The organism is Corallococcus sp. EGB, from assembly GCF_019968905.1.
Taxonomy (GTDB): domain Bacteria; phylum Myxococcota; class Myxococcia; order Myxococcales; family Myxococcaceae; genus Corallococcus.
The window spans coordinates 7,208,870-7,436,831 of the sequence record NZ_CP079946.1 but is presented as its reverse complement, the minus strand read 5'-3'; the positions used below and the strand labels follow the sequence as shown (position 1 = coordinate 7,436,831).

Genomic DNA, 227,962 nt, shown 5'->3' with positions numbered 1-227,962 from the left:
ACGTCCGCGCGGGCCCTGGCCTGGGCGATGAAGTCCGCGCCGTTCTTCGCGTCGCGCGCGGCGCTGGTGGCGGACACGGCGATGCCTTCCGCGCCCAGTTCGCGGGCCTCCTTGGCGAAGGCCACCAGCACGGCCAGCGTGGCCTCCATGCCTTCGGAGGACAGCACGCGGCTGGTGTCCACGCCCCGGCCCAGGCGCGTGATTTCGGCGCGCTCCACCACCGGTGTGAAGCGCCCGTCCGGCAGGCGATCCGCGACCAGCAGCAGCACGGAATTGGTTCCGATATCGATCGATGCGAAGCGAGGCATTCCGCGAACACTACTCAACGCAGCAGCGCTTCCAAAGCGCGCGCCAGGGCCTCGTAGTCCGCCGGACTGTTGTAGAGCTGCGCGGACAGCCGCAGGTGCCGCCGAGGCGCACGGGGCCAGGCCGTGACGGGGATCTCGATGTGGTGCTCCTCGAACAGGCGCACATGGAGGGGATCCACGTAGAGCGGCGGCTCGGGGTGCTCGGGGAAGCCATCCGGCAGGGCCACGCACGCCATGCTGCCCACCATGGACTCCGGGCACAGCGGCGTCGCATTGCCCAGCTTCGCGTCCAGCATCCTCCGGGCGGCCAGCGCCAGCTCCCGGTTGGTCGCCATCACCTCCGGCCACCCGCCCGGCACCAGTCCACCCACGACGCGGATCGCGGTGGGGATGCACAGCAAGGGCGTGGGGTCCACCGTGCCCACCCAGTCGAACTCCAGCCGGAAGCGCGAGCGGTCCGTGCGTGGCGAGTTGTGCCCGTGGCTCACCACCAGCGGCTTGAAGCCCGCCTGCAGGTCGCGGCGCACGTACAGGAACGCGGCGCCCTTCGGCGCGCACAGCCACTTGTGGCAGTTGCCGGTGTAGTACGCCGCGCCCAGCTCCTTCAGCGCCAGCGGCACCATGCCCGGCCCGTGCGCGCCGTCCACCAGCGTCTCCACGCCGCGCTCGCGCAGCTTGCGCACCAGCTCCGCCAGCGGCATCACCAGCGCCGTCTGGCTGGTGATGTGGTCCACGAGCAGGAGCCGCGTGCGCGGCGTCACCTGCGCCATCACCGCGTCCACCACGGACTGCGGCGAAGTCACGGGCCAGGGCAGCTTCGCCACCACCACCTTCACGCCCTTCTCCGCGGCGGCCACGTCCAGCGCGTTCCTGGACGCGTTGTATTCGTTGTCGGTGGTGAGCAGCTCGTCGCCGGGCTGGAAGCGCAGGTTGCGCAGCACGGTGTTCACGCCCATGGTGGCGTTGGACACGAACGCGATGTCCTCCGAGTCCGCGCCCACGAAGGCCCCGAGCGCGGCGCGCGCCTCGTCCAGCAGCCGCTCCGCCTCACGGGCGAGGAAGCGCACGGGCTCCGCCTCCAGCCGCGCCCGCAGCTCCGACTGGTGCTGGAGCACCGCCTTGGGGCTCGCGCCGAACGAACCGTGGTTGAGGAAGACGACCTGGGGATCCAACCCCCAGTGAACCTTGTGGGCGGGGAGGGGAGCGCTCATGGGGCGTGCAATGCACCCTGGCGCGTCCCCCCTGTCAACGTCACCGGCCGCCGGTGCCTACTTCGCCGCCGGAGCGTTGCCCCAGTCCGGCGTCAGCCAGCTGCTCTTCTCCATGGGGAGCGGCACCTGATTGTTACCATCGGCGGTCATCACCCACAGGTGCGCGGAGCCGGTGCGGTTGGAGCTGAACATGATGAGCCGGCCGTTGGGGGAGAAGGTGGGCTCCTCGTTGTTGCCCTGGTCCTGCGTGAGGCGCGTCACCTTGCCGGTGTCCACGTTGACCGTGAAGAGGTCGAACGCGTTGCGCTCGTCGCGCGCGGTGAAGGCGATGAGGTCCCCGCGCGGCGACCAGTCCGGCGTCTGGTTGTAGTTGCCCTGGAAGGTGAGCCGCTTCACGCCCGAGCCGTCCGCGTTCATCACGTACACCTGCGGGCTGCCGCCCCGGTTGGACACGAACGCGATGCGCTTGCCGTCCGGAGACCAGCTGGGGCTGGTGTTGAGGCCGTAGGGCGTGTCCGTGATGGCCTTGGCGCCGGAGCCGTCCGCCGCGGCGACGTAGATCTGCGCGCTCTCACCCTCCGCCAGCGCGTAGGCGATGCGCTTGCCATCCGGCGAGTACGCGATGCCCGTGGCCATCTGGCCTTCCGTCACCAGCGGCTTCGCCTCGCTGCCGGGCGTCTGCACGTAGATGTCCGGGCGGTTCTTCCGGTACGACGTGAAGGCCACCTGGCCGGACGGGCTGAGCGTGGGGAGGATGTGCGTGCCGCCCTTGGTGAGCGCCTGCGCGTTCATGCCGTCCCAGTCCGCCACGTACACGTCGCGGTTGGCGCCCGCCTTGCGCACGAAGGTGATGCGAGACAGGAAGGGGCTCGGCTCGCGGGTGAAGTGCCGGTAGAGCGCGTCCGCCAGCGCGTGCGCCAGCTGCCGGGGCTCACCGGCCGGTGCGTCCTTGGCGACCTTCAGCTCCTCCTTGCCCGTGGCCACGCTGAACAGGCGCAGCTCGCCGCGCAGCGCGCCGCCGTCCTGCGCGAGCGACACCTTCACCAGCGACTCCGCGCCCACGTCCGCCCAGCGGCTGAAGTTGATGCTGCCCGCCGTCATGCCTTCCTTGGCGTCCGCGGTGAAGCCCGCGCGGTCCAGCACCTGGAAGATGCCGGAGGCGGTGAGGTCGTACGTGAAGGCGCTGTCGAAGGTCTGCGCCGCCTTCTTGTCCGCGCCCTCCTGCACCACGGGCGCGGGGGCCGCGAGCGGCAGCGGGCGGAAGTTCGCGCCGGAGATTTCGATGACGGGCGCCTGCGCCAGCACCAGCGCGGGGACCAGGAGGAGCGACAGCAGGAGGGCTTTCATGGGCTGAACACCAGGACGACGCCGTTCTTCTGGAGCGCGTCGCGAAGCGCTTCGGGGGGAGGAGAGAAGGGAGACGCCTTGCGCACGGCGGCCACCACCGCCGCGTCGAACAAATCATTGCCGCTGGGCTTGGCCAGGCTCACGTCCAGCACTTCACCCGCGCGGCCCAGCTTCATGGCCACCTGCGCCTTGAGGTACAGGCGCTCCGCGTCCGGGATGGTGTCCGCCACGTTGTAGTGACGGCGCACCTGGGACTTCAAAAGGCCGTAGTACCGCTCGCCCTCCGCCACCGCGGAATCGCCGTCCGGGTCGCCGTCCTCGGCGCCCTCCAGCTCCTGCGGCTCCGTGGGCTTCGCGGACTTGTCGAACGCGCCGAAGAGCTTCTTGCGCCGGTCCTCCGCGCTCGCCTCGCCCTTCTGGGGCGCGGGGGCCGGGGTGGGCTTCACGCCGGGCACCGCCACGGCGTTGGGGGAGGGCGCGGGCACGTCCGCGGGCGGCGTGGGCGTGGGCTTCGCCACGACCTCCTTGGGCGGCGGCTGGGGCTCCTCCTTGCGCGGCAGGAGCTTGGGGTCGCGCGGCTTGCCCAGGCGCACCAGCGACGCGTTGATGGGCTTCTGATCCAGGTCCACCTTCGGCGCGGACGTGAAGCGCGCGTAGAACAGCGCCGCCGCGACCACCGCCACGTGCCCGGCCACGGAGACGACGAGGAAGCGCGACAGCCGCGTGGGCCGGCTCACCAGCAGGCTGTGGGTCACCGCGGAGCTCATGGGCTAGCGCTTCGCCTCCTGGGGCTTGCCCTTGCCGCCGGAGGCGGGGGCCTTGCCGGAGTTGGACGCCTTGGAGCCCTTGGCCGGTTCCGTGATCATCCCCACGTTGGAGATGCCCGCGCGCTGGGCCGCGGCCATCACCTCCACCACCACGCCGTAGGGCACGTCCCGGTCCGCGTGGAGATACACCTCCTTGTCCGCCTGCGCCTTGGCGTTGGCGGCGAGCTTCGTCTCCAGCTCCTCCAGCGGCACCTCCGCGTCCCCGATGTAGACCTTGCGCCCCGCGTCGATGGAGAGGACGACCTTCTTCTCCGTCGCCTCCACCGGGGCCGCCTTCGTCTCCGGGAGGTTCACCTTCACGCCCTGCTGGATGAGGGGCGCCGTCACCATGAAGATGATGAGCAGCACCAGCATCACGTCCACCATGGGCGTGACGTTGATCTCGCTCATGGTGGTGCGGCCACCGCCGCCCTTGCCTCCGCCCATGCCCATGTGACGGGTCCCCTAGCGGAAGAAGTGCCGCTTGATGATGTTGAGGAAGTCCGCGGAGAAGTTGGACATCTCCGTGTCGAACACCTTGATGCGGCTGACGAACGAGTTGTACGCGACCACCGCCGGGATGGCCGCGAACAGCCCCGCCGCCGTGGCGAACAGCGCGTTGCCCACCGGCGCCGCCACCGTGGCCAGCGTCGCGTTGCCCTGCTCCGCGATGTTGTTGAACGCGCCCAGGATGCCAATCACCGTGCCGAACAGCCCCACGAACGGCGACGCGGAGCCCACCGTGCCCAGGAAGGACACGCGGTTCTCCAGCTCCGTGATCTGCGCCGTGGCCGCGCGGTTGAGCGCGCGCTCCACGTTCTCAATGCCGCCCAGCTTGGCGCTCATCGCGTCCTCGGTGCCGCCTTCCTTGGCGTTGCCCGTCTGCGCCAGCTTGCTCAGCTCCTCGTAGCCCGCGCAGAACACCTTCGACAGCGGCGAGCCCTCCAGCTTCTGGGCGGACTGGTAGATGGCCTCCAGCCGCGAGGCCTTCCAGAACGTGTCGAGAAAGGTGAGCGACTGGGCGCGGGCGCGCGACAGCTGGGTGGCCTTCATGGCGATGAGCGCCCAGGAGGCGACCGAGACGGCCATGAGGAGCAGGAGCACCGCGAGTTCGATGAACGACGCGTCGCGGATGATCTCCACGTAGTTCATGGCGCCAAAGGCCAGGGGCAGGTGGGGTATCATGAGGTCCAGCGCGTAACATTCCGTCCTCGGGTGGGTCAAACCCGCCGATAACGCCCGGTTGCTTTGGACGGCACTGAATAATTCCCGAGGCTGGTCGTCTTGAGGGGTGTTCCGGGCCGACGACCTCAACCATCCCGAACCACGGATGCCCACCATGAACGCGAGAACGCTCGCCGCATTCCTCTGTCTCACCTCTGGACTCACCGGCTGCATCATCGAGGACCACCGCCTGCCCGGCGACGTCAGGATGTCGTGGAGCTTCGACGGTGCCACCTGCGGCCAGATGCGGGACATCGACGGTGTCGACATCTACATCGACGGCGAGCGGCTGGAGGGTGACGGCAAGTATCCCTGCTCGGCGAACGGGTTCGACGGCATCGTCCTGCACGACTTCGCGCCCGGCACGTACTCGTTCACGGCGCAGGCGGTGGACTACCAGGGGAAGGCGGTCTACTCGTACCGCGGCAGCTTCACAGTGGACGGCAACGTGGCGGTGTCCGTCAACTTCAACACGGGCCGCACGGGCAGCACGTCCTACGCCTACGTGAACTGGCTGTTCCCGACGGAGGCGGGCTCGTACTACCCCTCGTGCAGCCAGGCGGGGGTCGCCTATGTGGACGCCCGCGTGGATGACGGTGCGTGGGCGCGCTTCAACTGCAACGAGGGCAGCCAGGGCCGCTACGTGGAGACGCCGGACATCGCGCCCGGGCAGCACTACCTGGAGATCGTGGCCATCGACTCGCTGGAGCGCCCCCTCTACTACTACGGCGGCGGCTTCACCACGCAGGCCAACATCCCGGCCTCCATCACGGCGAACACCTGGGTGATTGGCGGCGCCGCGGTGGGCTGGCAGCTCTATGAGAATGGCAATCCGCTCAGCTGCGCCCAGGCCGGCGTGACCGAGGTGGGCATCAACTTCCAGGACGTGCACACCAGCGAATGGGTCTACGGCGACGCGGGCCAGTGGTTCTCCTGCAAGGAGTCCCCGGCCGTCTTCGAGTTCCTGCGCCCCGGTGAGTACTACGTGTCTCTGCAGGCGAACGGCACGAGCGGCCGCCGCTACATCTCGCCCCGGGGGGCGAATATGCTGAGCCTGCGCGTCTACGCCCACGACTTCCCGGGCTCGCAGGGAGCCCCCATCGCGCCGCTCGACCGCGTGCAGTAGTCACAGGTCCACCCGGACCGGGCGTCACGAAAGGGTCGGCGGCCTTCCAGGCTTCCGGCCCTTCGTGCGTTCCGGGGGCGCGTGGCCGCGAGCGGGCGTTGGCATCAAACGTGATAGGGACTGCCCCCATGCGGCAAGACAGCCACGGTCCCATCGGCGTGTTCGACTCCGGCATCGGAGGGCTCACGGTCCTCAAGGCGCTCATGGCGCGGCTCCCCCACGAGCGCACGCTCTACCTGGGAGACACCGCCCGGGTGCCCTACGGCACCAAGTCCGGCGAGGTGGTGACGCGCTACTCGCTGAAGAACGCGGAGTTCCTCCTGGAGCGCGGCATCAAGCTCCTGGTGGTGGCGTGCAACACCGCCTCCGCCGCGGCGCTGCCCGCCCTCCAGGCCGCGCTGCCGGTGCCAGTGCTGGGCGTGATTGAGCCCGGGGCCCGCACGGCGCTCCAGCGCACCCGGGGCGGCGGGGTGGGCGTCATCGGGACGCCGGGCACCGTGCGCTCCGGCGCGTACCAGCGGGCGCTGGAGGCGGGCAATCCGAAGGTCGCGGTGAAGTCCAGGGCGTGCCCGCTCTTCGTGCCCCTGGCGGAGGAGGGGTGGACCACCGGCGACGTGCCGCTGCTCGTGGCCCGCGAATACCTGGCCGGCTTCGCGCGCGACGGCGTGGACACGCTGGTGCTGGGCTGCACCCACTACCCGCTGCTCAAGGGCGTCATCGCCGAGGTCGTGGGGCCGCACGTGTCGCTGGTGGACTCGGCGGAGGCCACGGCGGAGGCGGTGGCGGAGCTGCTGGGAGAGAAGGGGCTGCTGGCGCCGCCGGGTTCCGCGGGCGCGCCGGAGCACGCCTTCTTCGTCACCGACGTGCCGGAGCGCTTCGTGGAGGTGGGGGCCCGCTTCCTGGGGCGCCCCATCCCTTCCGCGGAGCAGGTGGACCTGCGCTTCTAGCCGGGGTGTGGCCGCCGGGCCTCACCTTCCGCACGCGCCCGTCAGGGCAGGGGGCGCGTGGAGACGCTGGGGGCGGGCTCCTCGGAGGCCTTGAGCAGCTCCTTGGCCGCCTGGAGCACGGGCACCTCCTGCGCGCCGTCCACGGCGACGAGCGCCCGGGCGGCCTCGGTGCCGATGTCGTCCTGGCGCGGCAGCTGGCCGGTGGCCCAGGTGATGAGCCGCTCCATCAGCGGGAAGAAGTGGATCATCTTCAGCGGCTTGTTCATCCAGCCCACGGTGATGCAGTAGTACTGGTTGAAGGGCGCCGTGTGGTGGATGCGGTGGTGGTCCGGCGGCAGGATGAGGTGCACGCGCTGGAGGAAGCCGATGATCGCGGGCGGCGCGTCCAGGTGCGACCACTTGTGGAACTGGTTGGTCGCCATCACCCAGAAGATCATCGCGCCCAGGAACGCGGCCAGGAACACCCAGCCCGGGCCGTTGAGCGGAACGGCCACCGCGAGCGCAGCCACCGGCAGCGACACCAGGCAGTTGTTGCCGTTGGTCTCCACGAAGTCGTGGCGGGTGATGGCCTTCTCGTCCACGTGGTGCTCGCGGAAGGGGCGGATGAACGCCTTGCCCAGCACGGGCATCTCCGTGGAGCCCCAGGTGTCGCCCATCCAGTGGACCAGGCCGGACACGAAGTCCGCGGCCAGGTAGCCCAGCACCACCGCCAGGATCAGCAGCCACGGCCCCGTGTGGTGGGTGCTCCAGAGCTTGTAGACGAGCGCGCTCTCCAGCCCCACGAACGCGATGATGGAGGCGATCTCCATGGCGCGGATGGCGGGCGAGTAGCCCTGCGCCAGGGTCTGCGCATCCTGCAGGCGGACCTTGTCCGCGATGGTGTCCGGCTTTTTCATCGGTGGTGTTCCGGCCGCGGCAGGGAGCGAGGGACTGACGGCGCGATCGTCAGAGGGGTTTACGTACCCCAGGCCGTTTCGGCTTTTCAACAGAGCCGCCCATGCCCGCCAGGCTGGTGTCCTCGTGTGGATCCGTACACCGAGCGTCGCGGGAGGTGACGGACGCACACCCCGGGGAGCGGGCAGGCACGCGTAAAAGTGATGCGGAGCGCGTGACGCTTACCTTGTGAAGCCTGGACCCCGCTGCTACGGTGCCCGACCTCGGCAATGGCGAAAACCTTCGAAAAAGCCGTCACCGGCTTCAATCACAACATCAAGCACAAGGGGAAGGTCTACCACGTCCAGACCGAGGACTCGGGCGTCAACAACCCCCACATCATCACCCACCTGTTCGTGGGCGGGAACATCCTCGCGTCGAAGAAGACGTCCTACGCGGACATCCTCAACGCGGAGAACCTGGCGGAGGTCGTGCGCGAGTTGATGGAGGAGCAGCACAAGGAGATGCTGCGCAACCTCATCAACGGCGTGTACGACAACTACGAGTCCACGGTCCGTTCGTACCAGCCGGGCCAGCTCGCCACGGACGCGGAGGTGGCCGCGCAGCCCAAGCTGCCGCAAGCGCCCGCGCAGCCGCGCCCGCCCACGCCGCCGCCTCCTCCCGCCGCGGCCCCCGCCGTCCAGCTGCCTCCGGAAGTGGCCGCCGCGCGCGCCCTGAAGGAGAAGCCGCGGATCAACGAGGTGGGCGTGGAGACGCTCTTCGGAGAGGATCTCATCTCCGAGAAGAGCCTGGACGAGGTCATCCTCAGCTACCTGGCGAGCGAGGGCGAGCCCTCGTAGTCCTCACCCGCCGTGCGGACCTCCGGACGCGCCCGGCCCGTTCCTGGGCGGGCTCCGGGGGCGTGGTACGCTCTGCCGGAAGGCCCCGCGCTGCTCCGGTCATGATCCAGTTCTTCCACGTCTACAAGGCGTATCCCGGCGATCCGCCGGTGTTGCAGGACATCAACCTGAACGTGGAGAAGGGCGAGTTCGTCTTCCTTACCGGCCCGTCCGGCGCCGGGAAGACGACGCTGCTCAAGCTCATCTTCTGCGGGGAGAAGGCCACCAAGGGGCAGATCCTGGTGGGCGGCAAGAACATCGCGCGCATCCGCGAGTCGGCGGTGCCGTACCTGCGGCGCAACATCGGGGTGGTGTTCCAGGACTTCAAGCTGCTGCCCCACCGCACCGTCGCGGACAACGTGGGCTTCACGCTGGACGTGCTGGGCGTGCCCCGTCCGGAGGCGCGGGAGAAGGTGCACCGGATGCTCAAGCTGGTGGGGCTGGAGCACAAGGCGAACTCGCTGCCGCTGCGGCTGTCGGGTGGAGAGCAGCAGCGCGTGGTGATTGCGCGCGCGCTGGTGAACGACCCCACCATCCTCCTGGCGGACGAGCCCACGGGGAACCTGGACCCGGCGCTCACCGTGGAAATCATGGACCTGCTCACGGACATCAACATCCGGGGCACCACGGTGATGGTGGCCACGCACGACGCCACGCTGCTGTCGCGCTACCAGAAGCGCACGGTGCGCCTGGAGCGCGGGCTCATCGTCTCCGACGAGGACGGCGTCAAGGCGGCGCGGCGGATGCTCGTATGAGCGTGCTGTCGAAGGCGGCCTACTTCTGGCGCTCGGCGGCCGGGGGACTGAAGCACTCGCCCTTCGTGCACTTCATCGCCGTGTCCACCATCGCCATCGCGCTGTTCGCGGCGGGGCTGGCGCGCGGCGCGTCGCACGTGGTGGACAACCTGCTCGCGTCGCTGGGCGGCGAGGTGGAGGTGACGCTCTACCTGGCGCCGCAATTGGGCGAGGACGAGGTGCACGGCGTGTACTCGCGCGTGGTGGAGCTGAGCCACGGCGAGGTGACGCTGGTGCCTCCGGCCGCGGCGCTGCAGCGGCTCAAGCGCGAGCTGGGCGACCTGGGCGAGGCGCTGTCGGAGCTGCCGGAGAACCCGCTGCCCGCGACGCTGGAGCTGCGCGTGCCGGAGTCGCGCCGTTCCCCCTCGGCGCTGGCGGCCCTGGCGAAGGAGCTGCGCGCGCTGCCCGGCGTCACCGGCGTGGACTACGGCGAGGCCGCGGTGGAGCGGCTGTCCGCCATCGGCCGCGCGCTGAGCTTCGGGGCGCTGGTGGCGCTGGTGGTGGTGCTGGGGACGACGGTCGTCATCGTGGCGGCCACGCTCCAACTGGCCATCTATTCGCGGCGCGAGGAGATTGAAATCCAGAAGCTGGTGGGCGCCACGGACCGCTTCGTGAAGGCGCCGTTCCTCCTGGAGGGGCTGCTCCAGGGGCTCCTGGGCGCGCTGGTGGCGGTGGGCGGGCTGTGGCTGTTCGGCCGGCTGATGGGGCCCACGCTGGGCTCGCTCTTCGCGTTCCTCCTGGGGCCGGGCGTGGCCGCGCCGTGGGTGGAGACGCGCACCGCGCTGGAGCTGCTCGTGGCCGGCTGCGCGCTGGGCCTGGGCGGCAGCTTCGTGGCGGTGGGGCGCTTCCTGCGCGTATGAGCTGGCTCGCGCAGGCCATGGTGGCCACGCGGTGGCCGCGTCCGGGCGAGGCGGTCCTCGCACGCCTGGGCCCGCTCGCGAGGGCCGGGCGGTGTTTCCATCGCGGGGGCGCGCTGGCGTCGCTCATGAGGCGCTTCGTGTGGCTCGGTGTGCTCCTGGGCGCGACCGCCGCGTTCGCCCAGCAGTCAGAAGAGGTGGAGCGCTCGGCCATCCGCGAGAAGCTGGCCGCGCAGCGCGCGACGCTGGCCCTGGTGGAGGCGAAGAAGCTGTCCGTGCTGGAGGGCATGGAGCTGATGGAGGACATGGCCGCCTTCTCCCGCCGCCGCGTGCGCGCGCTGGAGGGCGACCTGAACCTCTTCCGCCGCCGCGTCGCGCTCGCGGAGCGCGAGGAGGCCGTGCTGCGCGAAGCCCTGCGCGCCCAGTTGCGCCGGTTGTCCCCGCGCCTGCGCACGCTGTACCGGCTCCAGCGCCGCCGTCCGCTGGAGGTGCTCCTGTCCGCGGACGACTTCGCCGCGCTCATGTGGCGCGCGCGCGCGCTGGAGGCCAGCATGGCGGGCGACCTGGAGCTCCTGCGCACCGTGCAGCACGTGGCGACCCTCCAGCGGCAGGCGACGCTGGAGCTGAAGCGGCTGCACAGCTCGCTTTCACAGCGCGTGGCCTTCCTCCAGCAGCAGTCGAAGCAGGCCCAGGCGCAGCAGGAGGCGCTGGAGGAGGTCGTGGGGAAGCTGGCCGGCGAGGCGGAGCTGGCGAAGCGCGCCGTGCGCGAACTGGAGGGCGCGGACGCGGAGCTCACCCGCATGCTGGCGGACCTGCACGAGGCCCCCGCGACCAGCGGCTTCGGCGCCCTGAAGGGCAAGCTGCCCCGGCCCGTGGCCGGCGTCGTGGAGGTGGGCTTCGGCCGCGTGGTGAACCCGCGCTTCAACACCGTCACCGTGCAGAAGGGCGTGGACATCCGCGCTCCGGCGGGCACCCCCGTGCACGCCGTGGCCGAGGGCACCGTCGTCTACGCGGGCTGGCTGCGCGGCTACGGCAACCTCCTCATCGTCGACCATGGTGATGACTTCCACACCCTCGTCGCCCACCTCTCCACCATCGCCGTCGCCGTGGGCGCGCGCGTGGCCCCGGGCGACGTGGTCGGGGAGGTGGGGGACACCGGCTCCCTCAAGGGCGCCTACCTGTACTTCGAGGTCCGCCGCGCCGGGCAGGCAGTCGACCCCGCGCCCTGGCTGGCCCCCGCCACCGCCGCCGCCGGGACGCCCTGACACTGTCCCTTTTGATGCGCTGCGTCCAAGATGCGGGAGCGTTAGAAGTGGGTGGTCGTCGGTGGACGAAGGAGGCCCTCGCGTGGACCTGTTGGGTGGGATGCAGGAGGTGATGCGCCGCGTGCTGGTGTCGCGCGGCGTGACGTCGGAGACGGTGACCGTCGGTGGGCAGGCGGTGCACCACTACGCGCTGGAGGGGCAGGGCAAGGGGCCGCCGGTGGTGCTGGTGCACGGGCTGGCGGGGTCCGCCAACGGCTTCGCGCGCACGTTCCTCGGGCTGGGCAAGCGCTTCTCGCGCGTCCTCGCGCCGGACCTGCCGGGCCACGGCTTCTCCGGCGAGTTCTGCGGCGGGCCCATCTGCGTGCAGAGCCACTTCGACGTGCTGCGCGGCTACGTCGAGACGGTGGTGAAGACGCCCGCTCTCGTGGTGGGCAACTCGCTGGGCGGGGCCATGGCCGTCAACCTGGCCGCCGAGCATCCCGCCTGGGTGAAGGCGCTGGCGCTGGCGGCGCCCGCGGGCGCGGAGCTGACGCCGCAAGCCCTGGCGGCGCTCCTGGGCCACTTCGCGGTGAAGTCGAGCGCGGACGTCCGCGCCCTCACGCGCAAGCTCTTCCACCGTCCACCCCTGGGGGCGCTGCTGCTCGCGCCGGCGTTGCGCAGCCTCTACACGACGCCCACGGTGCAGGCGCTCGCGGCGGACGCGCTCGCGACGCAGGCGAGCATCGCGCCCCAGGCCGTGCGGGACCTGAAGATGCCGGTGCTCTTCCTCTGGGGCGGCAGCGAGCGGCTGCTGCCCCCGGAGATCCTGGCCTGGTACCGGCAGCACCTGCCCGCCCACGCGGAGGTGCACGTGGTGGACGGCTTTGGCCATGTGCCGCAGATGGAGCGGCCGGACGCGTTCGTGTCCCACCTGGTGGGCTTCGCGGACCGGGCCGGCCTCTAAGGGCGGGAATCGTCCGCCGGGCCGGGTGTAGACTCGGGGGCCTTGCGACGGCCCCTTCCACCCGACCCCCGAGGACGCGCTCCCGTGACCCGTTTCCCGAAGCCATGGCGCATGGGATTCGCCGCGCTCCTCCTGTGGGGGGCGCCCGCGCTCGCGCAGAAGCCGGCGGACGCGGCCGGCCGGGACGAATCCGCGTACCGCCAGCTGGAGCTGTTCGCGCGGGTGCTCTCCTACGTGGAGAACAACTACGTGGAGAGCGTGGACCGCAAGACGCTCATCCAGGGCGCCATCCAGGGGATGCTCGACACGTTGGATCCGCACACCGTCTTCATGCCGCCGGAGATCTTCCGGGAGATGAAGATCGACACGTCCGGCGAGTTCGGCGGCCTGGGCATTGAGATTACGCGCAAGGGTGACCGGCTGGTGGTGGTGGCGCCCATCGACGACACGCCCGCGGCGCGCGCCGGCATCAAGGCCGGGGACGAGCTGCTCGCCATCGACGGCGAGAGCACCCAGGGCATGGACCTGGCGCGCGCGCTCCAGAAGATGCGCGGGCCGGCGGGTGGCCGCGTGCTGCTCACGCTGATGCGCGCGGGCTTCAACGCGCCCCGGGAGCTGGCCATCCTGCGCGACCACATCCGCATCGTGTCCGTGGAGGGCGCGCTCTACGACGGCATCGGCCACGTGAAGGTGAAGAACTTCCAGGACCGCACGGACCAGTCGCTGAAGAAGGAACTGGACCGGCTGCGCGCGCTCAACGGCGGCAAGGAGCTGGACGGCCTGGTGCTGGACCTGCGCAACAACCCCGGCGGCCTGTTGGATCAGGCCGTGGCCATGAGCGACCGCTTCCTGCCGGGCAACCTGCCCATCGTGTCCACGCGCGGGCGCGACGGCCGCAACGCCTCCGAGGAGCGGAGCCGCGACCGCGACACGGAGAAGGACTACCCGATGGTCGTCCTGGTCAACGCGGGCAGCGCCTCCGCGTCCGAAATCGTCGCGGGCGCGCTCCAGGACCACGGCCGCGCCGTCATCATGGGCACGCAGACCTTCGGCAAGGGCAGCGTGCAGACCATCATCGAGCTGGAGGACGGCTCCGGCCTGAAGCTCACCATCGCGCGCTACTACACGCCCAAGGGCCGCAGCATCCAGGAGAAGGGCATCACGCCGGACTTCCTCGTGCCGGAGGATGCGTCCGGCAAGGCGGGGAGTGACGCGCCGCGGGAGAAGGACCTGCGGCGTCACTTCAAGGCGGAGCCGTCCCAGACGACTTCGGAGGTCGCGGCCCCGCCCAAGGCGCTGCCCGCGAACCTGAAGGACTGGGCGGTGACGGCGAAGCTCGCGGATCCACAGCTGAAGGTCGCGCTCAACTACCTCCATGGGTTGGCGCCCGCGCCCGCGTCCCGGGCCTCCGGGAGCACCGCGGGTCGCTGAAACCCCTTTCGAGGCTGGCGTTCCGCCGCGCAGTGCGTGTAATGCGCACAGCAACGAGGGAGACCGGATGCGACGTCCTTTCAATCGCGCGCTGCACGCGACGCTCAGTGGCTGGCTGGTGGGAATGCTGGCCGTGGGCCCCGCGGCCGCGCAGCAACAACACGTTTCTCTGCGGCTGATGCCGCGAACGCTGCCGGCGGCGGCGGGCCCCCGCGTGGCGGTGGTGGCCATTCCCGTGGATGCCTCGCTCGAGGGTGAGGCCCTGGCGCTGACGCACTGGGCGGAGCAGGCCGTGGCGCGCTCCGGCCGGCTGGAGCTGGTGCGGCTGACGGACGCGCTGGATGCCCAGGGCGCGAGCACGCGCCAGGAGAAGGCGGTGGAGGGCAACGCCGCGTTCAAGGACGGCGCCAAGGCGTACGACGAACTGGACACCGTGAAGGCGCTCCAGAGCTTCGACAAGGCGGTGAAGGCCTACGAGCAGTCGGACCTGTCGCGCGCGTTCCCGCTGCTCAGCCGCGCTCGGGTGATGAAGGCCGCCACGCAGGTGGCCAACGGGGAGAACAAGGCCGCGGAGCTGGAGATGCGCGGCGTGCTCGCGGTGGATCCGCGCGCGACCTTCAACCCCAACTACTTCCCGCCCGAGGAAATCGCCTTCGTGGAGAAGGAGCGCAAGGCGCAGCTGGAGGGCGCGCAGGCCACGCTGAACGTGCGCACGCAGCCCGTCCCCGCGCAGGTGTTCGTGGACGGCACCTACAAGGGCGTGTCCCCGCTGACGCTCACGGGCCTGACGCGCGCGGACCACTACGTGACGCTGGTGGCGCCGGGCTTCGCCGTGACGGAAGGGCGCGCTCGCGAGGGCGATGCGTCCTTCACGCTCACGAAGCTGCCGGTGCAGCAGCGCTACGCGGCGCTCGTGGAGCGCATCGCGAAGAACCCCGACGACGAGGAGCGCGACCAGGCGCTGCAGGAGCTGGGCGTGCTCGCGGGCGTGCCGCAGGTGCTGGCGCTGGTGGTGCGCGGCGGCCCGGGCAACGCGCCGCTGACCGTCACCGGCCTGCGCATGGACGTGGCGGACGGCCACAACCAGGCGTACGCGCTGGGCCAGGTGCCGCGCGGCGACGCGATGGCCACGGGCTCCGAGGCGCTCCTGACGGGGCTCGTCGCCCAGGACGCGGCGCGCGTCAACGGCAAGCCGGTGAAGCACTTCTCCAGCGGCGGGGGCGTGAGCCGTCAGACCGCCGGCTACGTGCTCCTGGCCACGGGCGTGGCGCTGCTGGCGGGAGGCATCTACTTCGGCCTGGAGGCCTCCTCGAAGGCGGACGCGTTCAAGACCGCGCCCCAGGGCAGCTCGCGCGCGGATGACCTGAAGAGCACCGGCAAGACGTACGCGCTGGTGGCGGACATCGGCGTGGTGCTGGGCCTGGTGTCCGCGGGCGCCGGCAGCTACCTGGCGTTCTACAAGAAGGGTGGGGGCTCGTCGTCCAGCGCCCCCGCGCCCACGACGTCCGAGCGCGCCACTCCGGCCCGTGACGCGAAGGCCATGGACAAGGCGCTGCCCATGCCGCCGCCCCCGCCCGCCGCCAGGACGGAGCCGGCCCCCAAGGCGAACGCCGCGTCCACGCCCGCCGCCGAGGCGGCCCCGGCGAACACGCCCCCGCCGCCCGTCTTCGATCCGCCCCCGCAGCCGCCGCCCTCGCAGCCCGCCCGGAAGATGACGCGCAAGGAGCGCGAGGCCGAGGCGAAGCGCCAGCGCGAGGAGGCGGCCCGCCTCAAGCACGAGGAGGAGCAGCGCCAGAAGGAAGAGGAGGCCCGGCGCAAGCACGAGGAAGAGGCGAAGCGCAAGGCGGACGAGGAGGCGAAGCGCAAGGCGGAGGAAGAGGCCAAGCGCAAGCGCGAGGAAGAGAAGAAGCGCCCCAAGCTCGACGAAGACGATCTCCGGAACTACTAGCCATGCGCCGCCTTTCATCGCTCATCGTTCCCTCGGCCCTCGCCCTGGGCCTGTCCGCCTGCAGCCTGCTCGTGAGCTTCGACCCGGAAGGGCAGCCCTGTGACCGGGGCCACTGCCTGGAGGGCTACGTCTGCCGCAACGAGATCTGCGTCTCCGCGGACGCCACCCCCTCCGACGCCGGGACTGGCGACGGCGGCACGTCCGACGCCGGGACTGGCGACGGCGGCACGTCCGACGCCGGTGACGAGACGGACGCCGGCCTGTCGGACGGCGGCTGACGTCCCGCGTGGTGGTTCGCGGCACCGGTCCCCGCGCCGGTGCCGCGCCCCTCGCCCGTTTTCGCCGCGCCAGGGTGGCCCCTGCCTCCAGGGGCCCCCGGGGGTGGGGCCCTGTCAACACTCCCGCACGTGGCCGCCGGGCCGCGCCGTGTCCCCCCGGACACGGCCGCCTGCCCTCGGATGGCCCGGTGGAAACCCCTGTCATTCCAGCCGCTTGAACGCGATGTCCGCGCCGGAGCGGACCGCCGGTGCGTGGCATCATCCGTGCTCTGACGCGGGCCCAAGGAGGCATCATCGACATGGGCAAGCGCGTGGGAGTGCTGATGGGCGGGTGGGGCGAGGAGCGGGAGATTTCGCTCAAGACAGGGGAGGCCGTGGTGGCGGCCCTGGAGGCCCTGGGGCACACCGTCACCCGCGTCTTCGCGGGCCCCGGCCTGGACCGGGCGCTGCGCGCGGCGGACATCGACGTGGCCTTCATCGCGCTGCACGGCCGCATGGGCGAGGACGGCCGCGTGCAGGGCCTGCTGGAGCTGCTGGAGATTCCGTACACCGGCTCCGGCGTGCTCGCCTCCGCGCTGGCCATGGACAAGCCCATGGCGAAGAAGCTCTTCCAGCTTCACAACCTGGCCTCGCCCCGGGGCTACCGGGTGGCCCGGGAGGACGCGGAGCGCGCGCTGGAGCTGCACGGCGACAGCGGCTTCCCCTGCGTGGTCAAGCCCGCGAAGGGCGGCTCGTCCGTGGGCCTGTCCGTGGTGCATGACGCCGGGGCGCTGGTGCCCGCGGTGGCCCAGGCGTGCCGCTACGGCGGGGAGGCCCTGGTGGAGCGCTTCATCCAGGGCCAGGAGGTGACCGTGGGCATCCTCGGCGACTGCGTGCTGGGCAGCTGCGAGGTGTCCTACCCGCGCGAGGGCTTCGACTACGAGGCGAAGTACAAGGGCGGCGGCGCCCAGTACTTCCTCCCGCCCCGGCTGTCCGACACCCGCCGCGTCAACGTGGAGTCGCTCGCGCTCGCGGCGTACCGCGCCCTGGGCTGCCGGGGCTACGGCCGCGTGGACCTGATGTGCTCCGACACGGAGAACGACGTCGTCCTGGAGGTGAACACCCTGCCGGGCTTCACCCCGACCAGCCTCCTGCCGAAGATCGCCGCCCGCGCGGGCCTGGACTTCCCGGTGCTGGTGCAGGGCGTGCTGGAGCTCGCCACCCGCGACGAGTCCCACGTCGCGGAGGGCCTGCCCCTCGCGCCCATGGTGCCCGTGCCCCTGCGCGCGGCCCGCTAGGTCCTGCGCCGCGCGGAGCACCCGGGACGTCGTCTCGGAATCGCCCTGACGCAGGGAAGAAGAGGGTGACAACCTGCGTCAAAGCCGCCATTCAAAGCCTCTCGAATCCGGGGAATAGTTTGACACGACCCGGGTGGCTCCCTATTGTCCGCCGGCGATCAGTAGCCGGAAGGTCAAAGCCCTGTCTTTACGGGCACATACGGGGCGGGGCTCAGCAGACCCACAGGCGGCGGTCAGCGTGAGCGGTCGGTCGGGCTAGCCGCCACGTCTGGTAGGACCGCTGGCGACAGGGCCAGCGGGAGGGGCTGAGCGTCACCGATGACCACCGTCGAGATCATCTTCCTGGCAGTCTACTTCTGCCTGCTGAGCGTGCTGGGGGTCTACGGCTCTCACCGCTACCGCATGGCGTTCCTGTATTACCGCCACAAGTTCAAGCTGCCGACCCCCAACGGCACGCTGAAGGCGCTGCCCAGGGTCACCATCCAGCTGCCCATCTTCAACGAGATGTACGTGGTGGAGCGCCTGGTGGAGTCGGTGTGCCGCATCGACTACCCGCGCGAGCTGCTGGAGATCCAGGTGCTGGACGACTCCACGGACGAGACGTGCGCCATCGCGCGCGCGTGCGTGGAGCGCCACCGTCAGAAGGGCCACGACATCGTCTACATCCACCGCGTCAACCGCCAGGGCTTCAAGGCGGGCGCGCTGGAGAACGGCCTCAAGCTGGCCTCGGGCGAGTACGTGGCGGTGTTCGACGCGGACTTCGTCCCCAGCCCCGACTTCCTGATGCGCACGGTGCCCTTCTTCGCGGACGCGAAGGTGGGCATGGTGCAGGTGCGCTGGGGCCACCTGAACCGTGAGTTCAGCATCCTCACGCAGGCGCAGAGCATCTTCCTGGACGGGCACTTCATCATCGAGCACACCGCGCGCAACCGCGCCGGCTGCTTCTTCAACTTCAACGGCACCGCGGGCATCTGGCGCCGCTCCACCATCGCGGACGCGGGCGGCTGGCAGCACGACACGCTCACGGAGGACCTGGACCTGTCCTACCGCGCCCAGCTGAAGGGCTGGCAGTTCGTGTTCCTCCCGGAGGTCATCTCCCCGGCGGAGGTGCCGGTGGACATGAACGCCTTCAAGAGCCAGCAGCACCGCTGGGCCAAGGGCTCCATCCAGACGGCGAAGAAGCTGCTGCCCACCATCCTCAAGAGCGACCTGCCGCTGCTGGTGAAGCGCGAGGCCTTCTTCCACCTCACCAACAACATGGCCTACCTGTTGATGGTGCTCCTGTCCGTGCTGATGCCCATCAGCATGGTGGTGCGCTTCCAGCACGGCCTGTACGGCACGCTGTTTCTGGACCTGCCCTTCTTCATCACCGCGACGGCCAGCGTCTGCGTCTTCTACGTGGCCGCCCAGCGCGAGCGCGGCGTGAAGGGCTGGGAGCGCTTCAAGTACCTGCCCTTCCTGATGAGCCTGGGCATCGGCCTGGCCATCAACAACGCGAAGGCCGTGGGCGAGGCGCTGCTCAACCAGCAGTCGGGCTTCGCGCGCACGCCGAAGACGGGCGCGGAGGGCAAGAGCGTCAAGGCCGTGAAGAAGAGCTACCGGGGCAGCAAGACGCTGATGCCGGTGGTGGAGCTGCTCTTCGCCGCCTACTTCACCGGGGCGCTGTGGTTCGCCATCGACGCGCGCATCTACACGTCGGTGCCCTTCATCATCCTGTTCCTGGCGGGCTTCCTCTACGTGGGCGTGTCCAGCCTGATGCAGGGGCTGGCGGGCCGGGCCAAGGTGGCGGAGGCCGCCCCCGCCGTGGCGTCCTCCGAGGAGCAGCCGCGCCAGGCGGCCTGAGCCACCGCGGCGCCTCCGCGTCCACCTCGCGCCGCCGCTTCCCACCTGGGCCTCCAGGGCGGGGAGGGCGGCGCGGTGCTTTGGGGCGGGGGACTTACAGGCCCGCGTCGGGCGCGCCGCGCAGCAGCACCTGCTCCTGGCGCACCGGGGCGGGGCCGGAGGTGGCGGGGCGGCAGCCCTCGTCGATGGCGGTGCTGGACGCGGCCCTCAGCGTGAGGCCGGCGTCGGTGCAGGCCACCGCCTCCGTGGGGAAGGCGACGGGGCAGGGCGTGCCGGAGGCGCTGAAGCCGGTGGCGCGCGTCTCGCCCACGAAGCCCTCTGGTGTGCGGGTGAGCACGATGCCCACGGACCCTGCGTCCGGGGACTCCACACCCCCGTCCGACCACGCGCGCACCACCGCGAGCGACAGGGTGCGGCCGTCGTCCCTGCCCAGGTAGCGGAAGGCCGGGTTCTGCGCGTGGTGGTACTCGCCGGACTGGTCCTTCTCACACCCGGGCGGCACGTGGATGGGCGGCGGCGTGGAGGCCGTGGCGGTCTCCACCCGGGGAGGGGCCTTGCCCGGACAGGCCGCGAGCGAGAGAACACAGAGGCCAAGGGGGAGGGTGACGAGGGCGCGGTGCATGGAGCGCGGATATTCTCCCAACCGACGGCCCGGTGGGACGGTGTTTGCTTCCCCTGGGATGACTCTCTAACCTTCGGTCCGACATGAGTCTTCGCCGCTTCGCCATCCTTTCACTCGTCGCCACCCTGGCCCTGCCGTCCGCGGCATTCGCCCAGGACAATGATGATCTCCTCGCCCCCACGGAGGAGACGAAGCCCGCCAGGTCCAAGGGCAAGACGAAGGCGGTGAAGCCTCCGAAGGCGACGGTGAAGCGCAAGACGCCGCCCAATAAGGAGAAGGTGGGCATGCGCAAGGGCAAGGCGGGCAAGAACGCCGCCACGGCCACCGTCGAGGCCCCGACGCCGCAGACGGCCACGCTCGCGCTCAAGCTGGGCAGCAACGCGCGCGGCGCGAAGGTGACGGTGGACGGCCAGGAGGTGAACCCGCAGACGCCGCTGGAGCTGACGCCCGGGGAGCACACCGTCGTCGCGCGTCGCCAGAACTACGCGGACTTCGTCCAGCAGGTGACGCTGGCGCCGGGCCTGACCACGGACCTGATGGTCTCGCTGGAAGCGGCGACGGGCTTCGCCACCCTGCGCGCGGACGCGCCCCGCGTCGTGGTGTACGTGGACGGGACGCGCGTGGGCGCCGCCCCCATCGAGAACCATCCCCTGCCCCAGGGGCCGCACGAAATCGAGTTCCGCGCGCCGGGGCTCAAGGACGTGAAGAACATCAACGTCCGCGCCGGCCAGCTCTACGTCGTGGAGGGGCGCCTGCGTCCCTCCGCCGACACCAGCGCGTCGGTGGCGCAAGCGAATGACGCGCCTCGCTCGCCGGTGCTGCAGCCCTCGAAGCCGGCTTCCCCGATGGAGCAGCCGGGGCTGGCGCTGGGCACCGAGCAGCCGCCCGAGGTGAAGGAGAGCACCAGCAAGGCCTGGTACCAGAAGTGGTACGTCTGGGTGGGCGTGGGCGTGGTGGCCGCCGCGGCGGGCGTCGGGGCCTACGCGGCGACCCGGAGCCCCGCGGAGCTCACCTCGAACGACGTGTGCGGCGGTCCGTGCGACGGCTCCATCGGATTCTCCAGCCTGCGCCCGGTGATGCCCGCGAACGGCATGCGCTTCTGAACCCGGACGCGGACGTCCATCCGCGTCCGCTTGGGGTTCGCCGGGGCCGCGCTCAGTGGCCCCGCAGGTCGTCCTCGGCGCGGCCCGCGCCGGGCTCCATCCGCAGGAAGACGTTCGTCACGCGGCCCACGCCCCAGTAGTCCAGCGCGGTGGCGCGGAGGCGGAAGGGCTCGGACTCCGGCAGCAGGGCGGTGATGTCCACCTCGTTGGGCTCGAAGCTGAAGGCGCGCCGGCCCACGTTGTCCACCTGCTCGTTGCCCATGAAGACGCTGTCGGCGAAGCCCACGGCGGCGCGGCGCGACACCTTCCCCTTCGTGTCCAGCACCTCCAGCAGGAGGAAGTTGTCCACGGAGAAGCCCTTCGTGCAGGCCGCGTCTCCACAGAGGCGCGCACTGGCGCCGTCCAGCAGCAGCTGCGGCGTCTCACCGGTGGCGACGACGCGCGGTGTGCGCTCGCCCTCGCGGGTGTCCACCTCCACGTCCTCACGCTTCGCTTCCAGGGTCGCCGTCTCGCGCTCCGGCGTGGCGTTGAGCAGCTGGACCGAGCGCGGTTCAGGCGGCGGGGCGGCGGTGGGCGGAGGGACCTGCTTCGCGCAGGCCAGGAGGCTCAGCGCGGCGGCGGAGAGGGTCAACGTTCGCGAGTGGCGCACCCGGAGGCTTGTAGCGAGCGGCCCTGGACGGGGTCAATTAGCATGCCCCCCATGCGGACCCTCCCCGGATGGTGGCTGCTGTGCGCGCTGGTCGCGAGCCCTGGGGCCGCGGCCCCTCCTTCCGCTCCCGCCGCGCCCGCCATCCCCGGCGTGGCCAGCGTGGCGCCGGAGGTGCAGCTGTGCCTCCAGCACCTGAAGCCGGAGGAGCGGGACCGGGCCGCGCGGGCGCTGGGGCCACTGGAGTCCGTGCCGCTCTACCGCGTGCAGCTGGAGGTGGAGCCGAAGGAGCGGCGCGTCTGGGGCAAGGTGCAGGTGGAGCTGACCGCCAGAGGCCTGCGTCCGCTGACGGAGCTGTACCTGCGGCTGACGCCCAACACCCGCTCCCGCCAGGTGACGCTGTCCGGCGCGAAGCTCAACGGGAAGGCCGTGGCGCTGGAGCTGGGGCCGGAGCCCACGCTGCAGCGCATCGCGGTGGAGCCGCCGGTGGCCCCGGGCGACAAGGTGTCGCTGGAGGTCTCGGTGAAGGGCTCGGTGCCCAAGGCGGCGCCGGGCGCGGAGTCGCTCCTGGGCGCGGGCGGCCTCTTGGGCGGCGGCGCCCAGGGCGGGGCGGATGACCACGGGGCCTTCTCCGCCACGGCGGACGTGGTGAGCCTGGTGGGCGTGGTGCCGCAGGTGCCGCCGGTGGATGACCAGGGGCAGCCGTGGGCGGGCCCGCAGGGCACGGGGGACCTGGCGCTGTACGAGCCCGCGCACGTGCTGGCCACGCTCACCGTGCCGTCGGGGTGGGCGGCGCACGCCACCGGGACGCCCATGGGGGCGGTGCCGGAGCGCGACGGCCGGGTGCGCTACAGCTTCGCGGCGGCGGCGGTGCGCGACTTCCCGGTGCTGGTGACGCGCGGCTACCAGTCCGCCACGGCCACGGTGAACGGCGTCACGGTGGAGAGCCACTTCGCGGCGCAGGACGCGGCGACGGGCAAGCGCGTGCTCAAGTACGCCTCGCAGGCCCTGACGGAGTTCGAGAAGCGCCTGGGGCCGCTGCCCTACACCCACTTCCGCGTCGTGCAGGCGCCCTTGAGCGGCGGCGCGGGCGGCATGGAGTTCCCCGGGCTGGTGACGGTGGGCACGTCCCTCTACCGCGCGAAGCAGGACCCGCTGTCCATGCTGGTGGGCATGCCCGGCATGGAGGCCTTCCAGGAGATGCTGGACGCGCAGGGCGCGGGCGGCATGCTGTCGCAGGTGGGCGCGCAGGTGGGGGCATCCCTGGAGCGCACGCTGGAGTTCACCGTGGCGCACGAGGTGGCGCACCAGTACTTCGCGGGGCTGGTGGGCTCGGACCCCATCCACGACCCGGTGGTGGACGAGTCCCTGGCCCAGTACGCGGCGCTCCTCTACATGGAGTGGGTCCACGGCCCGGAGGCCGCCGAGTCCCTGCGCAACGAGGCCCTGGTGATGCCCTACCAGTTCTTCCGCCTGGCGGGCGGCAGCGACGGCCGCGCGGACCGGCCCACGGGCGACTTCGACGGCGGCGAGCTGGAGTACGGCGCGCTCGTGTACGGCAAGGCGCCGCTCTTGCACCACGCGTCGCGCAAGCTCGTGGGGGACAGCGCCTTCCTCAAGGCCCTGCGCGCCTACGTGGACACGTACCGCTTCAAGTGGGCGTGCAAGGCGTGCTTCACGCAGGAGCTGGCGAAGGCGAGCCCCGCGAACGCGAAGGCGCTGACGCAGCTGCGCACGCGCTGGTGGGAGGAGGCCCACGGCGACGAGGACCTGGGCGCGGCGGACCTCCAGGGGCTGATGGGGGCCATGGGCGGCGGCGGCCTGGGCGGCGTGAAGCTGGACGCCCAGACGCAGCAGCTCCTGGAACAGCTGCTGCCCCAGCTCATGGGGCAGTAGGGCGGGGCCGGTTCAGTCGAACAGCGCCTGCACGAACTCGCGCGGCTCGAAGCGGCGCAGGTCGGCGATCTTCTCGCCCACGCCCACCCAGACCACGGGCAGCTTCAGCTCGTCGCAGATGCCGATGATGACGCCGCCCTTGGCGGTGCCGTCCAGCTTGGTGAGCGCGATGGCGGTGACGCCCACGGCCTCGTGGAACTGCTTGGCCTGCTGGATGGCGTTCTGCCCGTTGGTGGAGTCCAGCACGAGCAGCACCTCGTGGGGCGCGCCGGGCAGCGCCTTGTCCATCACGCGCTTGACCTTCTTGAGCTCCTCCATGAGCGGGGCCTTGGTGTGCAGCCGGCCCGCGGTGTCCGCGATGATGACGTCCGCGCCTTCCGCCTGGGCCTTCTTCACCGCCTCGAAGATGACGGCGCTCGGGTCGCCGTTCTCCGGGCCCTTCACCAGCTGGGCTCCGGCGCGCTCGGCCCACACGTCCAGCTGCTCCGTGGCGGCGGCGCGGAAGGTGTCCCCCGCGGCGAGCACCACCTTCTTGCCCTCGCCGGTGAGCTTCGCGGACAGCTTGCCGATGGTCGTCGTCTTGCCGGCGCCGTTGACGCCCACCACCATCACCACGTGCGGCGGGCCTCCGCCTTCCAGCGAGCGCGGCACGGGCAGGTCCACCATGCGCGCCACCTCGTCGCGGATGGCGCCCTTGATGCGCTCCGGGTCCTTGAGGTCCGCGCGCTTGAGCCTGTCGCGCGCCACCTCCACCAGGTGGTCCGCGGTCCGCACGCCGATGTCGGCGGTGAAGAGGATCTCCTCCAGCTCCGACAGGACGGACTCGTCCATGGTGCGCTGGCCGCCGAAGAGGCCGTTGAGCCGCGCCATGAAGCCCTGGTTCCTCGTGCGGTCCAGCCCCTGCGCCAGCGTGCGGCCGCCCTCGGCCTCCACCTTGGCGCGCGCCGCGGCGGCCTCCGCCTGGCGCGCGGCCTCCGCCCGGGCGGCCTCCTGGGCGATGGCCTCCTCGCGCAGGCGCACCGCCTCGGCCTGCTCCCGCTTGCGGCGCTCGCGCGTCTCGTCGTCGAGCGCCTTCTTGGCGCGGTACTCGACGCGCTTGGCCTCCTCTTCCTTCTCCTTGAGGGCGCGGACCTCCGCCTCCAGCCGGGCCTTCTCCGCCGGGTCCTTCGCGTCGTGGGCGGCGAACGAGGCCGTCTCGCGCTGGCGGCGCAGCTCGTCCATGCGCGCGTGGGCGTCGTCCAGGTCCCGGCGCCGGGCGAGCTCCGCCTCGTTGGGCGGCAGCTCCACGCGCAGCTCGGGGCGCTCCTCGGGAAGCTGGGGCACCTCGGCTTCGGGCTTCCTGGGGGCCTCCGGCACGCGCTTCTTGCCGAAGAGCTTCCGGGCCGCGACGAGCGCCAGGACGACGAAGACGGCCGCCCCGCCAATGCCGACGAGCTCGCCGCCGGTGAGGCCGGAGCTCGGCGGGGTGCCCGTGCCCGGCTGCGTCGTCCCGCCGCCGGGGGTGGGGGCGGGGGAGGGGGCGGGGGGCACCTGCGCCTGGAGTGCGTCGAGGGGGTTCGGGGTCTTCATCGCCGCTCCGCATACACCAACGCGCAGTTGGATGCAGCGCCCGTGGCCGGGTAGAACGGCGCTCCGCCATGCGCCTTCCGCCCCTGAACGTCCTGTTGACCGCCACCGTCCTGCTCGGGACTGCCAGCGCCTGCATCGTGGAGGCCCCCGGCGGGGCCAGCGACCAGGAGCGCCGCGCGGCCACCGTCGCCCAGGTGCCCCCGCTGTCCATCCGCAGCGGCGCCAACCTGGGCGGCAAGGTGGAGGTGGTGGGCGCCTCCGTGCAGCCGGGCCGCATTCCCCCCGGGGACCAGGCCCGCGTCACCGTCTTCTTCAAGGTGCTGCAGCCGCTGGAGGAGGACTACCTCGTCTTCGTGCACGTGGAGGACGCGGACGGGCGCATGGAGCGCATGAACGTGGACCACAAGCCCGCGGGCGGCCTGTACCCCACGACCCAGTGGAAGGTGGGGGAGACGGTGAAGGACGAGTTCGTCATCGCGCTGCCGCCGGGCGCGACGCCGCGCGCGCTGAACGTGTGGATGGGCCTGTGGGAGCCGCGCAACGACAGCCGCCTGCCGCTCACCAACCCGGAGGCGGTGCGCAACGACGGCCGGGGGCGCATCCTGCTGGCGCAGGTCCCCGTGGGCGGGTGACAGGGAAAAACCGGAGCGGCCCTGTAAGCCGGGTTTTGTCCCCACCCCTTTCGGGATGGGCGGCGAACATTCATCTAGGGCCCTGGTTGCCCAGGGGCCTCATCAGCGAGCAACCCGAGCGCATGGGACGGGCCATCCTTGTCCCCTTTCGGGGACGCGCTCCTATTGGCTCTTGCTCCAGGTGGGGTTTACCGTGCCGTCCGGGTCACCCCGGACGCGGTGCGCTCTTACCGCACCGTTTCACCCTTACCCGCCCCCTTTCAGGAACGGGCGGTCTGTTTTCTGTGGCACTTTCCTGCGAGTCGCCTCGACTGGCCGTTAGCCAGCACCCTGCCCTGTGGAGCCCGGACTTTCCTCCCGCCATCCATGCCTGCGATGGCCGGCGTTCACCCGGGCCGCTCCGGCACCTGCGGGATACAACAGCCGAGCCCGGCGGGTCCACCTTCTGGAGGGGACGTTGTCGCGCGCCCGTCGCCGCGGGCCCCTCCGGGTGAGCGTCCGGGGGCTTGTCGGGTTCGTTCGCGCCTGAGCGTCCCAAGGCCTCCGCGAGCGGCCTTCGCGGGGGGGAGGGGCGGATGGAAGCGGTCATCTTCACGGGCATCCAGGGCACAGGGAAGAGCAGCTTCTACCGGGAGCGCTTCTTCACCACGCACGTCCGCCTGAGCCTGGACATGCTCAAGACGCGGCACCGGGAGAAGGTGCTCCTGCGCGCGTGCCTGGAGGCGAAGCAGCCCTTCGTGGTGGACAACACCAACCCCACGGTGGCGGAGCGCTCCCGCTACATCGCGGCCGCGAAGCAGTTCGGCTTCCGCGTGGTGGGGCTCTACTTCCAGTCGAAGGTGGCGGACGCGCTCGTGCGCAATGACTTGCGTCCGGTGGAGCAGCGGGTGCCGCTGGTGGGCGTGCTCGGCACGTACAAGCGATTGCAGGTCCCGAATCCCGAGGAGGGCTTCGACGCGCTTTTCTTCGTCCGGTTGGGGCCGGACGGTTTCACCGTGGAGGAGTGGCAACGTGAAGTTCGATGAGCTGGACGCGAAGATGCGCGTGTTCGAGACCGCGCACGACCTGTGCGTGCTGCCCGGCGTGTTCATGGTGGCGCGCATCGATGGGCGCGGGTTCACCCGGCTGACGAAGGAGGTGCACGCCTTCGAGAGCCCCTTCGACGTGCGCTTCCGGGACTTGATGGTCGCGACGACCGGGCACCTGATGGATTGTGGCTTCCGCGTCGTCTACGGCTACACGCAGAGCGACGAAATCTCGCTGCTCTTCCACCCGGACGAGGACGGCTTCGGGCGCAAGACGCGCAAGCTCAATTCCATCCTCGCGGGCGAGGCGAGCGCGAAGTTCTCGCTGCTCTTGGGGGACCTGGGCACGTTCGACAGCCGCATCTGCGAGCTGCCCAACGCGGGGCTCGTGCGCGATTACTTCCGCTGGCGCAGCGAGGACGCACACCGCAACGCGCTGAACGCGCACTGCTACTGGAGCCTGCGCCGCGAAGGGAAGGGCGTGGCGGAGGCCACGGCCATGCTCATGCGCCTGTCGGTGGCGGAGAAGAACGAGCTGCTCTTCCAGCGGGGCGTGAACTTCAACGACCTGCCGAGCTGGCAGAAGCGCGGGACAGGGCTCTACCGGGAGACGTACGCGAAGGAGGCCCGCAACCCGAGGACCGGGGAGACGGTCCTCGCGGAGCGCCGCCGCATCAAGGTGGACTCCGAGCTGCCGATGAAGGACGCGTATGACGCCTTCATCCTGTCGTTGCTGGAATCCCAGGCCGCGAAGTTCGAACATGACTCCAGATGACTTCGACTTCGTTCCCCGCCTCTTCGGGCGCTGCCCTCCTCGTGTTCATGGTCGGTTGTGGTACCGCGAAAGAGAGTACGGCTCCGCGCGCCGCCCACGCGGAGCTCCAGTCCCCAGCGGAATCGGTGTGGCTGCCGGCCGGCCGCTTCGAGATGGGCTCACCGGCGGGGGAGCCGGGCCGGGACGTGGACGAGGGGCCTCGGACGGAGGTCGCGTTCGAGCGCTTCCAGATGGACGTGACGCCCGTGACGGTGCGGGCCTTCGCGGCGCGACGTGAGCAGGTGCGCGCGAGGGACCCGCAGGCGCGCTGGTGGTCCGATGCGGAGACCCCGGAGGGCTGGCTCGGCCGCTGCAACCTGGACTCCGAGCGCACGGAGCATCCCGTGAACTGCGTGGACTGGCGCGCCGCACGGGCCTACTGCGAGCTGGTCGGAGGCGCCCTGCCCACGGAGGCGCAGTGGGAGTACGCCGTGCGCGCCTCGACGGTGTCCGCCTATTGGTGGGGCGAGTCGTTCGACGCGGACCACGTGGTCGGCTCGGTGTCGTGCGCGTCGCGCGGCTGCCGTGGCACCACGGCCCCGGTCGTCCACGCCGGGCCGCGATGCAATGGCTGGGGCCTCTGCGACATGGCCGGGAACGTGTGGCAATGGACCGCCACTGGCTACCAGGAGCGGCTGGGGGAGGACGCGCCCACTGAACCCTCCGGCGTGCCGGCCAAGCCCGTCCACAAGGGGGGCTCCTGGCTCAATCACGTGCCCACCCTGTTCCGGTCCGCCCACCGGGGCCTCGCCTATCCAAAGAACGGTCTGACGGGAGTGGGGTTCCGCTGCGTGTACCGGCCGTGAGGGCCGCGACGCCGGAGGGCAGGGACCCCCGGGTGGGCGCTGAACTCATCCTGTCTGTGTTGTCCGTATTGTCGGGTTCGTGGTGGCACAGGGGTCGTGAGGCGCTGTCCTACCCGGGGCGGGGGATTGCGCGCATTCACCCCGGTGCCGCAGGATTCGCGCGCTCGCGCCCGGGTGCCTCTTGGCATGGCGCGACAGTTTTGAGGGGGAAGCACATGGTCATTTACGGTTCGAGGCTCTTCGGCAAGTGCGATGCGATTCCGGGCCTCGGTTTCGTGGCGACGAAGTTCGGTCACATCAACTTCGTGCCGCTCATTCCGCTGGAGGGCTGGCTCGTCGTCGCCGAGGAGGGCAATGGCTGGCGTGGCCAGGCCATCTCCATGAGCGGCAAGTCCGTGCTCACGGCGTGGGCACGCTTGCTGTTCATCGTCGTGGGGCTCATCTCGCTGGCCGTGGGACTCGGCTCCTTCTCGAATCACGAGGCGGGAGCCATCCCCCTGGGCCTCTTGGGCCTGGCCTGCATCGGGGGGCTCATCGCTTCGTACAAGTGGAAGTGGGTGACCCACGCGTCGCCGGAGCGCGCGCTGGAGATCGCCCGCGAGGCGGGGATCAGCGAGGAGGGGCTGGAGCAGCTGCGCCGGATGTACGCGGCTCCCGTGGCCACCGTCGCCGCGCCCGCTCAGCCGTGGACTCCGCCGGAGTCCTAGTCCGCCGCTCGCGGTCCTTCGCTGAAACGCCCTGGGTTCACCTCGCATGAGTCACGTCGTTGGCATCGATCTGGGCACCACGCACTCGCTGGTGGCCGCGCTCGACAGCGCGGGCCGTCCCAACCTCCTGACCAACCGGTTGGGCAAACGCCTCACACCTTCGGTGGTGGGGCTGGACGCGGAGGGGCGGTTGCACGTGGGCGAGTCCGCGCGGGCGCAGTTGCTCGTGCATCCGGAGCGCACCATCGCGGAGGTGAAGCGGCGCATGGGCCGCGACCTGCCGGTGACGCTCGGGGACCGGCGCTACAGCCCCACGGAGATCTCCGCGCTCATCCTGCGCGCGCTGCGTGAGGACGCGGAGCGGGCGTTGGGCGGCGCGGTGACGGAGGCGGTCGTCACCGTGCCCGCCTACTTCAGCGATGCGCAGCGCCAGGCGACGAAGGACGCGGGCGAGCTCGCGGGGCTCAAGGTGGAACGGTTGCTCAACGAGCCCACCGCCGCGGCGCTCGCATACGGCGTGAACCACCTGGACGCCGAGCAGTACGTGCTCGTGTACGACCTGGGCGGCGGCACGTTCGATGTGTCGGTGCTGGAGATGTTCCAGGGCGTGCTGGACGTGAAGGCCTCCGCGGGCAACAACCAGCTGGGAGGCAGCGACTTCGACCAGTCGCTGGCCGCGTGGCTGGGCGCGGAGTTCGAGCGTGCGCACGGCGTGTCGCTGGCTGGGAATCTGGCGGCGCAGGTGCGGCTCAAGGCCGCGGCGGAGGCCGCGAAGATCGCGCTCACGTCCGTGGAGGCCACGCCCGTCATCGTGCCGTTCCTCGCGCCGGGCCGGGGCGGTGCGCCCGCGTCGCTGGAGGTGGAGGTGACGCGCGCGAGGTTCGAGGCGCTGATCATGGACCTGGTGCGCTCCACGCTCGAACCGATGGAGAGCGCGCTGAGGGACGCGAAGCTGTCCAGGAAGTCCATCGCGGAAGTGGTGTTGGTGGGTGGCAGCTCGCGCGTGCCGCTGGTGCGCCGGCTGGTCGCCGAGTACTTCGGACGTGAGCCGCGAGACGGTGTGCATCCCGACGAGGCGGTGGCGCTGGGCGCCGCGCTTCAGGCGGGATTGAAGACGGGCGCGGTGAGCGCCGCGCACGGCATCATGATCACCGACGTGTGCCCGTTCACGCTGGGCGTGGAGGTGCAGGCGTCGGTGGGGCGCGAGCGCGTGAGTGGGGTCTTCTCACCGCTCATCCCGCGCAACACGACCGTGCCGGTGTCGCGCACGGAGACCTTCGCGACGACGGCGGAAGGGCAGCGCGCGGTGGAGATCCGCGTGTTCCAGGGCGAGGCGCGGCTTGTGAAGGACAACCTGTTCCTGGACGCGTACACGGTGGAGGGCGTGCCACCGGGACGCGCGGGCGCGGAGAAGGTCGCGGTCACGTTCACCTACGACATCAACGGCATCCTCGACGTCACGACGCGGGTGGTCTCCACGGGCAAGGAGGCCACGCTGGTGGTGGACAAGCGCTCGCAGCGTCTGGGGCCGGAGCAGCGGCTGGAGGCGAAGGAGCGGCTGGCGAGAGAGTGGGGCGCGGCTCCAGCTCCGAGTGCGCCGGTATCCGCCCCCGCGCCCGTGGCTGCCGCGCCGTCTCCAGAGGCCGACGCGGACGCCTTGTTGAACGCGGCGACCGAACGGATTTCGACCGCGCCCGCGAACGTGCGTCCCCGGCTGGAGTCGTTGTGCAATGCCTTGCGCGAAGCCCGCGCCAAGGGCGACCGCGTCGCCGCGTCCCGTCTGGACGCAGAGCTGACCGACCTGCTGTTCGACCTGGGATGAGCAGGCACATGCGGCGGACTGAGCGTCATTGCCAGGTGCTGTGGCGCCCCAGCGGCTCGCTCGAGTCGGCGGCCGTGCGCGAGGTGCGCCCTTGCTCCTGACGGAACTCCAGCGCGCGGGGGTGCAGCGTCTGGCTGGAGGCCCGTCACGCTTTGCGCTGGCCAAAGTGCTCTTCCTGGTGCGCGCATGCTCCTGACCGAGCTCAAGCGCGCGGTGGTGCTGCGTCCTGCGGAGCCTTCTGCGCGATTGGCATTGGCCGAGGCGCTCTTCCAGGAGCGTGACTTTCGCGGTGCCGCGGAGCATGCGCGCAAGGCCCTGGACCTGGGCGGAGGCGGGCCCGCGCGCCGCCTGCTGTGCGGCGCCCTGGCCCGCGACGGGAAGCGGGCGGACGCGCTGAAGATGCTGGAGACGTCCGTCCGTGATTCTCCCCGCGATGCGTCCCTGCGCGTCGAGCTGCTCACCTTCCTTGAGGAGGACCGTCCGGACGACGCGCTCGTGCATGCGTTCGAGGCCACCGAAGCCGCGCCGGGGGAGCTGGAGGCGTGGCGCGCTGTCATCCGCCTGTGCGAGCGCACGAACCGCCCGGCCGAAGTCATGCCCGCGCTGAGGCGGGCCCGGCTGCTCGCGCCCGAGGACCCGCGCCTCGCGGAGTCAGTGCTCGGGGCTCGCGCGGCGCTCGGGCTTCCGGCCACCACCGCCATGCTGGATGCGCCTCCGGTGGAGCAGGCCTTGCAGGCGCTCAAGCTGCCCACGGCTCGCGCCGCGCTCTCGGAGGCAAAGCTTGACGCGGCGGTCGAATTACTCGCCCGGGGCTCGGTCACGGAGGTGAAGCGGCTGCTCGTCGTCGCATCCTCGGCGACGCGGACCCGCGCCGCCGCGGCCCTGCTTCGCGCGGAGTTGCTGTGGCTGGAGGGCCGGCCCGCCGCGCAGGTCGAGGAGGCGCGCCGCGCGGTGCTCGACCTTCCGGGGGCGCCAGGGGCCGCGGCGCTGCGTCTGGGAGATCATCGGCTCGAAGCCGGGGCACTGGATGAAGCTCTGGAGCTCTATACCCGCGCGGCCGCGAACGGAGAATCCCTGGCGGCGGCGGGCCGCGAGGCCGAGGTCGCCGAGCGGCGCCGTCAGCGTGCGCGCGACCTGCCCGCGGTCGGGCGCCTGGGCGTGCTCGGCTGGCATCCCGGCGGTGGGCATGTGTCGCCACTGGAGGCGGTGGCGGTCCCCGGGCGCGGCGTGCTGCGGTGCAGTGGCCGCGTGGGGCCTGAAGGGCAGGAGGCCGCGGACGTGGCCTTCAGCGTGGTGCGTGCCCGCGCTCCCGCGCTGAGCCTGGGGACGCTCACGACCCGCTACGACCTGCACCTGCACTACACGGACACCGAGGTCGGCAAGGATGGCCTCTCGTCCGGGCTCGCGCTCTCGCTGGCCGGCCTCTCCGCGTACACGCAGCGCCCGCTCCCCGCGCGGCTGGCGGTGACCGGGGAACTGACGCTGAACGGGGATGTGCGGCGGATCGGCGGCGTGCACGAGAAGTTGGTGGCCGCGTACCTCGAAGGCATGCGCGTGGTGGTCCACCCGCGCCGCAACCTGGAGGAAGTGGCGGCGCTGCCCCCTGAAGTGGCAGGGCGCCTGCGGCTGATCGCGGTGGACAGCTTGGATGAGGCGTGGCGGCTCGTGAACGCGGCCGTGAACACGCCAGGACTGGAGCGACGGTGAACAACGAGCCCCGCCAGAACCCCTACGAGGTGCTGGGCGTCGAGAAGGACGCGGATGCCCGCGCCATCAAGAAGGCCTACTTCGAGCGCGTCCGGCAGACCCCTCCGGAGACGCATCCGGAGGACTTCCGCCGCCTGCGCGAAGCATACGAGCTGCTCTCCGACCCTGAAGCGCGGCAGGCCTTCGACGCCAGCGCCGCGCAAGAGGCGGACGGTCCGGAGGCGGAGAAGAACGCCGCCCTCCAGGAGGCCATCGACCTGTTCGAGGCCGGTGATAAGGTCGGGGGCCGCAGGCACCTCACCGAGTTGCTCAACGAGCAGCCGGACTTCCACGAAGCGCGAATCCTGCTGGGCCGCCACTTCCTCTACGAGGGCGACGCCAGGGAGGCGCTGGCAGAGTTCGACGCCCTGCTCGCGCGAGCCCCGGACCACTGGCAGGGACACCTGCAACGGGGCTGGGCGCTGCTCCGCCTGGAGCGAATGAAGGAGGCCGCGGACGCCTTCTGGCGCGCGGGCAAGCATGGCCCTTCGGAGGTGGGGCCGCGCGTGGCGCTCGCGGACTGTCTGGAGGCCATGGGGCAGGTGGCGGACGCGCTCAAGGTGCTCGAGCAGGCCCAGTCGCTGCCCGGCATCTCGCGCATGGACGTGCTCGCCCTCAAGGTCCGGCGCATCGCGACGATGCTGGAGTTCGGCCAGGACGCTGATGCCAGGAAGGAACTGGAGCTGCTCGACACCGAGCTGCCGGAGAGCGCGGACCCCGAGCTGCGGCGCTGGACCGGGGGCCAGCTCTCCTCGGCCGCCGCGCATCTCTTCGCCCAGCAGAAGTCCCAGGGCGCGAACCAACTGCTCGCGTTCGGCCGGCGCTTCAATCCGGAGAGCACCACCGAGGTCGCGTACCCGACGTGCGTCGAACTGGACGTGAACGCGCTGCCGGCCGTCACCCGCGAATGGCTGGACGAGCAGGCCGAGAGAATCGGCGGCTGGCGCACGGTGACGACCTGGGCGACCCCGGCGCTGCTTACGCTGGGGCTCGCCTCCGCCACGGCCTTCCTCCTGTCCTTCGTCGCCTTCGGCGTCTCCGAGCGCGATCTCCCGGAGTGGATCGCGTGCGCCATCTTCGCGGCGGTCTTCTGCGGAGCCACCTGGGCTCAGGCCCGAAACCTCCTGCGGGGGATGGCGAGCCCCTATGGCCACTTCGACGCCATCCACCCGCTGCACTTCATCCAGGTGGCCCGCGACCGCATCACCGTGTGGCCGCTCGTGCACCTGCAGGACCTGCAGTTGATGAACCAGCACCACAACGGCTCCTATCTGCACACGGCCATCGAGCTGCGCTTCAACGACAGGCGCATCTCCCTGAAGGTGCGAGGCAAGGAGCGGGCGGAGGCGCTGGCCAGGGAGCTGCTTGAGCGGCGCCGCCGCGTGTTGGAGCTGCTGGGCCGGGGCATGTTGGACGCCGAGAGCGGGGTGGAGCACCTGCCTCCTTCGCTGCTGGCACGTGCGGACTCGAGGGGCCATGTCCGGGCCGAGAACGCGCGCTCGCCCTGGCCCGGCGTATTCGCCGCCGCGGGCGTGGGCGTGCTGCTGGTGGCCGGGGCCGTGTGGCCGCAGAAGCAATCCGCGGCGGAGAACGCCTGGATGCGCGCCGCGGCGAAGGGGGATGTCGGCTCCATGCTGGAGTACCTCCGCGAGCGGCCTGACCCCCGCTTCGCCCCGAAGCTCCAGGCCCAGGTGGACTCGGAGCTGGGCAAGGTTCGCGCACGGCTCGACGAGCGGTTGGACCCGGGCAGCGCCGCCGCGCCGTCTCGTGCGTTCTTCACGAGCCTGCTGGACGGCGTCTCGCGCGTGCACAGCCGCCGCATCACCGTGGCGTGGGAGGGGCGGGAAGGCACGGCGACGCCGCCCCGGGATGACCCCTCGGAGTTGCTCGTGAGCGCCTGGCAGCGCACGGTGGATGAAGCCCTGGGGAAGGGCGTCCTCCTCGTGGACGGAGGACAGGGGGCAAAGCGCGAGGGGCCGCCCCTGCTCACCCTCCGCGTGCGGGAAGGCTCCCAGGGAGGCCCGCCAGGCCAGCGCGTCTGGTCCGTGAGCCCTGAAGGGCTGGACGTGAAGGTTCCGCCGTTGGAGCTCATGGCCAACGCGGCGGATCCGCGCGCCTCCGAGGTCCTGTTTCATGGGTGGGTGGACCGCTGGCACCTGCCCGGTGCGGGCGACCGCCGCCCGCTGCTGCTGACTGCTTCGACGCTCGCCCAGGAGGCCCAGCCGTGAGTGCTCCTTCGACCTCGCCGCGCCAGGGCTGGTTGCTGCTGGCCGGCATCAGTGTCTGCGCGCTCGCCATCGTGGCCGGGGCCCACTCCCTCAAGGGCCATGAGCAGGTGCTCTTCGTGAACGCGCTGCCCATGCCCGTGTCCGTCACCGCGGGCGAGGAGCGCTTCACGCTCGCGGCGAATGGTCACCTGTCGCGCCCGATGCCGGTGGGGCCGCTGGAGGTGGACATCCGGAACGACCAGCGAACGTTGGCCCACGAGACGGTGTTCGTGACCGACGAGGGGGGCCTCTTCGTCTACAACGTGCTGGGCGCCGCGCCCCTCTACACGACGACGGTCACCTACACCCGCTTCAATCCCAACACCCAGCCGGAGTCCACCCCGAGGGCCCTCGCGGGCACGACCTTCGCACGGGTAGGGCACATCGACTACGTGCTCACCCCTCCGCCCGAGCGCCTCTCGATCCGCAAGGAGGAGGGCAACTCCATCTCGCGCACCCATCTGGGGCAGGCGGAGGATGGCTGGACCATGAGCTACAACTGGCTGATGTCGCTCCACCGCGCTGCGGACGCGGCCCGCCTCGCGGAAGCCATCGAGCAGGCCATGCCGGAGGCCCCTGGGGTGGCAAAAGCCGCCATGGCCGGGAGGATCGTGGTCGCGCGTGAGGAAGGACTCCTCGCGTCGGTCGCGACTTCGCGGGCGGAGCGTAACGCCCATCCGGATGACGTGGACATGAACCGGATGTGGATGCACGACATGCGTCGCGCCGGGCGCAATGGCGAGGTCCGGGCCTATTACCAGGCCGCGCTGGAGCGCGAGCCCGGCTCCGTGATGAAGGCCGTGCTGCTCGCGCGCGTCGAGCCGGTGTCCGAGGGGACGGAGCGGCTGGAGGCGCTGCTGCGCAACCATCCTGGTGAGTGGATGGTCCGTCGTGCGTTGGCGGTGAGCTACGTGCGTCAGCAGCGCTGGGCGGAGGCGCTTCCGCTGCTGGACGCGTTGGAGCAGGGCGACCCGGAGTATTCGCGCTATCAGGACACGCATGCGGAAACGCTGGTGGCACTGGGCCGTCGCGAGGAGGCTACGCGCAGGCTGTCGCAGCAACTGCTCCTGCTCGCTGAACAGAAGAATGCCTTGGACCTGGATGCCGTGCTGCTCTTCGCGAGGCTCGTCGGCCACGCGTCCGAGCAGGGCACGAAGAACGAGGTGATGCGGCAGGTCATCGAGGCCGTCCAGAAGAACGAGCCGGAGGGCAGTGTGCGCGAGTGGCTGGCGGCCTCGCTCGGTCATCACGTGGATGCCACGAAGCTGCGTGCCGTGCCCGCGGATCATTCGCTCGCGGTCGCGACGCGGGTGCTGATGGCGCTCGCCGAGGGGCCCGAGTTCGCCGCGCGAGCCTCCGTCAACGCGGACTTCCTCGGCTTCCGCCATCTCGACAAGGAGGCGGGCACGTTGCTGGCAGCGGAGTTCGAGAGGCTCGGGGACGCCGCGCTCGCGGCGAAGGTGCTCGACGCCTCGAGCGTGGAGCTGGGCTACGGCGAGCTCTTGGACGTGCTGAGCGGCAAGTTGCCGGTGGAGTCGCTCAAGACGCTGGACTGGGGCGAGCGCGCCGCGCTCCACCTGGTCCTCGCGCGCCAGTTGGATGCGCAGGGGAAGGACTCCAAGGCCGCCTACGCGCTCGTGAAGAAGGAAGCCCTGCTGCCCGGCGCGGTCACCATCGCGCTCCTGAACTGGGATCGCCCCAAGCCGTCCAAGGCCGTGGTGCGGGACACGGCGCCCTGACGCGGGAGTGCCGTGGGTCGCCGTGACGGTGGGGGGCGCAGGCTTCTCGTCATCCCTCACCGGGTGGTATGGCGGCGGGATGTCAGGACTCTACGTGCTGCTCGCCGTGGGCCTTGCCGCGATGCCGCCAGGGGATGTCGCTCGTGCGCGCGAGCTCGAGACGCAGGCCCACGACTCTCAGGCCGCCGGCCGGTATGTCGAAGCCGAGAAGCCGCTTCAGGAAGCCATCGAGCTGTGGGCCCGGCACTACGGCCCCGAGCACATCGAGGTGCTGAACGACGAGATCAACCTGGGCGTTTCCTACCGACGCCGGGGAGATGCCGCTCGCGCAATCCCATTGCTCGAACATGCCGCCGATGGCTTGCAGCGGTCATCAGACCCGGACGCGCCGCAGCTTCATCGGCAGGCGCTCAACAATCTGGCGATGGCCTACCGTGCGTCTGGCAGGCTGGAGGAGGCGCGAGCGACGCTCGAGAAATGCCTTGCCGTGCTCGAACAGGGCGATGCTACGCCCGAACGGGCTCGGGTTCTGGACAACCTGGCCAATGTCCTTCTCGACGGACCCACGCCGCACCTCGACGAGGCGGCCCGGTACTCGCGCCGTGCGTTTGAAGAATGGAAGTCCCTGCGGGGAGAAGAAGACGCCGACGTCGCCACTTCGATGACCACCGTGGGCACGATCCTGATGCGCCAGGGCGACCTTCCTGGAGCCCGGCCGCTCCTGGTACGGGCGTTGGCGTTGACGCAGATGATCCGCGGCGAAGAGCACCCCGAGACCGGAGCAGTGTTCTGCCTTCTCGGCGAACTGGAGCAGCGAAGCGGCAATCGCGGCGCCGCTCGGGAGCACTACGAAGCCGCGCTGGCCATCGCTCGGAAGACCTTCGAGCATGACAGTCATCCGCAAGTGCAAGACGCCTTGAATGGGCTGGCCTCTCTCGGTGCGGAGAGCCCGATGGACAAGACGCGACCCATTGCGGTCGTCGCGCTCATCTGGCTGTTGGTGGTGACGCTCAGGCAAGCGACGGGGCGCCTTGCTCCGAGGGTGGCAATCGCGCCATTGGCATTTCTCGTGAGTCGATGGAGCGGGAGCCACGGGGATGTTCATGTTGGTCCTGCCGGCCACAATCGAAAGGGGCCTCGACTCAATCTCCGGCCTTGCCCTGTTGGGTGGAATGAGCGCGTTCTGTGGGCTTGGGGTCGCCGCGCTGGTGGTCGGGCCGATCTGGGCCGTCACGAGAGCGCTCAGTGCGACTCCGACGTTTGAGCTGGAGGCTGGGGAGTCTGTGGTCCGGGAGGTGGTCGCGAACCATTTCCTCAACGGCGAGGCCCGTGGCGGGCGGTTCCTGATCACGGATCGACGGCTCGGGTTCCGCCCTCACCGCTTCAACGTTCAACTGTCGACCTGGAGCATCCGCCACGACGAGATTGAATCCGTTCGACACGAAGGCGAGCGACTCCTGGTCATCGGCGTCCGTGGCGCGGCGAAACCCGAGTGGTTGGTTGTTTCGGACGCAGCTGCGCTGGAACACGAAGTGGCTGCCCTTGCTCAACCCGTGAGTGACAGCATTGGCGCCGCTTCGAATGCATCGGCCGTTTAGGTCGGTGTCAAACCGCTTCGAGCCTGGACTGGCTTTCCGCCGTTTCGAAAGAGCACGCCACCCACGCCAAGCAGGACCAGGCCTGCTCCGAGGAAGAGCCGGCCCGCCTCGCGGACCATGCGAAAGTCGCTCTTGCTGATCTCGTCATGTTCGAGCGCCCACTCGGACCAGCTGAGGCCACTGCAGGTCGAACCTTCGCAGCTCCGCACCGAGGCCGTTGGCTCGCACGCCACGGCATCCGCCGCGTGCTCACGAGGCGAGTCGGCCCACGTCAGGTGCGAAAAATAGAGACCGGGGAGGAGCGCCATGGCACCGAACAGCAGGAACGCGAGGCCGAAGTCGCGTCTCAGGTGGTGCATGCTTCCTCCCGTGCTACATCCGCTCGTCGATGGCGCGGTTGCTCATCTCGTCCGCTTCCGCGTTCTGCGCGCGGGGGACGTGGGCGAGCTTCACCTTACCGAACGTGGCCAGCAGCTTCTGCGCCTCCAGGAACAAGGGCTTCAGCGTGGGGCTCTTCACCTGGTAGCGCCCACCCAACTGGCGGATGAGCAGCTCGCTGTCCGCGAACACCTCCACCTCGCGCGCGCCCAGGCTCTTGGCGTGCTGCAGGCCGATGAGCAGGCCCATGTACTCGGCGTAGTTGTTCGTCTGGTGCCCCAGGAACTTGCCCAGGCGCGCCACCACCGCGCCCTCGGCGTTCATCAGCACCGCTCCCGCGCCGGCAGGGCCCGGGTTTCCTCGCGCCGCTCCGTCCGAATAGACGCGCACGCGGTTCAGCGCGCCACCCGCCGCGGGTGCCACGGCCTCGATGCTCGGCACGGTGGATTCAGGCGCCGTCAGCGGGGCGGGCTCTGATGCGGGAGCCTCGGCCTCGCGTGGACCGCCGCCCAGCTGCTCGGCGGCTTCGTCCAGCAACTGGCCCAGGTGCTCGCGGGTGAGCCCGCGAAAGGCGCGCACCGTCGCCGTCAGCGGCTCCTCACGGGCGATGTGACGGAGAACGTCGACGAGCGAAGGGGTCGGCATGGGGGAGGGGACCGAAGGTGACGCGCCGCTACTTCTCGGCGTTTTCCTTCGGCTCCTGCAGGGCTTCGACGGCGAAGATGATGCGGTTGCACGAGGGGCACACGTCGGTGCCCAGCGTGGTGCGCAGCATGTTGTACATCTGCGGGGGCAGGTTCATGTTGCAGCCCTGGCAGGTACCCGCCACCACGCCCACGAGCGCCGGCAGCTTCTTCTTGCGGATGACCTCGTAGCGGCGCAGCAGGTTGGCGTCCACGTTCGCGGCGACCTCCGCGCGGCGGCCCTCCAGCTCCTTCACCTGGGCCTCGGACTCGCCCAGCTTCCCGCGCAGCTCCGTCATCCGGCCCGACAGGCCCTGCTGCTTGGTGGCGTAGTCCGCCTCCTTGCCCTTGATGGCCTCGCGAGCCTGGCCCAGCTCCTTCACCTTCTCCGTGAGCGCCTCGGACTGGGTGAGGATGCCCTTCTTCGCGATGTCGATTTCGCGAGCGAGCGCCGAGTACTCACGCGTGGAGCGCTGGTCGGACAGGCGCGCTTCCCACTTCTTCACCTTGTCCTTCTCGTCCGTGATGTTCTGCTCGAGCAGGGCCTTCTGCTTCTCCAGGTCGGCCAGGCGTGTCCGCTCGGATTCGATGCCATTGCGCGCGACCCCCAGCTCCCGCTCCAGCTCGGAAATCTGGCGGGGATGCACGTCCGCCGCCTTCCGGAGCGAGGCGACCTCGAGGTCCACCTTCTGCAGCTCCGCCAAGGCCTTCAGTTTCTCCCGCAAGTTGCTGCCTCCCACACGGCCGCACCGACGCGCGGCTCGGCTCTTGTACCAACAAGGGTGCTGGGGTTCCAACGCGTAATTGGGGATGCGTCCATCCCGTGTTCTCCGCCTGCCTCTGGAGCGTTTGAATCCGCTTCACGCACCCGTTAGACGGGGAGCCGTGTTCCGCCTCCATCCGCGCTCCCTCCTCGCTCCCGCGCTCCTCCTCGCCGCCACGGCCTGCCGGGAGTCACCACCCCCTCCGCCGCCCTCGGCCACGCCCCCTGCCGCCGCGGCCGCGCCACGGCCCTCCGGACCCGTGAAGTGGGGCGAAATCGAGGGGCGCGTGCTGCTGACCGGGACGCCTCCCCAGGCCCCCAGCGCGCCGACCTCGGCCACCGTCGCCAGTGTGTGTGGCGACCAGGCGGAGGACCGCTCCCTCGTGGTGGGAGGGGAGGGCGCAATCGCCTACGCCGTCGTCTCGCTCCAGGACGGCGCCGCGCTCCCCGCCCCGGAGACGCCCGCGCCCCAGCCCGTGCTGGACCAGAAGCAATGCCACTACGAACCGCCCGCGCTCGCGGCGAAGGCCGGCGGCGAGCTCTCGCTGCGCAACTCCGACCCGCTGGTGCACAACGTGCGCGCCCAGTCCGGGACCAACCGTTCCGTCTTCAACGTCGCCATGCCCCTGGAGGGCATGACCCTGCGCCGCCCCCTGCCCGCGGAACCGGGCACCGTCCAGGTCCGCTGCGACGTGCACCCTTGGATGCGCGCGGTGGTCCGCACCTTCGACCATCCGTACTTCACCACCACCACGCCGGATGGCCGCTTCCGGATGCGCGTCCCCGAAGGCGCCCACACGCTCGTCTTCTGGCACGAGCGGCTGCCGGAGACCTCTCGGACCGTCACCGTCCGGGCAGGGGAGACCGTCCAGGTCGACCAGACCTGGGGGGTGGATGCGCTGCGTCAGGCCGGTCCGGGGAAATAGGGAGCCCCTGACACCGTTGTCGCGTCCGACGCCAGGGCGACGAAAGCGTCGGCCTGGGGGGGCCGTCCAAGTGCCGAGAAGCACGCCCCTTGTTCAGACTTCTGTCTTGGTGGCAAAATTGCTTTCCAGGAAGCCAACACTTCCGCCTGAGGGGGAATCACCATGCATCAGTCCAGGAAGCAACCCACGGCATCCGCGGAGGCGGAGCGCCTGCCCGTGGGGTCCCGCCGCGGCAAGGAGACCCGGCCGGTGGGCATGCAGGAGATGGGGCCCACCCTGTACGAGAAGCTCCAGAGCGCGCTCACCGAGCTGTCGCTGGCGTCGTCCCACGAGCGCCTGAGCGGCACCTGAGGTGGCGTCGCGGAGCGGCGCGGGCCCCTTTCCCGGGGTCCCCGCTCCGGGTGGTTCGTTCCCGTTCCCGGGTGACCAGAAGGGCGGAAACGACGAAGGGGCCCGCCCGAGCAGCTCGGGGGGCCCCGCGTGATGCGACCTTGAACGAGACGCTAGATGTCGTCGTCCTCGGGCTCGGCACTCGCCTCGGAGTCCTCGTCATCTCCGAAGGAGTCGAGGTTCTCCTCGTCCTCCTCGGACGCGGGCGCCTCCTCGGGCTCGGGCTCGATGACCTTCGGTGCGGCGGCCAGGCGGCCGCGCCGGGGCTCGGCGGCGGGCTTGGGCTGGTTCCGCTGATCCTCACCGCACTTGGGGCAGATGGGATCCGGCTTCTTCATGTCGTAGAACTTCGTCCCGCACTTGAAGCACGTGTGCTTGGTCCCGAGATCCTTCGCCGGCATGCGCCACCCTCGTAGAAGCCTGGAGTGAAACCGAGGGCGGCTGAATAGTTGGGCCGAAGAACAGAGTCAACCGTGTGTTTGCGTCGGAGATTTCTGGCGGTAGCATCCTTGCCGGTTTCCCCCGAGAGCCGGACGCCCCCTTTGAACTTCACCTGCGACAATTGCCAGAAGCGGTACTCCATTGCGGACGAGAAGGTCCGCGGCAAGACGGTCAAGGTCCGCTGCAAGAACTGCCAGAACGTCATTACCGTGGAAGGGCCCGCCGAGGAGGAGAGCACCCGCGTGGTGTCGCTCGCCGACGTGGAGCGGATCCGAGCCCAGGAGCGTTCGCTGGCGGGAGGTGGCGCCGCCGCGCCCGCCGCCCCGGCTCCGGTGTCCGCCGTGGCAGCGCCTGCGCCCCTCGCCAAACCTCCCGCGTCGGCCCCCCAGACGCCCTGGGACGATGAGCCCACGCGCACCGCGCCTCCCCGCCAGACGGCCGGGGCGCCGTGGTTCGTGATGGTGCGCAACAAGCAGGAGGGCCCGCTCGACGAGTCGGCCGTGGCCGAGTGGATGGCCGCGGGCACCATCAGCGCGCGCAGCTTCTTCTGGCGCCAGGGCATGCCGGACTGGAAGCGCGGCTCCGACATCCCGGAGCTGGCCGCGCTGCTCACGCCGGCCGCGCCGCCAGAGCCCCCGCCTCCGCCGCCTCCTCCGGAGCCCGTCGCCCCGCCTCCCGCGCGCGCGGCCGCGCCCGCCCGCCGCGAGCCGGAGCCCCAGCAGCCCTTCTACGCGGAGAACGAACCCGCCCCGTCCCAGGACGACTTCGAGCGCGACGGCGACGAGGACGAAGGCACGCTCTTCGGCAACCGGGAGGCGCCCGCGCCCGTGCCCACGCCGGCCCCGCGCCGCGCGGTGTCAGCGCCCCGGGAGGACGCCCCCGCGGCGAGCGGCGCGCCCCTCAACGAGCTGTTCTCCGACCTGGACCTGCCCGGCAACCGGGGCGAGGCCTCGGACGAGGAGGACCTGGGCCAGGACGAGACGCGCGAGGACCCCCGCAACGACGAGGACGAGGAGGACGCCGCTCCGCCGGTGGACTCGAAGGCCGCGCGCAAGCGCCCGGTGGTTCCGGCGAAGCGTGGCAGCCCGCTGAAGGTCGTGGCGCTGGTGGTGCTGCTGCTCATCGTCCTGCCGGTGGTGGCGCTGTTCGGCCTGTCGGCGGCGGGCATGCTGCCTCCCGCGCTCGCGGACATGGTCAACAAGGTGACCGGCAAGGCGCCTCCGCCGGCCCCGCGTCAGGCCGCTCCCGCGCCGGGAGCCGCCGAGCCCGTCGCGCCTTCGCACGGTGGCGAGACCGCGGCGCCTGCTCAGGGGGCCGCGCCGGGTGGCGAGGCCGCGGCTCCTTCAGCGGAAGGCTCCAAGCCGTAGCCAGTCGTTGAAGTGGGCCTGCTTCCGCTCCAGGCGGTGAGCAGGCCCACGTCGCGCGTCCTGCTCCAGCCGGGTGCTCCGGCGCGTCGCGCAGGACGCTTCGTTTCAAGGGGACACGCCGCGCTGCTCAGAGGTCGAAGTCGCCCGCGGGCGGCTTCTTGCCGTGCATCGCACGTTCCCTCGCTGCGCGGACGTCGGCGCGCAGGGCCTCGGTGGCCTCTGCGTCCACCGTCCCCGCCTCCAGGTCCACGACGTCCCCTTCACGCACGCCCGGGGGGAGGGCGTCCAGCGCGCGGGTCACCTGCTGGCCGTCCACCACCAGCACGGCGACGTCGTCCTCGATGCGGTCCACCGTGGCCCGGGACCGGGGCTTCGTCTTCTTCGTCACGGGTCACAGTCTCCAGCGGGCTTGCGGCCCGAACCCAGCGCCGCTTCGCGTGTGCTCCAGGACAGCATGTTCTCGGGATTGATGAGCTTCACGGCCCGGCAGCTGGCCTTGTGGAAGATCTGCTTGTGCTTGCTCGCGCGGTAGCCGCCCATGGCGTTGCTGGTGGACGCGCGCGCCGTCTTCTCCGGCACCTCCGCCCGCGTGTTCTTGCGCGCGGTGGGCAGCTCATCCACGTCCGTCACGTTGCTGACGCGGGCCTTGCTGTCGCGCGCGGCTTCGGTGACGCGGGTGGGCTCTGTCGCGACGGCCGGGAGCGGTTCGGTGGGCGCCGGCTTCACCGCGGCGACGGGCTTCGCCGTCCGCTGGAGCGGCGGGCGGGGATCCAACCCCGGGAAGCGGTGCCGCGTGCCAGCGGGCTCGCCCGGCGGCGGACGCTGGATCGAGAGCTCGAACTGCTTGCCGTCGCTCACCGCGTGCACCTCGCCGTTCACGTCCGTGCGGAACACGCGCGCGTCCACGCCGCGCAGCCTCGTGAGGAGCTCCTTCACCCGAGGGCTCTTCCCCAGGTTGTCATCGCCGCTGAGCAGCGCGACCTGCGGACGCACCTCCTCCAGGTACGCCTGCGAGTTCGCCCCCTCCCCGTAGGGCGAGGCGACCTTCAGGAGCGTGGCGGGGGACAAGAGCCCGCGCTCCAACAGCCTGGCCTCCGTCTCGCCGCGCGCGCCGCCCGCGAAGATGACCGACGTGTCGTCGTACGTCAGGCGCAGCACGATGGAGTTCGCCGCGTTGCGCCCCTCCGCGTCCGGGGCCCCCTTCAGGAGCGGCTCCGCGGGCGCGCGGGGCCAGAGCACCGTGAGGTTCACGCGGTCCTCCAGCGTCAGCCGGACCAGCTCCTTGGGCGCGGACGTGGACGGCGCGGGCGAAAGGATCTGCACCCCGCGCGAGCCCACCGCCGTCAGCAGCGCGTCGTAGGCCTTGGACGTGTCGGGCAGCTGCGGCTCCATCAACCGCCGCGCGCCCACGCGCTTGAGCACGGCCTCCAGCGCGCCGTGGTGCTTCGGATCCGGCTGGGTGAGGACCACCAGGTCCAGCTCGCGGCGCAAGAGCTCCGGCAGCCGGTTCACCAGGTGCGACTCGGCGGTCGCGGGCCCTGAGTCCACCAGCACCGTGTTGCCCTTCGGCGTGACGATGAGCGCGGCATCCCCCGCGCCCACGTCGAAGAAGTACACGTGGAGCTTCCCGTCCGGCGCGCCGCCGAAGTAGCGCGACTTCTCCGGAGGCTTCTGCGCGGGTGGGGCGGACGGCTGCTGCTGACAGGCGAGGGAGGCGAGCAGCAGCCCCACTCCCAGCGCGATGCGGGCCTTCATGGATGACAATCCTCGGCGGGGCGGCGCTCACGCAGGGCGTCGGCGCGACTCGTATAGACGGTGCGCTCGTTCTTCGAGCGCTTCAAGGTCGGGCAGCTCTCGCGGTGGAACACCTTGCTGCCCTTGAGCGACACGTAGCGCTCGCCCGTGGCCGGGGACGTGTTCGCGGGCGCGGCGGGCTCCACCTGCGTCCGGGACCGGGACGCGCCCGGCTCCGGTTCCTTCTCCACGGAGCGGCCGGCGCGGCCGTGCGGCGTGGGTTCGATGGGGCCCAGCGCCACCGGGTTGCCCGTCGGCTGCGTACCGGGCAGGCTCACGGCCCCGGAGCCCCTGGCCGAGCGCAGCGTCACGCTGGTGCCGTCGCTCACCGCCATCACCTCGCCGTCCTGGTCGGTGCGGAAGGTGCGGGCGCGCACGTCGCCCAGGCGGCCCAGGACCTCCGGGCTCGGGTGGCCGTAGTCATTGCCCACGCCGCAGGAGATGACCGCCGCCTGCGGCTTCACGCGCGCCAGGAAGGCCGCGGTGGACGAGTGCTTGCCGCCGTGATGCGCCACCTTCAGCACCGTGGCGGTGAGGTCCAGGGGCTTCCGCAGCAGCACCTCCTCCGTCGGCGGCTCCGAGTCCCCCGTGAAGAGGAACGCCGTCTTCCCGTAGGTGAGCTTCGTGACGATGGAGTTCGCGTTCGCGTCCGAGCGCGTGTCCGCGAGGAACGACTCCTGGGGCACGCGCGGCCAGAGCACGGTGAGCGCCACGCCCTCCCCCAGGCCCACGGAGACCAGCGACTGGGGGGAGCCGGGGTTGGGCTCCGGAGTCATCACCTGGCCCACCTCGCGGCCCACGAAGTCCAGCAGGTCGCGGTACGCCTCGCTCGGGTGGTCGAAGCCGGGGTCCATGAAGCGCTTCGCGCCCACCGCCTTCAGGGCCGCGCGCAGCCCGCCCAGGTGGTCCAGGTGCGGGTGGGTGAGGATGACCAGGTCCAGCGGGCCCTTCACCAGCTCCCGCAGCCGCGCCGCCAGCCGCGGGCCGGCCTCTGGAGGCCCGCCGTCGATGAGCACCGTCTTGCCCGTGGGCGACACGATGAGCGCCGCGTCTCCCTGGCCCACGTCGAGGAAGTAGACCGTGAGCCGGCCTGACGCGGGGGCGGGGAGGGCCGAGGGCGCCGGCGCCGCGGCGTGGCCCGGCACCGCCGCGAGGAAGAGGACCAGGAGTGCGAGCAGCCGCGCGAAGACCTTCACGGGTTGGAACTCTACAGCCCCGCTCCCATTCTCGGCAGCCCGTGCGTTGACCGGGGGCCTCCTCCTCCCGCGAGCGCTTCCCCGAGCGCCGGGAGTGGGCTAAGGGGCGCGGCATGCCGTCCGACGCCGAAGCCTTCTTCACCGTCCTTGAAGAGCTGGTCGACCAGGCCCGCCACCGTCTGCACGCCTGGAAGGTCCAGCAGGAGGCGGTGCCGCCCGCGCCCGCCGCCATCCTGAACCCGGAACCCCCGCGCCCGCCCGGCGTGAAGGTCGCCACCGCCCGCGTGGACCCGGCCACCCTTGGCAAGGCCTCGGACCTGGCGCCGTACATCGACCACACGCTGCTCAAGCCGGAGGCGCGCACCGAGGACATCGTGCGCGTGGCCGAGGAGGCCCGTCAGTACGGCTTCGCCACCGTGTGCGTGAACAGCTGCCACGTGGCCACCGCCGCGCGCGTGCTGGCCGGGGCGACGGCCGTGCCCATCGCCGTGGTGGGCTTCCCGCTGGGCGCCGCGCTGTCGTCCGCGAAGGCCTTCGAGGCGCGTGAGGCCATCCGCGCGGGGGCCCGGGAGATCGACATGGTGATCAACCTGGGCGCGCTCAAGGCGCACGACTACCAGCGCGTGCACGAGGACATCACCGCGGTGGTGGAGGCCAGCCGCCCGGTGCCCGTGAAGGTCATCCTGGAGACGGGCCACCTCACGGACGAGGAGAAGGTCATCGCGTGCGCGCTGTCCAAGGCCGCGGGCGCCGCGTTCGTGAAGACGTCCACGGGCTTCGGGCCCGGCGGCGCCACGGTGAAGGACATCGAGCTGATGCGCGCGGTGGTGGGCGACGACGTGGGCGTGAAGGCCTCCGGCGGCGTGCGCTCCGCCGAGGACGCCGTGAAGCTCATCCGCGCGGGCGCCAACCGCCTGGGCGCCTCCGCGTCCGTGGCCATCGTCACCGGGCAGATCTCCACCGCGCAGTACTGACCTTGCGGAGCTGAGCACCGTGACCCCGAAGCAGCGAGAGGACTTCCTCCAGCAGTTGCTCGCGCTCCACGCGGAACTGACCGGCAAGACGCCCATGCGCATCGAGCCCAACCGCACCGACGAGACGCGCGTGGGCGGCGACGAGGACGAGCAGCCCCTCAACGAGATGATGCAGACCATCGCGTCCAGCCGGAACCGCAACACCGACGGCACGCTGGCGCGCGTGGTGAAGGCCCTGGGCAAGCTGCGCGAGGACCCGGACTCCTTCGGCGAGTGCGAGGAGTGCGGCGACGAGATTCCCCTGGGCCGCCTCAAGGCGATGCCCTACGCGGAGTTCTGCGTCGCGTGCCAGAACAACAAGGACGGCCCCAAGGGGCCGGTGCGCCGCAAGCACCTCACTGACTACAAGAGCTGAACCCCTTTCTTCCAAACACGAGGCGAACCGCGATGGACACCACCGGACTGAGGGAGCGGGCGGAGGCCTGGCGCAAGGCGGATCCGGATCCGGAGACGCAGGCGGAGCTGGCCCACGTGCTCGCGAAGCAGGACTGGGCGGACCTGGCGGACCGCTTCGCGCAGGACCTGGAGTTCGGCACCGCCGGCCTGCGCGGCGTGCTGGGCGCCGGCCCCAACCGCATGAACCGCGCCGTCGTGCGCCGCACCACCGCGGGCCTCGCGCGCTACCTCAAGGCCACCGTGCCGGACGTCACCACGCGCGGCGTGGTGGTGGGCCGCGACGCGCGCCGCTTGAGCAAGGAGCTGGCGGAGGACACCGCCGCCGTGTTCGTGGCGGAGGGCATCCCCGCGCACGTCTTCCCGGAGCCGGTGCCCACGCCCGTCACCGCCTTCGCCGTGCTGCACCTCAACGCCGCCGCCGCGGTGATGGTGACCGCCAGCCACAACCCGCCCGAGTACAACGGCTACAAGGTCTACTGGGGCAACGGAGCGCAGATCGTCCCGCCGCAGGACGCGGGCATCGCGGACGCCATCGCGAAGGTGGAGCCCGCCAACGCCGTGCCGCTGCTCACTCCGGCGGAGGGCCGCGCGAAGGGGCTGTGGCGCGACCTGCCGGAGGACGTGGGCAACGCGTACCTGCGCGCCATCCTGGACCTGCGCCTGTACCGCAAGGGCAGCGACACGCTGTCCATCGTCTACACCGCGATGCACGGCGTGGGCGGCGCGTGGGCGGCGCTCGCGCTCGAGGAGGCCGGCTTCCCTCGCGTGACGCCCGTGGCCGAGCAGCAGCAGCCTGACGGCCGCTTCCCCACCGTGCGCTTCCCCAACCCGGAGGAGCCCGGCGCCATGGACCTGTCGCTCGCGACCGCGGAGCGCGTGAAGGCGGACCTGGTGCTCGCCAATGATCCGGACGCGGACCGGCTGGCGGTGATGGCGCGCGATGCGTCCGGGAAGCTGCGCCTGCTCACCGGCAACGAGGTGGGCGTGCTGCTGGGCCACTACGTCCTCACGCAGGGGACGAAGCGCGCGCGCCCGCACGTCGTCACCACCATCGTGTCCTCCACCCAGCTGGGTGAAATCGCGCGCGGGCTGGACGCCGCGTACGACGAGGTGCTCACCGGCTTCAAGTGGATCGCCAACCGCGCGCTGGAGCGCACGGCGAAGGAGGGCACGCAGTTCGTCTTCGGCTACGAGGAGGCGCTCGGCTACACCGTGGGCACCGCCACGCGCGACAAGGACGGCGTGGGCGCGGCCCTGGTGGTCGCGGACATGGCCGCGTGGTGCGAGGCGCGCGGCACCACCGTGCTGGGCTACCTGGAGGAGATCCAGCGCCGCTTCGGGCTGCACGTGGGCGCCCAGCGCAACGTGACGCTGCCCGGCGCGGCTGGCGCGCAGACCATCCGCGCCATCATGCAGGCCTTCCGCGCGTCGCCGCCCGCGAACATCGGCGGCTTCCCGGTGACGGCCGTGCGCGACTACCAGAAGGGCGAGGGCGGCCTGCCCCCGTCCAACGTCGTCGCCTTCGCGCTGGAGGGCGGCGGCCGCGTCACCCTGCGCCCCTCCGGCACCGAGCCGAAGATCAAGTACTACTTCGAGCACAAGGAGACGCCCGCCCCCGGCGAGCCGCTCCCCCAGGCCCGTCAGCGCGCGGAGGCGAAGCTCGCGGCCCTCATCGACGCTTTTCTCGCGCTCGCCCGTGATCGCGGACAGCCGGCCTGAGTCCAGGTCCTGAGTCCTGAACCACCCTTCACCCCCCCACCCGGATCGCGGCGCCTTTGCGTCGCGGTCCTTCGCAGAAAGGAACCTCGTGAAGCGCTTCATTCCTGGTTTCCTCCTGGCCTTGCTCCTGGCCGTCCCCGGCACCTCGATGGCGCGCGGCCAGGGCTGGTCCCTGCTGGCGGCGGACACCGTCGGCTCGGGCCGGAACCTGTTCAGCGCGCAGATTGGCTTCCCCGGCCTGACGCTGGGGCTCCTCCACGGTGGCTCGGACCGAGTGGATGTCGGCGGCAAGTTCAGCTTCAACTGGGGCCGTGAGGGCCTGGTGGACGCGTCCGACGCGGGCCTCAAGCTCCAGGGCTATCTGCGGGTGATGATTGCCCAGACGGACAGCGTGGCCTTCGCCATCACCTTCCAGCCGGGCCCGTTCGTCTACTTCCCCCGGAGGAACACGATGTTCGGCATGGCGCTGCCGGTGGCGTTCGTGGCGGGCATCCCCGTGGGCAGCGCGCTGATGATCAACGCCGGCCTCGACGTGCCGTTCAACGTCTACATCGGCGAGGGCATCGGGCCGGTCATCCCCATCCTCTTCGGAGGCGGCCTCGAGTACTTCGTGAAGAACAACCTCAACGTGAACTTCAACCTGCGGATGGGGCCCTCCATCGTCCCGCGCTTCGACGACAGCTACTTCACGATGGAAGCGCTGGCGGGCGTGGCCTACCGCTTCTAGTCCCGCGTCACGCGCGGGCGGGGAGGTGTCTCCCCGCCCGTGCCCTGGCAGGAACGCCTACCAGGACGACGTCTGCTCGGGCAGCTCCACCGTGAAGGTGCTGCCCAGGTTGACGCGGCTCTTCACGGTGAGCTTGCCGCCCATGCTCTCCACCAGGGTGCGCGCCACCGTGAGGCCCAGCCCCACGCTCTTCTCCGGGGCCTTGGTCGTGTAGTACGGCGAGAAGATGGCCTGCAGCTCGTCCTCGAAGATGCCGATGCCGGTGTCCTTCACGAACAGCTGCGGGCCGAACTCGCCGAACATGTCCGGCATCTCCACGCCCACCTGCACCACGCGCGGCCGGTCCTTCACGTCCTCCACCGCGTCCACCGCGTTGCAGACCAGCTCCGTCACCACCTGCTCCAGCTGACGGCGGTTGAAGACGACGGCGATGGGGTCCTCGGGCAGCACCACGCGCACGTCCGCGCGGCCCAGGCGCCCGGCGGTGCGCAGCCGCGACACCACCTCCGGCACCACCTCCCGCAGGTCGAAGCGCTGGATGTCCTTGGGGCTGGTGGGGCCCAGGGACAAGAGGTGCTGGCCGTGCAGGCGCATCTGCTCGCCGGCCACGCCCAGCTTGAGCAGCTCCTCGCTGTCCGGCGGAAGGCCCTGGCTGGCGCGGGCGCGCACGTGCTCCAGCGCCCGCTGCAGGCCCACGCCCAGCTGGTCCATCTGCGTGGCCAGGTCCGCGGCGAGCGTGCCCACGCGGGCCAGGCGCTCCATGCGCACCCAGCGCGTGCGTGGGTCCTGAAGCACTTCCTGCACGCCGCCCTGCTCGCGGTGCGCCTTGAGCTCCAGCAGCGTGTGGACGCGCACCTTCAGCTCCAGCGGGTCCAGCGGTTCGGTGGTCAGCAAGTCGTCCACACCTGCCTCCATCACCTCGCGGCGCGTCTGGCGGTCCGCGGAAGGTGTGAGCATGAGGATGGGGAACTGCGGCGGGGAGAGCTCCTCGCGAAGGCGCCGGTACGCGGCCAGGCCCACCGTGCGGGCCCGCTCCACGTCCAGCAGCACCAGGTCCGCGGAGTGGCGCGACACGGCCTCCAGCGCGGCGCTCGTCCCGCGCGCGGGCAGCACGTCGTAGCCCGCCGGCGTCAGGATGGAGCGCACCCGCTCCACGCCGCCCGACTCCATGTCGACCGCGATGACCCGCGGGCGCTGGGGTGACGTCGAGACTGTTGTCGTCGTCTGCATGTCAGGCCACCCCAGACTGGAAACCGGACCCGGCAACGCCCTGGAGCGTTGTCCCAAGCCCGGGGGACTGCGCCCCGGAACCGGACGGGCCTGGCTGCCGCGCCTCCCCGCCGTCCAGTGCGCAATCCGACATGGTCACACTCACATGCCAACGGCATGCCGAACGTCCACCCAACGGCAGATCAGCCCACACTGGAATAACCCGGAAATCAGATCCAGTAAGGTCAGGGGGTTGGCGGCCCACCCGGATTTGACCTGACGCATCAGGGAAGGTGGGCGCTTCAGATTTGGCAGGTCCAACCTGACCAAAAGTGACTTTAGACCCGGGTCGTCATGACCCCGCCCTCTCTGGAGGGGATTACCGGGATTCCTGTTCGTAGGGGGTGCCGAGGGCGGCCGGAGCGTGGCCGCGCTGTCCCTGGAGCGCGAGGACGAGCAGGGTCAACAGGTAGGGCAGGGCGAGGAGGAAGCCCTGGGGAATCATGTCGAGGAGCCAGGGGGCGCTCGACGCGAGCCCAATCCGCAGCGCGTTGCCGAAGGCGAAGAAGAGCGCGGCGGCGAAGGCGCCCAGCGGGGTCCAGCGGCCGAAGACCATGGCGGCCAGGGCCATGAAGCCCAGGCCCGCGGGGGTGTGCTGTTCGAAGCGGTCCAGGACGGCGGTGGACAGCACCGCGCCGCCCAGGCCCGCCATCAGCCCGCCGCCCAGCACCGCGCCCCAGCGCAGGGCGGGCACGGACAGGCCCAGCGTGGCCACCGCGTGCGGCTTGTCGCCCACGGCGCGCAGGCGCAGGCCCAGCGGCGTGCGCGACAGGAGCAGGTGGAAGAGGACGGGCAGGGCGAACGCCAGGTACGTGGGCGCGGCGTGGCCGGACAGCGCGCCCAGCAGCGGCACGTGGGACAGGCCCGGGAGGTTCCAGCGCGGCAGCTGGGTGATGGCGGGCGTGCCGTTGGGGCCGTAGAGGGACTCCAGGAGGAAGGTGCCGCCGGCCATGGCCACCAGGTTGAGGGCCATGCCGGAGACGACCTGATCCGACCGCCAGCGGATGCTCAAGAAGCCGTGCACCGCGGCGATGCCCGCGCCCGCGGCCATGCCCACGAGCACCGCGAGCGGCGTGGGCATCACGAGCGCCGCCACGGCCGCGCAGAAGGCGCCGGTGCGCATCATGCCCTCCACGCCCACGCTCACCACGCCGGCGCGCTCGGAGAGCATGGCGCCCAGCGCGGCGAACACCAGGGCGGGGGCCGCGTCCAGGGTGGAGAAGAGGAGCGAGTGGAGCACCTCAAGCACGGGGCACCTCGACTCCGGCCTGGGCCGGCCCCTGCGCCTGCGCGCGCTTCTGGCGCCGCTCCAGCAGGGCGAGCCACACCATGCGCCCGGCGACGAAGAGCAGCGCGAAGCCCTGGATGAGCTCCGGGAAGCTCTTGTGCACGCCGAGCAGCTGCATGCGCGTGCCGCCCGCGCGCAGGATGCCGAAGACGACCGCGGCCAGCGCCGCGCCCAGCGGGTGGTTGTTGCCGATGAGCGCGATGGCGATGCCGTCGAAGCCGTAGGGCGCGCCCAGCGAGCCCGGGTAGCGGCCCTCCGTGCCCAGCACCAGCACCGCGCCCGCCAGGCCCGCCAGCGCTCCCGCGAGCGCCATGGCCCCGCCCGCGCGCCCCAGCGTGGGGATGCCCGCGGCCCGGGCCGCCTCCGGGGTGAGGCCCACGGCGCGCGTCTCGTAGCCGGAGCGCGTGCGGGTCAGCCACGCCCAGACGCCCAGCGCCGCCACGAGCGCCAGCGGGAAGCCCAGGTTGAGGCGCGAGCTGTCACCCAGGAGCCGGGGCAGCTGCGCGGTGGGCAGGATTTCGGCGGTGCCGGTGATGGATGACGCACCTTCGGCCACGGCGCGCAGCGGACCGATGACGAGCCAGTTGTCCACCAGGCTCACCGCCACCCAGTTGAGCATGATGGTGGAGATGACCTCGTGCACGCCGCGCTTGAGCTTCAGGATGCCCGCGATGCTCGACCACGCCGCGCCCGCCAGCGCCGCCGCCGCGAGGGCCAGCGGCACGTGGAGCGCGCCCGGCAGCGACACGTGCGCGCCCACGAGCGCCGCGGCCAGCGCGCCCCAGATCATCTGACCCTGCGCGCCGATGTTGAACAGGCCCACCTTGAAGGCCACCGCCACGGACAGGCCGGTGAGGGTGAGCAGCGCGGCCTTCATCGCGGCCTCGCCCAGGGGGCGCAGCACGGCGGTGGAGCTGCCTCCGTCGAGGAAGGCGGGCCAGTTGCCCACGCCGCCCCAGAGCATCTGGAGATAGGCGCGCGTGGCCGTGTCCAGGTCGCGCGTGAAGGCGATGGCCAGCCAGCACACCGCGAGCGCCAGCAGCACGGAGAGCACCGACGGCAGCATCTGCCGCGCCCGCTCACCCATGGCCCGCCTCCGCGCCCAGCATGCAGCGGCCCAGCTCGCGCTCGTCCAGGTCCTTGCGCGCGAAGTGTCCCGTCACGCGGCCTTCGTAGAGGACGTAGACGCGGTCGGACAGGGCCAGCACCTCCTCCAGGTCCAGCGACACCATCACCACTCCCGCGCCCCGGGCCTTCGCCTCCCGGAGCCGCTCATGCACCTGCGCCACCGCGCCGATGTCCAGCCCGCGCGTGGGCTGCACGACGACGAGCAGCTTCGGATCCGCGTCCAGCTCGCGCGCCACCACGACCTTCTGCTGGTTGCCGCCGGAGAGCGCCTGGAGCGCCACCGCCGGGTCGTTCGGGCGCACGTCGTAGCGGGTCAGCAGCTGGTTCGTGCGCTCGCGGCGGCCCTTGAAGTCCAGCCACGGTCCACGCGCGAACGGGGGTAGGCGGTGCCGGCCCAGCGCGACGTTCTCCTCCACCGTCATCGCCTTCACCACCGCGCGGGCCAGGCGGTCCTCGGGGACGTGGCCCACGCCGCGCGCCTTCGCCAGCGCCGGGGTGAGCCCCGCCAGCGGACCGCCGAGCACCAGGCCTTCGCCCCCGTCCAGCCTGCGCAGGCCCGTGAGCACCTCCGCCAGCTCGCGCTGTCCGTTGCCGTCGACTCCGGCGATGCCGACGATCTCGCCCGCGCGCACGGTGAGGCTCACGCCCTGGAGCGCTGGACGGCCGTTGTCGCCCGTGGCCCGCAGGTCCTTCGCTTCGAGCACGACCGGGCCCGCCTCCGTGGCGGCCGTGTCGGATCGAACATCCAGGCCGCTGGGCACGGAAGGCCGCGCAGCCATCGCGCCGGTGGTGCCGGTGCTCGCGACGACAACCTCCGGCGCCACGGGCACGCCGGTCATCGCGGCGCCGCGCGAGCCTTCGCCCACCATCAACGCGGCGAGCGCGGAGACGGTGGTCTCGCGGGCACGCACCTCCGCCACGGTGCGGCCGCGGCGCATCACCGCCACGCGGTCCGCCACGCCCAGCACCTCCTTGAGCTTGTGGCTGATCAGCACCACCGTGCGGCCCTGCGCCACCAGCCCGCGCATCACCTGCGACAGCTCGTCGGACTCCTGGGGGGTGAGCACGGCGGTGGGCTCATCCAGGATGAGCACCTGCGCGCCCCGGTGCAGCGCCTTGACGATCTCGACCTTCTGCTGCGACCCCACCGTGAGCGTGTCCACGCGGGCGCGCGGATCCAACTGGAAGCCGAAGCGCTTCGCCGTGGCCGCCACCTCTTCACAGGCGCGCTCCAGGTCCAGGAGGCCGCGCTTCGTGGGCTCGCGGCCCAGCACCACGTTCTCCGCCACGGTCAGCGTGGGCACCAACATGAAGTGCTGGTGCACCATGCCGATGCCGCGTGCGATGGCGTCGCGCGGGCTCTTGAAGCGCGCCGGCTTGCCATCCATCAGGAACGTGCCCGCGTCCGGGTGGTAGAGCCCGTAGAGCACGTTCATCAGGCTGGACTTGCCCGCGCCGTTCTCGCCCACCACGGCGAGCAGTTCCCCCGGGACGATGTCCAGCGACGCGTCCTCCAGGGACACGCACGACCCGAAGCGCTTCGCGATGTGCTGGAGGGAGATCAGGGCCGCGCGACCTGGAAGGAGGACAGCTCCGCCTGCGTGCCCGGCACGACAATCTTCCCGGCGAGGATCTGCTGCCGCAGCGCCTCCACCTTCTGGAGCGCCTCCGCCTTGCCCGGGAACTCCACGCGCACGTCCGCCATGCCCACGCCGTTCTCCTTGAGTCCCAGCACCTGCTCACCCGGCGTGAGCTTGCCCTCCACCAGGTCCTTCGCCGCCTGATACACGGCCAGGTCGCTGTGCTTCACCATGGACGTGAGGATGGCGTCCGGCGCCAGGTGCGACTGATCCGAGTCCACCCCGATGGCGTACACCGTCTTGCCCGCCGCGCGCGCCTCCTTCACCGCCTGGATGACGCCCAGGCCGTCCGTGCCCGCCGCGTGGAAGATGACGTCCGCGCCCTTGGCGATGAGGTCCTGCGCCACCTCCTTGCCCGCGGACACGCTGTTGAAGCTGCCCGTGTAGACGCCCATCAGCGCGTCCGCCGCCTTCGCGTTCGTGGTGCGCACGCCCGCGCGGTAGCCCACGTCGAAGCGCTTGATGAGGGGCACCTCGATGCCGCCCACGAAGCCCACCTTGTTCGTCTTCGTCACCAGCCCCGCCAGCGCGCCCACCAGGAAGCTGCCCTCCTGCTCCTTGAAGAGCACCGTGCGCACGTTGGGCAGCGACTTCGGCTTGCCCTGCGCGTCCAGCAGCTGGCTGTCGATGAGCAGGAACCTGGCCTCCGGGTTTTCGGTCGCCACGTCGCGCACCGCGTTGGCCAGCAGGTACCCGTTGCCGATGGTCAGCTTCGCGCCCTGCTCCACCAGCAGCTGGAGGTTGGGGGCGTAGTCCTCCTGCGCCTTGCTCTGGAGCACCAGCGGCTGCACCGGCAGCGTCTTCACTTCGGGTGCGATTGACGCCAGGTCGGAGGAGATGGACTGACGCACTTCGCCAGCGGGGGCGTCCACGTACCTGCCGCCCTCGTACTGCTTGCCGGCGGCCCACAGCTCCAGGCCGCGCAGGGCCGCGTCGTTGAACGAGTGGTCACCCCGGCCACCCACGTCGATGACGAGCCCCACGACCAGGGGCTTTCCCTCGGGGGGCTTCGTGGCGGTGGAAGCCTGGGAGGGGGCCTTGGGGGCGTCCTCGGACTTCTTGGAGCAGGCGCACAGGAGCGCGGCCAGGGCAAGCACGTGGAGTCGGCGGAGCATCATGGGACCCCCTCTCTACCAGATGCGGCCGGGGCTTTCCCTTTCCCGCGAGGGGAGTGCATGGAGAGGGGACTTCCTGCTATGGCCTTGCCCCGTGCAACCCTACGAGCTCATCAAGGCCAAGCGCGACGGCGGAAAGCTGGCCCCGTCCGACATCCAGGCGTTCATCCAGGCGTACACCGCCGGCACCGTGGCCGACTACCAGATGGCCGCCATGTGCATGGCCATCTTCTTCAAGGGGCTGGACTCCCAGGAGCTGGGGGCGTGGGCCCGGGCCATGCTCCATTCCGGTGAGGTCCTGGACCTCTCCGACACGCCGGCCATCAAGGTGGACAAGCACTCCACCGGCGGCGTGGGCGACAAGGTGTCCCTGAGCCTCGCGCCCCTGGCGGCGGCCTGCGGCGTGCCCGTGCCCATGATTTCCGGCCGCGGCCTGGGCCACACCGGCGGCACCCTGGACAAGCTGGAGTCCATCCCCGGCTTCAACGTGAACCTGTCCACCGCGGACTACCGCCGGCTGGTGCGCGAGGTGGGGTGCTGCCTCATCGGCCAGACGGCCCAGGTGGCCCCGGCCGACAAGAAGCTCTACGCGCTGCGCGACGTGACGGCGACGGTGGACTGCATCCCGCTCATCGCGTCGTCCATCATGAGCAAGAAGCTGGCGGAGGGCATCGACGCGCTGGTGCTCGACGTGAAGGTGGGCAGCGGCGCCTTCATGAAGACGGCGGACGACGCGCGCGTGCTGGCCCGCACCATGATTGGCCTGGGCGCGGAGATGAACCGCAAGGTCGTGGCCCTGCTCACGGACATGGATCAGCCCCTGGGCCGCCAGGTGGGCAACGCCCTGGAGGTCCGCGAGGCCGTGGACATGCTCCGCGGTGAAGCGCCCGACGACTACACCGAGATCACCTACGCCCTGACGGCGGAGATGCTGGTGCTGGGCAAGAAGGCCGCCACCGTGGACGAGGCGCGCGGGATGCTGCGCCGCTCCGTGGAGGACGGCAGCGCCATCAAGAAGCTCAAGGAGATCGTCCAGTCGCAGGGGGGCGACCCGCGCTCCATCGACGACTACTCGCTCCTGCCCACCGCGAAGGCCACGACGGACCTGGTGGCGCCGCGCGACGGCTTCGTCACCGGCATCCACACGGAGGGCGTGGGGCTGGCGGCGGTGGCGCTGGGCGCGGGCCGGCAGCGGGTGGACAGCAAGATCGACCCGGCCGTCGGCTTCACGCTGCTCAAGAAGGTGGGCGACGCGGTGAAGCAGGGTGAGCCCATCGTGCAGGTGCACTACAACGACGCCGGGCCGGTGGAGGACGTGAAGGCGCGGCTGCTCGCGGCCTACCGGTTTGGCGACCGGGCGCCCGCGGCCCGCCCGCTGGTGCTGGAGCGGCTGGAGTAGTGACGCAATCGCCATGGCCCCCTCGTTCCGCGAGCTGCTGTCGGAGGTGAAGAAGGAGATCCGCGAGGTCTCCCACGAGCACGTCCGTCAGCTGCTCGGCTCGGGCGCGAAGGTGAAGCTCATCGACGTGCGCGAGGCCGACGAGTACGCCGGCGGCCGGCTCCCCGGCGCGGTGCACATCCCGCGCGGCTTCCTGGAGCTGCGCATCGAGGAGAAGGCGGACCGCGACGAGGAGCTGGTCCTCTACTGCGCGGGTGGCACCCGGTCCGCGCTCGCGGCCCGCACGCTGCGGGACATGGGCTACACGCGGGTGGCGTCGCTCGCGGGCGGCTACAACCGCTGGAGCGACGCGGCCCTCCCGGTGGAGAAGCCCGTCGTCCTCTCCGCCGGGCAGAAGGAGCGCTACCGCCGCCACCTCATCCTCCCGGAGGTGGGGGAGGAGGGGCAGGCGAAGCTCCTCGAGTCGAAGGTGCTGCTGCTGGGCGCGGGCGGGCTGGGCTCTCCGGCGGCGCTGTACCTGGCCGCCGCGGGCGTGGGCACGCTGGGCGTGGTGGACGCGGACGTGGTGGACCTGAGCAACCTCCAGCGCCAGGTGCTGCACACGCTGGAGCGCCGGGGCCAGCCCAAGGTCCAGAGCGCGAAGGCCGCCATCGAAGCGCTCAACCCGGACGTGAAGGTGGTGCCCTTCCAGGAGCGGCTCACCACCGCCAACGTGGAGCGCATCCTCGCGGACTTCGACCTGGTGCTGGACGGCGGGGACAACTTCCCCACGCGCTACCTGCTCAACGACGCGTGCGTGCTCCTGGGCAAGCCCAACGTCCACGGCTCCGTGTTCCGCTTCGAGGGCCAGGTGACCACCTTCCTGCCCGGGCAGGGCCCCTGCTACCGGTGCCTCTACCCCGTGCCGCCCCCGCCGGAGCTGGCGCCCTCCTGCGCGGAGGCCGGCGTGCTGGGCGTGCTGCCCGGGCTCATCGGGATGCTCCAGGCGACGGAGGCCCTGAAGCTCCTGCTCGGGGTAGGGGAGACGCTGGTGGGGCGGCTGCTGACCTTCGATGCGCTGGGCGCGCGCTTCCACGAGCTCAAGCTGCGCCGCGACCCCGAGTGCCCGGTGTGCGCGCCCGGAGCGAAGGTGGAGCTCATCGATTACGAGCAGTTCTGCTCGACGGGGGCCTGAGGGGGCCCGGGCCTGGGCGGATGCATTTTCAAGAGCAACGGGGCGGACGGGCCCGCGTATGATGCCGCCAGCCCGGACCCGGGGCGGTGGTGGAGCGCGACCCGGGTCGCATACGAGCGCGGCAGCGGCAGGGAGACGACGGCGATGTCCGAGCAGAACGAGAACCAGGACACCAGGACGGGAGAGGACCGGCGCGACTCGCCCCGCGTCCCCATGCGCCTGAAGGTCCGGCGGGAGGGGGCGGAGGCCTTCCTGGACCGCGCGGGGGACCTGTCCCTGGGTGGCGTGGGATGGGTGGGCGAGGCCCTGGACGCGGGCCAGGCCGTGGAGGTGCGCTTCGCGCTTCCTCCGTCCCAGGAAGAGGTGCAGGTGCGTGGCGAGGTGCTGCCCCCCAAGGCCGGCATTCCGGGCCCGGTGGTGCGCGTGCGCTTCGTGGAGCTGCCGGTGGAGCTGGAGCTGGCCATCGCCCGGCACCTGGACGAGCAGAGCAAGGACGCGTCCCGGGCCCGCTAGGGCCTTCCCGGACGCACCCGGGCGCCGGCGGACGGCGCCCTTGTCGAAGGAGGGCGGCATGGCGGACGAGATTCCCTGGGAGAGGTTGTTCGAGGAGGCCCAGCGGGTGCGTCAGCGCGCGCACGTGCCGTACTCGAAGTTCCCCGTGGGGGCCGCCGTGCTGTACGCGGACGGCTCCGTCGTGGCCGGCTGCAACGTGGAGAACGCCACCTATGGCCTCACCGTCTGCGCGGAGCGCAACGCGTTCGCCGCGGGCGTGGCCCAGGGGCGCGCGAAGCCGGTGGCCGTGGCCATCGTCGTGGACACCCCGGAGCCCTGTCCCCCGTGCGGCATGTGCCGTCAGGTGATGGCGGAGTTCGCCGGGCCTGACCTTCCGGTGCGAAGCCGCACCCTCAACGGGCAGGAGGCGCGCTATTCGCTCAGCGAATTGCTGCCCCACGCCTTCACCCGTTCATTCCTCTAGGACTTCTTCCCTTGGACCTGCTTCTCACTGGCGCCACTGTCGTCACCATGAACCGCGACCGCGAGGTGCTGCCTCGCACGGACGTGCTCGTGCAGGACGGGCGCATCGCCAAGGTGGGCCGCGGCCTGAAGGTGAAGGGCGCCCGCCGCGTCCTGGACCTCACCGGGCAGGTGGTGATGCCCGGCCTCATCCACGGCCACCTGCACGCCTGCCAGACGCTGTTCCGCGGCCACGCGGACAAGCGGGAGCTGCTGGACTGGCTGAAGGAGCGCATCTGGCCCATGGAGGCGGCGCACGACGCGGCGTCCCTGCGCGCCAGCGCGGACCTCACCTTCGCGGAGCTCATCCGCTCCGGCTCCACGGCGGCGCTCGACATGGGCACCGTGCACCACTACGACGCCGTCTTCGAGTCCGCGCGCGACTGCGGCTTCCGGCTCGTCGGTGGCAAGGCGATGATGGACGCTGGCGCGGAGGTGCCCCCCGGCCTGCGCGAGACGACGGCGGACTCGCTGTCGGAGAGCCTGGCGCTGATGGAGCGCTGGCACGGCACCCACGACAACCGCCTGCGCTACGCGTTCGCGCCGCGCTTCGCCCTGTCCTGCTCGCCGGAGCTGCTGCGCGAGGTGGGCCGGCTGTCGCGTGAGAGGGGCGTGCGGATCCACTCGCACGCCAGCGAGAACCGCACGGAGACGGACGTGGTCCGCCAGGTGACGGGCCAGGACAACATCGCCTTCTTCCACGGGCTGGGGCTCACCGGCCGCCACGTCACGCTGGCCCACTGCGTGTGGGTGGAGGGCGAGGAGCAGCGGCTCCTGCGCGAGTCCGGCACGGTGGTGTGTCACTGCCCGGGCTCCAACCTGAAGCTCGCGTCGGGCTACGCGCGCGTGCCGGAGCTCTTGAAGGACGGCATCCCCGTGGCGCTGGGGGCGGACGGCGCCCCGTGCAACAACACGTTGGACCTGTTCCATGAGATCCGGCTCGCGTCCGTGCTGCACAACCCGCGCGTGGGGCCGGTGGCGATGACGCCCATGCACGTCCTGGAGATGGCCACGCTGCACGGCGCGCGCGCCCTGGGCCTGGAGGACGAGGTGGGCTCCGTGGAGGTCGGCAAGCGCGCGGACCTCACCGTGGTGGACACGCGCGGCTTCCACTTCTGCCCGCTGCCGGAGGACGTCACCGGGCCGCTGGTGTACTCGGCGCGCTCCACGGACGTGTCGCACGTGCTCATCGACGGCAAGCTGGTGCTGCGCGAGGGCGAGCTGACCACGCTGGACGCGCACGCGGTGCTGGCCAACGCCCGCACGCAGGCCACGAAGCTCTTCGCCCGCGCGAAGCTCCAGGCCTCCTAGCGGCGCCGCGCGGCCGGCGAACCCGGGGCCGGCGTCGCCGCCGCCTGCGCGCGGGGCAGCCGCAGCACGAAGGACGTGGCCCATCCCTCCGAGTCCTCCACGCCCAGCCTGCCGCCGTGGGCCTCCGCCGCCAGCCGGGAGAAGTACAGCCCCAGGCCGTAGCCCCGGCGGCCCTCCTTCTCGCGGTGGCCCTGCACGTACTTGTCGAAGAGGGACTCGCGCGCCTCCGGCGGAATGGAGATGCCGTCGTTGCGCACCGCCAGCCACTGCTCGCCCGCCGTCTCGCCCGCCTCCAGGCGCACCCGCCCGCCGGATGGGGCGTAGCGGAGCGCGTTGGTGGCCAGGTTCTCCACCACGCGGATGAGCAGGCCCGCGTCGCCCACCATCTGGAAGCCCGGCGGGCACGACAGCTCCAGCTTGATCTTGCGCAGCCGGGCCGCGCCATCCAGTGAGCGGCGGACCTCGTCGAAGAGGGGCGCCACCGGGAAGGGCTGCTTGCGCGGGGACAGCCGGCCCTGCTCCAGCCGGGGCACGTCCAGCAGGTCGGAGATCATCCGGTCCAGGCGCGCCGTGACGGCCAGGCCCGTGCGCACGGACTCCACCATGGGCGTGCCGATGGGCAGCTCCTGCTCCATCCACGACAGCGACAGCGTCACCGCGGACAGGGGCGAGCGCAGGTCATGCACCAGGAACTGCATCAGCTGCTCCTGGTGGGCCTGGAGCGCCTCCAGCTGGGCGGTGCGCGCGCGGGCTTCGGACAGCATGCGCTCGATGGTGCGGTGGGCGTCCTCCACCTCCGTGGTGCGGCGGGCCTCCAGCTGCCGGGCCACCTCCGCGTGCGACAGGTCCATGGCCAGCTGCCGCAGCCGCCCGGTGCCGTAGTGGCTCACCGCCGCCACCAGCACCAGCGTCACCGCCGCCACGACCATGGCGCCCGGGCCCACGCCCACCTGGTGCATGAGGAAGGCCTGGGCCAGCGACGCCAGGCCCGCCGTGCCGTAGACGAGCCACGGCATCAGCTCCAGCCCGGAGAGCGCCACCACCAGCGCGAACAGCCCCAGGCTGAAGCCCGCCACCCCGGCGGGGAAGGGCGACACCGGCAGGGCCCACTGCTGGAGGCCGAACACCAGCCCCACGTCCACCAGGGACTGCACGACCCCCAGCTGCCGCGTCAGCGGCCGGGAGCGCAGCGCGAAGAGCAGGGCCACCACGCCGCCGTAGCAGAGCAGGAGCGGCGGGTAGTGCGCCCAGTCCCGGGCGCCCGTCAGCCACAGCCCCAGGCTGACGGCGAAGAACACGACCGTGCCCACCAGCCGCACCGCCGCTCCCGCGCCCAGGACACGCCGGCGTTGGGCGGACACCACCCGCGCGAGCTCGTCTTCAAAGGCAACGGGAGGGGTCGGGTCCATGCGACGCTCTGGTTTTCCCCGCTTCCTCCCCACCCGGCAAGTTCATGGCCACAACGTCTTTCGCGACCCCGGGTGGCCATCTAAAGGAACAGGGAGTGGCGGATGGGTGCCGCCCGGTGGCCCTGAACCCGGCCAGACTGGCGGGCGGAGGGCCTTCCGCGGGCAATCATCCGCTCCGGGCGGGCGTAGTCACGATGACACGCGCCTCGCGGCCGGATGCTTGTGGGCGTCGGAGTTCGTGTAAGGTGGCTGGCATTACGCACAGGCGGAGGTGAGAGCCGACATGTGGCAGCGATTCAAGAGAGCGATGCGGAGCTTCGCGGGCTTCTTCGTCTCCTCCATCGAGGACCCGGAGCTGATCCTCGAGCAGAACATCCGCGACCTGAATGATCAGGTCCCCAAGATGAACGAGTCCATCGCCATGGTCCGGGCGAACGTGACCCTGCTCGAGAAGGAGAACCAGAAGTACCAGCAGGACGTGCGCGAGCTGACCGCCAAGGTGAAGGCCGCCATCCAGGCGGGCCGCGACGACCTGGCCGGCACCTACGCGACCAAGCTGCAGGCGGAGAAGGAGGCGCTCGCCCGCAACGAGCAGCAGCTGGAGATCGCCAAGCAGGCCTACGAGAAGGCGCTGAACGTCAAGAAGGCGTTCATGCGCGAGAAGGACAAGAAGACCCACGAGGCGATGAACGCCATCCGGGACGCGCGCCGCGCCAAGTGGCAGGCGAAGGTCGCCGACACGATGGAGTCCTTCACCGTGGCGGGCGTGGACTCCACGCACGACGAGATGCTGCGCAAGGTGCAGGAGAAGACGGCCATCAACGAGGCGCGCATGCAGATGGCGCTCGACACGGTGGACCACCAGGGCGCGCTCATTGAAGAAGAGGCCGAGAAGCTCCAGGCCAACGAGCTGGTGAAGCAGATGAAGATGGAGATGGGCCTGCTGGACAGCCCCGCGCCCGTGTCGGACGTGGGGGCGGGTCCGGAAAAGACCATCGGCAAGAAGGTGGAGATCAAGTAGGTCTTCCCCCATGAAAGGGGCCGGCGCACACGGATGAAGCTGCACCGCGGACCCGGCCTCTTTCTCTTCCTCGCGCTCTGTGTCCTGGGCGCGGGGTACGTGTTCGCCTCGCGGGCGGGCTACCTCGACCGCCTGCAGGCGCGCTTCTTCCCCTCCACCCGTGAAGCGGTGCGGCTGTCCCCGGGCGACTTCCCGGCGGGCGTCGCGGCCCCGGTGGCGGACGTGGCGTCGGTGCCGCTCCGGCCCGTGCTCATCGGGTTCACCCCGCGCGGTTCGGCCTCCGCGCTGCTCGTTGCCACCGGCGGCGCCACCACCCTGGACAATCCCAGCACGCCTCCCGGCGCCGCGCAGGGCCTGCTCAAGACGGCCTACGCGCTGGACGCCCGCGCGGTGCTCTTCGCGCGCGAGGAGGAGCTCAAGCAGGCCCTGTCCGTGGGCGCGGAGAACGGCGGCGTGGACATGGCGGCCCTGTCGGTGGACCGGCTCGCGTCCTGGGCGCCCACGCTGAGGGACGCGGCGCCGCGCACGGTGATGCTCGTGGGGCGCAGCCGGGGCCAGGAGGCCATGGCGGCGGTGGGCGTGGCGGACCTGGCCAGCCTGCGCGGCAAGCGGGTGGGCGTGTATCCGGGCGGCTCGTCGCACTACTTCGCGCTGTGGGTGCTGGCCCGGGCGGGGCTGCGCACCAGTGACGTGCGCTGGGTGGAGCTGCCCTCCACGCTGGACGCCGGCCGGGCCCTGCGGGAGGGGCGGGCGGACGTGGTGGTGGGGCTGTGGGGCGACGTGGAGCTGGCGGCGCGCGACCGGGGCGGCAAGGTGCTGGCCACCACCGCGGACGCCCCGCACCTGCTGGCCACGGTGCTGGTGGCCCGGGGCGACTTCGCGGCGCGCTACCCGGACGCGGTGCGGCGGGTGCTGCGGGGGCTGTTGGACGCGGGGCAGGGCGTGCTCAAGGACCCGGCGGCCGGCGCGCGGCTGCTGGGCGAGGTGGCGCCCTACCTGGGCGACCCCACGGAGGCCATCCGCAGCGCTCCGCCCGCGACGCTGGCGGACAATCGGGCCTTCTTCGGACTTTCCGGCGAGGCGCCGGTTACCTATGACGAGCTCTTCCAGAGCGCCGCGGCGCTCTTCCAGAAGCTCAAGCGCGGGACGGCGCCCCCACCGGCGGAGGACACGCGGGACCTGGGCGCGCTGAAGTACGTCTCCGAGGCGCGGGGGCCCTGACAGGGGCCCCAAGAGGCAAGGGAGTCGGACGTGGCGAAGACACCGAACTACATCAAGGCCGCGTTCCTCCTGCCGGCCAACCTGGTGGGGCTGACGACGGCGGCCATGTCCAGCGCCGTGACGCAGGAGCCGCTGCCCATGATGGTGGCGCTGGGCGTGGAGGGCGTCTACCTGGCCGTCGTGTCGTCCATGAAGCGCTTCCAGCGCGCGGTGCGGGCGCAGCAGCCGGACGACCCGGAGGCGGCGCGCGCGGCGGTGGACGCGCTGCTCGCGGACCTGGCGCCGTCCCAGCGCGACCACTACCAGCAGCTGGTGGGGCTGAAGGAAAAGATCCTGGCCAACTACCGCAAGCTGCCCGGCGGGCGCGTGCTGGTGGCGGACAGCGAACCCAAGCTGGACGCGCTGCTCACGTCCTTCTTGCGGCTCATCTCCGCGCTCAACCAGTACCGCACGTACCTCAGCGGGTCCGACCGGGAGCACCTCACCTCCGAGGTGACGGCGCTGGAGGCGGAGGTCGAGCAGGAGGCCAACCCGCGCCTCAAGGACGTGAAGGGCAAGCGCGTGGAGATCCTGCGCAAGCGCCTGATGCGCTTCGAGCAGGCGGGCGAGAGCCGCGAGGTGGTGAGCCACCAGCTGGCGGGCATCGAGGACCTGATGCGGCTGACGCATGAGCAGTCCATCGCCATCCGCGACCCGGAGAGCGTCAACCGGCAGCTGGACGTGCTCTCCGCGGAGACGGAGGCCACGGACGAGACGGTGCGCCAGATGGAGCGCTTCCTCGACTTCACCGAGGAGACCTCCGCGCCCCTGCCGCACGGCGGCACCCGCGTGCGGTAGAGCAGGCACGGGCCCGGACGGCGGGCACCTGTTCACCGTGGCACCTTGCGGCCGTGGCAAGCGACGGTGACGGCGCACGAATAGATTGACTCTCCGCCGAAGGCATCCTGTCCTGACGCCCATGCTCCGCCGAGTTGGGTTCCTCCCGTTGCTCCTGCTCTTGGTCGTGTTCGCCGGCTGCTCGCGCTGCGGGAAGGAGGCGGCGGGGCCCGCGGATTCGCCCCGGGGCGTGTCGCGCTACCTGCCGCGCAGCGCGCAGGCGGCCGTCGTCATCGATGACCTGGGCACGCTGGGCGAGAAGCTCGCGCGCTTCCAGAACCTCAAGGTGGCCACGTTCGTCGCGCAGCTGCAGAACTTCTCCTCCGCGGAGCGCTACGTGTCCGCGGTGATGCGGCAGGTGGGCGTGGACCTGCGCAGCAGGAAGGCGCTGGAGGACGCGGGCATCGACCCGAAGCGCGGCGCGGGCGCGGCCTTCCTCGGCGGCACGCAGGCGGTGTCCGTGCTGGGCGTGAAGGACGCGGACAAGCTGAAGACGACCTTCGGCACCTTCGCCCGCACGCGCCTGGGCGCGACGGAGGAGAAGGACGCGAAGGTGGACGCCGGGCGGCTCGTCACCTTCAACCGCCCGGGCTCCACGGAGCCCCTGCTGGGCATGCTCTTCCTCAAGCACGACCTGGTGCTCATGTCCGCGGGCGCGGCGGTGTCGCGGCTGACGGAGCTGGCGGCGCTGCCGGAGGAGCAGTCGCTGGCGAAGGAGCCGGTGCTGGAGGACTCCCTCAAGCGGCTCTCCGGCGACCGCGACTTCCACGTGTGGCTGCCGGGCGGCATGGGCCTCTTGCCCGCGGGCAGCGTGCAGGGCATCACCCTCACGGGCCACATCGAGGAGCGCGCGGTCACGCTGCGCGCGGACGCGCCGTGGCCGGACACGCAGGCGTCGCTCGCGGCGCTGGAGCCCAGGGGCGCTGAGGCGCTCACGGGCTGGCTGCCGCAGGACGCCTTCCTCGTGGCGCGCTTCCGCGGTGACCCCGCGCAATTGGACGGCGTGTGGCCGTACCTCGCCGGCTCGCAGGTGACGCGCGCGGTGCAGGAGGCGGGCTTCAACGTGAAGACAGAGGTGCTGGACAACCTCAAGCCGGGCCAGGTGCTCGCGCTGTCGCTGGCGCCCAACGTCAACCTGTCCTCGGGCATGCCGGACCTGGACCTGCGGCGCACCAACCCCTTCCGCTTCGTCAACCTGGTGGCGCTCGCGGAGGTGAAGGACGCGGCAAAGGGGCAGGCCTCGTTGGAAAAGGTGCCCGGCTTCGCGGGCGGCTTCGGCGCGAAGGTGGAGGCCGCGGACCTGAACGGCCAGAAGGCGTACCTCACGTCGTACCGCGCGGGCGAGGGCGCGCACTTCGCGCTGTCCAAGGACGGCAAGCTGGTGCTCGCGGCGCCGAGGTCGCGGCTGGAGTCCACCCTGGCCGCGCTGACGCAGCCGGCGGGCGCGGGCCCCGTGTCCGAGGACCTGAAGGCCGTGGGCAAGGACGCCGCGCTGGTGGTGCTCCTGGACCTGCGCCGGCTGTCGGACGCGGTGAAGGCGCTGCCGTCCGCCGCGTGGGGCATTGGCGGCTTCGCCATCAAGGCCACCACCGTGCGCTGGCTGGACGCCACGGATGACCTGCGCGCCGTCACGCTGGCCCTGTCGCGCAAGGACAAGGCGCTCCAGGCGGAAGTCTCCCTGCGGCTCACCCCGGCGCCCGCCGCCACCACGACCACCCCGGCCACGCCTTGATCCACGCGCGCGATGTCGTGAAGGAGTACGAGGACGGCGAGGGCGCGCGCGTGCGCGTCCTCGACGGCGTGTCCCTGGACGTGGAGGCCGGGGACTTCGTCGCGGTGGTGGGCGCGTCCGGCAGCGGCAAGTCCACGCTGCTGCACCTCTTGGGCGGCCTGGACGTGCACTACCAGGGGCAGGTGGAGGTGGGCGGCGTGAAGCTCACCGGCCTGGGCGACAAGGCGCTGGCGCACTTCCGCAACACGCACGTGGGCTTCGTCTTCCAGTCCTTCCACCTCATCCCCAACCTGTCCGCGCTGGAGAACGTGCTCCTGCCGTCGCACTTCGGCCCGGCCACGGCGGACGGGCGCAAGCGCGCGAGCCAGTTGCTGGAGCGCGTGGGCCTGGGCGCCAAGCAGGACCGCGCGCCGGTGCGGCTGTCCGGCGGCGAGCGCCAGCGCGTGGCCATCGCGCGTGCGCTCTTCGGCGGCCCGAAGCTGCTGTTGTGCGACGAGCCCACGGGCAACCTGGACGCGGCCACGGGCGCGGGCGTCATCCAGCTCTTCCAGGAGCTGCACAAGGAAGGGCTCACGGTGCTGACCGTCACCCACGAGGAGCGGATGAGCGCGGTGGCGCGCCGGGTGCTGCGGCTCAAGGACGCGCGGCTGGTGGAGGAGTCCCCCGCGCCCTCGCCCCTCACGCCGCGAGGTGCCCCGTGAGGTTCGACGCGCTGTCGCGACTGGTGAGGTTGTCCCTCGCGCGCGAGCGCCGGGGCGCCTTCTTCTCCGCCTTCGGCGTGGCCATGGGCGTGGGCGCGCTGGTCTTCTTCGTGGGCCTGGGCCTGGGCGTGGGGCGCGTCATCCGCGAGCGCATCTTCCCCACGGACTCGAAGCTGGTGGACGTGGTTCCGCCGGCGGTGTCGCTGGGCCTGCTGGGCGGCGGCAAGCTGGACGCGGCCGCGGTGGAGCGCCTGGCTGCGCTGCCCGGTGTGGAGGCGACATACCGGAAGATGAACGTCCGCGTGCCGGCCGTCACGCGCTACGACGGCACCTTCTTCGGCTCGCGCCTGCGCATGGGCATGGAGGTGCTCGCGGTGGGCGTGGACCCCGGCCTCATCCAGAGGGACATCGGGCTGCCGGAGGCCCGGGACTTCAAGGACCCGGGGGAGGGCAAGGCCATCCCCGCGCTCATCTCCACGCGCCTGTTGGAGCTGTACAACAAGACGTTCGCGCCCGCGCGCAAGCTGCCGCAGCTGTCCGCGGAGATGCTCATCGGCTTCGGCTTCCCGGTGGAGTTCAACCGCTCCTACGTGGCGGCCACGTCCGGCGGGCCCAGCACCACGCAGCAGGCGCAGGTGGTGGGCGCGTCCGACCGGGCCATGTTCGCGGGCATCACCCTCCCGCTGGACACCGCGGTGCGCATCAACCGCGCGTCCGGCGCGGACGCGGACACCTACTCCGGCGTCACGCTGGTGGCGGCGGACCCCTCGCGCGTCCCGGAGCTGGTGGAGGCGGTGAAGGGGATGGGCTTCGAGATCGATGATCAGGAGCGCCGGCTGGCGGAGAACGCGGGCGCCGCGGTGGCGCTCACCACGTCCGCGCTGGCGCTGCTCTCCATCCTCATCTGCGTGCTGGCCGCGGTGAACATCGCCCACGCGATGTCCTCCTCCGTGCGCGCGCGGGCCCGGGAGATTGGCGTGATGCAGGCGGTGGGCGCCTCGCGCTCGGACGTGCGCGCCATCGTGCTGGCGGAGGCCGGCGTGGTGGGCGTGCTGGGCGGCGCGGCGGGCACGGCGGCGGCGCTGGTGCTGGCCCTGGTCGTGGACAGGCTGGCGGCGGGCTACCTGCCCAACTTCCCCTTCAAGCCAGAGAGCTTCTTCTCGTTCCCGGTCGCCGTGATCCTGGGCGGTGTGCTCCTGGGCCTCTTCGCCGCGCTCGCCGGGGCCTACTTCCCCAGCCGCCGCGCCGCCGCCACGGATCCGGCAAGGACGCTCGCGGGATGAACGGACCTTCACGCAAGACGCTTCTGGTCAATGCGCTGTGCCTGGGCGCGCTCGGGTGGATCTACGGGGGCGACCTGTCGGATGCCCTGCGCGCCCGGACCGAGGAGGTCTCCGCGCTCCTGACGCCGCCGTCCGCCGTGCGCGCCAGCGTCGTGCTGGGGCTCACGGGCGTGGGCCTGGCCGTGCTCCTCGCGGGGCTCCTCCGCAAGAAGCCGGAGGGCTTCAAGGGCTACCGGCTGCTGCCCATCCTGCTCGTGGTGGCGCTCTTCGTGGACCTGGTGCTGGCGGAGTCCCGCACGCCGCTGGACTCGCCGGAGCTGGCCTCCGTGGCCCTGCAGCGCTTCCAGGCCGAGGCGCAGCGGCTGTCCTCGGTGGAGGCCGTGCCCTCGCGGGCGCAGGTGCTCCAGCCGCTGGTGGACGCGCTGGGCGCGCCCCCCTACCTGGAGCGCGGCACCCCGGTGCCGGCCTATGCACTCCAGGTGCGCGCGGACTGCGAGGGCCCGGTCCGCGACGCGCCCGGCACCCGGCCCGGCACGCTGCTGTACTGCGTGGCCCGGGATGGCAAGCAGGCCTGGGTGACGCTGGTGGGCCTGCCCGCCGAGGTGCGCTTTGGTGCGCCTGCCGTGCTCTCCCGCGGGGGGGAGCCGCGCGTCTCCGTGGTGCGCGTCCAGGTCCCCCAGGAGCCCGAGGAGGGTGAGGGCGTGCCGGGCATCGACCTGGAGATCCCCGTGCTGGACGGGGGCGCGGCGGCGTCCCCGTCACCCTGAAGAGGCCAGCATGGGGCCGCCTGCCGGGCAAGCGGGCGGAAATAGGTCCGCGCGCGCGGTTGACCCTTTGGAGCCGCGATCGATAGGCTCGCCTCAAGGACTCAACCCCCACGCACAGTGACGACCTCTCAACCGAAGCGGCAACCCATCCCGTTCGGGAAGTATCTCCTCCTGGACCGCGTCAACATCGGCGGCATGGCGGAGGTCTGGCGCGGCAAACAATTTGGCGCCAGCGGCTTCGAGCGGCTCGTCGCCATCAAGCGCATCCTGCCGAACATCGCCGAGGATGAAGAATTCATCTCGATGTTCATCGATGAGGCGAAGATCAGCGTCCAGCTGACCCACGCCAACATCGCGCAGATCTACGAACTGGGGCAGATCGCCAGCAGCTACTTCATTTCGATGGAGTACATCCCCGGCAAGGACATGCGGGCCATCTTCGACCGCTGCCGGAAGAAGGGGGAGCCCGCGCCGGTGCCGCTGGTCGCCTTCTGCGTGGCGAAGATGTGCGAGGGCCTGGACTACGCCCACCGCAAGAAGGACGGGATGGGGCGCGACCTCAACATCGTCCACCGCGACATCTCGCCGCAGAACGTGCTCGTGTCCTTCGAGGGCGAGGTCAAGGTCATCGACTTCGGCATCGCGAAGGCGGCGGGCAAGGCCACCAAGACGCAGGCCGGCATCCTCAAGGGCAAGTTCGGCTACATGAGCCCGGAGCAGATCCGCGGCCTGCCGCTGGACCGCCGCTCGGACGTGTTCGCCATTGGCGTCTGCCTCTACGAGATGCTCACCGGCGAGCGCCTCTTCGTGGGCGACAGCGACTTCAGCGTGCTGGAGAAGGTGCGCAAGGCGGAGGTGCCGTCGCCGTCCACGTACAACCGGCGCATCCCGGAGGCGCTGGAGCGCATCGTCCTCAAGGCGCTCGCGAAGGACGTGGACGAGCGCTATCAGTACGCCAGCGAGCTGGGCGACGACCTGCAGCGCTTCCTGCTGACGAACGACTCCATCTTCGGCCGCAAGGACCTCATGCAGTACATGAAGTCCACGTTCGCGGAGGAGGTCGAGCGCGAGAAGCAGCGCCTGGCCGAGTACGCGGACATCCGCGCGCCGGATGGCATGCTGGCGGCCATCGAGGCGGGCTTCAGCGGCCCGTCCCCGGTGCCCACGCAGAGCCTGACCAACATCCCGGCGGTGGCGCCCTCCACGCCCGCCGTGGAGCCCGTCTCCGCGCCGCCGCCGCGCGCGTCCAACTCCGGCGCCAACGCGCAGGGGGCGCGCCGGTCGCCCACGCTCGCCGCGCTGCCCAAGCTGACCGCCGCGCCCGCCGCGCCCTCGCCCAAGGAGGACGAGGAGCTGGCGACGCAGATGGTGGACCGCGACGCGGTCTTCAACGACGCGCCGGAGCCCACCACCCAGCCGGGCGCCGCCATTGGCCGCGCCGTCACGCCGCTGGAGACGCCGGCCCCGCCCCCGGACGACGAGGGGGAGGACGTGTCGGGCCGCACCGCCGTCATCCCGCCGCCCTCCTCGCTGCCGCCGCCGGGACCGCCGCGCCTGACGCAGAACGCCCCGGTGCTGACCGCCGCGCCGCCGCGCCCGTCGCTGACCAACATCCCCACGCTGGCGGCCACGGACGCGCCCGCGCCCCGGCCCACGCCGAACCGGGGCAGCGACAACCCGTTGCCGCGCATCCACCGGCCGGACTCTCCGCCAGAGCCCATGCCGGCCCCGCCGCGTCCGCCCGCGCCCCCCGTGCTCAGCGGCGGGAACGCGCGCCCGCCCCCGGCCGCGAAGGAGGCCCGGGAGGCCCGCCAGAAGCACGCGCAGGAGGCGGAGGCACCGTCCCAGGGCCTCGGCTTCAAGGGCATGGACAAGCGCCTGCTCTACGGCGCCGTGGGCCTGGCGTCGCTGCTCATGCTGGTGGGCGTGGCCCTGGTCTTCTCCCCGAGCAAGCCCGCGCAGGGCTACGTGATGGTGGAGCTCAAGACGCAGGAGGCGAAGGACCGCGCGATGGTGTCCATCAACGCGGGCCCTCCGGAGAAGTTCCCCTCCAACGGCTTCATGCTCAAGCCGATGCCCGTGGGCAACGTGCTGGTGGTGGTGACCGCGGACGGCTACGAGGCCTTCAACAAGTCCGTGATGGTATCCGAGGGCGCCAATGCCACGCAGGTGCCGGTGGTGCTCCGGCAGCAGGCGCGTTCCGTGGTCGTGGTCCTCAAGACGCAGCCGGATGACGCCGAGGTGAAGATCGACAGCCAGATTGCCCGCAAGCAGGGCGTCCACGAGGCGGTGCTGCGCGACTTCTCGCTCAACAACGATGCTCCGCTCGTGGAGGTGAGCGCCGCGGGCTACCTGACGTTCGTCAAGAAGATGGCGGTGAGCGGCAACAGCCTGGACGTGGTGGCGACGCTGGAGCGCTCGCCCGTGGAGGTGCGGGTCGAGTCCTCGCCCGAGGGCGCGGCCATCTTCCAGGGTGGCAAGGACCTGGGCGTCGTCACCCCGGCCACCCTCCGGGTGCCGTGGGGCACGCGGGAGCTCACGCTGAAGGCGAAATGCCACGTGGACGAGAGCGTATCCGTCGGTGTGCCGTCCCCGCCGGGTTCCACGGTCAAGGTGGAAGCAACCCTGAGGAAGCAGGCGCGCTGCCGCGATTAGCGGCGGCGTGGGTGTGACGCTAAAGGTAGGTCTGGGGGTCCTCCCCCCGGATATCCCGGGGGAGCGGCGCCGGAGGGATGTCCGTGACGAAGGTGCGTAAGGTGAACAAGGCGGATCCGCTGGCGGATCTGCCCCGCTGGGCGCAGCAGCTGGCGCGCAAGTACTACACGAAGACGGTCAGCACCTTCCTGCTGTACGGGGCCGTGAGGGATTTGCAGCCCCTGCAGTTGGAGGACGGCGGGCGCGGCTTCGGGACGCTCAAGACATTCCTGTCGGAGGAGCTGTTCGGCGGGCGGGACCACGTCCTGTTCTACGACCGCTCGTCGGGCATCCGCTCCGCGACCCCGGAGACGCAGAAGGACCTGGCGCGGGCCATGACGGGCTACGACGCCATGTACGGCACGGACTTCTCCAAGGTCCTGCCGCGCGACCCGGGCCGGGCGCTGCAGATCCTGGAGAACTTCCTGCGCATGCGCCTGAGCGAGGGCCGCTCGCTGGCGCTCATCATCGACTTCGCGGAGACGCTGGTGCCCGGCGGGGAGATGAGCCACCTGTCCGCGGAGGACCGCTTCGTGGTGGCCACGCTGGACAAGTGGGCGCACGACCCGCAGTTCCTGGCGGGCGACGTGTCGGTGGTGCTGCTGGCGGAGAACCTGGCGGACGTGTCGCCGCGCATCAGCCGCAACCCGTACGTGGCGCCCATCGAGCTGCCGCTGCCCACGGAGGAGGAGCGCCTGGAGTACGTGCGCTCCAAGCTGGAGGGCAAGAAGCTCCAGTCGGTGTCGGAGGTGCCGCTGGCGGGCCTGGCGAAGATGACGGCAGGCCTGTCGCGCATCAACCTGGACCGCGTGCTCACGGAGGCGCTGGAGCGAGAGATCCGCATCACGCCGGAGCTGCTCAAGGAGAAGAAGAAGGAGCTCATCCAGGCGGAGTGCCACGGCCTCCTGGAGTTCATCGAGCCCGCGCACACGCTGGACGCGGTGGCGGGGCACGCGCCCGCCAAGCAGATGCTGCGGCAGGCGGCGTCCGCGCTGAAGAAGGGCCGCATCGAGGTCATGCCCATGGGCTACCTGGTGAGCGGACCGGTGGGCACGGGCAAGACGTTCATGGTGAGCTGCTTCGCCGGGGAGATTGGCATCCCGGTGGTGAAGTTCCTGAACTTCCGCAGCCAGTGGCAGGGCGTGACGGAGTCGAACCTGGAGAAGATCTTCAACCTGCTGAAGGCCCTGTGGCCGGTGGCGGTGATGGTGGACGAGGCGGACACCTTCCTCGGCAACCGCGACTCCGGCGGGGACTCCGGCACGAGCAGCCGCATCTTCGGCTCCATTGCGTCCTTCATGGGCAACACGCAGTACCGCGGCAAGATTGTCTGGTTCCTGCTGACGGCGCGGCCGGACCTGCTGCCCATCGACCTGAAGCGCCAGGGCCGCGCGGAGGAGCACCTCGCGCTCTTCTATCCGCAGACGGATGAGGAGCGGAACGAGCTGTTCCAGGCGATGAGCAAGAAGACGGGCGTGTCGGTGGACGGCGTGGAGTCCTTCTCCGCGCTCATCCCCGGCGGCGTGCGCGCCTTCAGCGGCGCGGACATCGAGGCGGTGATGGTGCGCTCGAAGTTCCGCGCGCTGGCGGAGGGGCGCGACCAGGTGACGAAGGACGACCTGGTCGCGGTGCTGGCGGACTTCGTGCCGCCCAGCTACCCGCTGGAAATCGAGATGCAGAACCTGGTGGCGGTGCAGGAGTGCACCAGCCGGGCGCTGCTGCCGGAGAACTTCCGCAAGCTGGACCGCGACTTCATCAGCAAGCGCGTGCGGGAGCTGAAGATGCTCCTGGAAGAGCAGTAGGCAGGCCGTCAGCCCACGGTGACGGGGACGCCCAGGTGCGGGTCCTGGAGCGTCTCCACCACCGCGATGCGGTCGCCCACGGCGAGCGCGTCATGCAGCACGAGGATGTCCTCGTTCGCGTGGCGGATTCAGCCGTGGGACACGTCGCCCCCGAGCAGGGCGGGGGCGCTGGTGCCATGCAGCTCCTCGCCGCTGCGCCGTCCATCCGCCCAGGACAGGTCCAGCAGCCGCGCGCCGAACACGTGCCGGTCGTTCCACAGCCGCGCGCCCGCGTCCTCGGTGGCCACCTGATCCAGCTTCGCCCGGACGACCTTGAGGCCCGGGTGCGTGGGCGTGGCGGTGGTGCCCGCCGCGTTGGGGAAGATGTCCACCAGCTTTCCTTCCGGGTCGAAGAGGAAGGTGCGGTGCTCGCGCAGCGCGATGACCACGCGCACCGGCTGGCCTGAGTAGAAAGGGGAGGGCAGGGCGCGCGACTGTCCCCGTGAGCCCGCAGCGGGGGCGAGCGCCTCCAGGGCCTTCAGCGTGGCGGCGTCGAGCACGCCGCTGGAGCGCAGGCCCGCATGCACCTGGAAGTTGCGCAGCGCGCGGGCCGTGTCCGGGCCGTAGCGCCCGTCCGCGCCGCCGTACAGCGCGAACCCCATGTCCAGGAGCGCGCCCTGCACCGCGCGAAGCCCGTCCCCCTTCGCGCCCGTGCCCAGCACCGTCGCGCCGGAGGCCACGTCCGCGAGCTGGGGCGAGCCGGTGAAGCGGGGATGCTCCAGGACACTCGCCGCCGGAACCCTGGCGCGAACGAGCGGCCCTGAAGCCACCGGCACGGTCGCGGTCCCCACGGTGTCCACGGGGCGCGTGGATGCGCCTGGGGCCGTCGCGGCGGCCTCGCTCCCGCCCGTCGCCCGGGGAGTCGTCACGGCCGCGGTCCCAGCGGCCACCGCGGTGCCTGTCACGCCGTCGCGTGCGTGCTCCTCCGGACCGGACACACCGTCAGAGGGCGGCGCGAGGGCCAGCGCCCGGGGCGAAGTGCCGCCAGCCAGCGAGGACGGCGCGGGCCCGCTGAAGCGCGTCAGCGAGTTGCCCCCGGACGCCCCCGTCCTGTCCCCCGGACGTTCGACTCCACGGGGCAGGACGGACAGGACAGGCGCGGGCTCGCGCGTGTCGGGCGATTCAGCGGGACGCAGCGGTGATTCTCGATGCAGTGCGGATGCGAGCATGGCGCCGGGGACTGCAAGGTCCCGGCCGTCGCGCCATGCACTCCTGCCGCTACGGCGCGCTGAGCGACAGCAGCTTGCCGGTGGGGACCGTGCGGTGGTCCTTGATGTGGTTCCACTTCATGATGTCCTCGACGGACACGTTGTAGCGCTGCGACACCGACCAGAGCGTCTCGCCCTCGGCCAGCGTGTGCACCTTGCCCTTGGTGCCCGGGCCCGCGGGCGCCTGGCCCGCCACCGCGTTGGCCACCACGATGGTGCCGCCGCGCTCCTCCACCTTCGCGGGCGCCGCGCCCTTGGACTCCGGCGGCCACACGGCGAGCACCGTGCCCAGCGACAGCGTGCGGTTGCGCTTGGGCAGGTTGTTCCACTTCTTCAGGTCGTCCACCGACACCTGGAAGCGGTTGGCGATGAGCCACAGGCTGTCGCCCTCCTGCACGCCGTAGGTGATGCGCGTCTTGCCGTCCACCTTCTCCGTCTTCACCGGGCCCGCCGCCACGGGGCCGCGGGGCGTGCCCGCCGGGACCTCGTCCTCCGGCCGCGTCGCCACCACGCCGCTGCGCCGCGCCTGCGCCACCTTCGACGCCAGCGCGCCGCTGACGCCCGCGTCACCGCTGCCACCCCGGCCGCTCGCCGGCACCGGAATCACCAGCTCCGCGCGCACCTTCAGCACCCGCGCGCTCTTCAGCCGGTTCATCTGGAGGATGGCCTCCGGCGCCGTGCCGTACTTCTGGGCAATCTGCGACAGCGTGTCGCCCTTCTTCACCGTGTGCACCCGGAACGTCAGCCGGTCCGCCGGCGACAGCTTCGCCAGGTTCTGCGCGAAGAGCGTCGTGGTGCCGCGCGGCAGCTTCAGGATGTAGGGCTTCGAGGCCGTGGCCGGCGGCGTGCACCAGCGGCGCAGCTCCGGGTTCAGCTCCTGCACTTCCGTCACGCTCACCCCGGCCGCGCGCGCCACCACGTCCAGGTCCGTGGCGTCCGTGAGCTTCACCTCGTCGTACTCCAGCGTGGACTCGTACTGGAACTCGTCCTCGGAGAAGCCGAACGCGGTGGGGTTCTTCGCCACCAGCGCCGCGGCGATGAGCTTGGGCACGTAGTGCTTCGTCTCCTTCGCCAGCCCGCGCTCCTCCGCCAGCACCCAGAAGTCGTTCGTCCCGTAGCGCTCCACCATCTTGCGCACCCGGTACGAGCCCGTGTTGTAGCCCGCCCACGCCAGGTACCAGTGGCCCAGCTCGCCGTAGAGGTCCTTCAGGTACGCCGCCGCCGCCTGCGTGGCCTTGATGGGGTCGCGCCGCTCGTCCACCCAGAAGTCCTGCTTGAGGCCATACTGCTTGCCCGTGCTGGAGATGAACTGCCACGGCCCCGCCGCGTGCGCCCACGAGTACGCGTTCGCGGAGAAGCCGCTCTCAATCATCGCCAGGTACACCGTGTCCCGGGGCAGGCCCTTCGCCTCCAGGATGGGCTGCATCACCGGCAGGTAGCGCGTGGAGCGCGCCATCCACTTGCGGAACCACTTGCGGCCGGGGCCCTGGAAGAACTGGATGTACTCGGCCACCAGCGGCTGCATGTCCACCGGGATGTCGTAGCGGTCCTTCACCTGCGAAATATCGAAATTCGCCAGGTCGGTGATGCGCGCCAGCGGCGGGGCCGTGTCGTCCTCGCGGAAGGTGGGCTCCTCCAGCGCGTCCAGCATTCGCAGCCGCAACGGGTTCGTCAGGCCCAGCCGCCGCAGCGAGTGCATCATCTCCGCGCTCGGCTTCGCCTCCGGATCCAACGTCGCGCCCTCCAGCGCGCGCAGCTCCTCCAACTCGGCGGACTCGGACTCCACCTCTTCAGTCTCTTCGCCTTCCTCCATGGGGGAGGGCGGCGAGGCCAGGCTGCCTGCCGCCATCCGCATGGGGGCTTCCTTGGGAGCCACCGCATGCACGCCAGGCGGCGGCACCGGTGACGGCGCCACACCCTGCGAGGAGGGAACCGAGGCCAGGGTCAGCAGGAGGAATGAGAGAGGCGGCATGGGAACGCCAGGCGAGGTCGCCCAGAAGCAGGCGAAGGCCGCAGTATTCGCCAGCTTTCTTGACAGTCAAACAACAAGTCGCTCGGTGTGCCCCCGGGAAGGACCCACCGTAGGACCGAGCGACGCTATTTCGACGGGGGCTCCCCTGCCTGCCCGCTCTTCCCCGTTCCGCCGTGGCCGGGGCCGAGGATGCGCGGAAGGTAGGCGGCGAAGTCGAAGTGCGGCGAGTTCTCCGCGTTGTGGCAGCTGACGCAGACGGCCTGTCCCGGCTTGCCCACGATGGTGGCCGGGCCTGGCGCGTCCACGTGCTTGGAGCCCGGGCCGTGGCAGCTCTCGCAGCCCACGTCCTCGCGGCCCGACACCTTGTCCAGCCGGCACACGCCGCCGGGCTTCTGCCAGCCGGTGACGTGACAGCCGATGCAGTTGAGGTGGTGCTGCTTGCCCGCCTCCTCCAGCGTCTTCCACGCGCGGTGGTGCTGGGTGCCTTCCCACACGCTGGACGCGTCCGGGTGGCAGTCCGCGCACGCCGCGCTGCCGACGAAGCCCGCCTGGCCCTTCACCGGGGCCGGGCAGTCCTGTCCGTGCGCCTTCGCCCACGCGAGGTTCAGCTGGCCCACGTCCGCGTCGTACGCCTTCACCAGCGCCTGCGTGTCCGGCGCGGTGGGCAGGTTCGACTCCAGCGGAAGGAAGCGCAGCGCGAAGCCATTGACGTCCGTGGCGGCCGCGGGCGGCGCGGTGAGGAGGCCCTGCTTGCGCGCGGAGAGCTCGTCGCGCTTGCCCTGCTTCAGCGCCTTCAGCTTCGGCTCGATGCCGGGCAGTGAAATCTCCTTGTCCAGGAGCGCGATGCGCTGCTCCAGCGCCGTGACCTCTCGCTCCACGTCCCCCTGCGAGCGCTGGAGCACGAAGGGCCCCTTCGCAGGCGCGTAGGTCAGGTCCACGCGCAGCAGGGATCGCCCCTTGCTCTGCACCGCCACCACCGGCACGTCGGAGCGGACCAGCCGGTTCTCCTCCGCGGAGAACTCACCGGCGCTGTGCGTGGCCACCACCAGGTTCGCGGCCAGGCCCGGCAGCGCTGCGGCGGCCTGCGCGGCCTCCAGCGGCTGGTCCAGCAGGCCCACCACGAAGTCCGCGCCCTGTTCGCGCGCCTGCTGGCTCGCCTTCACCAGCGCCTGGCCGGACGCCGCCGCCACCACGCCCACCTTGCGCGTGCCCGCGTCCAGCACCCTCACGCCGCCCGGGGGAAGCTCCGGCAGCCCCAGCCCCTGGCGGAAGGCCCCGCCGCGCGTGTCGTCCAGCTCGCCCGTGGCGCGCACGGCGATGCCCATGGTGCGGAACGCGTCCGCCAGCGCCTTCGCCTTGCGCTCCTCCTGCGGCACCTGGTCCGGCTTGAGGTGCGTCTCCCCGAAGAGGCTGTTGCCGCCGTCGATGTAGAGCACCGGCTGGCCGCCCTTGCGCGCCTCCTGCACCTGGAACGCCGCCCGGCCGATGCCGCCGCGCATGTTCTCGCTGCAGCCGCAGGGGCCCAGGTAGCCGCGCGTGTCCGCGGAGATGAAGAGCACCGCGCCCGGAGGCGCCGCGGGGGTGGGGGAGGCCGCCTGCTGATGCGTGGGGGCAGGGCCGGCGCCGCTCTCCGGGGCGCGCGGCTCCTGGCGTCTGCAGCCGGCGAGGAGCGCGCTCACGAGCACCGCGAGGACGGCCGCGCGCATCGTCATCACCAGAGGATGCTCTGCACCAGCTCGTCGATCTTCTCGCCCATCGCCTCCAGGCCGTTCACCTTGGAGAGACAGCCGTCCGCGCCCACCTGCTCGGCCAGCTTCGACAGCTCGTCGTCCGGCAGGCTGGAGAACAACACGATGGGGATGTCCTGCGTGTTGTACTCGTTCTTCAGCGTGCGGCAGATGTCCGTGCCCTTCGCCTCGGGCATGTGGATGTCCGTGAGGATGAGGTCCGGCCGCCAGCTCTGAAGCGTTTTCTCAAACTCCATGAGCGTGGAGGTGGCCACGACCTCATAGCCCCGCGCCTCCAGGACGGCCTTCTCCATGGCGAGGGTGATCTCGCTGTCGTCAATGAGGAGGATTCTTCGCTTCTCTTCGGACACGGCGACCTTCCTTGGGGGTCGGTTCTAGCCCACCACCCAGCGGCGCACCAATGCTTTCCCGTGTCGCGTTCCGGTATGGGTTTCCTGTTTTCGACCCCGGGCATCCCAGCGGCCGGGCGGGCTCGGAAACACCCACCGTCTTTCTCCGGCGACCGCCCGAAAAAGAGTATGGAGGCGCCCATGAAGCGCCATGCCTCCCGGGTCCTGGTGGCCCTTCTCCTCCTGGGGTGCGTCCTCGGGGGCCTCCCCGTCCTCGCCCTCAACAATGGCCTGGGGCAGGTCCCCCAGGACCTCGACCGGACGTCGCCGCGCGCCACGGCGCAGGGCTTCCTGGACGCGGTGCATCGCGGGGACTACGCCCGCGCCGCCCACTACCTCTACCTGGACCACCTCCCCGCCGACGAGCAGCCCGCGCAGGGCGCCCAGCTGGCGCGGAAGCTGAAGTTCGTCCTGGACCGCGAGCTGTCGGTGGACACGTCCGTCCTGCCGAAGACGCCGGAGGGGGAGTCGCCCAGCTCGCGCTTCGTGTCGCTGGGGGCCATCCCGCTCAAGGGCGAAAGCGTGCCCATCCGGCTGCAGCGCATCAGCGTGGACAACACGCCCACCTGGGTGGTGTCGGAGCCCACCGTGAAGATGGTGGACCCGCTCTTCGAGGAGTACGGCCCGCTGCTCACCGAGACGCTGCCGGCCGTCTTCTTCGACCGCACGGTGCTGGGGCTGGAGCTGTGGCAGTGGCTGGGCCTGGCGGTGACGCTGCTGGGCGCGTGGATCTTCTCGTACCTGTTGGAGAAGGCGCTGCTGGCCGCCGCGCTGCGGGTGGCGCGCTGGACGCGCATCACCTGGGATGACCAGCTCGTCGGCGCGGGGCGGGGGCCGCTGCGGCTGCCCTTCTTCGCCATCCTGCTGGCGCTGGGCACCTCGTTCCTGCTCCTGCCTCCCAGGCTGAAGCTGCTGAGCGACCGGGTGAGCTACTCCCTCACCATCACCGCGGTGGCGTGGTTCATCCTGCGCTTCCTCCGGGTGTCGGAGGCCTACGTCCAGAGCCGCGTCACCTCCGAGTCCAGCGCCCACCCCCGCGCGCGCTCGCTGCGCACGCAGCTGGCCGTGCTGCGCGCCGTCTTCGAGGTGGCCACCTACGTCATCGCCGCCGCGCTCCTGCTCATGCAGTTCGAGGTCGTGCGCAACGTGGGCGTGTCGCTGCTCGCCTCCGCCGGTATCGCCGGCCTCGCCATCGGCCTCGCCGCGCAGAAGTCGCTGTCCTCGCTGCTGGCCGGCATCCAGCTGTCCATCACCCAGCCCGTCAGCATCGGCGACAACGTGCTGGTGGAGGGCGAGTTCGGCACCATCGAGGAGATCACCCTCACCTACGTGGTGCTGCGCATCTGGGACCAGCGGCGCATGGTCATCCCCATCAACCAGTTCCTGGACAAGCCGTTCCAGAACTGGAGCAAGGGCTCGCCGGAGATGATGGGCACCGTCATCCTCCAGGTGGACTACATGGCGGACATCGACGTGCTGCGCGCGGAGCTGGACCGCATCCTCGCCAACGAGGCCGGGCACCTGTGGGACGGCCGGGTGAAGACGCTGGTCGTCTTCGACGTGATGGACAAGACGCTCACCGTGCGCGCCCTGGTGAGCGCGGCCAACTCCAGCAAATTGGGCGACCTGCGCTTCCTCGTGCGTGAGCGGCTGGTCGTCTTCCTGCGCTCGCGGCCCGAGTGGCTGCCCATGGTGCGCAGCGAGTCCCGCCCCGCGAAGCAGCTCCAGCCCTCCCGGGATGACCCGGAGGACGCCATCCGGGGCGCCCCGGAACCCCGGGCCTGAAAGGGGAGGGCCCTGGGAAAACGGGCGCTTGCGCGCACGCTCGCCACACGATGAATATGTCGCCCGTCGCTGCGTATACGCGCACAAGAGCAGTCGCACCTTCGCTGGGGAGTGCAAAGAGATGAAGCGTCCTGTCACGTTGTGCGGAGCCCTGGCGCTCCTGGCCGTCGCCGCGCCGCTCACCGCGAGCGCCCAGGAGCGGGGCCGCACCGACGGGCCCGAGGAGTCGGAGTACGGCAAGGGCGGCTACGGCGACAACCGCCGCGGCGTGTCGCTCCAGTTCGACTGGGGCGCGGCCATCAACTCCCAGGAGAACCCCCGGGGCGCGCCGGAAGGCCCGCCGCTCTTCGTGGGCGCCACCGTGTCCCTCTGGGGAGATGACTGGTACCGCCTGGACGTCAGCGGCGCGTACGTCTTCGACGGCGGGCGCTTCATCGGCAACGTGGGCCCCACCTTCCGCACCTGGGGCTGGCCGTTGGCCTTCACACTCGGCCTCAAGGCGGGCGCCATGGTCATCCCCGAGGGCGAGGGCCTGCGGTTCGCCCTGTCGCCGCAGCTGGGCGCGGAGCTCTTCCTGGATCGCCGCGACCGCGTGCTCATGGGGCTGCACTACTCGCCGGACATCCCCATTGGGGGAGGAGGAGTCACGAACCGGTTGTTCATGAACGTCGGATACCGGTTCTGACGGAAACGCCATGATCGCTCAACTGCTCGCCGCCGCTGTCGCGTTGACCACGGCCCAGGCGCCCCGCGCCGCCGCGCCGCCCGTGTCACTGCCGTTCCCGTCGGGGGACGTGCAGACCTACAACATCATCCAGTGGGACCCGAACCAGCTGCCGCGCATCTATGAGCGGTCGGACCAGCTTCCGCTCACGGACGAGGAGCTGACCCGGCTGTCCCAGGCCGGCTTCGAGCCCGCGCAGCTGGTGAAGATGATTGAAGAGCGCCGCTGCGCCTGCGACGCGAGCGCGGACGGCCTCATCCGCCTGAAGAAGGCGGGCGTGGACAAGACGGTGCTGGCGGCGGTGTCGCGCCACGGCCTGGCGCCCAACCGGGCGCTGAACCTGCTGGTGACGCTGGACTTCACCGGGGAGAGCCGCACCGCGCGCGAGGCGTTCCTCTACTTCTTCGTGGACGACGGCGACATCACCCGCGTGTTCTCCGCGAACATCCCGGAGCTGCTGCAGCGCCGCAACACCCACGAGACCATGGTGGACCGCAGCGACATCATGGTGGCCCGCACGGTGCGCCGCATCCAGCTGCCGGGCAACGTGCCGCTCAAGACGTACGGCCCGCACCGCGTGATGGTGGTGGCCAGCGCCAGCCCCACGCTCACGCACCCCTCGCAGCTCACCCCGCAGGAGCGCGCGAAGGCGCAGACGTACACCTTCGACTATCCGCGCGCCTCGCTGCAGAGCCTCTGCCGGCTGACGGCCGGCTACCGCCGCGACGCGGTGCTTGCCTACAAGTGGAACTTCGAAGGCAGCCGCTTCGAATGCGAATGGAACTAGGAGTCGACCCGACCATGAACACCCGCCGCCTGTTGCTGTCCGCCCTCGTCGCCGTGTCGCTCGCCGGCTGTGGAGGCCCGCGCGCCTTCACGCGCGGCACCTACGAGGACCCCAACACCATCGAGATGCTGGGCGACCGCTTCAACGAGAACGACCTGCAGCTCATCGCGAAGAAGATGGCCGAGTCGCTCGCCAATGCCCCGCGCTTCGCCCAGCCGCCGCAGGGCGCGCCGCTGCCCATCGTGCTGGTGGGCAAGCTGCGCAACAGCACCAGTGAGCACATCGACATGCGCTCGCTGGGGGACAAGATTCAGACGGCGCTCGCGCAGACGGGCCGCTTCGCGCTGGTGGACCAGCAGGCGCGCCAGGACATCGCGGAGGAGTACGAGTACCAGCAGTCCGGCTACGTGAACCCGAACGCCGCCAAGGCTCCGGGCCAGCAGGCGTCCGTGGACTTCCTGATGACGGGCGACCTCGCGTCCATCATCCAGGAGGTCGGCCGCGACAAGCTCGTCTATTACAAGATGACGGCGAAGCTGAACGACGTGCGCACCGGCACGATCGCGTGGACGGACGAGAAGCAGATCCGCAAGAAGTTCGAGAAGCAGGGCGTGAGCTGGTAGCCGTTCGCCGTGTCCAACCCCCCCGACATCGCAATCCAGGCCCCGCGCGTCTCCGCCTCCCTGGCGGCGCGCTGGGGCCTGCTGTTCGTGCTGGCCTTGAGCGTTCTGGGCACGGGCTGCGCCAGCGACTACGTGGCGCGCACGGCCTCCGCGCGCGCCGCGTACCAGTCCTCTGACTACCCGCGCGCCCTGCGCGAGTTGGAGTCCGAGCAGAAGGAGTCCCCCGAGCGCGACCAGCTCTTGTTGCTGTTGGACAAGGGCATGGTGCTGCACGCGTCCGGGCAGTGGGAGGAGAGCACGAAGGTGCTGGCCCAGGCGGACGAACTCAGCGCCCAGCTGGACATCACCTCCGTGAGCGAAGAGGCCGGCGTCCTGCTCAGCAACGAGCGGCGCCGCGCCTACCGGGGCGAGGACTTCGAGAAGCTGATGATCTCCGTCCTCCAGGCGCTCAACTACACGGAGCTGGGCCGGGACGAGGACGCGCTCGTGGAGGTCCGCCGCGTCAACGAGCGCCTGGAGAAGATGATCGTCGACGAGAAGAAGCCGTACGAACAGCTCGCCATCGCGCGCTATCTGGGCGGCGTGCTGTACGAGGACCAGCGCGACTGGGACTCGGCCTTCATCGACTACATGAAGGCGTACGAGCTGGAGCCCCGGCTGGGCGGGCTGGTGGAGCCGCTCTTGCGGCTCGCGAAGAAGACGGGCCGCGACGACGCCTACGCGACGCTGTCCCAGAAGTTCCCGGACGTGGCACATGCCCCGCTGGCCCCCGGCGACGGGCAGCTCGTCGTGGTGGTGGAGGCGGGCCTGTCGCCGCAGAAGGAGCGCGCGTCGCGGAACTACGGCGACTCCGGCGACCTGATTGAGGTGCCCGTGTACCGGGACCGCGGCGGCACCCCCCCGGTCCGGGTGTCGGTGGAGGGGCAGGCGGAGCGCGCGGTGACGGTGACGTCGCTGTCGCGCGTGGCCCAGGTGCACCTGAACGACCGCATTGGCCGCATGCTGGCGAAGCAGCTCGCGGGCGCGGTGGCGAAGGCGGGCCTGGCCGCGGGCGTGGGCGCGCTGACCAAGAGCAAGGAGTTGGGGTTCCTCACCTTCCTGGTGCTCAACGCGGGCAACCAGGCGGACCTGCGCTCCTGGCTTTCACTGCCCGCGGAGTTCCAGGTGGCGCGCTTCCGGCTTCCCCAGGGAAGGCACGCTGTCCAGGTGGAGGCGCCGGGCCGGCCGACCACGCACTTCGTGGAGGTGAAGCCGGGGCGGGTGACCGTGCTGGTGGTGCGAAGCTACTGACGGCGTCGTTTTGGGAGTAGGGTGCGCGCCCCATGTCGCCGGTCGTAGCCGAAGTCGTCCTGTACTCCTTCATCGTCGTGGTGAGCGCGCTGGCCGGTGCGGGGGTGGTCATCTTCAATGACCACTCCACGCGGCTGGTGACGTTCCTGGCCTTCGCGGCGGGCGTGATGTTCGGCGCGGCCTTCTTCCACATGCTCCCGGAGGCCTACGAGGGCGGCGGGTGGTGGGCCTTCGCGCTCGTACCCATCGGGTTCGTCTTCGTGCTGGTGCTGGAGCGCTACCTCGTCGCGCACGCCTGCGAGGAGCCGCCGGACTGCGCGGAGCACGTGCACGGCCACGCGCTGGGGCTCAGCGCGTTCCTGGGCCTGTCCACGCACACGCTCTTCGACGGCATCGCGCTGGGGTCCTCGGTGAAGGAGGGCGTGGGCGCCATGGCGCTGCTGGCCATCACCGCGCACAAGGTGCCCTCGTCGCTGTCGCTCGCGTCCATCCTCCAGGCGGAGGGCAAGAAGCGCGGCACCATCCTGGCGTACACGGCGCTGTACGGCCTGATGGTGCCGGTGGGCGCGGTGCTCTACTTCGGCTTCGACGCGGTGATGAAATTCCAGTCGCTGGCGCCCAAGGCCCTGGCGTTCTCCGCCGGCACCTTCCTCTACATCGCCGTATCGGACCTGCTGCCGCACGTGAACAAGCACGGCAGGGACAAGCCCGGACGCAACCTGGTGGCATTGGCAGCCGGGTTGCTGGTGATGTTCGTGCTCGCGCGCGTCCTGGGGCACACGGACCACTGAAGGCACCATGGAACGACGCAAGGACTGGTACGAGCACCCGGAGTACTACGAGGCCATCTTCGGCACGGACACCGTGCGGGAGGCGGACTTCCTCCAGGCGCTGAGCCGGCGCTACGGCACGGGGGGCAACCAGTGGCTGGAGCCCGCGTGCGGCGCGGGACGGCTGGTGGCGGAGGCCGCGGGCCGGGGCCTGAAGGTCGCGGGCTATGACTTGTCGGAGGCCATGCTCGCGCACGCGCGCAAGCGCCTGACGCCCGCCGAGCGCCGCCGCGTGAAGCTGTCCCAGGCGCGCATGGAGGACTTCTTCGACCCGGCGCTGGAGGGCCGCGTGGACCTGGCCCACACGCTGGTCTCCACCTTCCGCTACCTGGACAGCGAGAAGGCCGCGGTGGAGCACCTCACCGGCACCCGGCGCCTGCTCAAGCCCGACGGCATCTATGTGCTGGGCTTCCACCTCACGGACTACGCGCGCTCGGGGCCTGAGCACGAGCGCTGGGTGGGGCAGGTGGGCCCGGACAAGGTCGTGTGCAACACGCACGAGGGCCTGCCGGAGAAGCGCCTGCGCCGCTCGCCCATGCGCAACCGGCTGCGCGTCACCGGGCCGGACAAGGACTGGCTCATCGAGACGACGTGGTACTTCCGCACGTACGACGAGGCCCAGGTGAGGCGCCTGTTCCGCAAGTCCGGCCTGCGCGCCGCGGCCACGTTCGACTTCGACTACGACCTGGACTCGCCGGTGGGCCGCGGCAGCCGGCGCCTGGACCGCGTCTTCGTCCTGAAGCCGGACGCGCTCCCCCGGGGCTGACGACCGCCGCGCCGCCTTCCCGGTGTCGTTCGGTGGATGGTGCGCCCGCGCCGGGGCGTGGGCCTCCGGAGCGCGGGTGCTAGCGTCACCGCCATGGAACCCTCCGGGGGGGTGGGGACGAAGGCGAAGGTGCGCATCGAGAGCCGCGAGGCGCGGCTGCTCCGGGGGCTCGACTTCGCGGGCACCTACGTCTTCGCGGTGGAGGGCGCCATCGCGGCCATCGCGGGCGGGTTGGATCCGCTGGGCGTGATGGTCCTGTCGTTCACCACCGCGCTGGCCGGCGGCATCCTTCGCGACCTGCTCATCGGCGCGACGCCGCCCATCTCCATCCGGGACGAGCGCTACGCGGTGGTCGCCTTCGCGGGCGGCGCGACGGTGCTCCTGCTCCACCGCTTCGTGACGGAAGTGCCGCCCCTGCTGCTCGTCACACTGGACGCCGTCGGGCTGTCCCTGTTCGCCATCGCCGGGGCTCGCAAGGCATTGGACTTCGGCCTGCGCCCGCTGATGGCCGTGCTCATGGCCGCCCTCACCGGCTCCGGGGGCGGCATCCTGCGCGACCTCTTCCTCAACCGCGTGCCCGTCGTGCTGCGCGCGGACATCTACGCTGTCGCCGCGCTCTTTGGGGCGTTCGTGATGCTGGCGGGGCAGCGGCTGGGATGGCCTTCACGCACCATGGCCCTGGTCGGGGGCATCGCCTGCTTCGTGCTGCGCATGGTCAGCGTCTGGCACGGCTGGAACCTGCCGCACTTTCCTTGATGGGTGTGGAATGACCCTTCTGCTTGCTTGTTCAGCAAGCCGCTGTTCTGTCAGGCATTGGAAGTCCAACGGCGCGGCTTCTGCGTTCCATTTGGACGCGTCTGCGTTCCATTGAGACGCAGCCGAAGAGAGGCATTCCTCCTGACCCCGCGAAATCATTGGCGCGGCGCTGCTGGCACGGCGCGCGCAATGGGGGAGGGCCACATGCCGGCAACGGCGTGTACCGCATCCAGATGCACCCGGAGCGCGGAAGGAGGGGCCGCTCCTTCCGCGCTCTCCATCTGAATCCGCACCTCCCCGCTATCTCCGATAGAGTCCGCGCCTGTTTCCTGGACGGCTTCGCCGATCTCCGGTGGTGCTGCTTCCGCAGGGGAGGCGAGCGGATGCAAGACGAGTTGGCGCAGCTCATGGCTGCGCTCAGGGATTCCAGGGACTTCGAAACCGCGGCGGCGGCGACGTTGCGGCGGATGCTGGCCGTGGCGGAGGCCGAGGTGGCGGCCAGTCGGTATGCGGGCCGGGCCCGGGTCCTGCGCGGCATCGTCCACCTGCGTCCTGGCGAGGCGTACCGCCGGCTGGCGGCGCTGGACGTGGGCGCGCGTGAAGTGACGGACGCGGGCGTCGGGACGCCCTTCTTCACGTCCGCCACGGCGTGGCGCGCGGTGGTGGAGCACCGGTGCGCGGTGTCCATCGACGTGAACATCGGCACGGTGCAGCCGCACGCGCCGGACGCGCCGGTGACGGGCGATCCGAGCCTCGCGGGCTTCCACAGCAACGAGAGCAAGCAGCGCTTCCTCGGCCGCCACGCGACGCACGTGTGCGTGCTGCCCCTGCGCACGCCCGCGGGCATGGAGGGGATGATCTCCCTGGAGGCGGACTGCCTGGCCGCCATGGGGCAGGAGTTCGTCTGGCGTGACGCCGGGGACCTGCTCCAGCTGCTCACGGACATCGCCGCGCCGTACCTCACCGCGCTGCCGCAGCGGCCGGTGGCCACGCCGGAGGTGGACGAGTTCCTCCCCGTGGTGGGCCGCTCCATGGCGGAGCTCTTGCCCATCCTCCGGACCTTCGCGCTCCAGGACGAGACCATCCTCGTGAGCGGCGCCACGGGCGCGGGCAAGTCGCGCCTGGCGCGCTGGTGCCATGAGCGCTCCGGCCGCAGGGGCAAGCCCTTCGAGACGCTGGACCTGGTGACGGTGCCGGAGGACCTCCAGATGGCGGAGCTCTTCGGCTGGAAGAAGGGCGCCTTCACCGGCGCGGTGCGCGACGCGCCGGGCGTGGTGGCGCGCTCGGATGGCGGCACGCTGTTCATCGACGAAATCGACAAGCTGTCGCTGAAGGCGCAGGCGGGCCTGCTGCACCTGCTGGAGTCGCGCAGCTACCGGCCGCTGGGCGAGGGCACCGGCGAGAAGCTCGCGGACGTGCGCTTCATCATCGGCACCAACGCGGACCTGCACGCGCAGGTGCGCGCCGGCCGCTTCCGCGAGGACCTGTACTACCGCGTGAACGTGCTGCCGGTGCGCATGCCGCCCCTGCAGGACCGGCAGGACGAGATTCCCCTCTGGGCGCGGTACATGGTGAACCGCCGCCACCGCGAGCGGCTGCCGGAGGGCTCCGCGCGGCTGGCGCCGGAGGCGGAGCTGCTGCTGACCACCAGCTCGTGGCCTGGCAACCTGCGGCAGCTCGACAACATCGTGCGGCGTGCGTACACGCTGGCGATGGTGGAGCACGCGGGCGGCACGGGCGACCTGGTGCTCCAGGAGAAGCACGTGGCGCGGGCGCTGGACTACGAACAGTCCCCCGGTGGCCGTCCGCTGCCGGAGGCGCTGCGCACCGCGGCGCAGGCCTTCGTGGGCGAGGCGCGCCGGCGCGGCACGCCGCTGGACCTGGACTACGCGGATGGCTTCCGCGGGCTGGTGCTGGGCCTGGCCATCCGCCAGGTGGGCCGCGACGAGGCCTTCCGCCTGCTGGGCCGCGAGAGCCTGGTGAAGAACCGCAACCACCACAAGGCGCTCAAGCGCGAGCTGGAGAAGGTGGACGGCCTCTACAAGGCGCTGGGCGAGGACGGCTCCCCGTTCTCCGACCTGCTGGAGAACGAGGAAGCGGACTGACGAGGAGGGCGCGCCTTCAGTGGATGGCGCTGCCCAGCGGTTGGTAGTTCTGGTCGCGCAGGCCCACCAGCACGCTGGTGCCGTTGTCCATCACGCGCAATTCGCCGTAGCGCGCGTTCGCGTAGCGCTCCGCGTGGCCCTCCTGGAAGAAGAAGGCCTCCGCGCCCAGGCGCATCTGGGAGTTGCGGATGCGGAAGCGCAGGCGCACCTCGCCGGGCGCGAGCGTGGAGGCCGGCGGCTCGTAGCGCACGAACTCGCCCACGCCGTGCTCGTCCAGGTGCAGGATGACGTTGCCGTCCTGCTGGGGCTGCTCGCGGCCCTCGCGCCAGCCCTGGTTGATGGCGTAGTCGAGCACCATGTAGTCGCCCTGGATGAGCGAGCGCGGATCCACCGGTGCCAGCCGCAGCAGCACCGTCCGCCCATGCGCGAGAACGCTCTCCTTCTGCACGACGAGGAAGGCGAGCGCCACGAGCACCAGCGCGAGCCCTCCGAAGATGACGGCGCCGCGTTTCATCGGGCCTCCGTGAGCACGGCGGGCTCCCGCCGGATGAAGAACTGCCGCACGGCCAGGAGCACCAGCCCGCTGCCCGTGAGGGCAAGGGCCTTGGCCAGCAGCGTGATGTGAAGGTCGTAGTAGTAGTACGCGCCGAACGTCAGCAGGAACGCCACCGCCAGCCCCAGCATCACGCGGCTGCGGCGGTGGAAGCCGAGCGTCAGCATCAGCGCGGACACCAGCACGCCCGGCGTGCTCAGCGTCATCACCGTGAGCAGCACGAGCGCGCAGAGCGCTGGAATCCAGACGCGCTGGTCGTGCGCCAGCCCCAGCTCGCGCAGCACCCGCCAGCCCGTCACCCCCGCGAGGAGCGCCAGCACGATCGAGAGGTATGCGCTCGGCACGAACCCGCTCTCGAAGCGGAAGACGTAGTGGAAGCCCTGCTGTGCGGCCTCGAAGCTGCGGAACAGCAGCCACCCGGGCACGGCGCACGCGAGCGCGAAGGCGATGGGACCCACTCGGGGGCCCAGGGGGCCGTGCCGAAGCGCAGGCTCGAAGAGCAGGAGGCCGCAGAGCGCCGCGGCGCACACGAGCATCCACACGTCGATGCCCGCGCCACCGATCAGCTCCAGCTCCAGCACGCCGACGGACACGCAGAGTCCGGCCGTCGCCAGGAAGTAGAGGATGAGGTCCGGGAACACGGCGAGCAGGGCAAGCGACGCCACGATCCCCGCGAGCGCGACGGTGACGGTGCTCTCCCCCCATTGCCCCAGCCCCGCCAGGAACGCGCCCACGCCCGCCATGCACACGGCCAGGGCAAGCTGCTCCATGAAGGGCCCCTGGGTGGTCCGGCGCAGGAACACCGACGCCACCGCCAGCACGAGGCCCAGGCTGGTGAGCGCCAGCTCCTGATTCCAGAGCCCCGTGCACGCGAAGAAGCTGAGGAGGAAGGCGGCGGACAGCCACGCGCCAGCCCCCGCCAGCGCCTTCACGAACCAGGGGGAGGCGCCCAGCGCCTTCTGGCGGACTTCCAGCGCGGTGCGGGCACGGGCGTCCACCTCCGCGTCCACCTGGCCTTCGGCCTTGAGGCCGGTCAGCACGTCTTGAATGGTCGGTCGCAGGGCCATGATCAGGTCTCCTCCGAAACGCCCGTGGCCTGCGACTCGTGGCGCAGCCAGTACACGGCCAGGCCCACCTCGGCGATGAGGATGATGGGCAGGATGAAGAGGGCCAGCTCGTCGACGCGCGTCACCTGGATGAGGAAGTAGCCCACCGCCGTGGTGACGAGCGCGATGACGCTCACCGCGCCCACGGTGAGCAGGAACAGCTCTCCGTGCAGATGCCGGTGCAGTGCATAGATGGCCCCCAGCGCGACCAGCACCAACGGCAGGGCCACGCCGGCGTCAAGCGAGCGGTCGTACTCGCTCACGATGAACGTGATGCCCAGGCCCACCAGCGGCGTCAGCGTCATGAGCGACAGCACGCGGGGCATCCAGCGCCCCTGGAGCCAGGACACCTTCCGATTGGCGAAGTGCTCGTAGGTGGCCCAGGCGAACCCGTTGAGGAGTCCCAGCATCAGCGCCAAGTGCGCCTCCTGCGAATCGGAGCGCCCCATGCGCTGGCCCCAGAAGAGGATGACGCCGGTGTTGACCAGCACGAGCTGGAGCATCCACAGCGGCGTGAAGCGTGACAGCGCCACCCACGGCAGGATGAGCACGCACCAGCCGATGAACAGCTCATACGGATCCGCGCCCGTCTGGTACGCCTGCCCGTACACGGCCAGCAGCGGGCCCACCAGCACCGCGGCCGCGAGCAGCGCGAACTGGCCCGCGGGCCTGCCGCCCAGCCGCCACGCGCCCACCGCCGCCCCGGTGATGCCCAGGCAGATGAGCCCCAGCTTGAAGAAGCGCCCCATCTGCGCCCAGTTGAAGGCGAAGAAGTACACCACGCCCGCCAGCACCAGCAGCGAGCCCAGCGCCATCAAGGTCGTGGACAGGAACGCACGCCACGCGGGCCGCGTCGGCGAGGCGACCGCCAGCTGCAGCGCGCGCCCGTACGCGTCCGGGCTCAGGATTCGGGCGTCCGCCAATGCGTGCAACCGCTCCGGCGTCGCCTCCAGGTCGAGGAAGTCTTTCGGCACGGCGGAGCACTGTACCCGGTTCGCATCACGGCGGGGACGCCGCGCCGCCTCACGGGTCGGAGCGCTCCGCGTCCAGGAAGGCCTTCAGCTCGGGGAGCACGCGCTCGGGATGCTCCAACTGCGGACTGTGTCCGCAAGCCACGCGCAGCACCCGGGCCTGGGGAAACCCGCGCGCGGCCTCGCCCGCCAGGGTGACGGGCAGCGTCTCGTCGCGCTCGCCCCAGACGAGCAGCACGGGCACCTTCACCTCGCCCAGCCGTTCGCGGCGGTGGAACACCGGCCCCGTCAGCGGCACCAGCGCGTTGAAGGCCTGCGCGGCCTCCGGCCTGCCTCCGGGCACGCTCAAGAGCTCGTACCCCAGCGCGCCCAGCTTCTCTCCCAGGGGCGTCGGCGGTGGCGGCAGCATCCGGGCCATCGCCCAGGGGCCCAGGTTGCGCGCCAGCCGCTCCGGCCCCGCTCGGAAGAACAGGCGCGAGGCGCGCGGCATCTCCGGCCCCAGCCCCATCGCGTCCACCAGCACCAGCCGCTCCACCGGCACCGCGCCGCGCAACGCGAGCTCCAGCGCCACCAGTCCGCCCAGCGAGTGGCCGACCACGGACACAGGCCCGGGCGCGAGCATCCCCAGCGCCTCCTCCACCGGCGCCGTGAAGAAGCGCACCGCGTCCTCCGCGGACCGCACCCGCACGTCGGCGGGCGTGGATTGTCCGAAGCCAGGCAGGTCCAGGGCCAGCACCCGGTGGTGCCGCGCCAGCGCCGTCAGGTACGCGAACCAGTGGGTCGCGGAGTGCCCACGTCCATGCAGGAAGACGACCGTGGAGGCAGCACCCTCGGCGGGCCCCCCCTCGAGGATCCGCGCCGCGCCACCTCCGGGCAGCCAGTGCACCTGGGGCACCACGGCCGGGGCCAGCTGGGCCAGGAGCCCCGTCTCCACCGGGCCCACGGGCGGGGGGGCTCCCGGGGCGCCGGGGCGGCCGGCGGCGTCCCAGCGAGGGGGGAGGGCAGAGCGGCGGGGCGGGGGCGGGCGGGACATGGGGGGTGACCCTTTACGGCAGGGGGCGGCTTGACGGAATGTCCGGGCCACAGCGGTGTTGAGCCGGACGCCCGGGAACCCTAGGCTGCCCGCCGCCCAGGCCGACAGAGGGGACATGAACACCGACATTCGCGCGCTCACCGAACGCGTGCAGCAGGAAAGCAGCTTCGTCGAGGTCCTCAACCAGGAGACCGGCAAGGTCATCGTCGGGCAGCGGTACATGCTCGAACGCATCCTCATCGGCCTCTTGTGCAACGGCCACGTCCTCCTGGAGGGCGTGCCCGGACTCGCCAAGACGCTCACCGTGCGCACCGTGGCGGACTCGCTCAGCGCCACCTTCATGCGCGTGCAGTTCACGCCCGACCTGCTGCCGGCCGACCTCGTCGGCACGATGATCTACAACCAGCAGACGGCCGCGTTCACCGTCCGCAAGGGGCCCATCTTCGCGAACATCGTCCTCGCGGACGAAATCAACCGCGCCCCCGCCAAGGTCCAGTCCGCCCTCCTGGAGGCCATGGCCGAGCGCCAGGTCACCATCGGCGACCAGACCTTCGGCCTGCCGTCTCCCTTCCTCGTGCTGGCCACCCAGAACCCCATCGAGCAGGAGGGCACCTACCCCCTCCCCGAAGCCCAGGTGGACCGCTTCATGCTCAAGGTGAAGGTGGGCTACCCGACCCGTGATGAAGAGAAGGTCATCATGGACCGCATGGCCGGGGGCTCGTCGCCCAAGGCCCAGCGGGTCATCGCGCTGGAGCACCTGGTCCGCGCGCGCGAGCTCGTCCACGCCATCTACATGGACGAGAAGGTCAAGGACTACATCCTCAACGTGGTGTTCGCCACGCGCGAGCCCGCGCGCTACGGCCTCAAGGACCTGGCGGACTACATCCAGTTCGGCGCGTCGCCGCGCGCCACCATCGCGCTCGCGCAGGCGGCCCGCGCGCACGCGTTCCTTCGCCACCGGGGCTTCGTCACCCCGGAGGACGTGAAGGCCATTGCCTTCGACGTGCTCCGCCACCGCATCGCGATGACCTACGAGGCGGAGGCCGAGGAGCTCACCCAGGAGAAGATCATCCAGCGCGTCTTCGACCGCGTGGAAGTCCCCTGAAAGGCCTCCGGTAAGAGCGCGCCCGTGCTGCCCAAGGACCTCATCCGCCGCATCCGCAAGCTGGAGATCCGCACCCGCAAGGTGGTCTCCGACATGCTGGCGGGCCAGTACCACTCGGTGTTCAAGGGCCGCGGCATGGCCTTCTCCGAGGTGCGCCAGTACCAGCCCGGCGACGAGATCCGCTTCATCGACTGGAACGTCACCGCGCGCATGAACGAGGCCTTCATCAAGGTCTTCACCGAGGAGCGCGAGCTCACGGTGATGCTCCTGGTGGACGTGTCCGCCTCCAACGAGTTCGGCTCCAAGGACCGCACCAAGGCGGAGGTCGCCGCGGAGGTGGCCGCGCAGATCGCGTTCAGCGCCATCGCGAACAACGACCGCGTGGGGCTCATCCTCTTCTCGGACCGGGTGGAGAAGGTCGTCCCGCCGCGCAAGGGCCGCATGCACGTGCTCAGGCTGGTGAGCGACATCCTCACCTTCAAGCCGAAGGGCCACGGCACGGACCTGTCCGCGGGGCTCACGTACCTGACGCAGGTGTCCAAGCGGAAGGCCGTGACGTTCCTGGTGTCGGACTTCATGGCCACGGGCTACGAGAAGCCGCTGCGCCTGGTGGGCCGCCGCCACGACCTGGTGCCGGTGGTCATCGAGGATCCGCTGGAGCACCGCTTCCCCAGCCATGGCCTGGTGGAGATGGAGGACCCGGAGACGGGCGAGCGCTTCGTGGTGGACACCAGCTCCACCGCAGTGCGCGGGCGGTTCATGCGCGCCATGCAGGCCCAGCGCGACGAGCGCCGCAAGCTGTTCAAGAAGCTGGAGCTGGACCACGTGGAGCTGCGCGCGGGCGACGACCACGGCAAGGCGCTGGCGAACTTCTTCCGCGCGCGGGCCCGGAGGATGGCGGCATGAGACGCGCGCTCGCCCTCGCGGCCGTCCTCTTCGTCAGCGCGCCGGCGGCCCGGGCCCTGGCCCAGGCCCCCGCCGCGCCCAGGGCTCCCGTGGCCCCGCAGACGGTGGAGCCCACGGGCGCGTCCGCGCGGGTGGAGCCGGAAGAGGTGCACATCGGCGAGCCCTTCACCTACCAGGTGACGCTCACGCACCCGAAGGGCCAGCGCTATGAGCTGGTGGCGCCCACCGGCGAGGGCCCGGTGGAGCTGCTCCAGCAGACGCGCCAGCGCCAGGACAACGCCAACGACGCGACCACGACGTTCGGCCTGCGCTTCTCCGCGTTCGAACTGGGCAGCGTGCAGCTGCCGGACCTCACCTTCGACGTGGCGACGCCGGAGGGGCCGCGCCGGTTCGTGCTCAAGGGCCGGACGGTGGAGGTGGCCTCCACGCTGCCGCCGGACGCGCAGGGCCAGGGCGCGGAGCTGTTCGACTACCAGCCCCCGCAGGAAGTGCCCATCCGTTCCTGGACGCTGCTCTACGCGCTGGCGGTGGCGCTGGCGGTGGGCGCGGCCGTCTGGGCGCTGGTGCGCTGGTGGCTGAACCGGCCGAAGCGCGAGAAGGTCGTCCCGCTGCTGCCGCTGGACGTGCGCGTGCGCCAGTCCCTGGACGCGCTCCAGCGCGAGGACCTGCCCGCTCGCGGCCACGTGAAGGACTTCTACTTCCGCCTCTCTGAAATCGTGCGTGGCTACCTGGGCGAGCGCTACGGCTTCGAGGCCCTGGAGTGCACGTCGTCCGAGCTGATGGCGTCCCTGCGCAAGCTGCACACGCCAGGGCTGCCGGAGGACGCGCTGATGCGCTTCGTCTCCGAGTCGGACATGGTGAAGTACGCCCGCGCCGACGCCTCCCCCGAGTCCTGCAAGCAGGCGCTGGCCTTCGGCTACGACCTGCTCGCGAAGACGTACGTCCCTCCCGCTCCCCCCAAGCCCGATGCTGCCCCCGGACCTCGCGTTCAATAACCCGGAGGCGCTCTGGGCCCTGCTCCTGGCGCCGCTGCTGCTGGCGCTCGCGTTCTGGGAGCGCAAGCGCCGCGCCACGCTGCGCTTCTCCGCCGCGCACGTCTTCGCGAAGGGCGGCCGGGGCTTGCGCGCATACCTCCTGCCGCTGCTGCCCATCCTGCGCGTCGCGGCGCTGGTGGCGGCGGTGGTGGCCATCGCCCGGCCCCAGTCGCGCGACTCGCGCGTGCGGGATTTGTCGGTGGAGGGCATCGACATCGTGGTGGCGTTGGACCTGTCCACGTCCATGGAGGCCGGTGACTTCCGTCCGCAGAACCGCCTCAACGTGGCCAAGGAGGTGCTGACCGACTTCATCTCCAGCCGCGTGAACGACCGCCTGGGCCTGGTGGTGTTCTCCGGCGCCGCGTACACGCAGGCCCCGCTGACGCTGGACTACGGCGTGTTGAAGGAAGTGCTCAAGCAGCTGCGCACCCGCGTGCTGGAGGACGGCACGGCCATTGGAGACGCCATCGCCACGTCGCTCAACCGCCTGCGCGACTCGGACGCGAAGAGCCGCGTGGTGGTGCTGATCACCGACGGCGACAACAACGCCGGGAAGATCTCCCCGCTGGACGCGGCGAACATGGCCGCGTCGCTCCACATCCCCATCTACACCATCCTCGTGGGCAAGGGCGGCAAGGTGCCCTTCCCGCAGGGCACGGACCTGTTCGGCAACACCGTGTGGCGCGAGACGGAGATCCCCATCAACCCGGAGCTGATGCAGGACATCTCGGACCGCACCGGCGGCGAGTACTACCGCGCCACCGACCCCGAGGGCCTCAAGCAGGGCCTCCAGAAGGTGCTGGACTCGCTGGAGCGCTCGAAGCTGATGGAGGGCGGCGCCAGCGCCACGTACAAGGAGAACTTCCACCCGTTCCTGCTGGTGGCCTTCGGGCTCGCCGCGCTGGAGCTGCTGCTGCGCGCCACCTTCCTGCGGGTGTTCCCATGATGCCCACGCTGGAGGCCTGGCGCTTCACGCTCCTGGGCTATCAGGTCGGCCTGGCGCAGCCGGTGTTCCTGGCGCTGTTCCTGGTGGGCCTGCTGTTGGGGCTGCTCGCGCTGATGAAGGCGCTGGGCCGCAGGACGCGGCTGTCGGCGCTCATCGCGGAGCGCCACGTGGCGACGCTTGCGCCCGGCGTGTCCGTGTGGCGGCCGGCGGTGCAGGGCAGCCTGTATGGCCTGGGACTGATGCTGTTCGGGCTCGCGCTCGCGCAGCCCCAGTGCGGCACGAAGAGCGAGCTGACGAAGCGCCGGGGCATCGACGTGGTGGTGGCGCTGGATGCGTCCAAGTCCATGCTCGCCCGGGACGTGCAGCCCAGCCGGCTGGACCGCGCGCGGCTGGAGCTCAACACGCTGCTGGATGAGCTGAAGGGCGACCGCGCGGGCCTGGTGGTGTTCGCGGGGGACGCGTTCGTGCAGTCGCCGCTCACGTCGGACTACTCGGCGGTGAAGCTGTTCCTGCGCGCGGTGGATCCGGACGTGATGCCCCAGGGCGGAACGAACGTGGGCGCGGCGCTGCGGCTGGCCAAGCAGGTGCTGGACAACGCGGACCGGGGCTCCAAGGACCGCGTGGTGGTGCTGCTGTCGGACGGGGAGGACCTCACGGGCGAGGTGCGCGAGGCCACGGAGGCCCTCAAGGATGCGCACGTGCAGGTGCTCGCGGTGGGCGTGGGCTCGGACTCCGGAGAGCCCATCCCCGTCTACGACCGGCGCGGCGAGTTCGTGGACTACAAGAAGGACTCCAACGGCGACACGGTCATCACGCGCCTGGACCGCGCGGGCCTCACGGCCATCGCGGACGCCACGGGCGGCGCCTTCTTCTACCAGCCCAACGGCGTGGCCATGGGGCAGGTGGTGGAGCGCATCGACCAGATGCAGAAGAGCGAGCTGGAGAGCCGCGTGACCGTCCGCTACGACGAGCGCTTCCAGTGGTTCGCCATTCCCGGCCTGGTGTTGCTGGTGCTGGGCATGGCGCTCATCCCTTCGCGCCGGAGGGCCGCATGAGCACGCAACCGGTGCGGCGGCGCGCGGCGCGAGCGATGGCGGTGGGCCTGGCGGGATTGCTGGCGCTGCCTGCGCCCGCGTGGGCGGTGGGGCCGCTGGAGAAGGACCACCCGCTGGTGCAGCGCGGGCGCGAGGCCTACGCGGCCGGGCGCTATGAGGACGCGCTCAAGGACTTCGAGGCCGCGAAGAAGGAGCGGCCCAATGATCCGGCGGTGGAGTTCAACCGCGCGGACGCGCTCGCGAAGCTGGGCCGCACGGCGGAGGCGCGCGAGGCCTTCAAGCAGGTGGCGGAGTCCTCGCGTCAGCCCGACCTGGCGCAGAAGAGCTGGTACAACCTGGGCAACCTCGCGGCCACGGCGGGCGACCGCTCGGAGGCGCTCAAGTCCTACCGCAAGGCGCTCACGCTGGACCCCACGGATCCGCAGGCCCGGCACAACTACGAGGTGGTGCTGCGCAACCTGCCGCCGCCCCAGAACGGCCCGGATGGTGGCACCGACGGAGGCCAGGACGGCGGCAACGACGGCGGACGTCCGGATGCGGGCGAGGACGGCGGCCGGAAGGGTGATGGCGGCACGCCTCAGGACGGCGGCCAGGACGGCGGCGCGGATGGCGGCGCCGACGCAGGCCAGGACGGTGGCGCGGACGGCGGCCAGGACGGCGGCGCGCAGGACGGTGGTGCCGACGGCGGCGCGGATGGCGGCGGCGGGGATGCGGGCCCCGGTGACGGTGGCATGGATGGCGGCACGGATGGTGGCGGGGATGCGGGGCCCGGTGACGGCGGCGCGGATGGCGGCGCGGACGGGGGCCAGGGCGAGGGCGACGGTGACTCGCGCGATGGCGGCACGGACGGTGGCAGCGATGCCGAGCAGGAGACAGAGGCCAACCCGCGCGACGGCGGAAGTTCGCCGGGTGACGTCGACCGGCAGGAAGCGGAGCGCCTGCTGGATGCGATGAAGCAGAACGAGAAGAATCTCCAGCTCTGGCGTTTCCAGCAGAAGAAGAAGCCGAGGAAGCCCAATGAGAAGGACTGGTAGCGGTCGCACGGCGCTGCTCGCCGTGCTCGCCCTCCTCGCCACGGCGCCGGCGTGGGCGGCGGACATCGAGTTCTACCAGACGGTGGACCGCAACGAGGTGGGCACCGACGACACCTTCCGGCTCACCGTGGTGGTGGTGGACGCGCCGTCCAACGCCCAGGTGCGCCTGCCCGAGTCCAACGACTTCGAGGTGCTCTCCTCGTCGCGCGGCAGCCAGCGCTCCATCTCGCTGTCCGGCGGCGGCCCCGCCGTCATCCAGGACATCACCCGCCACGAGCTGCTGATGCGTCCGCTGCGCGCGGGCAAGCTCACCATTCCGCCCGCGACGCTCACCGCGGGCGGGCGCACGTACCGCACGGACCCCGTGCCGATGACCGTTCGCGAGGGCCGCGCGGGCAACGCGCCCCAGGCGCAGCAGGGCGGCCGGCCGCAGCTGCCGGATCCGTTCCGCAACTTCCGCAACATGCCGGATCCGTTCGGGGACGACGACTCCGACCTGAGGGACGACGAGCCGGTGATTCCGCGCGGGGACTCGGACCTGTTCCTGCGCGCGAGCCTGGACCGCGACGACCTCTACGTGGGCGAGCAGGCCACGCTGTCGCTCTACATCTACTCGCGCGTGGACCTGTCCAGCGTGGACGCCGTGACGATGCCGAAGCTGGAGGGCTTCTGGACGGAGGAGGTGGAGAGCCCCACGCAGCTCACGGGCGAGCAGAAGGTCGTGGACGGCATTCCCTACCGCGCCTACCTGCTGCGCCGCCGCGCGCTCTTCCCGGTGAAGTCCGGCACGCTGCTCATCACCCCGGCGGAGGCGGACATCACCACGGGCTTCCTCTTCGCGGGCCACCGCGTGCACCGCGTCTCCAACGGCCTGAAGGTGAAGGTGCGCCCGCTGCCGAACGGCGCGCCGCCGAACATGTCCAACGCGAACGTGGGCTCGTGGCGCATGTCGCTGGACATGTCGCAGACGCGCGTGGAGCTGGGCCAGCCCATCACGGTGAAGGTCATCCTGGAGGGGCAGGGCAACGTGAAGAACGTCACCCCGCCCAAGCTCACCGGCCCGGCCTCGCTGAAAATCTACGAGCCGACGACGACGGACAAGCTCGCGCCCAACCGCAACCGCATCCAGGGCCGCCGCGTGGTGGAGTACCTGGTGATGCCGCAGCGCACGGGCACCTTCACGCTGCCGGAGCTGCGCTTCCCCTACTTCGACCCCGTGCGGCGCCAGTACGAGGTGGCGCGCACGGACCCGGTGACCGTCACGGTGGAGGCGGGCGCGGGCGGCGTGTCGTCGCTGCCGTCGACGATGACGCCGTCGCAGGTGGCGGACGCGGCCAACGAGCAGAAGAACGTGCTCACCACCGGAGGCCTGCGTCCGGTGCGCGCGCAGGCGCACTTCGTGGGGCCGTCGCAGCCCGTGTGGATGCGGCCCTTCTTCGTCGCGGGCGTGCTGGCGCCGCTGGGCCTGCTGGCGGGCGTGGCGTTCGTGGGCGGCATGCGCGGCCGGCTGGCCACCCGCTCGGAGGCGGGCCGGAGCCGTCAGCAGGCGAAGGCCGCGCGCAAGCGGTTGGCGGAAGCGGAGAAGCTCAAGGCGGGGGCGGACGCGGGCGCGTTCTACGTGGAGGTGGAGCGGGCCATGACGGGCTTCCTGGAGGCGCAGCTGGGCTTCCCCGTCGGCGGGCTGACGCGCGAGGCGCTGGGCGAGAAGCTGGCGGCGGCGGGCGTGGACGCGGAGCGGCGCTCGCGCGTGCTCTTCGTGCTGGAGGCGTGCGACCTGGGCCGCTACGGCGGCGGGGTGGAGCCGGGGGAGCGGCGCAAGGTGCTGGCGACGGCGGCGGCGGTGATGGAAGGGTGGGCGTGATGAGCGACGCGTCGACGCAGGGCTACTACACCGCCGAGGAGGCGGAGGCCGTCTTCCAGCAGGCCAACGACGCGTACGGGCGCGAGGACTACGCCACCGCGCAGGCCCACTACGAGAAGCTCCTGGCCCACGGCTTCGGCGGGCCCGACGTGCTCTACAACCTGGGCACCACGCACCTGGCCCGGGGCGACCTGGGCCGCGCGGTGCTGGCGCTGGAGCAGGCCCGGAAGCAGGGCGGACGCGCCGCGGACCTGGAGGCCAACCTGGCCCTGGCGCGCGCGCGGCAGGTGGACAAGGTCGTGGGCGCCTCCGCGGACGAGGCCTTCCTTCCCCGGCTGGCGGCCGCGACGGACGGCGAGGCCGTGACGTGGGTCTTCTTCGTCGCGTGGCTGGTGGGCTTCGCGCTGCTGCTCTTCCGGCGCCTCTTCCCCGCCATGCGCCGCACGGTGGTGGCGGTGGTGGCGGGCCTCTGCCTCACGGCCGCGGTGCCGGCGGCGCTGCTCCTGGCCGCGCACATCTGGGTGCACCAGAACGTGCATGAGGCCGTGGTGCTGTCGCCTACGCTGGTGGCGAGGGAGCTGCCGCGCTCGGAGGGGCGCTCCCTCTTCGAGGTGCACGCCGGCCTGAAGGTGCAGCTCCTGGAGGAGACGGGGAAGTACGTGCGCATCCGCCTGCCCAACGGCCTGGAGGGCTGGGCCGAGCGCGACGGCGTCTCCGAAATCTAGGCGGGGCCGGAACGACCCCCGCCCGTGGAGGAATCCAGCAGCGGACCGCTTTCGTACAGAGGAGCGGCAGGGAGGCGTCGCTTCGCTGGACGTCGCCAGGGCAATGGCCTACGAGGGGCCCCCGGGGAAACCATGGCTGGCAACGCGCAGGCGCCCTTTCACATCCTCCTCGTCGAGGACGAGCCCGTCATCCGCGAGCTGGTGCGCTCCATGTTGAGCGACGGCACGGTGGACGTGGTCTGCGCGGCCAATGGCATTGAAGGCCTGAAGCTGGCCCGGGACCGGACCTTCCACCTCATCCTGATGGACGTGGTGCTGCCGCAGCTGGACGGCGTCTCCGTGTGTCGCATCCTGAAGAGCGACCCGGCCACGGCGAAGGTGCCGCTCTACATGCTCACCGCGAAGGCGAAGAAGGCGGACGTGGAGAGCGCGACGCAGGCGGGCGCGGACGGGTACATCCACAAGCCCTTCCGCGGCGCGGAGCTGATGAACCTGGTGGAGCGGCTGCGCGCGGCCCGCTCGGCCGCGGACTGACGCTCCACCGGAGGCGCTTACGGCAGGTGCGGGTGGAGGAAGCGGGCGAGGGCGATGAGGTCGTCCCAGTCCAGCTCGCCGAACTCCAGCGCGACGCCGTCCACCTCCCGGCGGCGGATGGTGCACATGGTGACGAGCTCGCGGTCGCCCGGCAGCGGCAGGGCGATGGTGAGCGCGCGCTGCGTGTCCGCGGGGTGGGCCTGGAGGAACAGGCCGTTCATGGAGATGTCGCGAGCCTGCGCGGTCACGGTGCGGCCCGACAGGAGCACCTTGACCTGGAGCCGGGCTTCGACGCGCGGGTGGTAGCGCTCGCGCTCGTTCGGACGGGGGCCGTTGGAGGGGTTCATCATCGGGGGACTCACCTTCACGTGCGACAGGACGCGACAACTCTGAGGCAGGTTGGAGCACTGGCAAGTTTTCGGGTTTTCGTCCGCCGTCCCGCGCCGTGGACCTGGCGCCCGCGCACGCGAGACGCCTCGCGCTGAAGCGAAGGGATGTGTCCCTGTCGTTTCAAGGAGTTGGCCCTTGGCACGGACGGTGGATGGCAGCCCCGGCGAATCCCTGCCGGAGGCACCTCTTGGAAGACCGTCGCATCCCGTCGTTGAGCATCGCCCCGTCCATCGAGCGCCAGACGCCGAAGACGGAGTTCGGCCCCACGCTGGCGCGAGCGGCGCGAGAAGTGGTGCGCACGGGCGCGGGGCTCGTGGGGGGCATGTTGCCGTCAGGCCCCATCTCCAGCGCGGTGGTGTCCTCGCTGAGCGGGACGGTGTCCGCGGCGGTGCCGGTGGAGGCGGTGTCGTCGGTGCCGGCGGCGGGCGGCGCCTCCGCGATGTCGGCGCGCGCGAGCACGGCGGGCCTGGCGGCTTCGACGGGGAAGGGCGACGCGTGGGACCTGCTGGAGGCGCAGAAGCTGATGGCCGAGGACGGCCAGAAGTTCAACGTGGCCTACCTGTCGCTCCAGAACGAGATGCAGAAGGAGAGCCGCGAGCACAACGCCATCTCCAACATCATGAAGGTCCGCCACGACTCGGCGAAGGCCGCCATCAACAACATCCGCTGAGGCGCGTTCGCGATGGCCATCGACAAGTTGGGAGCCGTGGGCGGTGCGGGGGCTTCGCCCGCGGTGGAGTCCGGAAGGGAGCGCTTCGGCAAGGTGCTGGACGGCGTGCGCGCGCCCTCGTCGCGTCCGGTGCCTGTGACCACGGAGGGGCCGCCGAAGCCGGTGCGCACGCCCACCGAAGCCCCCGCGGGCACCTCGCGGGCGGAGGGCGTGGAGCGGGCGAAGGCGGGCTGCGCGGAGGTGAAGCCGGGCGCGCGCGTGGATTCGGTCCAGGCGGCGCGCAGCCAGCAGGCGGTGGAGATGTTGGACCGGGTGGGGCAGGCGCAGCAGCGGCTGGACCACATCCTGAAGCTCGCCGAGTCCGGCCGCACGTTCAGTCCCTCGGAGTTGCTCTCGCTCCAGGCCCACGTCTACCGCGCCAGTCAGGAGCTCGATCTCGCCGGCAAGGTCGTCGAGAAGGCCACCGGCGGCGTCAAGCAGGTCCTCCAGACCCAGGTGTGAGGAGTCCTTCGTTCCATGCGTTCCGCTCCCCTTCGTTGTCTCTGTGTCCTCCTGCTCCTGGGCGCTACCGCGTGCCGGGAGCGCATCCAGCACGGCCTCGACGAGCGTCAGGCCAACGAGCTGCAGACGGTGCTCGTCGAGCGGGGGCTCGACGCGCGCAAGGTGCCCGAGCCGGGCAAGAAACCCACCTGGGCCATCGAGGTGGCCGACGCGCAGTCCTCGGACGCGGTGCGCATCCTGTCGGAGCTGGGGCTGCCCCGGCTCGCCGCGGAGGCGGGCTGCGACGTGTTTGGCGGAAGCGGGCTCGTGCGCTCGCCGCTGGAGGAGCAGGTCTGCCGCGTCCGGGGCATGGAGCGCGAGCTGGAGAAGACGCTCCAGACGGTGGACGGCGTGCTGCTGGCGCGCGTGCACCTGGTGGTTCCTCCTCCTCCGAGGCCGGGGCAGGCCCCCACGCCTTCGAAGGCCTCGGCCATGCTTCGCACGGCGCCCGGCCAAGCGGCGCGCGTGCGCAAGTCGGCGGACACGTTGCGCGAGCTCCTCGCGGGAGGCGTGGAGGGGCTGTCACCGGAGGCGGTGTCGCTGCTGGTGGACGAGGTGACGACGCACGTGGAGACACCCTCGCCCAGGGGCGGGCCCGTCCCTCTGCGGTTGCGCGTCCTGCTCGCCCTGTTGGGAGTGCTGGTGACGGGGCTGTCCGGGGCGCTCGTCTGGACGACGCTGCGCTGGCGGCACTACCAGGCCCTGGCGCAGCAGCCTCCCGCGGCGCCGCCCGCGCCGCCCACCCCCGCGCGTCCGGTGGTGACGCCGGGCCCCTCGCGCAAGCTGGCCTGAGCACGCCATGGGTGCCATGGAAACCACACGCGTGGGACGGGCGCTGCGCATGGCCCGGAAGCTCCTGCCCGCGAAGAAGGAAGTGCCGAGGGCCACGGTGGCGGACGTCACGCTGCCTGCGTTGTCCCTGCCCCTGGAGCGCATCGCGCTGGTCGTCTGCGTGCTGGCGAAGGAGCGTGCCGCGGAGCTGCTGGGAGGACTGGTGGATGCCGAAGCCGGAAGGGCGCTGCGCCATCTGGAGCGCCTCGCCGCCATGCCCTCCGCGCAGCGGCAGGCCAAGGTGGCGGTGGAGTTCGGCGAGCGAGCGGACGCCGCGAACAGGCTGGCGCTCTTCCTGGAGGCGGCTCCCGAAGCCCTGCGACAGGAAGCCCTTCGAGGCCTTCCGCCGTACCACCGCAGCCGTTTTCCCCAGTGGGAAGAGGCCGCACCGCGAACAGACGCCGCGCCGGCCCTGACCGCCCTGGCGGAGCGGCGCATCCGTGAGGCCCTGCGCTGAACGGGTCCTTCCGTGGAGAGGCATCCCGAACCGGGAACACGGCATCCCGATGACGGACCTCCACCTCCAGCCAACCCCCTGATTCCACGAGGCGCCCCCCTGGCCATGGCCGTGCACAGGGGGCGTGTGCCCATCGCCGTCCCGGAGCCCCGGATGCAAACGAATCCCGTCAGGTCCCCCAGCGCCTCGAAGAAGCCCACGCGGCCCTTCCGCCCGGGAGCGCGCCGGCTGACGCGCGCCCACCTGGTGCTGGGACAGAGGCCTCAGGTGGGACGATGGGGCGCGGAGCTCCTGCGCGATGTAGGCGCGGCGCTGGCGCGGGACCTGGGCGCGGCGGTCGAGGTGGAGGGGCACCTGGTGCAGGCGGCGGTCCAGCCGGAGCGCGAGCTGGCGGTGGGAATGGTGTTCGCGCTGGTGGAGCTGTCGGCGGTCGGGGGCACCGCCATCGTGGAACTGGAGGTCCCGCTGGTCTTCGCGGCGCTGGCGAGGCTGGCGGGGACGGGACTGCGTCCGGCTCCCGTGACGGAGCTGACCCGGCTGGAAGAGTCCACGCTGGTGTACCTGCTGCTCTCCGCCCTGGCCGCGATGCGCGGGCAAGGCGAATGGGTGCGAAGGCTGGGGCCTCGTTTGTCCGCGGTGTCGATGCGGCGCGGTGACGTGCTGACGCGAGTCGACCCGGGCCAGCCCTATGTGGCCGTGCTGCTGACGGCAACGGTGGAGGGCGCGACGGTGGGTGGCCGGGTGCTGCTGCCCGCCCGTGCCGTGCAGACCGCGTTTCAGGAACTGCCCGTGGAGTCAGGAGGTGTCATCGCGTCCCAGGTGCTGGCCGCATCGATCCCCGCGCGGTGCCTCGTGGGACGCAGTCCGTTGCAGGCCGCGGCCGTGGACGCGCTGTCCGCTGGAGACGTCGTGCTCTTCGAGGACGTGCGTCTCCGGGACGGCCGGGTGGAGGGCCCGGGGCGGTTGATCACCCGCGGCTTCGCGCTCCGGGGCGAGTTTCGCATGGAAGGTTTTTCGACAGGGAGCGTGTACTCGCACGCGGCCCGACTGGAGTCGGACATGGTGGCGACGAACAAGCGGAGCGAGGCGATGCCGCCGCTCCCGGTGGATGTGGAGATCGAGCTGACGCGGTTGCAGCTGCCCCTGTCGGAGCTGGCAACGCTGAAGCCGGGCACGTTGCTGCCCCTGCACGTGAACGCGAGCAGCCCCGTGCTGCTGCGCGTGGGGGACCGCGTGGTCGCGCGTGCGGAGTTGGTGGAGATCGAAGGCGAAGTGGGCGCCCGCATCCTGGCGTTGCTGCCGTGAGCACCCCCGTGAACACGTGGCTGTCCTCGTTCTCTCCACGCGGCAGGCTGCTGCTCGCGTCGGCCTTGTTGCTGGGCCTGGCGACACTCGCGCCTTTGGGAGGACTGTCGCTGGTGAGCACCTCTCGCCTGTTGGTGGGTTCGATGGCGTTGGCGGGTCTGGGCTGGGTGCTGCTCCGCAAGGGAGGCGTCGCTGGGAATGGCGATGCGGCAGTCGCGGAGCCCCTGAGCATCGTCGCGCGGACGGGGCTCTCACCGCGTTGCGGGCTCGCGCTCGTGGAGGCGGATGGGCGGCGGTACCTCGTGGCCTACGGCGACACCTTCGCGGAGATCCATGAGCCCCGGGCCGTGGCGGTTCCTCCTGACGCATCCTCCCGGCAGGCGGTGAAGCCTCGGACGGACCTGGAGCCGACGGTGCTCTTCCCCCGCACGCGACAGCGCCGGATGACGTGTGATGCTTCCCGGAAGCGGGGTGGGGGATGAAGGTGCTCGGATTGGGATGTGGCGTGTTCCTGCCCGCGCTGGCATTCGCCTCGGAGCCGTCCCTGGCGCAGGCCTCATATGCCGGCAGCCCGCTGGCGATGATGGGGATGCTCGCGCTCCTGTCGCTGCTGCCGTTCGCGGTGCTGATGCTGACGAGCTTCTCGAAGATCGCCGTGGTGCTCTCCCTGGCCCGCTCGGCGATGGGCACGCAGCAGGCACCGCCGACGCTGGTGCTCACCGGGCTCGCGGTGGTGCTGACGGGGCACATCATGGCGCCGGTGATGGAGCGCATGTACGACGCGGGCCAGGCGGCCTACGACGAGGTGCACTCCGGAGCGCAGGTCCTCTCCGCCGCGAAGCAGGTGACGGATCCCCTGCGAGCCTTCCTCATGAAGCACGGCAGCCCGGAGGAGCGGGCTCGCTTCGTGGACCTGGCCCGCGAGCTGCGTCCGCCGGAGGAGTCCGAACAGGTGCAGGAGACGGACCTGTTCGTCGTCATCCCGGCCTTCGTCATCACCGAGCTGAAGGAGGCCTTCCAGATTGGCTTCATCGTCTTCCTGCCGTTCCTGGTGCTCGACATGGTCATCGCCAATGTGTTGCTCGCGTTGGGGATGCAGACGCTGTCGCCGGGGCAGGTGAGCCTTCCCTTCAAGATCCTCCTCTTCGTCGCCGTGGATGGCTGGGCCCTGCTCGCGCGGGGACTCATCCTCGGCTACCGGTGACGCCATGACCCAGGACGTCCTGCTCACCCTGGGGCGTGAAGCCCTGCTGTTGATGGTGCTCGCCTCGTTGCCGCCCATTGGCGCCAGCCTGCTCGTGGGCTTCCTGATGAGCCTCTTCCAGGCGACGACCCAGCTGCAGGAGAGCACGCTGTCGGTGGTGCCCAAGCTGTGCGCGGCGGTGCTGTCCCTGGTGTTCGCGGGGCCGTGGATCGCCGGACAGCTCACACGCTTCACCCAACAGCTGCTCATGCTCATCGCGGAGGTCGCGCTGTGAACCCGGAGGTCTTGGGTGAACAACTCCTCGAACTGGGACCGCACATGGTCGCGGCGGCGCTGTGCGCGGCGCGGCTCCTGCCCATCGCGTTCCTCTGTCCGTTGCTGGGAGGACAGGCCGCGCCGACGACGGTCAGGCTGGGGCTGGTGTTCGCGCTGTCGCTCTTCCTGCACATCGAAGCGGGCGTGGAGTTCAGCGGAACGGTGGAGACGCCCGTGGTGATGGCGGTGCTCGTGGTGCGAGAGCTGGCCTACGGCGTCTCCGTGGGGCTCGTGTCCGCGCTGCCCTTCGACGCGGCGAGGATGGGAGGCCGCTTCATCGACCTGTTCCGGGGGACCTCCGCGGAGGCGAGTCTGCCGCTGGCGGGGAGCCGCGAGTCGGCCACGGGGGACGCGCTCTACCACCTGCTGGTGGCGAGGGTGGTGTCGGGAGCGCTCTTCCCCGTGGTTCTCTCCGCCCTGCTGAGCGGCTTCGGAGTGGTGCGGCTGGGGGCCTTCGTGCCCACGGAAGCCTCGGCGCTGCATGTCGTGGTGATGGTGGGCGGCGCGATGGCCACGGGGCTCGCGGTGGGGGCCCCGGTGGCGGCCGCGGCGCTCGCGGTGGATGGCTTCCTGGGCATGGCCTCGAGGGCCGCGTCGGCGGCGAACCTCCAGGAGATGGGGGCTCCGCTGAGAATCCTCGGGGGCGGCGCGCTGCTGTGGCTGGGCGTGGGGCTGCTGTGTGAGCGGCTGCTCGCGGGCGTGGCTTCGACGGAGGGGGCGCTGGCACTGCTGGGCGAGGCCTCGCGATGAGCGGCGAGAAGACGGAACAGCCCACCGCGAAACGGCTGCGCGAGGCCCGGCGCAAGGGCCAGCTTCCTCGAAGCCGGATGTTCTCCTCCAGCGCGACGACCTTGGGTGGGCTGCTCGGCTTCATCGCGTTCGCGCCCGAGGGCTTCGTCAGGCTGAAGGACTGGGCCGCGAGGTTGATGCTGGAACAGACCTTCGCGGGAGCATGGGAGGAGGGCGCCTGGGTCGCGGCCCGGCTGTGCGGGCCTGCCTTGGGAGGCGCCTTCGTCGCATCCCTGGCGGTCTCCGTGGCCACCGTGGGTTTCGAATGGGATGCCAGCCATGCCGCGCCGAAATTCGAGCGCATCAATCCCATCTCGGGCCTCAAACGCCTCTTCAGCGTCCGGCCGCTGGTCGAGCTGGGCAAGGCGCTGCTCGTGGCGGCACTGCTGGCCCTCATCGTCTGGAACGAGGTGGAGGAGGTGGGGCCCGATGCCCTGCGGACCGCGTGGCTGGAGGGAGCCCGGGGCCTGGACTTCCTCGTCGGCCGTCTGGCTGCGCTGGTGACTCGCCTGGGGTGGGTGGTGCTGGGGTGCGGCGCCGTGGACTACGCGCTCGCGTGGCGCAGGCACCGGCACGAGCTGATGATGACCCGCGAAGAGATCAAACGGGAGCACAAGGAGAGCGAGGGCGACCCGCGTCACAAGGGACAACGGCGGGCCCTGCATCGCCAACTGGCGCAGGGTGGTCCGGCACGTGGAGTGCAGAAGGCCACCGCCGTGATCGTCAACCCCACGCACATCGCGGTCGCGCTCCGCTACGACGCGGGCGAATGCGACGCGCCCTACCTCGTGGCCAAGGGCCGTGAACAGGACGCGCTCGTGCTCAAGGAGGAAGCGCGCCGGCAGGGCATCCCCGTGGTCCGGGACGTGCCGCTGGCCCGCAGCCTCATCCACTTCGACGTCGGAGAGTCCATCCCCGAGGAGCTGTACCAGGCGGCCGCGGTCGTGTTGCGGACCGCGATGGAGCTTCGCGAGCCGGACGACCGTCCACGGAGACAGACGTGATGCCCCCCTTCCTGAAGGTCTCGCTGAAGGCCCGCCAATCCTCCCAGGTCGTCCTCGCCGTGGCGATGGCGGCGGTGCTGGGCGCACTCATCATCCCGCTGCCCGCGTGGCTCCTTGACGTGGGGCTCGCGGTGAATCTGGCCGCGGCGGTGGCGCTGCTGGTCGCGGCGCTGAACGCGAAGGACGCGCTGCGGGTGACGTCGTTCCCCACCTTGCTGCTCTTCACCACGCTGTTCCGGCTGTCGCTCAACGTGTCGTCCACGCGGCTGGCCCTCTCCGAAGGCCATGCGGGCGAGGTCATCCAGTCCTTCGGCGAGTTCGTGGTGCGGGGCGACTACGTGGTGGGCGCGGTGGTGTTCGCCATCCTGACGCTCGTGCAGTTGCTGGTGGTGACCAAGGGCGCGGAGCGGGTCGCGGAGGTGTCCGCCCGCTTCACGCTGGACGCCATGCCCGGCAAGCAGATGTCCATCGACGCGGACCTGCGCGCGGGCGCCATCGACCAGACGATGGCCCGGCGGCGCAGGCGCGACCTGGAGCGCGAGTCGCAGATGTTCGGCGCCATGGACGGCGCGATGAAGTTCGTGAAGGGCGATGTCATCGCGGGCCTCGTCATCGTCGCGGTGAACCTGCTGGGCGGCACCCTCATTGGCGTGTTGCAGAACGGGCAGTCGTTCTCAGAAGCCGCCGCCACCTTCGCCCTCATCGCCATCGGCGACGGGCTCGTGTCCCAGGTGCCCTCGCTGTGCATCGCGGTGGCTGCGGGGCTTGTCGTCACGCGGGTGGCGGCGGAGAAGGAGGAGGACTCGCTCGGGACGGAGATCGGCTCCCAGTTCTTCGGCGACTACCGCACGCTGACCACCGTCGCGGGCCTGTGTGTCGCGCTGGCCCTGATGCCGGGCATGCCGCACCTGACGTTCCTCGCGCTGGCCGCGGGGCTCGGAGGGCTCGGGTATGCGCTGCGGGGCAAGGGCCAGGCGCCGGAGAAGGCCCCGGCGAAGGACGGGGCCTCCCCGGAAGCCGCGGCGCCCGCTGGAGCCGCGGGCAAGCCTCCGGAGAGCGCGAAGGCGCCGGTCGGGGTGACGCCGCTCACGCTCGACCTGTCCGCGCAGCTGACGCCGTTGGCGGAGGCGGACGGAGGCGCCTTCGTGCACACGGTGCTGAACACGGTGCGCGACGAGCTGTTCTTCGAACTGGGCGTGCGCATCCCGGGCATCCGGGTGCGGACCCACGCGGCCTACCTGGGCGCGGGGGAGTACCGCATCCTCCTGGATGAAGTGCCCGCAGGTGGCGGCGTGGTGCAGCCCGGGGCCCTGTACGCGCTCGTTCCTCCCGGCGAGCTGGCCTTCCTGGAGGTCCAGGCGGAGGCGGCGGTGGAGCCCGCCAGCGGGCGGCCCATCAGCCGCGTGGGAGAGGGGGCCCGCTCCCGGCTGGAGCTGGCCCAGGTGCCGCTGCGCAAGCCGTCGGAGCTCATCGCGGAGCACCTGCGGGTCGTGCTGCGCCTGCGTGCCTCCGCGCTGCTGGGACTCCAGGAGGTGCAGGGACTGCTGGAAGGACTGGAGGCCCAGTGGCCCGTGCTGGTGAAGGAAGCGCTGCAGAAGGTGCCGCTGCCGCTGCTGGTGGACGTGCTGCGGCGGCTCGTGCAGGAGCAGGTGAGCATCCGCGACCTGCGCGCCATCCTGGAGGCGCTCGTGGCGCCCACCACCGAAGGCGACGCGGCGGCCCTGGCCGAGCGCTGCCGTCAGGCCTTGCACCGCTACCTGAGCCACCAGTTCGCACCCACGGGCCCGCTGTACGCATACCTCGTGGATCCGGAGGTGGAGGACGTGCTGCGCGCCAGCGGTCCGCGGGGGGCCGCGCCAGAGCCGGAGCGCATCCTGGAGATATTGGAAGGAGTGCGGCAGATCGCCAGCGGGGGCCGGGCGGTGCTGCTCGCGGCCCCGGACATCCGCCGCCCGCTGCGCAAGCTGTGCGAGGGCCCGTTCCCGGACGTGGCGGTGCTCACCTACGGCGAGCTGGACGGGGACCTGCAGATTCGCCCCATTGGCCGGCTTTCGCCGGTCGCCGTGGGGCGGTGAGGCCTAGAGGGTGCCGGTGCCGCTGCTGCCCTTGAACTCGGAGGAGGGCGGCAGGTCTGACTGGGCCTGCAGCGGCGCGGGGCGGTTGACCCGGTCGCGCAGCTCCTTGCCCGTGCGGAAGAGCAGGCCGCGCTTGGGCTTCACCGGGATGACCTGGCCCGTCTTCGGATTGCGGCCCTGGTAGCCCTGGTAGTTCTTCACGTGGAAGGCGCCAAGCCCGCGAATCTCGATGTTCTCCCCGCGGCAGAGGGCGTCCTTCATCGACTCGAAAATCGTCTCGATGGTCGCCTCCGCCTGCTTCTGGGTCACGCCTCGTTTGGCGACGAGGATGTTGATCAGATCGGACTTGAGCATCGGACGCTCCCGCAAACCCCGTGACCCCTTGGTGACAGGGCTCTCTGGCCCGTGGTCGAGACCCGAATACATAACAGAACACCTCCTCCTTGCAAGCCGGGTAGGCTCCCAACCCTCTAAAAACGTTACGGATTTCCGCTGCTGGCCGCTGCCTTGGGGGCCTCGGGAGCGGGCGGGGCGAGCAGCCCCGGACGCAGGGGCGTCACCAGGTCCAACCAGCGGGTGCGGCGAAGCAGGTCGACCCCGGCACGGTCGGCCGCCTGGAACAGGGGTTCGAATTGTTCGAAGCCCGGGGCCTTGGGGCCGGTCCAGGTCTCGGGGCCGCCGGTGATCATCACCCCGTGCACGGCGAGCGTGGTGTCGGCGAGGGTGATGTCGGCGGGGTCCCTCGCCGGGAGCAGGCCTCCCCGGCGTGCCCGCTCCAGCAGGCGGGCTTCCACCATCCGGTCCACCACCTCGTGGACCAGTGACTCCGGCACGCGCAGCCGCGTGGCCAGCTCCCGGGGCAGGGGCGGGGTGCGGCCATCCACCCAGCACAGGGTGACGTCCTGCGCGACGCGCGCGGCCACCAGCTCGTGCGCGCGCGGGTGGGTGCCGAAGGCGAACAGGGAGTCGCGGAAGGAGACGTGCTCCACGGCGTAGGACAGCCGGGCGCCGAACAGCATCACCAGCCAGCTCACGTACACCCAGGCGAGGAACAGGGGCAGGGCGCCCAGCGACGCGTAGAGCGGGTTGTAGAGGAAGCTGCGCGCGGCGAACTCCGCGTACACCTGCTTCGCCAGCATCCACCCCAGCCCGGCCACCAGTCCGCCCGCCAGCGCCGAGCGCACGCGCACGTGGGCGTAGGGCGTCCAGAGGTACAACAGCGTCAGGCTGCCCATGGCGATGAGCGTGGTGCCCACGGCGATGAACAGCGGCGCGGAGGGCGCGTAGGTCTGCAGGAACACGCGGACCCGGCCCGTACCGGAGAAGGAGATGGCCAGGAAGATGGGCCCCAGCAGCAGCAGGCCCGCGTAGATGGCCAGCCGCGTGAGCCACGGGCGCTGGCGCCGGATGCCCCACAGCTCGTTCACCGCGCCATCGATGTGGCGCAGCAGCGAGCCCGCTGACAGCAGCACCGCGAGGAAGCCCACGCTGCCCACCGCGATGGAGTCGCCCGGGTGCAGGAACCGGTCGAGCAGGGCGGCGGACTCCTCGCTGACCCCTGGCGCCAGCACCTCGGAGATGACGAAGCGCAGCTTCCGCTGGAACTGCTCCTGGTGGAGCGTGCGCAGGAGCACGATGCCCACGGTCAGCAGCGGCACCAGCGAGAACATGCTGATGTACGTGAGGGCCGCGGCGCGCAGGCGGAGGTTCTCGCCCATGAAGCCGCGTGCCACGGTGCGCCCCGCGATGAAGATGTCCGCCGCGAAGCGGCCGCCCGACGTGGCCCCGATGGGCGCCCACGCACGGGCCGCTGTCTGGAGCGCCCAGGCCCGCGCCCGCAGCAGCGACCGCCGGGCGCGCCAGGACAGCTTCCGGGCCGTTGTCACGGCCTCCTCCCGGTGTGCTTCGCCCCCGGTGTCGCCAGGTCGCGGGAGTCCAGGAGCGTGCGAAGGCGCGGAGGCGAGCGGTTCATCCCAGGCGATTCAAATGGCCGGGACGTGGACGACGACACCCCCCGGTGTGGAAGTGCCACCGTAGCCAAACCCTGCCCCGGGGAACCAGCCCTCCCCACCCTCCCGAACGGACGTTGTCAGTCCATGTACGGGCCTCGTCCGCCTGGCTGCTCACCATGCGGGAGGACATGCCCGGCCACGCCGCCGAAGCCAGCGATGCCTTCTCCCGCAGGAGGGACGCGGAGGCCCGACAGGTCGTCGCGCACCGACGCACGCTGGATGAAAGCCGCTGCGCCAGCGCGCCCGATAGCGCGCCCCAATGCAGAAGGCCCGGCGGGGTCGCACCCACCGGGCCTTCGCTGTCACTCACGGACCGGGCTCATGGGGCCCGGTGCCGCGCAAGGGCTCAGCCTTCGCCGCCCCCTCCGGACGGCTCCGACGAGGAGCCGCCGCCGGACGCCGCGGGAGGCGTGCCGCCGCCATTGCCGCCGTTGTGGCCACCGCCGGAACCGCCGCCGCGCTCACCTCGCTCCCCGCGCTCGCCGCCGCGGTTCTCACCGCCGCCGCCGCGCTCACCGCTCCGGCCCTCGCCGCCGCGACGCTCACGGTCGCCACCGCGGTTGCGGTCACCGCCGCGCTCGGGACGCCGGCCCTCGCGACGGTCTCCACCGCCGCGCTCGCCACCGCGTTCCCCGCCGCGCTCGCCGCCACGGCCCTCGGCGCCGCCGCGGTTCTCACCGCCGCCGCGCTCACCCCGGTCGCGGTCCCGGCCACCGCCACGGCGGCCCTGGTCCTGACGGCCGCCGTAGTTGTTCTCCGGGCGGCGCTGCTGCATCGCCAGCTCGCCGTCGCCGGAGCCCGGCGACGAGGCCACCTTGTGCTCGGGGCCCGTGGCCGACCGGCCGTAGATGTCGTACTGCTCGCGGTGGTAGTTCTGCTGCGCCTTCACCTGGATGGACTTGTTGTAGCGGTCCATCAGGTGCCGCAGCTCGTTGCGCTCCTCACCCTGGAGCAGCCGCGCGACCTCCGCGTTGCAGTTGATGACCAGCGTGGAGTCCTTGTAGCCCGGCGCCTCGCGGCGGATCTCCCGGAAGATTTCGTACGCCACCGTGGTGGCCGTCTTCACGAAGCCCTTGCCGTCGCAGTACGGGCAGTCCTCGTGCAGCACGCGGCCAATGGACTCGCGCACGCGCTTGCGCGTCATCTCCACCAGGCCCAGCTCGGAGATGCGCAGCACGTTCGTCTTGGCCTTGTCCCGGCCCAGCGCCTCCTGCAGCGACTTGAAGACCTTGTCGCGGTTCTGCGCCTTCTCCATGTCGATGAAGTCGCAGATGATGATGCCGCCGATGTTGCGCAGCCGGAGCTGGTAGACGATCTCCTTGGCCGCCTCGACGTTGATCTTGGTGATGGTCTCCTCGAGGCTCTTCTTGCCGACGTAGCGCCCCGAGTTGACGTCGATGGCGGTGAGCGCCTCCGCCTGGTCGATGATGAGGTAGCCGCCGCTCTTCAGCCACACCTTGCGCTGGGTGGCGCGCTGCAGCTCCTGCTCAATCCCGTAGGCGTCGAAGACGGGCTCGTCGCTCTCGTGCAGCACCACGCGGTCGCGCAGCGCCGGGTCCTGCGCGGTGACGAAGCCCTGGATGCGCTCGTACTCCTCCGCGTCGTCCACGACGAGCTTCTCCACGTCGTGGGCGAACAGGTCGCGCGTGGCGCGCAGGATGAGGTCCAGGTCCGGGTGCAGCAGGCCCGGGCCGCCGCGCTTCTCGTTGCGGCGCACCACCTGGTTCCACACCTCGATGAGGAACCGGATGTCGCTCTCCAGCTTCTCCTGGGGAACGTTCTCCGCCACCGTGCGCACGATGAAGCCCGTGCCGGGCGGACGCAGCCGGTCCACGATTTCGCGCAGCCGGCGGCGCTCCTTCTCATTGGAGATGCGGCGGCTGATGCCCACGTGGTCCACCGTGGGCATGAACACCAGGTGACGGCCCGGGATGGAGATGTGCGAGGTGAGCCGCGCGCCCTTCGTGCCGATGGGGTCCTTCGAAATCTGGACCACCACCTCCTGGCCCACCTTCAGCAGGTCTTCAATCTTGTCCGTCTTGCGCTGCTTGGGCTTCTCCTTCTCCTCGTCGCGCTTCTCGCGGCGGGGCTGCTCCTGGCGGCGCTTGTCCTTGTCCTTCTCACGGCCCTCGCGGTTGCGCGGCTCGCGAGCCTCCCGGGCCTCGCGCGGCGTGCGGCGCTCGCCGGACACCTCGGCGGGACGCGCGGACTCGGCGGCGGGGGAGGGGATGAGCTCACCCAGGACGGCCGCGTGCGGCGGCGGCTCGGCGGCGCTGCCCTCCGTCGCGGGCGCCACGCCGGACTCGGCGAGGGCGGCGGCGGTGGCGCTCTCCGCGGGCGTCTCCTGCACCACCGCCGGGGACTCCACCGGCGGCGAGCCGTTCACCGGCAGCGGCACCGCCACGGCGGCGGTGGACACCTCGACCGCGGTCTCCCGCAGGGCCCCTTCGGCCGGGGTCTCCGCGACGACGGACACGGCCGCCGCGTGCGCCGCCACCTCGGCGGCCTCGGATGAAGCCTGGGCCTCCACCGGGGCCGCGACGGCCTCCGGCGCCGGCGTCACGGCCTCGGGCGCCGCTTCCGGGGACTCCACCGGAGCGGAGGCCTGGGCCTGGACGTCCAGGGCCAGCGCCCCGTCGTGGGCCAGCACGGGCTCCGGCCGCGCCTGGGGAGCCTCCGCGCCAGCGGGCAGGGCGTGCGTGGCGTCCGGAGACGCGGCGGCGGCCTCGACCGCATCGGCCTCGGACTCGGTGGGGACGTCCGGGGCGTCCTCGTGCTCGCCCTCGGTCAGCTCGAACTGCGCGCGGGCGAAGTCCGGGTCGTAGACGACGTCGCTGACATACAGGAAGGCGGCCTTCTCCAACCCGATGTCGACAAAGGCCGCCTGCATGCCCGGGAGCACCCGGACGACGCGGCCCTTGTAGATGTTCCCGACGACGCCCTTGTCCTTCTTACGCTCGAGGTAGAACTCCGCGATATGGCCGCCCTCGACGAGCGCCACCCGGGTCTCCCGACCCGCGGCGTTGATGACGAGCACACTGCTCATGGATGAATCCTGGAAGCGCGCGCGGTAGGGGGGACCTCACCGGACGGGAGGCGGCGAGACGCCACACCTCCGAGCGCGCTGCGATGGGGGAGGCGGCTGGTGGCCCCCCGGCGTGCGGACGCCTTCCGGAGGAGCCGGAGGGAGAACGCATCACCTGGGTGGGGGCCGAGGACATCGCCGCCTGCTCCTCCGAGTTCATGTCGCCCCGCATTGCGACCGGCACCGTGCCGGGCGGGGCTGCTTCTCTTCACGCGCTCGAGGTGCCCACCACGCCCGTGCTGTCCGCCCCCTCTTCCACACCCGGTCGGTGCCCGTCACGTGGGCCACCTTGGGGGGGCGTCTGGGGGCCCCGGAGCAGCAGGGGCATCCGGAGGGAACCGGAAGCGCAACCCGTCGAAATTCCTGCCTGGGCGTGATGTCCCGCCAACGCGGGGCGTCACACAACCGCCCAGAAACACGGAGAGTTTTCCACGCCCCTCCAGGTGTGTAAAGGCCCGATGCTCCCGTTCATCCACTGTCGGGCAGATGGAAGGCGTCCCCGCCCGGCGGGCATGCGGGCGCTCGGAAACGGACGTTCAGGCTTGCGCGGGGGCCTGCTTGCGCCCTTCCGGCTTGTCCAGCTTGCCGCGCGGACGGCGCACCAGCCGGAGGCCCGTCCAGGTCTCGTCGATGATGCAGATCTTGTTGTCCACCAGCCCGATGTCGAGCGCCGCCTGGCGCACGAAGTCCTCGGACAGGCGCGTCTTCACGCCCTCGCCGGCGGGCCAGCAGACCCAGATGCCGCCGTTGAGGGTGGTGGCGCGCGACAGCGCGGGCAGCCGCTGCACCAGCTCCGTGGCGTCGGAGGTGAAGAAGAGGATGACGTCCAGCCCCGTCTGGGCCGTGACGAGGAACTCCACCCCGTCCGGCAGCGGGTTGAGCTTCTGCACGAAGCCCCGCGGGGGGTTGATGACAGAGACCTTGGTGCCGGACCGGATGCCCAGCATGGCCGGCAGGGATGCCAGCGCGTAGGGCGTCATGATGTGCGCTCCACGGTGAAGGTGCGGAACTCGCCAGTGGCCTGCCCGTCGGTGCGCGCCACGTCCGTGACGCGCGCCATGCGGGGACCCGAGTGACACCAGCGGATGAAGTCTTCCAGCGCGCCCGGTTCGCCTTCCACCGTGGCCTCCACGGAGCCGTCGCTCCGGTTGCGCACCCAGCCTGACAGGTTGAGGCGCAGCGCCTCCTGACGGGCGCTCTCCCGGTAGGAGACGCCCTGGACCGCGCCCTGGATGCGCAGGGTCACCCGGCGCTGCGTGCTCATGCCTCTGGCCTCATGCTCTGGCGTCCCCTTCTAGCAGCTTCAGGAACGCCTGCTCATCCAGGATTCTTACTCCCAATTCCTGGGCCTTCTTCAGCTTGCTACCCGCGTCCTCGCCGGCGACGACGAAATCGGTCTTGCGTGAGACACTTCCGGAGACCTTACCGCCGCGCCGTTCGATTTCCTCCTTCGCCTGCTCGCGCGCCAGCCGCTCCATGGTGCCGGTGAGCACCACCGTCTTGCCCACGAAGGGGCCGCCCGTGGCGACCGCCGGGGGCGCTGGCCGCACCCCCGCGTCCAGGAGGGCCAGGATGGCGGCCTGGTTCTGCGGCTCCTGGAAGAAGGTGTGGATGACCTGCGCCATCACCGGGCCCACGTCCTTCACCCGGCTGATGTCCTCCAGGCTGGCCGTGAAGAGCATCTTCACGTCCGGGAAGGCCTCCGCCAGGGCGCGCGCCGTGGAGTCGCCCACGTGGCGGATGCCCAGCGCGTAGAGGAAGCGGCGCTGGGTGGTGTTCTTGCTGCCCTCGATGGAGGCCAGCAGGTTGTCCGCGCTCTTCTCCCCCATGCGCTCCAGCTTGAGCAGCGAGTCCCGGGTGAGCGCGTACAGGTCCGCGAAAGTCTTCACCTGCCCGTGCGTCACCAGCTGCGTGGCCAGCTTGTCCCCCAGGCCTTCGATGTCCATGGCGATGCGGCTGGCGAAGTGGCGCACCTTCTCCACCAGCTGCGCGGGGCAGGACGCGCCCGTGCAGCGGATGATGGCGCCGTCCTCATCCCGGGCCGCCACCGCGCCGCACACCGGGCAGTGGCTGGGGAAGGTGAAGGGCTGGGAGTCCTCCGGGCGCTTGGACAGGACCACGGAGACGATTTCGGGAATCACGTCGCCCGCGCGGCGCACGAAGACGGTGTCGCCCTTGCGCACGTTCTTGCGGCGCAGCTCGTCCTCGTTGTGCAGCGTGGCGCGCGACACCGTCACGCCGCCCACCTTCACCGGCTTCAGGTGCGCCACCGGCGTGAGCGCGCCCGTGCGGCCCACCTGGATGCCAATGTCCTCCACCGTGGTGGACTCCTCTTCCGGCGGGAACTTGTAGGCCACGGCCCAGCGCGGGCTCTTGGACACCTGGCCCAGGCGGCGGCGCAGGTCCTCGTCGTCCACCTTCACCACCATGCCGTCGACCTCGAAGGGCAGGGCGTGGCGGCCCTCCAGGGACTCCTCGTAGCGCTGGCGCACCCCGTCCGCGCCGTCCGCGTGCTGGTAGCGGTTGATGGGCAGGCCCAGCGTCTTCAGGTACTCCAGCTTCTCCGTGTGCGTCTTGAAGGCGGGCACGCCGTCGCCGGGCACGCACTCATAGAGGTAGACGGACAGGGGCCGGGCGGCGGTCTCCTTGGGGTCCAGCTGGCGCAGGCTCCCCGCGGCGGCGTTGCGCGGGTTGGCGAAGAGGGACTCGCCGGCTTCCTCGCGCTTCTCATTGAGCTTGCGGAAGTCCTCCTTGCGGATGAAGACCTCGCCGCGCACCTCCAGCCGCCGGGGCACCTTCACGCCGTCCTGGGGGAAGAGCTCCAGGGGCAGGCTCTTGATGGTGCGCAGGTTGCCCGTGACGTCCTCGCCGGTGGTGCCGTCGCCCCGGGTGGCGCCCTGCACGAAGCGGCCGTCCTCGAACCTCAGGGAGATGGCCAGGCCGTCCAGCTTGGGCTCGCAGACGTAGGCCACCTTGGCCAGGCCCGTCAGCTTGCGGATGCGTTCGTCGAACTCCGTCAGCCCGGCGTCATCGAAGATGTTCGCCAGCGACAGCATCTGCGTGGTGTGCACCACCTGCCCGAAATCCTCCACCGCCGCGCCGCCCACGCGCTGGGTGGGCGAGTCCGGCGTCACCAGCTGGGGGTACTGCTCCTCCAGCCCCTGGAGCTCCCGCATCAGCGCGTCATATTGCGCGTCGCTGATTTCCGGCGAGTCCAGCACGTAGTAGCGGTGGTTGTGGTGGGCCAGCTCCTGGCGGAGCGCTCGGGCGCGGGCTTCGGCTTTCGGGAAGGTGTCCACGGGGTGTGTCCTTACCCCAATTCAGGGGCGTGGCCAGTCGCGCACGCCCCGCGTTGGAGGAAGGGCACTCTACCGGTACCACCTGACAGGACTGCTTCACGCACCCGGGAAGGCGGACCCGGGGACGCGTGTTGAGCCCAGGTGGGCGCGCCTGTCGCCCCATTAGGCCCGAATTTCAGCTACATAGCGGATTCCAGGTTGGTAGTCCTCCCACCCTCCAGTGCAACCCCCTGAAAAACGGGACGGAGTCAGGCACGGATGCCTTGACAGCTCTGGAGGCGGTCAATAGTTTCCAGCGCGGTTCCTGGCGCAGGGGTTCCCCCGGCGCCATCTCTTCCCAACCACAGGCCCAAGCGCCCTCCGGTCCGTTCCCAGGACCCGGGTGGTGCTGCCCTCCTGGAAGGTGCTTCCGAGCGCCGCGCGGACGGACCGCCGTCCCGCGTACAGCCTGCCCGAGCCTTCGGGCGCTTCCCCCCTATTCCGTACGCAGACCGTCATGGCCAAAGCCCGTTCCCCCCGAGAGAAGGTAGTCGAGCCCGAGTTCACCGAGGAGAAGCCCCGGCGCAAGCGCGCGGCGGCGAAGGAGGCGGAGAAGCCCGCGCCCCGGTCGCGCCGCGCTCCCGCCCGCCGGGAAGAGGCTCCCGCCGAGGAGGCCGAGGCCCCCGAGGTCGCCGCGGAGGCGCCCCGTCCGGTGCTCACGCCCATCTCCCGTCCCGTGCGCGACGACGAGCTCCAGGAGATGGGCCGCGCGGAGGAGGAGACGCCCGCCGAGGAGGCCGCTCCGGCCGCCCCGCAGGAGTCCGCGGAAGGTCCCGCCATCACGGAGGTGCAGCGCGACGGCACCCCGATGCAGGTCATCAAGCTCAATGACCTGAAGCGGATGAAGATCACGGACCTGGCGAAGATGGCCCACGACACGGGCATCGAGGGCTACCAGGGCCTGAAGAAGCAGGACCTCATCTTCGCGCTCCTGGGCGGCATCGCCGACAAGCGCTTCGAGGTCCACGCGGAAGGCGTGCTGGAGCTGCTCAGCGACGGCTTCGGCTTCCTGCGCAGCGCGGACAGCGACTACCAGCCGTCCCCGGACGACATCTACGTGTCGCCGTCGCAGGTGCGCCGCTTCAACCTGCGGCCCGGCGATACGGTGACGGGCCCCATCCGCCAGCCCCGCGAGGGCGAGCGCTTCTTCGCGCTGCAGAAGGTGGACAAGGTCAACTTCGCGGACCCCATGTCGGACGCGGCGCGAGAGCGCATCCTGTTCGACAACCTCACGCCGCTCTATCCGACGCGCAAGCTCAAGCTGGAGCACGAGTCGTCGGAGATGACCACGCGCATCATCGACATGTTCTGCCCCATCGGCCTGGGCCAGCGCTGCCTCATCGTGGCGCCGCCGAAGGCCGGCAAGACGGTGCTGCTGCAGAACATCGCGCACGCCATCAGCCGCAACCACCCGGACGTCTACCTCATCGTGCTGCTCGTGGACGAGCGCCCGGAGGAGGTGACGGACATGGAGCGCAGCGTGCGCGGCGAGGTGGTGTCCTCCACCTTCGACGAGCCCGCCACGCGCCACGTGCAGGTGGCGGAGATGGTCATCGACAAGGCCAAGCGCCTGGTCGAGCAGAAGTACGACGTCTGCATCCTGCTGGACTCCATCACCCGTCTGGCGCGCGCCTACAACACGGTGGTGCCGGCGTCCGGAAAGATCCTCTCCGGCGGCGTGGACGCCAACGCGCTCCACAAGCCCAAGCGCTTCTTCGGCGCGGCCCGCAACATCGAAGAGGGCGGCAGCCTCACCATCATCGGTACGGCGCTCATCGACACCGGCAGCCGCATGGACGAAGTGATTTTCGAGGAGTTCAAGGGCACGGGTAACTCCGAAATCGTCCTGGACCGGAAGTTGATGGAGAAGCGCATCTTCCCAACGCTCGACATCAACAAATCCGGCACCCGCAAGGAGGAGCTCCTCTTGTCTCCGGCGGACCTGGTGCGCATTACGGCGTTGCGCCAGGTGCTCCACCCGTTCACCCCCATCGACGCGATGGAGTTCGTGCTCAAGCACATGCGTCCGACGGCGGCGAACGCGGAGTTCCTGGGCTCGATGAACCGGTAGTCACCTCCGGCCCAAGGAGCCCCCCATGCGTCGTGCCCGCCTCCCGCGTCTCGCCGCCCGCGTCATCGCGGGCCTTGCCCTGGGGCTTCTGGCCGGGTGCGACATCGGGGTGGAGGACCTGCCCATCGGAGACACCCCACCGGTGCTCTCCGAGCAGGTCTGCTACACCGACTCGGATTGCGTGGCGAACGCGTGCTGCGGCGAGGGCACCGCCATCACCCACCGCAACGTGGGGCCGGACTGCTCCGGCGTGCGGTGCGATGGGACGTGCACCCCCAACAGCGTGGACTGCGGCCGGTGCATCCCCACGTGCCGCAACGCGCGCTGCGCCGCCGCCTGCCAGTAGCAGGCGGCCGCTTCCTCCGGCTCAGCTGGCGAGCCCGCCGGCCATGTCCACCGGCGACTCCCTCAAGGGCAGCGTCACGCGGAAGGTGGTGCCGCCGCCCGGCGTGTCCTCCACGTCGATGCGGCCCTGGTGCGCCTCCACCACCTGACGCGACACCCAGAGCCCCAGGCCCAGGCCGCCGTAGTGGTGCGTGGACACGGCGCGCTCGAAGCGCTCGAAGATGCGCTCGCGGTCCTCCGGCTTGATGCCGATGCCGTGGTCCACCACGGACAGGCGGACGACTTCACCGTCCGGCTGCAGCGTCACGTCCACCGGCCGGCCCCGGCCGAACTTCAGCGCGTTGGCGACCAGGTTGTGCACCACCTGCGAGATGCGCGACGGGTCGAAGGTGCCCATCACCGGGCCCTTCACGTCCACGGTGAGCGGCGTGCCGTCTCGGCGCGCCTCCTCCTCCGCGAAGCGCGTCACCTCCACCAGCAGGTCGCCCAGGTCCACGTCCGTGCGGGTGAGCTTCAGCCGGCCGCTGGTGATCTGCGACACGTCCATCAGCACGTCCACGAGCAGAGCCAGCCGGCGGATGAACGACCGCGCCTGCTTCAGGCGCTCCACCGCCCTGGGCGGCGCGTCCCGGCCCAGGCCGCGCTCCACCAGCTCCAGGTGCAGCTGGAAGGCCGCCAGCGGCGTGCGCAGCTCGTGCGCCGCCACGGAGAGGAAGTCGTCGCGGGCGCGCAGCGCCTCGGCCAGGCCCTCCGCGCGGGCGCGCTCGTCTGCCATCTCCCCGCGCATCCGCGCGAGCTTCAGGTTGGACGCGATGCGCGCGAGCAGCTCGCCCGCGGAGAAGGGCTTCACCAGGTAGTCATCCGCGCCGGACGCCAGGCCCTCCACCGTGGCCTCCTCGCCGGCCTTCGCGGACAACAGCAGGATGGGCAGCTCGCGCGTGCTGGGCGAGGCGCGCAGGGCCCGCAGGAGGCCCATGCCGTCCAGCTTCGGCATCATCACGTCCGACAGCACCAGGTCCGGCGGCCGGGCCAGCGCGGCCTCCAGGCCCTTCTGGCCGTCCGTCGCCACCTCCACGTCGTACTCCGTGGACAGCACGCGCTGGATGTAGTCGCGCATGTCCCGGTTGTCGTCCACCAGCAGGATGCGCGCGCGGGGCGCCGGGGCCACCGCGTGGCCGTCCGCGGCGGCCGGGTGCGGCTGGTGCGAGGACTGGGTGCGGTCCTTGGGCTTCGCGGTGCTCCACAGCAGCGCTTCCTCGACGTAGGCGGACGTGGCCTCGCGCGCCGCGGAGCGCGGCCGGGCGGTGGTGCGGATGCGCTCGGGCGGCAGGTGCGCGTGGCCCAGCGGCAGCTCCACGGTGAAGACGCTGCCCGCGCCCTCCTGGCTGCGCGCGGACACCGTGCCGCCGTGCAGCTTCGCGAACTCCTGCACCAGCGCGAGCCCGATGCCGCTGCCCTCCATCGTGCGCGACGGTGAGCCCGGCACGCGGTGGAAGCGCTCGAAGAGGCGGGGCAGCTCGTGCGCGGGGATGCCCGAGCCGGTGTCCTCCACGTCCAGCGCCACGCGCTGCCCGTGCTCGCGCAGGCGCAGCGTGATGCCGCCCTGGAGCGTGAACTTGAACGCGTTGGAGACCAGGTTGAGGACGATCTGCTCCCACAGGTCCGGCGCCACGTAGACGGGCTGGGAGAGGGGCGGACAGTCCACCGTGAGCTTGAGGCCCGCGCGCTCCATGGCGGAGCGGAAGCTGGACGCGGCGTCCTTCGTCAGCGCGGACAGGTCCGCCGGCACGAAGCGCTCCTCCTTCGGGCCGGCCTCCAGCCGGGACAGGTCCAGCAGCGCGTTCACCAGCTTGAGCAGGCGCCCGGCGTTGCGGTGCACCCGCTCCATCTCCTTGCGGACCTCGTCCGACAGGGGGCCCGCGCGCCCGGCGAGCAGGTCCTCCGTGGGGCCCAGCATCAGCGTCAGCGGCGTGCGGAACTCGTGGCTGACGTTGGCGAAGAACTCCGACTTGAGCCGATCCAGCTCTCCCAGTTGTTCGTTCGCGACGCGCAGCTGCTGGTTCGTCTCCTGGATCTGCTGGGCGCGCCGGAAGATCTCGCCCTCCATCTCGTCCGCGCGGGCGCGGAGCTCGGCGTGCTGGCGGTTCTGCTCCTCGTCCAGGTGCTTCAGGCGGATGAAGTCGGTGACGTCCTCGACGCGGTGGATGACGTGGCGCACCTCTCCGTCCTCGCCGAAGACGGGGGTGTTCAGCGGGCTCCAGTAGCGCAGCTCGAACCCGCCGCCAGCCGCCTCGGGGCGGGGGATGTCGTACTTCTGGACGGCCATCGCGTCCGGGGTGCGCGTGCGCACCGCGCGCTCCAGAGACGCGCGCAGGTTGGCCACCCCGTTGGCTCGCGGATCCTGCGGGTTGTCCGGGAAGACGTCGAAGATGTTCCGGCCCAGGAGGTCCTCACGCTGCGTCCGCGTGACGCGCAGGTACGAGTCCGTCACCGCGACGATGACGAACTCCGGCGTCAGCACGAGGTACGGATTGGGCGCGGCTTCGAACAGGCTCCGGTAGTCCGGGGTCGTCGGTGAGGGGTTGGGGGGCATCACACATCCTCGGAGGCAGAGGAGTGCGTGGAATTAGTCACTCACTCCCGGGATGGCCAGGGGGGAAAGTAGGACCCAGCCCCTGGTTTTCCACCGGTGGACGCTTCGGTGCGCCCGGCGCTCAGGCGGCGGGGGCGGCGTCCGTGGAGGCGACTGTCTGCTGGGCCGTCGAGGCCACCAGCGGGGGCGGCTGTGCCTTGAGGCGCGCGTAGTCGAAGCAGGCCACCACGATGGAGGCCACCGGCACCGCGAACAGCGCGCCCCAGAGCCCGAAGAGCTTCTCGCCCGCGATGAGGGAGAAGGCCACCACCACGGGGTGGATGCGCGCGGCCTCGCCCATGATCTTCGGGTTGAGGAAGTACGCCTCCAGCGCGTGGATGCCGATGATCCACAACAGCAGCGCCAGGCCCTTCTGGAAGCCGTCCGCCAGCGCGATGAGCACGATGGGCACCGAGCTGATGATGGTGCCGAAGATGGGGATGAGGCTGAAGAGCGTGGCGATGGTGGCCAGCAGGAAGGCGAACTTCACGCCGAACAGCAGGAGGCCCACCAGCGTGAGGCCGCCGTTCACCAGGCAGATGGTCACCTGGCCGCGCACCACGCCGGACAGGGACTTGTCGATGCGCGCCACCAGCGTCTTCGCGTCCGGCAGCAGCTCCACGGGGACGAGCGTGCCGAAGTAGCGGCGGATGGCCTGCGCGTCGATGGAGAAGAACGCGGCGACCATCAGGATGAAGAACAGCATGAAGACGCCGGCCAGCACCTCCGTGACGATGCGGCGCGACACGTTGACGATGTCCGCCAGGTTCTCCCTCACGAGCAGCGTCACGCGCGCCACCGTGTCCGTGAGCATCTGCTCCAGGTCCAGCGCCAGGCTGAAGCCGCCGGAAGCACCCGCCCCGCCCTCCATGGTCCGGTCCGACAGGGCCACGGGGATGCCGTACGTGTTGAGCCACGCTTCCGCGCGCTGCGCGAGCGACTGCACGTGCTCCGGCGTGAGCGCGCTGGCGAAGCCGGCCATCTCGCGGCTGATGCGCGCCACCTCGCGGTAGAGCTGCGGCACCAGCGCGACGAAGAAGAGGTATGCGCCGAGGAAGAACCCCGCGTAGATGAGCAGGATGGCCACCCAGCGCGGTACGCCGCGGCCGGCCACGCGCAGGCGGGTGATGCGCGCCACCAGCGGCTGCACCAGGTACGCGATGAGCGCCGCGCCCGCGAAGGGCATCACCACCGAGCGCAGGGCGAAGAGCGTCACCGCGATGGCCACCCACAACCCCGCGAGGAGGAGCAGGCGCTTGCGGCGTTCGTCGGGGGCGGTGGCATCCACGGGCTGCGACATGGAAGCGGGCTTAGGGCAGCAGCCTCCCTCCTGACAAGCTCCCGGAAGGAAAGCTTCTGGCGCCCCCGCGCTCCTATGCGCCCCAAGGGTCCAGAACCCCTCGGTTGGGGCAGGCGGCCGGCCTCAGGCCTGGGGCCGGCGGGTCGTGTCGTTGAGCCGGGCCTCCAGCCGGTCCAGGCACTCGCGCATCAGGGGGCGCTTGATGCGGCCCTGGGTGGCCTCTCCCAGGCCCAGCATCTGCTCCGTGAGCCAGCGGGTGAGGAAGAGCAGGGGGACGCGGTCGTCGGGGGCCAGGCCCCGCTCCAGGTAGCGCTTGTTGCGCACGTAGTCGTCGAAGGCGTCGAACTCGCGGGCCAGGTCCCACTTCGCCAGCCGCAGGGCCTCCGTGTAGACGGCCGGGGCGGGGCGGCGGGTGGCCTCCTGGAACAGCGAGGCGAACTCGCCCAGGGTGGCCGGGTCGAGGTCCTGGACGGGAGGCGGCCAGGCCGCCAGGTCCTTGGCGAGCAGCCGCGCCACCTCATCCAGCAGGTGGTCCACGAGGGTGACGGGCTTGAGGTCGAAGAGGTGGTCCCAGCGCGAAGGCATGTGTCAGGGGCTGGCGGCTGCGGGCAGGGCGGCCACCGGAAGGGGAGGGGGCTTGAGCTCCGCGACGGACGCGCGAGCCGGGGCGTCAGCATAGCTCAAGGCCAGCTCGCGCCGGATGACCTCCCACACGCAGCGGCGGGTGAGCAGCTCGCCGTGGGGCACGCCGGACAGCTCCACGTTGAAGACGTTCGGCTGTCCGTCCACGTCCAGCACGGAGGAGGGGAAGCGCGCGATGACGTCGTCGCGCGAGTAGATGGACACGAGCCGCACGTGGCGCGGGAAGGCGCCCACGCCCAGCTGCTTGATGAACGGCGACACCGGCGTGAGCTGCCACATGCTGCGGCTGAACCAGCCCAGTGTCGCGCAGCCCAGGTAGGCCATGCGCGTGCCCCGGTGCGGCGTGCCCAGGGTGATGAGGCTCTTCACGCGCGTGTCCCCGCCCAGCCGCTTCACGTAGTACGTGCCGATGAGGCCGCCCTTCGAGTGGCCGATGATGGTGAGCGGCCCCATGCCCGGGTGGCGCTCGTAGAGCCGGTCCACCTTGCCCTGGACCTTGCGCGCCAGCTCGTCGATGCGGTGCGTGTTGAAGCGGTCCATGGTGCCGCCCAGGTGGATGGACCAGACGCAGTAGCCCTCGCGGCGCAGGCGGTGCTCCAGCACCTCCAGGACGCGGCGCGTGCTGAAGAAGCCGTGCAAGAGGAGCACCGGCTTCTGGCAGTCCCGGAAGTTCGTGCGGCGCACGATCTGGTTGCCGCGCGGATCCAGGTCCACGTAGCTGGCCAGGTACTTCAGCTGGCACTTCAGCTTCCGGTACTGCATCACGAACGGATTCATCCCCAGCCCCCGCCACCTCCTGGACGGTGCGTGGACCGCCGTCCGGGAACACGGTGCAAAGCTAGGGAGCGCGTCACCCCGTGGCCCGGATCCGCGCGAGGCCACTGTCCGCTTTCGCGCGTCCGGCGGCCCGAATCCGGAAGGTCCGGTCAGGTGAAGTGTTCGAGGAAGTTCATCAGCACCCGGTGCGCGTACGGCGTCGGGGTGATGCCGGCGAGGAGCCGGTGGACGTACTCGCCTTCCGGGAGGCCCTTCTCGCGCGCGAGCGCCTCCAGCGTGTCCTCGCGGGCGAGGATGACCGCGCGCATGGCGTCCGTGGGCATCTCCGGGTGGAACTGCACGCCGCGCACGTTGTGCCGGAAGGCGAGCGCCTGGTTCGCGGTGTTGGCGTTGCCCGCGAGCACCGTCGCGCCGGGAGGCAGGCGGAAGACGATGTCCTCATGGGTGGCCTGCACGGCGAAGCGCTCCGGCAGGCCGGTGAACAGCGGATCCGCGCGGCCCTCGGGTGAGAGCGTCACCTCCACGGTGCCCGTCTCGCGGCCGTTGGGGTTGCGCGTCACCTTGCCGCCGTAGGTCTCCGCGAGCAGCTGTTGGCCAAAGCACACGCCGAGCACGGGGATGCCCTGCTCGCCCGCCTCCGCCATGAAGGCGCCCGTGCGCTCCATCCACGGCTCGCGCCGCGTCACCGACAGGGGCGAGCCCGTCATCATCACCGCGTCGTAGCCCTTCGCGTCCCCGGGCAGGGGCGCGCCCTTGTGCACGGGGAGGACGTCGAAGCGCTGGCCGGACAGTCCAATGGTTTGCAGAAACCACCGCTCGTAGTCACCCACGGAGAGCTGGACGGAGGGCGCCGCGTCGCCGGCTTTCAGCAGCAGGACGTTCTTCATGGGGGCAGGTTGCCGCGTCATGGCGCCATTCCTACCGTGTCCAGCCATCCGTGTCCGGTGCCCGCCACTTCAAGGTCGCTCGCGCGCCGTGCTCACCCGAGGCCTCGCCATGACCGACGCTCGTTCGCTCACTCCCAAGCTCCCCGTGCTCAAGCTGCTCATCGACGGGCAGCAGGTGGACCCCGTGGAAGGGGGCACCTTCGCGGTGGTGAATCCCGCCACCGGTCAGAAGCTGGCGGACGTGCCCGCGGGCACCGCCGCGGATGTGGACCGCGCGGTGAAGGCCGCGCGCCGCGCCTTCGAGTCCGGGCCGTGGGGGAGGATGACCGGCCGCGAGCGCGGCAAGCTCATCCGCAAGCTGGCGGACCTGCTCTACGAGCGCCGCGAGGAGTTCGCGCTCATCGAGTCCCTGAACAACGGCAAGACGTTCAGGGACGCCATCCGGGGTGACGTGGCGCCGGCCGCCGCGACGCTCGCGAACTTCGCGGACCTGGCCAGCACCATCCTGGGCGAGGTGCTGCCGGTGGACGGCCCCTTCCACACCTACGCGCTCAAGGAGCCGGTGGGCGTGGTGGGCGTCATCGTGCCGTGGAACTACCCCACGTGCATGCTGGGCTGGAAGCTGGGCCCCGCGCTGGCCGCCGGCTGCACGGTGGTGGTGAAGCCCTCCGAGTACACGCCGCTCACCGCGCTGAAGCTGGGCGCGCTGGCGCTGGAGGCGGGCTTCCCGCCCGGCGTCATCAACGTCATCACCGGCCTGGGCGACCCCGCGGGCGAGGCGATTGCCCGGCACCCGGACGTGGACAAGATTTCGTTCACCGGCTCCGGCCGCACCGCGCGCCGGCTCTTGCAGGCGTCCGCCGCGAGCAACCTGAAGAAGCTGACGCTGGAGCTGGGCGGCAAGAGCCCGCAGATCATCTTCCCGGACGCGGACTTCGACCGCGCGGTGGACGCGTGCTTCTGGGGCATCTTCGGCAACAAGGGTGAGACGTGCAACGCGGGCAGCCGCGTGCTGGTGCACCAGGATGCCTACGAGGGCTTCGTCGCGAAGCTCGCGGAGAAGGCGCGCACGATGAAGGTGGGCGACCCGCTGGACGCGTCCACGGAGATGGGCGCGCTGGTGAGCCAGAAGCAGATGGACATGGTGCTGGGCTACATCGAGAGCGGCAAGCAGCAGGGCGCGAAGCTGCTCGCGGGCGGTGGCCGCGACACGGAGGGCTACAAGGCGAAGGGCTGCTTCGTGAAGCCCACCATCTTCGGCGACGTGAAGCCGGACATGAAGATCGCCCAGGAGGAGATCTTCGGCCCGGTGCTCAGCTGCCTGCGCTTCCGCGACGACGCGGAGGCCATCGCGCTGGCGAACAGCACCGAGTACGGCCTGGCCGCGTCCATCTGGACCGGTGACGTGGCCAAGGCGCACGCGCTGGCGAAGCAGGTGAAGAGCGGCGTGGTGTGGATCAACTGCTTCAACGAGTTCGACGACGCGGCGCCCTTCGGTGGCTACAAGCAATCCGGCTGGGGCAAGGACCTGGGCCACCACGCGCTGGACGGCTACCTCCAGACGAAGGCCGTGTGGACGAAGCTTCCGTCCCCCTGACGCCGTCGCGCGCATCCCTCCGTTCCACGCTCCAGCGCTTCATGACGAAGAAAAGGAAGGTCCGCATGGCGTCGCGTCCCAAGGCCAAGGTGCTCACCCATCCGGCGATGGCCCGCCGGGCCCGCGCGAAGGAGCGGAGCGAGGGCGGGCCGCGCGCGGTGCCCGGACAGCCGGGGGACATGGACTCCCTGCGCCGGTGGATGGACGAGAAGAACGTCCGCAAGGTCAAGCTGGGCGCCATCGACGTGGATGGCGTCTTCCGCGGCAAGTACGTCTCGCTGGAGAAGTTCTACAGCGCCGCGAAGAGCAACATGGGGTTCTGCGACGTCGTCTTCGGCTGGGACCTGGGCGACGAGCTGCTCGACAACACGAAGGTGACGGGCTGGCACACGGGCTACCCGGACACCCCCGCGAAGGTGGACCTGTCCACCGCGCGCATCATCCCGTGGGAGCCCGACACCGCGGCGTTCCTGCTGGACTTCGTGAACCCGGACGGCACGCCCTTCGAGGCGAGCCCGCGCCAGCTGCTCCAGAAGATGGGCCAGCGCGCGCGCAAGCTGGGCTTCCTGCCCAAGTTCGGCGCGGAGTACGAGTTCTTCCTCTTCAAGGAAGGGCCGCAGAGCCTGCATGAGAAGGGCTTCCAGAACCTCACGCCGCTGACGCCGGGCATGTTCGGCTACTCGTGGCTGCGCACGTCGCTGAACGCGCCGCTGGTGCACGCGCTCATCGATGGGTGCAACGCGTTCGGGCTCAACATCGAGGGCTTCCACACGGAGACGGGCCCCGGCGTCTTCGAGGCGGCGATCCGCTACGACACGCTGGAGCTGGCGGCGGACCGCGCGGCGCTCTTCAAGACGGTGGTGAAGGAGATCTGCGCGAAGCACGGCGTGTCCGCGTGCTTCATGGCCAAGGTGAGCCCGAAGCTGCCCGGCTGCTCCGGTCACGTGCACCAGTCACTGTGGAACCTGAAGGACGAGGAGAATCTCTTCCACGACCCGTCGCAGAAGCACGGGATGAGCAAGCTGATGCGGCACTACATCGGCGGGCAGGTGGCGCTGATGCCGGAGCTCACCGCGCTCTACTGGCCCACCATCAACAGCTACAAGCGCAGCGTGGAGAACACCTGGGCGCCCACCACCGCGACGTGGGGCCTGGAGAACCGCACCTGCGCCATCCGCGTCATCGGCGACAGCGGCAAGTCCATGCGCATCGAGTACCGCCAGCTGGGCGCGGACATGAACGCGTACATCGGCATGGCGGTGAGCCTGGCCGCGGGCCTGTGGGGCATCGAGAACGAAGTCGAGCCGCCCGCGCCCGTGCTGTCCAACGCCTACGAGGCGAAGCGTACGAAGCCGCTGCCCCGCAACCTGAAGGACGCGGTGGCCCTGTTGAAGCACAGCGAGCGCGCCCGGGAGCTCCTGGGGGACGGCTTCGTCGACCACTTCGTGCGCACCCGCGAGTGGGAGGTGCGCCAGTACGAGCGGGCGGTCACCTCCTGGGAGCTGGAGCGCTACCTGGAGCTCATCTGATTTGAAGGAGGACCGTTCATGAAGCCTTTCGACATTCCCTCGGAGCCGCGCGTCACGGAGATGTCGTGGCCCACGCGCATCGTGTTCGGCGCGGGCGCGCTCCAGCGGCTGCCCGCGCACGCGACGCGGCTGAACATGAAGCGCCCGCTGCTGGTGACGGACGCGGGCGTGGTGAAGGCGGGGCTCGCCACGCGCGTGACGGACGTGCTCAAGGGCGCGGGCATGGACTGCGCGGTGTTCGACCGCGTGGAGCCCAACCCCACGGAGCGCGACGTGTTCGCGGGCCTGGAGGCCTACCGCGCGCACAAGGCGGACGGCATCGTCGCCCTGGGCGGCGGCAGCGCGCTGGACGCGGGCAAGCTGGTGCAACTGCTCACGACGCACGAGCCGCCGCTCAGCCGCTACGACGACGCGAAGGGCGGCGACCAGTACGTGCGCGATGACCTGCCTCCGCTCATCGCCATTCCGACGACGGCGGGTACGGGCTCGGAGGTCGGACGCTCCGGCGTGGTGACGCTGGCGGACACGGGGCGCAAGACGGTCATCTTCAGTCCGCACCTGCTGCCGAAGGCGGCCGTGATTGATCCGGAGCTGACGCTGGGCCTGCCTCCCTCCGTCACGGCGGCCACGGGCATGGACGCGCTCACCCACTGCATCGAGGCGTATGTCGCCAACGGCTTCCATCCGCTCGCGGACGCGGTGGCCATCGACGGCGTGATGCGCGTGGGCCGCTCGTTGGTGACGGCGGTGAAGGAGGGCCGCGACCTGGCGGCCCGCACGGACATGATGGTGGCTGCGATGGAGGGCGCCATGGCCTTCCAGAAGGGCCTGGGCGCGAGCCACGCGCTGGCGCACGCGCTGACGCCCATCTCCCACGTGCCGCACGGCCTGGCCAACGCCATCGTCCTGCCCACGGTGATGGAGTTCAACCGCGCGTCCTGTACGGCGCGGCTGGCGCGCATCTCCACGGCGCTGGGGGACACGTCCAACGCGCGCGAGGAGGTGCTCGCCGCCAACGCCATCGACCGCGTGCGCAAGCTGGCGGCGGCCGTGGGGATTCCTGCTCGGCTGCGCGACGCGGGCGTGAAGGAGCAGGACCTGGAGCACATCGCGCAGAAGGCCTTCCAGGACGCGTCGCACCAGGGGAATCCACGCGCCGTGACAGAGGCGGATCTGCTGGCCATGGCCCGCGAGGCGTACTGAAAAACGGCTTCACACCGGCTTGATTTCAGAGTGTTTCAGCGGGGCCTCTCCCGAGGGAAACGGGAGGGGCCCCGTGCCTTTGGCGCGCTTGAATCAGCCCGGGCCTCCTCCGTCAGAAGGTTCAGAACGCAGCAACAACGCGGCTCAACGGAGGCAGGTCATGAAGGCGATGCTCAAGAAGATGGTGGTGGCTGTGGCGCTCATCGCGAGCTCCCCGGTGATGGCGGCGGACTTCCACGCCTCCAGCCCCGTCGTGAGCCACCACGACCAGGCCCGCATGGAGCGCGAGCGGTTGGAGCGGGCGCGGCTGGCTCGGCTGGAGCGGGAACGGCAGGAGCGGGCGCGGCTGGAGCGCGAGCGGCAGGCCCGGCTGGAGCGCGAGCGGTTGGAGCGGGCGCGGCTGGCCCGGCTGGAGCGTGAGCGGATGGAGCGCGAGCGGCTGGCCCGGCTGGAGCGTGAGCGTCAGGAACGCGAGCGGCAGGCCCGGCTGGAGCGCGAGCGGTTGGAGCGGGCGCGGCTGGCGCGGCGCGACTCGCGGTACCACGGTGGCTGGGTGAACTAGGCACCCATGGCGTCACAGCCTGAGGCTGCACGGAGGCCCGGGGGCGGAGATTCGCCCTCGGGCTTCTTCGCGTCTGGAGCTCAGTTGGCGGTGGACTCCACGATCGCCCTGCGGATTTCATCATCCAGGGCCGCGCCGCCCGCGTCGGCGACGCCTCCGGTCTGCTCCGGCGTGAACTCCAGCGTCTCCAGGAAGATGCGCCCGGGCAGCCGCAGGTCCATGGCGGTGACGTGCTCGCGGTCGCGCAAGTCGTAGAGCTGCCGCGCCACGGAGTTCGCCAGCACGCGCTCGTCGGAGAAGACGACGTAGACGCGCACCTTGCCCTCCTGCACCGGCACCCGGAAGTAGGTGTTGGCGACCGGCCGGTTCGCATCGCAGCGGATGGAGCGGTTCTCCCGCGTCAGCGTGAGCTGCCGCATGACGCCCTTCTCGGACATCGTGAAGAGCATGCAGTATGGCAGCTGTCCCTCGGTGGGGATGATCTCCATCGTCGCGGGGCCTGACCGCTTCACCTGGGCGCGCGTCACCTTCGCGGGAGGCTTCGCGTCGTCGCAGCCCATGGCGCTCGCGCCCAGCGCCATCACCGTCAACAAGCCCGTCCAGCGCGTCACGTGTTCTTCCCAGGGAAGGTGGAATACCAGCGCCGCGAGCCTACTCGACGCAACCGGGGGGACGTGCAGCGGGGAAGGGAGCGCTCCGCACGTTTCCCGGTTCAGTGGACACCCGAGAGGCTCGACACGGGGTGTGCTCCCAGCACGCACGGACCGGCTTCACCCTGGTTCGATTTCAGGGTGTTTCGGCCGGCCTCTTCCGAGGGAAGCAAGAGGGGGCTCGTGCCCTGGAGCGGTTGAATCAGCCCGGGCCTCCCCCGTCAGAAGGTTCAGAACGCAGCAGCAACGCGGCTCAACGGAGGCAGGTCATGAAGGCAATGCTCAAGAAGATGGTGGTGGCTGTGGCGCTCATCGCGAGCTCCCCGGTGATGGCGGCGGACTTCCACGCCGCGACCCCCCTCGTGAGCCGCCAGGACCAGGCCCGCATGGAGCGCGAGCGGTTGGAGCGGGCGCGGCAGGCGCGGCTGGAGCGGGAACGGCAGGAGCGCGAGCGGCAGGCCCGGCTGGAGCGCGAGCGGCAGGAGCGCGAGCGTCAGGCCCGGCTGGAGCGCGAGCGCAAGGAACGCGAACGCCTGGCGCGGCTGGAGCGTGAGCGTCAGCAGCGGGAGCGGTTGGCCCGGCGCGACTCGAGGTACAGCGGTGGCTGGGTGAACTGAGCGGCCACGGCATCACGGCCTGAAGCAGCACGAAGGCCCGGGGGCGGACACCCACCCTCGGGCTTCTTCGCGTCTGGAGGTCAGTTGTCCAGGGGCTCCATGGTCAGCGCGCGGGTGCCGGCGTCCGGGGCCGTGCCGCCGTCGGAAGTCACCACGCCGCCCGCGCTCACGATGCCGCCGGTCTGCTCCGGCTCGCCCATCTCCGGCGTGAACTCCAGCATGTCCACGAAGATGCGACCGGGCAGCCGCAGGTCCATGGCGGTGACGCGCTCGCGGTCGCGCAAGTCGTAGAGCTGCTGCGCCACGGAGCCCGCCGGCACGCGGTCGTCGGAGAAGAAGACGTAGATGCGCACCTTGCCCTCCTGCACCGGCACCCGGAAGCTGGTGTTGGCGACGGGGCGGTTCGCGTCGCAGCGGATGGAGCGGTTCTCCCGCGTCAGCGTGAGCTGACGGATGACGCCCTTCTCCGACATCGTGAAGAGCATGCAGTAGGGCAGCTGCCCCTCGGTGGGGATGATCTCCATCGTCGCAGGGCCTGTCCGCTTCACCTGGGCGCGCGTCACCTTCGCGGGAGGCTTCGCGTCGTCGCAGCCCACGAAGCCCGCGCCCAGCGCGATCACCGTCAACAAGCCCGTCCAGCGCGTCATGTGTCTCTCCCCCGGGAAGGTGGAATCGCCGACAGGGGAAGCCTACCCCGGCGCCACGCTTCCCCGTCTTCTCCGCTTTTCGTGGCGGCCTGCCAGGCCACCGAGTGCACGGTCGTGCACATGTCTTCCTGCGTCATCCGGCGTGGACCTACTCCGGCCGCTGGTAGACGATGATTTGCGGCGTCTCGTCCAGGTACAGCCCGGTGACGGGCGTGCGCGTGCCGAAGGCCTGCCACGTGAGGAACTCGTGCTCGCGGAACTCCTGGTGGTACTGGTACGCGACGATGTCCGCGTCGAACGGGCTGTTCACCGGCCGCACGTCCGCGCGCAGCATGCCGTTGCGCTGGTAGTCCCGGAACGAGAAGCCGTTCACCTCGTGCAGGTAGATGCGCGCGCCCGGCTTCGCGTGTTCGTTGATCCACGGCAGCACGCCGGTGACGTGGCTGGACCAGAACTGCCGCTGCATGCCCAGCGTCGCCGCGCCCGGCAGTCCGCCCGCGAGCTCCGAGTACGCCGCCGTGCCGTAGGGGAACACCCGCACCAGCGACATCAGCGCGGGCACCAGGAGCAGCGCGAACACCGGCACCGTCACCACCCGCGGTGACAGCGAGGGCCGCCGCGCCTTCAGCACTTCCCACAGGGCGAAGCAGCCGCGCGCCACCGCTGCGCCCGCGAGGATGCCCAGGAAGGGCATGGACGGGAACCAGTGCTTCACGCCGCCGAAGTGCGGCACCTGCGGGTGGCTGATGATCAGGATGGACGTCACCGCGTTCACGCCCACCAGCGCCTCCGACGCGGTGGGCATCCGCACCCACTCCCGCGTGCGGGCGCTCAGGCTCAGCAGCGCCCGGCCCACGAGCGCGACGAAGCCCGTCACCATCGGCGCGAAGAGGCTGGTGGGCACCGTCAGCGCCGTCTTCACCAGCACATAGGTGAGCGGGAAGGGCGGTCCGCGCATCAGCGTGCCCAGGTAGAACCAGGCGTAGTGGTTGTGCGTCGCGTGGAAGGCCAGGTACCACGCGGTGCGGTCCACCGGCGCGTGCCAGAGGTAGGGCCAGTGCAGGAAGAAGATGATGGGGCCCAGCACCGCCATCGCCGCCAGCGGCACCAGCGCCCGCGTCACCGGCAGGCTCACCCGCTCCAGGTCCCGCAGCAGCAATTCGCTGCCCACCGCCAGGCCCAGGAAGAACAATGTGTGCGGGCTCAAGAGCAGGAACTTCTTCTGGAACCCGGCGGATCCGCCCAGGAACACGACGAGCAGGCCGTACAGCACCGCCACCGCCGCGAACAGCCCCACGAAGCGGCCCAGCCGCATGCGGGCCTCGGGGGTGCCTTCGCTCGCCCGCCACGCACGCCACAGCGCGAACGGCGACAGCACGAACGGCAGGAAGAGGGCGTTGTGCTTCGTGGCGATGGCCAGGCCGAACGCCACGCCGCACGCGACGCCCCAGCGGGTGCTCTCCAGCGCGCGCCAGAAGCAATACACGACGAGCAGCCACATCGCGGCCACCGGCATGTCGAAGCACGCCAGCTCCGCGTTGAAGTACTGGCGGGGCACCAGCAGGAAGGAGAGGGCGGCGAACCACCCCGCGGTGCGCCCGTACAGCGCGCTGCCCAGGAGGAAGCACAGCGCGGGCACCAGCGCCGCCATCGCGAACGCGGGCAGCCGGAAGGCCGTCGCGTCGCGCATGACCCCGAGCGTGTCGTGGAAGAGCAGGTGGCTCAACCCGAACAGCGTCTTCATCAGCGCCGGGTGCTCGTGGTTGGAGTCCCACAAGCGCACGATGGCGCTGTCCGTGAACGCCTGCGCTGGCGAGTGGAAGAGCAGCCGGAACCACTGCGAATAGCCTTCCGCCGCGGCGAAGTAGACGCTCTCGTCGCGCGTGAAGCCCACCGCGGCTTCCGTGCTCCACAGCGCCGCGAAGGCCAGCACCCACAGCGCCAGCGCCGTGAGCTTCTCCTCGCGCGTCGCGGGGCGTCCGGTCATCGGGAGCGTCACCGGAGCCGTCACCGGAGCGCTCATGGCTTCACCCCCACCGCGGGCTCCAGCGCCATCACGTCCAGGCATATCTGCCGCGACTCCGCGTTGTCCGCCTGCGTCCAGACCTTCAGCGTGCGCGGCGGTCCAGGCGGCAGCATCACCTCCGCCTTCTGCACCCCCTCGCGTCCCGGGGGAATGGCCACGTCCAACAGCCGCTGTCCCGTGGCCGCGTCATCCACGCCCATATGGGATGTGGAGAGGCGCGGGTCCCGGGGGTGCGCGAACTCGAAGATGATGCCGCCCTCCAGCCGCAGGCCCATGCCGGAGGGCACGTCCGCGAACTCCGCCACCAGCCGCTGCGCGCCGCCGGGCGCGTGCATCCACAGGCAGTGCCGGGGCTCGTAGAAGATCTCATGCCACTCCGGCGCCACGTACAGGTGCGGCGGGCCGGGGCAGCGGTGCGCGCGTCCGTCGAAGGCGCAGTCCTGGCGCGAGCCGTCCGGCTGCTCCAGGTACACGCGCGCCGTGCTCGCGGACTCGCTCGCCACCCATTGGCGCGGGCGGTAGCGGCCGTTCTCATAGAGGCGCAGCGACAGCGGGCCCCTGCGCGCTTCGGGGCCCAGGGCCTTGCGGCCGGGGAGGAAGGCCGCGTCGAACGCCGCGGAGTCGGAGCGGGGCAGGTCCGGCTGGCCCAGCACCCAGATGCGCGGGTGCGCGCTCAGGTCCGCGCGGTCCGACTCCAGCCACCCGTACACCGGCACCGACGGCGGCACGAAGAGGCGGGCGCGCTCGGTCCACCAGGGGAACAGCAGCACCGCGTCCCCGGGGCGCGCGTCCCGGGCCAGCACGTCCGCCACGGCGCGCTCGTCCGCGTCCGTGGGCAGCCGGCCCGGAAGGCGCAGCTGGAAGGCGATGCACGAGAGCGCGACGAGCAGCAGGGCCCCCAGCTCCACCAGGGGCAACGCGCGCAGGGCCTTAGGACTTCGCAAGACGGATCTTCTGCTCGCTCTTTTCGCGGCAGAAGGTGCAGAAGATGTGGTCGCCCTGGTTGAAGGACGGCGTCCAGGGCGGATACATCGAGCAGCGCGGATCCAGGCAGTGGTGCAGCTCCCAGAGCGTGCCCAGCTGGTGCAGCGCGTGCCGCGCGATGGGCTTGAAGTCCTTCTCCAGGTCCTTGAACGGCGCGATGGAGAGGATGGCCCGGTCCTTGCCGAACTTCGCGAAGCCCGACGTGGGCGCCTTGCCGCTGGGCAGGTCGCGGTCCTTCAGCTTGCGCGAGGTGAGCAGCAGCACCTTGTCGTCCTTGTAGGCCCGGATGCCCTTCACCTCGTCGAGCAGCTTCTCCGCGTCCAGGGGCTCGGACATGCCCGCGGGAATCTCCGCGATGCCGCTGTGCTCGCTGCCCACGCCGAAGGCCGTGTAGAGCGTGCGGTTGAACTTGGCGAGCTGCTTGTCGTCGAAGGGGTCCAGCGTCACGACGCGAATCACGGGGCGTCACCTCGGCGGGAAGGCCCTCGCGGTGCCGGGCGCGCGCTCATGCGCGACGCGGGCCGGCGGGAGGGCCGTGGAGTCCTGCGGTTCACTCGTCCTCGGGCGGCCTGGCCTTGGGCGGACGGCCACGCTTCTTCGGCGCGGCGGGCTCCGCGGGCGCGGCGTCCTCGGCCGGCTTGGCCTTGGGCGGGCGGCCGCGCTTCTTGGGGGCGGGGGCCTCCGCGCCCTCCACCACCTCGGGCTTCGGCTTGGGCGGACGGCCGCGCTTCTTGGGCGCGGAGGCTTCCGCGCCTTCGGCCGGCTTGGCCTTGGGCGGACGGCCGCGCTTCTTTGGGGCCTCCTCGGCCGCCTCCTCGCCGCCCTCCTCTTCGCCGCCCTCCTCGGAGGACTCCTCCTCGGACTCGGCCTGCGGCTCCTCGTCCGAGGGCAGGTCCAGCTCTCCGCCCTCCAGACCCATGAGGTCGCCGTCCAGGTCCATGTCGTCCTCGTCGCCGCCGGGCCGCGCGAACTCCGCGGCGGTGCGCTTGGGGCGCTCCTTCCCGGGCGGGAAGAGGACGATGTCGATGGAGTCCTCGGCGTTGGCCTCGGCGGTGCCCAGCGCGGCGGCGACCTCCGAGACCAGCAGGTGCCGGGCGTTGTCGTAGAGCTCGCGCTCCTTGGTGGGCAGCGGCCGCAGCTCACTCAGGACCTGGAGGCCCTTGACGACCTCCGCCAGCCCCAGGATGCCGCCCTGGGTCATGCGGTCCAGGTTGGTGCGCGCGCGCTGCTTCCAATCCAAGTCCGCCTTGTCACTGTCCGAGCGGAGGAACGCGTAGATCTCCTCCACGTCCGCGGGACTGGCCACCTTGCGGACGCCAATGGAGACAATCTTTCCTTGCGGCACCATCACGACCGCGCCGTCTTCCTCCCGGCGCATGGTGACGAAGGTGAGGCTCTGGCCCGCCACCTCCTTCACGTCGATGGCGGCGACGCGGCAGACCCCCTGGTTGGGGTAGACGACCCGGTCTCCAACCTGAAGCTGGAGTGCAGCGGACCCTTCTGGCATGGCCCCCTCGTGGGCGGGTGGGATGAGCACCGAAGCGAGCGCCGGTCGTAGCACCGTGCCCCGCCGGATGCCACGAGATTACCGGGGGAGCATTGTCATCCGGTGGGCATTGCGCTGGGCCTCCAGCAGCCTGGCCATGACCTCGTGCGCCTGCGCGTCCAGGACAGCGTCGAGCTGGGCGTCGGTCGGCCCCTCGTCCGCCGTGCTTCCAGGCCGCGCATCCACCGGGGTGGAAAGTCCCACCGTGGCCATCACCGCGATCCCCAGGGCCAGCACCGCCAGCAGCTTCTTCATGAGCGTCCTCCGTGGCGACCCAGGGTAGGGGCGACGCCCGGATGATCAATTTTTCGGCTACAGGCTGGCGGTGCCCTGTAGCGCCCCGTCGCGCGGGAACGCTACTGGTGCAGCGGCGCCACCGGCGTCACCTCCAGCGTGAGGCCGCCGGAGTTGTCGCTGACGTCGTCGTCCGGGAACGCGAGCCGCAGCCAGCTGGCGCCGCGCATCACCGTGGGTTGGTTCACCTCCAGCACCTCCAGGAGGCCCGGGGCCACGGCCGGGGACGCGCCCGCGCCGTGCAGCGCGAGCACGCCGCCCACCTCGCCGCCGCCGAAGCCCCGCGTGCGCGCCGGTTCCCCGGCCGAGCGCACGACGACGCGGTAGGTGGTCGCGGGGTCCAGCTCCCGCAGCGTGAAGCCGTCGTGGGGGGACAGCGAGACCGCGTGCCGTCGCGCGTCCAGGAGCAGGGTGGTGATGGCGCCGCTCGCCTGCTCGCGCACGTGCACCTGGAGGGCGCCGCGGTTGTCGTCGGGGCGGTCATCCCAGAGGAACACGTAGAGGACGGAGGCGTCGCGCACCAGCACCTCGTCCGTGCCCACCATGCCGAAGCTGTCGCGCGCGGCGAGCGCCGTGCCGCCCTCCAGGAAGTACACGGCCTGGGACACCGGCAGGGGGGCGCCCACCGACACGCGGCCCTCCACGCGCAGGCCATAGGTGCGGGAGGGATCCAACCGCATGCGCGCCGCCTGGGAAGGGGGCACGCGCAGGGCATGCGCGACGGTGCTGAGCGTGAACGGGCCACCGGAGGAGTAGCGGGCGAAGGCGGGCGCGTCCGCCGGGCCCGCGCGGGGCAGGGCTCGCGTCGCGGCGGGGTACTTCGGCATGAGCCTCGCGTGGACCGCCAGCGTGGTGCCGCGCTCGGCGTGCACGCGCTGGCTGAAGGGCGCCATGCCCGGCAGCAGCACCTCCAGCACGTGCTCGCGGTCCGACGGCAGCTGGGTGATGAGCGTGGGCGTCGTCTCCGGGAGCGCCCGGCCGTCCACGCGGATGGAGGCTCCCGCGGGCGAGGAGCTGAGCTCCACCGCGAACGAGTTGGAGCCGCCCATCACCATGCCCAGCCACGTGGCCACGAGCGCGGCCACCACCACCGGCGCGCCGCGCACCGCCCAACCCCGCAGCGTGCGGTGCCACGCGGGCGGCGGTACCGGAGGCATCACCTGTGGAGGCAGGGGCTGCGTCGTCAAATCCCCCCGGGGCTCGCCGCGGGGCTCCCTCCCGGGCTCGGAGACGAAGCGGGGCATCTCCGGCGGCGTGGCGATGGGCGGTGGTTCCGCGATGCCGCTCCAGCGGCCCACCCGCGCGATGAACTCGCGCGGCAGCTGCACCGGACGCCCGGCCTCCACGAGCTCCGGCTCGAAGAGGTAGCCCATGAAGTGGCCCAGGTCGCTCGCGGAGACGTCCGGCGCGGTGACGTGCAGCTGCCGCGCCAGCGCCTCCGCGAAGGCCTGCGCGGTGGGGTAGCGCTGCTCCGGGCTCGTGGCCATCGCGGTGAGCAGGATGCGCTCCAGCGCGGCCGGGATGCCTGGCACCCACTCGCGCGGGCGGGGGAAGTCACCCTGGGCGATCTTCCGCAGCACGTCGTGGAGCGAGCCCTCGAAGGGGCGCCGCCCGCAGAGCATCTCGTAGAGGACCGTGCCCGCGGCGAACACGTCCGTGCGCGCGTCCAGCGCCTCGCCGCGCGCCTGCTCCGGCGCGAAGTAGACGTACTTGCCCTTCGCGGGATCCGCCTTCGTGTCCGAGCGCCCGGCGAGCCGCGCCCGCGCGATGCCGAAGTCCACCAGCTTCACCTGCCCCTCGAAGGAGAGGAGCACGTTCTGCGGGCTGACGTCCCGGTGGACGATGTGCAGCGGGCGGCCGTTGTCGTCCAGCCGCGTGTGCGCGTACGCAAGCCCCCGCAGCATGTCGATGGCCACCAGCACCGCCAGCGGCGCCGGCAGCGCGGGCAGCCCCTTCTCCCTCGCCCGGCGCAGCACGTGCGAGAGCGGATGGCCGTCCACCCACTCCATCGCGAGGAAGTACTCGCCCTCGACTTCACCGAAGTCGAAGATCTGCGCGATGTTGCCGTGCGACAGCCCCAGCGCGATGCGCGCCTCGTTGATGAACATGGACACGAACGCGCTGTCGTCCGCGTAGCCGGGGAGGATCTTCTTGATGACCACCGGCTTCGTGACGCCCGCCACCGCCGTCATCCGGGCGCGGTAGATCTCCGCCATGCCGCCCGTCGCGATGCGCTCGAGCAGCTTGTACTTGCCGAACTGGAGGCCGGCGGAGGGCTGCGGCACGTTCGAACCGGCTCCTGTCGAGGGGAGTCCTTCGCGAAAACCGCGAGACGCTATCATGAGGCCATTCAGACGCTCAGGGTGGAATATTCCGCTACGCTCGCCATGCGGTTCCCGTAACCGTGCATTCTTCCTCCTGTTGTTGAGCGGCCTCGCGTCAGGCGGCTGCAAGGAGTCCGTGCCCGCCGGACCGTCACGCGCTGCGTCTTCCTCGACCCCACTGCGGGTGGAAACGGGGGCTGCTGCCCCTGCTCCCCAGGACGCCGGCTCCTGGGCGGACGCGACCGTCGCGCCGGTGTCCGCGCCCGTCCATGGCGAGCCCGCTCCGGACGGCGTCCTCCGGCTGGGGCTTTCAGGGGACCTGGTGCGCCTGGGCACGGAGACCTTCACGCCGGCCCGGACACAGGACGCGAGCCGGCTCGCGGAGCGGGTGCGGGGAAGGGACGTGCTCGTCGTGGTGGAGGACGCGGACACGTTCCTCGCGCAGGTGTCCGGCGCGCTGGCGGTCTTGCGCACGCAGGCGGCGGTGGTGTGGCTTCAGCACCCGGACGCGCCGGTGGCCTACCGGGTGGTGCTGCGCGATGAACAGGGCTTCCGGGCGTGGCTGGAGGAGGTGGCGCCCGGCAAGCTGCGCATCATCCAGCGCGCGGATGGCTTCGAGCTGACGACCAGCGTGGGCAAGCTGCCGGGGCCGGACCGCAACGGCCCGTCCGTACCGGTGCGCGGCGGGCGCCAGGACCTCGCGACGCTGCGGCGGGAGCTGGCCCGGCTGAAGACGCGCTTCACCACGTCGGACGACCTGTGCCTCGTCCCTTCGTTCGGGACGGAGGTGGTTCAGGCGGTCCGGGCGCTCGGCGGCACGTACGTCGCGCCGGAAGAGGGGCTCTTCGACACGCTCTGCCTCGTGTACCCCACGCCCCGGCCGGCGACGGACGCAGGGCTCCCGTAACCGGGTGCGGTGGGCCCGACACGGCTGGCGGCCGGGCACGCACTCCGCGTGGAGGCTTCGTCGCGTGGACTCGCGAGTGCCGCGCCGCTACTACCCCCAACGGTCCGCGCGCCCTAATGTGCCGCGCGCCTTTTTTCCTGAAGGCTTTGGAGGGCCATGCTCCCTCCCGGAGGTCGTCGATGGTCGCCGCAACCGAGCCCACTGCCCGTCCCCAGGACGTCCTCTCCGGGGGCGCCTTCCTCTTCCAGGAGGTGGGCTCAGCCCGCATCCTCACGCCGGAAGGCTTCTCCGAGGAGCAGCGGCTCTTCTTCAAGACGGCGCTCCAGTTCTGCCGCGAACAGGTGCTGCCCCAGGCCGCGCGCATCGAGGGCAAGGACAACGCGCTCCTGCGCGACCTCCTGCGCCGCGCGGGCGAGCTGGGGCTGCTGAGCGTGGACATTTCCGAAACCTACGGCGGCACGGGCCTGGACAAGACGACGTCGCTCCTGCTCGCGGAGGCCATGAGCCTGTTGGGCTCCTGGTCGGTGACGTCCAGCGCGCACACCGGCATCGGGTCGCTGCCCATCGTGTGGTTCGGCAATGAGGCGCAGAAGGCGAAGTACCTGCCCAGGCTCGCCACGGGGGAGTGGGTCGCCGCGTACGCGCTGACGGAGCAGGGCAGCGGCAGCGACGCGCGCGGGGCGAAGACGAAGGCGGTGAAGTCCGCCGACGGCAAGCACTACGTGCTCAACGGCTCCAAGCTCTACATCACCAACGCGGCCTTCGCGGACGTGTTCGTCGTCTTCGCGCAGGTGGACGGCGACAAGTTCACCGGCTTCATCGTGGAGAAGGACACCCCGGGCCTCACCGTGGGCCCGGAGGAGCACAAGATGGGCATCCGCGGCTCGTCCACGTGCCCGCTCTACTTCGAGGACGCGCGAGTGCCCGTGGAGAACCTGCTCGGCGAACTGGGCAAGGGCCACCGCATCGCCTTCAACATCCTCAACTACGGCCGGCTGAAGCTGGGCGCGGGCGTCATCGGGAGCATGAAGCTGCAACTGCAGAACGCGCTCAAGTTCGCGCAGGAGCGCAAGCAGTTCAAGGCGCCCATCGCCACGTTCCCGCTCATCCGCGAGAAGCTCGCGCGCATGGCCTCGCTCGTCTACGCGGTGGAGAGCATGACGTACCGCACGGCCGGCCTGGTGGACGGGCGGCTCGCGGCCAAGGAGCGCTCGGAGAAGGACTACGACGCGCACGTCATCGCCGCGATGGAGGAGTTCGCCACCGAGGCCTCCATCATGAAGGTCTTCGGCTCGGAGGCCATCGGCTTCCTGGTGGACGACGCCGTGCAGGTGCACGGCGGCGCCGGCTACATCGAGGAGTACCCGGTGGAGCGCGCCTACCGCGACGCGCGCATCAACCGCATCTTCGAGGGCACCAACGAGATCAACCGGATGCTGATCACCGGCATGCTCCTCAAGCGCGCCGTGAAGGGCGACCTGCCGCTGTTCGCCCAGGCGCGCGCCGTGGCGGAAGAACTGGGCCGGGGCGAGCGTCCCCGCGCGGGCCGCCACGACGCGCTGGCCCATGAGGAGATCGCCGCCGAGTGCGCCAAGCACCTGGCCATCCACGGCATGCGCCTGGCCGCCGAGGCCTTTGGCGCGGAGCTGGACAAGCACCAGGAGGTCATGGCCTCGCTGGCGGACGTGGTGATGGATGCGTACGCGCTGGACTCCATGGTGACGCGCACCCGTCAGGCCGCCACCGGTGGCGTGCTGGACCCGGTGCGCGTGGCGCTGGTGCGGTTGTACGCGATGGAGTCCACCTCGCGCGCCTTCGAGCGCACCCGCCGCGCCCTCTGCGCCACGCTCAAGGGGGACGCGCTCGCGCTGGAGTTGAAGCGCCTCTCCGCGCTGGACGCCTTCACGGCGTACGACCCGGCGGAGCTGCGTGAGACCATCGTCGCGGGCCTGGAGGAGGCCGGCGGCTACCCGTACAACCCGCTGTAACCGCTTGAAGCGCGCGGGTGCCCTGGCCTTCGCGTCAGGGCATCCGCGACACGGCATCCAGGCCGAAGCTGACCCGGGCCCGCCAGGGTGCGGGCGGCAGGTGCTCCAGCGCCATCAGGTCCTCCAGGCGCTGGACCATCTCCGGCCGCAGCCGGCCGAACGTCGCGCCGAAGCCCGGCGTCACCGCCTGCGCCACGCCCTTGCGCGGCACCGTCGACGTCCACGCCACCTCGCCGTGGAGCAGGAGCGGCCCCTCCTTCATGTCCATCTCCATGAAGAAGGGCGTGCCCACCAGCACCTCGCGGGGCAGGGCGGGGGCATCCACCTCCAGGCCCACGCCGCCGCGGGAGATGTCGCGCACGTAGAAGAACGGCGCCCGGGGGTCTCCCTCGCGCGCGCGCAGGTGCAGCGGCAGGCGCGGGAAGCGGCGCAGGCCGTGCTGCTCCTCCTGGGCGAAGATGAACTGGAGCACCGCGTCCAGCGCGCTGCGATCCTCCGCGCCGTCGTAGCGCACCGTGAGCAGGAAGCGCTCGCCGGGGCGCGGCTCCACCCGGACGACCTCGCCCAGCACCTCCACCGGGCGCGGCATGCCGCCCGCGTGCAGCTCGAAGGTGAACCGGGTGCCCAGCGGCAGGGCCTTGCGCGTCTCCAGGGTGACGCCGCCCTGACCCACGCTGCGGGTGTACTCACCGACCAGCGACTGCGGGGTCTTGTAGGCCACCTTCAGGCGAACGTTCGTGCTCACGCGCCCGTCAGTCTCAGCCTGGGAGCGGAAGAACTCAAGTTTGCCCCACCCCTGAAGGTAGGCCGTGCGGCAGGTGCCCTGGGGGATGTCCGGCCCCGGGCTCGCGGTGTTCCAGCCTGTTGCGCGGTTTCTTGACCCCCCTGGGGGGGGCGCGTATGTATGCCGGCCGTCAGAGGGGTAAGAAGTGGGAAGGAGTGGTGGTCCGTCCCGTGCCGGGCTGAAAAGGTGGATCGTCCCACGTGTTCCGAGGCGTCTATGAGCACCAGATCGACGCGAAGGGGCGCACCAGCCTCCCGGCCAAGCTGCGGGAGACGCTGGTGGGCGCCTACGACGAGCGGCTCATCGTCACCACGGCCCTGGACCCCTGCCTCCACGCCTATCCGGTGCGGGAGTGGGAGGCGTTGGAGACCGCGCTCGCCCGGCGCAACCCCATGGAGCCCGGGGTCAAGACGTTGATGCGGCTGTACGTGGCCAGCGCGCAGGAGTGCCCGCTGGACAAGCTGGGGCGGTTGCTCATCCCGCCGTCGCTCAGGGCGTACGCGAAGTTGGAGAAGGACGTGGTGTGGGCGGGGATGGTGAAGGTGATTGAGCTTTGGAGCCAGGAAGGCTGGGCGAAGGCGCAGGAGGACGCGCGCCAGGAAGCCACCTCCCAGGACGTGTTGCGGGTGCTGGGCGAGTTGCGCCAGCCGTAGCCAGGAAGTCGACAGCCTCGAGTTCGCAAGAGAAGGGTGGGCAGGCGCATGGACCAGCTGCAGGAGGTTCGTCGGAGCAGGGCGGTGATGGCGTCCGAGCGCGTGGAGACGCTCATGCTCGAGGGCGAGCTGGAGGAGGCGGACCTCCTCAAGCTGTGCGAGGACCTGATGCACCGGCTGCACCGGGGCACGCGCCAGGTGGTGCTCGACTTCGCGGACGTGTCGCACCTGAACTACCGCGGCGTGCGCCCGCTGATGGCCCGCGCGGACGCGTTCCGCCGCGCCGGTGGGGACGTGAAGCTGTCCGGCCTGTCGCCGTACCTGGCCGCCATCTTCCGCGCGGCCGGCGCCCATGACGCCTTCGAGCTGTACCCGCACATGCACGATGCCCGGGCCGCCTTCCAGCTCGCGCGCGCTCCCTTCGTCTGACCCCCCACCCAAGGCCCCTTCCGTGGACTTCCAGCACCAGACCGTCCTGCTCCACGAGACGGTGGAGCTGCTGAACCCGGCGGAGGGCAAGATCATCCTCGACGGGACGCTCGGCGGCGGAGGGCACACCCAGGCGCTGCTCGCCCGGGGCGCCACGGTGGTGGGCGTGGACCGGGACCCCGTGGCGCTGGCCGCGGCCACCGCCCGCATGGGGGGCAACGCGCGCTTCCAGGCCCGGCAGGGCAACTTCGCGGACCTTCCCCGCGTCGCGGAGGACCTGCTCCCCGTGGACGGCGTGCTGGTGGACCTGGGCGTGTCCTCGCCCCAGCTGGACGTGGCCGAGCGCGGGTTCTCCTTCATGAAGGACGGCCCGCTGGACATGCGCATGGGCGACAGCGGCATCACCGCCGCGGAGCTCATCGCCGGGACGGACGAGCGCGACCTGGCGAAGCTGCTCAAGGACTATGGGGAGGAGCCCTTCGCGAGGCCCATCGCGCGGGAGCTCAAGAAGGCGCTGCCCCAGCGCACGCTGGAGGCCGCGGAGGTGGTGAAGCGGGCGGTGCCGCGCAAGGCGTGGCCGGACCGCATCCACGTGGCCACCCGCACCTTCCAGGCCCTGCGCATGGCGGTGAACGGCGAGCTGGAGGCGCTGGACGCGCTGCTCGCCGCGCTGCCGTCGCTGCTCAAGGTGGGCGGCCGCGCCGCGGTCATCTCCTTCCACTCCCTGGAGGACCGGAAGGTGAAGGAAGCCTTCCGCGCCCTGGTGGGCGGGTGCACGTGTCCGCCGGGCTTCCCGGTGTGCGTGTGCAACAGCCAGGGGGACTTCGCCCTCGTGTCCAAGAAGGCCGTCGCGGCTTCCGAAGCGGAAGTCGAGGCCAACCCCCGCTCTCGCAGCGCGCACCTGCGCGCGGTGGAGAAAATCCGATGAGCAAGGCCCTCTCGCGTCCCTCCGTGTCCGTGGCCCGCGTGCTGATGCACCTCTTGCCCGCCGTCGCGCTCTTCACCCTGTTCGCGGCCGTGGGCATCCTCCACGTCACCAGCCGCGTGCTGGTGGTGGACATGGGCTACCGCCTGTCCAACGCGGAGGGCGAAAACCGCTCGCTCACCCGGGAGAACGACCGGCTCAAGCTGGAGCTGGCCACGCTCAAGGCCCCGGCCCGCCTGGAGCGCGTGGCCCGCGAGCAGCTGGGCATGGCCATGCCCAAGGGCGGCGCGGTGGTGTCCCTCGCGGAGGACCGCGTGAAGGGCTCCAGCACCGCGCAGGCCCGCTCGGCGGCGCCCGCCGTCCGCGTGGCGGAGCGGGGGACCGCGCGGTGAGGGACCTCAAGAGCGCGCGGATTCCGGAGTCGAACACGAAGGGCCTCAAGCTGCGGGTCCAGCTCTTGTTCGGGCTGTTCCTGGTGCTCCTGGGGACGGCGTTCGGCCGCGCGGTCTACCTCCAGGTCTTCCAGCAGGAGAAGCTCCGGGGCCTGGCGCAGGACCAGTACGTCCGGCAGATCGACATCCCAGCCCGGCGCGGTGACATCTTCGACCGTCGCGGCACGCCGCTCGCGCAGAGCGTGGAGGTGGACTCCATCTGGGTGGACCCGTCCATGCTCCCCGACGTGCCGCAGGCGGCCCGTCAGCTCGCCCGCGCCGTGCACGTGGACGGCGGGGACCTGACCGCGCGCCTGTCGCGCGCCAAGCGCTTCGCGTGGGTGAAGCGCCAGGCGAAGCCCCAGGAGGTGGAGGCGGTGAAGGCGCTGGGCCTGCCGGGCCTGGGCTTCACCAAGGAGCCCAAGCGCTTCTATCCCCAGCGGGAGCTGGGCGCGCACGTCGTGGGCATGGTGGGCACGGATGGCCACGGCCTGGAGGGCCTGGAGCTGGCCTTCGAGGACGAGCTGTCCGGGCAGAACTCGCGCACCTCCGGCTTCCGCGACGCCAAGGGCCGCAAGCTGATGGTCCAGGGCGCCATGGATCCGCTGGAGCGCCAGGGCGCCGCGGTGACGCTCACGCTGGACCGCCACCTCCAGTACGTCGCGGAGAAGGCGCTGGCCAAGGCCGTGGAGGACGCCAAGGCGGTGGCGGGCATGGCGGTGGTGCTGGACCCGCGCACCGGTGAAATCCTGGCCATCGCCAACAACCCGCGCTTCAACCCCAACACGCCCGAGGACGGCGTGAAGAACGCCATCCGCAACCGCGCCGCGCTGGACTCCTTCGAGCCCGGCTCCACCATGAAGTCCTTCGTGGTGGCCGCCGCGCTGGAAGAGAAGGCCATCACCCCGGACCAGCTGTTCTTCTGTGAGAACGGCGCCCTGCGCATCGGCCGTCACACCATCCGGGACACCCACCCGCACGGCTGGCTCAACGCGCAGGGCATCCTCCAGGTGTCCTCCAACATCTGCTCCGCGAAGGTCGCCGAGGCCCTGGGCCGCGAGAAGTTCGTCGCCGCCTACCACGCCTTCGGCTTCGCCGAGCGCACGGGCCTGGCCCTCACCGGCGAGAGCCGCGGCGTCATCCCGTTTCCGAAATCGGACATCTCCCTGGCCACCCAGGCCTTCGGCCAGGGCATGACGGCCACCGCCGTGCAGCTGACGGCGGCCTACGGTGCACTGGCCAACGATGGCGTGCTGATGCGCCCGTACCTCGTCTCCAAGGTGGTGGACGCGGACGGCGTGGTGCTGCTGGAGAACCAGCCCACGGAGCTCCGGCGGGTGGTCTCCCCGAAGGTGGCGCGTCAGGTGGTGGGCATGCTCGAGAGCGTGGTGGTCAAGGGAGGGACCGCGCCCAAGGCCGCCATGGACGACTACCGGGTGGCCGGCAAGACGGGCACGGCGCAGAAGGCGGACCCCGTGGCGCGGGGGTATTCCGACAAACGCATCGCGTCGTTCGCGGGCATGGTGCCAGCCGAGGCCCCGCGTGTCGTGATTCTCGTGGTGGTGGACGAACCCAAGACAGACGTATACGGGGGGAACGTGGCTGCCCCTGCCTTCAAGGAAATCGCTACCGCCGCCATGGCCCACCTGGCCGTGCCCCCGTCCCGCACGGTGGCACCCGCCGAGGTGGCCGCGGCCGCCGCGCCCGTGGTGCCCCCTCCGGCACCGAAGGCGCTGGCGAAGGCCGTGCCCGCGCGGGCCGACCTGGAGGACGCGGTGACCGAGACCCCGGAGCCCGGCACGGTGCGTGTGCCGGACGTCCAGGGCCAGGCGGGACGTGAAGCCGTGGTGAAGCTGCTCGCCGCGGCGTTGGAGCCACAACTGCAGGGAAGTGGACGAGTCGTATCTCAGACCCCCCCCGCCGGCGCGCTGGTGGAGAAGGGGGCCCGGGTGACGCTGGAACTGGCGACGCGGCAATGAGGCCGGGTCCTTTCCAGGCCCCGCAAGCAATGTGTGTGAAGGGGAAGAGATGAAGCTGACGGATGTCCTCGCAGGGTGTGGAGCCGAGCAGACCTCGGGCGGCCGTTCCGCGGTCGACGTCACGGGCGTGACGCAGGATTCGCGGCGCGTGAAGCCGGGGGATCTCTTCATCGCCGTGCCGGGCCTGAAGGAAGACGGGGCCCAGTTCATTGGTGAAGCCGTGTCGCGCGGCGCGGTCGCCGTGGTGTCGGAGAAGCAGGGGCAGTCCTCGCAGGTGCCGTTCTTCAAGGTGAGCAGCGCGCGCAAGGCGCTGGCGCTCATCGCGGCGAACTTCCACGGCCGCCCCGCGGACAAGCTGACGCTCCTGGGCGTCACCGGCACCAACGGGAAGACGACCACCACCTACCTCCTGGAGGCCATCCTCGCCACGGCCGCCATGTACACCGGCTCACCGGCGCCGGGCGTCATCGGCACGCTGGGCTACAAGTTCGGCGGCAAGACGACGGAGCTGGCCAACACCACCCCGGACCCGCTGGAGCTGCACCGCATCTTCCGCGAGATGGTGGACGCGGGCGTGGAGACGGTGGTGATGGAGGTCTCCAGCCACGCGCTCGCGCAGGAGCGCGTGCACGGGCTCACCTTCAAGGCCGCGGGCTTCAGCAACCTGTCGCGCGACCACCTGGACTACCACAAGGACCTGGAGGACTACTTCCAGGTGAAGCGCAAGCTCTTCGTGGAGAACCTGGGCGCCTCCGGCACCGCCGTGGTGAACGGCGACGACACCTTCGCCAGCCGCATCTACAACGAGCTGCGCGGCCAGAAGCGCATGGCGTGGAAGTTCAGCCGCACGGGCGCGGGGGAGATCTCCGCCGCGGACGCCACCTATTCGCTCAAGGGCATCGAGGCCACCCTGAAGACGCCCGCGGGCGACATCAAGGTGAAGAGCAAGCTCCTGGGGCCCCACAACCTGGAGAACATCATGCTCGCCGCCGGCATCGCGCTGGGCGCGGGCATCAGCCGCTCGGACGTGAAGAGCGGCATCGAGCTGGTCACCGGCGTGGCCGGCCGCATGGACCGCGCGGAGAACCACCGCGGCGGCCCGGCGCCGGCGGTGCTGGTGGACTACGCGCACACGGATGACGCGCTCAAGCGCTCCATCGAGGCGGCGCGCGCGCTGGCCAAGGGTCGCGTCATCGTCGTCTTCGGCTGCGGCGGCGACCGCGACAAGGGCAAGCGCCCGCTGATGGGCACCGTGGCCGCCGAGGGCGCGGACCTGGTGATGGTGACCAGCGACAACCCGCGCACGGAGGATCCGGAGGAGATCATCTCCCAGGTGACGCCGGGCCTGGAGAAGGGCGGCCTGCGCCGCATCTCCGAGGGCAAGGCGAAGAACGGGGAGAAGGGCTACCTCGTGGACGCGGACCGCCGCTCCGCCATCGAGCAGGTCATCAACCTGGCCAAGGACGACGACGTCGTCCTCATCGCCGGCAAGGGCCACGAGACCTACCAGACGGTGGGCACCGAGAAGCTCAAGTTCGACGACCGCGAGGTCGCCGCGCGCGCGCTGGCCAACCGCATCCCGGGCTGACCCCCCGCAAAGGCCACATCCCCCCTTCATGGCCGCTCGATTCTCCGATGACGAGGTGGTGCAGGCGACGGGCGCGACCCGCCGCGGGGAGCCCGTGGAAGCGGGCTTCCCCGCCGTCTGCACCGACACGCGGTCGCTCACCCCCGGGTGCCTCTTCGTGGCGCTGCAGGGCGAGCGCTTCGACGCCCACGACTTCGTGGACGGCGCCCAACGTCAGGGCGCGGCGGGGGCGGTGGTGAAGCGGGGGAGGGCGCTGCCGGCCCTGCCCCCGGGCTTCGCCCTCTACGAGGTGGACGACACCCTGGCCGCGCTGGGCGGCCTGGGCGCGCTGCACCGCCGCCGCTTCCAGATTCCGGTGGCGGCGGTGGGGGGCTCCAACGGGAAGACGACCACCAAGGAGATGGTGGGCGCCATCCTGGCCACCCGGGGCCCGGCGCTGAAGACGGAGGGCAACTTCAACAACGAGGTGGGCGTCCCGCTCACGCTCTTCCGGCTGGAGCCGTCCCACGTGGCGGCCGTCATCGAAGTGGGGATGAACCAGCCGGGCGAAATCGAGCGGCTCACGCGCAAGGTGCAGCCGGACGCCGGTGTCATCACCGTGGTCCAGCCGGAGCACCTGGAGGGCCTGGGCAGCCTGGAGGGCGTGGCGGAGGCGGAAGGGGAGATGTTCCGCGAGCTCCTGCCCCAGGCCACCGCGGTCATCAACGTCGACGACGCGCTCATCGTGCGCCAGGCCGCGCGCAGCGGCGCGAAGCAGCTGACGTTCGGCCGGGCGGAGGGGGCGGACGTGCGCCTCACCGCCGTCCACACGCTGGGCCGCGACGGCATGGTGGCCACCGTGCGCTACCAGGGGAAGGACTGGCCGGTGCGCCTGCACTTCGTGGGGCCGCACAACGCGCAGAACGCGACGGCGGCGTTCGCGACGGCGCTGGCCCTGGGCTACTCCCCGGAGGAGTGCGTGAAGGGGCTGGAGTCCGCGCGGCCGTACGCGCGAAGGCTCAACATCGTGGACGGCAGGAACGGCGTCACGGTGGTGGACGACTGCTACAACGCCAACCCGGCCTCCATGGAGGCCGCGCTCGTCACGCTGGGCACGCTGGTGCCGGAGGGCGGACGGGCGGTGGCGGTGCTGGGCGACATGCTGGAGCTGGGCGCGGGCGAGGCGCAGGAGCACGCCCGGCTGGGGGAGCTCGTCGCGCGGCACGCGAAGCTGGTCGCGTTCTTCGGCCCCCGGTCCGCGGGCGGCCACGGGAGCGCGGACATGGGAGATTCCGCCGCCCACTTCACCGAGGTGGAGCCATTGGTGGCGTGGTTGACGCCCCGGCTTCTGCCCGGTGACGTGGTGCTGGTGAAGGCCAGTCGCGGCATGCGACTGGAGCGCGTGGTGGCGGCCCTGACGGGCGCGGCCCCCCCCGGAGGGAGTCACTAGTGCTGTACCTTCTGTACGAGCTCATCCAGAACACCGAGGCCGGGCGCGTCCTCAACTTCCTGCGCTACCCGACCTTCCGCATCGTCGCCGCGGGCGTCTTCGCCCTGCTCCTGGGGATGGTCATCGGCCCGCGCCTCATCGCGCGGCTGCGCCTGAAGCAGCACGGGCAGAGCAACGTGCGCGAGGACACCCCGGACAGCCACCAGAAGAAGAAGGGCACGCCCACCATGGGTGGCGCGCTCATCCTCATCTGCATCGCGGCGGGCACGCTGCTGTTCGCGGACCTGAAGTCGCGCGGCGTCTGGGTGATGATCCTCCTCACCTTCGGCTACGGCTTCATCGGCTTCCTGGATGACTGGCTGAAGCTGTCCAAGCGCAACTCCAAGGGCCTGGCCGGGCGCAAGAAGATGGCGCTGCAGACGCTCTTCTTCCTCATCGCCATCTTCGGCCTGATGTGCACGTGGACGAAGGCGGACGGCTCGTTCGGGCCCACGCTGCTCATCGACACGCGGCTCACGCTGCCCTTCGTGCCGTCGCACTGGTTCAACCCGGACCTGGGCTGGTTCTACGTGGTGTTCGCGTGGATCGTCATCGTGGGCACGTCCAACGCGGTGAACCTCACGGACGGCCTGGACGGCCTGGCCATCGTGCCCACCATCGTGTCGGCGGTGACCTTCTGCGTGCTCTGCTACGTGGCGGGCACCACGCTGCACATCGCGGACTCGGAGACGGTGAACGGCGTCGCCAAGCTCACGGCCACGCCGCTGTACCGCTACCTGGGCATCCTCCAGGTGCCGGGCGGCGCGGAGCTGGCCGTCTTCTGCGCGAGCATCGTGGGCGCGGGCATCTCCTTCCTCTGGTTCAACACCTACCCGGCGTCCGTGTTCATGGGCGACATCGGCTCCCTGGCCCTGGGCGGCGCGCTGGGCGGGCTGGCGGTGTTCTCCAAGAACGAGGTGGTGTCCGCCATCATCCACGGCATCTTCTTCGCGGAGGCGCTCTCCGTGATGATCCAGGTGGCGTCCTTCAAGATGACGGGCAAGCGCGTCTTCAAGATGGCGCCCGTGCACCATCACTTCGAGCTCAAGGGATTGGCCGAGCCGAAGATCATCGTGCGTTTCTGGATTGTCGCCATCCTCTGTGGTGGCGTGGCCCTGCTGTCCCTGAAACTGCGCTAGTCGCATTGCCCCCATCGAGGTCGGCCCGCCCCCATGAATCCCTCGCTGTCCGGTCGGAAGGTCGCGGTGTTCGGGCTGGCCAAGAGCGGCGTCGCGGCGCTCCGGCTGCTCGTCCAGCACGGCGCGAAGGTGACGGCGCTGGACGCGCGCTCCGAGGATGCGCTCGGTGACGTCGCGAAGGAGCTGCACGCCAGGGGGGTGACGCTCGTCACCGGCGCCACGCCCCCCGGGCTGCTCACCCGCCAGGACCTGGTGGTGGTGAGCCCGGGCGTGCCGCTGTCCCTGCCGGAATTGGAGGCCGCGCGCACGTCCGGCGTCCCGGTGTGGGGCGAGGTCGAGCTCGCGGGCCGCTTCCTGGAGGGCCTCCGCTTCCTGGGCATCACCGGCACCAACGGCAAGAGCACCACCACGGCGCTCACCGGCGAGCTGTACGCGAAGGCGGGCCTGCGCACCTTCGTGGGCGGCAACCTGGGGCGCCCGCTGGCCGAGGCCGCCCTGTCGCCCGGGGACTGGGACGCGCTGGTGGTGGAGCTGTCCAGCTTCCAGTTGGAAGGCATCCACCAGCTCAAGCCCACGGGCGCGGCCATCCTCAACCTCACGCCGGACCACCTGGACCGCTACGCCAACCACGCCGAGTACGGCGCGGCCAAGGCGCGCATCTTCATGAACCAGCAGGGTGGCAGCGACTTCGCCGTGGTGAACGCGGACGACGCGGCGGTGATGGGGCTGGCCACCTCCGCTCGCGTGCCCGTCTACGGCTTCAGCGTCACGGGCCGCCCGGTGGTGGACGCGCCGAAGCTGGCGGGGCTGGCCATCGCGAAGCCCGGCGGCTTCGAACTGGAGTTCGCGGGCGAGTCCTACACGCTCACCAACCGCTCGCTCCGGGGCGCGCACAACGCGCAGAACGCGATGGCGGCGGCGCTGCTGGCCCGGCTGGGCGGCGTGGCGACGGACGCGGTGCAGGCGGGCCTGGACAGCTACCCGGGCCTGGCGCACCGTCTGGAGAGCGTGCGCGTGCTGGACGGCGTGGAGTGGGTGAACGACTCCAAGGCCACCAACGTGGACTCCGTGCTGGTGGCGCTCAAGGCGTTCGCCGGCGACGTGTGGCTCATCGCGGGCGGCAAGGGCAAGGGCGCGCCGTACGCGCCCATGGTGGAGGCGGGGCGGGGCAAGGTGAAGGGCGTGCTCACCATTGGCCAGGACGCGGACGTGCTGGCGCGGGCGTACGCGAACGACGCTCCGGTGCACGCGTGCGGCACGCTGGACGCGGCGGTGAGGAAGGCCCGCGAGGTCGCGAGGGCGGGGGACACGGTGCTCCTGTCCCCGGCGTGCGCGTCGTACGATCAGTTCAAGAACTTCGAGGACCGGGGCGACACGTTCAAGCGCCTCGTCGGGGCGCTCCGACCGTGATGAAGACCTCTCCTCCGGCCGCCCCCGTGCGGTTCGATCCGATCCTCCTGTGCGCGGTGCTGGCGCTGGTGGCGCTGGGCCTGGTGATGACGTACTCGGCCAGCGCCGTGCTCGCGCAGGACAAGCTGGGCGACAGCCTCTACTTCCTCAAGCGCCAGCTGTCCGCCGCGGGCCTGGGCCTCGTGGCCATGGCGGTGGCCATGAAGCTGGGGTGGCGCAAGCTGGCGCGCATGGCGTACCCGCTGCTGCTCATCGCCATCGTGCTGCTCATCGCGGTGGCCATCCCGGGCATCGGCACCACGGCGGGCGGCGCGCGGCGGTGGATCCGCCTGCCGGGCTTCAGCCTCCAGCCGGCGGAGATCGCCAAGTTCGCGTGGCTCGTGTACCTGTCCTATTCGCTGGCGAAGAAGCGGGAGAAGGTGGCCACGTTCTCCATCGGCTTCCTGCCGCACCTGGCCCTGTGCGGCATCCTGGTGCTGCTGTGCATGCTCCAGCCGGACTTCGGCAGCAGCGTGCTGCTGGTGTTCATGCTCTTCGTGCTGCTGTTCGCGGCGGGCACGAAGCTGTCGTACCTGGTGGGCTCGGTGCTGCTCGCGCTGCCGCTGGCCTTCGTCGCCGTCGCGACCAGCCCCTACCGCATGAAGCGCATCCTCGCGTTCCTGGACCCATGGGCCCACCGGCACGACGTGGGCTACCAGGTGGCGGAGTCGCTGATGTCCATCGGCTCGGGCGGCATCACCGGCCTGGGGCTGGGCGACGGCCGGCAGAAGCTGTTCTTCCTGCCGGAGGCGCACACGGACTTCATCTTCTCCATCCTCGGCGAGGAGCTGGGGCTCATCGGTGTGGGGCTGCTGGTGGTGCTGTACGCCGTCGTCCTGTGGCGCGGCGTCCGCGCGGCCCTGGCGGCGGGGGAGACCTTCGGCACGTACCTGGGCCTGGGCATCAGCTCCATCATCGCGTTCCAGGCCACGGTGAACATGTGCGTGGCCATGGGGCTGCTCCCCACGAAGGGCCTGACGCTGCCGTTCGTGTCCTACGGCGGCACGTCGCTGGTGGTGCTGATGGGGTCGGCGGGCGTGCTGTTGTCGTTGAGCGCCAACACCCAGGGCGCGTCGCGGCCGGTGCGCACGGGCACGACGGACCTGCGGGAGGTGACGGCGTGAAGGTGCTCATCGCGGGCGGCGGCACCGGCGGCCATCTGTTCCCGGGCATCGCGCTGGCGGAGGAGGTCGTCACGCGCCATCCGGCCAACGAAGTGGTCTTCGTGGGCACGGAGAAGGGCCTGGAGGCGCGCGTGGTGCCCAAGGAGGGCTACCCGCTGGAACTGGTGAAGGTGCAGGGGCTCAAGGGCAAGGGCCTCCTCGGCCTCATCAAGGGGCTCATCGCGCTGCCGCTGGCGTTCCTCGCGTCGCTCCGCATCCTGTCGCGTCAGAAGCCGGACGTGGTGGTGGGCGTGGGCGGCTACGCGAGCGGCCCGGTGGTGCTGGCCGCGTGGCTGATGGGCATCCCCACCGCCATCCAGGAGCAGAACGCGCTGCCCGGGCTCACCAACAAGGTGCTGGGCCGCATCGTGAAGGTCGTCTTCACCTCCTTCGAGGAGGCGCGCAAGCACTTCCCCGAAGCCAAGGTGCAGATGATTGGCAACCCCATCCGCAAGAAGCTGATGGACAACTACCTGCGCAGCAGCGCGGCGCACGAGAAGTTCTCCGTCCTCATCTTCGGCGGCAGCCTGGGCGCGCGCGGCCTCAACAACCGCGTGCTGGAGGCGCTGGACTCCCTGGCCGACGTGAAGGACCAGATCTCCATCGTCCACCAGACGGGGAAGCTGGACCTGGAGAACGTGAAGAAGGGCTACGCGGACAGGGGCTTCGCGGACGTGGCGCAGGTGGTGGAGTTCATCGACGACATGTCCTCCGCCTACGCGAAGGCGGACCTGGTCATCTGCCGCGCGGGCGCCACGTCGCTGGCGGAGCTGACGGTGTGCAAGAAGCCCAGCATCCTGGTGCCCTTCCCGCACGCCACGGACAACCACCAGGAGGTCAACGCCCGCGCGCTGGTGGACGTGGGCGCGGCCATCATGTTCCGCGAGTCGGAGCTCACCGGGCTGAAGCTGGCGGAGACGCTGCGCGGCCTGATGACGGACCCGGCGACGCTCAAGCAGATGGCGAAGAAGGCGGGCATCCTGGGCCGCCCCGCCGCGGCGAAGGAGCTGGCGGACGTGTGCGTGGACCTCACCACCCAGGCCTGGGGCCCGGGCGGCCGCGACCGAGGGCAGAAGGACGTGAAGAAGGCACCGGGGAGCAAGGCATGAGCAGCAAGAACGTCAGCAACAAGCCCGGCAGCCTCTTCAAGACGCGCCACGCGGCGCACGTGCACTTCGTGGGCGTGGGCGGCATCGGCATGAGCGGCATCGCGGAGGTGCTGCTCAACCTGGGCTACCGCGTGTCGGGCTCGGACCTGCGCGAGAGCGACATCACCCGCCGCCTGGCGAAGCTGGGCGCCACCCTCTACGAGGGCCACCGCGCGTCCAACCTGGTGCACGCGGACGTGGTGGTCATCTCCTCCGCGGTGCGCAAGGACAACCCGGAGGTCCTGGCGGCGCGCCAGCGCAAGATTCCCGTCATCCCGCGCGCGGAGATGCTCGCGGAGTTGATGCGCCTGAAGTACGCGGTCGCCGTCGCCGGCAGCCACGGCAAGACGACCACCACGTCCATGGTGGCCACGGTGCTGTCCGCGGCGGGCCTGGACCCGACGGCGGTGGTGGGGGGCAAGGTGAACGTGCTCGACTCCAACGCCAAGCTGGGCAAGAGCGAGCTGATGGTGGTGGAGGCGGACGAGTCCGACGGCAGCTTCCTCAAGCTGCACCCGTCCATCGCCGTCGTCACCAACATCGACCCGGAGCACATGGACCACTACGGCGACCTGGAGACGCTCCAGTCCGCCTTCGTGGAGTTCTGCAACCGCGTCCCGTTCTACGGCCTCAACGTGCTGTGCCTGGACAACCCCAACGTCCAGGCGCTGCTGCCGCGCATCGAGAAGCGCTTCGTCACCTACGGCAGCTCGCACATGGCGGACTACCGGCTGGAGGGCATCGCGCTGGACGGCTTCACCACCACCTTCCGCGCCTTCCGCCGCGACGAGGACCTGGGCGAGTTCCGGGTGCGCATGGTGGGCGCGCACAACGCCTTCAACGCGCTGGCGGTGGTGGCCATCGCGGAGGAGATGGACATCCCGCTGGAGACGGTGCGCGGCGCGCTGGCCGAGTTCGGCGGCGTGCAGCGCCGCTTCACCGTGCGCGGCGAGGCGGGCGGCGTCACCGTGGTGGACGACTACGGGCACCACCCCACGGAGGTGATGGCCACGCTGTCCGGCGCGCGCCGCGCGTTCGGCCGCCGGGTGGTGGCCGCCTTCCAGCCGCACCGCTACACGCGCACGCACGACCTGATGAAGGAGTTCGCCACCGCGTTCAACGACGCGGACGTGCTCCTGGTCACCAGCGTCTACGCGGCGGGTGAGGAGCCCATTCCGGGCGCCACCGGCGACGCGCTGGCGGAGGCCATCCGCGCGCACGGCCACCGCGACGTGACGTTCGTGGAGAAGCGCGCGGACGTGGCCAGGGCGCTCCTGGAGCGCGTGCGCGAGGGCGACCTGGTGCTGACGCTCGGCGCGGGCGACATCACCCAGGTGGGCCCGGACCTGCTGAACCTGATGGGCGCGGCGAAGGGCGGATAGGGCATGGAGGCGGGGCAGGTGACACCGCTCGCGGCGCGCGTGGCGCGGCTGCCGGGCCTGGACGTGAAGCCGGGCGAGCCCCTGGCGCCCCTCATCAGCGTGCGCGTGGGCGGTCCGGCGGAGGCCCTGGTGCGGCCTCGCTCGCCGGATGCGCTGGTGGACCTCTTGCGCCTGGCCCGCGACGAGGGCGTGCCCGTGACGGTGCTGGGCGGCGGGGCCAACACGCTGGTGGGCGACGGCGGCGTGCCGGGGCTCACCGTGAAGCTCCCCTCGGATTTGTTCCCGGAGGCGCTGGACGTGGGCCCGGACGACGGCCGGGTGACGCTGGGCGCGGGCGCGGCCATTGCCCGGCTCATCAACGTGATGCGCGCGCAGGGCCTGGTGGGCGCGGAGTTCCTCGCGGGCATCCCCGGCACCCTGGGCGGCGCCGTCACCATGAACGCGGGCACCAAGAACGGCGAGTGCTTCCGCGTGCTGGAGGCCGTGGAGGTCGCCACCGCGGACGGAGTGGGGTGGCTGACGAAAGCGCAGGTGCCGCACACCTACCGTCACGCCACGCTGCCCGCGGGAGGTATCGTCACGCGCGTGCGCTTCCACCTCCCCAAGGGCGACCTCGTGGCCAGCAAGACGGCCATGGACGCGGACCTGGGCTACCGGAAGCGCACGCAGCCCTTGAGTCAGCCCAACTTCGGCAGCGTGTTCACCAACCCGCCGGGCGACCACGCCGGGCGGCTCATTGAACTCGTGGGCCTGAAGGGGCACACCCTGGGGCGCGCGCAGGTGTCCACCCTGCACGCGAACTGGATCGTCAACCTGGGCGGCGCGGCCGCTCGCGACGTGCGGGGCCTCATCACCCTGATGCAAGAGCGGGTGAGGGAAGCCACCGGCGTCGTCATGCACCCCGAAGTCAAATCCGTCGGAGTCTTCCTGCCATGACCATCGGTCCCCGAGGCTTCACCCCCGCTGAGTTGAAGGCCAAGCGCGTCGGCGTGCTGTACGGCGGCCTCTCCAGCGAGCGCGAGGTGTCCCTGCGCACGGGCGCCGCGGTGGCGGGGGCCCTCAAGGGGCTGGGCTACGACGTGGTGGAGATCGACGTGGGCAAGGACCTGCCCGCGCGCCTCATCGCGGAGAAGGTGGACGTGGCGTGGCTCGCGCTGCACGGCCGCTTCGGCGAGGACGGCTGCGTCCAGGGCCTCCTGGAGGCCATGTTCATCCCCTACACCGGCAGCGGCGTGATGGCGTCCGCCGTGGGCATGGACAAGGTGTACGCGAAGGAGATCTTCATCGCGCGCGGCATCCCCACGCCGCCCTACCGCGCCTTCTCCACGGCGGAGGCCGCGCTCGCGGAGGCGGACCGGCTGCCGTTCCCCTTCCCGGTGGTGGTGAAGCCCAGCCGCGAGGGCAGCAGCGTGGGCGTGCACATCTGCAAGACGCGCGAGGACTACACCGCCGCCGTCGAGGACGCCGCGAAGTTCGCGGGCACGCTCCTGGTGGAGCAGTTCATCAAGGGCCGTGAAGTGCAGGGCGGCGTGCTGGACAACGAGGCCCTGGGCGTCATCGAGGTGAAGGCCGCCCGCGAGTTCTACGACTACGACGCCAAGTACAAGGCCGGCAGCGGTACCCAGTATCTCTTCCCCGCGCCGCTGCCCCCGGACCTGTACGCGCGCGTGAACGAGGTCTCCCTCGCCGCGCACAAGGCGCTGGGGTGCTCCGGCGGCTCGCGCTCGGACGTCATCGTCACGGAGCGTGGCGACGTGTTCCTGCTGGAAATCAACACGCTGCCCGGAATGACGGCCTCCAGCCTCCTGCCCAAAATCGCGGCGGGGCGAGGCATCGACTTCCCGGCCCTCTGTGAGCGGCTGCTCCAGGGCGCCTCGCTCAAGGCCTGAGCCGCTGCGCGTCCTTTCCTGGAGTTCCGGCCCCTTATGAGGCCGGCGTGTCCCTTCGTGCCGCTACAGCGACGTGCCTGTAGCCAAAAACTGGCGAGGTTCGAAGTCCGCCCGCAGCATGCGCCTCCCGACCCCCATGGCTTTTGGAAAATCCAAGAATCGCCGCCGCATGGATGCCGCACCGCGCAACGACGCGGTGAAGGGCGCGGTCCGTTCGCACGGGCCGTCGGTGGTGAAGGCGCTGGGGCTGGCGGCGGCGACGGCGGGGCTCATCTGGGGTGCCATCGAGCTGCGCGCCTGGGCGGTGGTGACGCCGCGCTTCGCGCTGGAGTCGGTGAACTTCAGCGGCCTGGAGCGGGCGTCGCGGCCGGAGCTCTTGAAGCTGTCCGGGCTCACGCCGGGGCAGAACCTGTGGACGCTGGACACGGCGGCGCTGGCCCGGGCCATGGGGCAGCACCCCTGGGTGCGCACGGTGGAGGTGACGCGGCGGTTTCCGCGCGGCGTGTCCGTGGAGGTGACGGAGCACGCGCCCGCGGCACTGGCGGTGCTGGGTGACCTCTACGTGCTGGACGAGGAGGGCGAGCCCTTCAAGCGCGTCACCCCGGGTGACGGGCTGGACCTGCCGCTCGTCACGGGCGTGGAGCGCGATGCGTACGTGGCGGACCCGGACGCGGTGCGTTCGAAGTTCCGCGAGGCTTTGGATGTAACCCGTGCTTATGCGCGGTTGTCGCCGGGGCGATCCGACCGGCTGTCCGAGGTGCGCCTGGAGAACACCGGGCTTGCGCTGGTGACGGCGACGGGGCAGGAGGTGCGCCTCGGTGCTGGCGATACGGAAGTCAAGCTCCAGCGGCTGGCGCGCGTTCGACGCGAGCTCAGCACAAGGGGGCTTGCGGCCGCGATCATTCGCCTGGATAACCGTGCCCGACCGGGTTGGGTGGCGGTGAGGCTTTCGAGTGGGTCCGACTCCGAGAGGAGCGGGGGCTCGACGCAGTGAGGATGCTTCCTTCACGAAAGTGAGGGAGCCTGGGAGGAGTCATGGCGAAGCAGAAGTCGGGGGAGATCATCGTCGGCCTCGACATCGGCACGACGAAGATCTGCGCCATCGTCGGCGAGCTGACCGATAGCGGTATCGACATCATCGGTATCGGTACGCATCCGTCGAAGGGATTGCGCAAGGGCGTCGTGGTCAACATCGAGGCCACGGTGTCGTCCATCCGGCGCGCCGTGGAGGAAGCCGAGCTGATGGCCGGGGCGGAGATCTCCCACGTGTACACGGGGATCGCCGGCGGCCACATCAAGGGCTTCAACTCCCAGGGCATCGTCGCGGTGAAGGACAAGGAGGTCCGCGACGCGGACATCGCGCGCGTCATCGACGCGGCGAAGGCGGTGGCCATCCCGCTGGACCGGGAGGTCATCCACGTCCTGCCGCAGGAGTTCATCATCGACGACCAGGGCGGCATCAAGGAGCCCCTGGGCATGGCCGGTGTGCGCCTGGAGGCCAAGGTGCACATCGTCACGGGCGCCGTCTCCAGCGCGCAGAACATCGTGAAGTGCGCCAACCGCACGGGCCTGAACGTCTCCGACATCGTGCTCCAGCCGCTGGCCTCCGCGGAGGCGGTGCTGAGCGAGGACGAGAAGGAGCTGGGCGTGTGCCTCGTCGACATCGGCGGCGGCACCACGGACATCGCCATCTTCTCCGGCGGCTCCATCGTCCACACGGCGGTGATTGCGCTGGGCGGCAACAACCTGACGAGCGACATCGCCATCGGCCTGCGCACCCCCGCGCACGAGGCCGAGCGCATCAAGCAGAAGTACGGCTGCGCGCTCGCGTCCATGATCAACAAGGACGAGACGATCGAGGTCCCCAGCGTGGGCGGCCGTCAGCCGCGCGTCCTGGGCCGGCAGATCCTCTCGGAGATCCTCGAGCCGCGCGTGGAGGAGATCTTCCAGCTGGTGCACCGGGAGATCCAGAAGTGCGGCTACGAGGACCTGCTCGCGTCCGGCATCGTCATCACCGGCGGCTCCACGCTGCTGGCGGGCATGCCGGAGCTGGCGGAAGAGGTGCTGGGCCTGCCGGTGCGCCGGGGCATGCCGCGCGGCATTGGCGGCCTGGTGGACGTGGTCAAGAGCCCCATGTACGCCACGGGTGTGGGCCTGGTCGTCTACGGGGCCAAGCACATGGACCGCCGCATGTTCCGCATCCGCGAGGACGGCAACGTCTACAAGAAGGTCAAGGGCCGGATGCGCGAGTGGCTGGAGGAGATCTTCTAGTCAGGCTCCTGGAGTTTTGACGCGCTGAGCCAAGGGGCCCCTTCGGGGGCCCTTTCGCGTTTCTGGGGGGGGGCTGTGTCCGGGCGCAGGATTGGCGCGTCAGGGGGGACGCTGACGCGTCAATCTGGGACGCGGAACCTCTTCCAGAATCCAGAATCCGGCTCCGGCTTCCGGACGGCCGCCGTAAGCACGGGCAGCCGGCCGTGCAACTTCCAGGATTTGGACGAATTGGAATTTCGACAGAGGATGGCTTCCCGCTTGCTACGGGAGCCCACGGCTCCCGGAACGGACTCCGCCGTTCCTGGTGAGCCTCCGAACCTATGACTCCACACAAGACTTCGCGGTTGCTGACGCCCCTTGCGGGACTCCGCCGCTCGGCCGCGGGCCTGTTGGCCCTGCTGTGTGCCGTGCTGTTGGCGCCACCCGCCTACGCTGAACCGGACACGTTGGGTCTGGGCAATGGCCACAACGGTGCGCTGACGGTCAACGCGGCCAACACGGTCATCAACACGTACACGCGACTGACCGCGACCGCGCCCGTCGGCCAGACGTTCGTGAACGTCACGGACACCACCGGCTTCGCCGTGGGCGACCTGGTGATGATCTACCAGTCCACAGGCTATTCCGGGGCGTTCAATTCCGGTGATGCGGGCCCGTTTGACTTCACGTCGAACGCGGTGGGCAACTGGCAGTTCGTGCGCGTGACGGCGCTGACGGCAACGCGCCTGACCTTCACGGGCGCACCGCTCACGGCGGCGTTCACGGGCGGCACGAGCGCGACGGCCATCCGGACTTCGGCGCAGGCCATCCGCGTGCCGGAGTACACGACCGTGACCATCAACGCGGGCGCGAGCATCGTCGCCCGGCCGTGGTCCAGCGCCGATATCAACGACAACCTGGGCGGCGTCGTCGTCTTCCTTGCCACGGGGACGGTGACGAACAACGGCACCATCTCGGCCACGGGCGCGGGTTTCCGCGGCGCGGAGTACTTCAACGGTGATGGTGACAACTGCCCCGCCACCGCCCTCGATCGAGCGAATCCCGAAGGCGCCATGAAGGGCGAGGGGCCCGTGCCCGCGCGCTACAAGCCGCCCACGGTGTTCTCGCAGGTCGCGACCCTGTCGGGCCGGGGCAACATCCTCAATGCTGGTGGTGGTGGTGTGTGCCACAACTCCGGTGGTGGTGGCGGTGGTAACGGCGGCGCGGGTGGTATTGGCGGTCGGACGTGGACTGGTGACAACGGTGGGGCTTCGGCTTCGCGCGCGGTGGGTGGCCTCCCCGGTGGCAAGATGCTGTTCAGCCCGGCGACCCGCGCCCTGTTCGGCGGCGGTGGTGGCTCGGGTCACGGCAATGACGACGTCGGTGGCGGCGGCGGCAACGCGGGCGGCATCGTCTTCGTGCGCGGCGCTGCGCTCTCGGGAACAGGCAGCATCACGGCGGACGGCGTCGCGGGCGGGAACTCCCAGAATGACGCGGCGGGTGGCGGTGGCGCGGGCGGTACCATCTCCCTGCGGTTCACGGGCGCTCTGGCATGCACCGGTACCGGCGCGCTGTCCGCGAAGGGCGGCAACGGCGGCAACAGCACCTTCGTGGAGTCTCCGCACGGTACGGGGGGTGGCGGTGGTGGCGGGAACATCCACATGCAGGCCGCCTCCTACTCCTGCCCCGCGTCGGTCGCGGGAGGCACTGCGGGCACCCAGCCCACGGCGACTGCTCTGGATGGTGTGACCTACGGCTCTGCGCCGGGCAACCCGGGTGTCATCACCATGGGCCCGGCTCCCACCGTGCTGACTCCGGCCAATGGTTCGTCCACGTCGAACCCCACGCCCCCCATCACGGGCACGACGCCGAGCCCGAATCAGACGGTCCGCATCTACATCGACGGCCAGCCCCAGCCCACGACCGTGATGTCCGACGCGTCGGGCAACTTCACCTTCACGCCGGCGACGCCCCTGAGCGTTGCCGCGCACACGGTCTACGCGGTCACGGTGACCGCGGGCGTCGAGAGCGCCCCGAGCAACACCAACACCTTCACCATCACCGCCGCGACGACGCCGACGGTGGCCATCACCACGCCGGCCAACGGCGCCACGGTGACCAACCCCGTCAACGTGACGGTGTCGGGCACGGCGGGCAACGCCACCAGCGTCACGCTCACCGTCAACGGGACGAACTACGGTCCCATCACGGTGACCGGCGGCAACTGGAGCCAGGTGCTCACCCCGAGCCCCCTGCCCAACGGCACCTACAACGTGTCCGCGGTGTCCACGAATGGCACGACCAACAGCACGACCGCGACCTCCACCTTCACGGTGGCGGCGCCGACGGTGGCCATCACCACGCCGGCCAACGGCTCGACGCTGACGAGCTCCACCAACGTGGTCATCAGTGGCACGGCCGCGAACGCGACGTCGGTCACGTTCACGCTGAACGGGACGAGCTACGGTCCCGTCACGGTGACGGGCGGTAACTGGACGTTCACGGTGCCTGGCCCGCTGGCCAACGGCTCGTACACCGTGAATGCGGTGTCCACGAACGGCACCACCAACAGCACGACCGCGACCTCCACGTTCACCGTGGCGGTGCCTGCGCCGACGGTGGCCATCACCACGCCGGCCAATGGCTCGACGACGGCCAATCCCAATGTGACGGTGACGGGCACGGCCGCCAACGCGACCAGCGTCACGGTCACCTTCCAGGGCACGAACTACGGCCCCATCACGGTGACTGGCGGCAACTGGAGCCAGGCGCTCCCGGGGCCGTTGGCCAACGGCACGTACTCGGTGGCGGCCGTGTCCACGAACGGCACGACCAACAGCACCACGGCCTCGTCCACCTTCACGGTGAACGTGCCGGCGCCGACGGTGGCCATCAGCACTCCGGCCAATGGCTCCATGACGAACAACCCGAACGTGACGGTGACGGGCACGTCCGCCAACGCGACCACGGTGACCGTGACGTTCCAGGGCACGAACTACGGCCCCATCACGGTGACGGGCGGCACCTGGAGCCAGGTGCTGCCCGGGCCGCTGCCGGACGGGACGTACACGGTGACCGCCGTGTCCACGAACGCCTCTGGCACGAACAGCTCGCCCGCAACCACCACCTTCACGGTGGACCGGACGCCTCCGACGGTGGCCATCAGCACGCCGGTCGACGGCGCCGTCCTCAACACCCCCAACGTGACGGTGACGGGCACGTCCGTGGGCGCCTCGTTCGTGACGCTCACCTTCGATGGCGCCAGCTACGGCCCCATCAGCGTGGACGCCTCCGGCCACTGGAGCTTCCCGCTGCCCGGCCCCCTGCCCGAGGGCTCGTACACCGTGTCCGCGACAGCCACGGACGCGGCGGGCAACACCAGCACGCCCGCGACCTCCACCTTCACCGTGGACCTGACCGCTCCGACCGTCGCCATCAGCTCCCCGGCCAACGGCTCCACCATCGGCACCAACACGGTGACGGTGACGGGGACGTCCCAGGGCGCGACCTCCGTGACGCTGACCTACGGCGGCACGGACTACGGCCCCATCAGCGTGGATGCCTCCGGTAACTGGAGCTTCCAACTGCCCGTGACCCTCCCCGAGGGCCCCAACACCGTGACCGCGGTGTCCAAGGACGCGGCGGGCAACACCAGCACGCCCGCGACCTCCACCTTCACCGTGGACCTGACGGTCCCCACGGTCGCCATCAGCACGCCGGCCAACGGCACCTCGGTGAACACCGGCACGGTGACGGTCACCGGCATGACGACGAACGCGACCTCCGTGACGCTCACCTTCGATGGTGCCAGCTACGGCCCCATCAGCGTGGACGGCTCCGGCAACTGGAGCTACGCGCTGCCCGGCCCCCTGGCCGAGGGCACGTACACCGTGACCGCGGTGTCTGTGAACGGCGCGGGCACCACCAGCGCGACCGCGACCTCCACCTTCACGGTGGACCTGACCCCGCCGACCGTCGCCATCAGCACCCCGGTGGACGGCTCGACGACCAACTCCCCCAACGTGACGGTGACGGGGACGTCCACGGGCGCGACGTCCGTGACGCTGACCTACAACGGCACGAACTACGGCCCCATCCCCGTGGATGGCGCGGGCAACTGGAGCTACGCGCTGCCCGTGACGCTGCCGGAAGGCCCCGTGACCGTGACCGCCACGGCCACGGACGCCGCGGGCAACACCAGCACTCCGGATGACACCACCTTCACGGTGGACCTGACGGCGCCGGAAGTGGAGATCACCGCGCCGGCGGACGGCACGACGGTGGCCTCCGGCACGGTGACCGTCACCGGTACCTCCGTGGGCGCCACCTCCGTGACGATCACCTTCGAGGGCACCGACTACGGCCCCATCGCGGTGGACGCCTCCGGCAACTGGAGCCAGGCGCTCCCGGGCCCGCTGTCGGACGGCACGTACACCGTGACCGCGGTGGCCACGGACGCGGCGGGCAACACCAGCACGCCTGACTCCGTCACCTTCACGGTGGACCAGACCGCGCCGACGGTGGCCATCACCACGCCGGCCAACGGCTCCACCGTGGGCGCCAACGTCACGGTCACCGGTACGACCGCCGGCGGCGCGACGAGCGTGACCGTGTCCTTCCAGGGTACGAACTACGGCCCCATCCCCGTGGATGCCTCCGGCAACTGGAGCCAGGCGCTGCCCGGCCCGCTGGCCAACGGCACGTACACGGTGACGGCGGTGGCGGTGGACGCGGCGGGCAACACCAGCACGACCGCCAGCTCCACCTTCACGGTGAACACGGCCGCCCCGACGGTGGCCATCACCACGCCGGCCAACGGCTCCACCCTCACGAACCCCACCGTGACGGTGACGGGCACGTCCGCCAACGCGACCACGGTGACGGTGACGTTCCAGGGCACGAACTACGGCCCCATCGCGGTGGACGCCTCCGGCAATTGGAGCCAGGCGCTGCCCGGCCCGCTGGCGGACGGCACGTACACCGTGACGGCGGTGTCCACGAACGGCGCGGGCACCCACAGCGCGACCGCGACCACCACCTTCACCGTCACCCAGGCGGGTGCGGTGGACTCGGACAACGACGGCCTGACGGACGCCGAGGAGATCGCCCTGGGCACCGACCCGAACAACCCGGACTCCGACGGCGACGGCATCCCCGACGGCATCGAGGTCAAGGTCGGCCACACCAACCCGCTGGATGACGACTCGGATGACGACGGCATCCTCGACGGCAACGAGGACAAGAACCACAACGGCATCGTCGACGCCGACGAGACGGATCCGAACAACGCGGACACCGACGGCGACGGCCTGACGGACGGCCTGGAGCTGGGCCTCACCGAGCCCCAGGGCTCCGACACCGACCCGTCCAAGTTCGTGGCGGACAAGGACCCGTCCACGAAGACCAACCCGCTGGATGACGACTCGGATGACGACGGCCTCACCGACGGCAACGAGGACGCCAACCACGACGGCAAGGTGGACGCGACGGAGACGGACCCGAACAACGCGGACACCGACGGCGACGGCCTGACGGACGGCCTGGAGCTGGGCCTCACCCAGCCGCAGGGCAGCGACACCGACATGTCGAAGTTCGTCCCGGATCAGGACCCCAACACCAAGACGAACCCGCTCGACAAGGACACCGACCACGGTGGCGTGTTCGACGGCGTCGAGGACCGCAACCACAACGGCCGCGTGGACGTGCAGGAGTCCGACCCGAACAACCCGGCGGACGACAAGGACGCGGACGGCGACGGCATCGATAACGCCACGGAGCTGGAGTACGGGACGGATCCGTTCGACAACGACACCGACGACGACGGCGTGCCGGACGGCATCGACGGGCTGACCGACACGGACGGCGACGGCATCATCGACGCGCTCGATCCGGACAGCGACAACGACGGCATCCTCGACGGCACGGAGATGGGCGTCACCGCGGAGACCGCCCCCACGGGCACCGACAGGTCGTCCCCCAACTTCAAGCCGGACGCGGATCCGACGACGAAGACGGACCCGAAGAACCCGGACACCGACGGCGACAGCCTGAAGGACGGTGAAGAGGACGCCAACCACGACGGCCGCCGTGACGCCACGGAGACGGACCCGAACATGAAGGACACCGACCTGGGCGGCATCGACGACGGCACGGAGGTGAAGGGCGGCACCAACCCGCTCGACGCCAACGATGACTACCTGGTGGTGGGCCACGGCTGCAGCACGGGCGGCTCCGGTTCGCTGGCGCCCTTCGCGCTGATGCTGCTGGCGCTGCCCCTGGTGGGCCGCCGCTTCCGCCGCGCCGGGGAACTCCTGGCGCGCGCGGGTGGGGCGGTCGCCGTGTTCGCCACCGCGCTGGTCGCGGGCATGGGCACGAACGCCCACGCGCAGGCCACCGCGGTGTCGCAGGCCATCGACGTGCAGCAGTACAAGCCGGGCCCGGGCGTCGCGGATGTGCTCGCGGTGCACGGCGCGAAGGTGCAGCGGCACCTGGGGTGGAACGTGGGGCTGTCGGTCAACTACGCCGACAAGCCGCTCAACTTCTTCGACCCCCGCAAGGACACGTACGTCACCTCCCTGGTGAAGAGCCAGGTGGGCTTCGACCTGATGGGCGCCGTCGGCCTCTTCGACCGGTTCGAGGTCGGCCTCGTGGTGCCCATCACCCTCCAGGGCTCGGAGAACTCGCCGGCCGTGGACTCCTCCTTCGCCAACGGGGTGAGCGGGGGCGGTATCGGCGACCTGCGCATCATCCCGAAGGCGCGGCTGCTGGACGGGGATGACTATGGCCTGTCCCTGGTGGTGCCCGTGTCGCTGCCCACCGGCGGCGCCTCGGACTTCCTCGGCGGGTCCGGCGTGTCCGTCAACCCGCGCGTGGTGGCGGAGTACGGCAGGCGCTTCCGCGTGCTCGCCAACCTGGGCGTGGACATCCGCAAGGCGCAGCAGCTGCGCAACCTGAACGTCGGCAGCGCGCTGGCGTACGGGGTGGCCGCGGAGGCTCCGCTGGGGGACATGCCGCTGGCCGTGCAGGCCTCGCTGGTGGGCGCGCTGGGCTTCAAGCAGCAGGACGCGGAGGAGCGTCCCCTGGAACTGCTCGCGGCCCTGAAGTACCGCGCGCTCAGTGGCCTGTCCGCGCAGGTGGGCGCGGGCCCGGGCCTCACCCACGGCTACGGCACGCCGACCTTCCGCGTGCTCGCGTCCGTGGCCTACAGCACCCCGGAGCGCGCCCCGGCGCCTCCGAAGCCCGTGTGCCCGGAAGGCCCCGAGGACTTCGACGGCTTCCAGGACGAGGACGGCTGCGCCGACCCCGACAACGACGGCGACGGCATCCTGGACACGGCGGACAAGTGCCCCAACGAGCCGGAGACGTTCAACGGCTTCGAGGATGAGGACGGCTGCCCGGACACGAAGCCCGCGCCGCCGCCGCCCGCACCGGTGGACTCGGACGGCGACGGCATCATGGACCCGGACGACAAGTGCCCCAACGCGCCCGAGGACAAGGACGGCTTCCAGGACGAGGACGGCTGCCCGGATCCGGACAACGACAAGGACGGCATCCCCGACGTCGCGGACAAGTGCCCCAACGAGCCGGAGACCATCAACGGCGTGGATGACGAGGACGGCTGCCCGGACAAGGGCAAGGTCAAGGTGCTCGTCGAGGGCGAGCGCATCCTCATCCTGGAGAAGGTCTACTTCGCCACGAACAAGGACGTCATCCTGCCGCGCTCGTTCCCCATCCTGAAGCAGGTGGCCGCCGTGCTGCGCGCCAACCCGCAGGTGGAGCTGCTGCGCATCGAGGGCCACACGGACAGCCAGGGCAACGACGCCGCCAACCTGGACCTGTCCAAGCGCCGCGCCGCCAGCGTGAAGGCGTTCCTCATCAAGGAGGGCATCGCGGGCGAGCGCCTGGAGTCCGAGGGCTTCGGTGAGACGAAGCCCGTGGACACCAACAAGACGGCCGCCGGTCGTGAAAACAACCGCCGCGTGGAGTTCAACATCACGCGGATGGGCAAGGTGGAAGTGGAGAAGCCCGCCCCGTAGCGCTTCACTCCCGGAATGAAACACGAAAGGCCCGGTTCCCTCCGAGGGAGCCGGGCCTTTTCGTCATCCGCCCCGTCCTGTCACGTCACGCGGGAGCGGAAGGCTGGCACGACTGGCCACGGCGAGTCGCCGGACGCGAGTCAAGAGGGTGTTTACATCCGCGAGATGTCCGCATGGCAGCTGATGCCATTCGCGTAAGTGGGCGTCAGGACTCGGGCGCGCAGCAGGGCGCTACAGGCTGGTAGCGGAATACTTGCCAAAGCGCCCGACTTCCTGATGATTGTCGAGGGTGGGTGTTTCCGCGGACGGCGCCGCGGTGCTTCCGCCACGAGGACGACATGGACCAGTTCGAGCAGAACAAGCAGGCCGCGAAGATTCGTGTCGTGGGCGCGGGCGGGGCGGGCTGCAACGCGGTCAATACGATGATTCTGTCGAAGCTGGACCGCGTCGACTTCATCGCCGCCAACACCGATGTCCAGGCGCTCGCCGCGAGCAAGGCGCCCACCCGGCTGCAGCTGGGCCAGGCGCTCACCAAGGGCCTGGGCGCCGGCGCCAACCCGGAGATGGGCCGCGAGGCCGCCCTGGAGTCGCGCGATCAGATCGCCGCCGTGCTGGAAGGCGCGGACATGGTCTTCGTCACCGCGGGCATGGGCGGTGGCACCGGCACGGGCGCCGCGCCCATCATCGCGGACATCGCCAAGAGCCTGGGCTGCCTCACGGTGGGCGTCGTCACCAAGCCCTTCCTCTTCGAAGGCAACAAGCGCCGCAAGCAGGCCGAGCAGGGCATCGTGGAGCTCAAGGCCGCGGTGGATACGCTCATCACCATCCCCAACCAGCGCCTGCTGTCGCTCTCCAATGAGCCCATGCCGCTGCTGGAGACCTTCAAGCGCGCCGATGAAGTCCTGCTCAACGCCGTGCAGGGCATCAGCGACCTCATCCAGTACCACGGCTACATCAACGTGGACTTCGCGGATGTGAAGACCATCATGAGCGACAAGGGCCTGGCGCTCATGGGCACGGGCCACGCCTGCGGCGACCGCCGCGCCATCACCGCCATGCAGCAGGCCATCTCCAGCCCGCTGCTGGAGGACGTCTCCATCGACGGCGCCACGGGCCTGCTCATCAACATCACCGGCGGCCGCGACATGACCCTGCAGGAGGTCAACGAGGCGCTGACGCTGGTGCACGACGCGGCGGACGGTGAGGCGGAGATCATCTTCGGGTCGCTCATCGACGAGCAGATCCAGGACGAGGTGAAGATCACCATCATCGCCACCGGCTTCGTGCACCGGGACGCGCCCAAGGCGCGCCCCATCGCGCAGGTGGTGCCGGTGTCCATGGTGGGCCGTCCTCCGGCGGCGCCGCCGCCGTCCGTGCTGTCCTCGCCGCGCGAGGAGGTGGCCAGCCTGGTGCCCGCGAAGAGCACGCCCCGTCCGACGTTGTCCACGGTGGAGGCGCCCAAGGCTGGCATGCAGAGCGCGCGCACGTCGGTGGTGAAGGACGCGGCGCTGCCCCTGGACGAGGATCAGTTCGACATCCCCACGTTCCTGCGCCGCCAGGGCCAGACGGAGCTGCCGTAGCGCGCTGCGGGGACGCTAGCCGCGGGGGAGGCGGGCGACGCTCGCCGTACCCCTGCCGGTGAGGCGATCGCATTTGGTGAACAGTCCGTCCACCTCGTCGTAGAGCGAGTCGATCCGCTCCGACGCGCTGGGGGCCGGGAGCAGTCCGTCACCGGACAGCTCCTCCAGGCGGGTGCCGGCGCGCTGCAACAGCTGCAGGGCCTTGAGCAGCGAGCGGCCCTGCTTCGTGCCGTCGGGCGTGAAGAGGGTGCCGCCCTCGTAGAGCGTCACCAGGTTGGCGCGGGTGTCCTGCTGCCGCTGGTGGAGCCGGTTCCGGTACAAGTCCAGACGGCGGGCGCGACGGGCACCATGCAGGTCCACGACGCTGTGCGTTCCTGTCGAGGGAGGATTCACGTCGGGCAAGGTACGCCAGGGCCTCGCAAGGCCGCAAATTTACGGGACTGTACGGACATGTTGCGCACCCGCCCGGACGCTTGTCAGTCAAGGGGGTGGGGGTTAGGTTGGCCGCCCTTCGCAACGCCAGGGTGCCTGCCATGTTCCAGAAGCTGCTCATCGCCAACCGGGGTGAAATCGCGCGTCGCATCGGGGCGGTGGCCCGGGGCATGGGCGTGAAGACGGTGGCGGTGTACTCGGACGCGGACGCGAACCTGCCCTTCGTGAAGGAGGCGGACGAGGCCGTGCGCATCGGCCCCGCGCCCGCGAAGGACAGCTACCTGAGCATCCCCGCCATCCTGGAGGCGGCGAAGAAGACGGGCGCGCAGGCGGTGCACCCGGGCTACGGCTTCCTGTCGGAGAACGGCGAGTTCGCCCAGGCGTGCGCGGACGCGGGGCTCACCTTCGTGGGCCCGCCGCCCGCGGCCATGACGCGGATGAAGGACAAGAGCCAGGCGCGCAAGCTGGTGTCCGCCGCGGGCGTGCCGGTGGTGCCGGGCAGCGACGGCGTGCTGCCGGACGTGCAGAGCGCCCTGGAGGCCGCGGAGCGCATCGGCTACCCGGTGCTGTGCAAGGCCGCCAGCGGCGGCGGCGGCATCGGCATGGCGGCGGCGAGCAACCCCGCGGAGCTGGAGAAGGTGTACCGCCAGTGCACGGACCGGGCGAAGGCCGCCTTCGGCCGCGAGGGCGTGTACCTGGAGCGCTACTTCCCGGCGCCCCGCCACATCGAGGTCCAGATCCTGGGCGACACCCACGGCCACCTCATCCACGGCCTGGAGCGCGAGTGCTCCATCCAGCGCCGGCACCAGAAGGTGGTGGAGGAGGCCCCGTCGGTGCTGTTCGCCAACGGACGCAACGCAGGCCTGGCGGACACGCTCTTCACGGCGGCCGTCAAGGCGGCCAAGGCGTTCGGCTACGCCAACGCGGGCACGGTGGAGTTCCTGTACTCGGACGGGCAGGTGTACTTCATCGAGATGAACGCCCGGCTCCAGGTGGAGCACCCGGTGACGGAGCTGACCACGGGCCTGGACCTCATCGGCTGGCAGCTGAGAATCGCCGCGGGCGAGAAGCTGACGGTGAAGCAGGAGGACGTGAAGCGCAAGGGCGCGGCGCTGGAGTTCCGCATCTACGCGGAGGACCCGGTGAAGTACTTCCCGTCCCCCGGCCCGCTGAAGGTCTTCCAGCCGCCCACCGGCGAGGGCGTGCGCCTGGACTCCGGCTACGCGGAAGGGGACGTGGTGACGCCGAACTACGACCCGATGATCGCCAAGCTCATCATCAGCGGCGCCACGCGCGACGAGGCCATTGCCCGCGCGGTGAAGGCGCTGGAGTCCTTCCGCATCGAAGGCATCAAGACGAACATCCCGCTCCACCTGCGCATCCTGAAGGACCCCGCCTTCAGCGCCGGTGAGCTGGACACGCACTTCCTGGATCATCACGCGAAGCCTTAAAGGGGCGGCGGGGAGTAACCCCGCGCTCGTTTCCCACCCGAGGAGGGACGGTTCATGGCGGACGTTGCGGCGCACATCACGGGCACGGTGTGGAAGATTGAGGTGAAGGTCGGCGACAAGGTGGATGCCGGCCATACGCTCGTCATCCTCGAGTCCATGAAGATGGAGATGCCGGTGGAGGCCGAGTCGGGCGGCACCGTGAAGGAGATCCGCTGCAAGGAGTCGCAGCCGGTCAACGAGGGCGACGTCCTCGTGGTGCTCGAGTAGCCACGGGCTTCACCCGAGGGGACGGGAGCGGCGCGACGGATGGAGCCCACGCTGGAGGTGGAGGATCGCGAGGGCGGTGTCCGGGTGCTCACCGTCTCCAACCCGTCGCGGCGCAACGCGCTCAACGACGCGTTGCTGGCCCGGCTGGACGCCGCGCTGGAGCCGGCCGCCCACGTGCGCGCGCTCCTGGTGCGCGGCCAGGGCGGGCACTTCTGCGCGGGCTATGACTTGACGCACCTGGGGCCGCCGGGCGCGGACGGGCGGCTGCCGGATGACCCGCTGGTGGCGTGCCTGCTGAAGCTGGAGCGGCACTCGGCGCCGTCGGTGGCGCTGGTGCAGGGCGGCGCGGTGGGCGCGGGCTTCGACCTGGCGGCCTCGTGCGACTTCCGCGTGGGCGCCGCGGACGCGTTCTTCCTCATGCCTCCGGCGCGGCTGGGCATCGTGTACTCGCCGGAGGGGCTGGCGCGGGCGGTGCGGCTGGTGGGGCTGTCGCGCGCGAAGCAACTGTTCCTCACCGCGCGCCGGCTGCCGGCGGCGGAGGCGCTCGCGTGGGGCCTCCTGGACGAGTGCCCCGAGGACGCGGAAGGGCGCGCGCTGGCGCTGTGCGCGACGCTGGCCGCGGGGGCGCCCAGGGCGGTGTCGGGGATGAAGGCGGCGTTCGGGCTGCTGGCGCGCTCCGGGCTGTCCCCGGAGGACGTCGCGCACCTGCGTCAGGTGCGCGGCGAGGCCTTTGGCAGCGAGGACGCGAAGGAGGGGCGCGCGTCCTTCTTGGAGAAGCGCGCGCCCCGTTTCACTGGCCGCTAGGTGTCGCCGAACAGCTCGCCCATGCGCAGCTGGAGCGCGGAGGCGATCTTGTAGAGCGACGAGATGGACGCGGAGGACTCCGCGCGCTCAATCTGGGACAGCAGGGACACGGACAGGCCAGTGCGGCGGGCCAGCTGCTTGAGCGTGAGCTCCTGCGTCTTGCGCGCGTCGCGGATGGTGCGGCCGATGGCGCGGTGCAGGTCCGCTTCCGGGTCCTGGGACAGGCCCTTCTTCTGCAGCGCGTTGCGCACGGCGGCCGTGAACTGCTCCGGCTCCATGGGCTTCTTCACGTAGTCGGACGCCTGCGCCTTGAGCGACGCGACGGCCGTGTCCACGGTGGGGTACGCCGTGGCCACGATGACCGCGATGTCCGTGTCGTACTTGCGGATCAGCTCCAGCACTTCGGTGCCGGACATCTGCGGCATCATCATGTCGAGGATGACGAGGTGGAAGTCGGAGCCACGGAGGATGTCCACCGTCTGCGTGGGGTCCGTCGTGGTGATGACCTCGTAGCCTTCACGGGTCAGCACCAGCTTGAGGTAGTCGCAGTTGTCCTGCTCGTCATCAACTACCAGGATGCGAATCTGCACAGCGTCTCCTCGCTGCAGGGTTGAGGGAAGTGCTGCGGGGGGTTACTGGCCAGTCTGGGTGGCTGAGGGATTTTCCGCGGGATCAGTTGCGGCAGCTCCATCGCCCTGCTGGCTGTTCTGCCTCAGCATTTCGATGACCTTGTCTCGCTTCGGATAGCCTTCCGGCGTCAGGGCGAGGAACTGCTCGTAGTGATACTCGGTCTTCTTGAAGTTCTTGAGCTTGGCGTACACCACCCCCGTGATCAGGTGGCACTCAGGAATCTTGGGGGCCAGCAGCAGGCAGTCCTTGGCGATCTCCAGGGCGGCGTTCGGCTCCCCCGCCTTGTTCAGGCTGAGGACCTTGGCCTGAATCGCACCGATGTTGTTCTTCACGTCCGCCGGCTTCATGCCACGCATGTACTCGGACGTGGCGTGGGGGGCCGCGCCCGGCGCATCCGCCGCCGCGGCGGCGCGCTGCGCGTTCTCGGCCTGCTGCTTCAACGTCGCGTAGCGGCCGGAGAAGGCGACGGTGTTCGTCGGGAAGCCCTTGAGGGCGTTGAGCGCGTCGTTGGGCTGGCCGCCCTGGAGCGCCGCCTCGGACGCGTCCAGCTGCTTCTTGGCCTTGTCCTCGGTCTCCAGCTTCCGCTGCAGGTCCTTGGCCTTCGCGGCCGGATAGGCCTTCACCTGCTGCAGCGAGGTCAGCGCCGCGCGGGCCTTGTCGAGGTCCGCGGCTGTGAGCGCGCTGTCGAACTCCTGCTCCAGCGCCTTCGTGTCGACTGCGGCGGGGGGCGGCTCCGGCGCCTTCTCCGGCGGCGCGGGCGGATTCGCGGCCACGGTTTCCGGCGCCTTGGCCTCCGGGGTCTTCGTCTCCGGGGGCGGCGGCGGCGGATCCGCGGCGACCACGGGAGGCGTGGTGTCCGGCGGCTTGGGCAGCAGGTCCTGGCCCTTCACCACGAAGAGCGCCGCGCCCGCGCCAATGGACACGAACGCGATGACCGCGGCCACCCACATCTTCTTGGACCCGGAGCGCTCCTGCGCGGCGATGTCCTCCGCCAGCGAGCCCGGCCCCACGAAGCGCAGCTTCACGTGGCCCATCTCGATGATGTCGCCGTGCGCCAGCGTCGCCTGGGCGTAGCTCTCACCGTTGACCGTCAGCCCGTTGGCGGACTGCATGTCGATGACGCGCCACTCGCCCGTCTCCTCGCGCACGACCTTCGCGTGCGTGCGTGACAGCGAGCGGTGGTCCAGGGCCACGTCGTTCTCCGACGTGCGGCCGATCCGCAGCTCCGTGCGGTTGCAGTCGAACTCCTGGCCCTTGAACTCGTTGGGGGCGAGCACCAGCAGCCGGGGCTGCTCGTCCTCCGGCACGCGCTCCACGCGCCGGGGCCGGTCCGCCTCCATCTGGTCCATGCGGATGATGGACGTGGCGTTGCGGCGGGCGTCCGCGGACACGGGCGTGTGGTCGTGCTCGTCGCCGGAGTCCTCGTCGTCCTCCGCCTCGTCCTCGCCATCCACCATGGTGTCGCGCGGCGGAGGACCGCTGTCGACGTCGTCATCCTCCTCGGGCTCCGGTTCCGGCCGGCGGGAGGCGGGCACTTTGGCGGTGATGGCGCCAGTGGGGGCAGCGGCGTTGGCCCCGCCCTCGACCTGCAGCGCCAGATCGTAGTCGCCGATCTGGATGAGGTCGCCCTCCTTGAGAGGGAGCTGGCCTGCGACGCGTTCGCCGTTGATCCGGGTGCCGTTGTAGCTCCCCAGGTCTTCGAGCACGACGTGCCCATTGAGGCGCACGAGCCGGGCGTGTCGACGTGACACGTTCCGCTCGGTCAGGCGGATGGTGTTGCCCTCCTGACGGCCAATGGTGATTTCGTCGCGCACGAAGGGAACAACGGTCTTGCGCCCCTCGTCGTCTTCGATGATGAGCTTCAGCACGGGTCCGGTCCGAGTACAGCTATAGCAGAATGCCCTTTACCGAGACAAGCCATGTATCCCCCGAGAACAACAGGGTTTTTCGCCCATCCCAGGGTGAGGGAGGCACTGTTGTCCATCGGTCGATTGGCCGGAAAGGGCAGGGAGCGCAGGATACCGGGGCTCACGATAGCGCTGATCGCGGCGCAGGCCATTCTGTACACGTTCGTGGCGTCCGGAGGGCCGCCCGGCGTGGACGCGTTGATCCACTGGGGCGCCAAGTCGGGCCCCCTGGTGACGGATGCGGGGCAGGGCTGGCGGCTCCTGACGGCCAACCTCCTGCACCGTGACGCCCTGCACCTGGGCCTCAACCTGCTGGTGTTCGCGGGGGTGGGCACCGCGGTGGAGCGGGCGTGCCGGTGGTGGGACTTCGTGGCGCTGCTCGTCGTGACGGGGCTCGCGACGATGGCGGGCTCGCTCTGGTGGTCGCCGACGGTGAGTGTGGGCGCTTCGGGGTGGGTGTTTGGATGTGTGGGCGCGCTGCTGATGCTGGGGCGGCGCGCGCGCAGCGGGCCGGGGGCGCGCTTCCGCTGGTTCTCCGGGGAGAACGCCCTGCCCACGGTGCTCGTCTTCCTGTGGCTCGGCTGGACGAGCGTGGGCGTGGACAACGCGGGGCACCTGGGCGGGCTGCTGGCGGGGCTGCTCGTGGGCGTCCTCCCGAGGTCTCGGGCGTGGGGGCCGGGGCTCGCGCGGGCGGCGGCGCTGGTGGGCCTCGCGGTGCTGGGGGCGGCGGTGGTGGTGGCGGAGCGGTCGCAATGGCGGGTGGAGCGCGACGACGCCTTCGGGGTGTCGGTGTCGCTGCCGGACGGGTGGCACCGCGAGGAGGACGGCCAGGGCCGGCGGGCCTTCTCCAACGGGCTGAAGGGGCTGGGACGGGCCACGCTCACGGCGGAGGCCATCGAGGCGGGGGAGCCCGGGGACGGCTCCGCGCAGGCCCGGCACTTCCTGGACGAATCCCTGGTGCCGGGCAGGGCGGGGCCGGAGGGGCGCGCGGTGTCCGTGGGGAGCGTGGAGCCCGCGCCGCTGGGAGGGCGGCCCGCGCAGCGGATCCGCGCGGAGCTGGACGGAGCCGGAGGGCGGACGCACCTGGTGGCGTGGTTCGTGCCGCGAGGTGAGTGGGTGTACCGGCTCGTCTTCACCTGGCCCACGGCCTATCCGGCGTATGCGCGGGTGGTGGAGCGGATGACGGCGGACGTGCGCTTCGACGAGCCCGCGAGCCTGCGGGTCGCCCGGGCCCGGGCGCTGCTGGTGCCGGGCGTGGCGGGGCCGCTGCGGGAGCTGGGCCATGCCCTGCGTCGCTGGGGGCTGCCGGCGGACGCGGTGGAGCCCCTGGTGTCCGCGGTGGTGCTGGGGCCGACGCAGGTCGACACGCGCGTGGAGCTGGCCCGCGCGTACTTTGAATCCGGACAGGTGGACGCGGGGTGTCACGCGGCGGCGGAGGCCCGGGTGTACGGGCCCTCCGACACGGGCGCGCTGGAGGCCGGCGTGCGCTGCGCGCTGGCGCGAGGGGACACCGCGGATGCCCTGCTGCGCCTGGAGGAGGCCCGGCGCGTGGACCCCCGGGACGCGCGGCTGCGCGCGGCCGAGGGGGCCTTGAAGGCGGCGGTCGAGGCGCGAGGGCCGTAGCCGGACGGGCGGCGTTCAGCGCTCGCCGAACGGGCGCACCGCGAGCCCCACGCCCAGCATTCCCTCGTCGCGCCGGAAGAGGCCCGCGTCGTGGAGCACCCCCGCGGCCGTGAGCCGCACGAACACCGGCGCGTCGTTGACCGCGAGGACCACGTGCTCCAGCGCGACCTCGCCCCGCGCCCGGAACCAGGCGCCGCCGTCGAAGCCGAAGCTCCATCCCGCGAGCCCCGTCGCGCGCAGCGCCCACCTCCCATTGCGCGTCTCCCATCCCGCATCGAGCAGCAGGGACGTGAAGGGGGACACCTCGTTGCGCGTGCCGTCCGGTGCGCGCCGCAGCGCATGGCTCGCGGCGGGGCCCACGGCCAGCCAGCCCCACTCCGTGTTCGTGCGGAGCGGATCCAGCAAGAGCCCCACGCGGCCCGTCTCCAACGTCCAGCCCGCGCCCTCCCACGTCCGCCGCTCCAGGTGCGCCGCGCGCACGGCGAGGGCCACGTCGAACGGGAAGGGGATGCGCCGGGGCCGGCCGATGGACACGAGGATCGCGCCTTCCTCCACGTGCCTGCGCAGCAGACCGTCATACGCGGTGAAGGTCAGTCCCGGGTGCTCACCGCCCCATGCCTCCGTCAGGAGCAGCCGGTGCGAATCGAACCAGCGCGAGTCCGCCTTGCTGCCGCTCGAGCGCGCCGAGCGGAAGAGGAACCCCGTGCGCATGACGAGGGCCTCCTCGCCGTCCTGCACGCGCAGTTGGGTGCCCAGCACCCAGCCGGTGCCGGGATCGAAGCAGGTGGGGAACGTCTCCCCGGCGTCCGTCCGGCCCTGGCAGGACCTGCCGGGCACGGTGCCCAGGAGCAATGCCAGCGCGAGCGCCACCATCCCGGACCTAGCCCTTCTCCGGCGCGGACGCCGGCGCGGATCTTCTCGCCGGGGCCCACATCGAGAAGCGCAGGCCCGCCTGCGCGGACCACTCCCAGCCCGCGGGCACGTTCGCCACGTCGTCGCGCCACGCTCCGCGTCCGTCCAGCGTCACGCTGATGGGCTGGTCGTTGACGGCCAGGATGATGACCTCGTAGCCCGCGCGCAGCCGCAGCCGCTCCGGACGCAGGGGGCGGCCCTCCACGGCTTGCGCGAACAGCACCTTCTGGGCCTCCGCGCCGAAGCGCACGTGGTGGAAGCCGTCGCGGTCCAGCGTGAGGTCCCCCTCCAGCGCCGCCGCGGGAACGAGCGTGTAGAAGGCGTGCGTCACGTCGCGCTCCAAGGCGGGGCCGGCGCGCAGTCGCACGTAGGACACGAGGTCGCTCGAGTGCCACAGGTCCAGCGTCACGTCCGTCGCGGCCACGGAGAGGAAGTCCGCGCGCACGCCCTCGCGGCGCACCTGTTCGCCATGGAGCACCTCCATCCAGAAGCCCGGGTTGGCGTAGATGTCCAGGCGCCGGGGACGGCCGTAGAAGGTCGTCACCCGGAAGAGCGGCGCGTCGTTCTGGCTGCGGACGTCGTAGCGCAGGAGGGTGGCCTCGTAGGAGGCCGCGTCGCCCAGGTACAGCTCCGTCTCTAGCAGCGTCATCCGGTGCAGCCGGTTCGAGTCCCCCGGCCACTCCAGGTCCACGCCGAAGTCCACCCGCACGCGCTCGTCCAGGCGGTCCGGTTCACGCAGCCAGCGCGGTGCCCAGGCCCCGCCCACGTAGACGCGCCGGTGCAGGTCGAAGTTGTACTGGAGCACCCGCCCGCGCTCGTCGCGGTACCAGCCCGGCGGCGCCTCCGCGAGGGCGGGCACCAGGCGGTACTCGCGCGCCGTCCGCGGGGGCATCAGGTTCGGAACGCACCCGTCCACCCGCTGCAAGGGCTGGTCGCTCTCATGGCCCTCGGAGTCCAGCTCGTACGCGGGCGACACCAGGCACTCCTTCTTCGCGTCATCGCAGCGGGCGCGCCATGCGCCAGAAGGAATGGCGGGCGTGGGCGGCAGGGCGAGGCACCGCACCTGCCCGTCGTAGGGCTGATGGGGAGACGACGCGTCCGGGACGGGCATCTGGATGGCCCACGGCTCCGGCACCGGGGGCGGTCCAGGCGTCTGTTCCGGTGCTGCCTCCGTTGGTGCTTCCGGCCCCGCCGTCTCCGGCATCGCCACCTGCCCCAGCAGGAGGGCACATCCCAGGGTCACCGCTGAAACCAGCATCACGGCTCCTCGTCGAGCGGCCTTCCGCGCTCCGGCCACGCGGTCAGGCGCGTCGACGGGGCGCCACTACAAGGCCCGTGCCCCTGGCAGGGGCACGAGCTTTCGCGGACTTGCCCGGGCGGTTGTGCAGGCGCCTGCACAGCCCCTGTGCACGCTGCTGGCGCGAGAACGACGCACGCCCCTCCAGGTCGGTCGACCGGCGGGGGGCGCGGGGGTATAAGCGCCCCGGCCCCATGGGGTGCACGGTGGCCCGTCCCGGACGACGAAGGAGCACGCGCGCGTGGCAAGCGACGGCGAAAAGAACCCGCAGGGGGAATCCACCTTCACCCAGGCCATCCTCGGTGAGGACACCCTGACGTCTTCATGGGCGAAGCGGTGGCTGGCCCTGTCCTTCAGCGCGCGCGTGGTCCTGGCGACCGCGGGCTTCGCGGCGCTGCTCTTCGTGCCCTACCTGGGCGCGGTCGGCCTGTGGGACCCCTGGGAGACCCACTACGGCGAAGTGGGCCGGCAGATGATCCAGCGCGGCGACTACGTCTATCCCTTCTGGGAGAACGCGTGGTTCTTCTCCAAGCCGCCGCTCACCATGTGGATGCAGGCGCTGGGGATGAACATCGTCGGCGCGCTCAAGGGCGACGCCGCCATGGGGCTCTACACGGAGTGGGGCATGCGCATGCCCTTCGCCATCCTGAGCATCACCGCGGTGGCGCTCCTGTCGCTGGCGGTGGCGCGGGTGGTGAACATGCGCGCGGGCCTGGCCACCGGCTTCGTGCTGGCCACCATGCCGCTGTACTTCCTGCTCACCCGGCAGACCGTCACCGACACGCCCTTCGTCACCACCTTCGTGTGCGCCATGGCGTGCGCGCTCATCGGGCAGTTGGATGACACCACGAAGCACCGCGCCGGCTGGTGGTACGGGTTCTATGTCTTCGCGGGCCTGGCCACGCTGGCCAAGGGCCTGCTGGGCGTGGGCCTTCCCGCGGTCATCCTGGTGCTGTACGCGGCCGCCGCCGTCATCCCGTGGACCCGCGAGAGCCTGGAGGCGCACCTGCGCTGGCTGACCAGCGGCGAGGTCCGCGCCCAGGTGCGCGCGGGCACGCGGAGCATGCCCGTGCTGTGGGCGCAGATGTACCGGATGAAGCTGGGCACGGGCATCCTCGTGTTCGCGGCGGTGGCGGTGCCCTGGTACCTGACGCTGTGCCTCTTCGACGGCGTGGACGACGAGGGCAAGCTGTTCTGGTACCGCTTCTTCATCCACGACCACCTGAACCGCCTCACCGCGGGCGTGCACACCACCACGCCGGGCGGGTCGTTCACCTACTTCATCGAGCAGGGCGGCTTCGCCATCTTCCCGTGGGTGGCCCTGCTGCCCGGCGCGTTCGCGGTCGTGTCGCGGCTCAAGCTGCGCTCGCGCGACAAGGCGGATCACCTGGCGCTCATCGCCGTGCTGTGGGTGGCGTTCGCGTTCTATCTGCTCGCCTCCAGCGCCACGAAGTTCCACCACTACGTGTTCCCCATCCTGCCGGGCCTGGCCATCCTCATCGCGCTGTTCGTGGACCGGCTGTGGAGGGACGGCATCTCCGAGCACTCGGTGAGCCTCATCTTCGGCCTGGTGCTGTTCATCCTGGTGGGCAAGGACCTGGCGGAGAACCCCAAGGACTTCACCGACCTGTTCGTCTACAACTACGACCGGCCGTACCCGCAGGAGCTGGTCACCCGGCCCATCGCGTTCTTCTCCTCGCGCCCGCTGTGGATGGGCGACCTGGTGACGCTGGTGCTCCTGGCCTTCGGCGTGTACCTGGCCTTCGACGCGTTCTCCCCCAGGCAGAAGCAGGAGCGTCCGGCCGCCGGGCGCGCCGTCGCGCTGGGGCTGCTGCTCACCGGCGGGGCCACGCTGGCCGCGGTGGCATCGCAGGGGCAGGTGTCCGCGATGGGGCTGTGGGGCGTGGCGCTGCTGGCCGTCGCGGGCTTCCTCATCTGGCAGGCGTCGCGGCCGGAGGAGGCGCCGGGGCGCACGGTGTTGCAGACGGTGGGCTTCGGCCTGGCGCTGGTGGGCGTGGCGCTGGCGGTGCGCGGCTTCAAGGGCCCGGCCGCGTCGGATGCGCTGTTCAAGGCGCTGTCCGGCACCATCAACGTGAAGGTGGCCATGGGCTTCGCGTTCGGCGTGGCCGGCGTGCTGGCGGCGGTGGCCGCGCTGCAGCGCTCCCGCGTGCTGCTGTTCACCACCTTCTGGGGGCTGGCCGCGGCGTTCGCGCTCTGGTTCAACTGGAACCACTGGGTGGACCTGTCCCACCACTGGACGCAGCGCGACCTGTTCTGGCGCTACTACGCCCAGCGCAAGCCGGGCGAGCCCATCGCCGCGTACATGATGAACTGGCGCGGAGAGACGTTCTACTCGCGCAACACGGTGGAGCAGTTCCGCGCCAACGACGCCAACACGCGCATGCGCCAGTACGTGTCGCGGCCCGGCCGTGAGTGGGCGCTGGTGGAGCACAACCGCGTGAACCTGCTGCGCAGCGCGGTGGGCGCCGACAAGACCGTCACCCTCATCGACCGCGACATCAACAACAAGTTCGTCCTGGTGACCATCGAGTGAGCATCTTCGTTCCTCCCCCTCGCGTGGAGCCCTCCGTGGAAGGAGGCCTGCGCGTGCGCGGGCTGGCGAAGCGCTTCGGTGAGCGCATCGCCGTGGAGGACCTCACCTTCGACGTGCGGCCCGGTGAGGTGTTTGGCCTCCTGGGCCCCAACGGCGCGGGCAAGACGACGACGGTGCGCATGCTGACGGGGCTGCTCCGCCCTTCCTCGGGGGACGCGGAGGTGTGGGGCCACTCCGTCACGCGCGACGGCGAGTCGCTGCGCAAGGTGGTGGGCCTGCTCACCGAGCAGCCCGGGCTCTACGACCGGCTCACCGCGCGGGAGAACCTGCGCTTCTTCATCAAGCTGCACGAACTGGACGAGTCCACCGCGTGGCCCCGCGCGAAGCATTACCTCGACCGCTTCGGGCTGGGCGGCCGCGAGGACGACCCGTGCGGCGGCTTCAGCAAGGGCATGCGCCAGAAGCTGGCCATCGTGCGCACGCTGGTGCACGACCCGCGCGTCATCTTCCTGGATGAGCCCACCAGCGGCCTGGACCCGGAGTCCGCGCGCACCGTGCGCGACGCGGTGGCGGAGCTGGCCTCCGAGGGGCGCACCATCGTCCTGTGCTCGCACAACCTGGCGGAGGTGGAGCGGCTGTGCGAGCGCGTGGCCGTGGTGCGCCGCCGCCTGCTCGCGCTGGGACCGGTGCGTGAGTTGCGCCGCGCGGGACAGGCGCTGGACGTGCGCGTGGGGGGCGACGCGCTGGGCTTCCTCCCCGCGCTGGCGACGCTGCCCTTCACGCCCAACGTGCTGGTGGAGGGCGGCCGCCTGCGGGTGATGCTGGCGGACGAGGCGCAGGCGCCGGACGTGGTGGCGTGCCTGGTGGGGGCGGGCGCGCGCGTGCACAGCGTGGTGCCCGCGCAGCGGCCGCTGGAAGAGGTGTACCTGGATCTGCTGCGGGAAGAGGGGACGTGAGCATGGCCTTCCGGCCGCGACGCGCGTTGGCGGTGTTCTGGAAGGACCTGCTGGACCTGCGCAAGAACGTGGGCCTGCTCGTGTCCATGGCGGTGCTGCCGCTGGTGATGGTGGCGGTGCCCATCGGCGTGGTGTGGACGTACGTGCGGCAGCCGGACCACGCGGACCTGCGCACCGTGGCGCTCTTCTACGACCCCACGCTGCCGTTGGGCGCGAGCGCGGCGCGCTTCCTCATCGACAAGTCACTCACCGACTGGTTCGGCATGTTCCTGGTGATGCCCGTCTTCATCCCCATCCTCGTCGCGTCCCAGAGCGTGGCGGGGGAGAAGGAGCGCCGCACGCTGGAGCCGCTGCTCGCGTCGCCCGTGTCCGCGGCGGAGCTGGTGGCGGGCAAGTGCCTGGCCGCGCTGGTGCCCGCGGTGGTGCTGACCTGGGGCGCCTTCGTGCTGTTCTGCATCGGCGTGGACTGGGTGGCGTGGCCGCTGGTGGGCGCGCCGCTGATGCCGGACGCGCTGTGGGGCTTTGGCGTGTTCGTGCTCGCGCCGCTGTTCGCCTTCTTCGGCAACGGCGTCGCGGTGCTGATTTCCGCCCGGGTGAGCGAGGCGCGCATGGCGCAGCAGCTGTCCGCGCTGGTGGTGCTGCCGCTGGTGGGGCTGGTGGGCGGCCAGGTGGCCGGCGTGCTCAAGGCGGGCCTGGGGTACTACGCCATCCAGGGCGCCGTGGTGCTGGTGCTGGACTTCGTCCTGCTGGTGGCCAGCATCCGGCTCCTGGACCGGGAACGTCTGGTCAGCCGCTGGGGTTGAGTCACTGGCGGGTTGGAGAGTGGACTGCCAGGGGGCCGGCCGGACGGGCAGGCGCCCGTGAAGCTGGTATGTTCCCAGCGGAATGCCGGGGGAAAGCGCGGAGGCGCTTTCGCGCCGGTGGCCCCGTATTTAGGGGATGGGGTTACGGAAGCTTTTGAAGACCTGCCGCCCACGCGGCCACGGAGGCGCTGAAACAGACATGGGGATCTTCGACAGCATCAAGGGCGAGGCGCAGCGGAACTTCATCGCCCGCGCGGACAGCGCGAAGGGTGAAATCGTCTACAAGTACCCGGAGAAGAACGTCCGGATGAAGACGCAGCTCACCGTGGACGCGGATGAGGTGGCGCTGTTCGTCAAGGACGGCAAGGTGGAGGGGAAGCTGGGGCCCGGCCGCCACACGCTGGACACCAACAACATCCCGTTCCTGTCGCGCCTGCTGGAGGGCTTCACCGGCGGCAACATGTTCATGGCGGAGATCTTCTTCGTCTCCAACCGTGAGCACACGGGCGTGAAGTTCGGCGGCCCCATTGGGGACGTGCGCGACCCGGAGACGGGCCTGGGCATCGGCACCATGGTGTACGGCGACTTCTCCATCCGCGTGACGGAGCCGGAGAAGCTGGTGGTGGGCCTGGTCGGCATGGGCCGCGCCTCCAACGAGGAGTTCCTGGGCTGGTTCAAGGGCCAGGTCCTCAAGGTGACGCGCGACCGCACCGCCGAGCTGCTGGTCAAGAAGAAGTGGCCGCTCCTGGACGTGACGAGTGGCGCCTACGTGGAGGAGATGGAGCAGGAGATCCTCGCCGGCCTGAAGCCGCACGTGGACTCCTACGGCCTCACCATCGTCCGCATGGGCAACTTCGTCGTCAGCATCAAGCCCGAGGACGAGGTCACCCTGAAGAAGCTGTCCAAGGACGTGGCGTACTCGCGGCTGGCGGGCGGCTTCCAGCAGTACGCCCAGGGCCAGGCGATGCTCGGCGCGTCCGAGGGCATGGCCAAGGGCGGCGGCGGAAGTGACGGCGCCATGCAGGGCATGGGCATGGGCATGGGGTTCGGCATGGCGCAGATGTTCGCCAACCAGCAGAACCAGCAGCAGCAGCGCCCCGCGGAGCCCGCGCAGGCGGCCGCCCCGGCGGACACGCGCAGCCCGGCGCAGCGGCTCAAGGAGCTCAAGGAGCTGAAGGACGCCGGCGTGCTCACCGACGAGGAGTACAACGCCAAGCGCGCGGAGCTGATGAAGCTGCTGTAGTGCCGCCGCGGTCTTGAGCGGTCGTGAGGGCCCTGTCTCCGTGTGGAGGCGGGGCCTTCGCGCGTTTCAGGGGGTGGGCGTGCCGGGCACGGCGCGGCGCAGGTGTTCGTGCAGCGTCTCCGCGCGCAGGTAGAGGAACTGCACGTCGCCGAAGGCCAGCGTGGCTCCGTCGTGGAGCATCACCTGGGCCTTGAAGGCCAGGGGCGCGCCGTTGATGAAGGTGCCGTTCATGGACTGCGCGTCGCGCACGGCGAAGTCCCCGGCGGCCGCGTTCCAGCGCAGGGTGGCGTGGTGCTGGGACACGGAGGGCTCCAGCACCATGAGGTCGCACGTGTCGGTGCGGCCCACGGTGAACTCCTCGCCGTCCTGGTTCGGCTGGAGGAAGTGGACCTCCAGGTTGTCGAAGTCTCGCAGCATGGCGAGCAGTCGCTCCTCCATGCGCGAGCGGTGCGCCATCCCCACCGTGCGCATGCCCACCATGCCCGGGGAGACCACGGCCTTGAAGGCGGCGTCCACGGGCTGCTGGATGAGCGCGATTGCGCCGGACGCGGACCGGAAGGACTCCAGCGAGGCACCTGCGAAGGGGCGGAGCTGTTTCACGGACACCATGCTTCGGACCCTACGTGCAAGTGGTGGGGACGGGAAGGGGCCTAGGAGGCCAGCGGCGTGGCCCCGGCGCGGGGCATCTGGGGCACGGACGTGGGCGCGGGTCCCGGCGGTGTGGGCGGTGGGGCGGGCGTGTCGTCCAGCCGGCGCAGGTCCAGCTTCATGGGCACCTGCAGCGTGGTGCTCAGCCGCAGCAGCAGCACGTCGGGCGCCAGGCCATTCTCACCAATGGCCTGCGTCAGCTCGCGCGCGGAGGGCGCGGTGCCGCGCGCCCAGAGCTCCTTGAGGAACGTGCCCGCCTCCGGGGCGTGCCACCACGCCGGGCCGAAGCGCGCCTTCAGCTGCCCCTGGAGCTGGCCCGCGAGGAACCACGCCCGGAAGCTGTCCGCGGACTGGTAGAAGTCCTCCTGGTCCACGAGGTAGCGCGCCACGTCGTCCTCGGTCATGGGCATGGCGCCGGTGCGCGCCATCAGCGCGCGGTACAGCTCGCGCGGGTCCACGTCCGTGCGGCGGTGCAGCTCCAGCTGGTACAGCAGCCGGCCCGCCGCGTGGCGGATGAGGTACAGCTTGTGCGCGCTGGAGGTCGCCAGGTACTGGGCGCGCTTGTCCGCGTCCCCCAGCACGCCCGCGTTCTCCTCCAGCCACACCGGGTCCTCCAGCAGGTCCTCGAAGAGCGCCGAGTACGCCTCGCCCACGGTGGGGTTGCCCAGCCGAGCAAGCTCGAAGCGGGGCTCCTGGGTGAAGGCCGTGTGCAGCAGGTGTCCCACCTCATGCAGCACGCGGCCCTGGTGCAGCACGCCCGTGCCGGGCTTGAAGGACAGCCGCACGTCGGACGGCACCTTCACCGCCAGGGCCAGCGGGCGCGGGTTCTTCTGCGGCAGGTCGCGCGCGTCCACCTTCACGTTGGGCAGCGCGTTCAGGTCGATGCCCATCCCCGCCACGGTGGCCTGCGCCTTCGCCAGCGACTCGCCCCTGGCGAACGCGTCCTCCACCTCGCGCGAGCGGAACAGGCGCGGGATGTCCGCGCGCGTGATCTGCGCGAAGGGCAGCCCCAGCTCGCGCTGGGAGAGCCGCTCCATCACCAGGCGGTACGGCTCCTGGGTGGCCTGGAGGACCTCCTCCGCCAGCTGCGCCAGCCGCTCCAGGTCCGCCTGCCGGAGCTCACTGCCGAAGGCCTCGTAGGACTCGAAGCCCATCTGCTTCACCAGCTCGTTGGTGCGCGCCTCGCGGCGCAGCAGCGTCTGGTTCAGGCGGGTGAGCGCGGGCGTGGCCGCCGCGTAGAGCGCCTTGCGCTTGAGGGCGCTCTTCTCGTTGGCGAGCAGCCGCTCCAGGTCGTGGTAGCGCACCTCGCGCCCGTCCACGTTCAGCTTGAGCGACGCCTCCAGGTTGGCGGAGGCGTCGTTGTGCTCGGCCAGCTCGCGCGCCAGGAACTCGCCGGCGAAGTGGCCGTGGAGCGCGGTGAGGGCGCGCAGCTCGCGCGGGTCCTTCGTCAGGTGCCGGAGCTGGTCGATGCGGCGCAGGTTCTCCAGGCTGAAGAGCGCCTGCTTGCCGCTGTAGGTGGCGGCGATGTCCACCGCCTTGCCCTCGGTCCAGTAGTCCCAGACGAGCCGGTGCTGCTCCTCCAGGAGGAGGGCGGCCTCCCTGGACAGGGCGTTCACCTCTCCGGTCAGCAGTTCTTCCTCGCTGGGAGGGGGGACCACCACCGGGGGCGGCGCCTTGTGACAGGCGCTCAGCAAACACATGGTGGCGGCGAGGAGGGACGGAATCCTTGGGGACATGGGCCGCCCATGTTACTTCCGACCCGCCGATGCCCAACGTAAACCCATGGCGGGCGGCCCGAGGACGCCAGGGCCTCTACTCCGCCCTGCGTCAGTTCTTCGCCGGCCAGGGCTACCTGGAAGTGGAGACGCCGCTGCTCGTGCCCACCCCCGGCATGGAGCCGTACATCTCCGCCTTCGAGACGCCCTTCGTCCCGGAGACGGACGTGGGGAAGGCCCGCACGCTCTACCTGCACACCAGCCCCGAGTACGCGATGAAGCGCCTGCTCGCGCAGGGAGCAGGGCCGCTGTTCCAGATTTGCAAGGTCTTCCGCAACGGCGAGGTCTCCCAGACGCACAACCCGGAGTTCACGCTGCTGGAGTTCTACCGGCCGAACGCCGACTACCACGCCATCATGGACGACCTGGAGGGCGCGCTGGCGGCGGCGGGCCGGGCGGCGGCGGACGCGAAGGAGGGTGACCCCGGCGCGGACCCTGCGTTCTTCACGCGCACACCCTACGAGCGGGTGACGGTGCGGGACGCGGTGCTGCGGGCCACGGGCGTGGACATCCACGCGCACCCGGACGGCGCGTCGCTCAAGCGCGCGGCGGACGCCATCGGCGTGCACACCGGGAGCTCGACGTCCTTCGACGACGTCTTCTTCCACCTCTTCCTGGAGAAGGTGGAGCGGGGGCTGGGCCACGAGCGGCCCACCTTCCTGATTGAATACCCCGCGTCCATGGCGGCCCTGTCCCGGCTGAAGCCCGGCGACGCCCGCGTGGCGGAGCGGGTGGAGCTGTACGCGAAGGGGCTGGAGCTGGCGAACGGCTTCTCTGAATTGACGGACGCGGTGGAGCAGCGCGCGCGGCTGGTGGAGGAGCAGGAGCTGCGCCGCAAGCTGGGCCGCGCCGTGTATCCCCTGGACGAGCGCTTCCTGGAGGCGGTGGGCCGCATGCCGCCGTCCGCGGGCATCGCGGTGGGGCTCGACCGAATCCTGATGCTGCTGCTCGGGGTCCAGCGCATCGAGGACGTCCTCCTGTTCCCCGCGCACGGGTTCGTCTGATGCTCAAGGTGCTCCAGACGGTGTTCTCCGGTACGGCCACGGTGGGCCTCACGGGCGCTGCCGCCGCGACGGTGACGGTGCTGTCGGAACTCAACCAGCACCCCGCGGCGGACAAGGTGCTGCGCGCGTGGGCCGTCTCGGGGCTGGCGTCCGCGGGGGTGCGGCACGAGGCCTTCGGCGTGGAGAACGTCCCGCGCGAGGGCAACGTCGTCTTCGTGAGCAACCACCAGTCGCACTTCGACGCGCTGGTGAACTTCGCGCACATCGACAAGCACACGCGCTACGTCGCGAAGGCGGAGCTCTTCAAGGTGCCCGTCTTCGGCCGGGCCATGCGCGTGGCGGGCAACATCCCCGTGCAGCGCACGGGCGGCGCGGACGACCGCGCCCGGCTCCAGGAGGCCGTGACGGCGCTGCGCGAGCGCGTCAGCGTGCTGTTCTACGCGGAGGGCACCCGCAGCCCGGATGGTGAGCTGCGCCCCTTCAAGAAGGGCGCCGCCACGCTGGCCATCCAGGCGCAGGTCCCCGTGGTGCCCATGGCCGTCTCCGGAACGCGGCTCATCCTCCCCAAGGGTGGCCGGGCCATCCAGTGGGGACAGCGGGTCGCCTTGGTGGTGGGCAGGCCGGTGCCCACCGAAGGGCTGACGTTGAATGACCGGGATTCCCTCACGCGCCGCCTGGAAGAGGCGGTGGCCGCGCTGTACGCCGAGGCGCGCCAGCGCTCGGGAGACATGCCATGAAGAAGAGCCCCCAGACCACGTCGCAGGCCCACCCCTGGCACGGCATCGCGCCCGGACCGGAGGCGCCTGAAGTCGTCACCGCGTACATCGAGATCGTCCCCACGGACGCGGTGAAGTACGAGATGGACAAGGAGTCCGGCATCCTGATGCTGGACCGCCCCCAGCGCTTCAGCAGCCAGTGCCCGTCGCTCTACGGCTTCATCCCGCGCACGTACTGCGGCGAGCAGGTGGCGAAGCGCTGCGCGGAGCGCACCGGCCTCAAGGACATCCACGGCGACGGGGACCCCATCGACATCTGCGTGCTGACGGAGAAGGTCGTCTCCAACGGCAACCTGCTGGTGCACGCGGTGCCCGTGGGCGGCTTCCGGATGGTCGACGGCAACGAGGCCGACGACAAGATCATCGCGGTGCTGGAGTCGGACCTCGTGTACGGCGAGCTCCAGTACATCGCGCAGCTGCCGCGCCCGCTGCTGGACCGCCTGAAGCACTACTTCCTCACCTACAAGCAGATTCCGGGCGAGGGAAAGCGCAGCGTCGAAATCGCCGAGGTCTACGACCGGCCGGAGGCCCTGGAGGTCATCCGCCGCAGCATGCGCGACTACGACAAGCTGTTCGTGGAGCCGGACGCGAAGCCCGCCCGGAAGGCCGCGCCCTCGGCCCGCCGCAAGGCCCCCGAGGCCAGGGCCTCGGCCAAGGGCCCCTCGGGCCGTGGCAACCGGGGCGGGAAGTAACCGCTTCCTGGAGTCCGTCACGCGCGGAGCAGGGCAGGGGCCCCGGCGGGCCCCTCGTCCACGCGGGGTGATGCGGGCCCGCTACGAGCGGCGGGCGCGCTTGGGCGCGGAGGTGGCGGAGCGCTTGCCCCGGGCCGGAGCGGCGGCCTTGCGCGCCGGCTTGGCCTTGGCGGCGGAGGCCTTCTTCGAGACCTTCTGGGTGGCCTTCTTCGCCGCGGTCTTCACGCGGGCGGCGGCCTTCTTGGCCACGGCCTTCACCTTCGACATGGCCTTCTTCGCCGGAGCCGCGGCCCGGCGCACGGAGGCCTTCTTGCCCTCGGCCCTGGACGGCTTCGCGGCGGGGCCGGGGACGACGGTGCCCCGCGCGGGGAGCTGATCCACCAGCTTCCTGGGCGCGATGGCGCGGTAGCTCTCGTCGATCCACGCCTTGATGACGGGCACCGGCACCTGCGAGGCGTCCTCGAAGTGGGCGGTCACCCAGCCGCTCTTTCCCAGGCCGTACTCGGTGGGCTCGGTGAAGGGCAGCGTGAGGGCCGCGTCCTTGGAGTCGGGCAGCTTGGCGGAGAGGTTCAGCTTCTCGCCGTCCACGGTCATGAAGAGGAAGGTCTTGTCATTGACCTTCATCGCCCGGTGGCCCCAGGGAAAGTCCTCGTGGGCGCCGGGATAGCTCATCGCATGTTCGCGCAGTACGGCTTCGACCTTCTGCGTCTCGTTCTCTGCGGGCATGGGCACCTGGCTTCGTTGTGTGTCGCGACAGCTTAACCGCACCTGTCGCATCCAGCGTATTCCGCAATGTGTCGGTTGCAGGAGGAATGCGGGTGACGGGCCACCCGTGGTTTCCCGCAGTCATCGCCCCCTGGGCCCTAGGTACGAGGTGGGGTGCGCGCATAGTCTTTGGGTCAACGATAAGGAGTCGCTGCCCGATGCCCCAGTCGCTGCTCGCCACGGATGGCTACAAGTTCAGCATGGCGGAGGCCGGCTGGCCCCTGCGGAAGGAAACGTTCTACTACTCGCACCGCAAGGGCGGGCCCCAGGTGATGCCGCTGGACCTGGAGGCGTGGGTGAAGGGCCTGCTGCCGGAGCCGAAGCCGGAGGACTACGCGTTCCTCGCCCGGCACGACTACGAGATGGGCGTGGGCTTCAAGGCGGCCATCCTGCGCAAGGCCCAGCTGTCCGTGCGCGCGGTTCCGCGGGGCGCGGTGTTCCTGCCGCGCGAGCCCGTCCTCACGCTCACGGGCCCGTCCGCGCTGGTGTCCTGGCTGGAGCCGCTGCTGCTCCAGCTCAACTACCGCGTGCAGGTGGCCACGCAGGCGCTGCAGGACCGCGAGGCCCTGGCCCGCACGCTGGCCACGGTGTCGTGCGAGGAGGAGAAGCGCATCGCCCTGGAGACGCTGGACCAGGTGGGCGTGAAGGCCGTGTCCATCCAGGTGGACACGGAGGGCTACCTGCGCCGCGTGCGGGCCCAGGTGAAGGAGCTGGTGGACGTGGTCGGGGACCCCTCGCGCATCTTCGAGGTGGGCCTGCGCGCGGCGACCTGCCTGGAGCAGCACGTGCTGGCCCTGCGCGCGTGCAAGGAGGCGGGCGTGCAGCGCACGAGCAACGTGGAGGGCGCCCGGGCGCTGGACATGATTCCCGTGGGCACGATGGGCCACGAGCACGTGCAGCGCTACGGCTCCGACGACGCGGCCTACCGCGCGATGCACGAGCGCCGGCCGCAGCGCTCCAGCTACCTCTTGGACACCTTCGACACGCTGACCTCGGGCATCCCGGCGGCGTTCAAGCTCATCTCGGAGGATCCGCAGGGTGGGGACTCCATCCGGTTCGACTCCGGGAACAAGAAGCTGCAGTACCTCTACGCGGTGACGCGCGCGCGGGACCTGGGCATCAAGCCGGTCATCATCCTGGAGGACGGCCTGGACGCGCAGATGACGCGCGAGTTCGAGGAGCTGCGCAAGCAGGTGGGCTGGGAGGCGACGACGCAGTTCTACGGCTACGGCGGCCACATCGTGGCGCGCACCATGTCCCATGTGCTGACGCGCGACCGGGTGTCGGCCATCTACAAGCTGTCGTGCTCGGGCGCGACGCCGGTGATGAAGTTCGGCAACGAGCTGGCCGAGGGCAAGCAGAGCATCCCGGGGACGCCCGTCATCTTCCGCCGCCGCACGGGGAGCGGGCCGCTGGGGCTGGTGGGGCAGGCGGGAGAGCCGACGCCCCAGGGCTACTTCCCGCTGATGGACTCGGCCCCGTCCGCGCCGTCGCTGGTGGGGGCCGAAGGCCTCACGGCGGAGGAGCAGCGCATCGGGTACACTTCCACCACGCAGGCGCTGGTGGAGTCCATCACCCGGCGCCACTTCCCGCAGGGCCGCTGACCTGAAAGGCGCGGCGGCTCCACGGGCCTCCCATCCAGAGGACGTCATGCCGCTGCCCCTTCCCCGGTTCCACGACGAAGCCCGCGTCGGTCAGCTCTACCTGGAGCGCGTGGCGGAGGTCTCCCAGGAGGCCTCCCGCTACGCCGCCGAGCACCGCGTGCGCCCCGCCCGCGAGGACTCCCTCCGCATCGCCGCGTTCGGCATCGACGCGCAGGTGGCCTTCTGCACGCCGGGCGCGAGCCTCTTCGTCCCGGGCGCGGTGGAGGACACGCAGCGCACGCTGCGCTGGCTGTACGCGCACCTGGACCGGCTGACGGGGCTGGTGTTCTCGCTGGACACGCACCGGGCCTTTCAAATCTTCCACCCGGCGTGGTGGAAGGACGCGGAGGGACATCCGCCCGCGCCCATGACGGTCATCACCGCGAAGGACGTGCGCGAGGGCCGCTGGCGGGCGACGCGCCATCCGGAGGAGAGCCTGGCGTACTGCGAGGGACTGGAGGCGAGCGGCCGGTACGTGCTGACCATCTGGCCGTACCACGCGCTGCTGGGCGGGCAGAGTCACGCGCTGGTGCCCGCGATGTACGAGGCGAGCCTCTTCCACGCGCTGGTGCGCGACACGCCCACGCACTTCGAACTGAAGGGCGAGCACCCGCTCACGGAGAACTACTCCGTGATGTCGCCGGAGGTGACGGAGGTGAAGGGCCAGCGCGTGGGCGGGTTCAACACGCGGCTGATGGAGCACCTGCTGTCGTTCGACCGCGTGTATGTCTTCGGGCAGGCCAGCTCGCACTGCGTGCTGTCCACGCTGAGGGATTTGCAGCAGTCCCTGGAGCGCACGGAGCCGTCGAAGCTCCAGCGCTTCTACATCCTGGAGGACGCGATGAGCCCCGTGCCCGCGCCTCCGTTGGAGCCGCTGCCCGCGGCGCTGGACTTCCCGCGCGTGGCGAAGGAGGCGCTGGAGGGCTTCCGCGCCGCCGGGATGCGCGTGGTGCGGACGACGGATCCGATCGCGCCGTAGCTACCGGCCCAGGTGCGCGAGCGCCCACTTCGTGGTGGCCTCGCGCAGCGTCTCCCGGGCGGTGGCGCCGGGGCGGGCCTGGGCGCTCAGCTCCACCACCTCGCGGAAGAGGGACAGCTCCGGTTTGTTGTCCCGCTGCACCACGCCCGCGAAGAGCACCACTTGCGTCCCTTGCGCTTGCGCCAGCCTCGCGAGCGCCACGGGGCCCTTGCCCATGGACGTCTGCCGGTCGAAGCGCCCCTCGCCCGTGAGCACCAGGTCCGCGAGCAGCACGCGCCTGTCCAGCCCCAACGCCCGCGCCACCAGGACGTACCCGGAGGTGAGCTTGCCGCCCCCGAGCGCCGCGAGCCCGTAGCCCAGGCCTCCCGCCGCGCCCGCGCCGGGGAGGTTCGCGGTGCCCTCGTCCACGATGCGGCAGAACGTGGCCAGCGCCGCCTCCAGCTCCTCCACCGCCGCCGCGTCCGCGCCCTTCTGCGGGCCGAAGAGCCGCGCGGCGCCGTCGCTGCCCAGCAGGGGCGTCGTCACGTCCGTGGCGATGAGCAGCTCCACCTGCTCCAGGCGCGGGTGCTTGCCGCTCGCATCCACGCGCGCGAGCCTGGCGAGGCTCGCTCCACCGGGCGGCAGCGGCGCGCCCTCCGCGTCCAGGAAGCGGAAGCCCAGCGCCTCCAGCGCGCCCTTGCCGCCATCCGTGGTGGCGCTGCCGCCCAGGCCGACGATGAGCCGCTCGCAGCCCGAGTCCAGCGCCGCGCGCATCAGCTCGCCGGTGCCGTGGGTGCACGCGGCGCGCGCGTCCCGCTGCTCCGGAGCCACCAGCGCGATGCCCGAGGCCTGCGCCATCTCCACCACCGCCGTGCGCCCGTCGTCCAGCCGCGCCCAGCAGGCCTCCACCGGCGCGCCCAGGGGACCGCGCACCGTGAGCCGCTGCCGCTCGCCCTTCGAGCCCGCGAGCAATGCGTCCAGCGTGCCCGGCCCCCCGTCCGCGAGCGGCGCCACGTCCAGCACCACGTCCAGCGAGGCCTGCCGCAGCCCCTCCGCCATGGCGTCCGCGGCCTCGGCCGCGGTCATGGTGCCCTTGAACTCCTGGGGCGCGAGCAACCAACGGGGGGGAATCATGCGCGAGCACCCACGGTCTTGGTCCGCACGGACACAGGAAGCTTCCGGTGGGCGCTCCGCCACCGCGTCTGCAGCAGGGACTTCATCGTTCCTCCCGGGCCGGGGCGGTACTGACCCCCGCATACCATTCCAGGAGGGGGCGTGGCCCCTGCAGAGAGGGCATCACTCGCTGTGAAATCCGCTCCAGCCGCAGGAGCAGTCGGGACACCTCTTCGGCCGGCTGCCGCGCGGGGCCCTGGATGCGCTGGCAGAAGAACGTGCGGCACCCGAATGGCCGGTCCGCGTACACGGTGCAGCGCAGGCCGTTCGCGTCCAGGTAGGGGCAGCCGCCGTCGGCGCGGGGAGGGGGGAGCGGCTTGCTGCGCTTGAGCAGCTCCCACTCCGGGAGCCACAGCCAGGGCTGACGCTTCGTGACGGCCAGCTGGCAGCACTCACCGCTCGCCGGGCACGAGTACGGGGCATAGGCCTCGTCCGCCTGACGGTAGACGGTGCGCGTCTCCTGGAGGGCGCGCTCCAACGCCCGCGTCCCCGACGCGGGCGCCTCGTCGTCTGCGTCGTCCCAATCCTGGCGTGCCATGCTGAACCGTTCCCGCACGTCGGGGGCCGGTGGATGGACCCCATGGATGGGTCCCACCCTAACTCACAGCATGCGCAGGACGAAACATTTGAGGTAGCGCGTCTCACGCAGGTTGAGGAGGACGGGGTGGTCGCGGCCGGCGCCCCGGCGCTCGATGATCTGCACCCGGCGCTTCGCGTCCGCGGCGGCGGAGGCGAGCATCTCCTCGAAGGCCTGTTCGTCCACGTGGTACGTGCAGCTCGCGGTCACCAGGATGCCGCCGGGGCGCAACAGCTGGAAGGCGCGCAGGTTCAGCTCCTTGTAGCCGCGCACCGCCGCCGGAATGGCGTCCTTGTTCTTCGCGAAGGAGGGCGGATCCAACACGATGGTGTCGTAGCGCTTGCCCTCGTCCACCGCGTCGCGCAGGAAGTCGAACGCGTTGGCCGTCACGACGTCCAGGTTGGTGAGCTTGTTGGCCTGGGCGTTGTCGCGCAGCTGCGCGGAGGCCGCGTCCGAAATCTCCACCGCGGTGACGTGCTTCGCGCGCGTGGCCAGCTGGAGCGCGAACCCACCCACGTAGCTGAAGCAGTCCAGCGCCTCGCCGAAGGCGTACTGCGCCGCCATCACGTGGTTCTCGCGCTGGTCCAGGAACGCGCCCGTCTTCTGGCCCTCCAGCAGGTCCGCGCGCACGCGCACCATGCCCTCGTCGAAGGCCACCGGGCCCGGCGGCAGCGCGCCGCGCAAGAGGCCCTTCTCCGGCGTGAGGCCCTCCAGGTGGCGCACGCTCACGTCGGAGCGGTTGACGATGCCCTTCGGGTGGAACTGCTCCTCCAGCAGGTCCGCGATGAGCGCCTTGCGCTGCTCCATGGCGGGGACCAGGAACTGCACGCTCAAGTAGTCGCCGTAGCGGTCCACCACCAGCCCGGGCAGGCCGTCCGCCTCGCCGTGCACCAGCCGGTACGTCGTCTCGCCGGGGAGCGCGAGCTTGCGCAGGGCCTCGGCGGACTGGAGGCGCTGGCGGAAGAAGTCCGCGTCCACCGGGACGTCGTCGTTGGTGAGCCAGCGCAGGGAGATTTTCGACTGCTTCGAATAGAAGGCCTTGCCCAGGAACCAGCCGCGGCCGTCCACCACGCGCACGACCTCACCGCCCTGGAGGCCGGGGTCGCCGTTGAGGTCCGCCCGGTAGATCCACGGCGGGCCCGCGAGCCAGCGGTCGGAGCCGCGGCGCAGGAGCATCACCTGGGGCGTGCCGTCCGGGCCCAGCTCCGGCGACGTGCGGTCCGCGCGGGGCTTCTCGGGGCGCATGCCGTGCTTCTCCGGACGCGGGCCGGGCTTGCCGCCGCGGCCGGGGGGAGGGGCGCCGGGCCGGCCGGAGCGAGGAGGGGAGGAGGGCTTCATCGGAGGCGTCTCGGAGGGAAAGAGGCGGGGACGACGGCGCGGCGTATACTCGCAACCCGCGTGAGTTACGAGTTGGTCCTTCAGGCGCGGACCCAAGGCGCCCCTTTCGACATGGCTCGGGTGGACGCCCTCCTGGCGGCACGCCCGGGGACCACCCGTCCGGACGGCGTGCGGGAGTGGGACCTGGGCGTGGGCTCCATCGAGGTCCTGCCCCTGCGCGACGGCAAGCAGGTGGTGGGCGCGGAGCTGCGCGTGCCGCTCGTGGACGGCGAGGACCTCATCCGCGAGGCCCTCACGGAGGCGGCGGGCCTGGCCCACAAGGCCCAGCTCCGGCTGTTCGACCCGCAGCTGGGGGAGGTCCTCACGGGCTCCGCCACGGAGCGGGTGGTCGAGCAGTACCTGCGCACGGAGCACTACCGGCGCACCGCGAAGCCCATGGAGCTCACCCCCGGCCTGGAAGAGGCGATGGACCGCGCGGAGCGGGTGGACATGGGCTTGCCGGCCGAGCGCATGTCGCTGGGCTCGCGAGCGGTGCTCTTCGCCGTGGCCGGCTTCGCGATCCTCTTCTTCGTGATGCGCTTCCTGATGGCACAGCTGCGCGGGGAGTAGGCCGGGGAGGGACCTGACCTGTGGGGTGGCGGGGACCCTGGCGGGCGGCAAGCCAAGAGCGGCTGTCGCACCACAATGAGCGCTGGCGTGCATCTGGCGTTAACGTGCCAGCGTGCTCAAGGCCCTCGTCATCCTCTGCATCCTGTTGCCCCTGGCGGAGCTGTACCTGCTGATCACCCTGGGGCACTACATCGGGCTGGCGTCCACGCTCGCGCTGCTGGCCGTCTCCGCGGTGCTGGGGAGCCTCATCGCCCGGAAGCAGGGCGAGAAGGTCTTCCGTAACTGGCGCGAGGCCATGGCCGGAGGCGGCGTGCCCGAGGAGGGCCTGCTCAACGGCGTGCTGGTGATGGTGGGCGGCGCGCTGCTCATCGCACCGGGGTTCCTCTCGGACGTGATGGGGCTCCTGTTGATGGTGCCGCCGGTGCGCCGCTGGGTGACGGCGCGGGTGCGGCGCTCGCTGGAGCAGACGCTGCTGTCGGGCTCCGTGCGCTTCACGCACATGGGCCCCATGCCGGGCGGGGATCCGTTCCAAGACGCTCGGCGCTTCGACCCTCAGGAGACGACCGCGACGGTGGAGCCCTCGGAGGGCTCCGCGAGCTTCCGCCGCCCCCGGAGCGAAGGGGGCGAGGTGGACGCGGAGTTCACCAGCGACGAGGAACGCCAGGGCTGACGGGCACGCGCTGCGGCGAGCCGTTCCACCGCGGTGTCACGGGCGCCGGGGCGGGCAGGGGCTCGGGGGCCTTCGGGGGCGCGCCGGGCTCGGGTTCGGCGGACCTGCCCAGGGCGATGTGGGCCTCGCTGGCGTAGTGGCCATGGGGGAACTCGCGGAGGTACTGGCGGAACTCGTCCTCCGCGTCCGCGGGCAGGCGCTGTTTGTTGAAGCAGCGGGCGCGCAGGATGCGGGCCTGCTCGCGGTGGCTCGTGCGCGGGCTGCCGGAGGCGATCTCTCCGAGCCCCACGAGGAACCGGCCGCATGTGCCGGCTGACGTCTGCACCTTGGCATAGCCGAGGAAGCGCTCATCCGAGTCCTCCGACAGGAGCCCGCCCGGGACGAGCGCGCCCAGCGTCTTGCGCTTCGGCGGCTCCGTGGGCGGGGCCGGGGCCATGGACGGGGCCTGCACGGCCGGCATGGGCGCGGAGGATGCGAGCGAACTCGCCGATGAGCCGGGGTAGGGCACGAAGTCGTCGGCCGGAGTGAGCTCGCGCGGCGACACGTCCACCGGCTGGGGAATCTCGGTGCTGGGGGACTCCAGGGGATTGGCGGCCGTGACAATCTCCTGGCGAGGCGCTTCCGGAGCAGGCGCGTCAGGCGCCGCCTGGACAACGGCCTGGGATGGCGCGGCGGCAGCCTCCTCGGGAGCGGGCGTGCGCGCATCCGGGGGATTGGCGACGTCCGGCCGTGAGGGGCTCTTCTTCGCGGGCTCGAGGCTCGCGACCGCGGCGCCGGGTTCCGCGTCCCGCAGATCCCGGAACGCCTGCCGGTCGCCAGCGGAGAGCGCGCGAGGCTTCATGGCGCCCCCCGTGCCCGCGAGTTCCACGCGCTCACCCGCGTCCACGAAGCGCGGAGGCTGCCCGTCCGCGTCCACGCGCACGCGCCCTTCGAGCACCGCCACCGCGGCACCGGCCGCCGTGCGCTCCACGGAGAAGACCGTCCCCACGACGGAGACCCGCAGGCCCGCGGACTCCACCAGGAACGCGTCGCGCTTCGCATGCGAGGCCCTGACGGAGAGCCGGCCCTGCTGGACGGTCAGGTGCACGGCGTTCGACTCCGCGCGAGCGAACACCACGTCCGAGTCCGCCGACAAGCGCACCCGGCTCTCATCCGGAAGCCGCAGCACCGCCGAAGCCTTCGGAGGCGTACGCACCGCCATGCCCGACCGCAGCCGCATCCCGGCCGCGAGCGCACGCTCCTGCCCGGTGGCCTCCCGCAGCACCGCGCCGGTGACGCGCTCCGCCTCCGTGGTGGCGGACGCTTCCGTCCAGGTCCGGACCTGCTCCTGTCCCTCGGGTCCAGGGGCCGGCCGGGCCGCGTCCTCCTTCGAGGGGGAGACCGCGGCCGACGCGACCATGGGCTCCGGCGCCTGCGTGGCGCTGTTCCTCCAGAGCCCTCCACCCAGCCACACCACCAGCGCGACGACGCAGGCCCCCGCGAGCGTCAGCGTCCAGGGCGAGAGGAAGCGCCGCTCCGGCACCGCCATCCGCTTCGCCGCGGCCGCCTTCAGCTTCGCCCCCGTCTCCTCCCACCGGACGGAGGGCTCCACCGTGCGCGCCGTGTGCAGCAGCGCCCGGGCCTCCACCACGCGCTTCCACTCCGCCGCGCACGCGGCGCACTCCGCCACGTGCGCCTCCACCCGGGCCTTGCCAGCGGCATCCAGCGCTCCGGCGGCCAGGGCCCACAGGGACCCGGTCTCATGGCCGGCCATGGGAACCTCCCACCGGCCGGGCGGCGACCAGACGCTGCATGGCCTCGGTGAACTCCAATCTCGCGTGGTGCAGGCGGCTGCGCACGGTGTTGGGCGAGCTTCCCACGGCGAGGGCGATCTCGTCCGGGCTCATGCCGCACAGCTCGGCGTAGACGAAGACGATGCGCTTCTTGGGCTTGAGCTTCTCCAGCGCCGCCTCCACCAACCGGGCAGCCTGACGGCGCTCCGCGGCGCGCTCCGGGTCCTCGCCGGTGGCCACCACCTCCGGCGGGTCCGCGAACGGGTCCTCCGGCCGGCGCCGCCTCCACCGCAGATGGCTGAGCGCCACGTTGGCGCATACCCGGTAGAGGAACGTCTTGAAGCGCGACTCGCCCCGGAAGCCCTTCACCGCCGTGAGCAGCCGCAGGTACGTCTCCTGAAGGAGGTCGTCCACCTCCACGCGGTTTCCCACCAGGTGGCGCAGCGTGCGGGCCGCGTCCTCCTTCGTGGCCTCGTAGAGCTGCTCGAAGGCGGCCAGGTCGCCGCCGTGGACCCGGTGGACCAGGTGCCGCAGGTGCGCCTCCTCCGCGGAGACCGGCCCGCGCGCGCCCGCCACGTCGGACCCCGGCGGGGTCGCGGACATCCACGTGCGCGCACCTCGGCTGAACACCAGGGCCCCTCCTTCGGGACAACCCAGGACGTCCCCCTCCTTCAGGAACGCCCTCCAGTCTGTATCGGTGGTCCAGACGAGCACACAGCCTCCATGGCCATGGGTCTCCGGACGGACAAAAAAAGATCAAAAAGATTTGATCAATCTGGCCGCCTCTTGCGTCGAAGGCTCTCGAAATCGGATGAGACCCCCCCCGGCGGCCGGTCCGGACCCACTCTCATTCCTTTGGAGCCCCCACTCATGAGGAACACCACGCTTCGCGGCCCGTTATACGTGCCGTTCCTTGCGCTGTTAGGCCTGTTGTCAGGTTGCATCCTCGAGACGAACGGCGGCGGTTACTGGCCCGACGACGACTACAACTCGACCCAGGGCTGCGTCACCACGTCCGACTGCGGCTCCAACCAATACTGTCGCTCCGGCAGCTGCTGGGACCTGAACTCCAACTCGCAGGGTTGTGTGTATTCCAGTGAGTGTCCCGGCACGCAGATGTGCATCAACGGCTACTGCGCCCAGTCGTGCTACCGCGACTCGGACTGCGGCGCGTTCGGCCTCTGCAAGAACAACTTCTGCACCTCCACGGGCAACGGCACCACGGATGGCGGCACGAAGCCGGACGCCGGCACGAAGCCGGACGCGGGCACGGATGGCGGCACGAAGCCGGACGCGGGCACGGATGGCGGCACGAAGCCGGACGGCGGCACCAGGCCCGATGCGGGCATGGATGCCGGCACCCCGGCCTGCCGCGTCAACGCGGACTGCGGCGCGGACCACTTCTGCATCAACGGCACGTGCCGTCAGCAGTGCGACGGTGACGACAAGTGCGGCCCGGGTGGCGTGTGCATCCAGGGCTTGTGCCAGAAGCCGCAGACGGACCCGAACGCGTGCGTCACGGAGGCCCAGTGCCCCACGGGCCGCGACTGCGTGAACGGCCAGTGCCGCGCGCCCTGCACGTCCACGACGGAGTGCTCGGCGGACACCAAGTGCGAGGTGGGCTACTGCCTGCCCATTCCTTCCGGCGGCCAGTGCCAGGCCAACTGCGAGTGCCCTGCCGGCCAGGTGTGCCAGAGCGGCCAGTGCAAGTCGCCGCAGCCGGACCCGGGCCAGGCGTGCCTCGCCAACTGCGACTGCCCCTCCGGTCAGGTGTGCACGAGCGGCTACTGCAAGTCGCCGGTGCCTGACGCGGGCTCGGGCAGCAACTGGGCCTGCACGGTGAACTGCGAGTGCCCGTCCGGTGAGGTCTGCACCAGCGGCCACTGCAAGCTGCCCCCGAAGCAGCCGTCGACCGACGCGGGGACGACCGGCACCGTGTGCCGCGCCAACTGCGAGTGCCCGGCCGGTCAGCAGTGCGCGAGCGGCCAGTGCAAGCCGGTGAACCACGGCTCCGGCAAGGTCTGCCAGGCCAACTGCGAGTGCCCCTCCGGCGAGCGCTGCCAGGACAACGTCTGCTGGCTGTAGCGGTCAGCGGCTGACGCTCACCGCGAGGGGGCCACCATGCGCCAGCAGCGGTGGATCTCCTTGCGGTGGAAGTCCTCGGGGATGGAGCGGGGGGTGAGCTCCTCCACCCGTTCCATGCCCCGGGTCGCGGAGTCCTTCAGCTCGAAGCCCAGGAAGTTGGTGGAGAAGTAGAGGACGCCTCCGGGGGCCATGAGCGCCCGGAGGTGTTCCAGCATCCGCACGTGGTCGCGCTGCACGTCGAAGGTCCCCGACATCTTCTTCGACGTGGAGAACGACGGCGGGTCGCAGACGATGAGGTCGTACTTCTCATCCCCGTGCTTCGCCTGGTCCTCCAGCCACGCCTTCGCGTCCGCGCGGATGAGCACGTGGCGAGGGTCCGCCAGGCCATTGAGCACCAGGTTGTCCTCGGCCCAGTCCAGGTACGTGTTGGACAGGTCCACGCTCACGCTGCTCGCCGCGCCGCCGGCCGCCGCGTACACGGTGAACGCGCCGGTGTACGCGAAGAGGTTGAGGAAGCGCTTCCCCTTGGCCTCGGTGCGCACGCGCGCGCGGGTGTTGCGGTGGTCCATGAAGAGGCCGGTGTCCAGGTAGTCGCCCAGGTTCACCCAGAACTTGAGGCCCTGCTCCTCCACCACCAGCCGCTCGCTGCCCTGGCCCACGCGCTGGTACTGCGAGCGGCCCCAGGGCTGGGGCGTGTGCGTCTTCACGGAGATGCGCTCGGGCGGCACGCCCAGCACGGCGGTGACCGCGGCGAGCACCTCGTCGCGCTCGGAGCTTTCGGTGGCGCCCTTCGCGTGGGCCTTGCGGCGGGGGAACTCCACGACGTGGGCATGGTCGCCGTAGAGGTCCACGGCGTAGGGGTACTCGGGGATGTCCCGGTCGTAGACGCGGAAGGCGGTGAGCCCCTGCGCGCGGGCCCACTTGCGCAGGTGCTTCGCGTTCTTGCGCAGGCGGTTCTCGAACATGCCCGCGCCCGGTGTCTGCTGGTTGCCTTCGTCCGACATGCTCCCCTCATATTGCAGGCCGCCCCGGCGGCGGGGGAAAACCCGTGCCCATGAGCGTGCGCGTCGAGAAGAACGGCCCCGTCACCACCGTCATCCTCCACCGGCCGGAGGTCCGCAACGCGGTGGACGCGGACACGGCCCGGGCGCTGGCGGACGCCTTCCGCGCTTTCGACGCGGACCCCGACGCGAAGGTGGGCGTCCTGTATGGGGATGACGGCACGTTCTGCGCGGGCGCGGACCTGAAGGCCGTGTCCGAAGGGCGCCTCTTGCGCCTGGAGCCGGACGGGGACGGGCCCATGGGGCCGTCACGCATGCGCCTGTCCAAGCCCGTGGTGGCGGCCATCAGCGGCCACGCGGTGGCGGGCGGCCTGGAGCTGGCCCTGTGGTGCGACCTGCGCGTCGCGGAGGAGGACGCGGTGCTGGGCGTCTTCTGCCGCCGCTGGGGCGTGCCGCTCATCGACGGGGGCACCGTGCGCCTGCCCCGGCTCATTGGCCTGGCGCGCGCGCTGGACCTCATCCTCACCGGGCGCCCCGTGCCGGCGGCGGAGGCGCTGGGCATGGGCCTGGTCAACCGCGTGGTGCCGAAGGGGGAGGCCCGGAGCGCCGCGGAGGCCCTGGCCGCCCAGATTGCCGCCTTCCCCCAGGCGTGCATGAACGCGGACCGGGCGTCCGCCTACGCCCAGGCCGACCTGGCCTTCGAAGACGCGATGCGCCAGGAGTTCGAGGGCGGGGTGAAGGTGCTCCAGACGGAGTCCATCCCCGGGGCCACGCGCTTCGCGAAGGGGGCGGGGCGGCACGGCCGGTTTGACTAGGACCCCGGGAGCGCTGCGCGGCCCCTGGGACTGTGTTAGTTCGCGAGGCCATGCGCTTCGACACGCTCGCCATCCACGCCGGCCAGGAGCCGGATCCCACCACGGGCGCCATCATGACGCCCGTCTACCTGACCTCCACCTACGTCCAGGACGGGCCGGGGGAGCACAAGGGCTACGAGTACAGCCGCACGCAGAACCCCACGCGCAAGGCGCTGCAGGACTGCCTGGCCGCGCTGGAGGGCGCGAAGTACGGCGCCGCGTTCGCGTCCGGCCTCGCCGGCACGGACATGCTGATGCACATGCTGGAGGCCGGTGACCACGTCATCGTCTCCGACGACGTGTACGGCGGCACCTTCCGCATCTTCGACAAGGTGTTCAAGCGCTCCGGCCTGAACTTCTCCTTCGTGGACCTCTCCAAGCCGGAGAACTTCGAGGCGGCCATCACCCCCAAGACGAAGATGGTCTGGGTGGAGACCCCCACGAACCCGATGCTCAAGCTCATCGACCTGGGCCGCATCGCCGAAATCGCGAAGAAGCGCGGCATCCTCTCCGTCGCGGACAACACGTTCATGACGCCGTACTTCCAGAAGCCGCTGTCCCTGGGCTTCGACGTCGTGGCGCACTCCACGACGAAGTACTTGAACGGCCACAGCGACGTGGTGGGCGGCTTCGTCTGCACCAGCCGCGACGACATCGCGGAGCGGATGTACTTCCTGCAGAACGCGGTGGGCGGGGTGTCCGGCGCCTTCGACAGCTTCCTCGTGCTGCGCGGCGTGAAGACGCTGCACGTGCGCATGGACCGCCACGCGCAGAACGCGATGAAGGTGGCCCAGTACCTGTCCACGCACAAGCAGGTGAAGAAGGTCACCTACCCGGGCCTGGAGACGCACCCGCAGCACGCGCTCGCCAAGCAGCAGATGACCGGCTTCGGCGGCATGCTGACGTTCGACATCCACGGCGGCCTGGAGGCGGCGCGCACCTTCCTCAAGACGGTGAAGGTCTTCGCCTGCGCCGAGTCCCTGGGCGGCGTCGAGTCCCTCATCGAGCACCCCGCCATCATGACCCACGCCTCCATCCCCAGGGAGACGCGCGAGAAGCTGGGCATCGCGGACGGCTTCATCCGCCTGTCCGTCGGCATCGAGGACGCGCAGGACCTCATCGATGACCTCGCGCACGCGCTCGACCGCGTGAAGTAGCCGGAGCGCTCGCTCGCTCTCCGGGCGGCCTGGCCTGCCCTCCGGGGCAGGGGGAATGTTGGTAGGGCAACAACGTTCCCGGCGCGATGCGTAACCGACTGCTTTGGCCCACCTGCCTCTTGGGCGTGTGGCTCGCGACGGGCTGCGAGTCACCGCCCACTCCCAGCGATCCCGCCTTCCCGCCCGTCATCGAAGGCGATGCGGAGGACCTCACCGCATCCAACTGCAATCCGCTCGTCACCAGGGCGGTGACGGCCAGCGGTGACGACGGCAACGTCCCGGCCAACACACAGGACGACGACCTGGGCACGCGCTGGAGCGCGCAGGGCACGGGCGTGTGGCTGCAGATGGACCTGGGCTCGGCGCAGACGCTCACGGGCACCACCATCGCGTGGCACCGGGGCAACGAGCGCCAGAACCACTTCGTCGTCTCCACGTCCACCGACGGCAGCACCTTCACCCAGGCGTACGCGGGGGACAGCGCGCTCAATGCCGCCGCGCAGACGGTGACGTTCTCCTCGCGCAGCGCGCGCTACGTGCGCATCACCGTCAACGGCAACACGGTGAATGACTGGAACTCCATCGCGGAGGCCCGGGCGTGCGCGGCCAGCGCGCCGCCGTCCAGCAGCGACTCCGGCCCCGCGTTGCCGCGCCTGCCGTACCTGCAGAGCGTGAAGCAGACGTCCGCCATCATCGCCTTCCGCACCGCCAGCACCTGCAACCCCACCGTGCGCTACGGCGAGGGGAGCAGTCTCACGTCCTCCGTCAGCGCGGGCCTGTCCGGCACGCGCCACGCGGTGAAGCTGTCCGACCTGTCCCCGGGCCGCACCTATGGCTACGTGGTGGAGGCCTGCGGCAGCAAGACGGGCCTGCGCGGCTTCCAGACCGCCACGGCGTCCTCGGCCACGAAGGCGCACTTCACCGCGATGGGTGACTTCGGCACGGGCGGCAGCATGCAGGCGAAGGTGATGGCGGTGATGAGCACGCCGCAGTGGCGCTCGGAGCTGCTGCTGGCGCTGGGAGACAACGCCTATCCGGACGGCACGGACGCGGAGTTCCAGGCGCACCTCTTCACGCCCATGGCCGGCCTGCTGCGGGAAGTGCCCATGTTCGCCACGCCGGGCAACCACGAGTACGTGACGAACCAGGCGCAGCCGTACCTGGACAACATGTACCTGCCGGCCAACAACCCGCAGGGCTCCGAGCGCTACTACTCGTTCGACTGGGGCCCGGTGCACTTCCTCTCCCTGGACTCCAACTGCGCGGTGGGGCTCGCGTCCACGGACCGGTGCACGCTCGCGGCGCAGAAGGCGTGGGCGGAGGCGGACCTGGCCGCGAACACGCGCCCGTGGGTGGTGGCCTTCTTCCACCACCCGTCCTGGTCCAGCGGCGAGCACGGCTCCCAGCTCACCATGCGCCGCCAGTTCGGCCCGCTGTTCGAGAAGTACGGCGTGGACCTGGTCCTCACCGGCCATGACCACGACTACGAGCGCAGCAAGCCCATGTATGGTGACAACGTAGCCTCCGGCTCCCAGCGCGGCGTCCCGTACCTGGTGGTGGGCAGTGGCGGCGCCACGCTGCGTCCCTTCGCCACCAGCCAGCCCGCGTGGAGCGCGCTGCGCGACAGCCAGGCCTACGGCTTCCTGGACGTGACGGTGGACGGCGGCACCCTCACCGCGCGGCTGATCACCTCCAGCAACACCGTGCGCGACACGCTCGTCCTCAAGAAGACGCTGGCGAAGTCCTCGGCCCAGGGCGTCCGGGCCAGCGGCCTGGCCGCAGCCGATGCGGAGGAGGCCTACGACACGCCGCCGGGCCCCACGGACGACCGCGCCGAGCCGAAACCGCGTGGCCCCGTGCCGCCCGCGGACACGCCGGAGTCCGTGGCCGACCCCGAAGAGCCGCTTCCGCAGTAGCCCGCGAGCCCGCCGGAGGGTAGGGAAGGGCGGAACCATCGCGTTCCACGCTTCTTGAACCGCCGGCGGGCCCGGCACGACCGAAGGGACACCATGCGCTACTTCGAGGACTTCCCCGTGGGTGAGATCATGGAGCGGGGGCCCTACGTGGTGACGCGCGAGGAGATCATCACCTTCGCGCGCCAGTTCGACCCCCAGCCCTTCCACATCGACGAGGACGCCGCCGGCAAGAGCATCTACGGCGGCATCATCGCCAGCGGCTGGCACACCGCCGCCATCTGCCACAAGCTCATGGTGGAGGGGCTCCTGGGCCAGGCCGCCGGCATGGGCTCACCCGGCCTGGACGAGCTGCGCTGGAAGAAGCCGGTGCGCCCGGGGGACTCGCTCAAGGTGCGCATCGAGACGCTGGAGGCGAGGCCCTCCGCGAGCAAGCCGGACCGCGGCGCGCTCAAGCTGCGCCTGGAGGTCGTGAACCAGCACGGCGAGGTGGTGATGACGGAGGTGGCCAACGCCCTCTTCGCCCGCCGCCCGGCTCCCTAGCGAAACGCCTCATACTTTGAGTTCCAGGGTGGACCTGGGGTAGCAATACGCCCAAAGGAGAAGCCCATGTCCAACAACAACGAGGTCGTTCCTCCTCCGGCGCCCAGCCGGCTGAAGCGTCCCGTGGAGGTGGTGCGCGCGGAGCTGCTCGCGGATGCGGACGTGAAGCAGCAGGCGGAGCTGCTGAAGATCCCCGTCGCGCAGTACGTGGAGAAGATCCTCGACTACGCCATCCACCCGGACAAGCCGCCCCAGCTGGAGATCATCCCGGACGAGGAGCTGAAGGCGCGCGACCCGAAGATCGCCACGGTGGACGAGATTGGCACCCACCTGCAGAAGATCATCGACGGGGAGATCGCCATCAGCCCCGCGCAGCAGCGCGACGGCTTCAGCAGCGACAAGAGCCACGAGCAGCGCTACAGCGCCGCGCTGGGCACCGCCAGCAAGCCCGGCCAGCCCGTAGCCCCCAAGCCCGGCGCCACCGTGGACCCGGCGGAAACCAAGAAGGGCCCCATCCGGGGCTGAGCCGTCCTTCCAAGGCCCCGGAATCCCGGGGCTTTTTCTTGCGGGTCCCGGATAATCGAGGCGCCGGAAACTTCTTGGGCGTCCCTCCGAGAATCCCACTGTCAGTCTCACTTGAGGGCCCGCGCGGCCCTCCCCGAAAAGGATCAGACCATGGGTGGCATCGGCAAGGCTCTCGGCAAGGTGATGGACGTCGTCAAGCCGTTCGTGACGATGGTGAACCCGCTTCTGGGCGCGGCGATGAGCTTCGCCAGCGGCCTGATGCAGGGCAAGAACCCGCTCCAGTCGCTGCTGGGCGCGGCCACGGACCTCATCCCGGGCGGCGGCGTGTTCAAGAACGCGCTCGGGGCCTTCGCCAACTCCGGCCTGATGGACGGCGCGGGCGGCAACAGCCTGCTGTCCGGTGCGCTGAACCTGGCGACGGGCAAGAGCAAGGTCACGGACATCGTGGGCGACCTGCTCAAGTCCCACAAGAGCAACCCGCTCACCAGCCTGGGCATGAACAACGCGACGGAGCTCGCCGCCCAGAAGATGTCGACGTTCCTCGCCTAGTCCATGAAGCCCGTCCGCTTCGACCCCAAGCTCCACCACGACCTGCTCAACCTGTGGCGCAAGCCGTGGGATGAGACGATGACGCCGGACGCCCTGCCGGAGTACGGCTACGTGGTGCCCGGCAAGGCGGCGGGCTTCCTGTACCGGACGGACAGCTCGGTGGCGTTGATTGAAGGCATCATCGCCGCCCCCGGGCTGACCAAGGAGGACCGCAACGAGGCGGTCAACGCCATCGTCGCCGCGGTCCGCGACGAGGCCCGGCGCCAGGGCTTCAAGCTGCTGCTGGGCTACTCGCAGCTGGATGCCATCAAGAACCGCGCGGAGCGCTTCGGCTTCATGCACGTGGGCCCGGGCTACCACATGGTGGCCCTGGACCTGACGAAGCCGGACCCGCCGGGGCTCTAGCAGACACGCATCCCCGGTGAAGAAACACGACGGGCCCGAAGGGAGGATGTCCTCCTCCTTCCGGGCCCGCGGTGTTTCAGGGCATCCGCTCGCGGACCTTAAGCGGCGGTGCGGTGCAGGTAGTCGATGAGGTCGATCTTCGTGACGATGGCGACCACCGTCTCGCCGTCCTTCACCACGGCCACGTTGTCGCGCGCGAAGATTTCACGCAGCCGGTCGATGCTGGCCTCGGCGGACACGGCGCCCTGGAGCGGGGCGACGATGGGGTCGATGACGTCCTGGAACTTCACCTTGTTGGCGACCAGGGCGTTGAGCAGGTCGTACTCGTGCACCATCCCCACGGCGCGGCCGTCGTCGGACACCACCGGCATCTGGCTGATGCCGTGGCTGCGCATGGTCTCCACCACGTGGTCCACGCGGTCCCCGCGCTTCGCGGTCTTCAGGTCGCGGGGCTTCGCGCCGATGATGTCGCGCACGGTGCCGGCGCCCTTCTCCTGCATGAAGCCGTTGTCCCGCATCCACTCGTCGGAGTGGAACTTGCTGATGTAGCTGCTGCCGGAGTCCGGCAGGACGACCACGATGGTCTTCCCCTTGCCGACCTCCTTCGCCAGCTGCACCGCCACGTGCACGGCGGCGCCGGAGGAGCCACCCGCGAAGATGCCCTCTTCCCGCGCGAGGCGGCGCGCGGCGTTGAAGCACATGCGGTCATCCACCTGGCGCACGTCGTCCACGACCTTGAAGTCCATGGCGCCGCAGAGCATGTCCTCGCCAATGCCCTCGACCTTGTAGACGTGCGGCTCGGTGAGCTTGCCCGTCTTGAAGTAGCCCTCGTAGACGGAGCCTTCCGGATCCACGCCGATGTTCTTCAGGCCGGGGATCTTCTCCTTGAGGAACTTGCCGGCGCCGCTCATGGTGCCGCCGGTGCCCAGGCCGGACACGAAGTAGTCAATCTTCCCGTCGGTCTGCTGGAAGATCTCCGGGCCCGTCGTGTGGTAGTGCGCCTCGATGTTGTCCGGGTTGTGGTACTGGTTCAGCATGAACGCGCCGGGCGTCTCCTTGGCCAGGCGCTTGGACGTCTCGTAGTAGCTGCGAGGGTCCTCCGCCGGGACGTTCGTCGGCGTGACGACGACCTGCGCGCCCATGGCCTTCAGGCGGTTGATCTTCTCCAGGGACATCTTGTCCGGCATGGTGAAGATGCACTTGTAGCCCTTCACCGCCGCGGCCAGCGCCACGCCCATGCCGGTGTTGCCGGACGTGTTCTCCACGATGGTGCCGCCGGGCTTGAGCTTCCCCTCCCGCTCGGCCTTTTCGATGATGTAGAGCGCCATGCGGTCCTTGATGGACGCGCCGGGGTTCATGAACTCGCACTTCACGAGCACGGTGGCGTCGTTCGGACCGACGAGCTTGTTGAGCTTCACCAGCGGCGTGTGGCCAATGGCGGTGAGGATGTTCTGTTGGATGTCCATCGTGCGTGGCTTCCCGAAAAAAGTAGGGGTCGGGGCCTTATATGTGCTCCGCCCCGTCAGGGGGAACATGCCCGAAAGCATGGCCCTTCCTGACGCAGGATGCCGCGACCGGCCTCGCGTTGCCCCGGCTGTCCGGGGGAAGGCTTCCCTGGGCGCGGGGCACAGGCTCCTCGTCGCGTAGGCGACAGGGCAGGCGTCCGAGGGGCGCGTGGCCCACGCGGGCTTTGACCCGCCGCGCCGTGCCTCCGATACTCGCGGGTGTCGTCTCCCTTCCCCCGCTGGAGCACCCGCCCCCCATGGAACTTGAGGCCGCCCTTCGCGACCAGGTGGGACAGGCCATTGGCCGTCCCGTCCCCGATGCCCCCATCAAGAAGCTGAAGGGCGACGCGAGCAACCGCTCCTACTACCGCGTCGGCACGCCCCCGGAGAGCTGGGTGCTGATGGTGATGCCGCCGGACGCGACGAAGAAGAGCGAGGAGGCCACCAAGGGCGAGCCCCCGAAGGAGCTGCCCTTCATCAACGTGCACCGCTACCTGGAGAAGCTGGGCGTGCGCGTGCCGCGCATCCTCCGCTACGACGAGCCCGCGGGCATCATGGTGCTGGAGGACCTGAGCGACATCACCTTCGAGTCCGCGCTGGAGGGCGGCCGCCACAACCAGGCGCTCTACACGCGCGCGGTGGACCTGCTGGCGAAGCTGCGCGTGCAGGCGGAGAAGCAGCGCGACCCGGACTGCCTGGCCTTCACGCGCGCCTTCGACGAGGACCTGTACGACTGGGAGCTGCACCACTTCCGCGAGTGGGGCCTGGAGGCCTGGAGCGGCAAGCAGCCCACGGCCGAGGAGCGCGCGGAGCTGGACGCCACGTTCCGGAGCATCGCGAAGACGCTTGCCGCCGCGCCGCGAGGCTTCACGCACCGCGACTACCAGAGCCGCAACATCATGGTGAAGGAGGGCGAGCTCGTCGTCATCGACTTCCAGGACGCGCTCCAGGGCCCGCGCCAGTACGACCTGGTGGCGCTCCTGCGCGACAGCTACGTGGAGCTGGACCGCGACTTCGTGGACACGATGCTGGACCGCTACATCGCCACGTTCGAGCAGGAGAGCGGGGAGAAGATCGACGCGAAGGAGTTCAAGGCGTTCTTCGACCTGCTCACCATCCAGCGCAAGCTGAAGGACGCGGGCCGCTTCGAGTTCATCAATCGCGTGAAGGGCAACCCGGGCTTCCTCGTCTCCATCCCCGCGTCGCTGCGCTACGTGAAGGCCGCGTTCGCGCGCCGGCCGGAGCTGGCGGGGCTGCAGAAGCTGGTGGCGAAGTACGTGCCCGAGCTGGCGGCCTGACGCCATGAAAGCGATGGTCCTCTGCGCGGGCCTGGGCACGCGCCTGCGCCCGCTCACGGAGCGCTGGCCCAAGCCGGCCATGCCGTTCCTCGGGCAGCCGCTGTTGCGCTACCACCTGGCGGTGCTGAGGGCCGCGGGGGTGACGGAGGTGGGCATCAACACGCACCACCTGCCGGACACGATGGCGGCGGTGGCCCGCGCGGAGTGCGAGCGCGCGGGGCTGCCGCTGCACGTGGTGCACGAGCCCGTCATCCAGGGCACGGGCGGAGGCATCCGCGGCCTGCGCGACTTCCTCTCCGGCGAGGACTTCCTCGTGTTCAACGGGGACATCCTCTTCCCGGTGGACCTGAGGCCCGTGGTCGCGGCACACCGCGAGTCTGGCGCGGTGGCGACGATGGTGCTGCTGCCGATGCCGGAAGGGGAGAAGTACGCGGCGGTGGAGGCGGACGCGGGCGGGCAGGTGCGCCGCATCGCGGGCTACGGGCCGGGCGGTGACGGCCTGAAGCCGTGGCACTTCACGGGCGTGCACGTGATGTCCCCCAGCGTGTTCGACTTCATGACGGCGGAAGGCCCCGAGGACATCAACCGCGAGGTCTACGTGCGGGTGATGCAGGCGGGGCTCCAGGTGCGGGGGCACGCGGTGGACGCGTACTGGTCCGACCTGGGCATGCCGTCGCGCTACCTGGCCACGGTGCGGGACGTGCTCGAAGGGCGCGTGCCGTTGCAGGCGCTGGGGAAGGACTCGCCGCTTCACGGGCTGAAGGCCGGGGCGGACGGAGCCTGGGTTCATCCGCAAGCCCGCGTCGCGGGGACGGTGCGCGGGCCCGCGTACGTGGGGGCCGGCAGCGTCGTGGACGCGGGAGCCACCGTGGGCCCGGGCGTGTCGGTGGGCCCGGGCGCGCGAGTGGGGCAGGGCGCGCGGCTTGAGCGCTGCGCCGTGTTCGAGGAGACGCCGGTGTCACCCGGTGAAGCGCTCACCGAGGTGCTCGCGTGGGGCCCGCACCGGGTGCCCGCGCCGCTCGCCGGGCGCTGATCACGGCTTCGCGGCGACCTTGTCCACCTTCACGTTGGAACCATCTGGTTTCCAGGTGGCTTCCAGCGTGAGGCGCGGACCGAACGTCACACGCAGCTTCTGCCCCGGCGTGGCCCAGGTGAGCTTCGGCGTGATGTCTTCTTCGGCGTCCTCCGGGCGCTTCGCTACGACGTGCTCCTCTCCATCCGAGACGTCGTCGCCGCAGTCGTTCCAGGTCATCAGGACCTTTCGCTTCGGCCCCTGCTTCTCCATGCGCACGAGCTGCACTGTGACCACGGTAGCGCCGCCGCACGCGCCGCTCGTGTAGCGGCCCATCATCGGCTCGGTCATCCGTTCCACGAGCCCGGGTGTGCCGTCCTTGAACCGGAACGTCTCCACCACGTCGTGGGACAGCACGGCGCGCAGGTCGCCCGGCGCCCGGGAGAGGTACACCGTCGTCGGAGCGCTCGAGGCCGTCACCGGGATGCGCGCGGTGCCTTCGCCCAGGAAAGCGGCGGGTGGTCCGAAGACGTTGGCCTGCGGGCGGTACTCGGTGACGGCGTCGAGCGTCGTGGCGCAGATGCGCCACTGGTAGCTTTCGGGGAAAGCGCGCTCCACCCGCACGCCGGTCCACGTCGCCCCGGTGCGCAGGAAGTAGGGTGGCAGCTCGTTGAACGCCTGCTTCGCGCCGGGTGCCTTGGGTAGGGGCTGCCCCAGCTCCGGGAGTCCCTCCACCAGCTTCACCGTGAGAGGCTTCGCGAGCTTCACGGTCCGCAGCGTCTCCGCGTCGCCCCACTTCGGGGCCGGGTGCGTGGAGCACAGCGTCTCCTTCGTGCCCTCTGCGCCCGCGTCGATGGCGTCCACCCGGACGCGCAACGTGCGCACGCCGTCCTTCGGAACGAAGAGCAGCGCCCCGGGCTGGAGCACCGCGCGCACGTGGTAGCCCGTGGCCGTGCGCTGTGCTTCGTAGCGCACGTCCCCTTCGCCCAGGGCCGGGGACAGGCCCGGGTAGCGCTCCAGGTCGTAGAGCACGGGGGCTCGGCCGTCGGGGAAGAAGCCCAGGTGCGCGAGCCCCAGCAGGACCCGCGTCCGCTTGGGCGACGTGCCCAGCGAGTCGCGCGCGGCCCTGTCGTCCTCATCGCAGCCTTTGAGCATCCTCTCGGAGTTGTCGATGTTGCCCGGATCCGTGCCCCGCCGGATGGCCTCCAGCTCCTTCGGGTCGTCCTTGCCGCGCACCGTGAAGAGCTTTCCCGCGGGCGACGTGGTGATGACGCGCGAAGGCATCAGCGCGTCGGGAGCCTCCAGCCCGAACCAGACCTCCACGTGATCCGAGTGCACGTCGTCCGTCGCGGCCGACGGCGTCGCGTCCACCACGTCCACGTCCAGCACCAGCTGCTGCCCGTCCGAGACGAGCGTCGCGACCGACGCGGGCGCCCTTTCACCGGGCGCTCCCAGGGGCTGGGAGAAGTCGGGAGGGGCCGCCATCAGCAGCAGGCCGGTCAGCAGGTTCCAGGACATGGGGGCTCCTCAAGACGAAGGCCCGCGCTCCTTTTGGGAGGGCGGGCCTTCACGCGTCCGGATGGGACGGGCGGCTCAGGCGGCGTGGTAGCGCGCGAGCACGCAGGTGACGTTGTCGTTGCCGCCCGCCGCGTTCGCCAGGTCGATGAGCTGGCCGCAGGCCTTCTCCAGCTCCGGGGTGCGCGACAGGATGTCCTGCATCTGCGCGTCGCTGATCATGCCGCTCAGGCCGTCCGAGCACAGGAGGAAGACGTCGTTCTCCAGCGGATCCACGCGCGAGACGTCCACCTGCACCTGCTCCTTCATCCCCAGCGCGCGCACGATGACGTTCTTGTGGGGGAAGTTCTCGATCTCCTCCGGCGTGAGCTTCTTCGCCTTGAGGTAGTCGTTGAGCAGCGAGTGGTCCTCCGTCACCTGCTGGAGGATGCCGCCGCGGAAGAAGTACACGCGGCTGTCGCCCACGTGGCCCACGTAGGCCGCGTTGTCCGCGAAGTGCACGGACACGATGGTGGTGCCCATGCCCTTGTACTTGGAGTCCGCCGTGGCGCGCTCGAAGATGCGCGCGTTCGCCAGCTTGATGCCGGTGGCCAGGCGGTTCTCGTCGTAGTTGCGCTGCTTGTCCATCTTGAAGGGCCAGGTGGCGTCCTGGTCCTTGGACGTGAGGCGGAAGAACTCACCCAGCTCGTCCACGGCGATGCGGCTGGCGATCTCCCCGGACGAGTGGCCGCCCATGCCGTCCGCCACGCAGACGAGGTTCTCCTCGGGGAGCACGAGGTAGTTGTCCTCGTTGTGGTTCCGCTTCATCCCGACGTGGGTGCTGCCGGCGACCTCGATGCGCATGCGAAGGGACTCTTCCGGGGAGAGGCGTGAAAATCGGGGCGCGACGTTAACAAAGCGCTCCAAAAGGGGTCAAAAACCTCTCGTCTGTCCCAGTGTTCCACCCTCCGGGTGCGGGTCGGGGGAGGGGCATCCGCCTCGGAGCCCTAGTCGCCAGGGGCCTCTGCGGGGGTGAAGACCAGGCGGTCGCCCTCCTGGGTGCCGCTGGCCAGGAGGACCCCGGCGGGCAGCTCCAGGACGGAGCGGGCCTTGAAGTAGATGGACGAGGCGCGCCACGGCGGCAGGGCGGACAGTTGCTTGACGATGCGCCCTTCCGCGTCCAGGAAGGCGACGTCGATGGGGATGCGCATGAAGAAGGTGTGGATGGAGTTGCAGGGCTCGATGTGCATCCCGCCCCCCATGGGCAGCGAGGCGCGGCCCATGAGCCCCTGGAAGCGCTGGACGAAGGACTCGGCGCGTTCAGCGCGGTCCGCGAGCAGCCGCTGCCGCGTTTCGTTGGTCACCCTCCAGTGCATGTCCGGTGTTCTATCCCATGCTTGAGCCGCTGGCGTCCCCTCTGCACCTGGTCCTCGTGTCGCCCCAGATTCCGCCCAACACCGGCAACGTGGCCCGGCTGTGCGCGGTGACGGGGTGCCGGCTCATCCTGGTGGAGCCCCTGGGGTTCTCCATCGACGACCGGCACCTGAAGCGGGCCGGGCTGGACTACTGGGACAAGGTGTTCCTGAAGCTGTACCCGACCTATGACGCCTATGTGGCGGAGTACCCCCAGGCCCGGCGGTGGCTGTTCTCGGCCCGGGCGGAGACGTCGCTGTACGCGGCGCGGTTCGAGCCGGGGGACCACCTGGTGTTCGGCTCGGAGGTGACGGGGCTGTTGCCGGAGGTGATGGAGGGGGGGACGGGGACGCCGGTGACCATTCCGATGCTGCCGGAGCGCCGGAGCTTGAATCTTTCGACGTCGGTGGGGATTGGCGCCTACGAGGCGCTGCGTCAGGTGCAGCTGGGGACAGCGGCCAGGCAGGCGCCGCCGTCGAATTGAGGGGAGGGCGGGACGGGCTACACTCCGTGGCCGAATGTCCGCCTCGCAGGTCGCCGAAGCGCTGTACGCCGCCCACAAGTCCCGAGCCACCGGCCGGCTGACGCTGCACGCCGGTGGACGCGAGTCCGCGCTCTGGCTGCGCGAAGGCGACCTCGTGGGCGCGAAGCTGGGCTTCGGGTACCAGACGCCGGCGCAGGCGCTGTTCCAGGGCGGGTTGTTGAACATGGACGCCCTGGACGCGCTGTGGGCGCGGGGGGGGGCGGCGGCGCCGGACGAGGAGCTGCTGGAGGACGGCGGACTTCAGCCCGCGGTGGTGCACGAGCAGCAGGTGCTGGCGCAGGTGCGGCGGCTGAGCGAGCTGGCGGAGCGCGCGGACTTCGAGGCGGAGGCGGTGGAGGCGGCGGGGGACTTCGCGCCCATCGCGGGCGTGCGGGTGGTGCGCGCGGCGCTGGAGCCGACGCCGAGTGAGCCGGTGCCGGCGAGGGTCTACCGCTGTCCGGAGGTGGCGGCGTGCGAGCCGTGGCTGACGGATGCGTCGGAGCGGAGCCTGCTGGAGACGCTGGGAGCGTTCCGCCAGCCGGAGTCGCTGACGGGAGCGCAGCAGGCGCTGCTGCGGGTGCTGGAGCGCGAGGGCCGCATCGAGGCCCTGTCCGTGGAGGAGTGGGAGGAGCGCGAGCGGCTGCGGCGCGAGGAGGAGCTGCGGCAGGCGGAGGAGGAGGCCTGGGCCATCGAGGAGGCCCGCCGGCGCGAGGAGGCGGAACGGCGCGCGGAAGAGGCTCGGCTCGCGGAGTTGGCGAGGCTGGAGGCGGAGCGCCTTGCTGAAGAGGCACGGCTCGCGGAAGAGGCTCGGCTGGCGGAGCTGGCGCGCATCGAGGCGGAGCGGCTGGCGGAGGAGGCTCGGCTTCGGGCGGAGGAAGAGGCTCGGCTTGCGGAGGAGGCTCGCCTCGCGGAGTTGGCGCGGCTCGAAGCGGAGCGGCTGGCGGAGGAGGCTCGGCGCGCGGAGTTGGCGCGGTTGGAGGCGGAGCGCCTTGCCGAAGAGGCCCGGCTCGCGGAGTTGGCTCGCATCGAGGCGGAACGGCTCGCTGAAGAGGCACGTCTTGCTGAGCTGGCGCGGTTGGAGGCAGAGCGGCTGGCGGAGGAGGCTCGGCTCGCGGAGCTGGCACGCATCGAGGCCGAGCGGTTGGCAGAAGAGGCTCGGCTCGCGGAGCTGGCACGCATCGAGGCAGAACGGCTCGCTGAAGAGGCTCGGCTGGCCGAGTTGGCACGCATTGAAGCCGAGCGGCTGGCGGAGGAGGCACGCCTCGCGGAGTTGGCGCGCATCGAAGCCGAAAGACTCGCTGAAGAGGCTCGTCTCGCGGAACTGGCTCGCATTGAAGCGGAGCGCCTTGCGGAAGAAGCACGGCTCGCGGAGCTTGCTCGGCTCGAAGCGGAGCGGTTGGCGGAAGAGGAGCGTCTCGCCGAACTGGCTCGCATTGAAGCGGAGCGGTTGGCGGAAGAGGCCCGGCTCGCGGAGTTGGCTCGCCTTGAGGCGGAGCGGGTCGCGGAAGAGGCGCGGCTAGCCGAAGAGGCTCGGCTGCGTGCCGAGGAAGAAGCTCGCCTTGCTGAAGAGGCTCGGCTAGCGGACGAGGCGCGGCTTCGCGCGGAAGAGGCGCGGCTGCGTGCCGAGGAAGAGGCTCGCCTTGCTGAAGAGGCTCGGCTAGCGGAGGAGGCGCGGCTTCGCGCGGAAGAGGCGCGGCTGCGTGCCGAGGAAGAAGCTCGCCTTGCTGAAGAGGCTCGGCTAGCGGAGGAGGCGCGGCTTCGCGCGGAAGAGGAAGCGCGTCTCGCGGAAGAGGCTCGGCTCGCTGAGGAGGCCCGCCTCGCTGAAGAGGCCCGACTGGCCGAAGAGGCTCGCCTTCGCGCGGAGGAAGAGGCCCGTCTTGCGGAAGAGGCGCGTCTGGCCGAAGAGGCTCGCCTTCGTGCGGAGGAAGAAGCCCGACTGGCCGAAGAGGCTCGCCTTGCGGATGAGGCTCGGCTTCGCGCGGAGGAGGAGGCCCGGCTCGCGGAAGAGGCCCGCCTTGCCGAGGAGGCCGCTCGAATCGAAGCGGAGCGTCTGGCCGAAGAGGCCCGACAGGCCGAGGAAGCTCGGCTTCGTGCCCTTGAAGAAGCCCGCCTCGCGGAACTGGCGCGTATTGAAGCAGAGCGCCTTGCCGAAGAGGCTCGGCTTGCTGAAGAGGCGCGCCTGGCCGAAGAGGCTCGGCTGCATGCGGAAGAGGAAGCACGGCTGGCGGAAGAAGCTCGTCGCCGCGCGGAAGAGGAGGCTCGGCTGGCGGAAGAGGCTCGGCTAGCCGAGGAAGCGCGCCTCGTGGAAAAGGCTCGCCTTCGTGCCGAAGAAGAGGCGCGTCTGGCTGAAGAAGCCCGCCTTCGCGCAGAGGAAGAGGCTCGTCTCGCAGAGGAGGCCCGACTCGCGGAAGAGGCCCGACTTCGTGCGGAGGAAGAGGCGCGCCTTGCTGAAGAAGCGCGTCTGGCTGAGGAGGCCCGTCTCGCCGAAGAATCTCGCCTTCGTGCGGAAGAAGAGGCCCGCTTGGCCGAAGAGGCGCGACTGGCCGAAGTGGCTCGTCTCGCCGAAGAAGCTCGCTTGGCCGAAGAGGCCCGTCTTCGTGCGGAGGAGGAAGCACGGCTCGCTGAGGAAGCACGTCTTCGCGCGATCGAGGAGGCCCGGCTGGCTGAAGAGGCACGCCTCGCAGAGGAGGCGCGGCTTGCGGAAGAAGCTCGGCTGCGTGCCGAGGAAGAGGCGCGTCTCGCTGAGGAGGCACGCCTCGCCGAAGAGGCCCGTCTTCGTGCGGAGGAAGAGGCACGCCTCGCAGAGGAGGCACGCCTCGCCGAGGAGGCCCGTCTTCGTGCGGAGGAAGAGGCGCGTCTCGCTGAAGAGGCGCGTCTCGCTGAAGAGGCGCGCCTCGCCGAAGAGGCCCGTCTTCGTGCGGAGGAAGAGGCGCGTCTCGCTGAAGAGGCGCGTCTCGCGGAAGAGGCTCGGCTTCGGGCGGAAGAAGAGGCGCGTCTCGCTGAAGAGGCGCGTCTCGCTGAAGAGGCGCGTCTCGCGGAAGAGGCTCGGCTTCGTGCCGAAGAAGAGGCGCGACTGGCCGAAGAGGCCCGCCTCGCTGAAGAGGCTCGTCTCGCGGAGGAAGCGCGCTTGGCAGAAGAGGCGCGCATCCGTGCCGAAGAAGAGGCTCGGCTAGCCGAAGAGGCACGCCTCGCAGAGGAAGCACGGCTTCGCGCGGAGGAGGAGGCGCGTCTCGCCGAGGAAGCCCGCCTTCGTGCAGAGGAAGAAGCACGGCTGGCGGAAGAAGCGCGACTGGCTGAAGAGGCTCGGCTTCGTGCCGAAGAGGAGGCCCGGCTCGCGGAGGAGGCCCGTCTTCGTGCCGAGGAAGAAGCGCGCCTCGCCGAAGAAGCACGTCTTGCCGAAGAGGCTCGGCTGGCGGAAGAGGCCCGTCTTCGTGCGGAGGAGGAAGCACGGCTTGCTGAGGAGGCGCGCCTCGCGGAGGAGGCCCGTCTTCGTGCCGAAGAGGAGGCTCGAGTAGCCGAAGCGGCACGGCTTGCGGAAGAGGCCCGCCTCGCGGAAGAGGCGCGGCTGGCCGAAGAAGCTCGCCTGCGTGCGGAAGAGGCGCGGCTGGCGGAAGAAGCCCGCCTTCGCGCGGAAGAGGAGGCGCGTTTCGCGGAAGAGGCGCGACTGGCCGAAGAAACGCGGCTGCGTGCTGCCGAAGAGGCCCGTCTGGCGGAAGAAGCGCGCCTCGCGGAGGAGGCCCGTCTTCGCGCCGAAGAGGAGGCTCGACTCGCTGAGGAATCGCGGCTGGAGGAAGAAGCGCGCTTGCGTGCGGAAGAAGAAGCGCGCCTTGCTGTGGAGGCCCGTCTTCGCGCCGAGGAAGAAGCACGTCTCGCCGAAGAGGCCCGCCTCGCCGAAGAGGCCCGCCTCGCTGAAGAGGCCGCACGAAGCGAAGCCGCTCGGATCGCCGAGGAAGCCCGTCTTCGCGCCGAAGCCGAAGCTCAGCGCCTGGCCGAAGCCGCCCGCCTCGCCGAACAGGCCCGGGCCGCCGAGGCCCAGCGCCTGTCAGACCAGGGCAAACCCGCCCATCCCCCCTCACTCCCCCGGCGCACCCGCCCGTCCGCGCCCCCCACGCCGCCCCCGGTCCTCGTCCCCGTCGCCGCGGCGCCCCAGGAGCCGGAACCCCTCACGCTCGGGGTCGAGGACATCATCCTCACCGCGGAGCCGGAACCCGCCGCCCCGGCGAACTGGGCGGACTCCATCCCCGCTTCCTCCCGCGACGCGCTGGAACTGCCCGCCACCGACAACACCTCCGCCCTCACGGAAGCCCGCAAGCGCGCCCAGGCCGCCCTGCTCCAGGACATGGCCGAGGCCCTGCGTCGCTCGGCCTCCGTGCCCATGGACCCCTGGCTCACCGAGGAGTCCTCGCGCTTCCCCGCCGCTCCACCCCCAGAGCCTGACCTCCCCCTCCTCGAGGTGGAGCCCGAGAGCTGGGGCGACATCGTCCCCGCCGCAGCGCCCCTTCCTGATACCCGCGCCGCCGCGCCGGCCGCCCCCGTCGTCCCCGCCGAGGCGCCTCCCCAGCCGGACCTCTGGGCCGTCCAGCCCCCCAAGTTCCCCGCGTCCTCCACGCCGCCCGTGCGCCCCGGCCGCGCCAGCGAGGACGACCTGTGGCGCATCGTCTCCTTCGACGAATCCAACGACCCCGCCCAGAACCTCGCCGCCTCCTTCGAGGCCGCCCTCCAGCAGGTGGACGCCCACCTGGAAGCCCTCATCCGCTCGGATGTCCGCTCGGCGGGCGATGCCAACGAATTCCTCGTCGAGGCCATCGTCGAGGCGACATTCGAGCCACTGCCTTCCCCCCGAGCCTCCGCCTTCCCCGGTGACAACGCGGGGGCTTCTGGCCAGACTGGGGATGAGCTGTCCGGTGATCTGGACGACTGGGATTTTGACGAGGACGACGTGGCGGCCGAAGACCCCTCCAACCCCGACGAAGCCTCCAAGCTCCGGCGCCAGCGCCTCCTGCGCCGCGCCATGGAGAACATGGGCACGCTCGGCGCCCGCCCCGTTCCCCCCGCCGCGGGCACCCCGGCCACGCCCGAATCCGCCGCCCCGCCGCCCGCCGCCGCGCCCCCGGAACCCCCCAAGCCCGACGAGGGCCGGCTCGCGCAGCAGATCGAGCAGCGCTACGCCGACATCCAGACGAAGAAGGACCACTTCGTCACACTGGGGGTTCCGCAGGACGCCACGCGCGACCAGGTGAAGGCCGCCTTCCTGAGCCTCGCCAAGGTGTTCCACCCGGACCGGCTGCCGCCTTCGCTGCCCCACCTGGCGCCGAAGATCACCGCCGTCTTCGAGTCCATCCGCGAGGCCTACGAAGTCCTCCACGACGACACCCGCCGCAAGAACTACCAGCAGGCCCAGCAGGGCGCGCAGGCCGCCCCCAAGCCTCCCGCGGCCGCCAGCGCCCGCCCCGGCAGCCCCGCCGCGGCCCGCGCGGACACCAACGCGGACGACCTCTTCCGCATGGGCGAGGTGTTCTTCCGCAAGCGCGACTTCATCGCCGCCAGCGAACACTACGAGCGCGCCCACGCCCTGGACCCCAAGCCGCTGTACCTCGCGGCGCGCGCCTGGGCCGTCTACATGGACCCCAGCCGCAAGGCCGACATGCCCCGCGCCAAACAGTGGATGGCGGACGCGGTGCGCGCCGACCCGAACTGTGATCGCGCCCACTACCAGCTGGGCGTCATCGCCCGCGTGGAAGGGGACATGGACCGCGCGGAGAAGCACTTCCGGGAAGCGGTTCGCGCGAACCCCAAGCACCTGGAGGCGAACCAGGAGCTGCGGCTCATCGACATGCGCAAGAAGAACCCACCCAAGAAGGGTCTCTTCCGCTGACCCGCTTGTCCCCCGGGGAGGGGACCGGCCGGTTTTCCGGACAGTCCCGCCCATTGACACACCTGGAAACCGGACCCGATGCTTGCGCTCCACGGGGCGCGTCCGTCGGATCCGCCGCCCCGCCCGTCTTGAAAGGCATGCCACGTGGCCAAGCAGCACCTGCTCCTCGTCGATGGTGACGCGAAGAGTCTGCGCGTGATGGAGGTCAGCCTGAAGAAGGCCGGCTTCTCCGTCACGACTGCGATCCACGGCAAGGATGCGCTGGAGAAGGTCCAGATCAGCCCGCCGGACCTCGTGCTCGCGGACACCAAGATGCCGGAGATGGACGGCTTCGAGCTCTGCAAGGCGCTCAAGTCCGACGAGCGCTTCAAGTTCATCCCCTTCGTCTTCCTGACGAACCAGAAGTCGGTCGAGTTCAAGGTGCGCGGCCTGGAGCTCGGGGGCGACGACTACCTGACGAAGCCCATCTACATCAAAGAGATCGTCACCCGCGTGAAGATGATCCTTCAGAAGGCCGAGAAGGAACGCATCGAGAAGCGCGAGACGACCAAGGGCGGCTTCGCGGGAAGCCTCGCCGACATGGGCGTCGTGGACCTGGTCCAGACGTTTGAAATCGGCCGCAAGACGGGCGTCATCTCCATCCAGGGCGAGCGCACCGGCGTCGTCTACTTCAAGGAAGGCCGCGTCATCGACGCGGAGCTGGGCCGGCTCAAGGGCGAGAACGCCTTCTACCGCCTGCTCAACACGTTCGAAGGCCAGTTCGACGTGCAGTTCACCACGTTGGACCGCCCGGAGCGCATCGAGGTCTCCACTCAGGGCCTCCTGATGGAGGGCATGCGCCGGCTGGACGAGTGGGGCCGGATGCTCGAGCAGCTCCCGCCCCTGGAGACGGTCTTCGAGATCGACTACCACCAGCTGGCGGATCGCCTGTCGGAGATCCCCGACGAGGTGAACGGCCTCCTGCGCCTGTTCGACGGCAAGCGCGCGCTGTCGCGCGTGGTGGAGGACTCGGACTTCGAGGACCTGGCCGCGCTGGGCATCATCAGCAAGCTGTACTTCGAAGGGCTGATCCGCGAGCTGGGCAACGCGCCGCAGGAGCCCGTGCAGAGCCGCAAGCCGGGCATCGAGCAGTGGCTCAACGCCGCGCCGCCCATCCCCGTGGAGACCGCGCCCGCGCAGGAGGCCGCGCCGGCCCCGGTGGAGCCGCCGCCGGCGGAAGCGCCCCCCGCGGCGGAGGTCCCGCACACCGAGGCCCCGGCGCCCGCGCGGCCAGAGCCCGCGGAAGAGGTCACGCCCGTGGCGCAGGTGGCGCCCGCGCCGGCCTCGGCGCAGCCCGCGCAGGTGATCATCTTCCCGCCGCGCGTCCGCCCGGGTGACGCGCCTCCCGCGTTCGGGCAGGAGCCGGAGCCCGTGGTGCCTCCGCTGTCTCAGGAGGGCTCGTCGTTCCTCGTGGAGCCGCCCCCGGCGCACCGCGCGGTGGATCATGCGCGGCGCAGCCTGCTGCTCGACTGGAGCCGGGTGGACACGGAGGGCCTGAGCGCCTCCAGCACCTGGGGCCCGGGTTCGCCCTGGGGGGCCGCGTCCCGCGCTCCGGCCGCGCCCAGCCCCTTCGCCGCCGCGCCCGCGCAGGCGCACGTGGAGCCGCCGCCCTCGCGCCCGCCCATCTTTGGGGGCGCGGCCATCGCGCCCAGCCCGCTGGCGCCCGTGCCGCCTCCCACGCCGGCCCCGCCGTCGTCCGAGGTGACGCTGGTCAGCGGCACGGAGGCCTTCCAGGAAGAGATGCC

At 70.9% G+C, this 227,962-nt stretch carries 200 protein-coding genes and 1 other RNA gene (2 of these 201 cut by a window edge); 130 read left to right on the top strand and 71 right to left on the bottom strand.

The annotated features are described in order from the left end of the window. The 6 genes in view from KYK13_RS30290 to KYK13_RS30265 are tightly spaced (at most 57 nt apart) and all read right to left on the bottom strand, a layout consistent with a single transcriptional unit that may run on beyond the window. Positions 1-308 carry the start of a Ppx/GppA phosphatase family protein gene (locus tag KYK13_RS30290; RefSeq protein WP_223636739.1) on the bottom strand. The gene continues 622 nt to the left of window position 1, outside the view, so 308 of the gene's 930 nt are visible here — the first part of the coding sequence; the start codon lies at positions 306-308; the stop codon falls past the left edge of the window. Between the two features lie 14 nt (positions 309-322). Next, positions 323-1,519 (bottom strand): aminotransferase class V-fold PLP-dependent enzyme, encoded by a 1,197-nt coding sequence (locus KYK13_RS30285; protein WP_223636737.1) that lies wholly within the window; start codon positions 1,517-1,519, stop codon positions 323-325. 57 nt (positions 1,520-1,576) lie between these two features. Continuing rightward, a complete protein-coding gene (locus KYK13_RS30280) occupies positions 1,577-2,866 on the bottom strand; it encodes a DPP IV N-terminal domain-containing protein (RefSeq protein WP_223636735.1) in 1,290 nt (429 codons plus the stop codon). Next, positions 2,863-3,633 carry a TonB family protein gene (locus KYK13_RS30275; protein WP_223636733.1) on the bottom strand — a complete coding sequence of 257 codons (771 nt, stop codon included), beginning with the start codon at positions 3,631-3,633 and terminating at the stop codon, positions 2,863-2,865. The genes KYK13_RS30280 and KYK13_RS30275 overlap by 4 nt, the downstream gene beginning before the upstream one ends. Before the next feature lie 3 nt (positions 3,634-3,636). Then, positions 3,637-4,125 carry a protein TolR gene (gene tolR / locus KYK13_RS30270; RefSeq protein WP_223636731.1) on the bottom strand — a complete coding sequence of 163 codons (489 nt, stop codon included), beginning with the start codon at positions 4,123-4,125 and terminating at the stop codon, positions 3,637-3,639. Positions 4,126-4,137: 12 nt separating this feature from the next. Next, positions 4,138-4,857 carry a MotA/TolQ/ExbB proton channel family protein gene (locus KYK13_RS30265; RefSeq protein WP_223636730.1) on the bottom strand — a complete coding sequence of 240 codons (720 nt, stop codon included), beginning with the start codon at positions 4,855-4,857 and terminating at the stop codon, positions 4,138-4,140. 154 nt (positions 4,858-5,011) lie between these two features. Here KYK13_RS30265 and KYK13_RS30260 point away from each other — a divergent pair, with 154 nt between their 5' ends. Both KYK13_RS30260 and murI read left to right on the top strand, forming a co-directional pair. Continuing rightward, positions 5,012-6,022 carry a hypothetical protein gene (locus tag KYK13_RS30260; protein ID WP_223636728.1) on the top strand — a complete coding sequence of 337 codons (1,011 nt, stop codon included), beginning with the start codon at positions 5,012-5,014 and terminating at the stop codon, positions 6,020-6,022. A 128-nt stretch (positions 6,023-6,150) separates the two neighbouring features. Continuing rightward, complete coding sequence (gene murI, locus KYK13_RS30255; protein WP_223636726.1) at positions 6,151-6,969, top strand: glutamate racemase; 819 nt, start codon at positions 6,151-6,153, stop codon at positions 6,967-6,969. Between the two features lie 41 nt (positions 6,970-7,010). On the opposite strand, the gene carF is transcribed toward murI, so the two are convergent. Next, entirely contained in the window at positions 7,011-7,865 is an 855-nt protein-coding gene (gene carF / locus KYK13_RS30250; protein ID WP_223636724.1) for a plasmanylethanolamine desaturase, read from the bottom strand. A gap of 267 nt (positions 7,866-8,132) precedes the next feature. On the opposite strand from carF, the gene KYK13_RS30245 reads away from it, so the two are divergent. From KYK13_RS30245 to KYK13_RS30200, 10 genes are all read left to right on the top strand, one after another. Further along, positions 8,133-8,702, top strand: a complete 570-nt coding sequence (locus KYK13_RS30245) for a hypothetical protein (protein ID WP_223636722.1) — start codon at positions 8,133-8,135, stop codon at positions 8,700-8,702. A gap of 101 nt (positions 8,703-8,803) precedes the next feature. Continuing rightward, positions 8,804-9,496 carry a cell division ATP-binding protein FtsE gene (ftsE, locus tag KYK13_RS30240; RefSeq protein ID WP_223636721.1) on the top strand — a complete coding sequence of 231 codons (693 nt, stop codon included), beginning with the start codon at positions 8,804-8,806 and terminating at the stop codon, positions 9,494-9,496. Beyond that, positions 9,493-10,395, top strand: a complete 903-nt coding sequence (locus KYK13_RS30235; protein ID WP_223636718.1) for an ABC transporter permease — start codon at positions 9,493-9,495, stop codon at positions 10,393-10,395. The genes ftsE and KYK13_RS30235 overlap by 4 nt, the downstream gene beginning before the upstream one ends. A gap of 125 nt (positions 10,396-10,520) precedes the next feature. After that, positions 10,521-11,657, top strand: coding sequence for a murein hydrolase activator EnvC (locus tag KYK13_RS30230; protein WP_223636716.1), 1,137 nt, complete (start codon positions 10,521-10,523; stop codon positions 11,655-11,657). A gap of 82 nt (positions 11,658-11,739) precedes the next feature. Continuing rightward, the gene (locus tag KYK13_RS30225; protein WP_223636714.1) at positions 11,740-12,600 is read left to right on the top strand and encodes an alpha/beta fold hydrolase; all 861 of its coding nucleotides are present in this window, start codon (positions 11,740-11,742) and stop codon (positions 12,598-12,600) included. Between the two features lie 84 nt (positions 12,601-12,684). Beyond that, a complete protein-coding gene (locus tag KYK13_RS30220) occupies positions 12,685-14,031 on the top strand; it encodes a S41 family peptidase (protein ID WP_223636712.1) in 1,347 nt (448 codons plus the stop codon). 67 nt (positions 14,032-14,098) lie between these two features. Further along, entirely contained in the window at positions 14,099-15,979 is a 1,881-nt protein-coding gene (locus KYK13_RS30215; RefSeq protein ID WP_223636710.1) for a PEGA domain-containing protein, read from the top strand. Positions 15,980-15,981: 2 nt separating this feature from the next. Then, positions 15,982-16,257: a hypothetical protein gene (locus tag KYK13_RS30210; protein WP_223636707.1), complete on the top strand. Its 276-nt coding sequence runs from the start codon at positions 15,982-15,984 to the stop codon at positions 16,255-16,257. 299 nt (positions 16,258-16,556) lie between these two features. Continuing rightward, a complete protein-coding gene (locus KYK13_RS30205; RefSeq protein WP_223636704.1) occupies positions 16,557-17,534 on the top strand; it encodes a D-alanine--D-alanine ligase in 978 nt (325 codons plus the stop codon). A gap of 318 nt (positions 17,535-17,852) precedes the next feature. Further along, positions 17,853-19,376, top strand: a complete 1,524-nt coding sequence (locus KYK13_RS30200) for a cellulose synthase family protein (protein ID WP_223636701.1) — start codon at positions 17,853-17,855, stop codon at positions 19,374-19,376. A 94-nt stretch (positions 19,377-19,470) separates the two neighbouring features. Here KYK13_RS30200 and KYK13_RS30195 read toward each other — a convergent pair whose 3' ends face one another. Further along, on the bottom strand, positions 19,471-19,998 hold the full coding sequence (locus KYK13_RS30195; RefSeq protein ID WP_223636698.1) for a hypothetical protein: 528 nt from the start codon (positions 19,996-19,998) through the stop codon (positions 19,471-19,473). Between the two features lie 83 nt (positions 19,999-20,081). Here KYK13_RS30195 and KYK13_RS30190 point away from each other — a divergent pair, with 83 nt between their 5' ends. Beyond that, the gene (locus KYK13_RS30190) at positions 20,082-21,101 is read left to right on the top strand and encodes a PEGA domain-containing protein (protein WP_223636696.1); all 1,020 of its coding nucleotides are present in this window, start codon (positions 20,082-20,084) and stop codon (positions 21,099-21,101) included. Positions 21,102-21,153: 52 nt separating this feature from the next. Here the strand turns inward: KYK13_RS30190 and KYK13_RS30185 are convergent, their stop codons facing one another. Further along, complete coding sequence (locus tag KYK13_RS30185; RefSeq protein WP_223636694.1) at positions 21,154-21,750, bottom strand: hypothetical protein; 597 nt, start codon at positions 21,748-21,750, stop codon at positions 21,154-21,156. A gap of 51 nt (positions 21,751-21,801) precedes the next feature. Between KYK13_RS30185 and KYK13_RS30180 the strand changes: the two genes are divergently transcribed. After that, the gene (locus tag KYK13_RS30180; RefSeq protein WP_370645194.1) at positions 21,802-23,643 is read left to right on the top strand and encodes a M1 family aminopeptidase; all 1,842 of its coding nucleotides are present in this window, start codon (positions 21,802-21,804) and stop codon (positions 23,641-23,643) included. A gap of 12 nt (positions 23,644-23,655) precedes the next feature. Here KYK13_RS30180 and ftsY read toward each other — a convergent pair whose 3' ends face one another. After that, positions 23,656-25,212 (bottom strand): signal recognition particle-docking protein FtsY, encoded by a 1,557-nt coding sequence (gene ftsY, locus KYK13_RS30175; RefSeq protein ID WP_223636690.1) that lies wholly within the window; start codon positions 25,210-25,212, stop codon positions 23,656-23,658. 68 nt (positions 25,213-25,280) lie between these two features. On the opposite strand from ftsY, the gene KYK13_RS30170 reads away from it, so the two are divergent. Further along, entirely contained in the window at positions 25,281-25,844 is a 564-nt protein-coding gene (locus tag KYK13_RS30170) for a hypothetical protein (protein ID WP_223636688.1), read from the top strand. A gap of 8 nt (positions 25,845-25,852) precedes the next feature. On the opposite strand, the gene rnpB is transcribed toward KYK13_RS30170, so the two are convergent. Next, an RNA gene (gene rnpB, locus KYK13_RS30165) (RNase P RNA component class A) lies at positions 25,853-26,246 on the bottom strand. Between the two features lie 173 nt (positions 26,247-26,419). On the opposite strand from rnpB, the gene KYK13_RS30160 reads away from it, so the two are divergent. The 10 genes from KYK13_RS30160 (at position 26,420) to KYK13_RS30115 (ending at position 38,368) form a co-directional block, all read left to right on the top strand. Then, positions 26,420-26,869, top strand: coding sequence for an AAA family ATPase (locus KYK13_RS30160; protein WP_223636686.1), 450 nt, complete (start codon positions 26,420-26,422; stop codon positions 26,867-26,869). Beyond that, positions 26,856-27,644 (top strand): tRNA(His) guanylyltransferase Thg1 family protein, encoded by a 789-nt coding sequence (locus KYK13_RS30155; protein WP_223636684.1) that lies wholly within the window; start codon positions 26,856-26,858, stop codon positions 27,642-27,644. Before KYK13_RS30160 ends, KYK13_RS30155 begins: the two co-directional genes overlap by 14 nt. A 125-nt stretch (positions 27,645-27,769) precedes the next feature. Further along, positions 27,770-28,489, top strand: a complete 720-nt coding sequence (locus KYK13_RS30150) for a formylglycine-generating enzyme family protein (RefSeq protein WP_255654049.1) — start codon at positions 27,770-27,772, stop codon at positions 28,487-28,489. A gap of 215 nt (positions 28,490-28,704) precedes the next feature. Beyond that, entirely contained in the window at positions 28,705-29,196 is a 492-nt protein-coding gene (locus KYK13_RS30145) for a hypothetical protein (RefSeq protein WP_223636681.1), read from the top strand. Positions 29,197-29,242: 46 nt separating this feature from the next. Beyond that, complete coding sequence (locus tag KYK13_RS30140; protein ID WP_223636678.1) at positions 29,243-31,018, top strand: Hsp70 family protein; 1,776 nt, start codon at positions 29,243-29,245, stop codon at positions 31,016-31,018. A gap of 186 nt (positions 31,019-31,204) precedes the next feature. Beyond that, positions 31,205-32,725, top strand: coding sequence for a S16 family serine protease (locus KYK13_RS30135; RefSeq protein ID WP_223636675.1), 1,521 nt, complete (start codon positions 31,205-31,207; stop codon positions 32,723-32,725). Further along, a complete protein-coding gene (locus KYK13_RS30130) occupies positions 32,722-34,992 on the top strand; it encodes a DnaJ domain-containing protein (RefSeq protein ID WP_223636672.1) in 2,271 nt (756 codons plus the stop codon). Before KYK13_RS30135 ends, KYK13_RS30130 begins: the two co-directional genes overlap by 4 nt. Further along, positions 34,989-36,770, top strand: coding sequence for a M48 family metallopeptidase (locus KYK13_RS30125; RefSeq protein ID WP_223636668.1), 1,782 nt, complete (start codon positions 34,989-34,991; stop codon positions 36,768-36,770). Before KYK13_RS30130 ends, KYK13_RS30125 begins: the two co-directional genes overlap by 4 nt. Before the next feature lie 94 nt (positions 36,771-36,864). Further along, positions 36,865-38,034: a tetratricopeptide repeat protein gene (locus KYK13_RS30120; RefSeq protein WP_223636665.1), complete on the top strand. Its 1,170-nt coding sequence runs from the start codon at positions 36,865-36,867 to the stop codon at positions 38,032-38,034. A 19-nt stretch (positions 38,035-38,053) separates the two neighbouring features. Continuing rightward, the gene (locus KYK13_RS30115; RefSeq protein ID WP_223636662.1) at positions 38,054-38,368 is read left to right on the top strand and encodes a hypothetical protein; all 315 of its coding nucleotides are present in this window, start codon (positions 38,054-38,056) and stop codon (positions 38,366-38,368) included. Here KYK13_RS30115 and KYK13_RS30110 read toward each other — a convergent pair. From KYK13_RS30110 to KYK13_RS30100, 3 genes are read right to left on the bottom strand one after another with little or no spacing between them, the layout of a single operon-like run. Beyond that, positions 38,365-38,727 carry a hypothetical protein gene (locus tag KYK13_RS30110; RefSeq protein ID WP_223636660.1) on the bottom strand — a complete coding sequence of 121 codons (363 nt, stop codon included), beginning with the start codon at positions 38,725-38,727 and terminating at the stop codon, positions 38,365-38,367. The two genes, KYK13_RS30115 and KYK13_RS30110, sit on opposite strands and share 4 nt — an antisense overlap. Before the next feature lie 13 nt (positions 38,728-38,740). Beyond that, a complete protein-coding gene (locus KYK13_RS30105; RefSeq protein WP_223636657.1) occupies positions 38,741-39,391 on the bottom strand; it encodes a ribonuclease HI family protein in 651 nt (216 codons plus the stop codon). A gap of 28 nt (positions 39,392-39,419) precedes the next feature. Next, positions 39,420-40,154, bottom strand: coding sequence for a zinc ribbon domain-containing protein (locus KYK13_RS30100; protein WP_223636654.1), 735 nt, complete (start codon positions 40,152-40,154; stop codon positions 39,420-39,422). 298 nt (positions 40,155-40,452) lie between these two features. Here KYK13_RS30100 and KYK13_RS30095 point away from each other — a divergent pair, with 298 nt between their 5' ends. Both KYK13_RS30095 and KYK13_RS30090 read left to right on the top strand, forming a co-directional pair. Continuing rightward, positions 40,453-41,118 carry a carboxypeptidase regulatory-like domain-containing protein gene (locus tag KYK13_RS30095; protein ID WP_223636651.1) on the top strand — a complete coding sequence of 222 codons (666 nt, stop codon included), beginning with the start codon at positions 40,453-40,455 and terminating at the stop codon, positions 41,116-41,118. A gap of 162 nt (positions 41,119-41,280) precedes the next feature. Then, entirely contained in the window at positions 41,281-41,469 is a 189-nt protein-coding gene (locus tag KYK13_RS30090) for a hypothetical protein (RefSeq protein WP_223636649.1), read from the top strand. A 152-nt stretch (positions 41,470-41,621) separates the two neighbouring features. Here KYK13_RS30090 and KYK13_RS30085 read toward each other — a convergent pair whose 3' ends face one another. Further along, complete coding sequence (locus KYK13_RS30085) at positions 41,622-41,909, bottom strand: TIGR02300 family protein (protein WP_223636644.1); 288 nt, start codon at positions 41,907-41,909, stop codon at positions 41,622-41,624. A gap of 141 nt (positions 41,910-42,050) precedes the next feature. Here KYK13_RS30085 and KYK13_RS30080 point away from each other — a divergent pair, with 141 nt between their 5' ends. Continuing rightward, positions 42,051-43,316, top strand: coding sequence for a GYF domain-containing protein (locus KYK13_RS30080; RefSeq protein ID WP_223636641.1), 1,266 nt, complete (start codon positions 42,051-42,053; stop codon positions 43,314-43,316). A gap of 127 nt (positions 43,317-43,443) precedes the next feature. Here KYK13_RS30080 and KYK13_RS30075 read toward each other — a convergent pair whose 3' ends face one another. Genes KYK13_RS30075 through KYK13_RS30065 form a run of 3 tightly spaced genes read right to left on the bottom strand, consistent with a single transcriptional unit; the run spans position 43,444 to position 46,306 of the window. Then, a complete protein-coding gene (locus KYK13_RS30075; RefSeq protein WP_223636638.1) occupies positions 43,444-43,704 on the bottom strand; it encodes a DUF3006 domain-containing protein in 261 nt (86 codons plus the stop codon). Further along, on the bottom strand, positions 43,701-45,071 hold the full coding sequence (locus tag KYK13_RS30070) for a ComEC/Rec2 family competence protein (RefSeq protein WP_223636636.1): 1,371 nt from the start codon (positions 45,069-45,071) through the stop codon (positions 43,701-43,703). The genes KYK13_RS30075 and KYK13_RS30070 overlap by 4 nt, the downstream gene beginning before the upstream one ends. Continuing rightward, complete coding sequence (locus KYK13_RS30065; RefSeq protein ID WP_223636634.1) at positions 45,068-46,306, bottom strand: ComEC/Rec2 family competence protein; 1,239 nt, start codon at positions 46,304-46,306, stop codon at positions 45,068-45,070. Before KYK13_RS30065 ends, KYK13_RS30070 begins: the two co-directional genes overlap by 4 nt. Before the next feature lie 113 nt (positions 46,307-46,419). On the opposite strand from KYK13_RS30065, the gene deoC reads away from it, so the two are divergent. The 4 genes from deoC to KYK13_RS30045 all read left to right on the top strand — a co-directional run bounded on the left by deoC (position 46,420) and on the right by KYK13_RS30045 (position 50,182). Next, positions 46,420-47,280, top strand: a complete 861-nt coding sequence (deoC, locus tag KYK13_RS30060; protein WP_223636632.1) for a deoxyribose-phosphate aldolase — start codon at positions 46,420-46,422, stop codon at positions 47,278-47,280. Positions 47,281-47,299: 19 nt separating this feature from the next. Next, positions 47,300-47,695, top strand: coding sequence for a TraR/DksA family transcriptional regulator (locus KYK13_RS30055; protein ID WP_223636630.1), 396 nt, complete (start codon positions 47,300-47,302; stop codon positions 47,693-47,695). 32 nt (positions 47,696-47,727) lie between these two features. Then, on the top strand, positions 47,728-49,455 hold the full coding sequence (locus KYK13_RS30050) for a phospho-sugar mutase (protein WP_223636628.1): 1,728 nt from the start codon (positions 47,728-47,730) through the stop codon (positions 49,453-49,455). 88 nt (positions 49,456-49,543) lie between these two features. After that, positions 49,544-50,182 carry a hypothetical protein gene (locus KYK13_RS30045; protein WP_223636626.1) on the top strand — a complete coding sequence of 213 codons (639 nt, stop codon included), beginning with the start codon at positions 49,544-49,546 and terminating at the stop codon, positions 50,180-50,182. Between the two features lie 57 nt (positions 50,183-50,239). Here KYK13_RS30045 and KYK13_RS30040 read toward each other — a convergent pair whose 3' ends face one another. The 5 genes from KYK13_RS30040 to KYK13_RS30020 form a co-directional block, all read right to left on the bottom strand. Beyond that, a complete protein-coding gene (locus tag KYK13_RS30040) occupies positions 50,240-51,412 on the bottom strand; it encodes a sensor histidine kinase (RefSeq protein WP_223636624.1) in 1,173 nt (390 codons plus the stop codon). A 358-nt stretch (positions 51,413-51,770) separates the two neighbouring features. Further along, positions 51,771-52,700: an ABC transporter permease gene (locus KYK13_RS30035; protein ID WP_223636621.1), complete on the bottom strand. Its 930-nt coding sequence runs from the start codon at positions 52,698-52,700 to the stop codon at positions 51,771-51,773. Beyond that, complete coding sequence (locus tag KYK13_RS30030) at positions 52,693-53,826, bottom strand: ABC transporter permease (protein WP_223636619.1); 1,134 nt, start codon at positions 53,824-53,826, stop codon at positions 52,693-52,695. Before KYK13_RS30030 ends, KYK13_RS30035 begins: the two co-directional genes overlap by 8 nt. Further along, positions 53,819-55,390 (bottom strand): ABC transporter ATP-binding protein, encoded by a 1,572-nt coding sequence (locus KYK13_RS30025; RefSeq protein ID WP_223636616.1) that lies wholly within the window; start codon positions 55,388-55,390, stop codon positions 53,819-53,821. Before KYK13_RS30025 ends, KYK13_RS30030 begins: the two co-directional genes overlap by 8 nt. A 38-nt stretch (positions 55,391-55,428) precedes the next feature. Next, positions 55,429-56,622 (bottom strand): BMP family protein, encoded by a 1,194-nt coding sequence (locus KYK13_RS30020; protein ID WP_223646838.1) that lies wholly within the window; start codon positions 56,620-56,622, stop codon positions 55,429-55,431. 94 nt (positions 56,623-56,716) lie between these two features. Here KYK13_RS30020 and KYK13_RS30015 point away from each other — a divergent pair, with 94 nt between their 5' ends. The 5 genes from KYK13_RS30015 to KYK13_RS29995 all read left to right on the top strand — a co-directional run bounded on the left by KYK13_RS30015 (position 56,717) and on the right by KYK13_RS29995 (position 61,520). Further along, entirely contained in the window at positions 56,717-58,021 is a 1,305-nt protein-coding gene (locus tag KYK13_RS30015) for a thymidine phosphorylase (protein WP_223636614.1), read from the top strand. A 13-nt stretch (positions 58,022-58,034) separates the two neighbouring features. Continuing rightward, positions 58,035-59,195, top strand: a complete 1,161-nt coding sequence (moeB, locus tag KYK13_RS30010; protein WP_223636612.1) for a molybdopterin-synthase adenylyltransferase MoeB — start codon at positions 58,035-58,037, stop codon at positions 59,193-59,195. 144 nt (positions 59,196-59,339) lie between these two features. Next, on the top strand, positions 59,340-59,708 hold the full coding sequence (locus KYK13_RS30005; protein WP_223636610.1) for a PilZ domain-containing protein: 369 nt from the start codon (positions 59,340-59,342) through the stop codon (positions 59,706-59,708). A 58-nt stretch (positions 59,709-59,766) separates the two neighbouring features. Then, a complete protein-coding gene (locus tag KYK13_RS30000) occupies positions 59,767-60,171 on the top strand; it encodes a cytidine deaminase (RefSeq protein WP_223636608.1) in 405 nt (134 codons plus the stop codon). An 11-nt stretch (positions 60,172-60,182) separates the two neighbouring features. Beyond that, complete coding sequence (locus KYK13_RS29995) at positions 60,183-61,520, top strand: 5'-deoxyadenosine deaminase (protein ID WP_223636607.1); 1,338 nt, start codon at positions 60,183-60,185, stop codon at positions 61,518-61,520. Here the strand turns inward: KYK13_RS29995 and KYK13_RS29990 are convergent. Continuing rightward, the gene (locus KYK13_RS29990) at positions 61,517-62,929 is read right to left on the bottom strand and encodes a HAMP domain-containing sensor histidine kinase (RefSeq protein ID WP_223636604.1); all 1,413 of its coding nucleotides are present in this window, start codon (positions 62,927-62,929) and stop codon (positions 61,517-61,519) included. The two genes, KYK13_RS29995 and KYK13_RS29990, sit on opposite strands and share 4 nt — an antisense overlap. 283 nt (positions 62,930-63,212) lie before the next feature. On the opposite strand from KYK13_RS29990, the gene KYK13_RS29985 reads away from it, so the two are divergent. The 9 genes from KYK13_RS29985 (at position 63,213) to KYK13_RS29945 (ending at position 75,026) form a co-directional block, all read left to right on the top strand. After that, the gene (locus KYK13_RS29985) at positions 63,213-63,950 is read left to right on the top strand and encodes a PspA/IM30 family protein (protein WP_223636601.1); all 738 of its coding nucleotides are present in this window, start codon (positions 63,213-63,215) and stop codon (positions 63,948-63,950) included. A gap of 33 nt (positions 63,951-63,983) precedes the next feature. Then, positions 63,984-65,171: an ABC transporter substrate-binding protein gene (locus KYK13_RS29980; RefSeq protein ID WP_223636598.1), complete on the top strand. Its 1,188-nt coding sequence runs from the start codon at positions 63,984-63,986 to the stop codon at positions 65,169-65,171. A 30-nt stretch (positions 65,172-65,201) separates the two neighbouring features. Then, positions 65,202-66,008 carry a hypothetical protein gene (locus KYK13_RS29975; protein WP_223636595.1) on the top strand — a complete coding sequence of 269 codons (807 nt, stop codon included), beginning with the start codon at positions 65,202-65,204 and terminating at the stop codon, positions 66,006-66,008. Between the two features lie 121 nt (positions 66,009-66,129). Then, positions 66,130-67,779, top strand: a complete 1,650-nt coding sequence (locus KYK13_RS29970; protein ID WP_223636593.1) for a hypothetical protein — start codon at positions 66,130-66,132, stop codon at positions 67,777-67,779. Then, positions 67,776-68,480, top strand: a complete 705-nt coding sequence (locus KYK13_RS29965; protein WP_223636590.1) for an ABC transporter ATP-binding protein — start codon at positions 67,776-67,778, stop codon at positions 68,478-68,480. The genes KYK13_RS29970 and KYK13_RS29965 overlap by 4 nt, the downstream gene beginning before the upstream one ends. After that, a complete protein-coding gene (locus tag KYK13_RS29960) occupies positions 68,477-69,763 on the top strand; it encodes an ABC transporter permease (RefSeq protein ID WP_223636587.1) in 1,287 nt (428 codons plus the stop codon). Before KYK13_RS29965 ends, KYK13_RS29960 begins: the two co-directional genes overlap by 4 nt. Next, positions 69,760-70,530 (top strand): hypothetical protein, encoded by a 771-nt coding sequence (locus KYK13_RS29955; protein ID WP_223636584.1) that lies wholly within the window; start codon positions 69,760-69,762, stop codon positions 70,528-70,530. The genes KYK13_RS29960 and KYK13_RS29955 overlap by 4 nt, the downstream gene beginning before the upstream one ends. Positions 70,531-70,647: 117 nt before the next feature. After that, positions 70,648-73,185: a serine/threonine-protein kinase gene (locus KYK13_RS29950; protein WP_223636581.1), complete on the top strand. Its 2,538-nt coding sequence runs from the start codon at positions 70,648-70,650 to the stop codon at positions 73,183-73,185. 83 nt (positions 73,186-73,268) lie between these two features. Next, the gene (locus tag KYK13_RS29945; protein ID WP_223636578.1) at positions 73,269-75,026 is read left to right on the top strand and encodes an ATP-binding protein; all 1,758 of its coding nucleotides are present in this window, start codon (positions 73,269-73,271) and stop codon (positions 75,024-75,026) included. A gap of 128 nt (positions 75,027-75,154) precedes the next feature. Here the strand turns inward: KYK13_RS29945 and KYK13_RS29940 are convergent, their stop codons facing one another. The 4 genes from KYK13_RS29940 to KYK13_RS29925 all read right to left on the bottom strand — a co-directional run bounded on the left by KYK13_RS29940 (position 75,155) and on the right by KYK13_RS29925 (position 80,343). Beyond that, positions 75,155-76,234: a L,D-transpeptidase family protein gene (locus tag KYK13_RS29940; RefSeq protein ID WP_223636575.1), complete on the bottom strand. Its 1,080-nt coding sequence runs from the start codon at positions 76,232-76,234 to the stop codon at positions 75,155-75,157. A gap of 49 nt (positions 76,235-76,283) precedes the next feature. After that, on the bottom strand, positions 76,284-78,245 hold the full coding sequence (locus KYK13_RS29935) for a LysM peptidoglycan-binding domain-containing protein (protein WP_223636572.1): 1,962 nt from the start codon (positions 78,243-78,245) through the stop codon (positions 76,284-76,286). Positions 78,246-78,370: 125 nt separating this feature from the next. Continuing rightward, the gene (locus KYK13_RS29930) at positions 78,371-79,951 is read right to left on the bottom strand and encodes a cytochrome c family protein (protein WP_223636570.1); all 1,581 of its coding nucleotides are present in this window, start codon (positions 79,949-79,951) and stop codon (positions 78,371-78,373) included. 5 nt (positions 79,952-79,956) lie between these two features. Then, positions 79,957-80,343 carry a PleD family two-component system response regulator gene (locus KYK13_RS29925; RefSeq protein ID WP_206790174.1) on the bottom strand — a complete coding sequence of 129 codons (387 nt, stop codon included), beginning with the start codon at positions 80,341-80,343 and terminating at the stop codon, positions 79,957-79,959. Between the two features lie 180 nt (positions 80,344-80,523). On the opposite strand from KYK13_RS29925, the gene KYK13_RS29920 reads away from it, so the two are divergent. The 9 genes from KYK13_RS29920 to KYK13_RS29880 all read left to right on the top strand — a co-directional run bounded on the left by KYK13_RS29920 (position 80,524) and on the right by KYK13_RS29880 (position 90,048). Further along, entirely contained in the window at positions 80,524-82,167 is a 1,644-nt protein-coding gene (locus KYK13_RS29920) for a mechanosensitive ion channel family protein (RefSeq protein WP_223636568.1), read from the top strand. A 121-nt stretch (positions 82,168-82,288) separates the two neighbouring features. After that, the gene (locus KYK13_RS29915; protein ID WP_223636566.1) at positions 82,289-82,852 is read left to right on the top strand and encodes a hypothetical protein; all 564 of its coding nucleotides are present in this window, start codon (positions 82,289-82,291) and stop codon (positions 82,850-82,852) included. A gap of 10 nt (positions 82,853-82,862) precedes the next feature. Continuing rightward, the gene (locus KYK13_RS29910) at positions 82,863-83,678 is read left to right on the top strand and encodes a hypothetical protein (protein ID WP_223636564.1); all 816 of its coding nucleotides are present in this window, start codon (positions 82,863-82,865) and stop codon (positions 83,676-83,678) included. 14 nt (positions 83,679-83,692) lie between these two features. Next, positions 83,693-84,301, top strand: a complete 609-nt coding sequence (lpoB, locus tag KYK13_RS29905; protein WP_223636563.1) for a penicillin-binding protein activator LpoB — start codon at positions 83,693-83,695, stop codon at positions 84,299-84,301. A 60-nt stretch (positions 84,302-84,361) separates the two neighbouring features. After that, positions 84,362-85,591, top strand: coding sequence for a COG3014 family protein (locus KYK13_RS29900; protein WP_370645451.1), 1,230 nt, complete (start codon positions 84,362-84,364; stop codon positions 85,589-85,591). A gap of 32 nt (positions 85,592-85,623) precedes the next feature. Beyond that, complete coding sequence (locus KYK13_RS29895) at positions 85,624-86,382, top strand: ZIP family metal transporter (RefSeq protein ID WP_223636561.1); 759 nt, start codon at positions 85,624-85,626, stop codon at positions 86,380-86,382. A 7-nt stretch (positions 86,383-86,389) separates the two neighbouring features. Then, a complete protein-coding gene (locus KYK13_RS29890) occupies positions 86,390-87,187 on the top strand; it encodes a bifunctional 2-polyprenyl-6-hydroxyphenol methylase/3-demethylubiquinol 3-O-methyltransferase UbiG (protein ID WP_223636559.1) in 798 nt (265 codons plus the stop codon). Positions 87,188-87,280: 93 nt separating this feature from the next. Beyond that, positions 87,281-87,943 carry a trimeric intracellular cation channel family protein gene (locus tag KYK13_RS29885; protein ID WP_223636557.1) on the top strand — a complete coding sequence of 221 codons (663 nt, stop codon included), beginning with the start codon at positions 87,281-87,283 and terminating at the stop codon, positions 87,941-87,943. Between the two features lie 383 nt (positions 87,944-88,326). Beyond that, entirely contained in the window at positions 88,327-90,048 is a 1,722-nt protein-coding gene (locus tag KYK13_RS29880; RefSeq protein ID WP_223636554.1) for a sigma-54 dependent transcriptional regulator, read from the top strand. Positions 90,049-90,064: 16 nt separating this feature from the next. Here KYK13_RS29880 and KYK13_RS29875 read toward each other — a convergent pair whose 3' ends face one another. The 4 genes from KYK13_RS29875 to KYK13_RS29860 are packed head-to-tail and all read right to left on the bottom strand — an operon-like array spanning position 90,065 to position 93,711. Then, positions 90,065-90,562, bottom strand: coding sequence for a GDYXXLXY domain-containing protein (locus KYK13_RS29875; protein ID WP_223636551.1), 498 nt, complete (start codon positions 90,560-90,562; stop codon positions 90,065-90,067). Further along, positions 90,559-91,668, bottom strand: a complete 1,110-nt coding sequence (locus tag KYK13_RS29870) for a DUF4401 domain-containing protein (RefSeq protein WP_223636549.1) — start codon at positions 91,666-91,668, stop codon at positions 90,559-90,561. Before KYK13_RS29870 ends, KYK13_RS29875 begins: the two co-directional genes overlap by 4 nt. A gap of 2 nt (positions 91,669-91,670) precedes the next feature. Then, positions 91,671-92,681: a DUF2157 domain-containing protein gene (locus tag KYK13_RS29865; protein ID WP_223636546.1), complete on the bottom strand. Its 1,011-nt coding sequence runs from the start codon at positions 92,679-92,681 to the stop codon at positions 91,671-91,673. Between the two features lie 49 nt (positions 92,682-92,730). Beyond that, positions 92,731-93,711, bottom strand: a complete 981-nt coding sequence (locus KYK13_RS29860) for an alpha/beta fold hydrolase (RefSeq protein ID WP_223636544.1) — start codon at positions 93,709-93,711, stop codon at positions 92,731-92,733. A 115-nt stretch (positions 93,712-93,826) separates the two neighbouring features. Here KYK13_RS29860 and KYK13_RS29855 point away from each other — a divergent pair, with 115 nt between their 5' ends. From KYK13_RS29855 to KYK13_RS29815, 9 genes are all read left to right on the top strand, one after another. Then, positions 93,827-94,816: a MoxR family ATPase gene (locus KYK13_RS29855; RefSeq protein ID WP_223636542.1), complete on the top strand. Its 990-nt coding sequence runs from the start codon at positions 93,827-93,829 to the stop codon at positions 94,814-94,816. 24 nt (positions 94,817-94,840) lie between these two features. Next, a complete protein-coding gene (locus tag KYK13_RS29850; RefSeq protein ID WP_223636540.1) occupies positions 94,841-95,722 on the top strand; it encodes a DUF58 domain-containing protein in 882 nt (293 codons plus the stop codon). Further along, positions 95,719-96,717: a hypothetical protein gene (locus KYK13_RS29845; RefSeq protein WP_223636538.1), complete on the top strand. Its 999-nt coding sequence runs from the start codon at positions 95,719-95,721 to the stop codon at positions 96,715-96,717. The genes KYK13_RS29850 and KYK13_RS29845 overlap by 4 nt, the downstream gene beginning before the upstream one ends. After that, complete coding sequence (locus KYK13_RS29840; RefSeq protein WP_370645450.1) at positions 96,692-97,702, top strand: VWA domain-containing protein; 1,011 nt, start codon at positions 96,692-96,694, stop codon at positions 97,700-97,702. The genes KYK13_RS29845 and KYK13_RS29840 overlap by 26 nt, the downstream gene beginning before the upstream one ends. Then, complete coding sequence (locus tag KYK13_RS29835; RefSeq protein ID WP_223646834.1) at positions 97,702-98,757, top strand: VWA domain-containing protein; 1,056 nt, start codon at positions 97,702-97,704, stop codon at positions 98,755-98,757. The genes KYK13_RS29840 and KYK13_RS29835 overlap by 1 nt, the downstream gene beginning before the upstream one ends. Continuing rightward, positions 98,754-99,791, top strand: coding sequence for a tetratricopeptide repeat protein (locus KYK13_RS29830; protein WP_223636533.1), 1,038 nt, complete (start codon positions 98,754-98,756; stop codon positions 99,789-99,791). Before KYK13_RS29835 ends, KYK13_RS29830 begins: the two co-directional genes overlap by 4 nt. Next, positions 99,775-101,652, top strand: a complete 1,878-nt coding sequence (locus tag KYK13_RS29825; RefSeq protein WP_223636531.1) for a BatD family protein — start codon at positions 99,775-99,777, stop codon at positions 101,650-101,652. The genes KYK13_RS29830 and KYK13_RS29825 overlap by 17 nt, the downstream gene beginning before the upstream one ends. Further along, complete coding sequence (locus KYK13_RS29820; protein WP_223636529.1) at positions 101,652-102,377, top strand: SH3 domain-containing protein; 726 nt, start codon at positions 101,652-101,654, stop codon at positions 102,375-102,377. Before KYK13_RS29825 ends, KYK13_RS29820 begins: the two co-directional genes overlap by 1 nt. Positions 102,378-102,509: 132 nt before the next feature. Beyond that, the gene (locus KYK13_RS29815) at positions 102,510-102,911 is read left to right on the top strand and encodes a response regulator (RefSeq protein WP_223636526.1); all 402 of its coding nucleotides are present in this window, start codon (positions 102,510-102,512) and stop codon (positions 102,909-102,911) included. A gap of 17 nt (positions 102,912-102,928) precedes the next feature. Here KYK13_RS29815 and KYK13_RS29810 read toward each other — a convergent pair whose 3' ends face one another. Beyond that, on the bottom strand, positions 102,929-103,261 hold the full coding sequence (locus tag KYK13_RS29810) for a PilZ domain-containing protein (RefSeq protein WP_370645193.1): 333 nt from the start codon (positions 103,259-103,261) through the stop codon (positions 102,929-102,931). Positions 103,262-103,488: 227 nt separating this feature from the next. Here KYK13_RS29810 and KYK13_RS29805 point away from each other — a divergent pair, with 227 nt between their 5' ends. The 11 genes from KYK13_RS29805 (at position 103,489) to KYK13_RS29755 (ending at position 112,491) form a co-directional block, all read left to right on the top strand. Continuing rightward, a complete protein-coding gene (locus KYK13_RS29805; RefSeq protein WP_370645192.1) occupies positions 103,489-103,971 on the top strand; it encodes a hypothetical protein in 483 nt (160 codons plus the stop codon). A 12-nt stretch (positions 103,972-103,983) separates the two neighbouring features. After that, complete coding sequence (locus KYK13_RS29800; protein ID WP_223636520.1) at positions 103,984-104,472, top strand: ATP-dependent helicase HrpB; 489 nt, start codon at positions 103,984-103,986, stop codon at positions 104,470-104,472. A 15-nt stretch (positions 104,473-104,487) separates the two neighbouring features. Continuing rightward, positions 104,488-105,303: a flagellar M-ring protein FliF gene (locus KYK13_RS29795; RefSeq protein ID WP_223636518.1), complete on the top strand. Its 816-nt coding sequence runs from the start codon at positions 104,488-104,490 to the stop codon at positions 105,301-105,303. Positions 105,304-105,319: 16 nt separating this feature from the next. Continuing rightward, positions 105,320-105,799, top strand: a complete 480-nt coding sequence (locus KYK13_RS29790) for a hypothetical protein (RefSeq protein WP_223636515.1) — start codon at positions 105,320-105,322, stop codon at positions 105,797-105,799. 153 nt (positions 105,800-105,952) lie between these two features. Beyond that, a complete protein-coding gene (locus KYK13_RS29785; protein ID WP_223636511.1) occupies positions 105,953-107,104 on the top strand; it encodes a FliM/FliN family flagellar motor switch protein in 1,152 nt (383 codons plus the stop codon). Next, positions 107,101-107,586 (top strand): flagellar biosynthetic protein FliO, encoded by a 486-nt coding sequence (locus KYK13_RS29780; protein ID WP_223636508.1) that lies wholly within the window; start codon positions 107,101-107,103, stop codon positions 107,584-107,586. The genes KYK13_RS29785 and KYK13_RS29780 overlap by 4 nt, the downstream gene beginning before the upstream one ends. Further along, complete coding sequence (sctR, locus tag KYK13_RS29775) at positions 107,583-108,308, top strand: type III secretion system export apparatus subunit SctR (RefSeq protein ID WP_223636504.1); 726 nt, start codon at positions 107,583-107,585, stop codon at positions 108,306-108,308. The genes KYK13_RS29780 and sctR overlap by 4 nt, the downstream gene beginning before the upstream one ends. Before the next feature lie 4 nt (positions 108,309-108,312). Continuing rightward, positions 108,313-108,582 (top strand): flagellar biosynthetic protein FliQ, encoded by a 270-nt coding sequence (locus KYK13_RS29770; RefSeq protein WP_223636502.1) that lies wholly within the window; start codon positions 108,313-108,315, stop codon positions 108,580-108,582. Then, the gene (locus KYK13_RS29765; RefSeq protein ID WP_370645191.1) at positions 108,579-109,373 is read left to right on the top strand and encodes an EscT/YscT/HrcT family type III secretion system export apparatus protein; all 795 of its coding nucleotides are present in this window, start codon (positions 108,579-108,581) and stop codon (positions 109,371-109,373) included. Before KYK13_RS29770 ends, KYK13_RS29765 begins: the two co-directional genes overlap by 4 nt. After that, positions 109,370-110,416, top strand: coding sequence for a flagellar biosynthesis protein FlhB (locus tag KYK13_RS29760; RefSeq protein WP_223636499.1), 1,047 nt, complete (start codon positions 109,370-109,372; stop codon positions 110,414-110,416). The genes KYK13_RS29765 and KYK13_RS29760 overlap by 4 nt, the downstream gene beginning before the upstream one ends. Then, positions 110,416-112,491: a flagellar biosynthesis protein FlhA gene (locus KYK13_RS29755; protein ID WP_223636496.1), complete on the top strand. Its 2,076-nt coding sequence runs from the start codon at positions 110,416-110,418 to the stop codon at positions 112,489-112,491. Before KYK13_RS29760 ends, KYK13_RS29755 begins: the two co-directional genes overlap by 1 nt. A 3-nt stretch (positions 112,492-112,494) precedes the next feature. Here the strand turns inward: KYK13_RS29755 and KYK13_RS29750 are convergent, their stop codons facing one another. From KYK13_RS29750 to ligA, 6 genes are all read right to left on the bottom strand, one after another. Continuing rightward, a complete protein-coding gene (locus KYK13_RS29750) occupies positions 112,495-112,845 on the bottom strand; it encodes an HU family DNA-binding protein (RefSeq protein ID WP_043321998.1) in 351 nt (116 codons plus the stop codon). A 125-nt stretch (positions 112,846-112,970) separates the two neighbouring features. After that, entirely contained in the window at positions 112,971-114,359 is a 1,389-nt protein-coding gene (locus KYK13_RS29745; RefSeq protein ID WP_370645449.1) for a YhjD/YihY/BrkB family envelope integrity protein, read from the bottom strand. Between the two features lie 490 nt (positions 114,360-114,849). Then, entirely contained in the window at positions 114,850-117,549 is a 2,700-nt protein-coding gene (locus KYK13_RS29740) for an Rne/Rng family ribonuclease (RefSeq protein ID WP_223636493.1), read from the bottom strand. A 575-nt stretch (positions 117,550-118,124) separates the two neighbouring features. Beyond that, positions 118,125-118,568 carry a DUF3052 family protein gene (locus tag KYK13_RS29735; protein ID WP_014398919.1) on the bottom strand — a complete coding sequence of 148 codons (444 nt, stop codon included), beginning with the start codon at positions 118,566-118,568 and terminating at the stop codon, positions 118,125-118,127. Then, on the bottom strand, positions 118,565-118,852 hold the full coding sequence (locus tag KYK13_RS29730; RefSeq protein WP_223636490.1) for an acylphosphatase: 288 nt from the start codon (positions 118,850-118,852) through the stop codon (positions 118,565-118,567). The genes KYK13_RS29735 and KYK13_RS29730 overlap by 4 nt, the downstream gene beginning before the upstream one ends. 10 nt (positions 118,853-118,862) lie before the next feature. Next, complete coding sequence (gene ligA / locus KYK13_RS29725) at positions 118,863-120,887, bottom strand: NAD-dependent DNA ligase LigA (RefSeq protein WP_223636487.1); 2,025 nt, start codon at positions 120,885-120,887, stop codon at positions 118,863-118,865. A gap of 496 nt (positions 120,888-121,383) precedes the next feature. Here ligA and rho point away from each other — a divergent pair, with 496 nt between their 5' ends. Further along, complete coding sequence (gene rho / locus KYK13_RS29720; RefSeq protein ID WP_223636484.1) at positions 121,384-122,997, top strand: transcription termination factor Rho; 1,614 nt, start codon at positions 121,384-121,386, stop codon at positions 122,995-122,997. 25 nt (positions 122,998-123,022) lie between these two features. Then, positions 123,023-123,343: a hypothetical protein gene (locus KYK13_RS29715; RefSeq protein ID WP_223636478.1), complete on the top strand. Its 321-nt coding sequence runs from the start codon at positions 123,023-123,025 to the stop codon at positions 123,341-123,343. A 21-nt stretch (positions 123,344-123,364) separates the two neighbouring features. On the opposite strand, the gene KYK13_RS29710 is transcribed toward KYK13_RS29715, so the two are convergent. The 5 genes from KYK13_RS29710 to KYK13_RS29690 form a co-directional block, all read right to left on the bottom strand. Next, the gene (locus KYK13_RS29710) at positions 123,365-125,935 is read right to left on the bottom strand and encodes an ATP-binding protein (protein WP_223636475.1); all 2,571 of its coding nucleotides are present in this window, start codon (positions 125,933-125,935) and stop codon (positions 123,365-123,367) included. A 121-nt stretch (positions 125,936-126,056) separates the two neighbouring features. Continuing rightward, positions 126,057-127,274 (bottom strand): AI-2E family transporter, encoded by a 1,218-nt coding sequence (locus tag KYK13_RS29705; protein ID WP_223636472.1) that lies wholly within the window; start codon positions 127,272-127,274, stop codon positions 126,057-126,059. A 123-nt stretch (positions 127,275-127,397) separates the two neighbouring features. After that, entirely contained in the window at positions 127,398-127,859 is a 462-nt protein-coding gene (locus KYK13_RS29700) for a hypothetical protein (protein WP_223636470.1), read from the bottom strand. A gap of 3 nt (positions 127,860-127,862) precedes the next feature. Further along, positions 127,863-128,693: an alpha/beta fold hydrolase gene (locus KYK13_RS29695; RefSeq protein WP_223636467.1), complete on the bottom strand. Its 831-nt coding sequence runs from the start codon at positions 128,691-128,693 to the stop codon at positions 127,863-127,865. Between the two features lie 149 nt (positions 128,694-128,842). Further along, positions 128,843-129,601, bottom strand: a complete 759-nt coding sequence (locus tag KYK13_RS29690) for a glutamine amidotransferase (protein WP_223636465.1) — start codon at positions 129,599-129,601, stop codon at positions 128,843-128,845. Between the two features lie 88 nt (positions 129,602-129,689). Between KYK13_RS29690 and KYK13_RS29685 the strand changes: the two genes are divergently transcribed. The 4 genes from KYK13_RS29685 (at position 129,690) to KYK13_RS29670 (ending at position 134,471) form a co-directional block, all read left to right on the top strand. Continuing rightward, positions 129,690-131,177 carry an aldehyde dehydrogenase family protein gene (locus KYK13_RS29685; protein WP_223636462.1) on the top strand — a complete coding sequence of 496 codons (1,488 nt, stop codon included), beginning with the start codon at positions 129,690-129,692 and terminating at the stop codon, positions 131,175-131,177. Between the two features lie 65 nt (positions 131,178-131,242). Then, positions 131,243-132,706 carry a glutamine synthetase family protein gene (locus KYK13_RS29680; RefSeq protein ID WP_223636458.1) on the top strand — a complete coding sequence of 488 codons (1,464 nt, stop codon included), beginning with the start codon at positions 131,243-131,245 and terminating at the stop codon, positions 132,704-132,706. 18 nt (positions 132,707-132,724) lie between these two features. Further along, on the top strand, positions 132,725-133,909 hold the full coding sequence (locus KYK13_RS29675) for an iron-containing alcohol dehydrogenase (protein WP_223636455.1): 1,185 nt from the start codon (positions 132,725-132,727) through the stop codon (positions 133,907-133,909). A gap of 160 nt (positions 133,910-134,069) precedes the next feature. Continuing rightward, positions 134,070-134,471 carry an ATP-dependent DNA helicase gene (locus KYK13_RS29670; protein WP_223636452.1) on the top strand — a complete coding sequence of 134 codons (402 nt, stop codon included), beginning with the start codon at positions 134,070-134,072 and terminating at the stop codon, positions 134,469-134,471. An 80-nt stretch (positions 134,472-134,551) separates the two neighbouring features. Here KYK13_RS29670 and KYK13_RS29665 read toward each other — a convergent pair whose 3' ends face one another. Continuing rightward, the gene (locus tag KYK13_RS29665) at positions 134,552-135,082 is read right to left on the bottom strand and encodes a hypothetical protein (protein ID WP_223636449.1); all 531 of its coding nucleotides are present in this window, start codon (positions 135,080-135,082) and stop codon (positions 134,552-134,554) included. A 308-nt stretch (positions 135,083-135,390) separates the two neighbouring features. Between KYK13_RS29665 and KYK13_RS29660 the strand changes: the two genes are divergently transcribed. Next, positions 135,391-135,738 (top strand): ATP-dependent DNA helicase, encoded by a 348-nt coding sequence (locus KYK13_RS29660; protein WP_223636446.1) that lies wholly within the window; start codon positions 135,391-135,393, stop codon positions 135,736-135,738. Between the two features lie 80 nt (positions 135,739-135,818). On the opposite strand, the gene KYK13_RS29655 is transcribed toward KYK13_RS29660, so the two are convergent. The 7 genes from KYK13_RS29655 to KYK13_RS29625 all read right to left on the bottom strand — a co-directional run bounded on the left by KYK13_RS29655 (position 135,819) and on the right by KYK13_RS29625 (position 143,520). After that, complete coding sequence (locus KYK13_RS29655) at positions 135,819-136,385, bottom strand: hypothetical protein (RefSeq protein WP_223636444.1); 567 nt, start codon at positions 136,383-136,385, stop codon at positions 135,819-135,821. A 148-nt stretch (positions 136,386-136,533) separates the two neighbouring features. After that, entirely contained in the window at positions 136,534-138,372 is a 1,839-nt protein-coding gene (locus tag KYK13_RS29650) for a glycosyltransferase family 39 protein (RefSeq protein WP_223646826.1), read from the bottom strand. 32 nt (positions 138,373-138,404) lie between these two features. Beyond that, positions 138,405-139,355, bottom strand: coding sequence for a hypothetical protein (locus KYK13_RS29645; RefSeq protein WP_223636441.1), 951 nt, complete (start codon positions 139,353-139,355; stop codon positions 138,405-138,407). Continuing rightward, positions 139,342-139,854 (bottom strand): hypothetical protein, encoded by a 513-nt coding sequence (locus KYK13_RS29640; protein ID WP_223636439.1) that lies wholly within the window; start codon positions 139,852-139,854, stop codon positions 139,342-139,344. Before KYK13_RS29640 ends, KYK13_RS29645 begins: the two co-directional genes overlap by 14 nt. 91 nt (positions 139,855-139,945) lie before the next feature. Further along, positions 139,946-140,902, bottom strand: a complete 957-nt coding sequence (locus KYK13_RS29635; RefSeq protein ID WP_223636437.1) for a CarD family transcriptional regulator — start codon at positions 140,900-140,902, stop codon at positions 139,946-139,948. 78 nt (positions 140,903-140,980) lie between these two features. Next, positions 140,981-141,196 (bottom strand): hypothetical protein, encoded by a 216-nt coding sequence (locus KYK13_RS29630; protein WP_223636435.1) that lies wholly within the window; start codon positions 141,194-141,196, stop codon positions 140,981-140,983. A 101-nt stretch (positions 141,197-141,297) separates the two neighbouring features. Next, positions 141,298-143,520 (bottom strand): serine/threonine-protein kinase, encoded by a 2,223-nt coding sequence (locus tag KYK13_RS29625; RefSeq protein WP_223636433.1) that lies wholly within the window; start codon positions 143,518-143,520, stop codon positions 141,298-141,300. Positions 143,521-143,812: 292 nt separating this feature from the next. On the opposite strand from KYK13_RS29625, the gene KYK13_RS29620 reads away from it, so the two are divergent. Together KYK13_RS29620 and KYK13_RS29615 are read left to right on the top strand one after the other, a co-directional pair. Then, positions 143,813-144,466 carry a hypothetical protein gene (locus tag KYK13_RS29620; RefSeq protein WP_223636431.1) on the top strand — a complete coding sequence of 218 codons (654 nt, stop codon included), beginning with the start codon at positions 143,813-143,815 and terminating at the stop codon, positions 144,464-144,466. Between the two features lie 179 nt (positions 144,467-144,645). Further along, positions 144,646-146,454, top strand: a complete 1,809-nt coding sequence (locus KYK13_RS29615) for an acyl-CoA dehydrogenase family protein (protein WP_223636429.1) — start codon at positions 144,646-144,648, stop codon at positions 146,452-146,454. Between the two features lie 34 nt (positions 146,455-146,488). Here the strand turns inward: KYK13_RS29615 and KYK13_RS29610 are convergent, their stop codons facing one another. After that, entirely contained in the window at positions 146,489-147,199 is a 711-nt protein-coding gene (locus KYK13_RS29610) for a PilZ domain-containing protein (protein WP_223636427.1), read from the bottom strand. A gap of 239 nt (positions 147,200-147,438) precedes the next feature. Here KYK13_RS29610 and mraZ point away from each other — a divergent pair, with 239 nt between their 5' ends. The 18 genes from mraZ (at position 147,439) to ftsZ (ending at position 174,747) form a co-directional block, all read left to right on the top strand. Next, positions 147,439-147,891 carry a division/cell wall cluster transcriptional repressor MraZ gene (mraZ, locus tag KYK13_RS29605; protein ID WP_223636425.1) on the top strand — a complete coding sequence of 151 codons (453 nt, stop codon included), beginning with the start codon at positions 147,439-147,441 and terminating at the stop codon, positions 147,889-147,891. Between the two features lie 48 nt (positions 147,892-147,939). Next, the gene (locus tag KYK13_RS29600) at positions 147,940-148,320 is read left to right on the top strand and encodes an STAS domain-containing protein (RefSeq protein WP_223636423.1); all 381 of its coding nucleotides are present in this window, start codon (positions 147,940-147,942) and stop codon (positions 148,318-148,320) included. A gap of 22 nt (positions 148,321-148,342) precedes the next feature. Beyond that, on the top strand, positions 148,343-149,248 hold the full coding sequence (rsmH, locus tag KYK13_RS29595; protein ID WP_223636421.1) for a 16S rRNA (cytosine(1402)-N(4))-methyltransferase RsmH: 906 nt from the start codon (positions 148,343-148,345) through the stop codon (positions 149,246-149,248). Continuing rightward, positions 149,245-149,637 carry a cell division protein FtsL gene (gene ftsL / locus KYK13_RS29590; protein ID WP_223636418.1) on the top strand — a complete coding sequence of 131 codons (393 nt, stop codon included), beginning with the start codon at positions 149,245-149,247 and terminating at the stop codon, positions 149,635-149,637. Before rsmH ends, ftsL begins: the two co-directional genes overlap by 4 nt. Next, on the top strand, positions 149,634-151,655 hold the full coding sequence (locus tag KYK13_RS29585) for a penicillin-binding protein (protein WP_223636416.1): 2,022 nt from the start codon (positions 149,634-149,636) through the stop codon (positions 151,653-151,655). The genes ftsL and KYK13_RS29585 overlap by 4 nt, the downstream gene beginning before the upstream one ends. Positions 151,656-151,704: 49 nt before the next feature. After that, positions 151,705-153,243, top strand: coding sequence for a UDP-N-acetylmuramoyl-L-alanyl-D-glutamate--2,6-diaminopimelate ligase (locus KYK13_RS29580; protein WP_223636413.1), 1,539 nt, complete (start codon positions 151,705-151,707; stop codon positions 153,241-153,243). Positions 153,244-153,271: 28 nt separating this feature from the next. After that, positions 153,272-154,672 carry a UDP-N-acetylmuramoyl-tripeptide--D-alanyl-D-alanine ligase gene (murF, locus tag KYK13_RS29575; RefSeq protein ID WP_223636409.1) on the top strand — a complete coding sequence of 467 codons (1,401 nt, stop codon included), beginning with the start codon at positions 153,272-153,274 and terminating at the stop codon, positions 154,670-154,672. Further along, positions 154,672-155,850 (top strand): phospho-N-acetylmuramoyl-pentapeptide-transferase, encoded by a 1,179-nt coding sequence (mraY, locus tag KYK13_RS29570; RefSeq protein WP_223636407.1) that lies wholly within the window; start codon positions 154,672-154,674, stop codon positions 155,848-155,850. Before murF ends, mraY begins: the two co-directional genes overlap by 1 nt. Before the next feature lie 33 nt (positions 155,851-155,883). Then, positions 155,884-157,260 carry a UDP-N-acetylmuramoyl-L-alanine--D-glutamate ligase gene (murD, locus tag KYK13_RS29565; RefSeq protein ID WP_223636405.1) on the top strand — a complete coding sequence of 459 codons (1,377 nt, stop codon included), beginning with the start codon at positions 155,884-155,886 and terminating at the stop codon, positions 157,258-157,260. Next, positions 157,260-158,423, top strand: coding sequence for a putative lipid II flippase FtsW (gene ftsW / locus KYK13_RS29560; RefSeq protein WP_223636402.1), 1,164 nt, complete (start codon positions 157,260-157,262; stop codon positions 158,421-158,423). The genes murD and ftsW overlap by 1 nt, the downstream gene beginning before the upstream one ends. Continuing rightward, positions 158,420-159,571 (top strand): undecaprenyldiphospho-muramoylpentapeptide beta-N-acetylglucosaminyltransferase, encoded by a 1,152-nt coding sequence (gene murG / locus KYK13_RS29555; RefSeq protein WP_223636399.1) that lies wholly within the window; start codon positions 158,420-158,422, stop codon positions 159,569-159,571. Before ftsW ends, murG begins: the two co-directional genes overlap by 4 nt. Further along, positions 159,568-160,992 carry a UDP-N-acetylmuramate--L-alanine ligase gene (gene murC, locus KYK13_RS29550; protein ID WP_223636396.1) on the top strand — a complete coding sequence of 475 codons (1,425 nt, stop codon included), beginning with the start codon at positions 159,568-159,570 and terminating at the stop codon, positions 160,990-160,992. Before murG ends, murC begins: the two co-directional genes overlap by 4 nt. 3 nt (positions 160,993-160,995) lie before the next feature. After that, a complete protein-coding gene (gene murB / locus KYK13_RS29545) occupies positions 160,996-161,928 on the top strand; it encodes a UDP-N-acetylmuramate dehydrogenase (RefSeq protein WP_223636393.1) in 933 nt (310 codons plus the stop codon). Further along, on the top strand, positions 161,925-162,881 hold the full coding sequence (locus KYK13_RS29540; RefSeq protein WP_223636391.1) for a D-alanine--D-alanine ligase: 957 nt from the start codon (positions 161,925-161,927) through the stop codon (positions 162,879-162,881). Before murB ends, KYK13_RS29540 begins: the two co-directional genes overlap by 4 nt. Before the next feature lie 136 nt (positions 162,882-163,017). Then, positions 163,018-163,875 (top strand): cell division protein FtsQ/DivIB, encoded by an 858-nt coding sequence (locus tag KYK13_RS29535; RefSeq protein ID WP_223646823.1) that lies wholly within the window; start codon positions 163,018-163,020, stop codon positions 163,873-163,875. Between the two features lie 41 nt (positions 163,876-163,916). Then, the gene (gene ftsA / locus KYK13_RS29530; RefSeq protein ID WP_014398878.1) at positions 163,917-165,152 is read left to right on the top strand and encodes a cell division protein FtsA; all 1,236 of its coding nucleotides are present in this window, start codon (positions 163,917-163,919) and stop codon (positions 165,150-165,152) included. 344 nt (positions 165,153-165,496) lie between these two features. Beyond that, complete coding sequence (locus KYK13_RS29525; RefSeq protein WP_223636389.1) at positions 165,497-173,167, top strand: Ig-like domain-containing protein; 7,671 nt, start codon at positions 165,497-165,499, stop codon at positions 173,165-173,167. Positions 173,168-173,505: 338 nt separating this feature from the next. Further along, positions 173,506-174,747, top strand: coding sequence for a cell division protein FtsZ (gene ftsZ, locus KYK13_RS29520; protein ID WP_223636388.1), 1,242 nt, complete (start codon positions 173,506-173,508; stop codon positions 174,745-174,747). Between the two features lie 15 nt (positions 174,748-174,762). Here ftsZ and KYK13_RS29515 read toward each other — a convergent pair whose 3' ends face one another. After that, positions 174,763-175,107: a hypothetical protein gene (locus tag KYK13_RS29515; protein WP_223636385.1), complete on the bottom strand. Its 345-nt coding sequence runs from the start codon at positions 175,105-175,107 to the stop codon at positions 174,763-174,765. A gap of 173 nt (positions 175,108-175,280) precedes the next feature. Between KYK13_RS29515 and KYK13_RS29510 the strand changes: the two genes are divergently transcribed. The 3 genes from KYK13_RS29510 to KYK13_RS29500 are packed head-to-tail and all read left to right on the top strand — an operon-like array spanning position 175,281 to position 177,701. Then, positions 175,281-176,630 (top strand): acetyl/propionyl/methylcrotonyl-CoA carboxylase subunit alpha, encoded by a 1,350-nt coding sequence (locus tag KYK13_RS29510; protein WP_223636383.1) that lies wholly within the window; start codon positions 175,281-175,283, stop codon positions 176,628-176,630. A gap of 54 nt (positions 176,631-176,684) precedes the next feature. Further along, positions 176,685-176,897: a biotin/lipoyl-binding carrier protein gene (locus KYK13_RS29505; protein WP_223636381.1), complete on the top strand. Its 213-nt coding sequence runs from the start codon at positions 176,685-176,687 to the stop codon at positions 176,895-176,897. Between the two features lie 39 nt (positions 176,898-176,936). After that, positions 176,937-177,701 carry an enoyl-CoA hydratase/isomerase family protein gene (locus KYK13_RS29500; protein ID WP_223636377.1) on the top strand — a complete coding sequence of 255 codons (765 nt, stop codon included), beginning with the start codon at positions 176,937-176,939 and terminating at the stop codon, positions 177,699-177,701. Here the strand turns inward: KYK13_RS29500 and KYK13_RS29495 are convergent. Together KYK13_RS29495 and KYK13_RS29490 are read right to left on the bottom strand one after the other, a co-directional pair. Beyond that, positions 177,698-178,291, bottom strand: coding sequence for a response regulator (locus tag KYK13_RS29495; RefSeq protein WP_223636374.1), 594 nt, complete (start codon positions 178,289-178,291; stop codon positions 177,698-177,700). The genes KYK13_RS29500 and KYK13_RS29495 overlap by 4 nt on opposite strands. Positions 178,292-178,333: 42 nt before the next feature. Next, positions 178,334-180,199, bottom strand: coding sequence for an FHA domain-containing protein (locus KYK13_RS29490; protein ID WP_223636371.1), 1,866 nt, complete (start codon positions 180,197-180,199; stop codon positions 178,334-178,336). 108 nt (positions 180,200-180,307) lie between these two features. On the opposite strand from KYK13_RS29490, the gene KYK13_RS29485 reads away from it, so the two are divergent. Then, entirely contained in the window at positions 180,308-181,861 is a 1,554-nt protein-coding gene (locus KYK13_RS29485; RefSeq protein WP_370645188.1) for a rhomboid family intramembrane serine protease, read from the top strand. A 15-nt stretch (positions 181,862-181,876) separates the two neighbouring features. Here the strand turns inward: KYK13_RS29485 and KYK13_RS29480 are convergent, their stop codons facing one another. Both KYK13_RS29480 and KYK13_RS29475 read right to left on the bottom strand, forming a co-directional pair. Further along, a complete protein-coding gene (locus KYK13_RS29480; RefSeq protein WP_223636366.1) occupies positions 181,877-182,734 on the bottom strand; it encodes a hypothetical protein in 858 nt (285 codons plus the stop codon). Between the two features lie 7 nt (positions 182,735-182,741). Next, the gene (locus tag KYK13_RS29475; protein WP_223646820.1) at positions 182,742-184,031 is read right to left on the bottom strand and encodes a hypothetical protein; all 1,290 of its coding nucleotides are present in this window, start codon (positions 184,029-184,031) and stop codon (positions 182,742-182,744) included. A gap of 280 nt (positions 184,032-184,311) precedes the next feature. On the opposite strand from KYK13_RS29475, the gene KYK13_RS29470 reads away from it, so the two are divergent. The 4 genes from KYK13_RS29470 to KYK13_RS29455 all read left to right on the top strand — a co-directional run bounded on the left by KYK13_RS29470 (position 184,312) and on the right by KYK13_RS29455 (position 189,626). After that, complete coding sequence (locus tag KYK13_RS29470) at positions 184,312-186,624, top strand: glycosyltransferase family 39 protein (protein ID WP_223636363.1); 2,313 nt, start codon at positions 184,312-184,314, stop codon at positions 186,622-186,624. Next, positions 186,621-187,580, top strand: coding sequence for an ABC transporter ATP-binding protein (locus KYK13_RS29465; protein ID WP_223636361.1), 960 nt, complete (start codon positions 186,621-186,623; stop codon positions 187,578-187,580). Before KYK13_RS29470 ends, KYK13_RS29465 begins: the two co-directional genes overlap by 4 nt. Before the next feature lie 2 nt (positions 187,581-187,582). Next, the gene (locus tag KYK13_RS29460; RefSeq protein WP_223646818.1) at positions 187,583-188,383 is read left to right on the top strand and encodes an ABC transporter permease subunit; all 801 of its coding nucleotides are present in this window, start codon (positions 187,583-187,585) and stop codon (positions 188,381-188,383) included. A 199-nt stretch (positions 188,384-188,582) separates the two neighbouring features. Next, positions 188,583-189,626 carry an SPFH domain-containing protein gene (locus tag KYK13_RS29455; RefSeq protein WP_223636358.1) on the top strand — a complete coding sequence of 348 codons (1,044 nt, stop codon included), beginning with the start codon at positions 188,583-188,585 and terminating at the stop codon, positions 189,624-189,626. A 66-nt stretch (positions 189,627-189,692) separates the two neighbouring features. Here KYK13_RS29455 and KYK13_RS29450 read toward each other — a convergent pair whose 3' ends face one another. Both KYK13_RS29450 and KYK13_RS29445 read right to left on the bottom strand, forming a co-directional pair. After that, positions 189,693-190,235: an FHA domain-containing protein gene (locus KYK13_RS29450; RefSeq protein WP_223636355.1), complete on the bottom strand. Its 543-nt coding sequence runs from the start codon at positions 190,233-190,235 to the stop codon at positions 189,693-189,695. Positions 190,236-190,276: 41 nt separating this feature from the next. Next, entirely contained in the window at positions 190,277-192,010 is a 1,734-nt protein-coding gene (locus KYK13_RS29445) for a chromosome segregation protein SMC (RefSeq protein ID WP_223636352.1), read from the bottom strand. A 29-nt stretch (positions 192,011-192,039) separates the two neighbouring features. On the opposite strand from KYK13_RS29445, the gene epmA reads away from it, so the two are divergent. The 3 genes from epmA to KYK13_RS29430 are packed head-to-tail and all read left to right on the top strand — an operon-like array spanning position 192,040 to position 194,521. Then, positions 192,040-193,053: an EF-P lysine aminoacylase EpmA gene (gene epmA, locus KYK13_RS29440; RefSeq protein ID WP_223636349.1), complete on the top strand. Its 1,014-nt coding sequence runs from the start codon at positions 192,040-192,042 to the stop codon at positions 193,051-193,053. After that, positions 193,053-193,790 carry a 1-acyl-sn-glycerol-3-phosphate acyltransferase gene (locus tag KYK13_RS29435; protein ID WP_223636346.1) on the top strand — a complete coding sequence of 246 codons (738 nt, stop codon included), beginning with the start codon at positions 193,053-193,055 and terminating at the stop codon, positions 193,788-193,790. Before epmA ends, KYK13_RS29435 begins: the two co-directional genes overlap by 1 nt. Further along, on the top strand, positions 193,787-194,521 hold the full coding sequence (locus tag KYK13_RS29430; RefSeq protein ID WP_223636343.1) for an inorganic pyrophosphatase: 735 nt from the start codon (positions 193,787-193,789) through the stop codon (positions 194,519-194,521). Before KYK13_RS29435 ends, KYK13_RS29430 begins: the two co-directional genes overlap by 4 nt. Positions 194,522-194,602: 81 nt before the next feature. Here KYK13_RS29430 and KYK13_RS29425 read toward each other — a convergent pair whose 3' ends face one another. Continuing rightward, the gene (locus tag KYK13_RS29425) at positions 194,603-195,247 is read right to left on the bottom strand and encodes an MmcQ/YjbR family DNA-binding protein (RefSeq protein ID WP_223636340.1); all 645 of its coding nucleotides are present in this window, start codon (positions 195,245-195,247) and stop codon (positions 194,603-194,605) included. A 197-nt stretch (positions 195,248-195,444) separates the two neighbouring features. Here KYK13_RS29425 and KYK13_RS29420 point away from each other — a divergent pair, with 197 nt between their 5' ends. Next, positions 195,445-196,890: a nicotinate phosphoribosyltransferase gene (locus KYK13_RS29420; protein ID WP_223636336.1), complete on the top strand. Its 1,446-nt coding sequence runs from the start codon at positions 195,445-195,447 to the stop codon at positions 196,888-196,890. A 46-nt stretch (positions 196,891-196,936) separates the two neighbouring features. Next, positions 196,937-197,908, top strand: coding sequence for a nicotinamidase (locus KYK13_RS29415; RefSeq protein WP_223636333.1), 972 nt, complete (start codon positions 196,937-196,939; stop codon positions 197,906-197,908). Here KYK13_RS29415 and KYK13_RS29410 read toward each other — a convergent pair whose 3' ends face one another. The 3 genes from KYK13_RS29410 to KYK13_RS29400 form a co-directional block, all read right to left on the bottom strand. After that, a complete protein-coding gene (locus KYK13_RS29410) occupies positions 197,909-199,021 on the bottom strand; it encodes a glycerate kinase (protein WP_223636330.1) in 1,113 nt (370 codons plus the stop codon). A gap of 82 nt (positions 199,022-199,103) precedes the next feature. Beyond that, positions 199,104-199,598: a YkgJ family cysteine cluster protein gene (locus tag KYK13_RS29405; protein ID WP_223636327.1), complete on the bottom strand. Its 495-nt coding sequence runs from the start codon at positions 199,596-199,598 to the stop codon at positions 199,104-199,106. Between the two features lie 63 nt (positions 199,599-199,661). Then, positions 199,662-200,975 (bottom strand): class I SAM-dependent rRNA methyltransferase, encoded by a 1,314-nt coding sequence (locus tag KYK13_RS29400; RefSeq protein WP_370645187.1) that lies wholly within the window; start codon positions 200,973-200,975, stop codon positions 199,662-199,664. A gap of 111 nt (positions 200,976-201,086) precedes the next feature. Between KYK13_RS29400 and KYK13_RS29395 the strand changes: the two genes are divergently transcribed. Further along, positions 201,087-201,584, top strand: a complete 498-nt coding sequence (locus KYK13_RS29395; protein ID WP_223636322.1) for a hypothetical protein — start codon at positions 201,087-201,089, stop codon at positions 201,582-201,584. Between the two features lie 112 nt (positions 201,585-201,696). Beyond that, positions 201,697-202,254 carry an FxsA family protein gene (locus KYK13_RS29390; RefSeq protein WP_223636321.1) on the top strand — a complete coding sequence of 186 codons (558 nt, stop codon included), beginning with the start codon at positions 201,697-201,699 and terminating at the stop codon, positions 202,252-202,254. Here the strand turns inward: KYK13_RS29390 and KYK13_RS29385 are convergent. Continuing rightward, positions 202,226-204,007 carry a FecR domain-containing protein gene (locus tag KYK13_RS29385; RefSeq protein WP_223636319.1) on the bottom strand — a complete coding sequence of 594 codons (1,782 nt, stop codon included), beginning with the start codon at positions 204,005-204,007 and terminating at the stop codon, positions 202,226-202,228. The genes KYK13_RS29390 and KYK13_RS29385 overlap by 29 nt on opposite strands. Continuing rightward, positions 203,994-204,656, bottom strand: coding sequence for an RNA polymerase sigma factor (locus tag KYK13_RS29380; RefSeq protein WP_223636317.1), 663 nt, complete (start codon positions 204,654-204,656; stop codon positions 203,994-203,996). Before KYK13_RS29380 ends, KYK13_RS29385 begins: the two co-directional genes overlap by 14 nt. A 240-nt stretch (positions 204,657-204,896) precedes the next feature. On the opposite strand from KYK13_RS29380, the gene KYK13_RS29375 reads away from it, so the two are divergent. Then, positions 204,897-206,111, top strand: coding sequence for a Dickkopf N-terminal cysteine-rich domain-containing protein (locus tag KYK13_RS29375; protein WP_223636315.1), 1,215 nt, complete (start codon positions 204,897-204,899; stop codon positions 206,109-206,111). A gap of 17 nt (positions 206,112-206,128) precedes the next feature. Here the strand turns inward: KYK13_RS29375 and KYK13_RS29370 are convergent, their stop codons facing one another. Further along, the gene (locus tag KYK13_RS29370) at positions 206,129-207,115 is read right to left on the bottom strand and encodes a class I SAM-dependent methyltransferase (protein WP_223636312.1); all 987 of its coding nucleotides are present in this window, start codon (positions 207,113-207,115) and stop codon (positions 206,129-206,131) included. A gap of 50 nt (positions 207,116-207,165) precedes the next feature. On the opposite strand from KYK13_RS29370, the gene KYK13_RS29365 reads away from it, so the two are divergent. The 7 genes from KYK13_RS29365 (at position 207,166) to KYK13_RS29335 (ending at position 213,058) form a co-directional block, all read left to right on the top strand. Next, a complete protein-coding gene (locus tag KYK13_RS29365) occupies positions 207,166-207,927 on the top strand; it encodes a crotonase/enoyl-CoA hydratase family protein (protein ID WP_223636310.1) in 762 nt (253 codons plus the stop codon). Positions 207,928-207,977: 50 nt separating this feature from the next. Further along, positions 207,978-209,123, top strand: coding sequence for a cystathionine gamma-synthase (locus KYK13_RS29360; protein ID WP_223636308.1), 1,146 nt, complete (start codon positions 207,978-207,980; stop codon positions 209,121-209,123). A gap of 86 nt (positions 209,124-209,209) precedes the next feature. Continuing rightward, complete coding sequence (locus KYK13_RS29355; protein ID WP_223636306.1) at positions 209,210-211,039, top strand: discoidin domain-containing protein; 1,830 nt, start codon at positions 209,210-209,212, stop codon at positions 211,037-211,039. A gap of 93 nt (positions 211,040-211,132) precedes the next feature. Then, positions 211,133-211,579, top strand: a complete 447-nt coding sequence (locus KYK13_RS29350; protein ID WP_223636304.1) for a MaoC family dehydratase — start codon at positions 211,133-211,135, stop codon at positions 211,577-211,579. Between the two features lie 66 nt (positions 211,580-211,645). Further along, complete coding sequence (locus KYK13_RS29345; RefSeq protein ID WP_223636302.1) at positions 211,646-212,104, top strand: hypothetical protein; 459 nt, start codon at positions 211,646-211,648, stop codon at positions 212,102-212,104. Between the two features lie 150 nt (positions 212,105-212,254). After that, complete coding sequence (locus KYK13_RS29340; protein WP_223636300.1) at positions 212,255-212,653, top strand: hypothetical protein; 399 nt, start codon at positions 212,255-212,257, stop codon at positions 212,651-212,653. A gap of 3 nt (positions 212,654-212,656) precedes the next feature. Beyond that, a complete protein-coding gene (locus tag KYK13_RS29335; protein ID WP_223636298.1) occupies positions 212,657-213,058 on the top strand; it encodes a hypothetical protein in 402 nt (133 codons plus the stop codon). 98 nt (positions 213,059-213,156) lie between these two features. Here the strand turns inward: KYK13_RS29335 and KYK13_RS29330 are convergent, their stop codons facing one another. Continuing rightward, positions 213,157-214,524, bottom strand: coding sequence for a pyridoxal-phosphate dependent enzyme (locus tag KYK13_RS29330; RefSeq protein ID WP_223636296.1), 1,368 nt, complete (start codon positions 214,522-214,524; stop codon positions 213,157-213,159). Between the two features lie 296 nt (positions 214,525-214,820). Here KYK13_RS29330 and KYK13_RS29325 point away from each other — a divergent pair, with 296 nt between their 5' ends. Next, a complete protein-coding gene (locus KYK13_RS29325; protein ID WP_223636295.1) occupies positions 214,821-215,861 on the top strand; it encodes an aminoglycoside phosphotransferase family protein in 1,041 nt (346 codons plus the stop codon). A gap of 4 nt (positions 215,862-215,865) precedes the next feature. Further along, complete coding sequence (locus KYK13_RS29320) at positions 215,866-216,894, top strand: NDP-sugar synthase (protein ID WP_223636292.1); 1,029 nt, start codon at positions 215,866-215,868, stop codon at positions 216,892-216,894. On the opposite strand, the gene KYK13_RS29315 is transcribed toward KYK13_RS29320, so the two are convergent. From KYK13_RS29315 to KYK13_RS29305, 3 genes are all read right to left on the bottom strand, one after another. Further along, complete coding sequence (locus KYK13_RS29315; protein ID WP_223636289.1) at positions 216,895-218,391, bottom strand: hypothetical protein; 1,497 nt, start codon at positions 218,389-218,391, stop codon at positions 216,895-216,897. It abuts the gene before it with no gap. A 75-nt stretch (positions 218,392-218,466) separates the two neighbouring features. Beyond that, the gene (locus tag KYK13_RS29310; RefSeq protein WP_223636286.1) at positions 218,467-219,231 is read right to left on the bottom strand and encodes a Stp1/IreP family PP2C-type Ser/Thr phosphatase; all 765 of its coding nucleotides are present in this window, start codon (positions 219,229-219,231) and stop codon (positions 218,467-218,469) included. 143 nt (positions 219,232-219,374) lie between these two features. After that, the gene (locus KYK13_RS29305) at positions 219,375-219,743 is read right to left on the bottom strand and encodes a DUF192 domain-containing protein (RefSeq protein ID WP_223636284.1); all 369 of its coding nucleotides are present in this window, start codon (positions 219,741-219,743) and stop codon (positions 219,375-219,377) included. 17 nt (positions 219,744-219,760) lie between these two features. On the opposite strand from KYK13_RS29305, the gene KYK13_RS29300 reads away from it, so the two are divergent. The 3 genes from KYK13_RS29300 to KYK13_RS29290 form a co-directional block, all read left to right on the top strand. After that, a complete protein-coding gene (locus KYK13_RS29300; protein ID WP_223636282.1) occupies positions 219,761-220,264 on the top strand; it encodes a tRNA (cytidine(34)-2'-O)-methyltransferase in 504 nt (167 codons plus the stop codon). A gap of 34 nt (positions 220,265-220,298) precedes the next feature. Then, the gene (locus KYK13_RS29295) at positions 220,299-226,178 is read left to right on the top strand and encodes a J domain-containing protein (RefSeq protein ID WP_223636280.1); all 5,880 of its coding nucleotides are present in this window, start codon (positions 220,299-220,301) and stop codon (positions 226,176-226,178) included. A gap of 144 nt (positions 226,179-226,322) precedes the next feature. Then, positions 226,323-227,962, top strand: partial view of a DUF4388 domain-containing protein gene (locus KYK13_RS29290; RefSeq protein ID WP_223636278.1) — the 5' portion only. The gene runs 1,123 nt beyond the window's last position; only the first 1,640 of its 2,763 coding nucleotides appear in the window; the start codon lies at positions 226,323-226,325; its stop codon lies beyond the right edge, outside the window.

Excerpts from the sequence above, each read along its gene's own strand:
- KYK13_RS29675 (WP_223636455.1), top strand. The coding sequence starts at position 132,725 with ATGAAGCCTTTCGACATTCCCTCGGAGCCGCGCGTCACGGAGATGTCG.
- KYK13_RS29420 (WP_223636336.1), top strand. The coding sequence starts at position 195,445 with ATGCCCCAGTCGCTGCTCGCCACGGATGGCTACAAGTTCAGCATGGCG.
- KYK13_RS30275 (WP_223636733.1), bottom strand. The coding sequence starts at position 3,633 with ATGAGCTCCGCGGTGACCCACAGCCTGCTGGTGAGCCGGCCCACGCGG.
- KYK13_RS29540 (WP_223636391.1), top strand. The coding sequence starts at position 161,925 with ATGACCATCGGTCCCCGAGGCTTCACCCCCGCTGAGTTGAAGGCCAAG.
- KYK13_RS29335 (WP_223636298.1), top strand. The coding sequence starts at position 212,657 with ATGAAGCCCGTCCGCTTCGACCCCAAGCTCCACCACGACCTGCTCAAC.
- KYK13_RS29700 (WP_223636470.1), bottom strand. The coding sequence starts at position 127,859 with ATGCCTTCGCGCTGGGACCACCTCTTCGACCTCAAGCCCGTCACCCTC.
- KYK13_RS29580 (WP_223636413.1), top strand. The coding sequence starts at position 151,705 with ATGAAGCTGACGGATGTCCTCGCAGGGTGTGGAGCCGAGCAGACCTCG.
- KYK13_RS29680 (WP_223636458.1), top strand. The coding sequence starts at position 131,243 with ATGGCGTCGCGTCCCAAGGCCAAGGTGCTCACCCATCCGGCGATGGCC.
- ftsL (WP_223636418.1), top strand. The coding sequence starts at position 149,245 with ATGAGCAAGGCCCTCTCGCGTCCCTCCGTGTCCGTGGCCCGCGTGCTG.
- KYK13_RS29830 (WP_223636533.1), top strand. The coding sequence starts at position 98,754 with ATGAGCACGCAACCGGTGCGGCGGCGCGCGGCGCGAGCGATGGCGGTG.
- KYK13_RS29615 (WP_223636429.1), top strand. The coding sequence starts at position 144,646 with ATGGTCGCCGCAACCGAGCCCACTGCCCGTCCCCAGGACGTCCTCTCC.
- KYK13_RS29710 (WP_223636475.1), bottom strand. The coding sequence starts at position 125,935 with ATGCCCCCCAACCCCTCACCGACGACCCCGGACTACCGGAGCCTGTTC.
- KYK13_RS30210 (WP_223636707.1), top strand. The coding sequence starts at position 15,982 with ATGCGCCGCCTTTCATCGCTCATCGTTCCCTCGGCCCTCGCCCTGGGC.
- ftsW (WP_223636402.1), top strand. The coding sequence starts at position 157,260 with ATGAAGACCTCTCCTCCGGCCGCCCCCGTGCGGTTCGATCCGATCCTC.
- KYK13_RS29425 (WP_223636340.1), bottom strand. The coding sequence starts at position 195,247 with ATGCCCGCAGAGAACGAGACGCAGAAGGTCGAAGCCGTACTGCGCGAA.
- KYK13_RS29330 (WP_223636296.1), bottom strand. The coding sequence starts at position 214,524 with ATGGACATCCAACAGAACATCCTCACCGCCATTGGCCACACGCCGCTG.
- KYK13_RS30180 (WP_370645194.1), top strand. The coding sequence starts at position 21,802 with ATGCGGACCCTCCCCGGATGGTGGCTGCTGTGCGCGCTGGTCGCGAGC.
- KYK13_RS29435 (WP_223636346.1), top strand. The coding sequence starts at position 193,053 with ATGCTCAAGGTGCTCCAGACGGTGTTCTCCGGTACGGCCACGGTGGGC.
- KYK13_RS29855 (WP_223636542.1), top strand. The coding sequence starts at position 93,827 with ATGAACACCGACATTCGCGCGCTCACCGAACGCGTGCAGCAGGAAAGC.
- KYK13_RS29360 (WP_223636308.1), top strand. The coding sequence starts at position 207,978 with ATGCGCTTCGACACGCTCGCCATCCACGCCGGCCAGGAGCCGGATCCC.
- KYK13_RS29790 (WP_223636515.1), top strand. The coding sequence starts at position 105,320 with ATGGAAACCACACGCGTGGGACGGGCGCTGCGCATGGCCCGGAAGCTC.
- KYK13_RS29535 (WP_223646823.1), top strand. The coding sequence starts at position 163,018 with ATGGCTTTTGGAAAATCCAAGAATCGCCGCCGCATGGATGCCGCACCG.
- KYK13_RS30090 (WP_223636649.1), top strand. The coding sequence starts at position 41,281 with ATGCATCAGTCCAGGAAGCAACCCACGGCATCCGCGGAGGCGGAGCGC.
- KYK13_RS29450 (WP_223636355.1), bottom strand. The coding sequence starts at position 190,235 with ATGGTGTCCGTGAAACAGCTCCGCCCCTTCGCAGGTGCCTCGCTGGAG.
- KYK13_RS29505 (WP_223636381.1), top strand. The coding sequence starts at position 176,685 with ATGGCGGACGTTGCGGCGCACATCACGGGCACGGTGTGGAAGATTGAG.
- KYK13_RS29660 (WP_223636446.1), top strand. The coding sequence starts at position 135,391 with ATGAAGGCAATGCTCAAGAAGATGGTGGTGGCTGTGGCGCTCATCGCG.
- KYK13_RS29920 (WP_223636568.1), top strand. The coding sequence starts at position 80,524 with ATGAAGCGCCATGCCTCCCGGGTCCTGGTGGCCCTTCTCCTCCTGGGG.
- KYK13_RS29650 (WP_223646826.1), bottom strand. The coding sequence starts at position 138,372 with ATGACCGGACGCCCCGCGACGCGCGAGGAGAAGCTCACGGCGCTGGCG.
- KYK13_RS29695 (WP_223636467.1), bottom strand. The coding sequence starts at position 128,693 with ATGAATCCGTTCGTGATGCAGTACCGGAAGCTGAAGTGCCAGCTGAAG.
- KYK13_RS30030 (WP_223636619.1), bottom strand. The coding sequence starts at position 53,826 with ATGGGTGAGCGGGCGCGGCAGATGCTGCCGTCGGTGCTCTCCGTGCTG.
- sctR (WP_223636504.1), top strand. The coding sequence starts at position 107,583 with ATGAAGGTGCTCGGATTGGGATGTGGCGTGTTCCTGCCCGCGCTGGCA.
- KYK13_RS29835 (WP_223646834.1), top strand. The coding sequence starts at position 97,702 with ATGCCCACGCTGGAGGCCTGGCGCTTCACGCTCCTGGGCTATCAGGTC.
- KYK13_RS29510 (WP_223636383.1), top strand. The coding sequence starts at position 175,281 with ATGTTCCAGAAGCTGCTCATCGCCAACCGGGGTGAAATCGCGCGTCGC.
- KYK13_RS29480 (WP_223636366.1), bottom strand. The coding sequence starts at position 182,734 with ATGGTGGCGCTCGCGCTGGCATTGCTCCTGGGCACCGTGCCCGGCAGG.
- KYK13_RS29825 (WP_223636531.1), top strand. The coding sequence starts at position 99,775 with ATGAGAAGGACTGGTAGCGGTCGCACGGCGCTGCTCGCCGTGCTCGCC.
- KYK13_RS29405 (WP_223636327.1), bottom strand. The coding sequence starts at position 199,598 with ATGGCACGCCAGGATTGGGACGACGCAGACGACGAGGCGCCCGCGTCG.
- ftsE (WP_223636721.1), top strand. The coding sequence starts at position 8,804 with ATGATCCAGTTCTTCCACGTCTACAAGGCGTATCCCGGCGATCCGCCG.
- KYK13_RS29715 (WP_223636478.1), top strand. The coding sequence starts at position 123,023 with ATGCGTCGTGCCCGCCTCCCGCGTCTCGCCGCCCGCGTCATCGCGGGC.
- KYK13_RS29375 (WP_223636315.1), top strand. The coding sequence starts at position 204,897 with ATGAGGAACACCACGCTTCGCGGCCCGTTATACGTGCCGTTCCTTGCG.
- moeB (WP_223636612.1), top strand. The coding sequence starts at position 58,035 with ATGGCCCCCTCGTTCCGCGAGCTGCTGTCGGAGGTGAAGAAGGAGATC.
- KYK13_RS29930 (WP_223636570.1), bottom strand. The coding sequence starts at position 79,951 with ATGCGCGCGGCCGTCCTCGCGGTGCTCGTGAGCGCGCTCCTCGCCGGC.
- KYK13_RS29875 (WP_223636551.1), bottom strand. The coding sequence starts at position 90,562 with ATGAAACGCGGCGCCGTCATCTTCGGAGGGCTCGCGCTGGTGCTCGTG.
- KYK13_RS30200 (WP_223636701.1), top strand. The coding sequence starts at position 17,853 with ATGACCACCGTCGAGATCATCTTCCTGGCAGTCTACTTCTGCCTGCTG.
- KYK13_RS29860 (WP_223636544.1), bottom strand. The coding sequence starts at position 93,711 with ATGTCCCGCCCGCCCCCGCCCCGCCGCTCTGCCCTCCCCCCTCGCTGG.
- KYK13_RS29845 (WP_223636538.1), top strand. The coding sequence starts at position 95,719 with ATGAGACGCGCGCTCGCCCTCGCGGCCGTCCTCTTCGTCAGCGCGCCG.
- KYK13_RS29630 (WP_223636435.1), bottom strand. The coding sequence starts at position 141,196 with ATGAAGAAGCTGCTGGCGGTGCTGGCCCTGGGGATCGCGGTGATGGCC.
- ftsZ (WP_223636388.1), top strand. The coding sequence starts at position 173,506 with ATGGACCAGTTCGAGCAGAACAAGCAGGCCGCGAAGATTCGTGTCGTG.
- KYK13_RS29445 (WP_223636352.1), bottom strand. The coding sequence starts at position 192,010 with ATGTCCCCAAGGATTCCGTCCCTCCTCGCCGCCACCATGTGTTTGCTG.
- KYK13_RS29350 (WP_223636304.1), top strand. The coding sequence starts at position 211,133 with ATGCGCTACTTCGAGGACTTCCCCGTGGGTGAGATCATGGAGCGGGGG.
- KYK13_RS30205 (WP_223636704.1), top strand. The coding sequence starts at position 16,557 with ATGGGCAAGCGCGTGGGAGTGCTGATGGGCGGGTGGGGCGAGGAGCGG.
- KYK13_RS30110 (WP_223636660.1), bottom strand. The coding sequence starts at position 38,727 with ATGCACCACCTGAGACGCGACTTCGGCCTCGCGTTCCTGCTGTTCGGT.
- KYK13_RS30145 (WP_223636681.1), top strand. The coding sequence starts at position 28,705 with ATGGTCATTTACGGTTCGAGGCTCTTCGGCAAGTGCGATGCGATTCCG.
- KYK13_RS29315 (WP_223636289.1), bottom strand. The coding sequence starts at position 218,391 with ATGTCCTGGAACCTGCTGACCGGCCTGCTGCTGATGGCGGCCCCTCCC.
- KYK13_RS30285 (WP_223636737.1), bottom strand. The coding sequence starts at position 1,519 with ATGAGCGCTCCCCTCCCCGCCCACAAGGTTCACTGGGGGTTGGATCCC.
- KYK13_RS29400 (WP_370645187.1), bottom strand. The coding sequence starts at position 200,975 with ATGAAGCCCTCCTCCCCTCCTCGCTCCGGCCGGCCCGGCGCCCCTCCC.
- lpoB (WP_223636563.1), top strand. The coding sequence starts at position 83,693 with ATGAACACCCGCCGCCTGTTGCTGTCCGCCCTCGTCGCCGTGTCGCTC.
- rho (WP_223636484.1), top strand. The coding sequence starts at position 121,384 with ATGGCCAAAGCCCGTTCCCCCCGAGAGAAGGTAGTCGAGCCCGAGTTC.
- KYK13_RS30085 (WP_223636644.1), bottom strand. The coding sequence starts at position 41,909 with ATGCCGGCGAAGGATCTCGGGACCAAGCACACGTGCTTCAAGTGCGGG.
- carF (WP_223636724.1), bottom strand. The coding sequence starts at position 7,865 with ATGAAAAAGCCGGACACCATCGCGGACAAGGTCCGCCTGCAGGATGCG.
- KYK13_RS29685 (WP_223636462.1), top strand. The coding sequence starts at position 129,690 with ATGACCGACGCTCGTTCGCTCACTCCCAAGCTCCCCGTGCTCAAGCTG.
- KYK13_RS29890 (WP_223636559.1), top strand. The coding sequence starts at position 86,390 with ATGGAACGACGCAAGGACTGGTACGAGCACCCGGAGTACTACGAGGCC.
- KYK13_RS29730 (WP_223636490.1), bottom strand. The coding sequence starts at position 118,852 with ATGAGCACGCAGCGCCGGGTGACCCTGCGCATCCAGGGCGCGGTCCAG.
- KYK13_RS29395 (WP_223636322.1), top strand. The coding sequence starts at position 201,087 with ATGGCTCGGGTGGACGCCCTCCTGGCGGCACGCCCGGGGACCACCCGT.
- KYK13_RS30020 (WP_223646838.1), bottom strand. The coding sequence starts at position 56,622 with ATGCTCCGCCGACTCCACGTGCTTGCCCTGGCCGCGCTCCTGTGCGCC.
- KYK13_RS30280 (WP_223636735.1), bottom strand. The coding sequence starts at position 2,866 with ATGAAAGCCCTCCTGCTGTCGCTCCTCCTGGTCCCCGCGCTGGTGCTG.
- KYK13_RS29990 (WP_223636604.1), bottom strand. The coding sequence starts at position 62,929 with ATGGACCCGACCCCTCCCGTTGCCTTTGAAGACGAGCTCGCGCGGGTG.
- KYK13_RS30195 (WP_223636698.1), bottom strand. The coding sequence starts at position 19,998 with ATGCACCGCGCCCTCGTCACCCTCCCCCTTGGCCTCTGTGTTCTCTCG.
- KYK13_RS29300 (WP_223636282.1), top strand. The coding sequence starts at position 219,761 with ATGCTTGAGCCGCTGGCGTCCCCTCTGCACCTGGTCCTCGTGTCGCCC.
- murI (WP_223636726.1), top strand. The coding sequence starts at position 6,151 with ATGCGGCAAGACAGCCACGGTCCCATCGGCGTGTTCGACTCCGGCATC.
- KYK13_RS30135 (WP_223636675.1), top strand. The coding sequence starts at position 31,205 with ATGCTCCTGACCGAGCTCAAGCGCGCGGTGGTGCTGCGTCCTGCGGAG.
- KYK13_RS29670 (WP_223636452.1), top strand. The coding sequence starts at position 134,070 with ATGAAGGCGATGCTCAAGAAGATGGTGGTGGCTGTGGCGCTCATCGCG.
- murD (WP_223636405.1), top strand. The coding sequence starts at position 155,884 with ATGAATCCCTCGCTGTCCGGTCGGAAGGTCGCGGTGTTCGGGCTGGCC.
- KYK13_RS29475 (WP_223646820.1), bottom strand. The coding sequence starts at position 184,031 with ATGCTGGTTTCAGCGGTGACCCTGGGATGTGCCCTCCTGCTGGGGCAG.
- KYK13_RS29820 (WP_223636529.1), top strand. The coding sequence starts at position 101,652 with ATGAGCGACGCGTCGACGCAGGGCTACTACACCGCCGAGGAGGCGGAG.
- KYK13_RS29880 (WP_223636554.1), top strand. The coding sequence starts at position 88,327 with ATGCAAGACGAGTTGGCGCAGCTCATGGCTGCGCTCAGGGATTCCAGG.
- KYK13_RS30050 (WP_223636628.1), top strand. The coding sequence starts at position 47,728 with ATGGACACCACCGGACTGAGGGAGCGGGCGGAGGCCTGGCGCAAGGCG.
- KYK13_RS30260 (WP_223636728.1), top strand. The coding sequence starts at position 5,012 with ATGAACGCGAGAACGCTCGCCGCATTCCTCTGTCTCACCTCTGGACTC.
- KYK13_RS29760 (WP_223636499.1), top strand. The coding sequence starts at position 109,370 with ATGAGCGGCGAGAAGACGGAACAGCCCACCGCGAAACGGCTGCGCGAG.
- KYK13_RS29305 (WP_223636284.1), bottom strand. The coding sequence starts at position 219,743 with ATGCACTGGAGGGTGACCAACGAAACGCGGCAGCGGCTGCTCGCGGAC.
- KYK13_RS29940 (WP_223636575.1), bottom strand. The coding sequence starts at position 76,234 with ATGCTCGCATCCGCACTGCATCGAGAATCACCGCTGCGTCCCGCTGAA.
- KYK13_RS29810 (WP_370645193.1), bottom strand. The coding sequence starts at position 103,261 with ATGATGAACCCCTCCAACGGCCCCCGTCCGAACGAGCGCGAGCGCTAC.
- KYK13_RS29800 (WP_223636520.1), top strand. The coding sequence starts at position 103,984 with ATGGCCATCGACAAGTTGGGAGCCGTGGGCGGTGCGGGGGCTTCGCCC.
- KYK13_RS30105 (WP_223636657.1), bottom strand. The coding sequence starts at position 39,391 with ATGCCGACCCCTTCGCTCGTCGACGTTCTCCGTCACATCGCCCGTGAG.
- KYK13_RS29980 (WP_223636598.1), top strand. The coding sequence starts at position 63,984 with ATGAAGCTGCACCGCGGACCCGGCCTCTTTCTCTTCCTCGCGCTCTGT.
- KYK13_RS30170 (WP_223636688.1), top strand. The coding sequence starts at position 25,281 with ATGCGCCTTCCGCCCCTGAACGTCCTGTTGACCGCCACCGTCCTGCTC.
- KYK13_RS30160 (WP_223636686.1), top strand. The coding sequence starts at position 26,420 with ATGGAAGCGGTCATCTTCACGGGCATCCAGGGCACAGGGAAGAGCAGC.
- KYK13_RS29870 (WP_223636549.1), bottom strand. The coding sequence starts at position 91,668 with ATGGCCCTGCGACCGACCATTCAAGACGTGCTGACCGGCCTCAAGGCC.
- murB (WP_223636393.1), top strand. The coding sequence starts at position 160,996 with ATGGAGGCGGGGCAGGTGACACCGCTCGCGGCGCGCGTGGCGCGGCTG.
- KYK13_RS30000 (WP_223636608.1), top strand. The coding sequence starts at position 59,767 with ATGGCGGACGAGATTCCCTGGGAGAGGTTGTTCGAGGAGGCCCAGCGG.
- KYK13_RS29970 (WP_223636593.1), top strand. The coding sequence starts at position 66,130 with ATGCTCCGCCGAGTTGGGTTCCTCCCGTTGCTCCTGCTCTTGGTCGTG.
- KYK13_RS30140 (WP_223636678.1), top strand. The coding sequence starts at position 29,243 with ATGAGTCACGTCGTTGGCATCGATCTGGGCACCACGCACTCGCTGGTG.
- KYK13_RS30215 (WP_223636710.1), top strand. The coding sequence starts at position 14,099 with ATGCGACGTCCTTTCAATCGCGCGCTGCACGCGACGCTCAGTGGCTGG.
- ftsA (WP_014398878.1), top strand. The coding sequence starts at position 163,917 with ATGGCGAAGCAGAAGTCGGGGGAGATCATCGTCGGCCTCGACATCGGC.
- KYK13_RS29430 (WP_223636343.1), top strand. The coding sequence starts at position 193,787 with ATGAAGAAGAGCCCCCAGACCACGTCGCAGGCCCACCCCTGGCACGGC.
- tolR (WP_223636731.1), bottom strand. The coding sequence starts at position 4,125 with ATGGGCATGGGCGGAGGCAAGGGCGGCGGTGGCCGCACCACCATGAGC.
- KYK13_RS29385 (WP_223636319.1), bottom strand. The coding sequence starts at position 204,007 with ATGGCCGGCCATGAGACCGGGTCCCTGTGGGCCCTGGCCGCCGGAGCG.
- KYK13_RS29325 (WP_223636295.1), top strand. The coding sequence starts at position 214,821 with ATGGAACTTGAGGCCGCCCTTCGCGACCAGGTGGGACAGGCCATTGGC.
- epmA (WP_223636349.1), top strand. The coding sequence starts at position 192,040 with ATGCCCAACGTAAACCCATGGCGGGCGGCCCGAGGACGCCAGGGCCTC.
- KYK13_RS29340 (WP_223636300.1), top strand. The coding sequence starts at position 212,255 with ATGGGTGGCATCGGCAAGGCTCTCGGCAAGGTGATGGACGTCGTCAAG.
- KYK13_RS29815 (WP_223636526.1), top strand. The coding sequence starts at position 102,510 with ATGGCTGGCAACGCGCAGGCGCCCTTTCACATCCTCCTCGTCGAGGAC.
- KYK13_RS30235 (WP_223636718.1), top strand. The coding sequence starts at position 9,493 with ATGAGCGTGCTGTCGAAGGCGGCCTACTTCTGGCGCTCGGCGGCCGGG.
- KYK13_RS29770 (WP_223636502.1), top strand. The coding sequence starts at position 108,313 with ATGACCCAGGACGTCCTGCTCACCCTGGGGCGTGAAGCCCTGCTGTTG.
- KYK13_RS29455 (WP_223636358.1), top strand. The coding sequence starts at position 188,583 with ATGGGGATCTTCGACAGCATCAAGGGCGAGGCGCAGCGGAACTTCATC.
- KYK13_RS29955 (WP_223636584.1), top strand. The coding sequence starts at position 69,760 with ATGAACGGACCTTCACGCAAGACGCTTCTGGTCAATGCGCTGTGCCTG.
- KYK13_RS29705 (WP_223636472.1), bottom strand. The coding sequence starts at position 127,274 with ATGTCGCAGCCCGTGGATGCCACCGCCCCCGACGAACGCCGCAAGCGC.
- KYK13_RS29735 (WP_014398919.1), bottom strand. The coding sequence starts at position 118,568 with ATGACGCCCTACGCGCTGGCATCCCTGCCGGCCATGCTGGGCATCCGG.
- KYK13_RS29635 (WP_223636437.1), bottom strand. The coding sequence starts at position 140,902 with ATGCCAGAAGGGTCCGCTGCACTCCAGCTTCAGGTTGGAGACCGGGTC.
- KYK13_RS30040 (WP_223636624.1), bottom strand. The coding sequence starts at position 51,412 with ATGCAGACGACGACAACAGTCTCGACGTCACCCCAGCGCCCGCGGGTC.
- KYK13_RS29365 (WP_223636310.1), top strand. The coding sequence starts at position 207,166 with ATGAGCGTGCGCGTCGAGAAGAACGGCCCCGTCACCACCGTCATCCTC.
- murC (WP_223636396.1), top strand. The coding sequence starts at position 159,568 with ATGAGCAGCAAGAACGTCAGCAACAAGCCCGGCAGCCTCTTCAAGACG.
- KYK13_RS29370 (WP_223636312.1), bottom strand. The coding sequence starts at position 207,115 with ATGTCGGACGAAGGCAACCAGCAGACACCGGGCGCGGGCATGTTCGAG.
- KYK13_RS29460 (WP_223646818.1), top strand. The coding sequence starts at position 187,583 with ATGGCCTTCCGGCCGCGACGCGCGTTGGCGGTGTTCTGGAAGGACCTG.
- KYK13_RS29985 (WP_223636601.1), top strand. The coding sequence starts at position 63,213 with ATGTGGCAGCGATTCAAGAGAGCGATGCGGAGCTTCGCGGGCTTCTTC.
- deoC (WP_223636632.1), top strand. The coding sequence starts at position 46,420 with ATGCCGTCCGACGCCGAAGCCTTCTTCACCGTCCTTGAAGAGCTGGTC.
- KYK13_RS29935 (WP_223636572.1), bottom strand. The coding sequence starts at position 78,245 with ATGCCGCCTCTCTCATTCCTCCTGCTGACCCTGGCCTCGGTTCCCTCC.
- ftsY (WP_223636690.1), bottom strand. The coding sequence starts at position 25,212 with ATGAAGACCCCGAACCCCCTCGACGCACTCCAGGCGCAGGTGCCCCCC.
- KYK13_RS29885 (WP_223636557.1), top strand. The coding sequence starts at position 87,281 with ATGGAACCCTCCGGGGGGGTGGGGACGAAGGCGAAGGTGCGCATCGAG.
- KYK13_RS29740 (WP_223636493.1), bottom strand. The coding sequence starts at position 117,549 with ATGAGCAGTGTGCTCGTCATCAACGCCGCGGGTCGGGAGACCCGGGTG.
- KYK13_RS29310 (WP_223636286.1), bottom strand. The coding sequence starts at position 219,231 with ATGCGCATCGAGGTCGCCGGCAGCACCCACGTCGGGATGAAGCGGAAC.
- KYK13_RS30230 (WP_223636716.1), top strand. The coding sequence starts at position 10,521 with ATGAGGCGCTTCGTGTGGCTCGGTGTGCTCCTGGGCGCGACCGCCGCG.
- KYK13_RS29795 (WP_223636518.1), top strand. The coding sequence starts at position 104,488 with ATGCGTTCCGCTCCCCTTCGTTGTCTCTGTGTCCTCCTGCTCCTGGGC.
- KYK13_RS29320 (WP_223636292.1), top strand. The coding sequence starts at position 215,866 with ATGAAAGCGATGGTCCTCTGCGCGGGCCTGGGCACGCGCCTGCGCCCG.
- KYK13_RS29895 (WP_223636561.1), top strand. The coding sequence starts at position 85,624 with ATGTCGCCGGTCGTAGCCGAAGTCGTCCTGTACTCCTTCATCGTCGTG.
- KYK13_RS29410 (WP_223636330.1), bottom strand. The coding sequence starts at position 199,021 with ATGATTCCCCCCCGTTGGTTGCTCGCGCCCCAGGAGTTCAAGGGCACC.
- KYK13_RS30265 (WP_223636730.1), bottom strand. The coding sequence starts at position 4,857 with ATGATACCCCACCTGCCCCTGGCCTTTGGCGCCATGAACTACGTGGAG.
- KYK13_RS29345 (WP_223636302.1), top strand. The coding sequence starts at position 211,646 with ATGTCCAACAACAACGAGGTCGTTCCTCCTCCGGCGCCCAGCCGGCTG.
- KYK13_RS30005 (WP_223636610.1), top strand. The coding sequence starts at position 59,340 with ATGTCCGAGCAGAACGAGAACCAGGACACCAGGACGGGAGAGGACCGG.
- KYK13_RS29750 (WP_043321998.1), bottom strand. The coding sequence starts at position 112,845 with ATGCTCAAGTCCGATCTGATCAACATCCTCGTCGCCAAACGAGGCGTG.
- KYK13_RS30070 (WP_223636636.1), bottom strand. The coding sequence starts at position 45,071 with ATGAAGGCCCGCATCGCGCTGGGAGTGGGGCTGCTGCTCGCCTCCCTC.
- KYK13_RS29915 (WP_223636566.1), top strand. The coding sequence starts at position 82,289 with ATGAAGCGTCCTGTCACGTTGTGCGGAGCCCTGGCGCTCCTGGCCGTC.
- KYK13_RS29355 (WP_223636306.1), top strand. The coding sequence starts at position 209,210 with ATGCGTAACCGACTGCTTTGGCCCACCTGCCTCTTGGGCGTGTGGCTC.
- KYK13_RS29500 (WP_223636377.1), top strand. The coding sequence starts at position 176,937 with ATGGAGCCCACGCTGGAGGTGGAGGATCGCGAGGGCGGTGTCCGGGTG.
- murF (WP_223636409.1), top strand. The coding sequence starts at position 153,272 with ATGGCCGCTCGATTCTCCGATGACGAGGTGGTGCAGGCGACGGGCGCG.
- KYK13_RS29785 (WP_223636511.1), top strand. The coding sequence starts at position 105,953 with ATGCAAACGAATCCCGTCAGGTCCCCCAGCGCCTCGAAGAAGCCCACG.
- KYK13_RS29295 (WP_223636280.1), top strand. The coding sequence starts at position 220,299 with ATGTCCGCCTCGCAGGTCGCCGAAGCGCTGTACGCCGCCCACAAGTCC.
- KYK13_RS30190 (WP_223636696.1), top strand. The coding sequence starts at position 20,082 with ATGAGTCTTCGCCGCTTCGCCATCCTTTCACTCGTCGCCACCCTGGCC.
- KYK13_RS29910 (WP_223636564.1), top strand. The coding sequence starts at position 82,863 with ATGATCGCTCAACTGCTCGCCGCCGCTGTCGCGTTGACCACGGCCCAG.
- KYK13_RS29655 (WP_223636444.1), bottom strand. The coding sequence starts at position 136,385 with ATGACGCGCTGGACGGGCTTGTTGACGGTGATCGCGCTGGGCGCGGGC.
- KYK13_RS29755 (WP_223636496.1), top strand. The coding sequence starts at position 110,416 with ATGCCCCCCTTCCTGAAGGTCTCGCTGAAGGCCCGCCAATCCTCCCAG.
- KYK13_RS29415 (WP_223636333.1), top strand. The coding sequence starts at position 196,937 with ATGCCGCTGCCCCTTCCCCGGTTCCACGACGAAGCCCGCGTCGGTCAG.
- KYK13_RS30245 (WP_223636722.1), top strand. The coding sequence starts at position 8,133 with ATGGCGAAAACCTTCGAAAAAGCCGTCACCGGCTTCAATCACAACATC.
- KYK13_RS29600 (WP_223636423.1), top strand. The coding sequence starts at position 147,940 with ATGGACCAGCTGCAGGAGGTTCGTCGGAGCAGGGCGGTGATGGCGTCC.
- KYK13_RS29690 (WP_223636465.1), bottom strand. The coding sequence starts at position 129,601 with ATGACGCGGCAACCTGCCCCCATGAAGAACGTCCTGCTGCTGAAAGCC.